Origin of the sequence: Cyanobium sp. Maggiore-St4-Cus, from assembly GCF_024345615.1 — a bacterium.
GTDB lineage: Bacteria > Cyanobacteriota > Cyanobacteriia > PCC-6307 > Cyanobiaceae > Cyanobium_A > Cyanobium_A usitatum.
In genome coordinates this window covers 1-217475 of sequence record NZ_JAGQBL010000005.1, presented here as the reverse complement: position 1 = coordinate 217475, position 217475 = coordinate 1, and the positions used below count along the sequence as shown (strand labels likewise).

The following is a 217475-nucleotide window of genomic DNA, read 5'->3' as shown; positions in this document are numbered from 1 at the left end:
GGGTGCTGACGGCGGCGGTGAGGAAGTTGCAGCCCTCTAGGTAGGAGCTGGCAATTCCGTGGGTGTACCAGGAAGTGACAAAGGTGGTGCCGGTGAGCCAGCCACCCAGGGCCAGATAGGCCGTGGGGAACAGGAGCAGACCAGACCACCCCACAAATACGAAGCGGTCGCGCTTGAGCCAGTCATCGAGGACGTCGAACCATCCCCGTGCTGCTGGCGCGCGCCCTACAGCGATCGTCATGATGATGAAACGGTGCGGGAAACCCGCGGAGGCTGTGGGATTACCGGGCGATGGTAACAACGCTGAAGCGGATCGCGAGACCGGTTGAAACGGGCTGACATGGCTTTCTCTCGCTGGGCTTTCGCAGCTGATTTCTGACTGTCTTTTGCTTCAGTTCTGAGCGCTTGGTCTTGATCAGCCCAGCTCCCCCGACGACCGGTCAGGATGGCGCCATTCCTTGCTCCAGGTCATGGCCTCCCCCCAGGCTCCTGCCCCCTTGCTTGAGCTGCCGGTGCTGGGCTCAAGGCGCCTTTCCAATGTGTTGGTTGCCTTGGTGGTGACCACTGGCGGGATCGGCTTCCTACTCACCAGTGTCTCCAGCTATCTCGGCACCGACCTGCTGCCGATCGGCCACCCCGCCGAGCTGGCTTGGCTGCCCCAGGGGTTGGTCATGGGGCTCTATGGGCTGGCCGCCATGGCGCTGTGTGCCTACCTCTGGGTTGTGATCGGCATCGACGTTGGCGCGGGTAGCAACCGCTTTGATCGGGATGCTGGTGTGGCAACTATTAGTCGCCGCGGCTTTCGCCAAGAGATCACGGTGGATATCCCTTTGCGGGAGATTCAGGCGGTGAAGGTGGAGGTGCGCGATGGCCTTAATCCTCGGCGTCGCCTGGCCCTCAAGGTGCAGGGCAGGCGGGATATGCCTTTGACCAGGGTTGGCGAGCCCATGCCCCTGGCCGATCTGGAGTTGTCTGGCGCCCAACTTGCCCGCTTTTTGGGCGTGCCGCTGGAGGGGGTTTGATGAATACCAACCTGAAGACTGGCAATTTCATGACTGGCAACTGGTGGAGTCGCTGGCTCCTGGGGGGTTTGTTGTTGCTAGCGCCCCTATCTCTGGTCGCCTGTGCGGCTGATGGTGGCAGCAGCCCTGTGGGTTGCAGCACCGCCAGCACCCCCTGCCTCAGCGGTACGGCCACAGTCGCACTGCAGACCAGCAAAGGTGAGGTGCAGCTGCAACTAGATGGTGCTGCTGCGCCGCTGACGGCGGGCAATTTCGTTGATCTAGTTCAGCGTGGCGTCTACAACGGCACCGCTTTTCATCGAGTTGTGCGCGAGCCTGTTCCTTTTGTGGTGCAGGGCGGCGACCCCACCAGCGCTGATCCAAAGGTGCCAGCCAGCCAGCACGGCCTGGGCAGTTTTGTGGATCCAGCCACGGGAATACCCCGTCTGATTCCCTTGGAGATCAAGCGCAGCGACGAAGCAGAGCCGCGCTATGGCGAGCCTGTGACGGCCCCAGGAGCTACCCGCCAACTGGCTTTGGCCCATCAACGCGGAGCTGTTGCCATGGCCCGTTCCGCCGATCCCAACTCCGCCAGCGCCCAGTTCTACGTAGCCCTGCAGGCCTTGCCTGAACTGGATGGCCGCTACGCCGTCTTCGGCAGGGTGAGTAAGGGCATGGAGGTGGTCGACCAGATCAGCCAGGGCGACAAGATCGTCAAGGCCACGCTGGTGTCAGGCGGGAAGTTGGTGAAGGGAAATCCCTAGGCGGGTACCCGCTTGCTTGATGCGGTGACCTTCAGGAAAGCCGTGTTGACGCCCGAAGCCCGCTCCAATGCCACCTTGCCGGTGCGGGCGATTTCAAGGATCCCGTAGCTCTCCATCACTTGTTCGAGGGCGACGAGCTTGCCCGGATCGCCCACCACCTCAAGCGTCAAGGCGTCATCGGCCACGTCGACCACATTGGCGCGGAACACCTGCACCAGATCCAGGATGGCGCTGCGGGTTTCGGCAGGAGCCGACACCTTCAGCAGCATCAGTTCCCGCTCCACGGCAGGTATGTGGGATAGATCAATCACCCCCAGCACGTTGACCAGCTTGTCGAGCTGCTTTGTCATCTGCTCGAGGGTGTGATCGTCGCCTGCGACCACCATGGTGAGCCTGGAAATGCCAGCCTTTTCAGCGGGACCCACCGCCAAGCTTTCAATGTTGAAGCCGCGGCGGGCGAATAGGCCGGAGATGCGGCTGAGGGCACCGGATTCGTCTTCCACCAACACCGAAAGGGTGTGTTTCATCTCCTGAGGGACCTGTGGCGCTGGCTGCATTCCAAGTTACCGCCCAGGCCCAGAAAGGGTCTCGGCGGCTGGCAATTGGTCAAGCCATTGAAGTAAGGCGGCATTAAAGGCGTCGGCATGTTCGTCATGGGGACAGTGGCCACTGTTAGGCAGCACCGTTAGGGGTAGCTCGGGCCGCAGCCGCCGCACCTGCTGGGCCACCTGAACGGGCACCAGTCGGTCGCGCTGCCCCCAGATCAAAAGCAAGGGACGCCCCAGCCTTCGCAGCAGGGCTGGGGCGGTGGCCCCGTGGGGCCGCAGGGCCATGGCGATGCTCATCGCCCGCAGGGCCCGCACCGCTCCAGGCCGCCGGGCTGGCCTGGCAATCAGCCGGTGCAGGTCCCTGTCGCCGATCACCGCTTCGCTGTAGGCCGACTGAATGCCTAAATCCAGCAGGGGCGAGTGGGCAATCAGGGGCACCAGTAGCTCCAGGGGGAGCAGCCGGCAGAGCAGGGTCACGAGCCAGCGCTGCAGCCGGCGTTGCCAGGGCCGGCGGCGGGGTGGGCTGCTGCTGTCAGCCAGCAGCAAGGTTGGGTCGGGTAGGGGGGCTGCCACAACAGCTCGCACCAGCTGGGGAAAAAACACGGCACAGCTGAGAGCCACCAGACCGCCGAGGGAATGGCCTACCAGCACGGCTGGCCCCTGCACCACCTGCTCGAGGAAGGCCTGCAGCTGCCTGGCCCAGAGGCGGTTGTCCAGTCGCAGGGACGGTTGGCTTGAGGCGCCGAAGCCGATTAAATCAATGCCGTAAACCCGCCAGCCGGCTGCAGCCAGCACCGCAGCATTGCGGCGCCAGTGGCCGCTGCCGGCGGCGAAGCCATGCACAAGCAGCAGGGCCGGGGCATGTTCTTCACCCAGCACCCGCCAGTGGCAGCGCTCACCTCGCCAGAGCCAATCGGCGTGTATGCCCCACTCCGCCCCTGAGCTGCCGTCCGCCGCGGGTGGAGGTGCAGGCTGGACTGTTGCAGCCACGGTTGATCTCCTGAGCCAGCACACTGACGCTCACTATTGCGAAGGACGGGCTCGCCTGTTGCCCGGTGCCGGTTTTTTTAGGCCGGAGTCTCGTCCTTCTCGGGATCTGGGGGTGCTGCTCGCCCGCACGCTGGCGGCCCGTGGGCCCTTGCGGGTGCTCGATGCCATGGCCGGCTGCGGCATCCGGGCCTTGCGCTATGGCCTGGAGGCCGGAGCCACGGCGGTGTGGGCTAACGACGCTGATCCGGATCGGCTGCCTTTGCTGCGTCAAAACCTGGCATCCCTGGCGGGTTTGCGTTGCAGCGCCCTTACTGCCCAGCACCTGCTGGCGGATTGCCTGCAGCGCCAGGAGCGTTTCGAGCTCCTAGACCTGGATGGCTTTGGCTGCCCCACGGCCCTGCTGCCCCTAGCGCTGGAGGCGGTGTCCTTCGGCGGTGTGCTTTACCTAGCCAGCACCGATGGCCGCTCCCCCACCGGCCACGACCGCCCGGCTGCGATCCGGTTGCTGGGGGCGGCGGCCCGGGCCCATCCCGCCAGCTGGGAGCTGGCCCTGCGCCTGCAACTTGGCAGCGTGGCTCGAGCGGCCTGGGCCTTGGGCCGGGGCATCGAGCCCCTATTCAGCTTCAGTGAAGGGCGCACCTTTCGCAGCGCGGTGCGCCTGCGCCGCCGCAGCGAGCCAGGGGAGGAGCATCACCTCGGCATGCTGGCCCACTGCCATGGCTGCGGCGATCAGCAGGTGCAACCACTGATTCGCCTGCGTCAGTGGCAGCCCTGCCATTGCCCAGCCGGCGAGATTGCGCCGCTGGCGATCAGCGGTCCTCTGTGGATCGGCCCGTTGCAGGAGCCTGAGCTGCTGGCTGAAATGCAGGCGTTCGCTGAGGTTGATCCAGGGGCAAACCTGAGTACGGAGGGGGCTCGCCTGCTTGCCCGTCTGCTTTCTGATAGGGGACTGCCGGCCCGCTGCTGGCCGATGGCCGAGATCGCGCGCCGCCTTAAAGGGGGGGCGCCACCGCTGCTCAGCCTGGTGGCGGCCCTGCGGGCGGGGGGCTGGTCGGCCCAGGTCAGTGGGGTGATGCCGGGTCAGCTGCGCAGCGATGCAGCCTGGTGCGAGATCCTGCAGACCGCCGCTCAGTTGGTTGGAATGGCCACTGACACTGCTAAATAGGATGGACTCCCTTTCACTTCGCCATGGCTGCTGAAATTTTCGGTACCGCAGCTTTGTTTTGGATACTGATCCCCGTTGGTCTTGCCGGCGGTGCCCTGCTGTTGAAGCTGGCCGACAACGACTGAGCTCCAAAGGCCAGTCAGAACCCCCTGCTCCCGGCTCGACCCGGCGGACACCTAGGCTCGGGCCCGCTTGAAGGTTGCTAATGCAGGTTTTGGTGGTTGGCGGAACGGGCACCCTGGGCCGGCAAGTTGCCCGCCGTGCCCTCGATGCAGGCCATCAGGTGCGCTGCATGGTGCGCTCCCCCCGTAAGGCCGCTTTCCTGCAGGAATGGGGCTGCGAGCTCACCCGGGGCGATCTGCTTGAGCCTGAAAGCCTGGCCTATGCCCTGGAAGGTCAGGACGCAGTAATAGATGCGGCCACTGCCCGCGCCACGGATTCCGCCAGCGCTTACGACATCGACTGGAAAGGCAAGCAGAATTTATTCGCCGCCTGCCAGGCCGCCTCGGTGAAGCGTCTGGTTTTTGTGTCATTGCTAGATGCGCACCAGCACCGCGACGTGCCCTTGATGGACATCAAGGCCTGCGCCGAAGACTGGCTGATGGCCTCGGATTTTGATTACACAATCCTGCGCGGCGTTGCCTTCATGCAGGGAGTGATCAGTCAGTTTGCGATTCCCGTGCTGGAAAGTCAGACGGTTTGGGTTAGTGGCTCGCCCACCCCAATCGCTTACATGAACACCCAGGACATGGCTCGCTTTGCTGTAGCGGCTCTGGAGCGTGAGGAAACCGTGCGCCAGGCTTTTCCGGTGGTGGGTCCCCGGGCCTGGACCACCAGCGAAATCACCCAGTTGTGTGAGCGGTTCACGGGTAAGGAGGCCCGCACTTTCCGGGTGCCGCCTGCCTTGCTGGGGTTGATGCGCTCTGTGACCGGCTTCTTTGAGGCCAGCCTCAACGTGGCCGAGCGGCTGGCTTTTGAGGCAGTCACCGGTGGGGGCACAGCTCTAGATGCACCAATGGAGGCCAGCTACTCGGCCTTCGGGCTCGATCCGGCTGAAACCACCGGCCTGGAGGGCTATCTCAAGGAGTATTACGACACGATCCTGCGCCGCCTGCGCGAGATGGAGTCTGACCTCGACAAGGAAGCCAAGAAGAAGCTTCCCTTTTAAGACCTGGCACCCACGACTACGGCTACAAGTTCGCCTGTACTATTGGTTCGTTGCTTGGGATAGTGAATGTCGGTTGCCCAGATCAAAAACTTGCAGCGCCGCTTGGCCAACCTTGAGGCTGAGGCTACCGAAGAGCTCAATCGGGCCTGCGGCCACGAGCTATGGCAAACCCTGGGCTTCGATGCTTTCGATGGCCTCGATGATGCTGACCGGCGGGCCCGTGCCAACTACTACTACGGCCAGTTGCAGAGCGTGCGGGAGCTCAAGGACGTGCTCGGCTAAGCCGCCCTATCCGCCCCCAGCGCCCCGCCCTGATTTCCCGCCGCCGGCGCGGCCGCCCCGTCCAGGTGAGATTTTTCCCATGGCCCGCGACGGCTTAAGCAGCTGCTCGAGGCGCTGGCTTTCGGCTTCGTCCACCTCGCGCCACTGTCCCGGCGCCAGACCATGGAGTTCGAGCGGGGCGGCCCCGTCCATCAGGTCTATTGAGACCCGCAGCAGCCTCAGGGTGGGCAGATTTACGGCGGCCGTCATGCGACGCACCTGACGGTTGCGGCCTTCCTGCAGCTCCAGTTGCAGCCAGCTGGTGGGAATGGCGGCTCGCTGACGGATCGGTGGGGTGCGCTCTGGCAGGGATGGATCGCTGATCGCCTGGGCTCGAGCCGGCAGGGTGAGTTGCCCCTGAATCAAAAGGCCGCTGCGCAGCTGCTCCAAAGCCTCAGGGTGGGCAGCTGCCTCTCCTTCAACCTGCACCCAGTAGCGGCGCCAGTGGCCAAAGCGGGGGTCGGTGAGGCGCTGCTGCAGGCGGCCATTGCTGGTCAGCAGCAGCAATCCCTCGCTATCGGCATCGAGCCTGCCGGCGGCATAAACCTGCGGAATCGGGATGAACTCCGCCAAACAACGCCAGTCACAGCCGGCTTCTGGCGTGAACTGGCTTAAAACCCCGTAGGGCTTATGGAAAAGAAGGGTGGTCAGCGGCCTGGATTCAGCTGGCTTGACGGGCTTTCCAGAGGTTCACCACACCAATGGAGATCAGCAGCAGCCCCAGATCCAACGAAAGCGGCGGCAAAACCATGGTGGAGCCAAAACGGCACAAGTGAGTCAGACCCTATCGCCTGTCGGGCGGCAATTAAGCTATTCGGAACGATTGAACCTCCAGACAGCGCCCCCGCATGATCGAGACCTCCGGTGTGATTGAAAAAGAACAGGGAAACGGGTTTTACCTGGTGACCCTGGAGCAGCCGGCTGGTCACCAATGTCTCTGCCGGGCGGCAGGCAAGCTGACCAAATTCAGGATCAAGCTGCTGGCTGGTGACAAGGTGTTGGTGGAGATCAGCCCCTACGACCTAACCCGCGGCCGCATCACCTACCGGGAGCGCAATGCGGCTGCCGGCCCCCGTCCCGGCGGCAACCGCCCTGGTGGGCCTAGGCGGCGTTAAGCGCACCTTTCGGGGAAAGGCCCTTTGAGCGCACCTATCGGTGCGACTGCGGCGTTGAGCGCCCGCCTCAGACCGCAACGGCTAGCAGGGCTTCAATCGCGACTTTGAATTCGCTGCGCTGCTTGACGCCCTTAAAGGACTGCTTGAGCTCCTTGTTGTGGAACAGCTGCACCGTCGGGGTGCCGGTAACACCGGCTTGGCTGGCAATTTCTTGCTCGGCCTCGATGTCGATCTCCACGCCTTGGGCAGCTCCGCCCAGCTCATCGAGCACGCGCTTGAGCTGGGGCTTAAGCACGTGGCAGGGACCGCAGGTCGGCGAGGTGTAGACGACCAGCAGGGGCTTGCTGCTGTCGTGATAGAGCTTGCGCAGGGCAAAACCTCCCTTCTGCCATAGGGCTTCGGCGTCGTAGTTGTCGGCGTCGCTGGTGGCAGTGCGCACCGGTTCGCCGACGGTGGCCGGTTCTATTGGTTCATGGCTCACCGTGACGGCCAGGTCGTGATGGGTGAGCCAGCGCTCAGCTGCCAGGGCAGCCTGGCAACCACTGCCTGCTGCGGTGATGCCCTGACGCCATTCCGCATCGGCCACGTCGCCAGCGGCGTAGACCCCGGCGGCGCTGGTTTCGGGCCGGCCAGCCTGGGTGGCCAGGTAACCGTGGCTATCAACCTCCAGTTGGCCCTGCACCAGGCGGGTGTTTGGGGTGTGGCCAATGGCGTAGAAGAGGCCCTTAACCGGCAGCTCCTCGCTGGCGCCGCTGCTGGGATCCCTGAGGGTGATTGCTTCGAGCCAGTCGCTACCGCTGGCATCTGCCACTTGGCGGTTCCAATGCACGGTGATGGCGGGGTTGGCGAGCACCCGATCGGCCATGGCGCCACTGGCCCGCAGCTTGTCGCCGCGCACGATCAGGTGCACCTGGCTGCCGTATTTGGTCAGATAAACAGCCTCCTCACAGGCGGAATCGCCCCCACCCACCACGGCTAGTTCGGCTTGACGGAACTGGGGCGTGGCGCCGTCGCAGATCGCACAGGCGCTGATGCCCTGGCTCCAGAAGCGCTCCTCACTAGGCAGGCCTAGCCGGTTGGCACTGGCGCCGGTGGCCAGGATCACGGCCTGGGTGTCAATGGTTTGGCCTTCGGCAGTGATGCGGTAGGGCCGCTGGGACAGGTCGATCGCCGTGGCATCGGCCTCGATCAGACGGGTCCCCCAGCGGACTGCCTGGGCCTTCATTTTGTCCATCAGCTCCGGCCCCATGATCCCGTCGGGAAAGCCGGGGAAGTTCTCAACGTGGGTGGTGGTCATCAGCTGACCGCCAGGGATGCCACCGTCCTGGAAGCCCGTGATCAGCACAGGGCTGAGATTGGCCCGGGCGGCGTAAATGGCGGCGGTGTAGCCAGCAGGTCCTGAACCCACGATCACCAGGTTTTCGACTGAAAGCCCCGAAACCGTCATTGCTTAAGCGGATTGACTATGAGTTGAGCCTAGGAGATCGGCGCGGTCGCGGGAAGGAACGCCAAGGAGAACCTGGCGCAAAAGTCTTTAGATTTGCTTTAGAATTGAGTGCAATCTGCTGCGGATTTGCATCTCAAATTGGCTCATATTTCCAGGATGCCGTCGCTGGTGGGCCGGATTCCCTGGCCCAGGTCGTTTGGCACCATCAACACGCTTGCGGCAAGGAGTTCCGGGTGCTCTTCCAGGCAGAGCAGCCATTCTCGGAATTCCTCCGTGACCGCAAAGCTTTCTTCGAAATGTTCGAGGGCGTCGAGGGTGGCTCGGCGGGCCAAAGCCCAGCTGACAGCAACGGTTAGGCGGCGATTCACTGCGGCATCCATGCTCCCCTCTCCCTTGGATCAGACCACGCTGCCGGGCTATGGGCCCTGGGAAGGTATTGGTTGACACAACGTCGCATATTTGCGCTTAAACCTTGTATCGCTAAAGCAGTTTTCAGGCCGTTCGCTGCAGAAAACTCGGTAGCTCCGGCCCCATGCTGATCACCGCACCGATCCTTGCTTCTACAGCTTGCAGGGGTAGGGAACCTCCCTGGTTACTAGCGAGTGAGACAGGCTCTGTAGCCACTTGCTTCGGCTTGATCAGGTAGGGCTCGCTGAGGGACCAGCTGCGGGCGTAGCTCATCAGCAATGGGTCGGCTGGCGCGAACACATAGGACGGCTGCCGCGGCACGGTCTCCACGGCGGCGCGTTGGCCATCCATGCGCACAGCCCTGGTGATGGCTTGTACAAAGCGGCTGCGAGTTACCACCGTGGTGAGGTAGGCAACTACCCGCAGTCTTGGGGCGTCAAAGCCCTCGGCGCACATATCAATGCTCACTAGCCAGTCCGCCTCGCCGGCCTGGAAGGCGGCCAGGCGGGCGCTGGCCTCCGGGTCCTGGGAATGGACCAGGTGCACCCGGTCGCCCTCCTCCTCCAGCAGCCCGGTGATGCGCCTGGCATGGGCTATGTCGCGGGCGATCACCAGCCCGCCCGCCTCGGGGTGGCCGGCCCGCACCCGCTCCAGCCTTTGACGGGCCTTGAGCAGTAGCCGCAGGGCGATGCTGCTGGCATCTCCGAGTTGAATGGCGCGGCGCAAGTTGCGGGCTCGCCAGCTCTCCCGCGCTTCAGCCGAAAGGGGCGAGGTTTCGGTGTCGGCGGAGGCCTGGGGCCTGCCGTGCTCGACCCAGCCGTCCTGGAAGCGAAATTCCAGGGGGCGCACATCGCCGGCCAAGATCAGCTGACGGGGTTCCACGCTCAAATCGGGGGCGATGCGTTCGATCACCTGATCTCCCTCGCGCACTTTTACCCGTCGGGCGGCGCAGAAGGCCAGGTTGTCGGCGCGGAAAGGGGTGCCGGTGAGGCCGAGTCGCAGCTGGGCTGGAGCGGTGAGCTGGCTGAAGGCGAAACCCCAGGCAGCAGCCTCTGGTTCATCCGGATCCAGGCCCAGGTGGTGCACTTCATCGGCAATGGCCAGCCAGCTTCCCAGAGCTATGCGGGGTAGGGCTGCCTCGAGGGCTAGGCGGTGCCTGGCCGTGCACTGATAGCTGAGCAGCAGGCCATCCCAGTTTGAATTTGCTTCGAGGGCTGATAGCCCCTGCTCCGGGTCCCACTCCAGCAGGCGCAGATTGAGGCGCTCCGCAGCTCCCAGCCACTGACGGGCGATTGAGCTCCGGTGGCAGAAGATCAAAAAGCGATCGAGCCTCCCCTCCCGCTGCAGGGTTATGAAGCTGAGCAGGGCCCCCAGGGTTTTGCCCGCACCCGGTCCTGCATGGATCAGCACGTCATGGCCGCCAGGCTGGTGGTTGAGCAGGCGGGCTCGCAGCAGCTGGATCAGGCGGCTCTGCCACTGCCTGGGTCGCACGGCGGTTGTTGTGGGCGGCGGGATGCCCAGGTCGAAGGAAGGAAATCCCATCACGCCATTGTGGCCAGAGGTGCCCTGGCGTCAGCAGGCCACCTGCAAATGGGTGATCTGGCCTATGGGCTTATGGCCCAGCGTGCCTAGTTTCAGTTCAACCCCCGGCTCCCCTGTTGTTTTCCCCATGGCGAACTCCTGCCCCGATCCGGATGCCTGGGCCTGGGCTCCCGCCTTGCAGCTTTGGCATCTAAACCGCTGCTGGGCTCTTGAATGCGACATCGATCCGATGATCCTGCGGGCGCGCCAGCTGCGTCACCAGGGCGCCTTGCCGCAGGCCAGCTGCGTTGAGCAGGAGTTGCTTCCCCTGTTTTGAGCTCCACCTGGCTTGGATGGGCAACTGCGCACATTTGCTGCAGTTGTGTTGCTCAGGCGAGGGGAGACACCCCCTAATAGATCTATGGCCTCCGGGGACCCACTTGGCTGAAGTATTGATCCTGCGGGAACGCAACCCGGGTGAGTGTCGAGTTGCCGCAACTCCCGAAACCGTTCGCCGGCTGCTGGCCCGGGGGCTGACGCTGCAAGTTGAGCAAAGAGCTGGCTTGGCGGCCGGCTATGCCGACCATGAATTTGAAACGGCTGGAGCCCGTCTTGTTGCCCCAGGCCCCGAGTTAGGCGCTGGCGTCGATGCGGTGCTTTGCGTCAATCCACCCGCTGCCGAGGTGCTGGATCAGCTGCGGCCCGGCACCCTGCTGGCTGGTCTGCTCTCCCCCTATGGCGCCATCGCCCTAGTGGAACAGCTTCAGTCCCGGCGGGTGTCGGCCTTGGCCTTGGAGCTGCTGCCCCGGATCAGCAGGGCCCAGTCCATGGATGTGCTGTCGTCCCAGGCCAACATCGCCGGTTACAAGGCGGTGCTGCTGGCGTCTGCAGCCCTAGATCGCTACGTGCCGATGTTGATGACAGCGGCGGGCACAATTCAGCCGGCTCGGGCCCTGATCCTGGGCGCAGGGGTGGCGGGGCTGCAGGCTTTGGCAACCGCCCGGCGTCTTGGCGCGGTGGTCTATGTCAGTGATGTGCGGCCTGCGGCTAAGGAGCAGGTTGAGTCTCTGGGTGGCAGGTTTCTTTCCCCACCCGAGCAGGAGGAGCGCCCAGCTGAAGCCGGCGGCTACGCCAAGGCGGCTAGCGAAGCCTTTCTGGCTGCCCAGCGCCAGCAGTTGGCCGATCAGCTGGCCCTTGCCGACATGGTGATCTGCACCGCCCAGGTGCCGGGCCGGCGAGCACCCCTGCTGATTTCCGATGAGATGCTGGCGGGTATGCGCCCCGGCTCAGTGGTGGTGGATTTGGCCGTGGCCCAGGGCGGCAACTGCGCCGGCACGGTCTGCGGCCAAACCGTGGAGCGCCACGGCGTGCGCCTGATTGGTGGCGATGGCCTGCCCAGCTCCGTTGCCAACCACGCCAGCGCCCTTTACGCCCGCAACCTGGCGGCCCTGGTGGAGCACGTACTGGGCGAAGACGGCTTCCAGCTCGACCAGGAGGACCCGATCGTGGCCGGCTGCCTGTTCACTCACGATGGCGCCTGCCGTTTCCCTGACCTCGTTTCCGGAGCTAACTGATGAGTGCCTTGACCCAAGCCCTCTGGGTGCTCTTGCTGGGCAGCCTTTTGGGACTCGAACTGATCGGCAAGGTGCCTCCCACCCTGCACACCCCTCTTATGAGTGGTGCCAATGCGATCAGCGGCATCACCGTGCTGGCTTCGCTCACCCTGATCGCCCAGGCAAATGACCAGCTGCCCCTGCTGGTGCTCGGCTCGCTTTCCCTGGGCTTTGCCCTGTTCAACGTCGTTGGCGGCTTCCTGGTCACCGACCGCATGCTGGCCATGTTTTCGCGCAAATCACCCCGCACCGGAGGGACCCGCTGATGGCTGGACTTGATCTTTTGCCCGCCCTGATCGATCTGGGTGCCGTGCTGTTGCTGGCCCTCGGGATCAAGGGCCTCTCCAAGGTGAGCACCGCTCGCTCCGCCAATGGTTTGGCGGCCCTGGCCATGGGCCTGGCCGTGCTTGGCCTGCTGATTCAGCAACCCCTCTCCCCCCAAGCATGGCTTTGGGTAGCGATCGGCACTGGCCTGGGCGGCGTGCTTGGCCTGATTACGGCCCAGCGGGTGCCGATGACTGCCATGCCCGAAACCGTGGCGCTGTTTAACGGCTGCGGCGGTATGGCGTCGTTGCTGGTGGCTCTTGGGGTGGCGCTGTTTAGCCCGGGGGAGGGCTCCTCCGGCCTGGTGGAGCAGATCTCGATCGTGATTTCGGTGTTCGTTGGTGCGATCACCTTCAGTGGCTCGATCGTGGCGATGGGCAAGTTGCAGGGCTGGATTGATACCCCCAGCTGGACCCAGAGCACCATGCGCCACGCCGTGAATATTTCACTGGCGGTGGCCTGCCTGGCCGGTGCGATTGCCCTGCCTGGCGATATGGCGGGAGCCCCTCTTTGGGTGCTGGTGGTGGCTTCTTCCCTACTGGGTATCGGCGTCACCCTGCCGATCGGCGGTGCCGACATGCCTGTGGTGATCTCGCTGCTCAACTCCTATTCCGGAGTAGCCGCAGCTGCAGCAGGTTTCGTCGTTGGCAGCCAACTCCTAATCGTGGCTGGCGCCATGGTGGGTGCTGCGGGCCTGATCCTCACCCAGGTGATGTGCACCGCCATGAACCGCTCCCTGGTGAGCGTCTTGTTTGGAGGCGCCCTTGGTGGGGCGGCACCGGTGGGCGGTGGCGGCGAAGAGGCCGGCTACACCCGCATCACCAGCTGCAGCGCTGAGGAATGCGCTCTTGCTCTTGAGGCTGCTGAGCGCGTGGTGTTTGTGCCCGGCTATGGCCTGGCAGTGGCCCAAGCCCAGCACGCCCTGCGCGAACTCTCCAAGTTGCTGGAAAACCACGGCGTGGAGGTGACCTATGCGATCCACCCGGTGGCTGGGCGTATGCCTGGTCACATGAATGTGCTGCTGGCAGAGGCCGATGTGCCCTACGAGCAACTTCTGGAGATGGACACGGTCAACCCTGAATTCCCCCGCACCGATGTGGTGATTGTGCTGGGCGCCAACGACGTAGTTAACCCAGACGCCAAGACCGATTCCACCAGCCCTCTATACGGCATGCCCGTGCTTGAGGTTGACCAAGCCCGCCAGGTGTTTGTGGTCAAGCGCAGTCTTGGAGCTGGCTACGCAGGTATTAAAAACGCCCTCTTTGAGCTGCCCCAGACCGCCATGGTTTTTGGTGATGCCAAGGCCGTGCTTAACGGCCTGCTCACCGAGCTGCGCAGCATGGGGGTGGGTAAGAAGGTGGCCGCCTGAAGGAGTCCGCCTCGACACCCCCTGTTTTTAAGCAACGCTGGCCCTGGATCGGCCCCGATCTCCAGACCCTGCGAGACACCCTCAGGCCGCCAAAGCTGCCCCTAGATCGCGGTGAACCGCTTTCCATTGCGGTGGGCGGTGATGCCTCCCTGCTGGCGCTGGTTGATTCGCCAGTTGCTGGGGCACCTAGGGCACTTGTGCTTTTACTGCACGGTTTGGGTGGATCGAGCGAACGGGAGGGGTTGCGGCGCATGGGCCTCAGCCTTCAAGCCGCCGGCTTCGCGGTGTGGCGCCTGAATTTGCGGGGTGCCGGACCGGGCCGGCCCCTGGCGCCGGGCACCTATGCAGCTCGTTGCGATCGCGACCTGCTGCCCGTACTGAAGTTGGCCCAGCAGCGGGCCGGTGGCCTGCCTCTTTTTGGGGTGGGTATTTCGTTGGGCGGCACGATGCTGCTCAATGCCTGCCTGGCTAGTCCGGGGGTGCTGGATGGTGTGGTGTGCACCAGCAGCCCGCTTGATCTAGCCCTTAGCTCGCAGCAGATCGAGCTGCCCCGCAACCGGGTGTATCAGCGCTGGCTGCTGCGCCGGCTCTGCGCCCAGACCCTGGCCGATCCATTTGGGGTGAGCGACGCTGAGCGTCAGGCGCTGCAGGGGCCAGAGCGGCCCCGCTCGATTCGCAGCTTCGATGCTGCTATCACTGCCCCTCGCTGGGGCTACGCCTCCGTTGACGATTACTACCGGGAGGCTTCGCCCCTGCCGCTTCTGCTTTCAGCATCGGTCGATTTGCCGCCGAGCCTGCTGCTGCACTCCCTCGACGACCCTTGGGTGCCGGCCAGTGGCGCCCAGCTCTTGGCCCAGCAGCACCTTCCTGGCCTTGATGTGGTGCTCACGGCCCATGGAGGCCATAACGGCTTCCATGGGGTGGGTGATGAGCCACTCAGCTGCTGGGGTGATCAGCTGGTGGCGAGCTGGCTCGAGCGGCAGCTTTGAGGCTCATGCGCTTGATGATCCACTGCTCAATCGGCTTGCCCCCGATCACGTGCTCCCGCAGGATTGGCTCGATCCGCGCCGGGCTGACGCCGCCGTAAACGACGCCTTCTGGCCAGATCAGCAGGATGGGGCCCTCGGCGCAAATGCGCAGGCAGTCGGCCTTGGTGCGCAGCACGATCCCCTCGGGCCGGGCCGGATCCTCGAGGCCCAGCTCCCGCACCAGGCGCTTGAGCTCGTCCCAGCTGGCGGCGCCAATGGCGGGATCGGGGCAGCAGAGCGCCTTGCTGGGAGTGGCGCAGAGCAGCAGGTGGTGCGAGATCACGCCGGCAACGCAGCCGGCGCCTTGGCCTGGAGCCGGGCTGCAGCCTCATGCACGGCCTGACGGGCCCAAGCGTCTACGGCCAGCACGTCGTCTAGGGAGGGATTGGCCATGAGATCGACTTGGTGGCGATCACACACCCCGTCGATCAATGTCGGGATATCGAGGAAGTGAACCCTCTCCTCGAGGAAGAGGGCCACGGCCTGTTCGTTGGCGGCGTTCATTACCGCCGGCATCGTGCCGCCGGCGCGGCCGGCCGCGTAGGCCAGCTGCATGCAGGGGTATTTGGCCGGGTCGGGGGCGCGGAAGCTGAGCTGGCCCACCTCGGTGAGATCGAGCCGGCGCCAGGGGGTGCTCAGGCGCTCAGGCCAGCTGAGGCAATAGAGGATTGGCAGCTTCATATCGGGCCAGCCGAGCTGGGCCAGCACCGAGGAATCGGCCAGCTCCACCATCGAATGGATGATCGATTGGGGGTGGATGACGATCTCGATCTGGTCGTAGTCGAGGCCGAACAGGTAGTGGGCCTCGATCACCTCCAGGCCCTTATTCATTAAGGAGGCTGAATCCACGGTGATTTTGCGGCCCATGCTCCAGTTGGGGTGGCTGGTGGCATCGGCCACCGTGGCCTTGTGGAGGTCTGCCGGAGCCCAGTCGCGGAAGGCGCCGCCGCTGGCAGTGAGCTGGATGCGGCGCAGGCCCGGGGTGGGGCTGCCGGTGGAGAGCCGCGCCGTCTCGGCGTAGGGGGTGCCTTGCAGGCACTGGAAGATCGCCGAGTGCTCGGAATCAGCCGGCAGCAGGCGTGAGCCGCTTTTCTCCAGCTCCGGCAGCACCACGGGCCCAGCGGCGATCAGGGTTTCCTTGTTGGCCAGTGCCAGATCCTTGCCGGCGCGTATGGCGGCCAGGGTGGGCAGCAGGCCAGCGCAGCCCACGATCCCCGTAACCACCAGGTCGGCCGTGGACCAGGCGGCGGCGGCGCAGAGGCCCTCAGAGCCCCCCAGCAGCTCGGGCATTCGGGCGGGCCTGGCGGCGGCTTCCAGGGCCTGCAGCCGCTCGCGCAGCTCGCTGACGCGCTCTGCATTGGCCAGGGCCACCACTTCGGGCGCATGGCGCTGGATCTGACTCACCAATAGATCCAGGTTGTTGCCGGCCGTGAGGGCCACCACCCGGAAGCGGTCCGGGAATTCCTCGGCCAGTTCAAGGGTTTGGGTGCCGATCGAGCCGGTGGAGCCGAGCACGGAGAGGGCTTTCACGGCGGCAACTCAAGTGGTGGCAAGTCTCCCATTGACCCTGCAGGATGCCCCGCAGTGATCCCGGCTGTTGTGTGCTCTATGCCGATCCCTGGCTGCTGGCCCTGCTGAAACCCTCGGGCCTGCTTAGCCAGCCGGGGCTTGGGCCCGAGCTGGCCGATTCCCTGATCAGTAGGGCCCAGGAGCGGTGGCCGGAGGCAAGGCTGGTGCACCGACTCGATCGCGATACCTCGGGGCTGATCCTGCTGGCCAGAGACGCCACCACCCATAGGGCCCTAAGTGCCGCTTTCGCCGAGCGGCGCGTGCGCAAGACCTACCTGGCCGTGGTGCAGGGGCTGCCTGCGGATCGGGGCGGGGTAATCAACCAGCCGCTAGCCCGGATCGCCACTCGGCCGCCCCGCTATGGGGTGGTGCCGCTAGAGCAGGGGGGCAAGCCGGCCCTCACCCGCTGGCGAGTGCTGAGGCGCTTCGAGGGCTCGACTTTGCTGTTGCTGCAACCCCGCACCGGCCGCTCTCACCAGTTGCGGGTGCACTTGGCGGCCCTTGGCCATCCGGTGCTGGGCGATCCGATCTACGGAGACCCCCTCTACGGAGACCACCTCTACGGAGACCCCGTCCCATCGCCACGGCTGCAGCTCCATGCCGCCGGTCTGCAGCTGCTGCATCCGGCCACGGGCAAGCCGCTGCATCTGCGCAGCCGTTGCTTTGGCGATGGGCTGGTGGGGGTGGATCCCCTTAACTGATCCCAGTTGAACTTTTCCCATGGCGGCACTGCCCGTGTGGCTGCAGCGCTGGAACTTCATCGACCGGGCCAAGCTCGAGCGCCAGCTCTGGGATGCCTTTGAGCGCCAGGAGGATCTGCAGGCCCTAGTGGATTGCTGTGAGCCGGGCTTTCAAAAGGAGGTGTGGACCACCACCCTGGAGCGGATTCGCAAGATCGAGCGGATGATGCAGGGCCGGCAGGCACCCGAGCCGAGCGAGGACTGAGTAGGGGCTTGCCCTCATTTGTTGCTTGGACTCTCCCGGGTTCTGTACAACTTGTACGGAATTCGGGAGAGTTGCTAAGGGGATTGCCCTACAGAGAGAGATTCTCAGCCCCGCAGCCATTCCGTGATGCCGCCAGGCCTGTCGATCAGCTCGATGCCCTGGGCCCTCAGGCCATCGCGGATGCCGTCGGCAGCAGGGAAATCCTTGGCGGCCTTCGCGGCCTGACGCTGATCGATTTGGGCCTGGATCTCGGCGTCGCTGGGGCCGGGGCTGGTGCTGCTGCTGCTGGTTTTGGCCTCGGTTTCGCTCTGGAGGCCAAGCACTCCGGCCAGTTCCAGCAGCAGCTGGCCTTGCTCCACCAGCTCTGGCGCCCGGGCCTCAGCGGCGGCGCTGCTGTCACCGCGCTCCAGCCGATTGGCGAGGGCTCGCAGGGGCTTGGCCAGCTCGAACAGCACCGCCAGGGCGGCGGAGGTGTTGAGGTCGTCGTCCATGGCGGCGGCGAAGCGCGCACGGGCGGCGGCTAGCTCTGGGGTGGCGCCAGGGTCGGCGCTTGAGGTGGAGGCGGCGAGGCCCAGGGCCGCGTTGAGACCCTTCCAGCCGGTGGCGGCGGCCTCAAGGGCGTCGGCGCTGAAGTCGAGCGGCTTGCGGTAGTGGGCCTGGAGGGTGAACAGGCGCAATGTCATCGGCGTGATGCCGGAATCGAGCAGGGCGCGGATGGTGGTGAAGTTGCCCAGGGATTTGGACATCTTCTGGCCGCCCACATTGACCATGCCGTTGTGCAGCCAATAGCGGGCCAGCTCGTGACCGCTGGCCGCCTCCGACTGGGCAATTTCGTTTTCGTGGTGGGGAAAGATCAGGTCGGCGCCACCGAGGTGGATGTCGATCGTGTCGCCGAGCTCCTCGCGCACCATCGCTGAGCACTCGATATGCCAGCCGGGCCGGCCTGGACCCCAGGGCGACTCCCAGCTGGGTTCGCCGGGTTTACTGCCCTTCCAGAGGGCGAAGTCGAAGGGGTGTTGCTTGCGGGCCTCCTCTGCAGTGGCCACCCGGCCGGCGGCGTTGTCCTGCTGCTCAGCCAGGTCGCGGCCACTCAACTTGCCGTAGCCGGCATGCTTCATCACGGCGAAATAGACATCACCATCGGCGCTGTAGGCGGCCCCCTTGGCTTCCAGTTCGGTGATCAGGCTGCGAATGGCGTCCAGGCTTTGGGTGGCCCGCGGCATACGGTCGGGCGGCAGGATGTTTAGTCGGGCCATGTCGGTCACGAAGGCCTCGATGTTGCGCTCACTCACCGCCTGCATCGAGCTGCCCTCCTCCGCTGCGCGACCCAGGATCTTGTCGTCGATGTCGGTGTAGTTCTGCACAAACGTCACCCGGTAGCCGCTCCACAGCAGGTAGCGCCGCAGCACGTCCCAGGCGATGTAGCTGCGGGCATGGCCCAGGTGGCAAAGGTCGTAGACCGTTACGCCGCAGCAGTAGATGCTCACCTGGCCCGGCTCGAGCGGCTGGAATTCCTCGATGCGGCGCGTGAGGGTGTTGGTGAGGCGCAGGGTCATTGAGCTGCTGGTTACTTGGCTTCCATCCAGTTAGGACCCACGCCCGTCTCCACCACCAGGGGCACCGACAGGGCCACGGCCCGCTCCATGGTTTCACGGGTCAAGGTGAGCACCGCTTCGAGGGCCTCGGGGGCCGCTTCCAGCACCAGTTCGTCGTGCACCTGCAGCAAAAGTCTTGCGGGTAGCTGGGCCGCCTCTAGCTCCCGGTGCAGCTGCACCATCGCCAGCTTGATGATGTCGGCGCTGGATCCCTGGATCGGTGCGTTGGCAGCAGCCCGCAACTGTTGGGCCTCCATGCCACCGCGGCGGGCCACCTCCAGGTCGATCTCGAGGGGATCCTTGCCGCGCAGGCGGCCCAGGCCATTGGGGTCGAAGTGGAATGGGCGGCGGCGGCCCATGATCGTTTCAACGTAGCCCCGGCTCAGGGCCAGCCGCTCCTGCAGCTCCAGGAAGGCAAACACCTTCGGGTAGCGCTGCTTGTACTTACCCAGAAACTCTTTGGCGTCGGCCTGGCTCACGCCCGTTTCCCGGGCGAAGCGCTGGGCGCCCATGCCGTAGATCACGCCGAAGTTGATCGTCTTGCCCAGGCGACGTTCATCCGGCGTCACGGTGTCCTTCTCCAGCAGCAGCCGGGCGGTGAGGGCGTGCACGTCGTCGCCGGTGCGGTAGGCCTCCACCAGCACTGCTTCGCCAGAAAGGTGGGCCAGGATGCGCAGCTCGATCTGGGAGTAGTCGGCGCTGATTAGGCTCCAGCACGCTTCCGGCAGGAAGGCCTTGCGGATTCGCCGCGAAAACTCGGTGCGGATCGGGATGTTCTGCAGGTTGGGGTTGCTGCTGCTCAGGCGCCCGGTGGCGGTGACGGCCTGGTTGAAATCGGTGTGCACCCGCCCGGTTTCCGGCTCCATCAGGGCCGGCAGGGCATCCACGTAGGTGCTCTTGAGCTTGCTGAGGGTGCGGTGCTCCAGCACCAGGGGCACCACTGGGTGATCGGTTTCGAGCTTCTCGAGCACGGTGGCATCGGTGCTCCAACCGGTTTTGGTTTTGCGCGATTTCTTGCGATCCAGCCCAAGGGTGTCGAACAACAGCTCGCCCAGTTGTTTGGGGGAGGCGAGGTTGAAGTCCACCCCGGCGGCGGCCTTGGCCTCGCCCTCAAGGCGATCCAGGGTGATTTTGAGCTCGGCGCTGAGCTCACCCAGGTAGGCGGTGTCGATGCGGATGCCGGTGGCCTCCATCAGGGCCAGCACCGGCTCGAGGGGCAGCTCCAGCTGGTCGAGCAGCTTGGGCAGGGCAGCGCCCATGGCGGTGAGCTCGCGGCGCAGCAGCTGGGCCAGGCGCCAGGTGAGGTGCACATCCATGCCGCAGTAAAGGGCGGCTGCGTCGATCGCCACGGCGGCGAAATTGGCGCCCTTGGGCACCAGCTCGCTGTAGCTGGTGGGGCTGAAGCCGAAGTTGCGCTCGGCCAGGGCATCGAGGCCGTGCTTGTCGCCGGCATCGCGCAGGTAATCGGCCAGCATCGTGTCCATCACCACCCCCTCCAGGGGCAGGCCGTGGCGCAGCAGGATCAGCCGGTCGTACTTGGCGTTTTGCAGGGCCTTGGGGTGGGAGGCGCTGGCCAGCCAGGGGGCCAGCGCCGTGAGCACCGCAGCTAGGGGCAGTTGCTGAATCTGTTGAGGAGGTTGTACATATGTACAACCTCCCGGAGCGCTTTCTGTTGAGGTTCCAGAAGGGATCTTCAGAAGCTCCTGGATGTCCCCGCTGGCTTGGCTCTGCTGCGCGGGGTGCTGCTCGGGAAGTTGGTGGCCGATAGGGATGTAGGCCAGTTCCCCCGGGCCATCTCCCCAGGCCAGGCCGACCCCAACCAACTCAGCCTGGAAGGGATTGAGGCTGGTGGTTTCGGTGTCTAGGGCCACGGGGCGGCCCGGATCTGTGCAGCCGTTGAGGTGCTGCACCAGGGCGGCCAGGGCCTCGGGGCTGGTGACCAGCTGGGGCTTGAGGGCTGGCAGGGCTGGGGCTTCTTCAGGGGGTTTCGCCTCTGGGCTGCCGCTAGTGGCGGTTTGGGCGGCGGCTGTGACGGCTTTGCCGCCCGCGGGGCTGGATCTCTCGCTGGGCTGCGGCGGCACGGCCGAGAACAGCTGGGCGAAGTTGGGCACCTGTTTCACCAGGCTGTACAGCTCCAGCTCCTCCAGGCTGCCGGCCAGGGCTTCGGCCTGCACGGCCCCCAGCTCCAGCCGGGGCTCGCTGGGCAGGGGGATGTCGATCAGGATTTCGGCCAGCATCCGCGAGCGGTAGGCGTTGTCTTTGTCGGCGCGCAGCTTGTCCACCAGGGCTCCCTTAAGCACGCCCTTGGGGTCTTTGGCCTTGGGGCCCGCCTGTTCGAGCGCCTCCAGCGCCGCGTAGATGCCGTCCACATGTTCAAACTCTTTGAGGAGGCTGATGGCGGTCTTGGGGCCCACTCCCTTGACGCCCGGGATGTTGTCGGAGCTGTCGCCCGTGAGCGCCTTGAGGTCGACCACCTCTTCGGGGGTGACGCCGAGCTTGGCGATCACGCCCTCGCGGCGGATCTCGCTGGGGCCACTGTTTTTGGCGTAGGGGCCGCCGCCCATGTAGAGCACGGCGATGTCGCGCTCGTCGTCGACCAGCTGGAACAGGTCGCGGTCGCCCGAGAGGATCCGCACCCGCCAGCCGGCGTTGGCGGCTCGGTTGGCCAGGGTGCCCAGCACGTCGTCGGCCTCGAAGCCCGGTGCCATCGCCAGGGGGATATCGAGGCTATCGGCCAGGATCTGCTGCAGGTTGGCCAGATCGGCGAAGAAGTGCTCCGGCGCCACATCCCGGTGGGCCTTGTAGGCCGCATCGGCCTCGTGGCGGAAGGTGGGTTCGGCCGTGTCGAAGGCCACCACCAGTCCATTGGGCTTGAGGCCTTTGCAGTTGTCGAGCAGGGCCTTTAAGAAGCCGTAGGTGACGCTGGTGGGCACCCCCGCCTTGGTGCTCAGCCCCCCGTCGCCCCCCTTAGCGAAGGCGTAAAAGCTGCGGAAGGCCAGGGAGTGGCCGTCGATCAGCAGCAGCAGGGGCTTGGTGCCAGGGGCCACGGTGCTGCCAGGGTTGATGGGTCGGGTCAGCCTGCCAGAGCTCAGGCTTGCAGTTGGGTCATGGCGATCCGCACCACGGCCTCCGCAGTGCCCAGGGCAGTGCTGCTGTCATTGGCATCGAAGAGATCAGCCGGCGCCTCATCTCCTTGTGGGTAGCGGCTGGCGCTGTTCATGCGCGTGAGCGCCTTGAGATGCAGCTCAGCCAGGTCTGGGAGATCCAGGCCCTGCTGTTGCAGCAGTTCCACCAGTTTTTCGAGGGAGTGGCTGTAGGGCGGGGTGATCCCGGCTGCCAGCACCAGGGCCTTGAGCGCCTTTTCGGCGGCCTGACCCGCCAGGTAGCAGGCCTGGGCATGGAACCCCTGGCCGGCCGTGAAGCGCGCTGCCTCCAGATCGTTTTGGGCCTGGCGGATCCAGGCTTCAACCCGGGGAGTCACGGCTGATCCAGGCGCACGGCGTCGCGGCCGATGGCCCGCCAGTAGGGATCGTCACCCTGCTTCAGTTGCTGCCAGCGCTCCTGGGTCAGCGCAAGCACGTCGTCACCTAGCCGTGCCTCAAGCAGCGCATCGGCCAAGGCATCTGCGGCCACCTGGGTGGGGGCGATGGCCAGCAGGTCTACGTCGGAATAGGCGTCCCAGTCACCGCGGGCTAGCGAGCCGAACAGCCAAATCTCAGCGTTTGTCCAGCCGGCAGCTGTGGTGGCTGCTCCTTGTCGTAAGGCAGAGAGCCGCTCCTGGCGGCGTGAGTTGCGAATAGCGGCCAGGCTTGCCATGGACCCAGATTAGGAGCTGTGACGGATCCGGTCTTGGCGACCACGCTGGCAGCCGCCTTAAGCCCCTGCGGCCAGTACCGCTGGTGGCTGGAGCGGCTGTGGCAGCCGACGGCGCCAAGGCTGCTCTTCATCGGCCTCAATCCGTCGCGGGCCGATGGCCAGCGCGACGATCCCACCCTGCGGCGGTTGGTGGGTTTTGCCCAGCGCTGGGGCTACGGCAGCCTCGAGGTGCTCAACCTCTTTGCGCGCATCAGCCCATCGCCGGCGGTGTTGCGCCGCGTAGCTGATCCGTTGGGGGCAGAGGCTGATTCCTGGATCCGGCGGCGCCTGGCGGCCCAACCTGAAGCCACCCTCTGGCTGGGCTGGGGCAACCAGGGCACCTGGCGGCGGCGCGATCAGGAGGTGCTGGCCTTGGTGCAGGGGCGTGGTCTCTGGGCCCTGGGTCTCACCGCCGCCGGCCAGCCCCGCCATCCCCTCTATTTGGCCAGCGATGTTGCGCTGCAGCCACTCACCTGGCACAACCAACAGACCCTGGGGCATCCTGTGGGCAGCTCCGTTTCGCTGCCTGGCGCGCCCCCATGTCCCGCATCCCCCGCCGCTACGCCGTGCATCTGCATATGAGCGGCGGCCAGACCGAAACCGTCCATTTCCCCACCCTGGAGGCGTTTCAGCAGTGGTATGGCGGGGTGCTTACCGCCTCCGCCCCAGACGCCTTTGTGAATGTGCCGATCGGCGACCTGGAGGGCGAGTATCTGGTCGTGCGACCCAACGGCGTGATTGGCATCCATGTGGAGCCCAAGTTCAACGCCCTCGATGAATGACGCCTGAGCGGCTGGGTCTGCTCTGGGGGGTCACGGTTTTTGCCGGGGCCACAGCTCAGGCCCTGGCCTGGCTCACCGGCTTGCCTGGGGTGGTGCTGCTGCTCAGCGCCGGTCTGGTGATCGGCCGCTCCGGCTTTGGCCTTGTAGAACCCCTCGACCTGGGTGCGGGTCTGGGCACGGTGGTAGGCCTGCTGGTGAGCCTGGTGCTGTTTGACGGTGGCATCAACCTGCGCTTGCCCGGTGATGCCACCAAGCAGGCAGTGCTGCGCATCGTGCTGGTGCGCCTGGTGCTCGGCCTCGCCGCTGGCCTGCAGGCCGCCCACTGGTTGGCGGGGCTGAACTGGTCGCTGGCGGCGGTGTTCAGCGCCATCGTGCTGGCCACTGGCCCCACCGTGGTAAATCCGCTGGTGCGGCAGATCCGCCTGGCGCCGCCCCTGGGCGAGGTGTTGGAGGGGGAGGGCCTGATCCTGGAGCCGATTGGTGCCGTGCTGGCGCTACTGCTTTTGGAGCTGGCCCTTGGCGACCTCCATGGCTGGCGGGAGCTGGCCCTGGGGCTGCTGCAACGGCTCGGCGGCGGTGTGGCGATCGGTGCGCTCTGCGGCTGGCTGCTGGCCGAAGCCCTGCGCCGCATCCCCGCCCAGCCGGCCGGGGCCCTGAGGCTCCAGCTCACCTTGGGCACCTTGTTTCTGATGTTTAGTGGCTGTGAGTTGCTGCTGCCCGAATCGGGGCTGCCAGCGGCCGTGGCTGCTGGTGTGGTGGTGGGTCGCCGGCCCGATACCGATGCCGCCGAGCTCGATGAGTTGATTCGTCAGTTGGCCCAGCTGGCGATCACGATGCTTTTTCCCCTCCTGGCCGCAGATGTGAGCTGGGCCGAACTCAGCCCCTTGGGCTGGGGAGGGGTGGCCTGCGTGCTGAGTTTGATGCTGCTGGTGCGCCCCGTGGCCATCGGCCTGGCTACCTGGGGCCTCGATTTCAGCCTGCCCCAACGGGCCCTGATGAGCTGGCTGGCGCCCCGCGGCATCGTTACCGCAGCGGTGGCCAGTCTGTTTGCGATTCGGCTTGAGCAGGCGGGAGTGGTGGGGGCCGGCCGTCTTCAGGGGTTGGTGTTTCTGACGATCCTGCTCACCGTGGGGCTGCAGGGCCTAAGCGCCGGCCCCCTGGCCCGCTGGCTTGGCCTCTCAGAGGCAGCGGGCGATGCGGGGGCGGTCGTCGCCGCATCGGTGCAGCAGGAGCCAGGTGGCCAGTAGGTCTGGTCCCTGGAGGCTGCCGAGCAGCGCTGCCCGCAGGCTCTTCATGATCACGCCCTTCTTGACGCCAGCGGCAGTTGCGGCCTCGCCAAGCAGCGCCTGGGCCTGATCGGGCTCCAGGGCACCAGGCGGCAACTGCTCCAGTAGGGCTGCCAGAGCTGGGCGGGCACCCTCGAGTTCGAGCTGGGCGCTGGCAGCTTCGTTGAGGGCTGGGGTTGCAAAGAAGGGCCGGGCCTGGTCGACACCGTCGGCCAGCAGGGTAAGGGAGGGGCCGAGCAGCTCACATAGCTGTAGCTGCCAGGCGGGATCTGCGCTGATGCCGCTGGAATCAGCCGGCCAGCCCGCGGCGGCCCAGAGGGGCAGAAGCTGCTGCCGCAGGGCCTCGGCCCCCAGCTCGTGCAGTACCTGGCCGTTTAGCCAGTTGAGCTTGTCCCAGTCGAAGCGAGCGCCGGCGCGGTTGACCCGCTCGAAGGAAAACGCTGCCGCGGCCTCAGCCAGGCTGAATCGCTCGCCCATCCCCTCCGGCGGCGACCAGCCCAGCAAGGTCATGTAGTTGGCCAGGGCTTCAGCGGTGTAGCCCATCTGCCGAAAGTCGCTCACCGAGGTGACGCCGTCGCGCTTGGAGAGCTTTTTGCCCTCCTGGTTGAGGATCAGGGGGGTGTGGGCAAACACCGGGGGCTCGGCGCCAAGGGCTTGATAAAGCAGCAGCTGTTTGGCGGTGTTGGCGATGTGGTCTTCGCCGCGGATCACATGGCTGATCGCCATGGCGGCATCGTCCACCACCACCACCAGGTTGTAGAGGGGGTCGCCGATTTGGTCGGCGGCGGCGCGGCGGGCGATCACCATGTCGCCACCTAGATCGGCGCCGGCCCAGCGCATTTCGCCCCGCACCAGGTCGCTCCAGGTGATCGTGGCTTCGTCGTCGATGCGGAAGCGGATGGTGGCTTGGCGCCCCTCGGCGATGAAGGCCTGTTGCTGCTCGGCGGTTAGATCGCGATGGCGGTTGTCGTAGCGGGGGGCCTGCTTGCTGGCCGCCTGCTGCTCCCGCATGGCGGTGAGTTCCGCCTCGTTGGCGTAGCAGCGGTAGGCGTGGCCGGATGCAAGCAGTTGCTCGATGGCGGCCCGGTGCTCGCTGATGCGAGCGCTCTGAATCACGGGTTCGCCATCCCATTGCAGCCCCAGCCACTGCAGCCCTTCGAGGATGTTGGTGGTGTATTCGGGCTTGCTGCGCTCTTTATCGGTGTCTTCAATGCGCAGCAAAAACTGACCGCCCAGGCGGTGGGCGTAAAGCCAGTTAAAAACTGCTGTGCGAGCGGTGCCTATGTGCAGCGTGCCCGTTGGGCTCGGGGCGAGGCGAACCCGCACCTGGCGATCTGAAGAAGGTTGCCCTGCTACTGACTGCGCAGCATCCAAAGGGACAACTCCTAATTGAAATGGAACGGGACTGACGGGATTCGAACCCGCAACTTCCGCCGTGACAGGGCGGTGCTCTAACCGGTTGAACTACAGTCCCAGGCAGCTTTGTGAGCTAACTGTGTCGCCGTGGCGACTTTGAAAGTATCCGTGATTACCGGTCCGCTCGTCAACCAATTGGTTTAGGGCAGACCGGCATTGCGGATCGGCATTAAAGCCGCATGAATCTCAAGGCCTAAACCCTGCTGGCTCAATCAAACGAACCTGATTGCCTCGGGCTGTGAATTCACGACCTTGGTCGCTCTGCACAACCACCCTGCCACCGGATTTCACCCGGATCACCCGAGCTCGAACCCAGCCCAGAGCGGCTGATTCGAGCACCTTGACCACATCCCCGGGTTGTAAATCCAACTCCATGCTCAAACCAGCAAACTGCAAATTGGGGCATCGAACGCGCCGTGGAGGACTTGAACCCCCGACATCAGGTTTTGGAGACCTGCGTTCTACCAACTGAACTAACGGCGCATGGCCGATGCCCCGTAAATAGGAGGCCGCAGCTAATCAGCCAGCTGTCTAAAGGAATCTCAAGACGGTAGGCTGATGTTGCGTTGGCAACCTCAGCGGTCGAAGCGTTGCTTGACGCGCGTGGCTTTACCCACCCGGTCGCGCAAGTAGAAAAGCTTCGCCCGACGCACCTTACCTCGGCGCTCCACATTGACGGAGGCAACTTGAGGACTGTGAAGCATGAAGACCCGCTCCACGCCAATGCCCTGGAAGATCCGGCGAACAGTGATCGTCTCGTTGAGGCCGCCATGGCGCTTAGCGATCACCACGCCCTCATAGGGCTGCACGCGCTCCTTATTGCCTTCGCGGATGCGCACCCCCACCTTGACGGTGTCGCCGACGTAAATGTCGGGCAGCTCGTCTTTAAGTTGCTCTGCCTCAAAGGCCCGGATCAGCTCTTGGGCGCTGAGTTTGCCGGTTTTGACCTGCGTGGCTGCGGGTTTTTCTTGCACCGCGGTGGCCGCAGGAGCTGCAGTCCTCTCGGTGGCCGCAGGAGCTGCCGTGCTCTCGGTGGCGTCTACCACCTGATCAGCTGCTTGATTTTCTGTCGACTCCGTTGCCATCTCAGCTCCGCTACGCCTGGCCAAAGATGCAGTGTACCGGCTCGTGGTGCCCCGTTTTCTATTCCGGCTTTGCCACAGCGGTCCAGTCCCATTGGTAGCTTTCAGTTCTGCCCTACATCGCTGCCGGATAGCTGCCGGTGGGTCATTGCATGAATCTGTTTGCCGACCTACTTGCCAGCACCAAGGGCGCGGCGGTTGCCTCCCCCACCGTTGAAACCGGTCCACGCATCCAAAAGGGAAGGCGCGGCGTTGAAATCAAGTCGGCCCGCGAGATCGACACCATGCGCAAGGCCAGCCGGATTGTGGCCACGGTGCTGCGTGAAATTCTGGAGCTGGCGGCTCCCGGCATGAGCACCGGCGACCTCGATCGCCATGCCGAGAAGCGCATCCGCGAGATGGGTGCTACTCCCAGTTTCAAGGGGTATCACGGTTTCCCGGCCAGTATTTGCGCCTCAATCAACAACGAAGTAGTCCACGGCATCCCGAACAGCAAACGGGTTATTCAGGCCGGCGACCTGGTGAAGATCGATACCGGTGCCTACTTCGACGGCTATCACGGCGACAGCTGCGTCAGCCTTTGTGTAGGTGAAGGCGCCACCGAGGAGGCCCAGACCCTCTGCCGGGTGGCCCAGGAATCGCTGATGCAAGGGCTGCGCCAGATCAAGGCGGGCAACACCTTGCTCGACATTGCTGGAGCGGTCCAAGACCACGTCGAGGCCCACGGTTTTGCGGTGGTGGAGGACTACACGGGCCATGGAGTGGGCCGCAATCTGCACGAGGAGCCCTCGGTGTTCAACTTCCGCACCCGAGATCTGCCCAACATGAAGCTGCGCCCGGGCATGACCCTTGCGGTGGAGCCGATTCTCAACGCCGGCAGCAAGGCCTGCCGCACCCTCAAGGATCGCTGGACCGTGGTGACCGTTGATGGCAGCTGGTCGGCCCAGTGGGAACACACCATCGCCGTAACCAGCGACGGTTGCGAAATCCTCACCGACCGCGATTTCTAGGGCTGGCCGGGGCTTGGCCGCGTCAGCAGCTTGAAGTAGCCCCAACGCGCCAGGGTGCTTAGCGGCATCAACAGATAGGTGAGGGGGTTTGGGGTCACGATGATCAGGCTGAGCCCTAATCGGGCCTGGGCAATTACCTGATTGGCCACGAATCCCGGCCCCATCACCCCGATTGGGTTGAGGCTTGAGCGGAATGGCCCCAGCACCAGCCTGCGGATGCGCAGGGGCCCGCTGGCACCAGAGAGATCCAGGGCACGCAGGCTCACCAAACTGCCTAGCAGCCGTTTGCTCAATTCATAGAGAGGGCTGAGGGCTGGCTGGATCTCCGCCTCCGAGGTGTTGATCCACACCTCGGGCTTGGGCCGCTCTGGGCGGTGGCTTTGTTGCACCACCTCGGCAAACAGCTCCAGCAGCCGCCAGCTGCTAAGGGCATTCACCTCCAGGGCAAGCGCCGTGGCAGAGCGGCTGCGGAGCTGTTGCTGGTTGATGCCGTGGTTCAGCACCAGGATGTCTACCCGCTCCAGTAGCCCACGTAGCTCCTGCTCCTGGCCGCATTGCCAGCAGACCTGCTCTAGGGGAATCGCTGTGCCAGCAGGATCCAGCAGGAGCAGGGGTTCGCTGCTGCTGGTGAGGGCTACCAGCGAGGCGCCCTGCTGGGATAGCTCCTGGAGCAGGGCCCGACCCAGGCTGCCGCTCGCACCAGTAACCGCGATCCGGCATCCATCAAAATTGGTCATCTGCCTGGCATAAACGGCGGCCGACGCGTCAGCATGGCCGGAAATAGTTGACGTATTCGCCGCCTTGATGCCCACTGGCATGTTCCCTGAGACTGTTGCCCCCTTAGTGCCCCTATTTGCTCCCTACTGCGGTGGGCTGGGGCGGCTGATGCCTTTAGAGAGTGCTTTGGCGATCCTGCTGGCGGGCGATTGGGCCGGTAAGCGCCTGCTGCAGGGGGGGCGTAGCCACATGCTGCGGCTTAGCTGGAGTGGTGAGACCGCACCCCAGGAAATTCTCCACTGCGATTTGACTTTTCCTGACTTACCAGAGGTGAAGTACAGCTTTGACCTGCCCTGCCACCAGCTGGTGCAGTGGTTGATGGATCGGGAGGGGGAGCAGTTGCCGGCGAGTTTCTGGCAGTGGCTGTTGCTGGGTCAGCAGCCCCTTGCTACCGAAGCAGTGGGCAGCGCCGCCTAAATTTCGCTTCAAGACACCCCCAAGCGAGGTTGACCGATGGCCCCCACCTTGCTGATCGGCTCCTGCGAATCCTTCAGTGGCAAATCGGCGGTGGTGCTTGGCATGGCCCGCCAGCTGGCTCGTCAAGGGGTACCGGTGCGTTTTGGCAAGCCCCTAGCCACCAGCCTCGATAGCCCGGTGGATGCTGCCAGCCAGGCGCCTTTGCTGGATGCCGATGTGCGTTTCATCGGCGCCACCCTGGGGCTTCCGGAAGCCAACCTGATTCCCTCCCTGCATGTGCTCGATCCGGCCACGGCAGAGCGGCGGCTGCTGCAGGGTGACTTGGATCCCGGCTCGGGTTTTGAGCAGCTGCGTCAGCAGCTGGCCGCCGCCAGCGACGGGCTCACCCTGCTGGAAGCTGCCGGCAGCCTGCATGAGGGATTGCTTTACGGCCTCAGCCTGGCCCAGCTGGCCCGGGGCTTGGAGGCATCGGTGTTGCTGGTGCATCCCTGGATCGATAGCTGCAGCATCGACCCGCTCCTGGCGGCTCAGGCCGAGTTGGGTGAGCATCTGGCGGGGGTGGTGCTCAATGCAGTCAAGCCGGGGCTTGTGGCCCAGCTGTGCGCCGAAGTGGTACCTGCCCTGGAGAGCCTTGGTTTGCCGGTGCTTGGCGTCATGCCCCAGAGCCCGCTGCTGCGCAGTGTCACGGTGGAGGAGCTGGCCCTGCGGCTCGGTGCCCAGGTGCTGTGCTGCCCGGAACGGCTCGATCTCCTGGTGGAAACCCTCTCGATTGGCGCCATGAACGTCAACTCGGCAATGGAGTTTTTCCGGCGTCGCCGCAACATGGCGGTGGTGACGGGCGCTGATCGCACCGATATTCAGCTGGCAGCCCTGGAGGCCTCAACCCAGTGCCTGATTCTCACGGGCGCTGGAGATCCGCTGCCCCAGCTGCTCAACCGGGCCGAGGAGCTCGAAGTGCCCCTGCTCAAGGTGGAGCACGACACCCTCACTACGGTGGAAGTTATTGAGCAGGCCTTTGGTCATGTGCGTCTGCACGAAGTGGTGAAGGCAAGCTTTGCCTTCCGGCTGGTGGAAGAGCATTGCAATTTCGAGCGCCTGTTTGCTCGGTTGCAGTTGCCCGCGTTAATGAAATAACGCTGCTAGTTTCAAAGGACTGGCAGGTGGCTACTGGTGTCGCGGTCCCTTGATCTTCCGTCGATTGATCGTATCGACACCCTGGCCCAGGAACTGGCGATGCTCCAGGACCGCAGCAAGCGTCGGATTGCAATTTTGGGCAGTCGCCATGTGCCCGTGGTTTCGATCCATCTGGTCGAATTAGTGGCCCGCTCCCTGGCCCAGGAGGGTCACAATCTGATCACCTCTGGATCTCAGGGCGTTAATGCGGCGGTGATTCGCAGCGTGCTGGAGATTGATCCGGCCAGGCTCACCGTGCTTTTGCCCCAGAGCCTCGATCGCCAACCCGGAGAGTCTCGCGATCAATTGGAGCGAGTGCTGCATCTGGTGGAGAAGCCAGAGCACGATGAGCTGCCCCTGCCGATGGCAAGCAGCCTCTGCAACCAAGACATCATCAGTCGTTGCGATCAGCTGATTTGTTATGCCTTCCACGACAGTGAAACCTTGCTAGCCAGCTGCCGGGTCGCGGAGGACATGGGCAAGGTGGTGAGCGTGATGTTCTTCGATTAAATCTGACGACTAGGAGCCCAGCAGCGCTTTTAGGCCTTCCACGTAGAGCAAGCCGCTGCAGGTGAGAGAGCCTGCCCAGCAGAGGCCTCGCAGCGGTGGCACGTTGCCTACGTACATGCCGATGTAGGCCAGGCGCAGCAGGGGATGGATCCAGGCCGCGGCGATGGCTACCGGGCTGGTGACACCCGCCACCAGGCACAGCAGGGCAGCGGGCGCGTGCAGGGTGAAGGCTTCAAAGCAGTTTTGGTGGGCCCAGGCCGCCCGCTTGCCCCAGGCCGGCAGCCGCTCAAACATGGCCCGCGGGGCGGCCAGGTCGGCCATCTGGAAATTGGCCTGGGAGCGGGCGGCGCCCAGGGGCACGGTGCTGAATACCACCACGCCAGCTGCCAGCAGCAACGACCAGGCGAAAGGGGCGAGGGCGGAGGTCATGAACTGCAGGCGCAATCAGTGCTTGGTCAGGCTGACAGGCCGCCCCTACGATCCGTGAACGTCTCCGACCTCCAAACTGCGCCCCATGGCCGACACCTATTCCTTCGATGTGGTGAGCGATTTCGATCGCCAGGAGCTCGTCAACACCATCGATCAGGTGCGCCGCGACGTGGGCACCCGCTACGACCTCAAGGATTCCAACACCGAAATCGAGGTGGAGGAGGCGAGCCTCACCATCACCACCGCCAGCGACATGACCCTCCAGGCCGTGGAGGACGTGTTGCGCCAGAAGGCAACCAAGCGCAACCTCTCGCTGAAGATCTTTGACTTCCAGAGCCCCGAGCCCGTGGGGGGCAACCGGGTCAAGCAGGTGGTGAAACTGCGCAAAGGCCTGAGCTCTGAGCTGGCCAAGCAACTGAGCAAAACCGTGCGCGACGAACTCAAAAAGGTCACCGTGTCGATCCAGGGCGACAGCCTGCGGATCACCGGCAAAAACAAGGACGACCTGCAGCAGGCGATCAACTTGCTCAAGGCCCAGGACGTGGAAGTGCCTTTGCAGTTTGAGAACTACCGCTGAGCCGGTGCAGCCGGTCTGTTCCGCCCCGGGCTGGCGGTTCTGGGTTGATCGGGGTGGCACCTTCACAGACGTGGTGGGCTGCAGCCCAGCTGGCGAGCTGCTGGTGCGCAAGGTGCTGTCGGTGCAGCCGGAGTGCCCGGGGGACCCGGCCGTGCGGGCGATAGCTGCGCTGCTGAGCCGGGAGCCCGGCGTTGTGGCCGGCAGCCCCCTGCCGCTGGGATTGGTGCGGGAGGTGAGGCTCGGCACCACCGTGGCCACCAATGCCTTGCTGGAGCAGCGCGGTGCCGGGGTGGTGCTGCTGATCAACCGCGGCTTTGCCGACCTGCTGAGCATCGGCGACCTGCACCGCCCCGACCTCTTTGCCCTGGCCATTCAGCGGCCCAACCCCTTGCGGGTGCGGGTGCTGGAGGTGGAGGGGCGCCTGGATGCGCAGGGATTCGAGCTTGCACCGCTCCAGTGGGGAGAGGATTTGCAGCAGCAGCTGCTGCAAGCCCAGGCCGACGGCTACAGCAGTTGCGCGGTGGCCCTGCTGCACAGCACCCGCAATTCCAGCCAGGAGCTGCAGCTGGAGCAGTGGCTCGCACCCCTGGGTTTCGAGGCCGTGGTGCTCTCCCATCGGCTCAGTGGCCAGCCCCGGCTGGTGCCCCGCGGCCAGACCGCCCTGGTGGAGGCGGCGGTGGCACCGGTGCTGGGCCGCTACCTGCGCCAGGTGCAGCGGGCCTTGGGGCCAGCAACCCGGCTGCGGGTGATGCGATCCAGTGGGGCTCAGGCAGCGCCTGAGCTGCTGCTGGCCAAAGACACGATCCTCTCGGGGCCGGCTGGAGGCATGGTGGGCGCCGTGGCAGTGGGCAGGAGGGCCCTTGCTGCCGCTGGGCTGCCGCCGCAGCCGATCGTTGGTTTCGACATGGGTGGCACCTCCACCGATGTGTTCCATTTCGATGACCGCTGCGTGTCAAACGCTGGTGGTGATCTGGCCTGGGAGCGCAGCCCTGCCACCGAGATCGCTGGGCTGGAATTGCAAGCTCCGATGTTGCCGATTCACACCGTGGCTGCTGGCGGCGGCTCGGTGCTGCGCTTTGACGGCAGGCGGCTGCAGGTTGGGCCAGTTTCTGCAGGAGCTGATCCCGGTCCGGCGGCTTACCGCCGCGGCGGACCGCTAACCATCACCGATGCCAATGTGCTGCTCGGTCGCCTGCCGCTTGCCGCCCTGCCGGCTGTGTTTGGCCCCCAGGGCGACCAACCCGCTGATGGGGAAGCGGTGCGGCGAGGGTTTGCGGAGCTGGCGTTTGAGATGGCCGCGGTGGCTCCCGGGATAACTCCGGAGCGGCTGGCGGCAGGGGCCCTGCAGATCGCCATTGAAACGATGGCGGAAGCCCTGCGCCGCATCTCGATCCAACGCGGCCACGACCTGCGCGAGGCCCTGTTGGTGAGCTACGGCGGGGCTGGCGGTCAGCATGCCTGCCGCCTGGCTGAGGTGCTGGCTGTGAGGCGGGTGTTGCTCCACCCCTTGGCGGGGGTGCTTTCCGCCTATGGCCTCGGCATGGCCGAGCAGAGCCTGCTGCTGGAGTGCTCGCCGCGGTTGCCGCTGCGCCCCGACAGCCTGCCCTTGCTGCGTCAGCGCTGCGCCGAGCTGGAGCAGCAGGGGCTCGCCGACCTGCGCCGGCTGGGGGATTTGGCCGAGGGGGCCTCTGGCCGGATTGGGGTGCAGCTGGAGCTGCGGGCTGCCGGCAGCGAGCGGGGTCTGGAGGTGGCGTGGTTGCCCAACGAGCAAGGGGTTGAAGACCTGCAGCGAGGTTTTAGCGCCGCCCATCTGCAGCGCTTCGGTTATCGCCCGGTGGGCGAAGACTGGATCGTGGAGCGCCTGCTGGTGGAGCTGGCTCCCCCGGCAGTGGTTGGCGGGCTGGCGGTGGTTGGAGCTGTTGCTGAGGGCCCTATTTTACCTATAGACAGTCTTTCCCCAACCACTCCCCTGTGGCTGGGCGAGGAGGCCGGCTGGCGGCCGGTGCCGCTGTGGCAGCGCTCCCAACTGCAGCCCCAGCAAAGGCTCGAGGGTCCAGCTCTGGTTGTCGATGCGACCACTACCACCGTGCTGGAGCTCGGCTGGCAAGCCCTGGTGCTTGCAGATGGAGCCCTGCTGTTGGAGCGGGACGGCGCGGCGGCGGCCAACAGCGGGGTTGGCCAGGCTGGTGATCAGGCTGTTGAACATGTGGAGCAGGGGCCCGATCCCAGCCTGCTTGAGCTCTACAACCACCGCTTTGCTGCCATCGCAGAGCAGATGGGTGGGCGGCTGCAGCAGAGCGCCCGTTCGGTGAACATCCGCGAGCGGCTCGATTTCTCCTGCGCCCTCTTCGATGCTGCGGGTCAGCTGATAGCCAATGCCCCCCATATTCCGGTGCACCTCGGTTCGATGGGCGACAGCGTGGTCAGCCTGCTTGCCGCCATCGCCCGGGGTGAGCGCCAGCCATTGGCTTCTGGCGATGTAGTGCTGTCAAACAATCCCTATAACGGAGGTACCCACCTACCAGACATCACCGCTATTACGCCGGTTTTTGTCCCTGGCTTGGGCGACTCCCAGGCTGAGGCCCCGTTGTTTTTTGTGGCCTGCCGCGGCCACCACGCCGATGTGGGTGGCATCACCCCTGGCTCGATGCCGGCCTTCAGTCGCAGCATCGACGATGAGGGCCTGTTACTCGACAACGTGCCGTTTTTGAGCAACGGCAACTTTGATGAGTTGGTGTGGCGGCAGCGACTAGCTGCAGGTAGCCATCCAGTACGCAACGCCGACCAGTTGCTAGCCGATCTGCAAGCCCAGGCGGCGGCTAACCGGTTGGGTGTTCAGGAGCTGGGGCGCTTGATTGAGCGCCATGGCCTCGACGAGGTGAGGGCCTACATGGCCCACGGGCAAGCCCATGGTGCCGAGGCGGTGGGCCAGGCACTTGTGCACCTCAGCAGCGGGTCTGCTCGGGTGGAGCTCGACCACGGCGCCTTCATCCAGGTAGCTGTTCGCATCGACGCTGAGGCTCGCCGGGTTCAGGTTGACTTCAGCGGCACCTCGCCCCAGCACAGCGGCAATCTCAACGCCCCATTAGCTGTAACCAAGGCTGTGGTGCTTTATGTGTTTCGCTGCTTGGTGGGCGAACAGATCCCTCTCAATGCCGGCTGCTTCGAGCCGATTGAGCTGATCGTGCCCCAGGGGTCCCTGCTGCATCCCAATCCGCCGGCCGCGGTTGTTGCCGGCAATGTGGAAATCTCTCAAGCGGCAGCCAACGCTCTGTTTGCGGCGCTGGGGGTGCAAGCCGCCGCCCAGGGCACGATGAACAACCTCAGCTTTGGCAATGGCCAATGCCAGTACTACGAAACGATCGGTGGAGGCAGCGGTGCTGGCATCCGCCCCGGTGGTGCGGGCTTTGACGGGGCTGCTGCTGTGCAGAGCCACATGACCAATTCCCGCATCACCGACCCGGAAATTTTGGAAACGCGCTTTCCGGTGCGGCTGGAGCGCTTTGGGATCCGGGCCGGATCGGGCGGGGATGGGCGGTTTCGGGGAGGTGATGGGGCGGTGCGGCAGGTGCGTTTTTTGGCCCCGATGACCGTTGCCCTGATCTCCGGTGCGCGGCGTGTGGCTCCCGCGGGGTTGGCCGGCGGGCTGCCGGGCGCCTGCGGCCGCAACACCTGGATAGGTGTTGATGGCTCGAGCCGGCAGCTCGACGGCTGCTGCGAGCTGGAGCTCCAGCCGGGTGAAGCCCTGCGCATTGAGACCCCCGGAGGTGGGGGCTACGGCGCCCCCAGTAGGCCATGAGCGCTGTTGCCATCAAATGGTTTGTCGCTGGTGACGACGGTGTTTGGTTCACCAGCCCCAAAACCGAGGCGATAGTGGAGGCGATTGGGAACTAAGTAGTTATTAAGGCTGGCTAGGTGGGGCCGTGAGCAGGTTGATGGCGGAAAACGCCATGCCAATGCCAAACAACATGCCGATCGCCCAGATGCTGTCTGAGGGCCATTCGGCAATCAGCATGCCGCCGAGTACGGCGGTGACGATGCCGTCAATCAGCACCAAGCCACGAGCCGCTCCCTGGCCGGTGGCCGCGGCGGCTAGCTCCATCACGCCCTCGAAAGCAAGCAGGAAGCCGACAAACAGCGTCAAGCTCACCTCACTGGCAACTGGGAATGCCAGCACCCAGACGCCGCCGCCTAGATAAAGCAGACCTGAGAACAGGCGGAAGATTTTTCCTTTGATATCGGCTTCGCCAGTGAGACGCAGTATTTGGGACACCCCGGCAATCACTGATACGGCCCCAACGGCGATGGTGAGCAAGGTGGCCGAGACAAATGGCAGCACCACCGACAGCCCGGCCGCAGCAAACAGCAGGGCCGCGGTGACCCAGCGCAGGGCGGGAGAAGCAGGAACTGTCACCGGCATAAAAGCAATTAGTTTTCAACTTTAATCGCCGCGCAACAAAGGCCCGCTGTCAGGAAATGCTCATGGCTGTGTAGCAAAGCATCACGGCTTTCGGCGTTGCTGGTTGGCTCTCTCCAGCGTGGAGATCAATCGTGTTTGGTATGGGCACCATGCTTGAGCTGCTGCCGCCGCTCAACGAGCACAACCTCCCTTGGATGGACACCATCCATCCGATCGTTGTGCACTTCGTAATCGCCATGGGGCTGATCTCTTTTGTATTTGATTTGATCGGAGTGGTGACCCGCCGGTCAGCGCTGTTTGAGGTCAGTTTCTGGAACCTGCTGTTTGCCACTGCAGCTATTTTTGTGGCGATCATGTTCGGACAGGTTGAGGCGGGGCTGGCCAATCCCTATGGCGCCTCCCGCGACATTCTCAACCTGCACAGCACGATCGGCTGGTCGCTGGCTGGAGTGCTGTCGATGATGTCGGGCTGGCGTTATGTAATTCGCAGTAAGGACCCCCAGCAGTTGCCCTTGGCATTTCTAGGCGCGGGAGGCCTGCTCAGTGCCCTGATCGTGTTGCAGGTGACCCTCGGCAACCAACTCATCTGGGTGTACGGCCTGCACACGGTGCCGGTGGTGCAAGCCATGCGCTCGGGGCTGGTGTGATGGCTGCCTTCATTCCGGCGGGCTCACCGATTGAGCAGTTGGCAGCTGATCTAGGGCCCAACGGGCTTCCCTATGCCTTGCCAATTCACCCCAACCTGGTGCATTTCACCATCGGGCTTTTTGTGATTGCCATCGCCTTTGATATAGCTGGTGCCCTATATCCGGTGGAGAAGCGGGTGTTCCGCTTCCTGGCCCTGCCGGTGACCCGCGGCGGCTTCCACGATGTGGGTTGGTACAACCTGCTGGCCTGCGCCATCGTTACCTTCTTCACGGTGGCCGCTGGCTTCTACGAGATGTTGCTGGCGGTGCCCCTGCCCGGAGTCACCAGCAGCATCGGGCTAAAGAGCATGGAGACGATGCTTTTGCATGGCGTCGGTGGGGTTGTGATCCTTCTGGTGATCGTCGCCATGACTGTGTGGCGGGGTTATCAGCGCTTTGTCTGGCGTCGTGACATGGGGCGTCAGGTGCAGTGGCTCTACCTGCTGGTGGGCCTGGGCTTATTTCTTGTGATCGGGCTGCACGGCACCCTCGGCGCCGAGCTTGCAGCTGAATTCGGTGTTCACATCACCGCCGATCAACTTCTTGCCGCTGGCGCTGATCTCAAGGAGGCCCTGCCGTGAGTAATTCCTCTGACCGCTCCCGTCTGCCGATCAGCGGCCTGGGCTTGGTGGCCCTGCTTGGGTGGATCGGTTTGCTGGTGGCCTTGAGCTGGTGGATGGCCCAGCAGTCCTACAGCTGGCTGCCGGTGCAGGCATCTACCGCGGCACCACTGGTTGATGGGCTGTTCAGCTTTGAAACGGGCGTCGGTACTTTCGTGTTTGGGGCGGTGGTGTCGGTGATGGCTTGGGTGCTGCTTAAGCACCGCGCTGAGAAATACGACGAGAGCGATGCGGAGCCGATTGAGGGAAATACCCGCCTCGAGGTGATCTGGACGGTCATTCCCCTACTGCTGGTGATGGCCATCGCTGTTTACGCCATGCGCGTCAACACCAAACTCGGAGTTCTTGGGCCGATGGAGCACATCCATTTGGCTAATCCGGTGGAAGACCAGGGGGGCTACGCCGCCGATCGCTTGCCAGCCGAGCAGGTGGAGGTGATTGCTCGCCAGTGGTCTTGGGAATTTCGCTATCCAAGCGCCAATGTTTCCACCACCGAGCTGCACCTGCCGGTTGATCAGCCCGTCAGCTTCCGTTTGGTGTCAGACGACGTTATTCATGGCTTTTTCATTCCTGCCTTCCGCCTCAAGCAGGACGTAATTCCTGGCCGGGCGATCAACTTCAATCTCACTCCAACGCGGGAGGGGCGCTACCGCCTGCGCGATTCCCAGTTCAGTGGCACCTGGTTTGCCGCCAACCAGGCCGATGTGGTGGTCGAGAGCTCCGAGGCCTACCAGGCTTGGCTGAAAATTGCCGCTAGCCAGCCGCTGCAGCCCGGTTTAAGTGATGCAGTAATCGAGTACGGCGAGCGCAAACAGCTGAAAAATCCAGGCTGGGCCACCGTGCCGCCAGCTCCACCGCCCCAGGTGAACGTTCCCGGATCCAACTCCCTGCCGCACGACGCCTGAGCCCGATGACCTCCGCTACCTTCCCGCCCAGCCCTCCCGAAAACACCTCCTGGAGCCGCTACTTCGGCTTCAACACCGATGCCAAGGTGATTGGCATTCAGTACATCGTTACGGCCTTTTTCTTCTTTCTGATCGGTGGCCTGCTGGCCATGATCATTCGCGGTGAACTGATCACGCCAGCGGCCGACCTGGTCGACCGCACGGTGTACAACGGCATCTACACGATGCATGGAACCATCATGCTGTTCCTGTTCATCTTTCCGGTGCTGAATGGCCTCAACAACCTGCTGATCCCCACAATGATCGGCGCTCCAGATATGGCCTTTCCGCGGCTAAATGCGGTGGCCTTCTGGCTGGTGCCCATTTTTGGTGTCCTGTTGATCGGCAGCTTTTTCGTTCCTGGTGGGCCGGCCTATTCAGGCTGGTGGTCCTATCCACCGGTTAGCACCCAGAACCCGCTTGGCCACTTTATTAATGGCCAAGGCCTGTGGATCACAGCCGTGGCCCTTTCGGGGGTTTCCTCGATCATGGGCGCGATCAATTTCGTGACCACGATTCTGCGGATGCGGGCTCCTGGCATGGGTTTCTTCAGGATGCCCGTGTATTGCTGGACGGCTCTTGCCGCCCAAAGCCTGCAGTTGATCGGCCTGCCGGCCCTTACCGGTGGGGCGGTGATGTTGCTGATGGACCTGAGCTTTGGCACCAGCTTTTATCAACCAGAGGGAGGTGGCGACCCAGTGCTTTATCAGCACTTTTTCTGGTTTTATTCACACCCGGCCGTGTATGTGATCATTCTGCCGGTGTTTGGTATCTTCTCCGAGCTGTTCCCGGTTTACTCACGCAAGCCACTATTCGGCTACGTCTACGTCTGCCTGGCCTCCTTCATCATCGTGGCACTGGGTTTAGTTGTGTGGGTGCACCACATGTTCCCCAGTGGGGTAGCGCAGTGGATGCGCAACTTCTTCATGTTTTCCACCATGCTGATTGCCGTGCCCACGGGGGTGAAGGTGTTTGCCTGGCTGGGAACTATTTGGCGCGGAAAACTGCGACTCACTACACCGATGCTTTTTTGCCTGGGTGGCCTGTTCAACTTTGTGTTTGCTGGCATCACCGGCATCATGCTGGCCACGGTGCCGGTCGATATTCACGTATCGAACACCTATTTCGTGGTGGGTCATTTCCACTATGTGATCTATGGGGCAGCGGTGATGGGAATCTTTGCCGCTATCTATCACTGGTTTCCCAAATTTATTGGCCGAATGCCTTACGAGGGCCTTGGCAAGCTCCATTTCCTGCTCACCTTCATCGGTGCCAACCTCAATTTTCTGCCCATGCACCCCCTCGGTTTGATGGGTATGCCCCGGCGGGTTTCCAGCTACGACCCGGAATTCGCCTTCTGGAATGTGCTGGCCAGCCTGGGTGCCTTCTTGCTGGGAGTGTCGATTATTCCCTTTCTCCTCAACATGGTGAGTGCCTGGGTGCGGGGCCCGAAAGCCCCCCATAACCCCTGGAATGCCATTGGTCTTGAGTGGCTGCTGCCATCACCGCCACCTGAAGACAACTTTGGTGAGCACGTGCCGACCGTGATTTCACGCCCCTATGGTTACGGCACTGGAGAGCCACTGGTTGAGCACCAGGCAGAGATTGAAAATCAGCTCACCCTTCAGGAGGCCAGCGCATGACTGCTACACCTCATTTGAACACTGAGCACCCGAAGCACAACCTCACTGGCTTCATCATCTTTCTCTGTTCTGAGAGTGTCATCTTTTTGGCATTCTTTAGCGGTTTTGCACTGCTGAAAACCGCTGCGCTCAATTGGCTACCCCCCGGTGTGGAAGGCCTCGAGTGGCGTACGCCCCTACTCAACACGGTGGTATTGATTTCGAGTTCTGGCACGATCTGGCTGGCAGAGCGCTGCATGAGCAAGGGGAATCTGATCGGATTTAGGGCTTTTTGGCTACTCACCATGGCCCTTGGTGCCTATTTCCTCTACGGCCAAGCCGTTGAGTGGAGTGGTCTGCAGTTTGGCTTCACCAGTGGCGTATTCGGCGGCACCTTTTATCTGCTTACCGGCTTCCATGGCTTGCATGTGGCTACGGGGGTGTTTTTGATGGGATTGATGCTGGTGAAATCTTTCATCCCCCAGAACTATGCGGGTGGAGAGCAGGGCGTTCAGGCCACATCCCTGTTCTGGCACTTTGTGGATGTGATTTGGATCATCCTTTTCGTTCTCCTTTACGTCTGGCAGCGCAGCTGAGGAACCATCCATGATCATCGACGACAACCATTACGACGTAATTGTCATTGGCAGTGGAGCTGCCGGCGGCACCCTTGCCAATTCGCTTGCCTCATCTGGATTGGCAGTGCTGCTGCTGGAGCGGGGCGAACAGATGCCCCTCGCTGATCAGAACGTCGCCGATGTGGATTTGTTTCGCAAGGACCGCTACCACCCCAAGGAGCAATGGTTTGGCACGGACGGGGATCCCTTTTCGCCTCAGACGATCTACGCCTTAGGCGGTAACACCAAGATCTGGGGTGGGGTGCTCGAGCGGCTGAGGGAGCAGGAGTTTGCTGGCCTGCATTTACAGGGCGGGCAGGCTCCAGCCTGGGGGCTTAGCTACGGAGATTTCGAACCCTGGTACGACCAGGCTGAGGCCCTATATCGGGTGCATGGTCAGCGGGGTGTGGATCCCACCGAACCGCGAGCGGCCGCCGACTACAGCATGGCCCCCAAGCCCGTCGAGCCCTTCTTCGAGGAGTTGCGGCTGGCCTTGGTTCGCCAGGGGCTGAATCCCTATTCCCTGCCGCTGAGCTGGTCCCAGTCCAGCGCCGATCCCAGTGGTGACGCGGAGTTGTTTGGGGTGGATCCGGCCCGGGCCTCCGCCACGGTGATGGTGCGCACCGGCGCTGAGGTGCAACGTCTGCACGTCAACCCCAGCGGAACCGAGGTTCGGGGTGTTGAAGCGCGGCTGGATGGTCAGAGCTGGCTGTTTTTTGGTCATCAGGTGGTGCTAGCCGCCGGCGCCATCAACAGCGCCGCGATCCTGCTGCGCTCGGCCACCGATCGCCATCCCCGCGGTTTGGCCAACGGTTCCGACCAGGTGGGCCGCAACCTGATGAAGCTGCAGCTCACTTCGATTCTGCAGTTAGCCACTGAAGCCAACAGCGGTCGCTATGGGCGCAGTTATGGCATCAACGACTACCTCTGGGGCGACAAGAATGTTTCCTTCCCCCTTGGTTCGATTCAGAACGGTGGCGGTGTTTTGCAGGACGCCCTTTTTGCTGAATCGCCTCCAGTGCTCTCGCTGGTGACCAAGTTGCTGCCCAACTTCGGCCTTGAGCAGCTCGCCTCCCGCTCGATCTGCTGGTGGGCCATGAGTCCGGTGCTGCCCGACCCCCACAACCGCGTCAGTTTGCGGGGTGATCGCATTCAGGTCATCTATCAGGCCAACAACCGCGAGGCCCATGACCGCCTTGTGTACCGCTGGATCGACACCCTCAAGGCGGTGGAGGCCGATCCGGATTGCCATGTGGTGAAGGAAGCCCCCACCCATCCCCGCGGCGAGGCGCCCCTATCGGCCATGGGCTACAGCTGCGGCACCTGTCGCATGGGCGACAACCCGGCCACGTCGGTGGTGGATCTGCAGGGCCGCAGCCACGAGGTGGCCAACCTCACCATCGCCGATGCCAGTGTCTTCCCGGCTTGTCCGGCAATGGGCTTCGGTCTCACCGTGATCGCCAATGCCCTGCGCATCGCCGCTGGCCTCAAGGCATCCCTGCGATGACGACCACCCCTCCAGGCACCCCGGCGACCGGGCTTGACCTCAATCCCGAAGCTGCTCGCATCCTCGAGCGCGACCAGGGCCTCCAGCCCTGGACCCGGTGGGGCAGTTACCTACCCGATCGCCAGTGGGGCACGGTGCGGGAGGACTACTCCGCCGATGGCGATGCCTGGCGCTCCTTCCCCCACGACCAGGCTCGCTCGCGGGTGTATCGCTGGGGCGAAGACGGTTTATTGGGAATCTGCGACGAAGAGTGCCGGCTCTGCTTCTCCCTGGCGATGTGGAATGGGGTAGATCCGATCCTCAAGGAGCGGCCATTCGGCCTGGGTAATCCTGAAGGCAACCACGGTGAAGATCTCAAGGATTACTACTTCCACCTCGCCAATACCCCCACCCACAGCTTCATGCGGGGGCTCTACAAGTATCCCCAGGCCGAATTCCCCTATCAGCAGCTGGTGGATGAAAACGGTCGCCGCAGCCGCAGCGAGCCCGAATACGAGCTGGTGGATACGGGCATCTTTGATGCCAGTCGCTACTTCGACGTCGTCATTGAGTATGCCAAGGCCTCAGCTACCGATCTGCTGATCCGCATCCGGGTAACCAACCGCGGGCCCGATCCGGCCCCTCTCACCCTGTTGCCCACCCTTTGGATGCGCAACACCTGGGGTTGGGGCTATCCCGACGAGCAGCGCCAGCCGATGGCCCTCGATGGTGATGTTTTGGTCACCGGTGATCTGCCCCATCTGGGGGTTTACGAGCTGCTCTGCCGGGATGGGGGCAGCTGGTTGTTCACCGACAACGAGACCAACCATCAGCATCTCTATGGCGAGCCCAATCCCGCCCCGTATCAGAAGGATGGCTTTCACCGCTATGTAATTGGCGCTGAGGCGGCGGCGATCAATCCAGCCCAGTGCGGCACCAAGGCGGCCCGCTTGTTGCAGCGCACCCTGGCGCCGGCTGAAGAGTGGGTTGTCGAATTGCGCCTGAGGCAACGGTTGGATGGGCGCGCGCCCGATGCCGATGCTGGATCTCCCTTCGGGCCTTGCTTTGACTCCCTGTTCCAGGCGCGGGAAGCAGAGAGTGTCCAGTTCTTTGAGCACACCCTGCCGGGCCTCAACACCGAGGATCGCTTGATTCACACCTCAGCCCTTGCGGGACTGCTGTGGTGCAAGAAGTACTACGGCTGGAGTGTCTTGCGCTGGCTGGAGGGGGACCCAACCCAGCCGACCCCGCCGGCCAACCGCTGGTTCACCGACACGGCCCTGTGGAGCCGGCTCCATGCCCACCATGTGATCTCGATGCCGGATGCCTGGGAGTACCCCTACTTCTGCCAATGGGATCTGATGTTCCATGCGGTGGCCTTCGCCATCCTTGATCCGGAGATGGCCAAGCAGCAGGCGATGTTGCTGCGCAGCCCCCACTTCACTGCCCCCAGCGCCCAGACCCCTGCCTACGAGTGGGCCCTTTCTGATCCCAATCCGCCGATCGGCGCCTGGGCGGCGATGCGGATCTACCAGATCGATCGCAAACACACCGGTCAGGCGGATCAACCGTTTCTGCGGGCCGCACTGCGCAAGCTGTTGCTCGAGTACGGCTGGTGGGCCAACCGCAACGACCGCTCCGGCGACAACGTGTTTGAGGGTGGTTTCCTCGGCCTCGACAACATCGCCGTGTTTGATCGGCGCTTTCCCTTGGCCGATGGCAGCCGCATCGAGCAGTGCGATGGCACTGCCTGGATGGCATCCCTGAGCCTCAATCTGCTGAACATTGCGGTGGAGCTCAGCCAGGAGGAGCCGGAGTATGCCGATACCTGCGAGCGCTTCGTCTACGACTTCACCCAACTCGCTCTCACCCTCAATGCCTCATCGGATCGGGGTTTCCTGAACTGGGATCACGACGATGGCTTCTACTACGACGTGATCAAGCGGCCCGATGGCAGCACCGACTACCTGCGGACCCGCTCCCTTTCAGGCCTGGTTCCCCTGCTGGCGGTAGCGAGCTTTGATCGCGAGACTGTGGAGCGCCTGCCGGTGCTCGATGTGCTCAAGAGCATGGCCTGGTTTGTGCACGAGCGCACCACACCAACGTGGTTGGAGAAGAACCTCGGCCAGTGGCACAACGACCGCATCCTCTACACCCTCGTGCCGGAAGATCGCTTGCGGCGGATTTGCGAGCGCCTCTTCGACGAGGAGGAGTTTCTCTCCCCCTACGGGATTCGCTCCCTGTCCAAGGTGTACGGCGAGCATCCCTACTCCTTCACCGAGGGTGCCGACAGCCAAACCCTGGCCTACAGCCCCGCCGATAGTCCCGTGGCCATGTTTGGGGGCAATTCCAACTGGCGTGGGCCGGTGTGGATGCCGATCAACTTCCTGTTGATCGAGTCGCTGCAGAAATATGCCCACTACTACGGCGACAGTTTCAAGGTGGAGTTCCCCACGCGTTCTGGTAACTGGCTTAATCTCTGGGAGGTGTCGCTGGAGCTGGAGAAGCGCCTCGTGGGCATCTTCCGGCGCGATTCATCCGGGCGCCGAGCTTTCAATGGCGATGTGGAATTGTTCCAGAAGGATCCCCATTGGCGGGATCTATTTTTGTTCAACGAATATTTCCACGGCGACGATGGCCGTGGTGTGGGTGCTTCCCACCAGACCGGGTGGAGCGCCATGGTCGCCAAGATGGTCAACCAGTTGAGTCATTATTCCTCTGGTTAATGCTTAAGAGTATCTAGGAGATTTGTCTTTCACGGCGTCGCTCGCCTCCTGATTGTTCTCTAATTATTTATTCTCAGCCATGGCCCACCCCTCCCACTCCAGCGAGCTTCCCGGTCCCTCCCTAGCAATTTCGCCGTTGCCGAATGCCGGCCAGTTGGAGGTAGTCGATGGTGCCCACTTCGATGTGGTGATTATCGGTAGCGGTGCGGGCGGGGGCACTCTGGCGCGCCATCTGGCCCCCAGCGGCCTGAAGATCCTGGTGCTTGAACGCGGCGACTGGTTGCCCCAGGAACCCCAGAACTGGGATGCGGCCGAGGTGTTCCAGAAGGGGCGCTACATCTCCAAGGATGTGTGGCACGACAAGCACGGCAAGCCGTTTCAGCCCGGCAGCCATTACTTCGTGGGTGGGGCCACGAAAATGTATGGCGCGGCCCACTTCCGCCTGCGTCAGCAGGATTTTGAGCAGCTGCATCACTTCGACGGCATCTCACCGGCCTGGCCGCTGCGTTACAGCGATTTCGAGCCCTATTACCAGCGGGCTGAAGAGATGTACCACGTGCATGGTCAGCGGGGTGAAGATCCCACCGAGCCCCCCTGCAGCGGCCCCTATCCCCATCCGCCGGTGGCCCATGAGCCCCGCATCCAGAAGCTGGTGGATGATCTGCGCTTGGCCGGATTGCATCCCTTCCATGCCCCTACCGGGGTGATGCTGGATGAGGCCAACATGGCCTTCAGCCGTTGCCGCAGATGCAATTGCTGCGATGGGTTCCCTTGTTTGGTGCACGCCAAATCCGATGCGGACGTGCTCGGCATGCGGCCGGCCCTGGCTGCGCCGAATGTCTCACTGCTGGCCCGGGCCCATGTGCGCCGCCTGGAGACCGATGCCTCGGGCCGCAGCGTGCAGGCCGTGCAGCTGGAACGGGATGGTCAACCGATGACCGTGCGGGGTGATGTGGTGGTGGTGAGTTGTGGTGCCGCCAATACGGCCCGGCTGCTGTTGATGTCAGCCAACGACAAGCACCCCCGCGGGCTGGCCAACAGCTCCGACCAGGTGGGCCGCAACTACATGGCCCACAACAGCAAGGCGATGGTGGCCCTGGCCCACGAGCCCAACACCACTGTTTTCCAGAAGACGCTTTCGATCAACGATTGGTATCTGGGGGATGCCGATTTTGATTATCCGATGGGCAATATCCAGATGACGGGTAAGACCAACGGCACGATCATGAAGGGCTATGCACCGCTCGAAACCTTCCTGATGCCCGGTTGGTCGATGGACAAAATCGCTGAGCACGCTGTCGATTTCTGGATCTCATCGGAAGATCTGCCGGACCCCAACAACCGGGTGACCATTGATGGTGAGGGCCAGATTCATCTGGACTACACGTCTAACAACCCAACCGCCGCCCAGCGGCTCTATGGCCGGCTCACCGGGATGCTGGACCAGCTCTATCTCAAGAAGCATTTGGTGGAGCGCCAGATTTATGTCAAGAACGCCATGGGTATTGCCGCCGTGGCGCACCAGGCCGGCACCTGCCGCTTCGGCGAAGATCCGGCCACCTCGGTGCTGGACATCAACTGCAAGGCCCACGACCTCGACAACCTCTATGTGGTCGATACCAGTTTCATGCCGACCATCGGCGCGGTGAATCCTTCCCTCACGGCTATCGCCAATGCCCTGCGGGTGGGCGACCATCTGCGGGAGCGTCTCAGCCGCTGAGATCAAGCCAGCATCGTTTTGAGCAGATCAGCGATCAAGAGGTTGTCGAAGGAGAAAAGGCCGCCGCCGCAGCTGGCCAGCACCGCACACATCACCACATACATGGCCGCCTTTTCCCAGCTGGGGGGGTCCCCTACGCCCATGGGGCCGGCGTAATCACCGGGCGGAATCTGGTAGGGATCGGGGCCGATGAAGGGAAAGCCCGCCTTCAGCTCCACAACCACCGCGTAGGCCATCGACACCAGGATCGCCATGGCCGCCAGGGGGGTGAGCAGCCCCGGGATCAGGGCGATACCGGCACCCCACATTGAGAAGGCGGAGAGAAAGCAGAGCCACTGGGGCGTTTGCATCGCCGTTGCCCAGGTCTTGAGGTTGCGCAGCTTGGGCCAGCCGTGGCGGATGAAACAGATCCCCAGGAACACCCGCATCACCAGCAGGGATGCCTGGGCCAGGGTGGAGGGGGCCGCTGGCACCAACAGCTCCACCACGGTGATGTCCATCTGGTCTGGGCTGTATCAGATGCGCTCAAGGTACCCGGATCTGTTTAATCCTGCACCAGTTGCAGTTGGTGGCCATCGGGGTCTGCCAGTTGCAGGGCCCGCTCGCTGCCCACCAGGGAGGCCTGCTCGCCCAGCTCGATCACGCCGCCATGGAGCACCTGGCCGCCGCAGGCCTGCGCCGTTGCGGCGATGCGATCCAGATCGGCAACCTGCAGACGGATTTGCCAGTGGGCCAGGTCTTGGGCGCCCTGATCGAGGGCCCTGGGCCGGCCGCTGTTGGGGGGCTGGTAGTTGAGGCATTCCACGCCGGCGCCCGTAGGGCAGCGGTGGCCGGTGATGCGCACCCGGGTGTCCGTCAGGCCATCAAGCCCATCCTGGGTGGGGCCGCTGTTGACCCCATCGCCGCCCAGCTTCAACCCAAGCAGCCCGTCGTAAAAGCGGCAGCTGCGCGGGGTATCGGCCACAGAGATGGCGCTGTGGTCGATCCCCAGGAAGGGGGCGCTGGCTGACGCGGCTGCATGCCAGCGTGCCTCTCCCTTATCGGGGGGAAACTGCAGCAGCTCCAGGTTGTGGCCCTCCGGATCGCGGAACTTAAAGGCCTGGATGCCGGCGGCGGCGGTGTTCCATGCCGGCAGGGTTTGGGGGGCGGTGGACACCCCCACAAGGGAGCCGTTAGCAATCGCTTGGCGCGCCGGAGCGCTGGCGGCGTCCAGATCGTTCACCACGATGCAGATGTGTTGAAACCAGAGGTCGCAGCTGCGGGAATCGGCCGGGATCGGACGCCCAGGCCGCAGGCCCTCGCCCAGGCTCAGCACCTCGGTGAGCTCCAGGCTTTCGTCGCCCAGGTGCAGCCGCACCAGCTTCAGCCGGGAGCCGGGCAGGCCCACCAATTGGGCGTAGGGGCCGGCTTCCACCAGCAGGGTTTCGCTGTGACGAAATCCCAGGGCGTCTTCATAAAAATGGGCCGCAGCCTCCGCGTTGGCGGTGGTGAAGCCAACGCTGCTGATGTTGGGGCTGGATGGAGGCGTGACGTTCAAGGCAGGGCGGCGACTCCAGCGTCGGCAATGGCACAGTCAATGTCGGGTGTCATGCCGGAAACGCCAACTGCGCCGAGACAGTTGCCGTTGTGCAGCAGGGGCAGCCCACCGGCCATGGCCGCTGCCGGTTGGCCCAGTAGGCCGGCAAGTTGCAGCAGGGCTGGTCGAGTGCCGTTGATGTTGGCCTCGAGCGCTGCTGTGGGTTTGGCGTTGAGAGCGGCCATGCGGGCTTTCGCCACGGCAGCTTCGCTGCTGGCTGGGCTGGCCCCGTCACGGCGCTCCAGCAAAAGCAGATGGCCGCCGCTGTCGACAACGGCGATCGAAACGCATGCCTGCAGCTGATCCGCTGCCTGGTGACTGGCCGCCACGATTACGCGGCAGTCGGCGAGCTCGAGTAGGGGTTGTTGGCGCATGAGCTCGGCTGATTCAATCCCAGACGATTTTGGCCAGCCAGAGGTGTCCCTGCAGTTCGACCCCGGCGGCGGCGGCCTCCAGGTCTGACTCAGACAGCTTCAAGGTGGCCTCTGCTTGGTGCCGCACCAGATCCACACCGCTGAAGGCGTAACCCATGTTGGCTGCCAGGTCGGCGATGGCGTTGAGGTTGGGGCAGCTGCTGAATCGCTCCAGTAGGGCGGGATCGGCTTTGACGATTTGGAGGAAGGCTTCGAGTTGTTCGCGGGCCATGGCAGGAGCAGGTGTCAGGGCGACTGGACGCCCCGGGTGTTGGTGAACAGGGCGTAGATGGCCTTTGAGGCGCACAAAAACAGGCGGCTGTGGTGCCGGTCTCCGAAGCAGAGGTTGGAAACTCGGTGCGGCACTAAAACCTTGCCCAGCAAGGTGCCATCGGCAGCGATGCAGTGCACGCCATCGGCGGCACCACACCAGAGATTGCCGGCCTCGTCGACGCGGAAACCGTCGGCCCAGCCTGGGGTGACCTTGTGGAAAATCTCACCACCCGAGAGGCTGCGGCCGTCAGCGGCCACGTCAAAAACGCGAATGTATTGGTGTGGCTCCGCCACCCCCGGGGCCCCGGATTCAGCCACGTAGAGCTTGCGCTCATCTGGCGAAAAAGCTAGGCCGTTGGGACCGTCAAAGTCGGCGGCCATTGTGCTCACTTCGCCGCTGTCAGGGTCGAGCCGATATACGGCGGGGGGCTGTTCTGACAGCTGGCGGCCACCCTCGTAGTCGTTGAGCAGCCCGTAGAGGGGATCGCTGAACCAGATCGAGCCATCGCTCTTGACCACTACGTCGTTGGGTGCGTTTAGACGCTTGCCATGGGCCTGGTTGGCCAGGGTGGTGACCGTGCCATCGGGCTCTAGGCGCGTGAGGCAGCGGCTGGCATGGTGGCAGGTGATCAGGCGACCCTGGCGATCACGGGTTTGGCCATTGGCGTAGTCGGAGAGTTCACGAAACACGCTCACCCCGTGCTCGGGACTCCAGCGCATCGTGCGGTTGTTGGGGATGTCGTTGAACAGCAGGCAGTTGTGGTCGCCAAACCACACCGGACCTTCCAGCCAGCGGAAGCCGTCGGCCAACAACTCCAGCTCGGCGTTGAACAGCACCAGCTGGTCGAACCGCGGGTCGTGACTCTCGATCCAGGAGGGGAGAGGCGCCATTGCGATTCAGGAGAAAAAGCCAGGCGGAGCTTGCATCCAGGCGTCGTCGTTGCGTTGAATGATGAGTTGCAGACAGGGCACGTCTCCAACCTGGCCGGACAGATGTCCCCAACGGCCATCGCCGAGCTTTCGACAGCGCTGATCCCCGCCAAAGCTGAAGTCTCCGGGACCGAAGATATGCCTCTCACCATCCATGCTTTCGACAAACCAGGTGCCGCTGAGAACAAAGATCCACTTGGGCACCTGATTCTCGTGCCATTGGCCCAGCCAGCCCACCGGTAGCAGGGTGAGAAAGCTGTTGCCGTCTTCCATCAGCGGAGCACTCCACTGGGGGGCCACCTCAGGATTGAGGGGAGATGACACAAGCTCCCTAAACCGGCAGAGGCTCTGACGGCTAATGCCGTCTTCGCCGGTCCAGAGATGCCAGTACTCCTTGGGTGGGGGCGCCTGGCTGGAGGGGGCGTCCATGGGCTGATGACGGGTCGGGATTCAGGGACGCGAGCTCACTTTGGATGGGCCACACCTGCAGGGCTGTTGGATTCTAGGTAAGCAGATCAATCTTGTTCAACTAGGGTTGACAAGAAGAACGTGACGGCCGTCTTGATTGGCTGCTCCGCGTCCGGCTCCACTGTGCAGGGGTGTTGCAGCTGACTGCAGCTTCCATCGGCTGTGTCTAACTTCGGCTTGATTCCTTCTTCCACTGTGCTCCTTGCGCCATGACCACAACCAATCCCTACGCCCTCGAAACCCTTTCCAATTTTCTTAAGGGTAAGGTCGCCATCGTGACTGGGGGCAACAGCGGCATTGGCAAGGCCATTGTGGAAAATTTGGCCGAATTGGGCGCCAAGGTGGTGATCGACTACCGCTCCCATCCCGAGGCCACGGAGGAGCTGGAGCGGGAGATCGGTGGCTTTGGGGGCAGCAGCTTTGGCGTGCAGGCCGATGTGTCGAAGCTCGATGATTTGCAGCGGCTGGTGCAGGCGGCTGTGGATAAGTATGGCCGCCTCGATGTGATGGTCAACAACGCTGGCGTTGAGACCCGCACCTCGATCCTCAACACCACACCCGACGATTTCGACAAGGTGCTGGATGTAAATCTGCGGGGCGTGTTCTTCGCCTGTCAGTACGCCGCCAAGCAGATGATCGCCCAGGGTGGCGGTGGCCGGATCATCAACATCTCCTCGGTGCACGAAGACTGGCCAATGCCTGAGAACACTCCCTACTGCTGCGCCAAGGGAGGGGTGCGCATGCTCACCCGCACCGCCGGACTGGAGCTTGCCTCCCATGGCATCACGATGGTGAATGTGGGCCCAGGCGCTGTGGCCACACCGATCAACGACTCCACCATGAACAACCCGGAGTTGCTGGCCAAACTCAACGCCGCCATTCCCCTAGGCCGCATGGCCCAGCCCGAGGAGATTGCCAGGGTGGTGGGCTTCCTGGCCAGCGACGCCGCTAGCTACATCACGGCCACAACTATTTTTGCTGACGGGGGCATCATGCAGAGCAGCCCCGGGCTCTAGGAATTTCGGGGCTGCGAGGGCCGCCATGCGCCTCACTCCTGCCGAGATCACTCGCTTGCGCGGGCGCCACCGGGGATATTGGCTGACATTGGCTACTGAAGTCGCCCTGTTGCTGCTGCTGCCGGTGGCCCAGGACCAGATCTGGCTGTTGGCGTTTCTATTGATTCTGCTGGCGTTGGTGTTGATGGTGTTCGTCAGCCGCTATTCGCCCCTCCGCAAAACCCGCCCGCTGATTTATGGCCTGGGCGGGCTGGCGATCGCCCTTGAATTGGTCTGGCACCTGTCACTTAACCTCTGGCCAGTGGTGGGGCGGGCGCTAACCATCCCCCACGTGATCGTCTGGCTGGTCTTTCTGTCGCTTGCGGTGCTCCGCAAGGTGAAGACCCTCACCCGCGAGCCCTTTGTCACCGTGTCGGTGGTGATGGGTGCCGCTTCGGGCTACCTGCTGGTTGGTATGGCAGGTGGGTTGCTGCTCACCGCCCTCTGGGTGCTCGACCCCGCCGCCTTCGACCTGGCTTCCCTGCCTGCGGTGGGATCCACGGCGGCGCTGCCCAATGTGTCGGTGGCGCCTGCGCTGATGGCTGCCTCCTTCACCATGCTCACCACCATCGGCACCACGGTGCTCAAAACCAGCCATGTGGGCGGCCAGGTGGTGACCACGGTGATCACCGTGGTGGGGCAGCTCTATGTGGCCATTCTGATCGCCTTGATTCTTGGCCGTTTTCGTTGGCGCACATGATCAATCGACATCTCCTTTTTTATCGACACCGCTTTTATAGGCACCTCTTTTTGGTTTCTACTGCTGTGGTCGCCTCCATGGGGGTGCCGTTCCCAATTCATCGAATCGGGGCCCTCGGTACGGTCGCTTTGATGGTTCTGCTGTCAGTTGAGCTCGGCGGACCGATCCGTGCCCATCAGACCCACCACCGCTGGCCTGATAGCGCCTATCGCCGGCTTGGCGTGCTGACCCTGCTGTTCCAGGTCCTCTGGATGTGCAGTCCCCGCGATTTCGCCTTTATGGGGTTTGCCGTTCTCCTGGCCACAACGGCCTTTATTTTCTGGAGCCTGAAGCGACTCCTAATCTGCCTGGCTCAGGAAACCCAGATCCGCATGGCCGTGCTCGGCGGAGCGGTGGCTGGCTATCTACTGCTGGGAATCAGCGGTGGTTTGCTGTTCGGAGCCCTGGAGACCCTGGCTCCGGGCAGCTTCATCAACCAGGCCGATGGAGGTCGGGAACTGCTGCTGGCTGGCATGGGATCTGATTCAGTGGCACTGCGGATCTGGGACCTTGATTTCACCCGTATCCACTACTTCGCCTTCGTCAGTCTCACTACCGTGGGCTACGGCGACATAATCCCCGCCCTGCCACCTTCCCAGATGGCCAGTGTGGCCTTGAGCATCTCTGGGCCGCTCTATCTAGCCATCGTGATGGGCTTGCTGATCAGTCGTTACACCCTGCAGGCTGAGCAGCAGGTCAAGGAGCGTTCAGCGGCCTCTCCAGGCCCACCTCCACATTCAGGTGCTGATTCGGACGACCGGTGATCAGCATCGAGGCCCGCTGACGGGTGGCAATCGCCCACAACCACTTGGTGAGCAGGGTCAGCCGATTTTCATTGGCGGGCATGAACATCAAGTGGGCCAGGCCCCAGAGGATCCAGCCCGGCAGGCCACTCACCTTGAGGCCGCGGAGGTCGGCGACGGCGTGCAGCGGACCAAGTACAGCCATGGTGCCGAAATCGGTGAACTGGAAGGCTTTGTGGGCTCGGCCTTGAATTTTGGCCACTATGTCGGCCGCCACCCAGCCGCCCATTTGCACTGCGGGCCCGGCCATGCCCGCCAGGGGTTTGCCATCGCTTGTGTGGCTGTAGGAGCAGAGGTCGCCGATGACGCGGATCTCTGGATGGCCTGGAATCGAGAAGTCGGGCTCCACCACCACCCTTCCGCCCCGGTCGACGGTGCAACCGCTGGCATCGGCCAGCACCTGGCCCAGGTGGGAGGCCTTCACGCCGGCGGTCCAGCAGATGGTGGCGGCTTCCAGGGTGCGGGCACCTTCGCTGGTGTTAACAACCACTTTCTCCGCCTCAATTGTCTGAACCCGTCCACCTAGCAGTAGCTCTACCCCTGCAGACTGCAGATAGCTGCCGGCGGCGGCCGAGAGGCTCGGATCCATCGCCCGCAGCACCCGGTCGCCCGGGTCCACCAGGGTCACCTTGCACTGGCGGGGATCGAGCTGCTTGAAGTCGCGGCCGAGGGCATGGGCCATCAGCTCCATCAGGGAGCCGGAGAGTTCGCAACCCGAAGGTCCGCCACCCACGACGACGACCGATTGCAGAAAGGCCCGCCGCACCGGATCGGGGGTCTGTTCGGCCTCCTCAAGGGCCAGCAGAACCCGCCGGCGGATCTCATCGGCGTGCTCGAGAATCTTCATCGGTGGTGCGGCTTCGCGCCATTCGTCGTGGCCGAAGTAACTGCTACCGGAGCCGGCCGCCAGGATCAGGTGGTCGTAGGCCAGCTGCCGGTCGTTGAACACGATCTGCTTCGCCTGGGTGTCGATCTCTTCCACTTCACCCAATAAGACCTGCACGTTGGCTGCCTGGCCCACCAGCTGACGCAGGGGTGAGGCCACATCCCCCTCCGCAACCAGCCCTGTCGCTACCTGATAGAGCAGGGGTTGGAACAGGCTGAAGTTGCGTTTATCGATCAGGGTGACGCGCACCGGCTTGCCAATCAGGGCATGGCAGGCCTTAAGTCCGGCGAAGCCCCCGCCAACCACCACCACGTGGGGCAGGCTTTTGAGACTGCTATCTGGTGGATCGAGCTCAAGGAAGAAGCGTTCGCGGGCCATTGCTGCCTTGACACTCGCCTCAACGTATCGAGCCCGCCATGGTTTGGCCTGCTAGTAGTAGCTCTGGTTACTGAGTCAGTCATGTCTGTTGCGTCTATCCAGGCCTTTGTGGCCCGCGTTGCTGGTGATGCCGCCCTCCGCGACAAGCTGCATGCCGCTGCCGGGGTAGACGACATCGTGGCCATTGCAGCTGAGCATGGACATGCCATCGATAAGACAGTGCTGCTGCGCGAGCACGCCAAGGCGTTGAGCAGCGCCAAGGACCATGAGCTAGCGGCAATCAACAGCTGGGGCGATGCCCTAATGCATTGCTTTGGAGCTACCGAGAACGATTGAGCTGCAGCTGCTCAGTTCGCTCCCAGATAGGAAGCCTGGAGGCTGTTGTCGGCCAGGAGTTGTTCTGCGCTGCCGCCGGCGCTGATGTTGCCCGCCTCCAGCACTAGGCCCCGATCGGCAATGGTCAGGGCGGCCTGGGCGTTTTGCTCTACAAGCAGAATGGTGAGCCCGTCTCGGTGCAGCTGGGACAGAGCGGCCATCACCTCGGCTACGAGCCGGGGCGCTAATCCCAGACTCGGCTCATCCAGCATCAACAGGGTGGGCCTGGCCATCAGGGATCGGCTGATGGCCAGCATCTGCTGCTCTCCTCCGGAGAGGGAGCCGGCCAGCTGGCTGCGGCGCTCGGCCAGGCGGGGAAATAGGGCGTAGCAGCGCTCTAGATCTGTGGTAATAGCGGCTTTGTCCCGGCGCAACCAGGCGCCCAGGGCCAGGTTGTCGGCTACCGACTGGCGGCTGAGCACGCGCCGGCCCTCCGGGCAGTGGCTGATGCCCAACTTCACGGTGCGCTCGGTGCGCAGGCGATTGATCAAGCCGCCATGCCAGAGGATCTCGCCGCTGGCGGGGTGAATCAGGCCGGAGATGGCCCGCAGGGTGGTGCTTTTACCGGCGCCATTGGCACCCAGCAGGGTCACCAACTCGCCAGCTTGCACCGTCAGATTGATGCCATGCAGGGCCGTGATGCTGCCGTAGCGCACCACCAGGTTGCGAAGCTCGAGCAGGGGCGCTTGGGGGCCGTTCATGTGCCACCGCCCAGATAGGCCTCGATCACCGCCGGGTCGCGCCGCACCTGGTCGGGGCTGCCCAGGGCGATGCGTTGGCCGAAGTTGAGCACCGCCAGCCGGTCGCACAGGCCCAACATCAAGGGCACATGGTGCTCAATGATCAGCACCGTCAGCTTGAACTGGTCACGGATGCGCCGAATCAGCTCCCGCAGCTCATCTTTCTCTGAGGGGTTCATGCCAGCGGCCGGCTCATCGAGCAGCAGTAGCTGGGGACGGCTGGCCAGGGCCCGGGCCATCTCCAGCCGGCGCCGGTCTCCATAGGAGAGGCTGGCGGCATCTTGGTGGGCAGTGGCTTCCAGTTGAAATAGGTCAAGCAGCGCTAGAGCCTGTTGCTGCAGCTGGGATTCGCGGCGGCGAAAGGACTGGGTTTGCAGCAGGGCTGCGAGGGGCTGCTGACGGGCGTGCTGATGCATTCCCACGAGCACATTTTCAAGGCAGCTCATGCTGCTGAATAGCCGCAGATTCTGGAAGGTGCGAGCGATGCCGAGGCGGGCAATGCGGTGGCTGCTGAGGCCAGCAAGGCTTGCCCCCCGCCAGCGCACGGTGCCGCTGCTGGGGGCGGTGAGGCCAGAAATCACGTTGAAAAGGGTGGTCTTGCCGGCACCGTTGGGGCCGAGCAGGCCAAAAATCTCGCCCTGCTTCACCTCAAGATCGACAGCCTGCAAGGCCCGCAGGCCACCAAAGCGCACCCCCACATCCTCAAGCTGGAGCAGGGTCATTGCTTTACCCCCTGCGCTGCTGCCGTGGGGATGCCTCGTATTCGCGGCTTGAACGACTTGAACAGCTCCGGGGTGATCACTCCCTGGGGAAAGAACAGGGGACCCACCAGGATCACGGCGCCAAACACGATTAGGCGCAGGTCGCCGACCGGGCGCAGCAGTTCTGGTAGGGCGGTGAGCAGCAGGCCGCCAAACACCGGCCCCAGCCAGGTGCGCGAGCCGCCGAATACCACAAAGGCCAGGGTGGTGATGCTGGCGTCGAAGTTGCCCAGCCTGGCGTTCCAGGAGTTGAGGAAGTGGGCCGCAACCACGCCGGTGATTCCAGCCACCAGGGCACTCAGTACAAAAGCGAGCAGTTTGGTGTCGGCGGTGTTGATGCCCTGGCTGGCGGCGGCCAGTTCGTCGTCGCGGATGGCGGCCATGGCCCGGCCGGGCCGGGTCTTTTCGAGCCGGTCGCATAGCCAGCAGATCAGGGCCAGCAGCACCAGGGTGAAGGCGGCGTAGCCAGCGGCGCTATTGAAGGGCTGGGGGATGCCGAAGATGCCCAGGGCTCCGCCAGTGAATTCCAGGTTGAGGGTGACAACCCGCAGGATCTCAACCAAGGCGATCGTGGCGATCGCTAGGTAGATGCCCCGCAGCCGCAGCACCACCCTGCCCAGGCCCAGGGCCAGCACGCCTGTGAGCATGGCCGCTAGAGCCATCTCCAGCAAAACTGAAGTGATTGGGTAGGTGCTGCCGCTGCCGGCTAGGGCGGGGACCCGCGTTGACAGCAGGGCTGCCACCGTGCCGCCGATGGCGAAGAAGCCCGGAGTGGCGAGGGAGAGCTGGCCGCAGCGCAGGGGCAGGTACACCGACAGGCCCAGTAGGGCCCCCAGCAGCATTTGTTCGAGCAGGCCGGCGTCCATGCTGATCACACCTTGTTGGACTGGGGGCGGCCCAGCAGACCCTGGGGCCTGATCAACAGCACTAGGAACAGGAAGCCAAAGGAGACCGCATCTTTGTAGCCCGATAGATCGGCGGGCACGCAGGCCTCGGCCAGGCCGATGATCAAGCCACCAAGCACGGCCCCAGGCACGCTGCCGAGCCCGCCCAGCACCAGTACTCCCAGCCCCTTAAGCCCGTAGCCAATGCCGAAGTAAGGCCCGGCGATGCTGATGCTCAACCCCACCAGGCCGCCGGCCATGCCGGCCAGGAAGCCGCTGATGCCAAAGGCGATCTGGATCACGCGAGCGCTGTTGATGCCGAGCAGCTGGGCGGTGACCGGGTCTTCGGAAACGGCTTGCAGCGCCTTGCCGCTGCGGCTGCCGTTTATCCAGATCGAAAGGGCTGCCAGCAGCAGGCCGGAGATGGCCAGCAGCATCACCTGCACGGTGCGCACCTTGGCGCCGGCGATGCTCAGCGCCGCCGGCAGGGAGCCAAGGGTGCCCACAGGAATCGAATAGCTCTCGGCTCCCACCAGCAGCTGGATCAGGTTCACCAAAATCACACCGGCCCCAAGGCTGGTGATCAGGGCCAGCAGGGGATCCGAGCCTCGATCGCGCAGGGGGCGGAAGGCGATGCGCTCCACCACTAGGGCCACGGCGGCTGCGGCTATGCCCGCCAGTGGCAGAGCCAGCCAGAAGGGCAGGGCAAAGGGGAACTGCAGGCCGGCCAATAAACCATTAGCACCCACCGCGCCCCCAATCAGCAGATAGGTGAAGTAGGCCCCCATGGTGAAGATCGCCCCGTGGGCGAAGTTGATAACCCCCAGTACTGAAAACACCAAGGTGTAGCCAAGGGCAAACAGGGCGTATACAGCTCCTACCGAAAGCCCGTTGAACAGCAGTTGCAGCAGGCCTTCCATGCCACTTCCCTACGGCAGCAGGCTAAAGCGTCCGCTTTTGCCCCCAGCATTCATGCGCACCTGGGCGACAAAGAAGTTTTTCTGAATCACCTCGCCCTCGGGCGTGAAGCGGATTTCACCGAGGGGGGTTTGGTAGGTGCCGCCAAGGATTTCAGCCATCAGGGCCTTGCGGGCCTGGGCTAGCGGGAGGCCCTTGAGCGGTTGCCTGCGATCGAGGCGGGCGAGCGCTTCGCCGATCACCTGCATGGCTGTGTACGCCTGGGCGGTGAGCTGGGGTGGGATCGGGCTGACCTTGGGATTGCGGGCCTGGGCGGCAGCGAAGGCTGCGGTAAAGCGTTGGTTTGCTGGCGTCTGCAGCTCCGGGCTGTAGGCCTGGGCGATCAAGATGCCGTCGCAATATTTCTGGCAGATCGGGTAGATGTTTGGCGTGTTCATACCATTGCCCACCACGATCGCGCCGCGGTAGCCGAGTTCCCGCAGCTGGCGTATGAGGTTGCCGCCATCCATCGCCTGCAGCGACAGCACCACCAGATCAGGCTTCTGATTTAGGGCGGCGGTGATCTGGCTCTGGAAGTCTTGGTCGTTGAGCTGGGTGCGTTGCACCGTGACTGGCTTGAGTCCCTTAGCTGTGAGGGCCTGCTGGAAGATCACCGTTTCTGCGGTGCTGTATGCGTCGTCTTGGGCGTAAAAAACCGCTGCCCGGCGGATGCCCGGGTTGAGTTGCAGGGCCTTGGCAATCGAGAGCGGCGCAATCACCGAGCTTTGGGCTGATACCCGGCTAATGAAATAGCCGATCTCCGGAATGCCGGTAGCGGTATTAGAAGGAGCCACCAAGGGCACGCCCCGGCGCTGGGCGATCGGACCGGCAGAAAATGATTGCTGGGAGAGGGTGGGGCCGATCAGGGCAAGTATGCCCCGGTTGATCTGCAAGGAGACGGCAGCGTTGGCACTGGGCTCCGCGCTGCCCCCGTCTTCGATGCTTAGGGATAGCGGTTTGCCGTTAACGCCGCCGGCGCCATTGAGGGCTGCCAGGGAGAGTTCGATGCCGATTTTCTGGTCTTGGCCGTAGACGTTGGCGTTGCCGGTGAGTGCCAATACGGCCCCAACGGGAACGCCCTTGCTCAGATTGACTGGACCCTGATCCTCGGAGCCCTGGCAGGCGCTGAGTGCTGCCGCAGCAGAGAGCAGGGCAGCCAGGCTGGAGGCAAGACGACGCTTCATGGGAGCCAGGGTCAAGCCACTGCCGTGAAGCATTCGCGGAAGGCCGCGATGGTGGCATCGATGTCAGCGTCTGAGTGGGCCAGGGAGGTGAAGCCCGCCTCGAAGGCGCTTGGGGCCAGGTAGACACCGCGCTCGAGCATGGCGCGATGCAGTTTGCCGAAACGCACGGTGTCAGCCGCCTTGGCATCTTCGAAGTTGCGCACCGGGCCATCGCAGAGGAAGAAACCAAACATGGCGCTGATCGAGCCGCCGCAGATAGGCAGACCGGCGCTGCGGGCAGCATCAAGGATGCCGGCGACCAGCCGCTTGGTGATCACCTCTAGGCGCTCGTAGGTGCCGGGCTGCTGCAGCAGCTGCAGGGTCTTGATGCCGGCGGTCATCGCCAGTGGATTGCCGCTGAGGGTGCCGGCTTGATACATGGGGCCGGCTGGGGCCACCATCGCCATGATGTCGGCTCTGCCGCCGTAGGCCCCCACGGGCAGGCCGCCACCGATCACCTTGCCCATGGTGGTGAGGTCGGGGGTAATGCCGAATTTGGCCTGGGCGCCGCCGTAGCTGATGCGGAAGCCGGTCATCACCTCGTCGAATACGAGCAGGGCGCCGTTCTCCTTGGTGAGCTCGCGGATGCCCTCGAGGAAGCCAGGCTCGGGGGTGATGAAGCCCGCATTGCCCACCACAGGCTCAAGAATCAAGCCGGCGATTTCACCGGGGTTCTCGGCGAAGAGCTGCTTGACAGCTTCCAGATCGTTGTAGGGGGCGGTGAGGGTGCTGGCGGCGGTGCTGCGCGGCACGCCAGGGGAATCGGGCAGCCCCAGGGTGGCCACCCCGGAGCCGGCCTTCACCAAAAACATGTCGGCGTGGCCGTGATAGCAGCCCTCGAACTTGATGATCTTTTCGCGGCCGGTGAAGGCGCGCATCAGGCGCAGCACCGACATGCAGGCCTCGGTGCCGCTGTTGACGAAGCGCACCATTTCCACCGATGGCACCGCGGCGATCACCATCTCGGCGAGGGTGTTTTCCAGGGCGCAGGGGGCGCCGAAGCTGGTTCCCTTGTCGAGGGCCTCATGCAGGGCGGCGATCACCTCGGGGTGGGCATGGCCGCAGATGGCCGGCCCCCAGCTGCCGATGTAGTCGATGTAGCGGTTGCCGTCTACGTCCCAGGCGTAGGAGCCCTTGACCCGATCGAAGACGATCGGCTGGCCGCCGACCGATTTAAACGCCCGCACCGGAGAGCTGACGCCACCTGGCATCAAGCTCTGGGCAGCATTGAAGAGCTCCTGGGAGCGGCTGGTGTTGTGGGCAGAACCCGAGGCCGGAGCGGAGGTGGCAGCCGAGGTCAAAGCGGAACCCGCAGAGGGACAAAACCGTCACCCATCCTGACCCAAAACAGACCCCTGGTGCTTGCTCGGTAAATTGAGCCTCTTGCGATGGGTCATCTGGGCATCAATTGGCCAGAGATGGAGCGGCAGTTACGCCAGTTCCTGCCAACCCGCGCCGTGGTGTCGGCGCGCCAGGAGCTGCTGGCCTACGACTGCGATGGCCTCACCTTGAGCCGGCACCAGCCGCCCCTAGTGGTGCTGCCTGAGACGACGGCCCAGGTGGCTGCAGCGGTAAAGCTCTGCCATCAGCAGGGGGTGCCGTTTGTGGCCCGGGGTAGTGGCACGGGCCTCTCCGGCGGCGCCGTAGCCGAGATCGAGTCCCTGGTGATCGCCACCAGCCGCATGCGCCAGGTGCTGGCCATAGATCTGGAAAACCAGCGCATCACCGTGCAGCCCGGTGTGATCAACAGCTGGGTGACGCGGGCGGTGGCCGGCGATGGCTTTTATTACGCCCCAGACCCCTCCAGCCAGGTGGCCTGCAGCATCGGCGGCAACGTGGCCGAAAATTCCGGTGGTGTGCACTGCCTCAAATACGGCGTGACCAGCAACCACGTGCTGGGGCTAGAGGTGGTTTTGCCCGATGGCAGCGTCACCTGCCTGGGCAGCGAGCTCGACGAAACCCCCGAACTCGATCTGCGGGGCGCCTTCATAGGCAGTGAGGGCACTTTGGGTATCGCTACAGCGATCACCTTGAGGTTGCTGCGGGCGCCCCAGAGCGTGGCCGTGCTGCTGGCTGACTTCACCAGCATGGAAGCGGCCGGCGAGGCGGTGCGTCTGGTGACTGCTGCCGGCTTGCTGCCTGCTGGCATGGAAATGATGGATCGCCTCACGATCGAGGCGGTGAACGACTACTTCGGCGTTGATGAATACCCCCGCGATGCGGCGGCGCTGCTGTTGATCGAGCTGGATGGTCAGGAGGGGGAGGTGGCCGCGGCGGTGCAGCTCGCCACCAAGCTCTGCTCCCAGGCGGGCGCCCGCACCGTGCGCCAGGCCACCGATGCCCAGGAGCGCGCCCTGCTGTGGAAAGGGCGCAAATCGGCCGTATCAGCCTTGGGTCGCCGCTTCCCCAGCTACTACCTCCAGGACGGCGTAGTGCCCCGCAGTGCCCTGCCCCGGGTGCTGGCGGCGATTGAGCAGCTCAGCGCCAGCTACGGCTTGCCGGTGGCCAATGTTTTTCATGCCGGCGACGGCAACCTGCACCCCTTGATCCTTTATTCGGCCCAGGAGCCCGGCATCGAGGAGCGGGTGAAGGCCCTGGGCGCCGACATTCTGCGGCTGTGTGTGGATGAGGGGGGCAGCATCAGCGGCGAGCACGGCGTGGGTAGCGATAAGCGCTGCTACCTCGACTGGATGTACGGCCCCGATGACCTGGCCACGATGCAGCTGGTGCGCCGGGCCTTCGATCCGCTGAATCTTGCTAATCCCGGCAAGATCTTCCCCACTCCCAGTAGTTGCGGCGAATCGGCCCGCAGGGTGGCGGTGCTGCAGGCCCAGGGCCAGGCGCTGCCCGATGAAGCGGTGGTGTTTTAACCGGGCTCAGCTCCAGTTCTTAGTCCCAGTTGTCGGCTTCAGGCGGCCACACCAGATTCACCACCACCGGGGCGTGGTCACTGGGCTGCTCATTGCCCCGGGTGGCCTTGTGGATCACGCAGCCGGTGGCGCTGGCGAGCAGTTGTTCGCAGAGGTAGATGTGGTCGATACGCCAGCCCCGGTCCCGGTCCCAGGCGCCGGTGCGGTAGTCCCACCAGCTCCAGTGCCCGGCCTCTGGCTCGAACACCCGAAACACGTCTGTGAGCCGCTCGCCCAGCAGCTGCTGCAGGGCTGAGCGCTCCGCCGCGCTGGCCATGATGCCGCCGCTGAGTCGCTCCGGATCGTGGATGTCGCGGGCCTCGGGGCCGATGTTGAAGTCGCCCACCATGCAGAGGGGATCTCCCTGGCGCTCCTGCTCCTCCAGGTAGCGCCGCAGGCAGGCCAACCACTCAAGCTTGTAGGCGTACTTTTCGCTCTTGAGCGAGCTGCCGTTGGGTACGTAGAGATTCAGCACCCGGATGCCGTCGATCAGGGCGCTGATCACCCGTTTCTGCTCGCTGAGATCGGCGGCTTCTTGCTCGGCGGGCAGCAGGGCCTCAAAGCCGATCTGCACGTCCTCGAGGGGTAGCAGGCTGAGGATGGCGACGCCGTTGTAGGCCTTCTGGCCGCTGATCGCCACCGCATAGCCCAAGGCCTCAAAGGCCTCACGCGGAAACAGCTCATCGGTCACCTTGGTTTCCTGCAGGCACAGCACATCTGGGCGTTCCTGTTGCAGCCAGGCGAGCACCTGGTCGAGGCGGGTGCGCACCGAGTTGACGTTCCAGGTGGCGATCTTCATAGGTAGGGGGTCAGCAGGGAGGCGGCCGAAACCCACCCTGGGGAACGCACCTAGGATGGGGCTCGGAGAGTATCGGAGTGCTTAACCCATGGCCGCTGATAGTTCACCGCTGTCCAGCACCCGTTCTGCCAGAGCACTGGGAAGCAAGGCCCTGGGCTACTTCGGCGCATCGGTTGCTTTGGCCGCGGCTCTTGCTTCGGTACTTGGAGTCGCTTCGGTAGCTGGAGTTGGAGCGGCCAGGGCCCAGGAAAAGGGCTATGGCCAAACGATCAGCAGCCCCCAGCAGGAGCGGGAGCTCGATTACGGCACCGGAACTAATCGAGGTGGTTCGGCGCTCGATTCCGCCAACCCAATCGACTTGATGAACAAGCTGCGCAAGGCCACCTCCATGGATGACGCCACCACTCCTGGCGATGCGGTGGACGCGGCCCTCAGGGATTTCCACTCTCCGCCTGCAGCGCCGGCGTCGGCTTCCCCGGCGGTAACGGTGAAGGGTCCCTGAGCGGCGCCAAACCCCAGGCGGCGGCAACCTGATCCAGGCGCGGGTCGCTGGGGCCAGGTTTACGGGAGCGCGCTAACGCCAGCGACTCCTGGGCGCCTTTGATGTCGCCGCGCTCCTGCTGCAGCATCGCCCGCGCCAGCAGGGGGCGTTGGTCGGTGGGGAATTCTGCGGCCAATTTGAGCAGCAGAGACTCGGCCTGGCCCGGCTGACCTCGCTTCTGCAGCAGGTTGGCAAGCAGCAGACCGATCGGCAGGGCCTCCGGCTTCAGTTGGGGTTTGCTAGCCCTTTGCAGCGCCGCCTCCAGCTGGCTCTGGGCGAGGGCTCCACGCCCCATTTCCAGTTGCAGCAGGGCCATCAGCTGCAGGCCCTCGATCTGGTCGGGCCGCAGGTTGAGCAGTTGGCGCACCTCCCGCTCAGCGCCGCTGCGGTCCTGTTGGTCGCGGCGCAGCTCGGCCAGCAGCAGCCGCAGCGACCACTGCTGGGGTTGCTGGTCGGCCAGGCGCTCCAGCAGCTCTGTGGCCTCCGCTTTGCGATCCAGAGCTACCAGTAGCTCCAGCAGCCGCTGCTGTTCGGCCTGGCTGGCCTCGCCCTGGTTGAGCCGCTGCTGCAGGGAGGAGGCCTGACGCTCCAGGGCCGTGCGGGAGGGATCGGATCCAGCCGAACCGGCCTGCAGTTGTCCCAGCCACCAGCCAGCGGCGATGCACAGCGCTCCTGCCCCCGCAATGGCGAGCCCAGTCCAGATCCCGGAACGGTTGGGAGCGGCGGGCATTGGCAAGCGGCCTGCGGTGGGCTGCCAGTCTGCCCTTTCTGCCTTTGCCCTTGGGGCACTTAAAGTTCAGCCCATGCGCCAACACCCGATTTCTCCGGTAACCGAACCCACGCAATACCGGGCCATTGGCGTGGTGCGTGGTGTTTATGTACCCACCGATGCCGAGCAGCTCACCCGGGGGGTGATTCGCACGGCTGATGGCACCGAGCTGGAGGCCGTGGTGCTGGGCCGTCTGCTCACTTTGATGCGCCGCCACCTCAACCTCGAAGAGCCCCATCTCTGGGTGGTTTACCCCCGCTCGAGGGAGGAGGAGGGGTTGCACCTGCAGATGGTGGGTGTGTGGGAGCCCAGCACCCTGGCCGCGGCCGAGGAAGCTGAATCCCCTGCTGCCGAGAGTCCTGCTGCGGATAGCCCAGAAGACGCCTTGCCCGAGGGGGACGACTACTTTTCGGTCCGCGGTGAATTGATTTACACCCGCCCTGAAACCGGCGATTTGGTGGTGAAGGTGCGGGTGATGCCCCGCCCGGATGGCAGCCGGCCCGTGCCCTTCAAGCTGCAGCTGAAGGGTGATGTGCCCCTCGAGCATTTGCGCCACTTCGTGGCGCTCAACCTGCGCCGCCAGGCCCAGCAGCTGCAGCTGGAGAGCTTTGAAGTGATCGGCCCGGTGGCCCAGCGGGGTAACCGGGGCGGCAAGGGGCGCCGCGATGGTGCCGCAAGCAAGGGCGGTAAGGGCGGCAAGGCACGGCCGGCGGCGGCTGCTCAGGGCGGCCCGCGCCGGCCATGACCCAACCCCTGGCGGCTGGCCTGGCCGTGGGCTTGATCAGCCTGGCGGCGATTCTTGGCCCCGCCCTGGGCCTATCGCCCTGGATTGTGACCCTGATAGCGGGCCTGGGCTTGGGCGGCCTCACCTTGGATGCGGCCCGCTTCGGTGGCCGCGGCGGCCATGTGCTGGCCGAAGCCCTGCCAGGGGGCCGCGCCCGCCTGCGGCGGATTGCGATTCATGAGGCGGGTCACCTGTTGGTGGCGCGTCAGGAGGAGATGGCGGTGCGCCAGGTGCTGGTGGGTTCCCTTGCCTGCCTGCGGGCCGGCCTCAACACCAGCGGCAGCACCGAACTCGAGCCGCCGGCCCATGCCAAGTTGCCGGCCGAGGAGCTGCGGCGCTGGAGTCGGGTGCTGCAGGCGGGCATGGTGGCCGAGCAGCTGATCTACGGCCAGAGCGTGGGCGGCAACGACGACCGGGCCCTGCTGGGGCGGATCTGGGGCCTGTCCGGCCAAGACGTTGATACCGCCCAAAGGGAACAGCGCCGGGCCCGCCGCGAGGTGGAGGCCCAGTTGCGCGCCAGCGAGCAGCAATTGCAGAGCGAGGCCGATGCCCTGCTGGCCCTGGCGCCAAGGCTGGGACGCCCCCTGGCCGGGGAGGCCTGAGGCGGTGCTGGCGCTGCTGGACGCGCCCACGGGCTTAGCCGGCAACATGATTTTGGCAGCCCTGCTGGATCTGGGGCTACCGCAGGCGGAGATCGATAGCCCCCTGGCCGCCCTCGGCCTAGCCGGCACCTACCGCTTGGAGCTGGAAGAGCGCCGCAGCGGCGGCCTGCGCGGTATGCATTTGGAGGTGCTGAGCCTGGAGCGCCAGCCTTCCCATCGGCGCTGGGGCGATCTGCGCGGCCAGTTGCAAGCGGCTTCTTGGCCGGCACCATTGCGGCAGCGGGTGCTGGAGGTGTTTGGCCTGCTGGCGGCGGCGGAGGCGGCGGTGCATGGCCACAGCCCCGAGCAGGTGCACTTCCACGAGGTGGGCGCCCTTGATGCCTTGGTGGATGTGGTGGGGGTGTGCGCCGGGCTGCTGCACTTCGGGGTGGAGCAGCTGGTGTGCAGCCCGCCGCCGGCGGGTCATGGCCTGGTGGCCACGGCCCACGGCACCCTGCCCCTGCCGGCGCCTGCCGTATTGGAGCTGGCCCGCTTGCGGGCGATTCCCCTGGCTTCAGCCGAAGGCTTTCCCCCCGGCGAACTCACCACCCCCACGGGTCTGGCTTTAGCGGCCTGCTGGGCAACGCGCTTTGGCCATGCCCCCACCCACGTGCCTAAGCGGGTTGGCGTGGGGCTGGGCTCGCGCAGCCTGGATCGCCCCAACCTGCTGCGACTCACCCTGGCCGATGGCGGCGGCTCCGATCCGGCCCATCTCGAAACCGTGCTGGTGCAGCAGGCCCAGATCGACGACGCCACGGCGGAGGACCTGGCTTTTCTGGCTGAGGAACTGCGCCAGGCCGGGGCTTTGGAGGTGTTCAGCCAGCCGATCGCCATGAAGAAAGGACGCACCGCCCAGCTGCTTACGGCCCTGGTGGCGCCGGAGCAGGCCGAGAGGTTGCGCCGGGTTTGGTGGCGGCACAGCAGCACCCTGGGCTTGCGCGAACAGCACCAGACCCGCTGGGTGCTGCCGCGCCGCAGCCTGGAGCTGGCCACTCGCTTGGGGCCCGTGCGGCTGAAGCAGGCCCAGCTGCCCGATGGTCGTTGGCGCACTAAGCCAGAACACGACGACCTGGCAGCTCTTGCGCGCCAGCACACACTGGGGATCGATCAGGTGCGCTTGGTTGTTCAGCAGGCCCTCGAAGCCCAGCCCGATGCCACTCTGCCGATCCAGCCCTAGCCCAGCCAGCCCTAAGCCAACCAGCCCTAAGCATGCCGCCTTTTGCCCACGCCCTGCTTCAGCGCTGCCGCCGATGCCTGACTCGTTTGGCCGCCTGGTGGGAGGGCTTGCCGCCCCTGCCCGGCGGCCTGAAGCTGTGGATCAGCCTGCTGAGTTTTGGTTTCCTGCTGGCGGCCCTAGTGGGCCACGGGCGCCAGCTGCTGCAGCTCAGCCTCGATCGCCAGGGCTGGCTGTGGTTGCTGCTCGGGGTGGGCGTGAGTTTGCTGAGCCTGGTGGCCAACGGCCTGGCCTTCGGCGTGGTGTTGCGCTGGCTCGGGCTGCGCCCCCGCTGGGGCGAACTGGTGAGGGCCTACCTCGATACCAACCTGCGCAAATTCCTGCCCGGTGGCATCTGGCACCTCAGCAGTCGCGTGCAGCTGTTGCGCAGCGCTGAGGCCCCCTTGGCGGCCCCGGCCCCGGGCGCTCTGGCCCTGGTGGCGGTGCTGCTGGACCCCTTGGTGGCGGCGGTGGCGGCCCTGGCGCTGATGTCTGCGGGCGGCTGGCAACACGGCCTGGCTTTGTTGGGGTTGTTGCCCTTGGCCTTGCTCTGGCCCAGTTGGCTCAACCCCCTGCTCAGTCGCCTGGAGCGCCGCAAGGTCTCGGCGCTGGGCATGGACATCGAGGCGGCCGCCACTGCGCCGATTCGCTCCTATCCCTGGCCGCCGCTGCTGGTGCAGTTTGGATTTGTGCTGCTGCGCTTTGGCGGCTTTGCCTGCTGCGTGCACGCCTTCGACCTCTCCTACAGCCTCAGCTGGGGCGGCTGGCTGGCGGGCTTCGCCCTGGCCTGGACCTCTGGGCTGGTGGTGCCCGGCGCCCCCGGAGGCCTGGGCGTGTTCGAGTCGGTGCTGCTGCTGCGCCTCGGCTTCGCCATCCCCGAGGCGCCGCTGCTGGCGATTGCGATCAGCTACCGGCTGGTTGTGACCATCGCCGATCTGCTGGCGGCGCTTACGGCCAGGCTGGATGGGCAGCGGCAGTCCCAGTTGTCGGCCTAGGGAGATGGGCTTGCTGCTGGATGGATCTTTGGTAGAGCCGGTGGCCCGGGGCCTGCTGGGATCTATCTCCTGCAGCGGCGGCCCGACCGTGGAGCAGCGGCGTCTACTGCAGGCACTGCTCAACCACCTTTGGGAGCGCCCAGACCTGCGCGTTTCAGCGCTGGAGCCGATCGCTCCCGAAGAACTGGCGGCAGCGCTGAATGATCTGCCGACGCGGCGGGTGGCCCATCTGCTGCAGATGACCCTCGAGTTTTGCCGACATCCGCAGACGGATGCTCAGCTCGCGCTGGGCTGGGCCTATGCCGAGGCGTTGGGGGTGAGCAGCGCGGTCCTGGAGGTGAGCCGTGATTGGTTGCGCCAGGGGGTCGACCAGGCGGCGGCGGATGTGGGCAGGATCTTCACGACCTTCCTGCCCTTGCGGAGTGAGCCCGGTCTGGCGGATCCGCTGGCTTCTGGTGACCAGCCAGAACCGGCGCTGGTGGCGCGGATTGAGGGCTTCGCCCAGCTCCCGGAGGCCAGCCTGGGTCGGGCGTTGCTCGTTTATTACGACCGCTTCGGTTTCCCCCTGCCCGGGCGGGATGCCTGCGCCCTCAATCACCTCTACCTGGCCCACGACATGACCCACGTGATTGCGGGGATTGCGGCGACCAGTGCCGGCGAGATCGCCCTCAGCGCTTTTCAGTGGGCGATGCAGGACAACCCCATCAATGAGAGTGCCCTACTGGCATCTTTGGTGACCCACGAAGCGGGCTTTGTGAGCGCCAATCCCACCCTGGCGCCCGATCACTCCAGCCTGGACAGCCCTTCGGCGGCCTATCTGCTGGCTTCAGAACTCAAGCGTGGCAGTGCCTGCAGCGCCGATTTCTCCCTGGTGGACCATTTCGCCCTGGCCCCCTTGCCGTTATCGGAGGTGCGGCAGCAGTTCAACGTGTGCCGGCCCCATCGGCTCAGCTCGGTGGATCACCTGTTCTGGGAGGACGAGGCGTCAGCAGCAGCTTCCTGAGTCCACCACGCCTGTGGTTTCTTTGGTTGCGGCGACGCCCGTGAAGGGCAGGCTGCTGCCGCAGCCTGGGAAGAGGCCGTAGTGGCGGCTGAAGTCGCCGATGAAGGAGAAATGGGGGGCAAACCGCGTGTTCTGCAGCATGCGGAAGGTGTTGCCGCACACCGGAAACACCCGCCCGGTTTCGATGGCGTGGTGGCCATCGAGGTCGAAGCGGTGGGGGTGGTGGGGGATCGTGCCGAGGTAAATCACGGCCTGGCCATGGTCTTCGCAGGCATCTTCCAGCTCGGCGATGTGGAACAGGCGGTAGGTGGCGGCATAGAAGTGGGCCTCGCCCACCAGCGGCGCCAGGGCAGGCTCGGTGATCCGGAACTCGCGGTCGCTCACCAGCCGCGGGTCGGGGAAGCCGGCGCCCTTGGCGAGGCGCAGGAAGTCGTTCCAGTAGAGCGCTCCGCCCAGGCATTCGCCGTAGAGCACCGGATCGCGCCGAACCGCTTCAGGTAGGCGCCGATCGACGTACACATCGGAGAAATACATCTCTCCGCCTGGCTTGAGCAGTCGTTTCACCCCCTGCAGCACCGCCGCCTTGTCGGTGGAGAGGTTGAGAACGCAGTTGCTCACCACCACATCGAAACTGCCGGGCTCCAGGGGCAGGGCCTCGAGGGCTTCGATCGTGCCCTCCAGAAACGACACGTTGGCGTAGCCGAACTGCTCGGCATGGAAGGCCAGGTGCTCGCGGGCCACCGCTAGCTGCTCCGCCGTCATGTCGACTCCCACCACCGAGCCGCTGGGCCCCACCAGCTGGGCCAGGGCGTAGACGTCCCGGCCCGTGCCGCAGCCCAGATCGAGGATGCGGCAGCCCTCCAGCAGGGGCGGGCACACCAGGCCGCAGCCGTAGTAGCGCGCCAGCACATCGGGGTGGATCCGGGCCAGCAGCGGCCGCAGCCAAGCCGGCACCGCGTCGGCATCGCAGCAGGCGCTGGTCTTTAGGTCGGCCGTGCCGGTGAGCTCCTGGCCGTAATAGGCCTGGACGGCGGCTTGGGTGGGCATGGCAGCTCGCGACCTGGGGAGATGGGTTCAGTTTGCCTTCGGCGCCTCGGGCACTGCGGCCGTGCAGGAGCGATCCAGGGTCTGCAGGTACCGATCCAGGGGTTCGCGGGCCATCAGGCGCGCCTCCGCCTCCCTCGGCCATTGGTCGGGGCGATAGAGCAGCTGTAGCTCGCGGCGATCCCGCCGCCCCAGTTGGTGCAGCAGGGCATCGCTGCCTGGCAGCAGGCTGCCGCCCAGGCACAGCGACTGCACCGCATGCCAGCCCTCGTGCAGCAGGGTTTCCAGTTGGTTACCCCTGGGGCAGACCACCACCTCTCGCCGGCCGCGCACGTACAACCCAAAGAGCTGGGGCTCGGTGCAGCGGGGATGCTCCCGGCGGATCACGAACCCCCGCTGCTCAAAGGCGGCGATGGCCTCCTGCAGCTTGTCGCCCCTGGCGTTGGCCCCCAGGGGCTGCAGGAGCACCAGGCCCAGCAGGATGGCGCGTAACATCCCTGTCGCCAGCTTCCACCCTCGGCAGGACATCTCAGTAGGTGTCGACCCGCACGGGCTTGAGTTGCCAGCTCGCCTCTCCCGGCACGAGCTTGTAGCTGATCTGCCGGGTGCCCCCAGTGGGCTTGGCATTGCTATCGCCGGGGCGGTAGATCGGGAATCGGCGAGCCAGGGTGAGCTCCACCACCGCGAATTCATCGTGGCCCTGGTAGCCCTGGGCGGCCTGGCCGCTGAGCTCCGGCATATGAATCGTGGAGAGTGAGCGCCGCCCCTTGTTCAGGGCCCAACCCTCCACCGAGCCGTAGCTGCCGCTGCCGGCACTGGTGATGAACACGTACACCTCGGGCAGTCCGTTGGCATCGAGATCGGCCACCTCCACACCGCTGACGCTGCCGAGAATCTCCTGCCGAATCGGGGCAATGGCCTGGGGGGTGCCGCTGGTGGCGATGGTGAGTTGGCGCACCGAGCCCTCCCCCTTGCTGCTCACTGTGAAGGTGACTCCTTGAAGGGAGGCCCGGGTCGGGTTGGCGGGTGCGGCCAGTGCTCCACCGAGCAGGCGCGGATGGGAGAGGGTCATGGCAGGGATGCCGACTCCCTGCAGTGTTGTCGAGCCCTTGCGACCTGTCATTCCTTGTGGGGCGTCAGGATCAGATTTGGCACCTCTTCGCAACTGCATCTATTGTTGAGAAGACTGGGATCACGCTGTGACCGCCCGACTCAGCCCTGGAGCCCAGCCCCCCGCTGCAACCCTTCCCGCCGGTGGAGATGGCCTGCGCTCCAGCCTGCACGATCGCGGCCAGAGGCTGACGCCCCAGCGCCAGCGGGTGTTGGCCCTGTTTGAGCGCATTGGTGAAGGCAGCCACCTCGGCGCTGAAGAGGTGCACCAGCGCCTGCTGCGCAGCGAGGAGCGGGTGTCGCTCGCCACCGTGTATCGCACCTTGCGGCTGCTGAGCTCCATGGGGCTGCTGCAGGAGCTGGAGCTGCCCGAGGGTGGTCGCCGCTTTGAGTTGGCCAGTGACGCCCACCGCGACCATCACCATCTGGTGTGTGTGCGTTGCGGCCGCACTGAGGAATTTGAAAATTCAGCGGTGCTCCAGGCTGGCGAGCAGGCCGCGGGCGCCTATGGCTTCCGCTTGCTTGAGTGCGTGCTTAACGTCCGGGCCCTCTGCCCCAGCTGTGCGGCGACGGAGTAGTTCCCGCATACATCTAAAGGCAACCCCTAAGCGCAGCGTTTTGCAAATGCGTCAGCGCTCCTTAGCTTTACCTGTGCTTCTGTGCTCCAGGCACCAGTTATGGCATGCCCTTCTACTGGTCCGTTTGTTAACCATTAGTAAACGCTTAGACAAGCGTTCGCAGGTGTCGCCAAGGGACAGATCAGTAATGATTTGAAACTACTTCTTGGTCGGCTGGTTAGCCCTTGGGGTCGGTCGGTTTGGGCTTGGCGTTTATTTAAGGTGTTTATCAATTGATGCTGGCTGGATGTTGACCCAGTTGTAGTAATTGATTGCAGCCGTCAATGGCTTTTGGACTCGGAAAGCCAGCCTTTATTGGGTCTGCTCGAGACTGGTTTGATCACTACGTCAGGCCCCGAGGTCACCTGAGAGCTCCCCCACTCAGCACGACTAACCCATGCTGAGTACTAGCAAGGGGAGAACCAGGGCCCGCGATAGGCGAATAGGGGACTTGGAAATGTGTACAGTTTTTGAGAGTCGGATATTTAACAAAAACATCCAGAAGGAATTCTTATCTTTTTGCATAGCAATAGAAATTCGCCATTTTCCTGGGACCCCGGGAATGAATAATCAAAGTCAATTTGTATATTAAAGCGGCGTCTTTGGTTTCGCCCTGCTGCCAAGGCTGGATGCATGCGGCATGTGGAACTTGGCTGCAAATAGACTCGACCCAGGTTTGCCTATGACAAAATTCATGTAATGCAACTAGCTCAGTTTTGGCTTGGTAGGTAAGGCGCTACAAGCCAATCCTTAGGCCAAGCTGAGTACCCCAGCTCGAAAAACTTGGATTGCTCCAGTCATTATATCCATCAAAGGTGTTGTAGCCGCTTGTGCCACGATAGACAGCCTCTATGAAGGCCTTTGACCTTGGGTTCATTGCGTAAGAGATGCCTAGCTTGGCTTGATAGCCAAGTAATGATCTTGAGTATCCATCATATTGGTATCCAGGCTCGGAGAATGTGTCTACATTCAGAACGGATAGACCAATGCCTGCACCGACGTAGGGAGACAAGCGTTTGTTTGGTAACAGGTCCCAGTATAAACTTGCAAACGCAGAATTTTTGCGTGTTTCACCCCCCTGGGTGTACTTAAAATATTGACCACTTACGCTATCGTAGCCTCGCAAGTTGGTTGCATCAAGTGCGTAGGTAAGCTCTAGTCTCAGTGGTTTAAAGTTGTACCCAAGTCCGATTTCAGTGGAAAAGCCAGGGTTGGAAAACTCTGTGAATGATCCAGCATCTCCTGTGCCTACACGGTCAATTGGCCAATTTGCGCCTGCACCAGCAGTTACGTAAAGGTTACGCCTCCTATCGCTTGAGGTTTGATCAGCTTCTTTTATTTCGAGTTGATCAGCAGTGGCGGGACAAGAAAAGGCGGCCATCAAGCCAGCTATAAATAATAATGAGATCATTGGGTTCACTCCTGGTCGGCCGCTATTAATTGAAAGATACTAGCCTGTCCAAGATGGCTATGGACAAAGGAATGATCTTCACCACGTTCAGCAAATATGCCGTCGCGCTCATTTGATTTACTTGTGCGCCGCAGCTTCCGGCGTCAGTTATAGAAGGAACTCCAAGTAGCGTTTGCCAATTGTTGGTAAATGGGTTGGTGAACCCTTGAGCGGACTTCAAAAGGGCAGATCCGTCATGAATTGAAAACAGCTTGTGGTTGGGGTCCCGCCGTTTACGTTTAGTTTATTCTTGGCGTTTAGTGAGTCCGTTTATCAATTGATCATGCCATGCTCCTGGGGCATCTCATCAGTATTTATGCCGTGGTTGTGACCATGGCCTTTGGCTACTCCAGGCTGGATCTGGCCCGCACCTTTTCCAGTCGACTGAGCTCCTCACCCACGATCCTTTTGGTTTCTCTCAGGGTGCCTGGCTGGTTGGCTCACTTGCTTTCTCACCAATCCCGCTCCTTGCCAGCTGCCTTCGATGCCTAGCTCCGAGCCCAGCTTGTTGGTTGTTTTTGATCAGGGACTGGCAACCCTGGCCATGGCCCTGCGCAGCGTGCTTGAGGCCCTCTCCCTGGGCACGGTGCTGCTCGGTTTGTTGATCACCCTGCGCCAAGCCTGGCAGGGCTGGCGTGTCCGGCGGCGCGGCCCCAGTGCTTTTCAGGCGGTGAGGCTCACCTTCGGCAGCTGGTTGGCGATGGCCCTGGAGTTTCAGCTCGGGGCAGACATCGTTGCCACCTCCACTTCCCCCACCGGTGCCCATCTGGTGCAATTGGGCGTGGTGGCCGTGATCCGCACCTTGCTCAATGTGTTCTTGGCCCGTGATTTGGAGGCTGAAGCATCCCATCGATCCCTGAGCCCGGAGGGGCGCCGATGAATCTCACCAACGAACTTGCGAAGCAACGCAACCGTGATGCTGCCGAACGCACCCTCATGGCCTGGATCCGCACCTGTCTCTCGCTGATCAGCTTTGGCTTCGGCTTAGACAAGATCGTGGGAGCAATTGATCGTGCCGCAGGTGGCCAAGGTGCCCAGGTGGAGTGGGGAGTGCAGCTAGTAGCGGCGGCCTTCACGATCACAGGCATTCTCGCCATGGCGGGAGCCACGGTCCAATACCGCAAAGAGCTGCGCCGTCTCCATCAAGACGACTACGTCTACCGAGACAAGCCCCAAATAGCTGCCGCTACAGCTGTGATGCTCACTTTGATCGGTGTGCTGGCACTGGGGCTGATTGCTGCCCGCGCCGGCAGCTAGGCCCTAGCCCGCTTTCTCTTTTTGATCTGCTGTTCCGCGCCTTGCTCCGATGGCTCAATCCCCGCCCCTGTTGGTTACTGCCACCCTGTTCGCGATCATGTTTGCCCTTGGGGTGGGCTTGCCCCTCGATGGCTTAGGTCGCTGGCAGCAGCATCGGGGTCTGCTGCTGCGTGGCCTAGTCGGCACCTGCCTGCTCGTGCCGGTGGCAGCTGCGCTGTTGCTGTTGCTGCCGCCCACCATGGCCCTCTCCCAGCCGGCTCGATTTTCTATCGCCCTGATGGCTGTTTGCCCTAGTGCCCCCCTGCTGATGCGCAAGGCAGGCAAGCAGGGGGGGGATCGGATCCTGGCAGCCCTGCTCCAAGTGGCCGCAGCACTGGCGGCGATCATCACCATTCCCCTGCTGGCAAGCGGCTTCACCCGCATCTTTGGAGTTGAGGGTTGGCAGGTCCAGTCGCACCATGTAGCCGCGCAGGTGGCTCTGGTTCAGCTGCTCCCCCTGTTGCTGGGCTTGTTAGTGAGGCGCTTTGCGCCCAGCTTGGCAAGCCGACTAGAGAATCCCCTCGATCGCCTCGCTAATGGGCTGCTGCTGCTGCTCGTGTTGGTGGTGCTCTGGAAAACGGCGCCGCTTTTGGTTACCTATGTGGGCGCCAATCTGATTGCCCTGCCGGTTATGGCGGCTCTGGTGTTGATCAGCCTGGCTTTGGGCTATGGCCTCGCTAACCGAGATCCCTGTCTGGGGGTCACCCTGGCATTAGTAACATCAATGCGTAATCCAGGTCTTGCGTTGTTGCTGGCTGGCATTTATGCCCCGGAAATGCCAGCCGTCAAACTTGGAATTCTGGTATATCTATTGATAACTGTGCTGCTATCGATTCCATTTCTGAGATGGCAGCGCAGTCTTCAGTCCTGAAATATGTTGGATTGCAATCCATCTGGCAGATTCGCTCCTAGCATTGATTCTTTGCTTTTGCGCCAATATTTGCATTTGCGCAAATAAATTCTGGTCTGAATATTTGGGTGTGAAGAAGTGCATAGCTTTCCAGCGATGTGCTGTAGGCAATCCATCCTTTAAGCAGGCGTATTCGTCTTCTTGCTTCCCATGCCAAACGGAAAACCCAACGTTCTCATCCTCTGGGGTGACGACATCGGTCAAAGCAATCTGAGTTGCTACAGCGATGGCTTGATGGGCTATCAGACCCCCAATATTGACCGTGTAGCCAAGGAGGGTGGTCGCTTCATCCACTACTACGCCGAACAGAGCTGCACCGCTGGTCGTGCGGCCTTCATCTCCGGTCAGAGCGTCTTCCGCACCGGTCTCAGCAAGGTGGGGCTCCCTGGCGCCGAAGCTGGCTTTAAAGCGGAAGATCCCACCATCGCTGAACTGCTCAAGCCCCAGGGCTATCGCACCGGCCAGTTTGGCAAAAACCACTTCGGCGATCGCGATGAGCATCTGCCGACCATGCACGGTTTTGACGAGTTTTTCGGCAACCTCTATCACCTCAACGCCGAGGAGGAGCCGGAGCTGCGCGACTATCCCAAGCCTGAGGATTTCCCGAACTTCAAGGAGCGTTTCGGCCCCCGCGGTGTTTTGCATTGCTGGGCAAATGGTGATGGCAGCCAACGGATTGAAAACACCGGCCCCCTAACCCGTAAGCGGATGGAGACGGCCGATGATGAATTCATGGCTGAGGCAAAGCGTTTCATTCGCGATGCCGTTGCCTCTGGCGAGCCCTTCTTCGTCTGGTTCAACACCACCCACATGCACTTCCGCACCTATGCGCGTGCCCAGGATGTGGGCCGCAGCGGTCGCTGGCAGTCGGAGTATCACGACGTGATGATCTATCACGACGAGTGCATTGGTGAAATGCTCAACCTGCTCGACGAGTTGGGTGTCACCGACGACACCATCGTTATGTATGGCACCGACAACGGTCCCCACATGAACAGCTGGCCCGATGCCGGCATGACACCCTTCCGCAGCGAGAAGAACACCAATTGGGAAGGGGCTTATCGGGTGCCTGCCCTAGTGCGTTGGCCGGGGCATATCGCTCCAGGAACGATTTTCTCCGGTATCTGTAGCCACCTCGACTGGCTGCCCACCATCCTTGCCGCGGCTGGTGAGCCTGACATCAAGGAGAAGCTCAAGGCGGGTTATCAGGTGGGTAATAAGACCTTCAAGGTGCACCTTGATGGTTACAACATGCTCGACTACTGGACCGGCCAGGCTGACAAGAGTCCCCGGGTTGAGTTCTTCTACTTCTCCGACGACGGCGACCTCACAGGCCTGCGTTACGACAACTGGAAGTTTGTGTTCATGGAGCAGCGCTCCCAGGGCACTTGCCAGATCTGGGCCGAACCGTTTACGGCTCTGCGGGTACCCAAGATCTTCAACCTGCTCACCGACCCCTATGAGCGCGCTGATGTGACATCAAACACCTATTGGGACTGGATGTTTGATCACATTTTCCTTCTGGTACCAGCCCAGACCTACGTGGCCCAGTTCCTCGCCACCTTCGCCGAATACCCACCCCGCCAAAAGGCTGCCAGCTTCTCGCTGCAGCAGGTGATGGAGAAGATGGTGAATACTGTCGGCGGGCCCTGATCCTGCGGCCATGTCAGCCGGCACCGCCCGATCCCCCGGTCGTCCCCCATTCCCCGGAATGGTGTGGATACCGGCGGGCGGCTTCCGGATGGGGTCAGACCACCACTACCCCGAGGAGGCTCCGGCCCATGACGTCGAGGTGGCTGGCTTCTGGATCGATCGAACTCCCGTAACTAACGCCCAGTTTCGGAGCTTTGTGAAAGCCACCGGCTACCGCACGCTGGCGGAGCAGCCAGCAAATCCCGCTCACTATCCCGGTGCCAATCAGGAAAGATTGGCGCCGGCATCAATTGTTTTTGTGCCTCCCCCGGGGCCGCTGGGGCCTGGAAGCCACTACCGCTGGTGGCAATATCTCGCCGGAGCAAACTGGCGTCATCCGGAGGGGCCGGGCAGCTCGATTAAGCGCCGCGAGCAGCATCCGGTGGTCCATGTCGCCTGGGACGACGTTTTGGCCTACGCCAGCTGGTGCGGCAAACAGCTGCCTACGGAGCAGGAATGGGAGCGGGCTGCTTGGGGCGGCCTGTGCAATGTTGAGTTCGCCTGGGGTGAAGAGCTCTACCCCGGTGGGGTGCCCCTAGCTAATACCTTTCAGGGTGATTTCCCCCACCACAACAGTCGCTTAGATGGCTACGAGCGCACCTCCCCTGTAGGTGCTTTTCCTACCAACGGCTATGGGTTAGTCGACATGATCGGCAATGTGTGGGAGTGGACCGATAGCTGGTATGGCCAGCACCAGCAGAGCACGGGAGCCTGTTGCGCCGATGCCGCCCTAGCCAAAGCGCGTGAAGCAAGCATCGATAGCCACTCCCAGCACGGCGAGCAACCACGCAAAGTGGTTAAGGGTGGTTCTTATTTATGTGCACCTAGCTATTGCCGTCGTTACCGACCAGCAGCCCGCATGGCCCAGGGGCTTGATACCTCCACGGGCCATATGGGTTTTCGCTGTGTGGTGAGGCCCTCAGAGCTGGCGACGCTCTAAAGCTTCTGCCAGGCGGGTAGCGGCAGCAGCAAGTTGAGCCTGGGGATCGGGAGCGGGAGCGGAGATCGGTCGTTCGCCACGCTTCATGGCTTCAATGCCGCGCACGATCAGGAACACCACGAAGGCGATCACGATGAAATTGATCAGCGCCACGATTACAGCTCCTGCTGGCCAGGCGCTAATAGCGGATACATTGGCAGCTTTCAGGGCAGGAGCGAGCAGTGAGGTCATCACAAGACTGACGACCGCATCGACTACTTTGCCAAAAGCTCCACCGATAACCACGGCAACAGCGAGATCTACAACATTACCTTTGTTGACGAAGTCCTTGAAGTCTGTGAGAAAATTAGAACGGCGTTTCATTGAATTAGAAGAAGAATTTCAGACCAATTTCAAAGCCATTTCGATAGCTGCTGTAGCCACTATCGGGAATGTCGCCAGTATTGTAGTTGATCCCCGCATACCGCCAGGAAATATTTAGATCTGTGTTGTTTCCCACTGCATAGCCAAGGCCAACTTGGGCGTTTCCGGAAAGATCTTCTGATCCACTTAGCCCAAAGCCACCGATGTCAGCGCGGGCAAATGCCCGTAAGCGGGGAGACATGAAAATCGTAGCCTGGGTTCCCAAAAGAGGTTGAACCCAGGTGCGTCCAAAGTTGCCTTGTCGTTGGAAACTGACTCGACCTCCACTGCCTTGAATCTGGGCTGCCACATCCAACTGGGCATCGATTATGCGTATGCCGGCATAGGGGATTAGGCTGAATTGCCCCGGCTTGCCCACCGCAGCTTCTCGATCCCCAAAGCGATAGCGCAGGGCAAGGTCGTAAATACCCTGAGTAGCTGTGACTTCAGCGCTCCCCGTGAAGATTCCACGCCGGCCGGTCGTTGATTCGTATTGCCCAAGTTTCACGTAATCCAGATCGACTAAAAGACCAAGGCGATCCTTTTCGATGCTGCCGCGTAGGGAAGTGGCCCACTTCAGTTTTGAAAGAACATCACCAAGATTTAGATCGGTGTCGGCACTGAAGTTTCTTGTCCCATTTGAGACAGTAGTTGTTCCAGTAGTGCTGATCGGCGCAAAGCCATATAGCTCGATGGTGCTCGCCCAAGGGGAGGCGGGTTGCGCTGGCTGGTTGCTGGAGGCAGCGGGATCAGACGGCTGGGCGCGCAGCTCACTTGTGAGGCCACCCACCAGGGTGATGCCTATCAAGATGGGTATCACCCTGGCCCGGTGCATGGCTTGATTGCCAAGAAGTTGCTTCATCGTCTCGGCTAACAGATGGAAGATGGAACAATGGGTTGCATTTTGCCATCAAAATAATTGGATCTGCCGCTGCTAGGGCGACAGATCCATGGTTTGTTAGCCGGTTAAACCGATCCGTATGCCACTTGGCAGGCAGCATTTAGCAGTTCGGCTTCTTCGGCGTTGCTGGGCTCTTGACCATTGATTGTGCCCTGGTTGCAGTTGGCAGTCAGTTGGTAGTTGCTGCCATTGGCCTGCATTACAAAACTAACTGAATTACTGCCGGATGGTTGAACCGTTCCGTATAGCAATTGGTAGTTTGTGTTGGGTACCACGATGTAGGTGGTATTGCTGTTAACAGCATTGTCAACGGCGTTGTTGATAACTGCTGCAGTGGCGAGAGTTGCCACGCCCCAGGCCGCTGCCCGAGCACCCCACCAGCCCCAAGTTGGGGTGGACCAGCCGCCGTACCAGCCGTAGTTCCAGGGCCGCGCTACTCCCCATCCGGGCCTTGCCCAGCCGGGACGAACGTTGACATTATTGATATTAACAGTGCGGTTCCAGTTGCGATTTACATTCCGGTTTACGTTCCGGTTCACATTCCGGTTTACGTCGCGGTTTACATCGCGGTTGGTGTTTCGGTTTACGTCGCGGTTGAGGTCGCGGTTGAGGTTGCGATTGCCATCGCGGTTGGCCATCCGGTCACCTCCCTGGCCAGCACCTGGTAGCTGACGTGTGCCTGCCGCCGGTCGGTTAACGGCCGCTGGTCGGTTCAAGGAAGGTCCCCCGGCCCCACCTGCGCCAGCACCAACTCTTGCGTTGTTGCTCCAGCCACCAGCTGGTCTGGTTGAACCGCGGTTAAGGCCCGCTCCGGCATTGCTGAAGCCGCTGTTGCCACCGGCGCGCATGCCACTGCCACCTCCACGGGAGCCACCACCGCCACCACCACCGGCGCGCATGCCACCACCGCCGCCGCCACGGGATCCACCACCACCTCCGCGGGCAAGCAGTTGGGCTGTGCCGCTATCCGGCATGGCGTTATTCAGCATGGGCCGATCGAAGGCAAACGCTGTGCCGATCGGTAGGGCCAACACTCCCGCCAGCGCCAGTCCGAGGCCGCTCCACGGTGTGTTCAGAGCACGGGTCATTTGCCCACCCCCTTGCAGCCGTCGTCGTAGCAGGTGAGATCTATGCGGCCATCAGCGCCGAACTGGACCTTGATCAGGTCGCGGCCTGCCGTTGAGTCAGGGCGATCTTCCTTAACACTGTTGAGGTAATTGGGGTTGATCACGCAGAGGTCACGCCCGTTAAAGCAGATCGTGTTCGTAGAGAAGCGGGCCGCTGCTGAGTCGAGGTTTTTCCAGGTTTTGGTGCTGTCAACCCAGACACTCATGCGCACTGGGCTGTCGGTTATTCGAATCGTTTCGACGTTTTTGCCGATGCTGTGCCGGTAGAGGGTTGCATTGCCCTCGTTTACTGCTTCCACCACGCAGGCCTGCGGTTCACCGCCTTTGATGCTGCACTTGGTGTCGAGTTTGTAGAGGGTTTCTGTTTGGGCTAGGGCTGGAGCTGCCGCCAGCAGGCTCGCGGCAGCGGCCAGCAGGCCGATGCGGCTGCACATGGGGTTGCGGTTCAACATGAAGGGAAAATCCCCAACGTCGGTGGGAAGCAGTTCCAGGATGCCTATGGCCGAGGATTTTGGCCGCAAGTTGTTGCCCATAGCTACAAATGCTGACTTTGCATGCGCTACGGGATGCCATCGGTGAATAAGTAGACAAAAAGCGCAATTGCAAGTGTGCTGGCCTGGAGCGCGCGCTCGGCTCACTTGCAATTGCTTGTTGTTATTGAGAATCGCTTGCAAAAGGCGGCGTTCTTGTTTAGGTTGCGAGTCATTCGCAATAAGCCTTGCCGCGGCTATGAGTTTTCGCTTTCTGCCAGCCGATTCCCTCGCCGCCGTGCGCATGCCGGTTGGGCAAACCGTGCTGCTAAACCCCGCCCTGCTCCCCTCTGGCAGCTGCATTGAGGTGCTGGACGGGGTGGCTCGCGTTTATTGCCCCTGCGAGGAAACCGAGGGGATGACCTTGGCTTTCCTGCAGGCGGGGGATCAGCTGTGCACCGAGCGCCTCTGCAGTGAGGGCGTCTGCGTTGAGGCGCTCACGCCTTTGAGTTTCCGCAGTGACGCCACGCTCCGACAGGGCGATGGCTTTGATGCCGTCAATGAATGGACCTTGCAGCTACTGCGCATCCGTCACTTAGGCAGCGCTGACCAGCGGCTACATGCATTGTTTGGTCTGCTGGTGCGCCGACTCGGTCGTCGCTGCGGTAGCTGGTGTGATCTGCCGTTTCGTCTCACCCATGAACGCATCGGTGAATTGATCGGCACCACCCGGGTTACCACCACTCGGCTGATTTCACGGATTCGCCAGGCCCAGCTGCTCGAGGCTCCCATTGGCGAGGTCGGCATGCGCCTGGCACCGGAACTAGTTGATTCCGCCCCTTTGGCTGCTGCCTGATTTAGTCGCGCTGCTCCAGGGTGGGCACTAGGGCAAGTGCCGCTAGCAAGCCAAACGCCATGATCATTACGGCGGGTGCCATTGCGGCACCCACCCTTTCGTCACTGGCGTATTGGAATACACGCACCGCCAGGGTGTCGAAATCGAAGGGCCGCAGGGCCAGGGTGATTGGCAGTTCTTTAACCACATCTACAAACACCAGCAGTGATCCCACCAGCAGTGGCCCCCGCAGCAGGGGCAGGTGAATCCGCCGCAATACCGCCAGCCAGTCGCAGCCCAGGCTGGTCGCCGTTTCGTCGATGCTTGGGGGTATGCGCTCAAGCGCAGCATCAAGCCCCTGCTTTGAAACAGCGATGAAGCGGTCGCCGTAGCCCCAGAGCAACAGCAGCACGGGGCTGAAGCCGAGGGGGCCGCCCAGCATGATCAGCCCCAGGGCCAGCACACTGCCGGGAATGGCGTATCCCAAGCCGGCGATAAAGCTGAGCTGTTGCACCAGCGGCTCGGGGCTCCAGCGCCGGCAGATGGCCAGCAGCAGCGAACCCAGGCAGGTCACCGCAGTGGCAATCAGGGCCAGACCGAGGCTGCGGCTTGCGAGCTGGCCCAGTTCTGCGAACGATTCGCTCTGCAGCCCTTGCCAGCCCTGCTGAATCCAGAGGGCGGGAATGGCCACAGCGATAAGGGGTGGCAGCACACAGAACAATTGGGCTAGGGCGGCGCGCCAGCCCGCCAAATGCCAAACATGGGCGCTGCCCGTTCCGCCTTCCAGGTTCCAGCGCCGACTGCGTTGGCGCAATTGACGTTCGCTGGCGATTAAAACCGCCACGATCGCCAGAGCCACCAGTGATAGCAACGCCGCACCCTGGGGATCGCCATCCACCTGCCAGCGATCGAGGATTCCGGCCGAGAGGCTGGGCACGCCAAGCAGCCGCACGGCGCCGAGATCGTTCACCACCTCCATGGCGCTGAGGGCAATGCCGGCGCCGATCGAGGGCAGGGCAATTGGCAGGGCGACGCGAAAAAAACTTCTCCAGGGGCCCACGCCAAGGCTGCGGCTGGCTTCCAGTAGCCGCCTGCCACTAACAGAGAAGCTCTCGGTGCTCAGCAGAAATACATAGCTGTAGTTAGCCAGGGTGAGCAGCACGATGGCCCAGCCCAGGCCATGGATGCGCAGGCCCCGGTAGCTGCCCCAGTCGATCAGGCTGGCGGCCAGCAGGTAGGCAGGGAAGGCCATTGGCACCAGTTGGGCGATGCGCAGCCAGCGGCGGCCTGGGAAGCGGCAAACCGCGGTGAGCCAGCCGATGGCAGTTCCCACAACGGCACCTAAGAGACCCTCCCCTGCAACCAGCAGCAAGGTGCCCCGCACCTGTCTGAGCCCGTCAAATCCCAGCTCCAGCCTGCTTTCGCCCCTGTTGATCAACACGTCTTTCACCAGGGTGAGCAGGGGCAATAGGGCGAGCCCACTCGCCAAAATCACAACCAGTAAGAGCCAGGTCCGGCTGCTGGAGCGGCCCGGCCCCTGCGCGGGGGCGCCTTGTCCTTGCCCTGGGGCGCACTGGATCGTGGAGGGCGTCAACGCGATGCCAAGTCGTTACTCCCAGCCAGCCTGCGTCATCAGTTGCACCGCTTCGCGGTTGCGGCGGCCCAGCTGCTCCATGGACACCGGTGAAGCCTTAAAAGTGCCGAATGCCTTCAGGGTCGGGTTGTTGCCCCAGCCCTTGAGGGGGTATTCGTTGTTGGCGGCGGCGTAGCCCTCTCCTGATTGGGGCGAAACTAGGAACTCCAGCAGACGTTGCGCACCCTCGGGGTTGCGGGAGCTACGGGTGACGCCACCGGCCGAAATATTGACGTGCGTGGGGTTGGGCCACACAACTTTCAGCTTCGCAGCGGTGCTGCGCTCAGTGCTGTTCTTGTCTTGCAGCATGCGCGCTAGGTAGTACTGATTGGCTACAGCAGCGCCGCATTCTCCCTGTCCCACGGCCCGCAGCATGGGGGTGTCTGAGGTAAAGAAGGGCCTTTTGGTGTTGGCGAGCATGCCCTGCAGCCATTGCTGGGTGGCAGGTTTGCCGCGCCGCACCAGCTCATCGGCCGTGAGCGACTGGTTGTAGACGCTGGCGCGGTTGCGTAGGCAGAGCTTGCCTTTGAGCTCCGGACGGCTGAGGTCGGAGTAGCTGCGGATCAGGCCGGGCTTCACGATTGCTGGGTTGACCATTACGGGGCGGGCCCGGCGGGTCAGGGCAAACCACTGGCCTTTGGGGTCCCGCAGGTTGGCCGGCACGTCCTTGTTGAGTTCAGCGGAGCGAATCGACCTAAACAGATTGGCCTCCTGGGCTCGGTAAATTCGGGCCGCATCCACCAATACCAGCAGGTCGGCTTTGCTGTTGTTGCCCTCGCTCTTCAGGCGCTGGATCAGCTCGTCATCTTTACCCTCCAGCAGGTTCACCTTGATGCCGGTGCGTCGGGTGAACTCGCTATAGAGCTGTTTATCAGTGTTGTAGTGGCGTCCGGAATAGACATTCACTTCCTGGGGGCGGTTCTGGGCCATGCCCGCTACCCCGATGGCACCAGCAAGGGTGGTAGCGGCCAGGGCACAAAAGCCAAGGTGTTGGCCCCAGGGGCGTGAGCCTAGGCGGCTAGCGCTGGGTGGGTGAGTCACGTTTGAAATGGATCTGGCGTCGACAATGCACTCAGGCTACGAACGCTCACGCCTGCCCCCTGTGATCAATGCAAGCCTTGGACGTAACTATTGCTACGCCCAAGGTGGATTTGCTTCTAGATCAGAAGCGGAACTGGGTTTGAATCACTCCACCCCAGAGATCTTTGTCATTCACCTGGTTAGAACTGTTGGTGATATAGAAGAGCCCTGGAGTGATTGAGATGTTGTCAGTTACCTGGAACTTGTAGAAGAGCTCAAGAGAGAGGGGATCATCTACACCGCTTCCAGCACTGGGGTTCTGGCCAATTGCCACACCGGCGATGTTGCCCCTAACGAAGGCATCATCCCACTGCAAGCCGACGTACCAGGACTGGGAATCGGCGGCTCCAGCTACGCCCCCGGATATATCAGTGAAGCCATAACCAGCGCTGATCGAGGGGATGATGCCGCTTTCAAGGGGCTGCCAGTAGCCAGCTACGGAGAAACTGTTGGAGCTCTGGCCAGAGCTCAGGTTGCTGTTTGCTTTGCCGTTGGCATTGATGGTGCGGGTGCCGGTGGTGCCGTTGCGGTAGGCGATGGCTGCTCCCCAGTTGGGGGCCTTGTAGCCGATCTGGGCCGTGGTGTTGAGGCTGCCATCGCTGTCGAAGATGCCCTCATTTGAAATCTCACCATCCTGGGCGATGTAGTTGAGCGAGGCGTTCCAGAAGCCCTTCCCTTTCGCTACCTGTTGCTTCCAAACAGCGCCAAATCCCTGGCCGGTCACTTTGTTGTATGCACCAGGGGTGCCAGCCACGGCAAAGAAATCGAGCAGCTGGGAGCGGTAGGCGGTGGGGATGAAGGCGAGAATTTCAGTGTTGCGCACCAGGGCACCGGCGGTAAGCGTGAATTGCTTGCCCACCGGGAACTGGTAATAGAGGCGATCGATCGACAACGTATCGATGCCACCAACGCCTGATGCTCCCGCATTAGTGCTGGAGGCCTTGTCCAACTTGAACAGACTGTCTCCAGCGTTGAAGGGGCTGAAGGCCGTGAAATTCCCAGAGCGCAGGCGGGTTCTGAGCAGGTCCTTGCCGGTGAAGCTGGTATCAAGATTCAGGCGCAGGTCATAATTGAAGGTGGCGCGATCCTGCCTGCCAACAGTAACGGGAGGAGTTCCAACCCTCGTGTCTGAGTTGTAGTCGGGTACGCCACCCAGGATGAAGTTCACCTCGCCCTTGAGCTTGGTGGTGGTGGAAAACTGCTGGGCCTCCAATGTGCCCACCTTGGCCTCAAGTCCGTCGACGCGGCCCTTCAGCACCGCTAGTTCTTTCTTGAATTCATCCATCAACCTCTGCAGTTCGTCGGTCACTTCGGTGACACGGTCGAGGCAGGCATTCAAAAGGGCTGCTGCCTCGTAGCGGGTCATGGCCTGGCCACCCTTGTAGGTCCCGTTGGGATAGCCGGCCACGCAGCCGTAATTTTCCACCAAGTTGGTCAGTGCTTGGTAAGCCCAGTCTGTAGGCCTTACGTCGGAAAATTGGTTGACGCTGGTGACCTGGTTGCGCGAGCGCCAAGCCTTGAGCTCGTCAATTTCTTGTTGCTCCATGTAGTCATTGATTGCCTCCCGGCCATTCAGCGACGAGATTTCATTAGCAATGGCGGTGTCTGGGGCGGCCAAGCCTGGCAAAACTATGCCAAAAATTGCAGGGGCCAGCAATAGGCGATGTAACTGATTCATGGACTCCTCACAACAGAAGTTTGTTGATATCCACTGGGGACTCAACAAGCCATACTTCTATTTGATTGAGTCGGTGGGTGTGAAGACTATTGATTCAGAATGATGTAGTCAATGTCACCGGTTGTGCCTGACGCGCACTGGGACCAGCACGGGCTGCATCAGGCCACCACCACCGTTGTCATCATCTGAATCAGTGGCGAGCCAAAAAGCCAAGCCAAACAAGGCGACAACGCCGGAGAAAAGGATTAGCTCGGCCATGGCGTTTGATTTCGCTTTGATAAGCGTAGCTAGCTCAGCAAGGTGCTTGTGTAACAAAAGTGTCCGCTTAGGACGGTTCTCACGCCAACTGCGCAAGTGCTAGCAGCGCTCCGCCGATGCAGAGAGCACCTGCAAAGCGCCTTCCCCAGCTGGGGGCTAGTTGGCGAATCACGGCGAAACTTGCACCCACCACGGCCGCTGAGCTGAGACTCGCCCCTAGCCACCAGCCCAGCAGGTCTGTGCTGCTGCCTGTGGCTTCCTGGCCATGCAGCATGGCGTGAATAGCCACTCCTCCTGCCAGCACTACGGCCAGCAGCTGGCCCTGGCGTGCAGCCAGCGCTAGGCCAAGACCAGACACCATCAATGCTGCTAACACCTCAGCTCCTGGCAGGTTGCCCCCTAAGGCCCCATACAAGCCGCCAGAAATCGCAGCGGCTAGGGCCACTAGCAGTAGCGATGGGCCTGCCAGGGCGGCAGCGCCGCCAACGCCCAGCAGCAACAGCAGGTGGTCTAGCCCAAGCAGCGGGTGGCTTGCTCCTGCAGCCAGGCCAGCGCCTGCTAAGCCATGGGCACCTGCTGGCAGGGTCGACAACAGGCTGAGGGCCAGGCCAGCGGCGGCGGCCGGGGCCAGTTGGCGCAGGGTGGTGGACATCATGAAATTGGCTGGATCCTCTGAGTCAGTATCCCGTTCAAGCGAAGCCCTTGCCGGAATCTTTGGCAACGCACACCTGCAGTTGCTTGCGCAACTGGGCGTGGTCGAGATTTTTACCGATCAGCACGATCTGGTTCTTGCGTCCTGAGCCCTCTGGCCAGTCGGAATCGTCGATCGAGAAGCGCTTGCCAGCCAGGTGGAACACATGGCGGCGCTCACTTTCGTTGAACCAGAGGATCCCCTTGGCGCGAAACACCTCGGCTGGTAGCTGGTTGTCGAGAAAGTTCTGAAATTTGCGCAGGGCGAAAGGCCCCTCCGCCGCAAACGACAACGAGGTGAATCCCTCGATGGCTGCGTGGTCGGGGTGATCGGCGTGATCGTGGTTGAGGTGATCGTGCTTGTGATGATTGTGGTCGTGGTGATCGTGATGATCGTGGTCGTGGTGCTCGTGCTCGCAGTGGCCGTGATCGTGGTCGCAGGAGCTGTGGTCTGGCTCGGCGCTGAGCTGCTGCTGGGCAACGATTTTGTCGCTTTCGAACAGCCCCACGCTGAGTAGTAGGGGCAGGGGCACTTCGCCCTTGACCGAGCGCAGGATGCGGGCATCGGTCTTGATCTCGCGCAACTGGGCCTCCAGGGCCGCCAGCCGCTCCTCAGCTACCAGGTCGCATTTATTTAGTAACAGCATGTCGCTGTACACGATCTGGGCCCGGGCCACCTCGCCCTCCAGCAGCTCGTCGCTGAAGTTCTCGGCGTCAACCAGGGTGATGATCGAATCGAGCCTGGTGGCATCTCGCAGGTCGCTGCCGAGGAAGGTCATGGCAACCGGCAGGGGATCGGCCAGGCCGGTGGTCTCCACCACCAGATAATCCACCGGATCGGGGCGCTCCAGGATGCGGTAAACCGCCTCGAGCAGTTCACCGTTGATGGAGCAGCAGATGCAGCCGTTGCTCAGCTCCACCATGTCTTCGCCGGTGGCGACAATCAGGTCGTTGTCGATGCCGATCTCACCGAATTCGTTAACCAGCACGGCGGTTTTGACCCCCTGCTGATTGCTGAGAATGTGGTTGAGCAGGGTGGTCTTACCCGCCCCCAGAAAGCCGGTGAGGATTGTCACGGGCAGGCCCGTGGGGGTGGCACTGGCGGTCATGGAATGGGGCATGGCTTGGCTGTGATGACACTAGGAACCCTTTGCCGCAATCCATTGGGGCAGGGCTAGCTCGGCTCAGAACTGGAAGCTGGTTTTGATCAGGGCTCCGAATTGGTTGGACCCATCTCCATTCCCCCCAGGATTGTTGAGTAAGAAGATCGCCGGGGTCACGGAGATGGCGTCGGTGACCTGCCACTGGTACCACCACTCCCAAGCCCACACGCCGGATTCGCTGGCAGCCCCATTGCGGGTGGCGGTTGCAAAGGCGGGTTGGCCCACTCCCATGCCAAAGCTGTTGCCCTCAGCCAGCACATCGCTCCATTGCAGGCCCACCATCCATGACTGGCTGGTGCGTAGGTCTGAGCCGGAGCTGCCGTTGACGCCGTAACCAGCGCTGATCGAGGGCAGCCAGCCACTCTCGGCCGGCTGCCAGAAGCCGCTGATGCCAAAGGCATTGGTGTTGACGCCGTTCTCCTCGATCTCGGTGGTGATGAAGGGGGTGGCACCGGGCACACCCACGCCGGCCTCGACATAGGAATAGAGCGCGGCGATGCCCCAGTTCTCCTGGCCGTAGCCCAGCTGCACGGTGCTGGTGCCTGCTGAGCTTCTGCTGAACAGGCCCTGGGCTGAATCGACGCCATTGCCCGCCACGTAGTTAGCGCTCACACTCCAGCCGTTGTCTTGCCACCAGAGGCCCAGGCCTGGACCGAGGTTTTTGTTGTAGGCAAGCGGTGCACCGTTGAGGGTGAGCACGTTGAGGATGGTGTCGGCTGGATAGGCGCTGGGCCAGAGGGCGAGCATGTCTTCCTGGCCCACCCGGCCGCCGATCGTGGCGGTGAACTGACCACCGATCGGAGACTGCCCAAGCGGGAACTGGTAGAAGAGCTTGTCGATGCCCACCATGTCGGGGCCGCCCTCCTCCTGGAAGGCGATCTCCAGGGTGGAGAGGCCGCCACCGAAGGCATTGCGATCGCCATCGAAGTTGCCAGCCCGCAGCACCGTGCGCAGCAGATCCTTGCCGCTGAAGCTGGTGTCGAGGTTGAGCTGCAGGTCGTAGTTGAACGTGACCTGCTCACCGGCGGGGTTGTTGCTCACCCCACCCACCACAAAGGTGGCCAGGCCGGAGAGCTTGGTGGTGGTGGAGAACTGACTGGCTTCCAGTTCCCCAGCCTTGGCCTCGAGGCCATCGACCCGGCCCTTGAGGATGGCGAGTTCCTTCTCGAACTCCGCCATCAGGCGCTTGAGCTCGTCGGTCACTTCAGTGACGCGATCAAGGCAGGCGTTGAGCAGGGCGGCGGCCTCAAAGCGGGTCATGGCCTGCCCACCTCTGAAGGTGCCGTTGGGGTAGCCGGCCACGCAGCCGTATTTCTCCACCAGGTTGGTCAGCGCCTGATAGGCCCAGTCGGTGGGGCGCAGATCGGTGAATTGGCTGATGCTGGTGACTTGCTCCTGGCTGCGCGCGTAATGGTTGACGCGCTCAAGGTTGAGCTCGGCTGCTGCAGCCGCGTTAGGCGTCAGCAGGCCCAGGACTGCCGGTGCAGCCATTAGTTGTCGGATCGATGCCATTCCGTTGATTACCCAGGCTTGCGGACGCCCGCCACGAAGGACGCTCCAGGAATGATAACGGTTCTCATTCCTGTTTAGATCAAGTCTCGATCCGGTCGCGATCCACGCTTCCGCCCTTGTTGCCCCCTTGTTTCAGCGAATCGCCTGCCAGCTTTGGATCAGGGCCTGTTGGCTGGCCCGGTCACAGCGGCCCTGAAGGCCGTTCACGATCAGGCAGGTGTTGGCGCTGAGGGTGGCAACCAGGCTGCTGGCGGAGCCATCGCCCGCTGGAGCCAGGCCGTCGGCCACCAAGGGCTCGGCTGAAAGGGGAACGCCGCTGAGGGCGCTGATGCGCTGCAGTGCCTTGCTGGGCGGCAGTTGTTCGCTGAACAGCATCGGAACCTGCTCCTGCTTGAGCTGCTGCACCACGGCCTGGAAGCCCTGGGGCCGCAGGTTGTCGCTGCTGCTCATGGAGTCGACAAGGGGCAGCTCCTGGAGCCCATAGGCCCGCGCCAGGCTGGCGAAGGCGCGGTGCCCGCTGGCCAGGGGCCGGGCCACGGGGATGGTGGCCAGCTGTTGGCGGTTCCAGCGGTCGAGCTGGCCGAGCACGGTTGTCATCGCCCGGGCCCGGGCGGCGATGCGGGGGCGGGCAGCGGGTTTGAGCTGCTCGAGCTGCTTGGCCACCAGCTGCACCATGGCGCTGGCCTGGCCGGGGTCGTGCCACACGTGGGGATCCCGATCGCCGTGATCGTGGTGATCGGCGTGGGCGTGGCCAGCGGCGTGCCCTTCCTCCTGGTGGTCGCCATGGCTGTCCTGCAGGGCTTTGAGTTCGGGGCTCCCCGGCACAGCCCGCTCGGCCACCGCCACCGCCTTGCTCTGCTCGGCCAAGGAGGGGGTGAGGCCATACCCATTGATCAGCACCAGCTGGGCCTGGCTGAGGTCGCGGCTCTGCTGCGGTGTCAGCCGGAACTGGTGCGGGTCATCTCCCGGTTGCAGCAGGCAGCGCACCCGCAGGTCGTCTGCGGCTAGGCGCTGGGTGATGTCACAGAGCACGCCATCGCCGGCGATCACTTCGGCGGGTGGAGTGGATCCGCAGCCGGCCAGGGCCAGAGCCCCGGCCAGAGGCAGCGCCAGAGCAACGGTGAGGCGGAGTGGCGTGTGCGATCGGTACGTCACAGAGACAGACCAGCCAGGCCCAAAGTTTGTTGAATGATAATGGTTCTCAAGTTGTACCGGCTGCCCGCGGCTGGTGCTGGGGTGGCTGCTGATGGTGCATGGGTGGCTGTTGAAGGTGCGGGGACGGTGGGCCACGCAGAATCGACGGGTTTGCGTTCCCCCCGCCATGACCAGGCCCCACGCCTTGCTGATGGCCGGAGTGCTGCTCGTCTTCTATCTGGATGGCTTTGTGCTGGGGGCGCCCGTGGCGCTGCTGCTGGTGTGGGCTCTGCTGGGCGTGTTGGTGCTGGTTGGTTTTCTGCGGCATGCCGGCCATGGCCCTGCCGGCAGGGTTCAGTGGCCAGCAGTGGCCCTGGCGGCCCTGGCCGCCCTCGGGGTGCTGGCCCTGACGCGCGGCGCCTCTGCCTCGGTGGTGCTGGCCACCGCCCTGGTTGGGGCGGCCGGTGGAGCGCTGGAGGCGGCAGGCCGATCCAGGCACCGCTGGCAAGGGGTGGCAGCCCCGGTGTATTGCGGAGCCTTTGCCGGCATGACCTCCCAGCTGGTGCTGGGCCATCCGGCCTGGGTTGTTCTGGCAGGGGGCCTAGCTGGGCTGGTGTTGTCGGTTCTGAGCGACAGCTGGAGCGGCATCGGCGGCAAGCTCGGCACCACCGCATTCCTGGGGGTGGTTGGCGTCATGGGCCTGGCCGTGGCTGCTGGCGCGATGGGCTCGGGCGCCAGCCTGCATCCCTTCACTGCCGTCGAACGCAGCTTGGTGCTGATCCTGTCACTGCTGTCCCCGCTGGTGACCCACGCCCTCAGCTACCGCTTGGGCCTGGGTGTGGTGCTCGGCTCGGCCCTGCCCTCCCTGCTGGTGGCCCTGCTCCTGGCCCTGCTGCCCCCTTCTTTGGAGCTGGCGCCGGGGCCCTTGGCGGCCATGTGGCTGGGTGCCAGTTTCGTCGGTATGACAGCTCCAGAGCGGCTCGCCCCGCGCCCGCTGCCCCTGCTGCTGGCGATGGGCCTGCTGTTCGCCCTGCTGAGCTTCAGCTTCGCTCCGCGATTGGCGGGGATCGGCGGTGACCTCGGGGCCACGGCGGCGGTGTCGGTGTTTGCCGTGCTGGGAGCGCGGGTGCTGGTGCGCGACCGTCGTTAGGTTTGCGGTTGCACTGACGGTGTTGCGTGTCGCTTGAGGTGAGTGAGCTGCGGGTGCGCCGCGGCGGCGAGCTGGCTCTCGACGGTGTGGCTTTTGAGCTCGAGCCCGGCACGCTCACCGCCCTGGTGGGCCCCAACGGCGCTGGCAAAAGCACCCTCCTCCAGGCCATTGAGGGTCAGCTGCCAATCGAGAGCGGTTCGATCCGGCTCGATGGGGTGCCCCTCACCTTGGCCCTGGCGCGGCAGCAGTTGGCCCTGATGCCCCAGCGGGGGGAGATCGCCTGGCACTTTCCGATCAATGTGCGGGAGTTGGTTGCCCTGGGGCGGATGGCAGCCAAGCGTCCTGGCTGCTGCGATGTGGAAGCCGCCCTGCAGCGGGTGGGCCTGGCCGGGTTGGCGGGCCGGCGCCTGGATCAGTTGTCCGGTGGCCAGCAGCAGCGAGCCCTGCTGGCCCGCACCCTGGTGCAGCCAGCCAGGCTGCTGCTGCTGGATGAGCCCTGCGCAGCCATCGACCCCCCTTCACGCACCCAGCTGCTCAAGGTGATGGGCCAGCTGCGCGATGCCGGTCTCACCCTGCTGGTGAGCAGCCACGACTGGGGCCGCGACCTCGACGCCTACGACCGGGTGCTGGTGCTCGATCGCTCCCTGCTCGCCGACGGCAGCCCCCAGCAGGTGCGCCAGGCCCTCGGCGACCTGCGGGTAGGCAACCACTGCTGCGGTTGATGGGCTGGCGCTAGCTGGCCTGGCGCTGTTGACAGCTTCCGCAGAGCCCGAAAAATTCCAGGGTGTGAAATAGCAGCTGGAAGCCTGCGCTCTGGCCGCCGTCTAGGTGCACGTCGTGCATGGGGCAGTTATTAAGAACCACCGTGGCGCCGCAGTCGACACAGGTGAGGTGGTGTTCGTCGCGCTCTGTGGGGGCGAACAGAGCCTCGCCGCTGGGCAGGTGGCGGCAGCGGATCCAGCCCCGCTGCTGCAGCTGGCGCAGGTGGCGATAAACCGTAGCCAGCCCCATGGGCTGGGAGCCTTGGCGCAGCAGGGCGTGCAGGTCCTGGCCGGAGAGTTCCCGGTCGGCTTGGCGCAACGCCGTAAGCAGCAGCTGCTGGCGGTCGCTTGACGCGGCAACCTGGGTGGGCATGGCCAGAGTGGCTGGGGCGTAGTGCGCTGATCCTATGGAGACTCTTTGGTGGCTGCTGCCCCTGGTGCTGGCGCTGGTGATCGGCGGCCTCTGCCCATTGGCCGGCACCTTGCTGCTGGTGCAGCGGCGCCTGTTCCTGGCAAATCTCGTGTCGCACGCGGTGTTGCCGGGTTTGGCCCTGGCGCTGGCCCTGCGGCTTGATCCGGGCCTCGGTGGGGTGATCAGCGGCCTAGCCGGTGCCCTGTTGGCGGAGCGGCTCAGCCGTGGTGATCGTTCTGGGGAAGGGGGCGATGAGGCGGTGCTCAACACCGTGCTGGCTGGCTTTCTCGGTTTAGGGGTGCTGTTGATTCCCCTGCTGCACATCCGGGTCGATCTGGAGGCGGTGCTGTTTGGCGATCTGCTGGCCGCCGCTCCTGCCGACCTGCTGCGCAGCCTGCTGGCCCTGGTGGCAGTGCTGCTGCTGCTCGCCTGGCGCTATCACCACTACGTGTATCTGGGGGTGGATCCCCTCGGCGCCGCCAGTGCTGGTTTGCCGGTTCAGCGGCTGCGGCTACTGCTCACCCTGGTGACTGCCTTCACGGTGGTGAGCGCCATGACCGCCGTGGGGGTGGTGCTGGTGATTGCCTTGATGGGTGCTCCGGCCCTAGTGGCTTTGGCTGGAGCCGCCAGCCTGCGCCAAGCCCTCTGGCGCTCAGCCCTGGTGGGTATGGGGATCAGCGGTGGCGGCTTTCTGTTGGCGATCCAGCCAGCTGTGAACCTGCCGCCCGGTCCCTTGATCGGGGTGCTGTGCATGGGCCTGCTGCCCCTGGCCTCACTGCAGCACCGGCGCCTATCAGCCAGCGGGTAGCCACAGGGCCAGGCGCACCGGCTTGGCCAGGGGTTGCAGGCTGAGGCTGCTGCCATCCACCAGCACCGGCTTGGCGTGGCTGCCTGAGCGCAGGGTGAGCAGCAGCTGCTGGCGGGTGGGATCAAACAACATCGGCGCTCCCGGCTCCACCTCCCAGCCCTTCAAGGAGCGTTGCCTGAGCAGTTGGCCGCGGCGATCGAGGGCCAGCATCAGGGGCTGGGATCCCTGCGCCCAGTTGCTCACTACCAGCCAGACCCGATCCCCACCCCGGTCGCAAGCGCTGGCCAGGACGGCTTCGCTGCCGATCCAAAGCTGCCGCGGCGGTTGGCCCGGCTCCACCAGCTCAAGGGAGCGCCGGTAGTCGGGCCAGTGACGCACCAGCAGGGCGCGGCCGCTCACGGGGCAGAAACTGCTGAGCTCCCTACTGCCAGGCAGCAGCTGGCGCCGGCGGGGCTGGCCCGGCAGGGTGTGCAGGGTGAGGCCTTCAAGCTCAGGCACCACCACTCCGCCTCCCTCGGGGAGCAGCTGCATGGGGCCAGAAGCAGAGTGGGGCAGGGGCCATTGGCGCCCCTGGGCGGTACGCACGCTGGTGCTCCCCGGATCCAGGGCGGTGGTGGACGATTGCACCAGCAGGTCGCCGCGTCGGTTGCTGCTCAGGTGGGCAAACAGCAGCGCTGCGTCGTATAGGGGTTGAAGCCCACCCGCCACGGGTTCGGAGAGGCGCCGCGGTTCGCGCACCAGGTTGTGTTGCTGCAGCGGCAGCAGCCAGAGACGGTGGCTGCCCATGCCATCACCACTGAGCACGGCCACACCGGCACCGTTGCCTAGGGGCTGCACTTGGGCCAGCTGCGGCCACACCGGGGTCAGCGCCTGCCAGCTGCCATCGCGCCGTTGCAGCTGCAGCTGTTCGCCGCCGGCCACGGGCACCACCGCCAGCAAGCGCGGCCGGGGGTCCCATTGCCACTGCTGGCGGCCCAGGGGCAGGTTGCGGCGGTCGACCCCTGCCAGCAGCAACCGCAATGGTCCGGGGATGGTTTGGCCTGGAAGCAGTAGCAGGCGCAGGGGGTTGCTTTCCCCCAGCCACATCCAGGCCAGCTGGGGTTGCAGGCTGCTGGAGCCCACCAGGCTGGATCTGCGCATCGGTCGGCTGAAGCGCAAGTCCAGGGCTGCTGGACCGGAGCTGGCGCTGCTTGACTCCAGTTCCAACAGTCGTGGTGGGCGTCGTAGCAGTAGTTGTTGCTGCAGCAAGGCCAGGGCGAGTCCTGCCGCCAGCACCAACGTGATCCGTTGTCCTGTTGCCGTCATGGTTCCAGGGGTCGCTTGGGCCGGGCAATCGGAGTGATTCGCTGCGCTACCACCACGCTGCGGCTCTGGCCGTTGCGTTCTTCAATAGCCATGGTGCCTTCCACCGCCAGCCATTGATCCGCCCGGGGCATCCGGCCCGCCGGCCAGCGCACCGGTAGGCCCACCGGGGTGGCATCGGCGAGGCAACAGCGCACCAGCAGCCTGGCCAGCTGGGGGGGCTCACCTGGCTGGGGCAAGACAAAGCCGCTGATCCGCACGGGATCACCCGCGTAGAGGCTGGGGTCGGGTTGGCTGCGTAGCAAGCGCACCCAATCGGTGAGGCTGCGCTGGGCTGGCGGCAGCACGAAGCTCAGCTCAGTCTCATCGCCCAGCTCGGCGGGCCGGTTGGCGGCCAGGGTGCTGAAGGAGGGGTTGGGGGGAATCGCTAATACCAGCAAAGCCACTGCGGCGCTCAGCCACCAGGTTTTGGGGATGGCTTGGCGTCGCGATGGGGCTGGGCTTTCCTGGCCCCTTAGCGCCGGTTCAGCCAGCAGCAGGCCCGCCAGCAGCAGCAATGCCACACCGCTCAGCGCCACCAGTGGGTGGAAAACGCCGCTGAGCAAGAGATCCAGCCTGCCGCTGAGGCTGCTTTGCAGCAGCACGGCTCCCCAGAGCCCCAGGGCGAAGGCGCGCATCACAGCAGCAGCAAATTGACCCATTGCCCCAGCACCAGCACGGCCACCGTTGCGGCGGCACTGGTGAGGGCGATGGCCTTGGGCTTAAACAGCACCCGGAACAGTCCCAGCAGCTTCAGGTCGACCACCGGGCCCAGCACCAGAAAGGCCAGCAGCGCTCCCGGGGTGACCTGGGCAGCGAAGCCCAGGGCGAGGAAGGCATCAACGCTGGAGCAAACCGAAACCACCACCGCCAGCAGCATCAGGCTCAGCACAGAGATGGTTGGTGCTCCCCCCACCGCCAGCAGCCAGTTGCGCGGCAGCAAGGTTTGCACCGTGGCGGCGATGGCACAACCCAGCACTAGCAGGGCGGCCAGATCGAGAAATTCGCGGCTGCCGTGCTGGAGCACCTCCTGCAAGGGCGGCCGCGTCACTTTTACTGGCTGCACCTTGGCGCCGATGGCACCTACAAGCCCGCTGCGACGCTCCAGCAGCCCCACCTGGGCCAAGGGCTGGCTCAGCCGCCGTTCTTCGAGCAGCACTGGATCTAGTAATTCGGCCTCGGGCAGCAGGCGCAGCACCGTGGCCAGCAGCACCGCCAGCAGCAGGGCTGCTCCGGGGCGGGCCGCCAGCAGCCAGGGCTGGTTGGGGAAGGCGGCCCAGGTGCTGGCCAGCACAATTGGATTCAGCACCGGCGCGGCAAACAAAAAGCCCAGGGCCGTGCCAACCGGGGCACCACCGGCCAGCAGCCGCCGTGCCACCGGCACGTTGCCGCATTCGCAAGCGGGCAGGGCAAAGCCAAGGGCGGCACCGGTGAGCGGCCCCAGCAGGGGGTGGGCGGGCAACTGCCGCAGCCAGGCACCTCCAGGGGCCAGCCAGCGGGCCAGGCTGGCGATACCGACGCCAATCAGTAGAAACGGCAGGGCTTCGAGCAGCAAACCCTGAAAAATCGCCCAGGCGGTGGCCAGCTGTGCCAATAGCAACCCGCAGGGATGGACATCATGGATGCTGATTCAGGGCCTTTGGCTTTGCGCAGCCGGGGGTGGCTCGAGCTCGGGATGGGGGGCGCAGGGCATCCACAGCGAACCCATCGCATGGACGCCGTTGCAGCCCAGCTGTTTGGCTTTGATCAGGGCTTCCTGCTTGCTTGGGTAGGCGTAGAGGTTTGGGGGATGGGTCCCGGTTGCCGCTTGGTGGTGCTGGTGGGGGGAGCTAGCTCCGGCGTTCCAGATGCCCATCACGTTGACGCCAGCCACAACGATGCCCATCCCCACCACGCAGATATTGATCACCCCCATGCCCACGGCACCGAGGCTCAGCAAGCCCATCGGCACCACCCCAATGCTCACGACCCCCATTGGCACGATGCCGATCGAGATGATGCCCTGGGGGGCGATGCCGATGGCCAGCAGTTTGGGTTTGTCGCCGCACTTGGCCATCAGTGGGCCGGCGTATGGCTGCCAGAGCCATCGGTGTGTTTGGTGCAGGGCATCCATTGATCGCCCATCTGGTGCGCTCCGGTGCAGTGGAAATGCTTGGCTGCTTTTTCGGCCGCGGCTTTAGTGGGGTACAGCGCCTGAACTCCACCACTACTCCGAGTGGGCTCAGCCAGGGCAGTAGGGGGCAGCAACAGGGCAGCAGTTAGTAGTTGGAGCAAGCGGCCCATCGGGCGGTGGCGGTTCATTGAGGCGCAAGATAGGAGCCCCGCGCCCCTGGCCCAGTCATTGCTGGCTTGATGTCAGGGTTTGAACCACCCGGGCAGGGCTTCAAAACAGGCGGCATTTTTCTCGTTTTCCCTCGCCTCCACCTTCCAGCAGCAGCTGCGGCCGCTGTCGCGGCCGTGCAGCAGTTCGTTGGCCCAGCCCCACACCAGCTCCGCGCTGGCCTCCATGCCCACATTGGCCATCACGCGCAGGTCGAGGGCGCCCTGGTCGTGCAGCTGGCGCCAGGTGGAGAGGAGGGGGTCATCGGCGTTGGCCAGAAAGGTGTGGTCGAATTGATCTGCCAGCCGGGCTTCGAGCTGTTTCAGGCTGGAAAAATCCACCACAAAGCCACAGTCGTCGAGTTCATTGGCCCGAAACCAGAAGCTAAAACTGCGGCTGTAACCATGCACGAAGCGGCAGTGGCCCTGGTGGCGCCATTGGCGATGGCAACAGGGATAACCGCTGAAGGTTTTACTGCAGCTGTAGGCCGGAGTGGGCATGGGTGAGGATCGGGACAGCAGCAGCGCAAGGGCCTTGTCAGCAGTATTTCAGCCCCCAGACCCTCAATTCATTGGGGCCTTGCGCTTCAACGAAGCTGGTTTGATCCCCGCGGTCGCCCAGGACTGGCTCGATGGCGCCGTGTTGATGGTGGCCTGGATGAACCAGGAGGCGATCGAGCGCACCCTCGCCAGCGGCGAGGTGCACTACTGGAGCCGCTCGCGCCAGGAGCTATGGCATAAGGGGGCTACCAGCGGCCATATCCAGCAGCTCAAGGGCCTGCGCTACGACTGTGATGCCGACGTGCTGCTGCTCAGCATTGAGCAGAGCGGCGATGTGGCCTGCCACACCGGTGCCCGCAGCTGCTTCTACGACAACGGTCCCGAGCCCACGGCCGGGGGCCCATCGGCCGCTCAGCCGCCGGCAGATGTCTGCACCGAACTCATGCGGGTGATCGAAGGGCGCCGCGACCTTCCCGAGCCCGGCAGCTACACCAACAAATTGTTCGAGGGGGGCGACAACCGCATCCTCAAGAAGATCGGGGAGGAGAGCGCTGAGTTTGTGATGGCTTGCAAGGACGACAACGCCGCCGATATCGCCGCTGAAGCGGCAGATATCGTATTCCACCTGCAGGTAGCCCTTGCCCACCACGGAGTGAGCTGGCGGCAGGTGCAGCAGGTGCTGGCTGCCCGCCGCGGCGCTCCTCGGCGGGGCTGAGGGAGGCCTCAGCCTGTGCTGAGCATGGCCGCAGCAATCCAGATCACCAGGCCGGTGAGCACGAACCCTCCAGTTGCCACGGTGTATTGCCAGATAGCTTGGACCCTTGGTGTGGGCTGGCCTTCCAGCCAGGCTGGGCGGGCCCAGCCGCCGCCGTCTGTCCAGGGGTTTAATCCTCCAGCGGGTGCGCGCCTGGCCATCGCCTTACGCCAGTAGGAGTCGTATCGGGGGGCTTGCTGGTTGAAGGGCATGGTGCCAACGTCCTGGCCGGGAAGTACCCGCGAGCGCTGAAAAGGCACCAGGTTGTCGCCGAAGTTGTCGCGGTATTCGTCGGAATTCAGTAGCGCGTCAACAAACTTGGGCAGCCCCTGCTCGGCGATCACGATCGACCAGGCGATCTGTTCAGCTTGGCCATGCACCGGTCGGCCAAATACCCGACCCACCACCTGTTCCACCACCCTGTAATTGCTATTGCAGCGATAAAAATCCCTCTGAAACTTCTCCGAGAGCAGGAGTTGGCGGATGAAGTCGCGGGTGCTGATCTGACCGGAGCGCAGCTGGGATTCCAGCACCGCATCACGGTCCACTTTGAAGGCGTGAAAGTAGATCTGACGGTAGGCCTGCTCAATCACAGCATCGGTGGCTGCCGGATCCCGCACCAGGCAAGTGGTGTCGATCTGGCGGGGGCTTTCCTCACCGGCGGCCAGAAAGCTGCTGACACGAGCGCTGTTGGTGAGTGGCTTGGTGGCCAGAACGGGCAAGGGCACAGGGGTGAAAAATCCTCAAGGCGAGCAACGTATAAGTTTTTTCAAGCGCTCTTTAAAAGATTCGTTGAATTATCAGACAACTTGACAATGCGCAACATTGCGCAATTAATGGCAGCCGGCCTGGTCCCCGGCTGCAGTTGCGTCACTGCCCGGTAGGCCGGGCTGCTGTTGCAGCCACATAAAAGTGGCCCGATCCCGGGCTGTGAGTTGCAGCACGGGGGTTGGCCCGGGCACGCCCGCCATGGCGTCTTGGGGGTGATCACTGTGTCCCCACATCCCGAAGGCGTGGCCAAGTTCGTGCAGGGCCGTCGCCTGGATGGCGTCCGGTCGCTGCCCAGGGCTGATGCTCACCAGTACCCGCGGCTCGATTTTGGCGGGGTCGCCTGGCTTGTTCGTCGCCAGAGCTAGCTCGGCTCGGCCATGGCTGGCCCGGCCCCGCTGCAGAGGTGGCCGGCGCCTCAATATCTGTACTTGGGCCGATTCCCTGCTTTCGCTGCGGTGAATCGTGACCAATTCAGCCCAGCTTGCCAGCGCCGCTTCCACGGCTTGCAGCCAAAGCTGATCCCAGCGGGCGGAAGGCCCGGCAGTTGCGGCGGGCTCGATCCACACACACCAACGCTGACGCTTGGGCCAGCCGTGGGGTGTGGGCACTAGCCGCTGGCGGTAATCACCAGAAGCTGGTTCTGCGGCCAATCCCATGGCGGGGAAAAGACCCAGAGCAAGCATCAGGCCGCAAGCCGGCAAACTCGCTCGATTTAATCGCCGGCTTAATCGCCGCAGCATCAGGCAGGCAGGCCGACGCCGCGGGCCATCAAGGTGGCTAGTAGGGGCACAAGGGCAAAGCCCACCAACTCGATATTGAGAATCCAGCCCAGACGGGTGGCGAGAGCTTCGCTTACTTGGGGCAGCTCGCCCTTGCGCAGCGGGATAGCCCAGAGGATGTAGGTGATGGTGGGGTACAGCGACAGCCCTCCCACCCCTAGATAGAGCCCAACCTTCCACCAGAACAGGGGGTTCTCCGTATAAAACTCGCTTCCCTGGCCGAAGTACAGAACCCGCAGAATCCCGCTCACAAGCAGGGCAAGGGCTGCCAGGCCATACACCACATCGGTGATCACCATCAAGGTGGCATCGGCCTTGTTTGGATTTGGCTTGATCAAGCGCCGCTCGAGCACCAAGGCGCCAAAACAGAGCATGAAGCTCACGTAGTGCACGTAGGCCACCCCAGCGCGGGAGAGCACTTCAGGGGGGATGGCAGCCAAGCCAGGCATATGTAGTAGGCAAATCTTGGCAACCGTAACCGGCCGATCAGCTTGTCTGCTGCCCTGCCCAACAGGGAGCTGAAATCAGCAGCCATTGTGAAAGTTGAACAAGAACGGGAATTGAGGGGAATTTTGAAAGTCGGAAGCTTTTCTGTTAGTCCGTTTCTGCTTGCTGATTGCCCTTAGGTTCAATTCATTGCTTAGGTGATCCATGGCGAGCTCCTTGAGCGTCTTTTTAGGTGAAATTGGCCGTCATCAGTTGTTGATACCCGAGCAGGAGCTCACCTTGGGTCGCAAGGTGCAGGCCATGGCCCTTTTGCAGGAGCGCTGCCGTGATGCCGGTGGCTCGGGACCTGCTTGCGACTTCAATGATCTGGAGCGCTGCACCCTCAAAGCCGGTGAGCTGGCCAAAAACCAAATGATCACGGCCAACCTGCGGCTGGTGGTCAACCTGGCCAAGCGCTACCAGAACAAGGGCCTAGAGCTGCTGGACCTAATCCAGGAGGGCACCCTTGGTCTCACTCGCGCCGTGGAGAAATACGATCCCAGCCGCGGGCATCGCTTTAGTACTTACGCCTATTGGTGGATTCGACAGGGTCTAACCCGCGCCCTATCCACCCAGAGCCGCACCATTCGCATTCCCGTCAATGTGAATGAAAAACTCACAAAATTGCGTGCTGCCAAAGCTCGCTATCTCCAGGCCAACGGAGTTGCACCTAGGCCAGCCCAGTTGGCCCAGATGATGCATCTGCCCCAGGCGGCAGTGGATGATTTGCTGGGCTGCGAACTACGCAGCATCACCGTGAGCCTGCAGGGGGTGGTGAAATCGAAGTCTGATCCCTTTGAGCTGGTTGATGTGTTGCCCAGCCCGGAGCTGCCGCCGATGGAGCGAGTTGAGCTTGCCGAGCGCACGGCCGCGGTGTGGACCCTGCTCGAATGCGCCAACCTCACCCCCAAGGAGCTCACGGTGGTGATGCAGCGCTTCGGTCTTGATAGCAGCCACGAATGGCGGACCCTGGCTGAAGTGGCCCGCCAGCTCGATTGCAGTAGGGAATATTGCCGCCAGGTGCTGCAGCGGGCCCTGCGCAAATTGCGGAAAACCGGCATCGATAGCGGTTTGGTGGAAGCCGAGTAGCTGTCGTTTGCTCCTTGAATAAGCAAGTTGGCTGCAGTGCTGCCGTGACCGTGTTTGTAGATCCGACCTCAGGGGATGCTTCCGCAACGGATGCTCCCGTCGTTGATGCCCAGGTGTTGGAGAGCACCGAGGTGAATGAGGTGGTGTTGCTCAAGTTGTTGCGCCGGGCTGGCCGCACCCTGGCCAGGCCGGCCCTGGAGTGTCTGGAGCTGTTGCTTGACCCCCAGACCCCTGCACCGGCCAAACTCACCGTGCTGGCCGCGCTCACCTACCTGCTGGTGCCCCTAGATCTGATTCCAGATTTCATTCCTGCGGCGGGCTTCAGCGACGATCTTGTGGCCGTTACGGCGTTGCTTGGTTTGTGCAGTCGCCATCGCACCCCGGCGGTGCAGTTGCGGGCCCAGCGCAGACTGGATCAATGGTTTCCCCTGAACCGCTGATAGCGATGGCCAGCCTCACAGATGCAGAGCTCGATGATCTGCAGAGCTTTCTCAAAGACTGGCTGCGCCACACCGGACGCACCCAGGCGGATCTCAGGCGCGCTCTGCAAGCTGCTTCGATTCGGATGCCCGTCCTGCTTGAGGTGCTGCAACGCACTCACAACCGCGACGGGTTGCCTGGCCTCGCCCAGCAGCTGTGTGGCGTTGAGGAGCTCTGGCAAAACGAAGATGGAGCGGGCCAGAGCGAGGGTGCGGGTCGGATGGGGTTGGAGGCTTCGCTGGGGCAGCTAGATCTGCTGTTGCAGGAAATTCGCCAAGACCAGCAAACCTGAGCATGGCCGTTCAGAGTGGCGAAATAACAGCTATTGCTTCGATGCAGCTCCCAGGCGTTTCTTTGGCAACCCTTGCCGCAAGCACCTTGCTCGCCATGGCTCCAGCCTTGGCCCAGTCTGAAAGTTTTCTTCTGGGCCCGGGCAGTTCCGTGGGGCCATCCACCAAGGTCAAGCCCAAAAATTGCGTCACAGCAGCGGATGGATCCATCACTTGTGACACCCAGCTGGAAAGCTCCCCCAGCGACACCCAAGCCCGACCTATCTATGAGCAGTTCAAGAATTAATTGGCGACCGTGATCAGAAAACTGCGCCGGCTCTGGCAAGACGCCACCTATCTCGAGCTGATCGATCGCAGCGAGCAATCCCTGGCCAAGCTGCTTGGCTTCGTGTTGCTGGTGGTGTTGGTGGCTGGCACCGTGCAGTTAACGATCGGTGTAACCGCGGCGGTGCTGCAGCCAGATACCCCCTGGCTTGGCAGCAAGATCAATGCGGTTTTGGGCGATCTGCTCACCCTGCTAATTGCGGTGGAGGTGCTCCAAAACGTGACCTCCTATCTGCGCCGTCATGTGGTGCAGATCGAGCTGGTGTTGCTCACAGCCATGACCGCGGTAGCTCGAAAGGTGATCGTGCTGCCCCCCGGGGCTGAAAACAAGCCCGAGCTTCTCGGCGGGCTAGGTATTGCAGTGGTCGCCTTAGCGGCGGCGTTCTGGCTGGTTCGCAGCGTCAACATTCGCCAGCCTCCCGCCAGAACAGGGCCAGCCATACGGTCCCCGGAGCAGGATCCGTAGCGAGGAGCCTGTGCCGTTGGTGGGCTGGAATCAGCAGGCTGTCACCTCGGCAGAGCTCTACAGGCACCGTCTCACCGTCTAGCTCAAGCAGGGCGCTGCCTTGGAGCAGGGTTACCCACTCGTGTTCCTCTTGGTCGTACCAAAAACCCTCAGGGCTGGCTGCAAGGCACGAGTGGATCCGCTCAAGTCGCCAGTTTTTTTGATCCACTAAAACGACACTTATTTCCTGTCCCTCAAGAGGGCAGGGAGTAGCTAAGAGATTGGCTTCAGATTTACGGGGGGAATCGGTTTCACCCCAGCGCCGGCCGATCTCGAAGCCCCTGCTGCGGGCTAGTTCCACAACCGCGTGGTGATTGCTGCAGTCTCGCAGGGCCTGGCGCAGGGATGGGTCGGCCTCGCTGAGGGCCACGAAGGCATTCAGCTGGCGTACCTTCTCGAGAAATTGCTGCAATTGGGCTTCAGCCATCGCGGCCCCGTTCGTTTTGCTGGCTCAGATCTTTGATCATCCGCCATCGCTGGAAGGATTCCCCAGCAAATATCACCTTCTCTTCGGCTTCGATCTGCCAGCCGAGCTGGAGCAAAAGCGGCTTAGAAAGCTGGCTCGCCTCGGTGTGCAACTGGCGGCACCCCTGTTGCCAGGCGTGGCTTTCAAGGGACTGCAGGATTAGGCGGCCCCTTCCCTGCCGGGAGGCTCTGCCGCGGCAATAGAGAAGCGATAGCCGTTGCGGCGGATCCAGCACCCCAAAAGCTTCAATAATGTTTTGGTTGTTGGCTGCGCAGCTGGCCAGGCCATAGCCCCTATGCAGGGCTTCTCGAACAGCATTGCCGGTGTGGGCATGGTTGGCCCATGCCGCAATCTGAGCTTGGCTATAGAGGCCTTTCGCCTGGCTGATCACGGCGTCGTGATACACCGCTGCTACTTGATCGAGATCGACGGGATGCAGCACCCGCAGGTTTTCCATCCCGTTGCTGGGTTCAGCCTGCTTTCTATCACCGCTGCCAGCCAGCATCGAAATGGACTGAATGTTTAGGAATTGATTTGCCTGGCAAAGCTTGGCAGCTGCAGTTAATGGTGTAAATTCTGAATGTAATTCCCAGGGGCAAACCTCTTAAGCCCCGCCAATTCACCCACCAATCCCCTAAATCGATGCTCACAGGATCAGAACTGCTTGCCAAGGTCAAAGAGCTTGGCGATGTGGGTAAGTCGGAGATCGTCCGGGCCTGCGGCTATGTCTCCAATAAGAAGGATGGCGGCGAGCGCCTTAATTTCACTGCCTTCTATGAGGCCCTGCTTGAAGCCAAGGGCGTTGAGCTTGGCGGTGCTGGCAAGGTTGGCAAGGGCGGCCGCAAACTCAGCTACATCGCTACCGTGCAAGGCAACGGCAACCTGCTGATCGGCAAGGCCTACACGGCACTGCTTGATCTCAAGCCCGGCGATGAGTTCGAGATCAAGCTCGGCCGCAAGCAGATTCGCCTGATTCCCGCCGGTGCCACCGACGAAGATGAAGAGTGATAGCAGCGTCCCCATTTGACGCTGCTTAAGCATCTGTTAATTGTTTCCCCCGGCTGGTCCGGGGGTTTTTTTTGTCTTGCCGTCCACGACTCTCTGGTCAGGCGGCTAGGGCGATTTCACTGCCAAGCTCGGCAGCCAGCGCCTGATAGTCATTCGGGTTGCAGGACAGCAGGATCAGTTGCATGCCGTGGTTGGCCCCTCGGCGCAGCATCTGCTGCAGCGCTTGCAGGCGCTGTTGATCGCTGTTGGCAAAGGCGTCGTCGAATATCAACGGTAGGCAATCGTCGTAGGCGGGTTGGAGCACCTCCGCTATGGCCAAGCGCAGGGCGGCGGCTAATTGTTCGCGCATGCCTCCACTTAGCTGCTCGAAGCCAAAGCGGTGTTGGCCCTGCTGAAGTTCGAAATTGCCAAACCCACTTTTGGGGTCAAAGTCCAGGCTTACCTGGTGCCTGCCGCTTTGCAGGTAGTGGAGGTAGGGCCCAATGGCCTGCTCCAGCGGTTCGCTGTAGCGCTGGGAGAAATCCTGGCGGGTCTGGTGAAACAGGTTCTGCAACATCTGCAATGCCTGGGTTTGGAGCTCTAGCGCCTCCAGATCTGCCTGGGCCGACTCCCAGGCGGCCTGGCGATGTTCCACTAATGCCGCTGGATCATCCGAGCTAAGAGTGAGGCAGCGTTGCTCGTTTTGGCCGCGGCTGGTGAGCAGGGCGTCTTTCTCGCCATCTAGCAGGCGTAGGCGCTGCTCGATGGCGCCGCCAGCTGGCAGCTTGTCGAGCAGTTCGTTATCCAGGGCAGACAACTCCGCCTCTTGGATGAGCAGGGCCTGGCGGCTGTTGTTCACCGCATCAGTTAGTTGCTGCGCATCACCGTGACTGGCTTGTAGGGCTAGTTGGCGTTCCGCCAAGGTGCTCAGGGAGCCCGTGAGTTGCTCGAGGTTTCGCTCCAGCTCCTGGCTGCTTCGGTGCTGCTGCTCCAGTTGCTGGTGCCAGCTTGTGCGCTCGGCTTCGGCCTGCTGCTGCTTTTGACTGAGCTCGTTGGCTTGTCGCCGCAGCTCCTCGATCCAGGCCTCGAGCTCCGCGCGCCCCTGGGGCAGCTCCCCGCTTTCGGCCAGGCTCTGGCGCTGCAATTGATGGTGTGCCAGCCGGCTGAGCAGGCGCTGACGCCTCGGCTCAAGGGCGGTTATCTGCTCTTCCAAGCGACTCCAGGGGATGGCGCTGGCCGCTTGGCGCAGGTTGGCCAGCTCGAGCTCCAGGGCCTGGCGCTGCTGGGCAATCACTTCTGCCGCTTCGCTGTTGGCCACGCCAATTGCGGTCTGCAGCTCGCGCAGGGCCGCACCGCTGTGCTGCAGGGCAGCTGCGGCTTGGGCGGTCGCCTCCCCTCCCCCAGGGCTGATTCGCAGCCTTACCCCGCAGCCCACCGTCAGCTCGGCGCTGCCATTGAGCTGAACCGTTTCTCCAGCGGATAGGGGCTGGCCGGCGAGGCTTACGGGCTGATCCGCCTCAATCAAACTGATCGCTGTCGCCATGGCCTGGCTGCGGGCTTCGGCCTGGGCCCATTGCTGTTCGGCCTGCCGCAGGGCCTTCACAGCGGCGGCATCGATCGGGGCCAGCTGGGCAAGGCTCTGCTTGCACTGTTCCGCCTGGAGCTGGAGCCGCTGGAATTGTTGTTGATGCTCTAGGAGCTGCTGACCTTCCCGCTCGAGGTTGGCTAGATCGAGCAGTTGCTGGGCCAGCTCCAGTCGCTCGACCTGTTGCTGCTGCTCGTTTTTCAGCTTCTGGCAGGCCTGCTCTGAGCTTTGGCAATTGGCTTCCAAGCTGCGGTATTGCTGTTGCCGGCTGGCGCGTTGCAGCTGCCAGTCCTGCTGCTGCGCCCCTAGTTCGCCCAGCTGCTGCTGTACCGCTTGCAGCTGCGATAGGGCCTGCTCAAGATTGCTCAGTTGCTGGCGCAGGGGTTCCATCTGGGCTCGCCGCAGCCGCACCTGGGCCTCCAGCTGGAGAGCTCGCTGCAGCTGCGGTCGCTCCTGGGCTTCGATCAACTGCAGCCTTTGACCTATTTGGCGCAGCTGCTCCATGGCCGCTTCCAGCTCAGCTTGGAGGGCTTGGGCTTGCTCCAGGTTCAGTAGGGCGTCTGAGCAGCGTTGGCGGGCCGCGGCCAGGGGGGAGCCGGCCTTCACCTTGCCTGTGGCCGTGAACTGCTGGTCGAGCCGGGCCTGCAGCTGCTCGCTTACCAGGCGGTCGAGGGGGGATTCCAGGGCCGCGGCCGCCGCGCCCCGCTGCTGGAGTTGTTGTACCAGCTGTTCAACGTCGTAGGCCTCGCTGGGGCTGCCCAGCAGGTTGGTGCCGGCCTCCCCCTGGCGCACCCAGAGGTGGGCCCAGCGCAGCGGCAACTGACTGTGGCGCCTGCCCTCGATTGGCCCATCCACCCCCAGTAGACGGGCCAGCTGCTCCTCCGCCGCCGCCCCCCGCAGGGCCACGCCAGCATCGCTGCTGAGCTGGCAGGTGCCACTTGCCCCGGAAAAGCGCTTGCGTAGCTCCCAACGGGCGCCGGCCGCCTCAAAGCCCAGCTCCACCTCCGGCAGGCCGCTGTGCAGGCGGGAGCGCATTTCGTCTACCGCCCGGCCCGTGGCAGTGGCCTTCAGGAACAGCACCTTGTGCAGGGCCTCCACCACCGTGCTTTTGCCCGCCTCGTTGGGGCCGCCTAGCAGGGTGAAGCGGGGATCGAACTGAAGCTCGAGCTGCTGGTGCAAGCGCACCTGGCGCAGGGTGGCGTGGAGCAGGCGCATGTTTAGCCCCGCAACTGGGCCACGGTCTGGTGCAGCTCGCTGAGGGCTAGACGCACCACCGTGGGATCGGCGTCGCCAGGGGCCTTAAGGCAGCGATGCAGCTCTTGGGCAACCCGGGCAACCAGGGGATCGCCGGGGCGCTGGGTGAGCTCGGCTAGTTCGGCATCTCCGGGCGCCGCTTCACAGCGACCACGCAGCTTCAGGCGCAGCAGCTGGGCATCAAGGCGCTCCATCAGTTCCGCGTAGCGGCGATGGCCAGCCAGGCTGAGGCTGCCGCCCACCTCCAGCAGCAGCAGGTCGCTGCCGATGCGCCCGCCAAGCAGGCGTTCCAGCTGGGCCTCGAGTCGCTCAAGGTCGCTGTCTTGCTGCAGTTGGATGCGCAGGGGATGCCAGTTCAGCGCTCCGGTGGCCAAGGGGCTCACCTGGGGCACCACGCCCCGCCCAAGCTGCACCTGCAACACCTGGCCGCAGCGGTAGTCGGCGCTGCGGGGAAAGCGATCTGCTTCGGGGGTGCCGCTATACCAAACCTTCTCGGATACCCGTTTGAGACCGTGCCAGTCGCCTAAGGCCACATAGTCAACATGCTCCAACCAGGCCCCCTCCAGCCGCAGACGGTTGCTGGCATCGCCGGGGTTGTCGTCGTCTGGCTCGCCAGCGGCATCAAGGTCGGTGGCACCAAAGCCATGAACCGAGCCATGGGCGAGCACCAACCTGGGCTTGTTTTTAGGCAGCTCAGTCCAGTTGAGGCCGTTGAGCCAGCCGCAGGGATCGCTTGCATCAGTGCGACGCAGAAGCGGGCAGGGCAGCACCACCACACTTGCCAGTTCGATGGGTGTGGCCTCCAGCAACACCCGCAGATTGGCGGCGCGGCGCCCCTGCTCCCCCAGGAAATAGGGCGTATGCCACACGCTGCCTGGGGCACCGTGGTCGTGGTTGCCGGGGATCACCAGCACGGCACAAGGGATCGTGCCGATGGCGGCACACACGGCACTCACATCCGCTGCTCCAGGGGTGGGTGAGTCGAATAGATCCCCAGCTACTACTACCAAGTCGGCGGCTGTGGCGGCGGCGTGGGTTGCGATACGGCCGATTGCCTGGAGCCGCACCTGGCGTAGCAGGGCGCGTTTGTCTGGATCGCTGACCCGGGCATAGGGCTTGCCGATCTGCCAGTCGGCGCTGTGCAGCAGGGTGACGGGTGGCAAGGGGCTAGCCAGGGCCCAGGTGGCGGTGTAAGACCCTCTTTAGCGCCTGCAGGCGCACACTGGAATCATCGGCACACTGGAATCATCAATAGCAAGATTGCCAAGATGCTGCAGAAGTTGTTGCGGGGGTTGGGGTTGGCCAGGTTGAGGTGGTTAGCCGTTGTGATGGCGGCGCTGGTAATAAGTGCTGGCCCGGTTTGGGCTGCCCCTGCGGCGGACGGGGCTGAGCTCTTTGCCAACCATTGCGCTGGCTGCCACGTAAATGGTGGCAACATCATTCGCCGCGGCAAAAACTTGCACCTGGCGGCCCTAGAGCGCAATGGCGTCGATGGTCCGGAGCGGATCGCCGTAATTGCCGCCGCCGGCCAGGGCCAGATGTCTGGTTATGCAGCCGTGCTTGGGGAAGGGGGAGCAGAGGCGGTGGCCGGCTACGTGTGGCAGCAGGCCCAGCTGGATTGGCCCAAGGGCTGAACTTGCTTCAGAAGGCCTGGATCCAGGGATACACCTGCACCTCAGTCCAGATGCCATTGCGCCAGTAGACATCTGCCTTAACCAGGGCTTCAACCTGCTCTTTGCTGTCGGCCTCGTAGATCCCGAACACATGGGTGCTGCCTTCGGTGGGGCCCAGGGTGATCAGGGTGCCGGCGTCTTTAAGGCCCTGCAGTCCGGCTAGGTGCTCTTCCCGATAGGGGCCGCGCTTTTCGAGGGCGTCATCGCAGTAGGTACCCCAGAGCACGAAGCGCATGGTGTTGGGAGTTATCGGGGTCTGACATTACGGGGTTACCGGCTTACTGGCTGCCGATCAGGGGTGTTAAGAAGGGTGTCTCAAGATCCAAAATTCACGTGCTTCGCTCCTGTCTCCTTCTTGCTACTGCTGTCTTTTTCGCGGCTCCTGCCCAAGCCAACATGGTGAAGCAGATCATCATCGGCAAATGCTCCACCGCCATGCAGGATGACTTCAAGAAGGCAGGCAAAACACCACCTGCTGGAATGGTTGGAGAGACCTGCGGTTGCATTGCCGACGGCATGCTCACGAGAGGGCAAAGCTTGGATCAGGCCAAGGCCGTCTGCGTTAAGCAGTCAACTGCCAAATACAACCCTTGAGTCTTAGGGCTGTGAGCGATTCCGCTTACCCCCTACCGGGCCCAAGCCAGCGGTTGGCGAAGGTACTTAGCCCAATCATTCCTGAGCTGGCGGCCCTGGTGCACCAGACCCCCGGCACCCTGTCGCTGGCCCAGGGAATGGTGGGCTGGGATCCCCCACCGGGCGTAGCCCTTGCCGTGGCCGAGGCCCTGGCGACCAGGGGGCCAGCGCTGCACCGTTACGGGCCACTCCTGGGTGATCCAGAGCTGCTGGCGGCAATCACCGCCAAGCTCACCAACCAGAACGACCTCGACCTCACAGGGGCTGAGCTGCTGGTTACAGCCGGCAGCAACATGGCGTTCAACGCGGTAGCTCAAGTGATCGCAGCGGGCCCCCCAGGGGAACCCAGCGAGGTGATCCTGCCTGTGCCCTTTTATTTCAATCACGTGATGGCGGTGCAGCTGGCCGGTGCCGTGCCCGTCCCGGTGCAGGCGGGCCTGATTCCCGATCCAGAGCGGCTGGCGGCGGCAATCACCCCGCGCACCCGGGCCATCGTCACCGTGTCGCCAAATAACCCCAGTGGCGTGGTGATTCCGGCCCAAGTGTTGGCGGCGATCAACCAGCTCTGTGAGTTGCACGGCCTCTTTCACATCAGCGATGAGGCCTACGAACAGTTCGTTTACGGCGAGGAGCCCCACTGGAGCGCCGGTTCCCTGCCGGGCAGCGCCGCCCATACCGTGTCGCTGCATTCGCTGTCGAAGGCCTATGGCCTGGCGGGCTGGCGGTTGGGCTACATGGCCGTACCGCAGGCGCTGCTGCCTTCTTTATTGAAGGTGCAGGACACGGTGCTGATCTGTCCGCCCCGACTCACCCAGCACGCCGCCCGGGCTGCCCTAGCTGCCGGGCCGGCCTGGTGCGCGCCCCGGATCGCAGCCCTGGCGAAGCTGCGCCTGCAGCTGCTGGCTGCCGTGGCAGAGCAGCAGGCCCAGGGCTTGCCGGTGCGCTTGCTGGCCCAGCCCGATGGGGCCTTCTACGCCCTGCTGCAAGTTGCTGTGCCGTTGCCGTTCGATGCGGACACGCTGATGCGGCGGCTGGTGCTCGAGCACCGGGTGGCGACACTGAGCGGCGGCAGCTTCGGGCTGGATTCAAGCGACGCTGGGCCGGTGTTGCGGCTCAGCTACGGCCTGCTCGACGCTGCGGATCTGGCTGAGGCCTTCGATCGGCTATTCAGCGGCCTGCGCCGCCTGCTGGCTACAGCTAGCGGCGTAGGCCGCGGCCACCGCGCTGAATAGCTTGGTTGCCTCGTTGGTTGCCTCGTTCATCGACGCTCCAGCACCAGCATTCGATTGTTGGCCGGCAGGGGCAGATCGGCTAGGAGCTCGAGACCGAGGTTTTGGGCTTGCTGCACCAGCTCACTGGCATCACGCACCCCCATGGCTGGGTCGAGGCTGCGCAGGTGCTGGTCGAAGGCGGCGTTGCTGGCGGCAGTGTGTACGCCGCCGTCCTGGAAGGGGCCATAGAGCAGCAGCAGCCCGCTAGGCCGCAACACCCGCGAGGCACCGGCTAGTAGATGCGGTACGGCCGCCGCCGACATGATGTGGCAGGTGTTGGCGCTGAAAACAGCATCGAAGCTCTGGCGTGGCCATTGCTGGGCTATCGATACATCGAGAGCGATGGCTGGTGGCAGCGTGGGGCTCAGGGCCTCCAGCTGAGCCTGCAGATCCGTGAGGCTCTCTTGGCGTTCACTGGCCTGCCAGCTGAGGCCTGCGATCTGCTGGCAGAAGAAAGCTGCGTGCTGGCCGCTGCCTGAGCCGATCTCAAGTACTTGGGCGTGGGCAGGCAGCCACTCTTTAAGCACAGCCAGGATCGGCCCTTTGTTGCGCTCGCAGGCGGAGGAAAACAGCATGAGGAGCTTAAGCGTCGAGCCCGGCCCGCAACTCGGCGCAGAAGCGCCCGGCCGCGGCGGCAACATCGCCCTGCTGGCCATGGGCGGCCGCCATCACTTTCACTAGGGCACTGCCCACAATTGCCCCATCGGCGCCCCAGTCGCGCACCTGGCGGGCTTGCTCGGGGCCGGAAATGCCAAAGCCCACGGCGATTGGCGTATCTCCCAGGGTCTTGAGCTGGCCCACCAGATCGCCCACCCGGGATTCAAGGTTTGTGCGCACCCCGGTCACGCCGGTGACGCTCACCAGGTAGGTGAAGCCGCGGCTGGCCTGATGGATTCTTCCCATGCGCTCGGCTGGCGTGGTGGGCGCCACCAGCAGCACTAGATCGAGGCCGGCAGCTGCTGCGATTACTGAGAGTTTCTCGGCCTCCTCAAGGGGTAAGTCGGGCACCACCAAGCCGGCGGCTCCGGCGGCGGCGGCGGCGGCACAGAAGGCCTCCATGCCGCGGTTGAGCAAGGGGTTGCTGTAGGTGAAAAGCACCACGGGCATGGTCAGTTCACCCTTGAGGGAGCTGAGCATCTCAAGCACCCCGGCTGGAGTGGTGCCAGCTTTCAGGGCTCGGCTGGCGGCGGCCTGGATCACCGGTCCATCGGCCAAGGGATCGCTGTAGGGAATGCCGAGCTCCACCAGGTCGGCGCCATTGGCCTGCAGGGCCAGCAGGCTGGCCCGGGTGTGGGTCAGATCCGGATCGCCCGCCATCAAAAACGGCATCAGGGCGCAACGTCCCTGTTGGCGAAGGGAGATGAAACGCTGCTGGATTTGGGTGGGGGCGGCAGACACAGCAGCGATAAGGGCTTCGGCCAGTGAGCCTATGCCTCGCCCTGGGGAGCTTCTGGCAGCTGGCCCGTTTCGCGCAGGAGTCGCTCCTGCTCTTCGGGGCTGAGGGCGTCAAACTTGCGCTGCAGAGCCTCAGTGGTGAAGGCGTCGTAGGCCTCGCGGTATTGGCGCCGCTGCTGGATAAAGGTCATTTTGCCTGTGACCACCCGAAACAGGTAGCTGCCCGTCCAGGCGAGTACCAGCACCATCAGCAGGGCAGAGGCGGCGATACCAGCAGAAAAGCCCTCAAAGCCCCCGGCCTGAAAAATCCAATACCCGCCGCCGCCCAAGCCAAATACTCCTAGGGCCAGCAGCAGGGCCCGACCGTTGGTCATGAGAGCACGTTGCCCTGACCTGCCATGCGCAGGTTGATGAAGGGAGCAAACAAGATCAGCCCAGGGAAAAACAGGAACACCAGCCCGTAGACCCCAAAGCGCTCGAGCTTGCCCATCACCGTCCAACGCTTGATCATCCAGGCGTAAAGCAGCAGGGGCACGGCCACTAGATAGGCGCCTGCGATCAGGGCATAGGCCACCAGCACCAGCAGTAGATCAGGCGAAACGGATTGAAGAAACCCGGGCAGCTGCACGGCAAACCTTCTTGTTGCCACCAATTTAGGATGGCCAGGCAGGGGGCATGGCGGAATTGGTAGACGCAGCGGACTTAAAATCCGCAGACGGCAACGTTGTGGGGGTTCAAGTCCCCCTGCCCCCATTGATTTTGGTTGGATTTGCCCGGTGCTGATTCGAGAAGTTTTGAGTGGTCGCTGGAAGCTGCTGCTGCTGGTGAGTGCTGTGGCGATTGTGGTGCCGCCTGAGGCGGCGGGCCCTTTCAAGCTCCCCTATTTCCTGCTTTGCGGCCTCGCCCTGATCCCCCTGGCCCAGATCACAGCTGAGCTGGTCGATCGCCTTGTGCTCCGCGTTGGTGAGCGGTTGGGAGGGCTGCTGAACGTCACCCTGGGCAATTTGCTTGAGCTGGTAATCGCCCTGACGGCCTTGAAAAGCGGCCTTTACGACCTGGTGGTGTTGAGCATTGCCGGTGCCGTGATCACCAACAGTCTGTTGGTGCTCGGAATCAGCACGATCGTGGCTGGGAGGCGGGAGTTGGTGGTGGATCTCAATCGCCACAGTCGTGGCCTGAGCACCCGCCAGTTGCTGATAAGTGTGATTTTGATGTCGGTCCCCTCGATCTTTTTCTGGGACTCGATGCACCCGATCACCGAGGGCAGCAACGTATTTGATCTGTTTGCCGTCTACTCCCTGATCGTAGCGGTGATTGTGATGCTGGCTTATCTGCTTTCCTACCTATATCAACTGGGTACCCATCGGGGGCTCTTTGCTGTTGAGAGGGAGCTGGCAGAAGCTAGTGCTACCAGCCAGTCCCAGGCGTCCCTGCTCGCAATTGTGGGGGTGCTGGTTTTGGTGGCCCTGGCCATTGCCGGGGTATCGGAACACTTGGTGGCTGGGCTCGAAGATCTGGTCAAAGGCAGTGCGGTCACCCCCCTATTTGTGGGCATGTTGTTGTTGCCGTTGTTTTCGGCAATCCCAGAAGCTCTGGTCGCCTTTCGGGCGGCCAGTCGAGGTCGTATGGCCCTGGCGATGGCCAGCACCGTTGAATCCAGCGTCCAGTTGATGTTGTTCGTATTGCCCGTCCTGGTGCTGCTCGGACCGTTGATGGGGCGTTTCCTACACCTCACCTTCCCGCCCCAGGCCCTTGCCTGCCTTGGGGCCACCGCCTTTGCCGTGCACTGTGTGACGGAAGGGGATTCCCTGACCTGGTACCAGGGTTTGCTGCTGCTCAGCATCTATACGGCCCTATTCGTGGGTGCTTTGTTGCTCAAACCCATCATTTGAATTGCTCAAGCGAAGGGGTACCTGCTTTCGGGCTATGGTGGAAGGGTCTGGCAGAAGCCGGCTAGCTCTAAGAGCTTGCGCAGGCCAGAACAAGCACCATGCATCCCCTGCGCTTCCTGGGGAAGGCCGATCAGTCTGCCAAGTCAGATCTGTAGGCCAAGTCAGCTCAGTCCAGTTTGATTGTTCTGCTTAGCGATTGCTCCGTGTGAATTCCCCTTATGGGAATGGCAATCCTTCGGTGCGAGATCCATATCGATTCACTTTTCCATGTTTATTGTTTCCCCGTCCCCATCCCGCTCAAGCCGCACCAGCTATCCCAGCTGCCCGCTGCACTCCCGTCCCCAAGGACGTCCCCCCTCCCAACCGCTCACTTGGGAGGAGTTGCTAGGCCAGCGCTGAGCAGGGCCGCAAAGTGGCTGCCCTCATGGGGCCTGCAGGCGCTGCCGCTGCAGATAGACACGAATCAACTTTTCGTCCATCAGCCCCTGGCGCGCCAGAGGCGCTTCATTGCAGCGCTCGAACAGGCCTAGCAGTGTGGAGGCCTGGAAGCTGAAGCCCTGTTCGGCGGCTATGGCCACCACATCGGGAGCAGTTATCACATCGTTGAGCAGATCGCGCAGGGCACCATCCTGCTGAATCTGGCCCAGAAAGGTAAAGAGGCTTTCGAGCTCCTCGGACTGGCCCGAGCCAGCTGCGGTGGTTGTGGCGTCCGGATCAATCACTCGGAATGTCTGCCGATAATTAAGGCTCAGCCTAGTCGCAGGCCCCCGATTGGCCCCCTGTTGACGGGTGACCGTACAGAATCCCATATCAATACTTGGCAGCTCTTCACCGATGCCCCTTTTGCCCAGCGCCATCGAAATCATCATTGGCATCGTGCTGCTGTTTGGTGGCGGCGAATTGTTTGTGGCTGGGTCCACGGCCGTGGCCCTGTTGTTTGGCATTCCCCAGATCGTGATCGGGCTCACGGTGGTGTCTCTAGGCACCAGCGCTCCGGAGCTATTCGTGAGCTTGATTTCCACGATTCAAGGCGGCGATGATATCGCCGTTAGCAACATTGTTGGCAGCAATATTTTCAACGTGCTGGTGGTGCTTGGGCTCAGCGCCCTAGTGGTGCCGCTGCGGGTTAAAAGCCGGTTGATACGCCGCGATGTGCCCTTGCTGCTTGGTGTGTCGATGGCGGTGTGGGGCATGGCTTCCGGTGGCCGGCTCACTTGGCAGGCCGGTTTGGCCCTGCTGGTCGGCACAGTGATCAACATCGTTTGGGAGATGCGCACTGCCGGTGAAAATCCTGATGAAGGTGATGATATTGACGAAAATGACCGGGCTACACCGGCTGTAGCAGGGGCCAAATTGGCTGGCGGGCTTGTGCTGCTGGTGGTGGGATCGCAGATTTTGGTTAAGGGGGCCACCGCAGCGGCCGTGGGCTTGGGCGTCAGCCAAACAGTTATTGGCCTCACGATTGTGGCCGCCGGCACATCGATGCCGGAATTGGTTACCTCACTTGTGGCTGCTTATCGCGGCAAGGCAGACCTGGCAATTGGCAACGTAGTGGGTAGCAACCTGCTCAACCAGCTGGTGATCCTTGGGCTTTGCGGTGTGGCTTCCGGTAGCCAGGGCCTCACGGTGGATCCGGTGATGGTCAACCGCGATTTCCCGATCATGGTGCTCACCACCCTGGCTTGCTTGCCGATTTTCTGGAGTAATGGCGTGATCACCCGCCTCGAAGGTGGAATCTTGGTAGGTCTCTATGGCCTGTATCTGGTGGAGCAGGTGCTTACAAATACGGTCACGTCAGCAGTTGATGAGTTCAGGCTTGTAGCCCTAGTGGCAATACTGCCGCTGGTGTTTGTGTTTCTTGTGTGGCAAACCCTGCGCTGGCGCCGGGATCGCTTCGCTTGAGCTACCTGGCCAGCATTGTTGTTCCATTCCTCAGCACCAACGGTCTGCAGGAGCTAATCCTGACCTGGGGTTATGGGGTCGTCTTTATTGCCATGCTGCTCGAAAGCGCTGGCCTGCCGCTTCCGGGAGAAACCATCACCCTCATTAGCGGCTATGCGGACGGCAGTGGCCAGCTGAAGGTGCTGGGGGTGATCGCTGCCGCTGCCAGCGGGGCGATCATCGGCGATAGCCTCGGCTACTGGATCGGGCGAAGGGCGGGCTGGCCCTTGCTGCTGCGAATGGGAGCTTTGCTGCACCAATCCCCGGAGCAGCTGGAGAGCTACAGGCTGCGTTTTCTGCGCCATGCCGGCAAGTCGGTTTTCCTGGGACGTTTCGTCGCGGTGGGTATGCCCTACCTGCGCTTTCTGATCTTCAACTGCGCCGGTGCTGTGCTTTGGGCCTCAACGATGGTGACCTTGGCCTGGCTCGGTGGGCGCTGGGTTCCCCTGAATCGGATGCTCGAAGGGGTGGTGGAGTTTGGAATCGGCGCATTGGTGTGGTGGGAAAGCAGCCAACTCGATTCAGGTGACGCTCCCTAGCAATGGATCTAACCCCCCAGCAGCGGCGCGCCGCCACCCTGGCCGCCCTGCTTGGCAATGCCCTCGAGTGGTTTGACTTTGCCGTTTACGGCTATCTGGCCACCCCACTTGGCCATGCCTTTTTCCCGGCCGAGGATCCGGGCCTACAGGCCTTGGCCGCCTTCGGCGTGTTTGCGGTGGGTTACCTAATGCGGCCAGTGGGCAGCCTGGTGCTCGGCCCGATCGGCGACCTGCTCGGCCGCCGCAACATGCTCAGCCTCAGCATCGTGCTGATGGGCGCCGCCAGGCTGTTGATCGCCATCTTGCCCACCCATGCCCAGTGGGGGGCGGGGGCGGGGCTGGCCCTGCTGGCCCTACGCATGGTGCAAGGGTTTTCGGTGGGCGGTGAATTCACCGGTTCGATGACCTACGCCACAGAGGCCGCCCCCCTGGTCAGCAGTGCTTGCTGGCCAGCCTGGCCACCGCCGGTGGCCCTGCTGGCCCGCTCCCTCGGCAATGCCGCCATGGATGCCTGGGGCTGGCGGAGGTGCGTCAGCAGGGTCCGCTGGTGCTGCGCATCATCGCGTTGGTTTCCTTCGCCAACGTCGTCTTTTCTGTGCTGTTTGTCTACCTGGTCGACTACAGCGCTCACCAGGCCGGCTCCAGCCTGGCCCAGGCAAATACCACCTCTACCGTGATCCAGACCCTGGGTCTGCCCTTAGTTCTGCTGGGCGGCGTGCTGGCGGATCGCTGGGGCAAATTGCAGGTCAACCGTCTTGGCACGCTGCTCCTCGCCCTGGTGACGCCGATCGCCTTGCCTGTGGTGCAGTTGGCTGGCCCCAGCGGCCTGGCTGTGGGTCAGCTGCTCGGGGTGTTGCCCGTAATGATGGCCATGGGCGGGCAGGGGGTGCTGGCAGTGGAGTGGGTGTCAGTGCGGCAGCGCTGCACAGTTTTTTCGATCGCCTACAGCTTGGCGATGGCCCTATTTGCTGGCACCGCTCCAGTGGTGTGCAGCTGGCTGCTGGAGGAGCAGGGCTGGCAGTGGGGGCCGGCCCTCTATTGCTGTCTGTTTGCCCTGCCAGCTTGGTGGGCGCTGAAAGGGCCAAAGCCCAAGACCCTCACCTAGGAGTGGGGGGCTTTTTTGCCGCCAGCCACCAGCCAGGCGCTTAGGGCCAACAGCAACACACTGCCGCTGAAGACCAGCAGGTTGGTGGTGCTGTTATGGATTGGGAAGACCAACATGGCCTTGAAGGCGGACACTATCAACGCCACCACGATCACCTTTACCAACTTTTCCTTGAGGTCATCGAGGCTGCGAATGTCGAGCAGGCCGCTGCCGCCGTCTTTGCCGTCCTCGTGCGCCGCTTCAATGTTGGAGATCAGCAGCTCATACACCCCGTAGCCAAAGATCATCAGGGCGATGCCGATCAAGTAAAGGTCGACTCCTCCCACCAACTTGCCCAGCTGCAGGGCGATTGCGTGACTGGTGTCGCCAGAGCCTTTGAGCAGCGCTTTCAGGGCACTAAGCACCTCCAGGGTGCCGGCAAGGTATGCGGCTGCAGCACTGAGCAGGCTCATCACCACCGGCACAATCGCGATCAGCCGGAAGCGCCACAGCCAACGCTCAAATATCCACTCAAGGCGATGTTGACGGTGAGCCATGGCCCTGATCAAGAGCATTAGGCCGCCACCCTAACCTTGATGTAACACTGGGCCGAGAGCGGAATTATCCATGGTCCAGCTTCACCGGTTCACTGCCGCCGTGCCCCTGATCGCTTCCCTGGCCCTGGTGGGCTGCGCCAGTGATGGCGGCGGAGTTCAAAGCCAGAAAATGGCCGCTATCAAGGCTCGGGGCAGCTTGATCTGCGGCGTGGGCGGCAAGCTTCCCGGCTTCAGTTTTGTGGGCCCTGACGGCAGCTACAGCGGCCTGGACGTAGACATTTGTAAGGCAACAGCGGCTGCGGTTTTGTCGGATCCCGCCAAGGTGAGTTTCCGCGACCTCAGTGCTAGCGAGCGCTTTGCAGCTTTAAGCAGCGGAGAAGTGGATCTTCTTTCCAACAACACCACCATGAGCCTCAGCCGGGATGCACCGGGAGGGAATGCTCTCACCTTCGCCCCCACTACTTTCTTTGATGGCCAGGCCGTGATGGTGCCGGTCAGTAGCGGCATTCGATCCCTTAAAGATGTCGTCGGCAAGCCGATCTGTGTGCAGACCGGAACTTCATCAGAGCTCAACTTGGCCGATCGGATGCGGGAGCTCAATGCCTCTTACACACCGTTGAAATTTCAGTCGGATGAACAGACCTACGCGGCCTACCTACAAGGGCGCTGTGTTGCCGTCACCACTGATCGCTCCCAGCTGGCCGCAAAGCGAACCGGTTTCCCAAGCCCTTCGAAGCACATCCTGCTTCCTGATGTGTTGAGCAAGGAGCCCTTAAACCCCGCCACTGTTAATTCCGATCCTGCCTGGGCTGATGCTGTGCGCTGGGTCGTATACAGCCTCATTCAGGCTGAGGAGATGGGCATCACTGCCGCCAACATCGATGCAAAGGTGGCAGAGGCCAAGGCAAACAAAAACCTCGCCCAGTTGCGCCGCTTCTTTGGAGTGGAGGGCGACCTTGGTAAGCAGCTGGGGTTGCCTGCTGATTTCGTGGTCCGCACGGTGAAGGCTGTGGGTAACTACGGCGAGGTGTTTGAGCGCAATGTGGGCACGGGATCACCCCTCAAGCTTGAGCGAGGTGTCAACAAGCAATGGCGCGAGGGTGGCCTGATGTATTCGCCACCCTTCCTATGAGATTCGATAGCGCCGGCACGCTGCCATGACGAGCCGATCTGAAGTCACCCCCTGGTGGCGCAACCGCCGCTACCTGCCCTGGCTAGTCCAGGGCGTGGTTGCCCTGCTGGTGGTTGTGGTGGTGGCTTTTCTGTTCACCAACCTGTTGCTCAATCTCACCAGCCGGGGCCTGCTGCTCAGCTGGAGCTGGCTGGGGCAGCCAGCAGGATTTGATCTGGCTGAAACTATCCTGCCGTTTGATGCCAGCCTTCCCTACTGGCGAGCCATGCTGGCAGGGCTGGTCAACACCCTGCGGGTGGTGATAACGGGCTTAGTGGGTGCGACGGTATTGGGCACCCTTATCGGCACTGCTTCTTTCAGCAGCAATGGGCTGCTGCGAAGACTGGCGCGTGTGTATGTGGAGGTGATTCGCAATATTCCTCTGCTACTGCAGCTGATGTTCTGGTATTTCGTTGTGTTTCTGGCATTGCCGAATGGCCGCGACGCACTGCAGCTGCCGGGCCTAGTGCTCGCCAAATCAGGACTTTATTTGGGCTCCCCCGAACTGGTAGATGGGGTATGGCAGGCCCCCCTGCGCTTCACCGTTGAATTTGGGGCTCTGCTCACCGGGTTGGTGGTTTATTCCGCTGCCTTTATTTCCGAGGTGGTGCGCGGCGGTATTGCCTCTGTGCCTAAGGGGCAGTGGGAGGCAGCCACCTCACTGGGGTTTTCGCCCCTGCTGACCCTGCGGCGGATCGTTTTGCCCCAAGCCTTGCGCGTGATTGTGCCGGGACTCAATAGCCAATACATTTCACTTGCTAAGAATTCCTCACTGGCAGTGGCCTGCGGTTTCACCGACCTCTATTCCGTTTCCGAAACCACCCTCAATCAAACCGGCCGTGCAGTTGAGGTGATGTTGATCCTGTTGGGTTCTTACTTAGTGATCGACCTCGTGATTTCTGCATTGATGAACGGGCTAAATAGCCTGGTGCAGCTGAGAGAGCGCTGAAATGGCAAGCACAGCTCCCCTGGTGGTGCGAGCGAGTCCCTTGCGCAGATTGCAAAAGGAGCTCTTTGGCAGCCGAATCGATGGCCTGATTTCGATCGCCTTGCTGGCAGCGCTGCTGGCAGTAGGCCTCGGCTTTTTCCGCTGGGCCCTCTTCCAGGCCCAATGGGCTGTGCTCAGTGCTAACAGCACCCTGTTTGCTGTAGGTCGCTACCCAGTTGAGCAGCAGTGGCGCCTATGGCTGCTCACTACCTTGCTGGCCCTGGCAACCGGATTGAGTTGGGGTCTGTTTAGGGCTTTTCCCGGCTCCGGTGCTGTTCGCACCCTCTGGCCCCGCAACGACCGCTGGGCCGCCGCAATCCTGGCGGTGCTGGCCCTCTGGCGGCCCATGGCCCTACAGCTCACCCTTGCCATCCAGGCGCGTTGGTGGGGGATTGCTGCCCTCTTGCTTCTCGCCCGCTGGGCCGCCGGGCGCTACGGCCCAGCCATTCCCCAGGCTTGCCGCCGGCTGATTCCCCTGCTCTGGCCCCTGCTTTACCTGGTGGGCATGGTGCTGATCAGTGGCGGCCTGGGGCTGGTGCAGGTGCCGCCTTCCGAGTGGGGTGGCTTGCTGCTCACGGTGTTGATGGCCACCTTTGCCATCCTGTTGTGCTTTCCCCTGGGGGTGCTGCTCGCCCTTGGTCGCCGCAGTGAGCTGCCGTTGCTGCGCTGGGGCTCGGTTATTTACATCGAGTTCATCCGCGGCGCACCACTTATTACCCTGCTGTTTCTAGGGCAAAACATCCTGGGTTTCCTGCTGCCAGGCGGCCTGGCTCCAGATCGGGTTTGGCGGGCTGCCTGGGTGCTCACCTTCTTCGCTGCTGCCTATGTGGCTGAGGCGGTGCGCTCCGGCTTGGCGGCCGTTCCTGCGGGTCAATTGGAGGCGGCACGCTCCCTGGGGCTGCCCATGCCGCTCGCCCTGATCCACGTGATGCTGCCCCAGGCCATACGAGTTGCCCTGCCAGCCACGGTGGGCCAATTCATCACCCTGCTGCAAGACACCACCGTGCTCTCCTTGATCGGCCTGCTTGACCTACTCGGCACCGCCCGTACGGTGATGGCCAACCCAATGTTTCTCGGTAAGAACGCGGAGGTGTATTTCGTGCTCGCCATTTTGTTTTGGACTTGCTGCGCGGCCCTTGGGCTGGGCAGTCGCGCCTTAGAAACTCGTCTTAATCCCCATTCACCCACTGCGCCGCAGGCATGACCAGCTCACCCGCCCTGATGATCGAGGCCCGTGGGGTCGAGAAGTGGTATCCCAACGGCTTCCACGCCCTACGAGGTGTTGATCTATACGTGCACCAAGGGGAAGTGGTGGTGATCATGGGTCCGTCGGGCTCAGGTAAGAGCACTTTCCTGCGCACCTTCAACGCCATGGAGGACTTTCAGAAGGGCTCAATCGTGGTGGATGGCATTGAAATCAGCGACGATTTGCGCCGCATTGATGCGATCCGCCGGGAGGTTGGCATGGTGTTCCAGCAGTTCAATTTGTTTCCCCACCTCACGGTGCTCGATAACCTCACCTTGGCGCCGGTGAAGGTGCGCAAGCGCCCTAAAGCTGAGGTGGAGCGCCAGGCCCTGGAGTTGTTGGAGCGGGTTGGGATAGCCGAGCAGGCCCACAAATTTCCAGGCCAGCTTTCCGGCGGTCAGCAGCAGCGGGTGGCGATTGCTCGCTCGCTTTGCATGGAGCCCCGCATCATGTTGTTTGACGAGCCCACCAGCGCCCTAGATCCCGAGATGGTGCAGGAGGTGCTGGCAGTTATGCAGGAGCTGGCCCGCGACGGCATGACCATGGTGGTGGTAAGCCATGAAGTGCGCTTTGCGCGTAAGGTTGCGAGCCGAGTGGTGCTTATGGCTGATGGTGAGGTGGTGGAGGAGGCGCCGCCGCAGGAGTTTTTTACTAATCCGCGCCATGAGCGCAGTAAGCAGTTCCTCAGCCAGATCAGCTGAGGCCTCCCTAATTATCCATTCCAACTACTTCTGATTTCATGACAACTCCCATGCCCCAGAACTGGCATGCCATCGATGGGCAATCCTGCCTGCAGGAGCTGCAGTGCGGGGAGGCTGGGCTGAGCACGGCAGAGGTAAGTCGGCGTCTGGCCGCTACTGGCCCCAACCGGCTTGAACTTGCAGCTGGTCGCAGCAACTTGTTGATCCTGTGGGACCAGTTCAGCAACGTGATGTTGATCATGTTGCTGGCGGTTGCTGCGGTTTCCGCCGGCGTGGCCTATGTGGAGCAGAAGTTTCCTAAGGATGCGATCGCGATTGTGGTGATCGTTGCTCTCAATGGCCTGCTGGGCTATCTGCAGGAGAGCCGGGCCCAGAAGGCGCTGCTGGCACTGCGCGATATGTCCCAACCCCAGGTGCAGGTGCGCCGCGACGGCCAGTGGCAAAAGTTGTCGAGTGAGGAGCTGGTGCCGGGCGACCTGATCCGCCTCGAGGCCGGCGATCGGGTGCCGGCTGATGGGCGCCTGCTGGAAACGGCTGATATGGGAGTCAGAGAAGCCGCCCTCACTGGTGAGTCGGAGGCGGTGTTTAAGCGTGCCGATTTGGTGCTGGATTCAGCCACGCCGATGCTGGAGCGCCAGAACTGCATGTTCCAGGGCACCGAGGTGGTGCGGGGCCGGGGGGTGGCGGTAGTGACCTCTACCGGCATGGCCACTGAGCTGGGTCAGATAGCCACCCTGATCAACACCGCTGGTGGCGAGACCACCCCCCTGCAGGAGCGGCTCGATGGTCTAGCCAAGGTGCTGGTTGGCACAGCCTTGGCCCTGGTAGCAGTTGTTGTGGGCCTTGGGTTGCTGCTGGGTCAAGACCCGTTCGACCTGCTCGAAGTTTCCCTGTCGATGGCGGTGGCGATCGTGCCGGAGGGCTTGCCGGCAGTTATCACCGTCACCCTGGCGATCGGCACCCAGCGCATGGTCCAGCGTGCTGCCCTGATCCGGCGCTTGCCGGCGGTTGAGGCTTTGGGTTCTGTCACCGTGATCTGCTCCGACAAAACCGGCACCCTCACCCAAAATCGCCAAGTCGTTCAGGAGCTGCGCTTCGGCAATCAATCGGTGCTGGTGGGTGGCCAGGGCTACGAGCCCACCGGCGAATTCACGACAGCGCTCCTGGCAGCACCTGAGGCTCCCTTGGCCGGGGCCCAGCCTGGTTTGCAGAATCTGCTGCTGCAGGCCGGTGTGCTCTGCAGTGATGCCGAGTTGCGCCAAGGAGCAGAGGGGGCCTGGGAGGTGCTTGGCGACCCCACGGAAGGAGCCCTGGCCGTGGTGGCTGGTAAGGCTGGTTTCGACGATTTCGAGCTCAGGCAGCGCTATGCCCGCAAGGCCGAGATCCCTTTCAGCTCAGAGCGTCAATTGATGGCGGTATGGGTGGACGATCCGGACGGCAGTCTCCAGGCTCCCCTCGGGGCAGTGGCAGAAGGTTCCAGTCAGCTGATGATCAGCAAGGGTGCCCCTGAAGTGATCCTGGCCAGCTGCAGCCGCTGGCTGGATGGTTCCGGGGTAGTTGCGCTCAGCCCCAATCAGCTCCAGTGGTGGGTCGATCAGGCCCGCGACCTGGCGGCTTCGGGCTTGCGGGTGCTGGCCTTTGCCTGTTCTCCCCACCATTCCAGTCCGGACCAAGGCCTCTCGGGTTTGGTGTTGATTGGTCTGATGGCCCAGCTGGATCCGGCACGGCCCGAGGTTACTGAGGCTGTGGCAATCTGCCGCGGCGCTGGCATTCGGCCCGTGATGATCACCGGCGATCACCCGCTCACCGCCAGGGCCATTGGTTCAAAAATTGGTTTAACCACCCTCGATGGTGAGGTGGTGCTGGGGCGGGAACTGGAAGCTTGCAGTGATGAGGAGCTGCGCGCGGTGGTGGCTCGCTGCAGTGTCTATGCCCGGGTGCCGCCTGAGCAGAAGCTGCGCATCGTTAAGGCCCTGCAGGCCAATGGCCAGGTGGTAGCGATGACGGGAGATGGGGTTAACGACGCCCCTGCCCTTAAGCAAGCCCATATCGGTGTAGCCATGGGCATCACTGGCACGGAGGTGAGCAAGGAGGCATCCGACATGGTGCTTTTGGATGACAACTTCGCCACGATTGTTAGCGCAGTGGAGGAAGGGCGACTGGTGTACGCCAATATTCGCCGCTTCGTTAAATACATTTTGGGTAGCAATGTCGGCGAGTTGGTCACGATTTCGGCGGCACCCCTGATTGGTCTGATTGGCGTTCCTCTAACTCCTTTGCAGATCCTCTGGATGAATCTGGTTACAGACGGGGTGCCGGCCCTAGCTCTGGCCCTCGAGCCGGCGGAGGCCGGCCTGATGGACCGGGACCCTGCTCGGCCGGGTGAATCGATCTTTGCCAGGGGAATTGGTCGCTACATCGTGCGAGTTGGTGTGGTGTTCGGCTTAATGACGATTGCCATGATGGTGTGGATATATCGCACCCAGGGAGTTGATGGCCCCTGGAAAACCATGGTGTTCACCACCTTATGCCTGGCCCAAATGGGTCATGCCCTGTCGGCTCGTAGTGATCGCCCCTTGTTGCAAGTCAACCCCTTTAGTAACCCTTGGCTGCTCTGGGCTGTGGTGTTTACCAGTGGCCTCCAGTTGCTGCTGCTTTATGTGCCCTGGCTGTCCCGTTTCTTTGGCACAGAGCCCCTGGCCTTTGCCGATCTGATGGTTTGCGTTGGGGTGAGCCTGTTGTTCTTCATCTACCTCGAGGCTGAGAAGGTTTTCCGGCAGTGGTGGAGCCGCCGCCGGGCTAACACCCCTGCCGCAATGGGTTGATGGCCGAGCTGTCCGCCTTGATGGAGAAGCTTCCCCAGCTTCTCCTGGCGGCGGTGGACGCCAACCCGCTTCTGGGATATGGGGCAATTGCCCTGGTGATGTTGCTGGAAAACCTGGTGCCACCTATTCCTTCGGAGGTGGTGATGCCGCTGGCAGGCTTTCTGATCCAGCAGGGAAGGCTGCAGCTGTTTCCTGTAGTGCTTGCAGGCCTGTTGGGCACGGTGCTGGGGGCTTGGTTTTGGTATGGAATCGGCCGTCTAATCAACGAGGAGCAGCTGGAGCAGTGGTTGGCAAACCATGGCCGCTGGTTTGGCTTGAGGCCTGCGGACCTGGCCCGCAGCCGCCGCTGGTTCAATCGCCACGGAGTAGCGGTGGTGTTTTGGGGGCGGATTATTCCTGGGGTCCGCACGCTGGTGTCATTACCGGCAGGTATCGAGTTGATGCCCCAGCCTTTGTTTCTGATTTGGACTACGGCAGGCAGTCTGATTTGGATATTGCTGCTTACGCTTGCCGGCAAGACCCTGGGGGCAGGTTACGCAGGTGTTGCAGCTGCCCTTAAACCATTTACCAGCGTTCTAGTTGGGATAATTTTGACGGCTGCAGTTTGCGGATTGCTTTGGCTGCTTTTGAGGTGGATTGGCAAGAAATTCCGCTGGCGGTGAAATCAGTGTTTGATCAAGTTGCGCTTAGATCCCAAATTGGCGGCAGATCAGCCAGGGAACAACGATCGCAAGGCCGATTGTGAGTGGCGCCCCGTAGCGCGCCATGTCCAGAAAGCGATAGCGACCAGGCCCAAACACCATCAGGTTGGTTTGGTAGCCGATCGGGGTGAGAAAGCTCTGGCTGGCCGCGATGGTGATGGCAAAGATGAAGGCCATCGGTGGGAGCGAAAGACCCTGGGCTATGGCGGTGGCGATCGGCATCAGCAACACCACGGTGGTGCCGTTGCTGAGGGCTTCGGTGAAGAGTTGGGCGATCACGAAGACCACGAACAGGACCCCATAAGCCGACCACCCCTGAAGGCCATGCAGCAGATCTTGCGCCAGAGCCTCGGCCAGGCCAGTTTTCTGCATCGCTTCGCTGAAGCAGGAGAGGGAACCCAGCAGCAAGATCACGTCCCAACGGATGGATCGCTGCAGTTCTCCCGGTCGCAGGCAGCCGGTGGCCACCATCACCACTACTGCCAGGAGAACCGCTGCCATCAGGTTGAGCACTTTGAACAGAGGCAGGATGATCACCAGTGCTGCTACCAGAACCGCCACCCATTTGCGGTTGGTGGTGGGCATGTCCTTTTCCAGTTCTTCCAGCAGCACCAGATCGTTGTTGGCCTGCAGGCCACGAATGGCATCGAGGGGCGCCTGCAGCAGCAACACATCGCCGGCCTGAAGCACAACTCGACCGAGCAATTCACGCAGCACCTGGTTGCCGCGACGCACCGCCAGCAGGGTGGCGTTGTAGCGCTGCCGGAAGCGAAGGTCTCGCACGCTGGTGCCGGTGATCGTGGAGCCGTTCGGCAGAAGCACTTCCACCATGCGCATGCTGGTGACCTCAGGTTGCTTCAGTTCCTCAAGGGCTTCCTCCTGCTCCGCCGGCGGTGACACCACCACCGTGCGCTCCTGCTGAAGCCGCAGCAGGGTTTCCCGATTGCAACGCAGCACAAGGCGATCGCCCACCTGGAGAGTGCGGTCGGCCAAGGGGGCGCTGTAGATCTCGCTGCCGCGCTGCAGTTCGAGCACGTCCACGTCGTAGCGGCGCTGTAGACGGCTGTTGTGCAGCGAATGGCCCGCCAGCTCGGAGCCCTCCGGCACCAGCACCTCGGTGAGATAGCCCTCCCGGGCGAGGGATCCCAGCAAATCGCCATCGTCGAGGCCGCGATCTGGCAGGAGCCGGTCGGAGGCCCACAACATGTAGAGGCCCCCTAGCAGCCAGACGGGGATGCCGATGGCTGTGAAGCTGAACAGCTCGAGGGGGCCAAAGCCGAGTTGGCGACTGACATCGCTGGCCAGCAGGTTGGTGGAGGTGCCGAGCAGGGAAATGGTGCCGCCCAACACCGTGGCAAACGACAGAGGCAGCAACACCTTCGAAGGCGATACACCGCGCCGGTGGCACCAGCCCTCAACTACTGGCAGCAGGGTTGCCACGATCGGGGTGTTGGGGATAAATCCGGAGATCGGCGCCACCACCCCCACCATCAGGGCGATCATCCGTTTGGGACTGCGGATGGCATCGCTGGCGATCAGGGCCCTCAGTCGATCCAGTGCACCGCTGCGGAATAGGCCCGCCGACACGGCGAACAGGCCCATCAAGGTGATCAGGGCGGGGCTGCCAAATCCCTGCACGGCCTCATCGGGCTTGAGCACCCGGAAGGTCACCAGCAGGGCTGCCGCCAGCAAAGCCGTGACTTCGGGGGCCAGCCATCCGGTGACGAATAGCAGGATCGACAGGGCAAAGACGGCAAGGGTGATTGCCCCGGCCGGCTCGAGGGCGGCGGCAAGAAATGCATCCATACAAAACAACCCCAACATCCAAAAGCATATACCGGTAACTAGATCGGCTTTGCGAGGATTGGGATGGGTTGCTGGCCTCGGGCGTCTTGGCTCGCCCGCGGGCCCCGACGATTGATGTCATCAGCGCAGCACAGCAGCTGGGCCTTTAGGGGGCAGGATCACATCGTTTGGGTGCACCCATGGCCCGCCTGCTGCGCTACATGCGTTTCCCGCTGCTGTGCTGTGCCGTGTGTCTGATGGCAGTTTTCGTCAGCCATGGTGGTCTGAGCCCTGCGGGCCTTGAGGCCACCTGGCTCACCCTGGTGCTGCTGGCGCTGGAGATCAGCCTTTCCTTTGACAACGCGGTGGTGAATGCGCGGGTGCTGGAGCACCTCACCCCAGGTCAGCAGCGTTTTTTCCTCAGTTGGGGTCTGGTGATCCCGGTGTTTGGAGTGCGTTTTCTGGGGCCTTTGCTGCTGGTGAGCCTGGCTGGGGGGATCGGTCTGGGGCAAGCCCTCGACGCGGCTCTGCATCACCCCGAGAAATACCACGCGCTGCTGGAGTTGGCTGAACCGCGAATCCTCGCCTTCGGGGGGATGTTCCTGTTGATGGTGTTTCTGCGCTACTTCATCGATGAGGCCAAAACGCTGCACTGGGTGGAGGTGCTTGAGACGCGTCTGAGCAGCGCCGGACGGGTTCCCTCCCTGGAGGTCGCTCTGGGGTTGATCATTTTGATGGGTGTGGCCTTTGTCCTTCCTGGCAGTTTGCGCAGTGATGTTCTTTTTGCCGGTCTGATCGGCCTGGTGCTGCAGATCCTCAGCACTTCCCTGGCGGAATTCTTCGGCGGCGGAGATCCGGCGGCGGGAAGTATGGCTGCCAAGAGCGGTGTTGCCAGCCTGATCTACCTCGAGTTGCTTGATGCCTCATTCAGCCTCGATGGCGCGATCGGCGCCTTTGCGATCACCACCGATCTGGCGTTGATCATGACGGGCCTCGGCCTCGGAGCGTTCTTTATTCGCTCGCTCACGGTGATGATGAGTCGGGAGAAGGCCCTCGACCAGCTGATCTATCTGGAGCACGGCGCCCACTACGCCATCGGCGCGCTGGGGTTGTTGATGTTGGCCGGGATTCCCCTGGCCCAGCACAACGTGCATGTCCCCGATTGGTGCGCCGGGCTCATAGGCATCGGCCTGCTCGCCATAGCTTTCTGGGATTCCATGCGTCAGAGGCAGCGGGCCTGAGACCGCTCGCTCAGTCGCTCACCTCGTCATCTGGTGCAGGCCTTGGAGGGCAAATCTCCTGCCTAGGCCAGGAGGATGCCGTTTTTCAGCTGCCAGGCAGTTTGGCCAAGGCTTCGCTGGCACCCATCACCACCAGCAGCTCGCCCGCCTCGAGCACGTGGGAGGCGGGGGGGTTCACGGTGAGCTGGTTGTCAGGTCCGGCGGCCAGCACGCTCACGTTGAAGTTCTTGCGCAGGTTGATCTCCCGCAGCGACTGGCCGATGAAGGCCTGGGGCACCCGGATCTCCTCGATGCTGTTGCGGTCGTCGAGGCGCAGCTTCTCCAGCAGGTTGGGCCGCACCAGTTCCATGCCTAGGCGGTGGCCCTGCATCTTTGAAGGAAAAACCACCCGATCGGCGCCCACCCGCTGCAGCATTTTCATGTGCAGATCACTGGTGGCCCGGGCGATCACCTGCGTCACCTTGCTGCCGGGGCTGTCTTTAACAATCAAAGTGGCCGTCACACTGGCCTCGATCGGCTCACTCATGGCCACCACCACGGTGGTCATGTCGAGTACGCCAGCGGCCCGCAGGGCTTCTTCGTCGGTGCAGTCCACCACCCGCGCCTCGATGGCGGGGTCGATTTGTCGCAGCTCATCTATGGCCCGCTGGCTGGCATCGATCGCCAGCACTTCAGCCCCGGCCTTGATCAATTCGCTACACACGGCGGAGCCAAATCGCCCCACTCCGATTACAGCGAAGCCACCTTTGATGGCGCCTTCAGACGGATTCCAATGCCACCAGTTCGTCATGGAGTCAACTTGTTTAGGGAATTCAGATGTAGATCTCTTCGCGGGGGTAGCCCACGCGGGGTTGGGGCCGGTTGCCGTAGATCGCCGAGAGCAGTAGCAGGATGCCCAGTCTGCCTACAAACATCCCCACCATGAGCACAAGCTGGCCCCAGCGGTTTAGCTGGGCGGTCACCCCCAGATCCAGGCCCACGGTGCCGAAGGCCGACATGCAGGTGAACAGCTTTTCGAGGAAGTTGAAGGTGGTGCGGGTGGGCTCCCCGGAGGTGGTTGGGCCAATCCCCAGCAGCAGGGCCATCAGAATCACGAAGATTGCTGATGCCAGGGCCACCCCCACGGCTCGCAGCACAACAGTGTCGGGAATCTGACGCCGGTGAATCACCACCTCTTCCCTCCCCTGCAGGGTGGAGCGAGTAGCTCCCATCAAGGTGGCAAAGGTGGTGGTTTTGATGCCGCCGCCGGTGCCGCCTGGGCTGGCACCAATGAACATCAGCACGACCAGCAGCAGCAGGCCCGCATCCGAGAAGGTCTGAATCGAGAGCGGCACGGTATTGAACCCGGCCGTGCGCGCCGAGATCGACTGGAACAGGGTGACTTGAATATCCTGCCACCACTGCAGATTATCGATTACGCCACCGGCGGCGAATTGTTCGGTGAACAGCAGGCCCAGGGCCCCCAACACGATTAACAAGGCTGTGCTGCGCAGCACCAGCCTGGTGTGCAGGCTCAGCCGCCGCAGCCCTTGCAGGCGGGCACGGTTGGTCCAGAGGTCGTTGATCACCCGCCAGCCGATGCCGCCCACCACGATCATCGAGGCGATCACGCCATTCACAACCGGGTTGTCCCGGTAGCGCACCAGGTTGTCGCCCCAGAGGCCGAAGCCGGCGTTGTTGTAAGCGCTGATGCAGTGAAAAAGAGAAGCCCAGAAGCGCTCAAGCGGGTTGGCGATGTCGGTGAAGCCGAAGGCGTAGAGCACCACCGTGCCAAGCCCCATCACACAGAAGCCCGTGATCAGGATGCTGTTGAAGGTGGGGCCGATGCCGCCTACCCCGAATTCATCCAGGGCCCTGCCCTTGTCGAGCCGGTGGCGCAGGCCTGAATTTCCCTGCACGAAGCCCTGCAAAAAGGTGGTGATCGCCATTAGGCCAAGGCCACCGGTGATGATCAATCCCGCCAGCGTTAGCTGGCCGAAGGGCGTCAGATCGCGGCTCACATCAATGATCGAAAGGCCAGTCACCGTGATTGCCGAGGTCACGGTGAACAGGGCTTGCCATAGCCCCACGTCGTCCGTGGAGCAGAGCGGGCTGGCCAGCACCAATGTGCCGATGGCGATCACCAGGGCACCGGTGACAACCGTGAATTGGGGCACCGTGAGGCGCTGGCGCCACGTCTTAAGAGCGTTCCAGGGTGGGCTGGTCAGGCTGATATTGCGTTTGTGATGCCTACCCTAATCACAGTTCTGTGCCTGGATTTTCCCTTTGATTCAGCAGTTGATCGACGGGCTGCCAGACCTGATCAGCGCCGCGGTGGAGACCAACCCCCTGCTCGGTTACGGAGCGGTTGCTTTTGTGATGCTGCTGGAAAATCTCATCCCGCCCATTCCCTCTGAAGTTTTGATGCCCTACGCGGGCTATCTGGTGCATGCGGGCCGGCTGCAATTACTCCCCACAGTGGCGGCCGGACTGGTGGGCACCGTGCTGGGTGCCTGGTTTTGGTACGGCATTGGCCGCTGGGTAAATGAGGAGCGGATCGCTGGCTGGCTGGCTAGCCGGGGCCGCTGGCTGGGCATCCAGCCAGATGACCTAGCCAATAGCCGCCGCTGGTTCAACCGCCATGGCTCGGCGGTGGTGTTCTGGGGAAGATTGATCCCAGGGGTGCGGACCTTGGTGTCTGTGCCGGCTGGCATTGAATTAATGCCCCAGGCGAAGTTTCTCGCCTGGACCACCGCGGGCAGCCTGATCTGGACCACCTTGCTCACCCTGGCGGGCAGGGAGATGGGCCAGGCCTACGGCCAGGTGGAGGGGCTGCTGGCCCCCTGGGCCGGAGGGATCAAGCTGGTGTTGGAGATTGCGCTCGTCTGTGGAGTGCTGGCGCTGCTGCGGCTGTGGCAGCTGCGCAGCCGGGCCGCTGGCAGTGAGAGTTAGGGCTAAAACTCCGATGGACCTGGCTAGTTGATCTTTTCTATTTGAGATTCCCTATTTAGTGGTGTGGACGTGGAGCTGACCATCCCTGAAACCAGGGTGTGGAACACAGGCACTCCAGCCACCATCAACACAAACATAAACGTGGATAGCTGGCGCCACTGGGAGGCAAGCTGATCAGATGATGGTTCGAGTGGGTGGCTGCAATCGCTGCAGATCAGCATCTTCTTGGAGCGCCCCACCTTGGTGAGTAGGCGGCAGCCGCATTTTGGGCAGGCCATGGTTTTTACAGAGTGGAGGAGTTTTTACAAAGTGGAGAAGTTTTTAAAGAGTGGAGGAGTATGGAGCTGAGAGGGACTCCAAGTGATCTCGACGATTGATAAGCACTTCTACTGACACCGATTGGATTTGATCTACCTTTGCCGCCCCAAGCCGATGCGTCTGTTTCTATCGTTACCGATCCGAAGGCGTATTCGTCATCTTTCACATGCCTGAGCTGTTGAGATTTCTATTGCCTGGTTGACACGATGACTGTTGCTCTGCTTCAAACCGCCTGGTTGGTTCCTTTCTATCCCTTGCTGGCGGCCCTTTTGTCGCTGGCCTGGTCGCCGGGGTTGATCTCCCGCACCGGCCCGCGCCCCTGCGGCTACCTCAACTTGGCCATGGTGGCCGTGGCCTTCAGCCACAGCTTGCTAGCGCTAACGGCCTTGCACACCAATGCCGCCGCTGGGGCCCAGGCCCTCTACAAGCCCGTGAGCTTCAGCTGGACCTGGCTCGAGACGGCAGGTCTAAGGGTCGGCTTCGACGGGCTGGTGACCGAGCCAGTACTGATCGCCATGACCGTGATCACCGGCTTGCACCTGCTGGTTCAGATCTACGCCATCGGCTACATGGAAATGGACTGGGGTTGGCCCCGCTTCTTTGGCTGCCTGAGCTTCTTTGAGGCTGGCCTGTGTGGTCTGGTGCTCACAGATTCGGTGTTTTTCAGCTACGTAATTCTCGAGTTGCTAACCCTGGGCACCTACCTGATCGTGGGCACCTGGTACAACCAACCCCTGGTGGTGAAAGGGGCTCGCGACGCCTTTCTCACCAAGCGCATCGGCGACCTGATCTTGCTAGCGGGGGTAATTGCCCTGTTGCCGGTTAGCGGCACCTGGAATTTTCATGGCCTGCAGGGATGGGCCGCCGATCTCACCAACAACGGCCAACCCCTGCCGGCTGGATTCACGTTGATCCTGCTAGCACTGATCGCCGGCCCCATGGGCAAGTGCGCCCAAATTCCTCTGCACCTCTGGCTGGATGAGGCCATGGAGAGCCCCCTGCCCTCCACCGTGCTGCGCAACTCGGTAGTGGTGGTTGGTGGCGCCTGGGTGCTGCTGCGCCTGGAGCCCCTCATCGAACTGAGCCCGCTGGTGCAGGCCGTGCTGGTTGCCGTTGGCGGCACCACGGCGGTGGTGGCCTCGTTGATCGCGCTGGCTCAGGTGGATGTAAAGCGAGCCCTCTCCTTCTTGGTGAGCAGCTGGCTTGGTTTGCTGTTTGTGGCGGTGGGTTTGGGTGGCACATCGGTGGCCGATCACCTGCTGCTCGTTTATCCGCTGCCGATGGCCCTGATCCTGATGGCCATTGGCACCATCGTGATCAGCAACGTGACCCAGGACCTCACCCAGCTGGGTGGGCTTTGGAGCCGGCGGCCGCTTATGGGCCTGGCCTTCCTCACCGGGGCAGCTGGCCTGATGGGACTGCCTCCCTTCGCCAGTTTTGCCGCCTTGCGCGAGCTGCTTGCTCTCACAGCAGCCAGCGGCCATCCCTGGCTGCTGGGTGGCTTGGTGCTGCTCACCAATTGCCTGATCAGCGCAGGCTTGATCCGTGTATTCGGCCAAATCTGGGGCGGTCGCCCCACACCCTTCACCCAGCGCTCCGCCGAGGTGTTGTGGTTGATGGTGTTGCCCACCACCGTGTTGATGGGTATGGAGCTGCACCTGCCTCAATTGTTGGTGCGCAATGGCGTATTCAGCCTCACTCCCCTGCCCGGTTGGGGGCCGCTGGCCTGGCCTCTGCTGGTATCGACCCTGGTGGGAGGGGGTTTCTCCGCTGCCTTCTACCTGCGGCCCCACGGCCTGGCCCGGCTGCCCCAGGCCCTCTCAGGCCTGCAGGAGTGGCTCGCCCACGACATGCAAACCGAGCGCTTTTATCACCGCACCGTGGTGGCTCTGGTGCTGGCCTTAGCCCGCTTTGGCGCCTGGAGTGATAGCCGCCTGGTGGATGGTTTCAGCGGTGGCACCGGGGCCGCAGCCATGGCTGGAGCCCGCCGGCTAAGCCTCACCACCTCCGGCCGCTCCCAGGCTTACGCCCTCAGCCTGGTGCTGGGGGTGCTGCTGATGGCTGCCTGGCTGTTGGCCAGCCCCGCACCCTTACCCCTGTCCTTGCTGCCGTGACCTCTTCCCCACTGCTGCTACTGCTGCTGATCCCCGGGGTTGCGGGTTTGCTGCTGTCCCGATTGCCGGAGGGGCGTCCCGCCTTGGTGCGCTCCCTGGCCGCCCTGGCCGCCCTGGCCCAGTTTTTGGTTGGGGTGTACTGCTGGCTGCAGCCCCCCGCCGACCTCAGCCTTACCTGGTTGCCTCGCCTGGGCCTTGCCCTGGAGCTCGGTCTCGATGGCATCTCCCTGCCCCTGGTGCTGCTCACCGCCCTGCTTACTGCTATGGCGGTGTTGGCCTCTCCTGCAGACCAGGGCCGCTCGCGCCTCTACTTCTCCTTAATGCTTGCCACCAACTTCGGGGTGGTGGGCGCCTTCCTCGCCCGCAATGCCTTGTTGTTTGTGCTGGCATTTGAGCTGGTGTTGATCCCCACCACGCTGCTGGTGGCTATCTGGGGAGGGGAGCGACGAGCGGGAGCTGCCACCCGCTTCCTGCTTTATGGCGCCGTTTCTGGACTCAGCCTGCTTGCTGGGGTACTGGCCTTCGGTTGGTTGGGTCAGGGCGCTGCCACCAGCACCGTGAGCTTCAGTTTTGAGGCCCTGGCGGCAACGCCCCTCGCTCCAGCTGCCCAGGCCTGGGTGCTGGCCCTGCTGCTGCTTGCTTTTGGCCTGAAGTTGCCCGTGGTGCCGCTGCACGGTTGGCAGCCGTTCAGCTACAGCCAGGCCCCTGCTCCGGTGGTGATGTTGCTTGGTGGGGCCGTTTCCAAGCTTGGTGCCTACGGCCTGCTGCGCTTTGGTGTGGGCCTATTGCCAGACGCCTGGACAGCTTTTTCCCCCTGGATCGCTGCTGCTGGTGCCGTTAGCGCCGTGTATGGCGCCCTTAACGCTGTTGCGGCTACAGATATGCGCCGCCTGATGGCCTACAGCTCGCTTGGCCATATGGGCTTGCTGGTATTGGCTCTGGCTGCCGCTACCCCCTTGAGCCTGCAGGGGGTGATGGCTCAGGTGATTGCTCACGGCTTAATAGTGGCCCTGCTATTTGCCTGCGTTGAGCTAATCCAGCGCAAGACCGGGACCACCGTTATTGCCGAGCTATCCGGCCTGCTCAATCCGATTAGGGGCCTGCCCTTCACGATGGGTTTGTTGTTGCTTGCCCTGATGGCCGCCGCTGGCATTCCTGGACTGGCTGGCTTCCCTGCAGAACTTCTTGTGTTTGAGGGCAGCTGGACCGTCTTTCCTAGGGCAACGTTGGTGTGCCTGGTGGCCTCTGGTTTTACTGCTGTTTATGCGGTGCGGCTATTCAATCGGGTTGGTTTTGGCCGGCTCGATAATTCCCGAGCTGACTGGCAGGGCACCAGCCTGGGCGAGCGATTGCCGGCCGTTGTGCTCACCCTGCTGGTGCTACTTACCGGACTATGGCCCCTAGGACTAACCGGCTGGAGTGAAACCGCCACCGCTGCCCTTGCCCTCCGCACCCAACTGCCCGTATGACACCCATCGTTTCGACCCCGGGTGTCCGCACACCCCTGATTCCTCCCTCAACCCATCCCTACGCAGAGGTGATCCACCGGCTTGAGGCGGGAGGATCAATGCTGCCTGATACCCCCGAGAACCTGCAGCAGATCATCGGTATCTATAAGGCCTACGCCGTGCCGATGGATTTTTATTGGCGCGATCTTTTGTATATCGCTGAGCGGGTATTTCTCAATCCGCTTCCCGCATTCAAGTATTTTATTTCTAAGGAGTATCTCGATCTCCCCAATAGCTACTCCGGTGATCAATCCAAGCTGCGTATCTGGCGCGGCGGTGAAAAGGCCCATCCGGAGCTACTGGAGTTTATGGAGCGGGGTGAGACCCGGCGCATGCCCAAGCTGCTGCATCACCTTTGGCACGACCGGGTGAACATGGAATTCGCCGAGGCCTGCATGCAGGCCATGTTCTGGCACCAGGGCATGGGCGGCCGCTTCAACGACTTCCTGGAGAGCGACGTCTACAAGGCCAATACCGATCGGGCGATCAAGGCCTACTTCAAGGGCAATTTGGTGATGCTGGGGCTCTATAAGCTGTTCCCGGATATGTTTATGGAGCAAGTCAAGCAACTCTCCTTCTACGCCAACCTCGGCCTATTTTGGGAGGTGATGGCACCGGTGTTCTTCGAGATGAGCGACCTCTACGACGAGGGGAAGCTCACTTCCGTTCCCGAGGCGATGGACTTCCTCGTCAACGGCATCTTCGCGGTGGCGGGGCGGCCGATTTACCACCATGTGTTCATCCGGGGCGAGTGCTTCGAGATCATTCCCAAGAGCGAGGGCTTCACCTGGCTCTATGAGGCGGCGTTGCCCTATGTGGAGGCGGTGTTTTACCGCACCTCACCGTTCCGCGGCACCAAGAGCTACAACGCCCAGGCCTATCAGGTGCCGGCTGATCAAGCCGACTTCCACTACGGCATCCTCTATGCCGATGTGTTCCCGGTGGGATCCGCCGGCATTCCGCCCACCCTGCTGATGCAGGACATGCTGCATTTCCTGCCCCCCTATCTGCAGGAGCTCTACAAGCAGCATCGCCGCGGCGAAGAAGATCAACTGATCCAGTTGGGCATCACCTTCCAGCGCTCGATGTACAACGTCACCTCGGCGGTAATCCAGGCCCTCCGCTGCGCCCTGCTCTATCCCCTTGACGACACAGACCCGGAGCATCTTGCGGCCAACCGCCGCTTCTTTGAGGCCCAGATGGATCGCTTCCTGCGGCCAGAGGCGCGCCTTCCCGACATTCAAACCCAGGACTACCGCTAGGAGATACGCCATGGCCTCGATTCTTGAAACCGCCCTCGCCGCCGGCGCCTTCAACACCCTGCTGGCGGCCGTCGATGCCGCCGGCCTGCGCGGCGCCCTGGAGGGCCCGGGCCCCTTCTCGGTGTTTGCCCCGGTGGACGATGCCTTTGCTGCACTGCCTGCGGGCACGGTGCAAACGTTGGTAGACAACCCACCCCAGTTGGCTCGAATCCTCAAGTACCACGTGCTGGCTGGTGCCTACACCCGCGAGGCCCTGGTGGCCCAGGCCGAGTGGCCGAGCTTGGAGGGGGCGCCGATCCCGATTCGCCGCAGCGAGCCCTTTGAGGTGAAAAACGCCACAGTGGTAACCGCAGACATTGCCTGCGACAACGGCATTGTGCACGTGATTGATCGCGTGATCCTGCCGGGCTGATCCACCTTCGCCACCCTCGCCCCGCTGGCTCCCTTGGGTTCCTCCCTGCTCACCACCCTGCTGCTGTTGTTGGTGGGGGCCCTGCTGGCCCGGTTGACGGCCACCCGGCTCGCCCGCTGGGCGGTGCCGGCGATCGTGCTGGAGCTGGGAGTTGGCTTTGCCCTGGGCAACACCGTGCTGCCTTTTGAGCAGATCCGCTCCCTCTCCGGTCTGCTGGAGCTGGGGGTGCTCACCCTGTTTTTTCAGGTGGGTCTGGAGGTGCGCGGCGGCTTGTTGGGCTCCCGGCCAGCGGCAGTGCTGCGCACGGTGTTGCTGTCGGCGCTAACGCCGCTGCTGGCCTGGTGGCCGCTGCAGCAGGCATTTGGACTTTCCACTGCCACCACCCTGCTCTTTGTGGCCGTGCTCAGCGCCACCGGCACCGGGGTGACCCTGCGGGCCCTCGGCCAGCTCGGTGCCTTGAAAACCCCCTCCGGTCGCCTGCTTGTGGGGGTGTCGGTGCTCGACGATCTGCCCGCGATCGGCCTGCTCACCTGCTCTCTGCTGTTGGCGGGCACCCGCCTGGGCGGTGGCGCGGCTACGGCCGGGTCCGGTTGGCTGGTGCTGCTCGGCCCAGCCTTGGCCCTGTTGAGCGTGCCGCTGTCGAGCTGGTGGTTGCGGCGCCACGGGCCCTGGCAACCGGGGCCCTTAGGAATGTTGCTGCTGTTGATCGGCTGCAGCTGGATCGGTGAGGTCACCGGGGTGACCAGCCTGCTGGGGGCGCTCTGGGGTGGGGTGCTTTTCAATCGCCTGGCGCCCATGGGGGAAGGGAGCACCGAGGCCCGCGAGCTTCGGGGCAACCTGGCCCTGCTGTCGGAGGTGTTTTTGCCCCTCTATTTCCTAGGGGTGGGGATGCGCATCCAGGCGGGCACCCTGTTGCAGCCCTCGGCCTGGTGGCTGGCCCTGGTGCTCTTGCTGCTGGCGATTGGCTGCAAGTTGATCTGCGGGCTTGGCATCAGCGGTCGAGATCAGGCGGCCGGGGTGGATCGCTGGGTGGTGGTGTTTGGCCTTATCCCCCGGGGCCTACCTGGTCTGGTGTTTGCCTCCACGGCCCTGGCCAGTGGGGTGATCACCGCCGCCCAGTTCTCCGCCCTGGTGCTCATGGTGAGTGGTACCACCGTGCTGGGCCTGCTGTTGCTGGGCCGGCGTCTGTCGAACCTGCAGGCTGGATAGCAAGGGGTTCAGACCGGCACCAGCGTGTCCATTGCCTGCTTCACCACTGAGTAGCAGCGATCAAGCTGGTCCTCGCTGATGCCCAGGGGCGGCAGCAGATACACCACGTTGCCCAGGGGGCGCAGGTACACGCCCTGTTGCAGGCAGTGGCGCTGGACCTGTTTGCCCACGGGATTGAGGTAGCTGGCTTCGCCGGCGTCCACATCCCAGGCCGCCATGGTGCCGACGCAGCGGGGGCGCCGCACCCGCGGGTGTCGCGCCAGATCTTCCAGCAGTGGCGTGTGGCGCACCTCGAACTGCTGGAAGCGCTCGGGGTTGGCCTGGAGCAGATCCAGGCTGGCCAGGGCCGCTGCACATCCCAGGGGATTGGCGGTGAAGCTGTGGCCGTGGAAGAAGGTGGCCTCCGGCCGTTCGCTGATGAACCCCTGGTAGAGGCGCTCGCTGGCCATCGTTGCCCCCATTGGCAGGAAGCCTCCGGTGAGGCCTTTGGAGAGCGCCATCAGGTCGGGCTGAATGCCAGCCCGGCGGCAGGCAAAGAGATCCCCGGTGCGGCCGAAACCTGTGAACACCTCATCGGCAATCAGCAGGGCTCCGGCAGCCTGGACCCGCTCGGCCACCGCCCGCAGGAAGGCCGGCCGCACCACCCGCATGCCGCTGGCCCCCTGGATCAAGGGTTCGAGGATCACTGCCGCGGTGGGCGTCTCTAGGGCCTGTTCCAGCTGGCGAAGGGCGACCTGTTCTCTTTGCTCCACTGCGTCGTCGCCCCAGTGGCTGTGGGGCCAGGCCACCCGAGCCACGGCAAATAGCAGCGGCTCGTAGGGGTCGGTGAACAGGGAGCGCTCCCCCAGCGCCATCGCTCCGAAGGTGTCGCCGTGGTAGGCCCCCTCAAAGGCGATCACCTGGCGGCGTTCGCTGCCCTGGTTGCGCCACCACTGCCAGGCGATCTTGAGGGCTACCTCCACGGCGGTGGAGCCGTTGTCGGAGAAGAACAGCCGCTCGAGGCCCGTGAGCGCACTGATTCGAGTGGCGAGCTGCTCGGCAGGTTCGTGGCTGAAGTTGGCGAAGATCACCTGCTCCAGCTGCTGGGCCTGACGGGCGATCGCCGTCGCAATGGCTGGCTCGGCGTGGCCGTGCAGGGTCACCCACCAGCTGCTGATCGCATCAATCAGGCGGCGGCCATCGCTGAGCTCCAGCTCACTGCCACGGGCTGAGCGCACCTGCAGCGGCTCGGGGCTGCTGGCCACCTGGGTGGTGGGATGCCAGAGATGGGGGTGCCAGGTCACAGGGTCAGGCTTCAAGGTGATCAATGAAGCGCACCGAAAGTCTCCGGATAGTTGCGTTGGCCCTTCGTTCTAAACCTCGGGCCGTGTCTCGTGTGTCGCCCATCTGCCGGGCCGTGGAGCTCACGCTCAAAGGTTCCCCTGCTTCGATTCCGTAGCGCAATCGCTGCAGCTCGGCTTCCTGTTCTGGCAATTCATCAAGCAGCTGAAGCCGCCAGGGCATTGCTGATGGCGTCGCGAATCAACCAGGTGGCGTAGGTGGAAAAGCGGTAGCCCCGGCCGGGATAGAATCATTCAGGTGGAGCGACTCCGCCGAGATGGACTCTCCGCAGCCGATCCGGGCCACTGCCCGTGGTGCAATCCCTGAGGAATTTCAGCCGTTGCTGGAGTGACCCGGTGCCCATTGCTGGATCAGCTGTTCGAGGCGTACCAGCTGGTAGCGGGTCTGCTCATTGGGCTGATGGATGTAGGCGCTGCGCAGGTGATCCAGCTCCGCGTCAAGTGAGAGCAGCACGGGGTGGTTCTCGTTCACGGTGCAAATCCAGGACCTACCAGCAAATCCTAAGCCTTTATTAAATTTCGGGGATGGCCGGTCAGGTTCCGATTGGCTCAGGTTCCGATTGGCAGTGGGCCGTCCCGGTCGGAGCGGAAGGTGAGAGGCATGGATGGCACATGCCGCTGAATCAACTCCAGCAGCTGCTTGAAAACCTCGCGGGTGTGGGGGGCGGTAGTGCCCATGGCTTCGCGACTCAGCAGCACCAGCTCCAGCACCTTGCCATCTGCTTTTGATTGCACATCGGCGAACAGCTGCATGCGCTGGGTTTCACCGCCACCGCGGATCATGGCGCTGAGGTGGGCTGGTGTCCGGTGCTCGATCTCCGCTCTGAGCCCCTCTAATACAGGCTGGAGGGCTTCCAGCATGGCGGCGGCATCCAGCGGCACGCCGGGTTTGAGCACCACTAAAAACCGCGCCACAGCCACTCCCTTATCAATTCACGCTACCTGTTGCAGCCTGCCCAGCTGGTTGGTCTGGATCTAGAGGTAATCCCTGCACGGCCAGGGCGAGGCGCCGGGCCAGCAGCAGCACCGGATAAAGGCGCTTTGCTCTCCCCGGTGTGGCGAGGATCGGGCCGAGCAGCTGCAGCAGGGTGGCGCTGGGCTCCAGCCGGCTGCAAATCCACTGAATCGCCTCGGCTCCATGCAGCACCCGGCCCTCTGCCAACACCACGGCACCCTGGCTCAGGTCCCAGCCCTGCTGCCGCAGCTGCCGCCGCAGTTCGTGATCGCTGCGGCCATCGCGGATCGCCAAGTTCGGGATGCCACTGCGCAGTTCCGCCAGCTCAGCGAAATGGCGGCAGAAGGGACAGCCGCCGTCAAACACCAGTACCGGATGGTCAAGTGCCGTCATCGGCTGCAGCCTTGGAGATCGCTGTCATCCTGAAGGCCTAGCGGTTTAGTTGTTGTGTATGCCCAGCTCGGGCCCGGAATCCATCGCCGTGATCGGGGCCGGGGTATCGGGCTGCGCTTTCGTTGCCCAGCTGCGCCGCTTGGGTTACACCGGAGCCCTCAGCCTTTGGGAGACAGGGCGAGGCCCGGGCGGACGGGCCAGCACCCGGCGCTCCCGCCAGGATCATGGGCTGCGCATCGATCACGGGGCGCCCCTGCTCAACATCACCGGCGCAACGGAGCCGCTGTTGTTGCAGCCCCTGCTGGCGGGGGGCTGGATTGAGCCGTGGCCTGGTTTGATCGCCCAGCTTCAGGGGGAAGCGACCCTGCGGCCAGGCCAGGCTGATGCCCTGGGGCTCGGCCAGCTCTACCGGGGTCGGGGTGGCATGGATCATCTCTGCAAAGGACTGTTGAGCCTGGCCGGCGAGGCTGGCGAAGCGTGGCAGCCCCACTACGGCACCCTGGTGCGCCACCTCGATTGGAAGGATGGTCTCTGGCAGCTGCTGGATCGGGAGGGGGAGTTGCTGGGTCAGGCCCATTGGCTTGTGCTGAGCAGCACCCTGCTGGCCCATCCGCGCAGCAGGCAGATTTTTGGCTGGGAGGAGGTGCCCCTCAAGCAGGCCGCAGAACGACTGGGCGACCTCCGGCTGGAGCATGCCCTCACTTTGATCGCCGGCATCCGCGCTGAGGCCCGCAGCAATCTGCTGGTGCTGCTTGAGGCGGCTGCAGCAGGACCTTGGGCCAGTCTTCCTTTCAGCTTGCTCCATTTCGATGCTGCAGCCCAGCAGCGCTGGGGGCTGCAGCGGATCACCGTCCAGCCCTTGGCCGACGGGCGCTGCGCCGTGGTGGCCCATTCCAGCCACTCCTTTGCCGCCGATCACCTTGATGTCTATGGCACCCATTCCGCCGTGGCCCGCATGCTTCAGCTGCCCCCCGATGAGGGCCGCGAAGATACGGTGATCGCTGCCCTCACCACCGCTCTTGAGCAGGTGATGGCCCCTTGGTTGCCTGGACTAAACCTCGCCACGGCTGATCGCCAGCTGATGCGCTGGGGTGCCGCTTTTCCCCTGGCGCCCGGGCTGCCCTCCGAACTCAGTTGCTGCCCAAGCAGCCGGGTGGGATTCTGCGGCGACTTCATCGCCGGGGTGGGATTTGGGCGGATTGAGGGTGCCCTGCGCAGCGGCGAACAGCTGGCCCACGAGCTTTGTGCACTTGCCTAAAGCTGCGTGCTGCCGATCATTGCGATAGGTGCAGCCTTGCTACAGATCGCCCAAACGGTGTTGATTGCGATTGCAGCCATTGCTGCGGTGGGGCTATCAGTTGGGAGGTGAGACGTCTTGGATGTCTTGCAGGCGATCACCTTCCCGGACTGCGATGCGGCCCCTTTCACCACAAGCGGCACTCAGCAGTGCTGTTCACGGCCCGCCGCGCCGTTGCCGGAGCCTTCCCGTGGTTCCTGCCCAGCAACTTGATGTGGTGAACCGGGCTGCCCACTACTTCGCCCATCATTTTTCCGAGCAGATCGAGCTGGAGGTGGTGGCTGATTCGATCGGGGTGAGTGCTGAGTGGCTCGATCTCTGCTTTGACCACTGCCGCGGTAAGACACCGTTTCAGACGCTCCAGCACATTCGACTCAGCCGGCTATTTGAGGGGATTGCAGCCCAACCGCAAACCACCCTTGAGCAGCAGGTGCACCGCTGTGGCCTGGCTTCGGTGATGGCAGCCAATCGGCTGTTTGAGGAGTTGTTCGGCATTGGCCTTGCACCCTTTCGTCGGGTTTGTCGCCGCGCCGAGGCTGATCGCTTGCTGCGACAGCGGAGCTGCTGAATCCTGGGACCTTCCGCCTCCATCTGGATCGCGCTGGCCAGTGGCTGGGGGCTGGTTTCCTGCCTCGGTCTGGCGGTGATGCTGGTCCTACTGGAGCGCAGCTTCAGTGCGGCCCCAGCTCTACAACCAGCTCCATCAGGAAGCTCCCTTGCCCCTACTTCCTGCACCGTGGTGGTGCCGGCTTACAACGAAGCGGACAACATCAGCGACTGCGTGCGGGCAATCCTCGCCAGCGAGGCGCCATGTGAGAACTGGGCATTGCTGGTGGTTGATGACGACTCAAGCGACACCACTGCGGCCTTAGCCCTGCAGGCGGGCGCAGGCGATCCACGCTTTGGCCTGCTGTCGGCGGGTGCCCGTCCCCCGGCAGAGCGCTGGGTGGGTAAAAACTGGGCCTGTTTTCGCGCCAGCAGCGAGCTCGAAAGCGATTGGTTGGTCTTCATCGATGCGGATGTGCGCGTCGCTCCGGGAGCGCTGCGGGCCGCCTTGACAGACGCCATTGCCCACGGGGCCGATTTGCTCACCCTGGCGCCGCGGCTCACCTGTGGCTGCCTGGCCGAGTGGCTGGTGCAGCCGATCATCGCCAGCTTGCTGGGACTGGGTTTTCCAATTGAGCGCGCTAATGATCCCTGCGATCCCTTGGCCTTTGCGGCGGGTCCGTTTCTGCTGTTCCGCAGCCAGGCCTACAGAGCCATTGGTGGCCACGCTGCCGTGGCCGGCGAGGTGGTGGAGGATCTCGCCCTGGCTCGGGCGATCAAAGGCCAGGGCTTCAGGCTGCGCTATCTGCTGGGGCTCGACTGGTTGACCCTGCGCATGTACCGAGACTTGGCCTCTCTCTGGGAAGGCTGGACCAAAAACTGGCTGCTTGGCCTCGATGGTGATGTGGCGAAGGCCTTGGCGGCTGGTGCGGTGGTGGTGCAGCTCTACGCCATTCCCTGGTTGTTGCTGCCCCCAGCCCTTCTGTTGGCCTGGCGATCGCCCCTGCCCCTGTCCTGGTTGCCGGCCCTGGCGGCCCTGCTGGCCATCGCGCTGCAATTGGCGATCCGGCTCTGGAGTCGTCGCCATTTCGGCACTCCCCTCAACTGGTGGTGGTTGGCGGGTCTGGGTGGGCTGTTGATCGGCGCCATGGCCCCGGTGTCTGTGATCAAGACCCTCAGCGGCCGGGGCTGGACCTGGCGGGGTCGCTCCTTGCACATGTAGCAATAGCCCCATACGTTGAGTGCCCACCGCCAGCGGGGTTTCCCCAGGCATGCCCAGCCCATTCAACGAATGGATGCCCGAAGTGGTGGTGTTTCACCCCACCCGCTTCGAGGAGGCGCAGTGGATCGTGCACCACCTGCGCGAGCGCAAGACCGTGCTGGTGCACGCCGGGGCGATGGAGCGCAGCGAGGCCCAGCGGTTGATTGATTTCGTGGCGGGTGGTGTCAGCGCTATCGATGGACAGGCCGAATGCCTCGACGATCTCACCTTCGTTTTCGTCCCAGAGATGGTGGCCTTGCGGCGGGATCCCGCACCGCCGTGATCCAGGCTGCACCGCTCTGCCTCCTAGGCTCAAATCCTTTTTGGGAGTGGGCTGAGTGCCCCGTCTACGTCGCTTTCTGTACTCCCTCGGCCCCGTCCTGACGATTGCGGCCCACCTCGGCTGCCTGCTGCTCTTTTGGACCGGTCTCAGTCTCGGTGCGGCCCTTTGGGCTTTGGTGCTCTACTTGGTGCGCATGCTGGCCACCACAGCCATCTATCACCGCCTGATCACCCATTCCAGCTACAAGGCGCCCCGTCCCGTTGCCTGGATCGGGGCCTTTGTGGGGGCTTCGGCAGGTCAGATGGGCCCTAGCTGGTGGAAGGCTCACCACCAAACCCATCACCGCCACGTCGACACTTGCGCCGACCCCCACACCCCCCTTGCTCCTTCAGCGGGATGGCGGGGCCTGTGGCGCTCCCAGGTTGGTTGGTTGTTGTCTTCAAGTTTTTTCCCCACAACCCTGCCGGCCGATGTGGAGGCAGATCCGGTGTTGCGCCTGATCGACAGGCTCCATTTTGTGCCCGTGCTGCTGCTGGCCGGCCTTTCTTGGCAGCTGGGCGGACTGCCTTGGCTGGCGGCCTTCTGCCTAAGCACAACTGTGCTTTATCACGGGGTGGCCAGCGTTAATTCCCTGGCCCACCTGCAAGGCGATCAGCCCTTCGCCACCGGAGATGCCAGCCGCAACAACCTGTTTGTGGCCGTGATCACCCTGGGCGAGGGCTGGCACAATCTTCACCACGCTTTCCAAGCTTCGGTGCGTCAGGGAATCACCCTGCGGCAAGGGCGAGTGCGGCTATTGCCAGATCCCACCTACCGCTTTATCCGCCTGCTGGAGCGTTGCGGCTGGGCCTGGGATCTAAGGATCCCCAGTAATCACGCCCTGCTTGCCCGCGGCGCTGAGAGCTAAAAAGCGCAGGCCACAAGGCTCAACTGCAGCCAGCAACCTCCTGGAGCCAGCTTTTCCACAACCACATTCTTGTGCTGATCGTGGGCTACCAAATGGGCGAAGGTTTCTGCGTCGTCTCTGGTGTTGAAGCGAGCTGCTTGCACCTGCAGCGGCACGCTTTGCTCGCGTTCTACGGCAGCGCGTACGCGATAACGACCCGAAGCGATGGGATCATCCATAGGTGGATTCTGGATCCAATTTCTGGAAATTGCGCCAGCCTTCAGAGTTTCAGAGAAATTGATGGCTGGGGTGAGTTAAGCCAGGGTGTGTAAGCCAGTTCAGGGTCGCAGCAATTCGGCAACCAGTGGCTCCAGCGCCGCGGGATGTTGCAGCAGCTGCTGGTGGGTGCGCACGGGCAAGGGCTGCCGCGGGCCCAGCGGTAATACGGCGCGCCAACCAGGCAGCACCATCAGGTCGGCAGCGCAGTAGAAGCTGCAGCATTCCACGCCGTCTAGCCCCTCGAGATTTGTGTTGAGCTGGCGCAGCAGCGGGCTCCCCCATTTCATGTCGGCAATGCCAGCCAGCAGCCAGCTTGGCCAGGGCTGAGCTGTGAGAGTGCCCTGCTGGGGGCTACCGACGCTGATGAAGCGGCGGGTGCGCGATCGGCCGCCCTGAAGTTGGATCCAGGTACGGCCGATCACGCCACCCATTGAGAAGCCCAGCAGGTCGATTTGGGTGTGGGGACCAAAGGTTGCTTCGATTTGGCGGCCCAGCCGGTGAGCTAACTCCAGGATCGGAGTGGCACCGAGGCGATTGGGTAGGTAGGGGATAAGCAGTGGGGATCGCCGCTCATCCAGCTGGATTTTGAGGCGATCAAACAGGCGTGGCGTGTCCCACAGACCGTGCACCAGCACCAAGGGAGGAGCGCTTGCCATGGGCTCAGGCTAAGAAGCTGGTTGGTTTGCATCAAAAAGCCGCCCCCGAAGGGACGGCCAATGGATCACCGGAGTGAACAGGAAATCAGCTTTTGCGAGCGGGGCTCAGTAGCGGCTGCCGCCACCGCCGTAGCCACCACCGTTGTAGCCACCGCCACCGCCGAAGTCGCGGCGACCGCCGCCACCACCACCACCACCGCCGCCACCGCTGCCGCGGGGCTCAGCTTTGTTGACGCGGATGGCGCGACCCATCCACTCAACATCCTGGAGATCTTCAATTGCCTTGGTCTCTTCGGCCTCGTTGGCCATTTCGACAAAGGCGAAACCGCGCTTGCGGCCGGTGTCGCGGTCGAGGGGGAGGCTGCACTTGCTCACCTGTCCGTACTGGCTGAACAGATGCTGGACATCTTCCGCTTCCGCATCGAAGGAAAGATTGCCGACGTAAATGGTCATGAACTCAGAAACTATGAATTGATCCTTCGACGGCCCAACAGAAAGTGGTCAGCTCGCTAGAGAGAAATCTTTGAATCACTTTCTACCTTACACGGCCGCCTAACGCTTCGGTCGAAACTGCCCCTCACAGGATGTGCCTTGACCAGCGGTGTGATGCCAAATCATCAAACCCTGGCTAGGGATGGGGTGTTCCAAGCCTTGCATCGCCATGTCGAAAGCCCAGCTCACAGCCTTCATGGTCAAGGTTGATGCCGATACGGCCCTAAGGGCCCGGGTTGATGCCGCCGACAGTGTCGACGCGGTCGTGGCGATTGCCCTGGAGCAGGGCCATGCCTTTTCTCCTGCTTCCTGGTCCCGCGCCCAGCGTCCCTGAGCGCAGTCGCGCCTGCTTAGGGCCAGGGCGTGAAGGTGGCGGGCTGGTATTTGACGATGCCGATCCGCCAGCGCCGCTGGGCCAGTTGCTTCAGGCTGGCTAGCAACTCTTCAGTTGTGCCACCGGCGATCCAGTCGGCCTTGATCAGTGGCAACCGCTCGCTCATCACTTCGAGCGGCATCTCCAACAGCAACAGGCTGTGTTCACCAGCGGCCCGCCGCAGGGCACCCTCGTCACTGCGCTGCCACAGCCTCAGCAGCAGCTCCAGGGCAAGGGTGCGGCCTGCTTCGCCGGGTTCGCCGCCGCTGGCTTCCCTCTGGGACTTGCCGGTTAGGGGCAGGGCACGCTTGCCATCGAGTTCGACTAGGGCCAGGGCCACCATGTATGGAGCGTCTGCCACGGAAATCTCTGTGAGTCGCCACACCATGGCGAGGGGCGCGGATTCAGTGTGGAAACTGACACGTATTAGGTCTTCTGTTGCCTTTGGCGGATGGGGCTGCCCCACAGGCATTTGCCGGGACTAAATTTTCAGCCGTTCGCTCACAACTCCTTTCCGGGGAGCCAGCGCCATGTCGAGCATTGTTGACCAGTTGGTGACCTATCGCTCAGCTCTGGCGGAGGCCACGGATCGGGGAGATCAGGCCGTTGCCCGCAAGATCGAGCAGCAGATCAAGGAGCTGCAGGATTTTCAGGTGCGCCATCCGGAGGAAACCGAGGCTCCAACACCGTTTGAGGTGTTCTGTGACCTCAACCCATCGGATGTCAATTGCCTCGTCTACGACGATTGAGCCCTGGCTCAGTTGTTCGTTTTTGTAGATCTAACGGTTAGGTAGACATCACGTCCACACTTTTAAGGGCGGTGCCAAGCAGCCTCGTGAATAGGTCCAGCTGCTCTTGACTGCCCATCACAACAAGCATCTGGCCCGGGGCCAGGCGAGTGTCGCTACCGGGATTTGCCAGCAACTCCGGCCGCTGTTGGGAGTATTGGGAGCCCCGGTACTGCCTCGGCACATCGTTGGCTGCAGGCTGGGGCGGCACGATCGCCAGCACTAGGGCACCAGAGCGCGAGCCGAGCTGGAGCTCCGCAAGGGATGCTCCATTGAGGTTGCCCAGGTCAGCTGGGTCGCTACTCAGCAGAAATTCCTCCACCTCGCAGCCAGAGCCAGCCAAAAGATCCATGAAGGTCACCGCCAGGGGGCGTAGGGCGGTGGCGGCCATGGTGCGCCCCCCACTGACGTACGGGCTCACCACTTGATCGGCGCCGGCTAGGCGCAGCTTGCGTTCCGCTTCCTCACTATCGGAACGGGCTATCAACCGGCAGTTGGGCGCCATACCCCGGGCGCTCAGCACCACGTAGAGGTTGGATGCGTTGTTTGGTAGGGCCGCCACCAGGGCACGGCAGCGGTGGATGCCGGCATCCAGCAGGGTCTCGTCGAGGGTGGCATCGGCCATCAGCACGGCCAGCCCCCGCTCTTCTGCTGCCTCACGGCGCTCCGCGTCCATCTCCACCACCAGCAGGGGAACGTTCTCTCGGGTGAGTTGTTCGGCGATCTCGCGGCCGATGCGGCCATAGCCGCAAAGGATCACATGGTTATGCATGGTGGATAGCCAACTACGGAATCGGCGCTCGCGCAGGCGCCGGAAGTAACCGGATTCAGACAGGCCCAGTACCCCTTGGATACTGATCTGCACCACCACCAGGCCGCCCAGGATCAGCAGGGTGGTGACCACCCGCCCACCCGCGCTCAGGATCTGGGTGTGCCCGTCGCTAAATCCCAGGGTGCTGAGCGTGATCAGCACCATCCAGTAGGAATCCCCCCAGTCCCACCCCTCACTGAGGTGATAGCCGATGGCGCCGGCATTCACCAGCATGGCCAGCGACAGGGGAGCTCGCCAGGGTTTGCGTGCTCGCCGAGAGGGTGGTCGCCTGGGGACGATTGACCAGAAAGGCTTGGGCATTGGACCTGGACCCGGTGCTCCAGATCACGCAACCCAGATTATGGGCCGCAATTAGTTACGGCTTGTGGGCTGATCCCGAACATTTGTAGGGGTTGTCGACAGTTGGCCTGCCAGCTCCGTTAACCCTTAAAGGTTCTTTCCGCAGGGGTCGCCTGGATGGGCGCGTCTTCGGTGATTGGTGACATGACAACTGGTTTGGCTGAGCAGCCGCCCCTACAGCTGCTTAAGGAGAGCGGTCAGCGGGAGGTGTTCTGCGGACTCACCTCGATTGTCTGGCTGCACCGGCGCATGCCGGATGCCTTTTTTCTAGTGGTGGGCTCCCGCACCTGCGCTCACTTGGTTCAGAGCGCAGCCGGCGTGATGATCTTTGCCGAGCCCCGCTTCGGCACTGCGATTCTGGGGGAGCGTGATCTGGCCGGCCTGGCCGATGCCAATGATGAGCTCGACCGGCTGGTGAAGGATTTGCTGGAGCGGCGCCCCGAAATCCGCACCTTGTTTCTGGTGGGCTCCTGCCCCAGCGAGGTGATCAAGCTGGATCTGGCTAAGGCTGCCGAGCGGCTCAATACCCAGCTAACCGGCCGGGTGATGGTGCTGAACTACAGCGGCAGCGGCATCGAAACCACCTTCACCCAGGGGGAGGACCAAGCCCTGCTGGCGATGGTTCCCCTGATGCCCAGCAGCGAGGTGGATCAGCTGTTGATCGTCGGCACCTTGGCCGATGCGGTGGAAGACCGGCTGGTGCAGCTTTTTGGTCGCCTGGGTATTCCGGTGGTCACGAGCCTGCCGCCGCGGCGCTCCACCGAGCTGCCCCCGATTGGTCCCGGCACTCGGGTGCTGCTGGCCCAGCCCTTCCTCTCGGCTACGGCAAGGGCCCTGGTGAGCCGCGGCGGTCAGCTGCTTACAGCTCCTTATCCGTTTGGTGTGGAGGGCAGTCGGGCCTGGATGGCGGCGGGCGCCGCTGCCTTCGGGGTGGCCCCGGCCCTGGTGGCCGAGGTGCTCGATCCGCTGGTGGAGCGGGGCCAGCGTGCCATTGCTCCTCACCGGGAGTTGCTGGCCGGTAAGCGGCTTTTTCTGCTGCCCGATTCCCAGCTGGAGCTCTCCTTGGCGAGGTTCCTGCAGCGCGAGTGCGGCATGGAGCTGGTGGAGGTGGGCACGCCCTACCTCGATCGCCAGCTGCTCGATGCGGAGCTGGCCCTGTTGCCACCCGGCACCCGTATTACCGAGGGGCAAGACGTGGAACGCCAGCTGGAACGGGTCCGCGCCGAGCGGCCAGATCTTGTGGTGTGTGGCCTGGGCCTGGCCAATCCCCTGGAGGCCGAGGGCATCGCCACCAAGTGGTCGATTGAGCTGGTATTTAGCCCCATCCACGGTTGCGACCAGGCCGGCGATCTGGCCGAATTGTTTGCCCGCTCCCTGCGCCGCCGCGCCGCACTCTCCTTTTCCTGACCATTCGTCTCACTAAACAGCCGTCTCATTAATCAGTCATGGAACTCACCCTCTGGACCTACGAAGGCCCCCCTCACGTGGGTGCCATGCGCATAGCCGCCTCGATGGAGGGGGTGCACTACGTGCTGCATGCTCCCCAGGGCGACACCTATGCCGATCTGCTGTTCACGATGATTGAACGGCGGGACCGGCGCCCGCCCGTTACCTACACCACCTTCCAGGCCCGCGACCTGGGTGGCGACACCGCCGAGCTGGTGAAGAGTTCGATCGCTGCAGCCGTGGAGCGCTTCCAGCCCGAGGCGCTGCTGGTGGGCGAGAGCTGCACGGCCGAACTTATTCAGGACCAGCCTGGCTCCCTGGCGGCGACCATGGACCTGGGCGGCATCCCGGTGGTGAGCCTGGAACTGCCGGCCTACTCCAAGAAGGAGAACTGGGGCGGCGCTGAAACTCTCTATCAACTGGTGCGAGGCCTGCTCAAGGCCCAGGTGCCGCCGCCCGGCGAGCCCAAGCCCGATCCGACTCGCTGGCGTGCCGAGGGCCGACGGCCCCGGGTGAATCTGCTGGGACCAAGCCTGCTGGGTTTCCGTTGCCGCGACGATGTGCGCGAGATCAGCCAGTTGCTGGCTGGCTACGGCATTGATGTGGCGGTGGTGGCGCCCTTGGGGGCCCGTCCGGCCGACCTCATGCGGATCCCCACGGCTGACGCCAATGTGAGCCTCTATCCCGAGCTGGCGGGCCCGGTATGCAGCTGGCTGGAGCGCAGCTTCGGCATGCAGACGGTGAAGACAGTGCCGATCGGTATCGGCGCTACGGCCGCCTTTTTGCGCGAGCTGCACGGGGTGCTGGGTTTGGAGCTGCCTGCCGAGCTTGAAACCGCAGCCGATGGCACCTGCGCCGCTGAAAGGCGCTCGCGGCTGCCTTGGTATTCGCGCTCGGTGGATTCCACCTACCTCACCGGTAAGCGGGTGTTCATTTTTGGCGATGCCACCCACGCCATCGCTGCAGCCCGCATCGCTAGCCGCGAGCTGGGCTTCAAGGTGGTCGGCCTGGGGAGCTACAGCCGCGAGCAGGCAAGGGAGGTGCGGGCGGCCGCCCAGGAGCTGGGGCTGGAGGCGTTGATTTCAGACGACTACCTGGCCGTGGAGGCGGCGATGGCGGAGGCGGCCCCGGAGCTGGTGCTGGGCACCCAGATGGAGCGCCACAGCGCCAAGCGCCTCGGCATCCCCTGTGCCGTGATCAGCTCACCGCTGCACGTTCAGGATGTGCCAGCGCGCACCTCGCCCCAAATGGGCTGGGAGGGGGCAAACGTGATCTTCGACAGCTGGGTGCATCCGCTGATGATGGGTCTGGAGGAGCACCTGATCGGCATGTTCCGCCACGATTTTGAATTCGTGGATGGACACCTAAGCCACCTAGAGGGTGCCAGTGCCCCTGCCAAGCACCCCACTGCCACGGCCACTGCCACTGCCACGGCCACAGCTACTGCCACTGCGCCATCCAGCATTCCCGGCGATGGGGTGATCGTTTGGAGTCCGGATGGTGAAGCTGAGCTGGCCAAGATCCCCTTCTTTGTGCGGGGCAAGGTGCGTAAAAACACGGAGGCCTACGCCCGCGAGCAGGGCCTAGCTCTGATCGACAGCGAAGCCCTTTATGAGGCCAAGGCCCATTTCGCTCCATGATGGGTTGGGTGAGTCTTTTTACCTATGAATATGTGTGCGGATCCCCATTAATGTTTTTTCGATGTTTCGCTTTGCGTTGCTAGCCATTGCTGTGTGGCGGTGCAGGGTTTGGATGGCATAAGCAGACCCATGCTTCGGTGGCAACACTAGTGCTCCTCCACTGATTTCAAGAGCCTAGGTCTAAGCCTTACGGTCCTAAATTATTTAGCTAAGAGTTTTAGTTCCGATCTTTCCTGTTTCCCCAACTCCAATGACCACAACACTCAATCCTCCAGCCACTTCCAAGCCCGATGGCGAGGGCAGCGTGCAGGTACACCTTGATCCCACCATGGCTATCGAGGAGGGTGCCTTGGTGCTGGCGGTTTATGGCAAGGGTGGGATCGGTAAATCCACTACTTCTTCCAACCTTTCGGCGGCCTTCTCGAAGCTGGGCAAGCGGGTGTTGCAGATCGGTTGCGATCCCAAACACGACAGCACTTTCACCCTCACTAAGAGGATGGTGCCCACCGTGATCGATATTCTCGAAACGGTTGACTTTCATACTGAAGAATTGCGGCCCGAAGACTTTGTGTTTGAGGGTTACAACGGCGTGATGTGTGTTGAGTCTGGTGGTCCGCCGGCGGGTACTGGTTGCGGTGGATATGTCACAGGCCAGACGGTGAAATTGCTCAAGGAGCACCACCTGCTCGAAGAAACCGATGTGGTGATCTTTGATGTGTTGGGAGATGTGGTGTGTGGTGGCTTTGCAGCACCGCTTCAGCACGCCCACTACTGCTTGATCGTGACTGCCAATGATTTCGATTCGATCTTCGCGATGAACCGGATCATGCAGGCCATCAATGCCAAGGCCAAGAATTACAAGGTGCGTCTCGGTGGTGTGATTGCCAACCGCTCTGAGGAGACAGACGAAATCGACAAGTTCAATGCCCGTACGGGTCTGCGCACCATGGCCCATTTCAAGACCGTGGACGCGATTCGTAAATCCCGTCTCAAGAAGTGCACCATCTTCGAGATGGAAAGCACACCGGAAGTGGATGCGGTGCAGGAGGAATACCTCAATCTGGCCCGCCGGATGCTCGATGACGTCGAGCCCTTGGAGGCCGAATCCCTCAAGGATCGGGAGATTTTCGACCTGCTCGGCTTCGATTGATGGATGGGGGATCTACCCCACGCCAGCAGAGCTACGGCCAGCTGCTGAGTATCTGCCTGCTGTTGCTTGTCACTTTCACCCTGCCCGAGCCATGGAATAACTTTTCCTCGCTGGGCTATCTGCTCTTGGCTCTGGTGATGATCCGAGGCCTGGGCAATCCCACCGGCAGCCTGCAGTTCGGCACCGTGCCGCGCCGGCTGTTCAAGGGGCTAGGGGTGGCGGCCATCGCAGTGGGCTTGCTCTGGTATGTCACCCCCCTGGAGCTGCGTAGCACCGGCATCCCAGTGATTGCCCTCTGGGCCCTGTTCAGTGGTTGGAGTGCCATTCGCCTGATCCGGGGCCTGGCCCAGGAGCGGCGCGTGTCGGATGTGGTGTTGCGTGGCGCCCTGGCGGGTTACCTGATGTTGGGGCTGGCGGCCGGCTTGCTCTGTTGTGCCCTGGAGACCATCGATCCGGCCAGCTTCACCAACGTGAACCTGTCGGCGCAGGATCTGGGCCATAGCAGCCCGGTGTGGGGCCTCAATTTCGTGCGACTCAATTACTTCGCCTTTGTGAGTCTCACCACCATGGGATATGGCGATGTGACCCCTCAGACCCCCCAGTCCCAGATGGTGAGTGTGGCCATCGCCACCGCAGGAACTTTTTATGTGGCAGCAGTTATGGGAGTTTTGATCAGCCGCCTCACTGTGCAGGAAAGCCAGCAGCCTTAGGGTTGCCCCGCTCCCAGCCCTTGATGATGCGATACATCACGGGAACAACAAACAGGCCCAGGAAGGTAGACACCAGCAACCCAAAGAACACCACCGTGCCGATGCTCACCCTGCCGCCTGAGCCGAAGCCATTGGCGAAGAGTAGGGGTATGCCTCCTGCAAGGGCGGCGAGGGCGGTGAGCAGGATTGGCCGCAGGCGGGCGATAGCCGCTCCGCGGATCGCCGTGTCTAGATCCAGGCCTTCGGCCATGCGCTGGTTGGCGAATTCCACGATCAGGATGGCGTTCTTGGCCGTAAGGCTCACCAGCATCAGCAGGCCCATCTGGCCGTACACGTCCAGGGGCAGGCCCCGCAGCAACAGGCCGCCGACCGCTCCCAACATGGCCAGAGGCACGGTCACCAGAATGATGAAGGGGTCGGCGAAGTTTTCGTAGAGGGCTGCTAGCACCAGCACCATCACCAGGATTGCCAAGGCAAACACCCGAATGTTGCCGCCACCGGCGCGCGACTCTTCCCGAGCCAGGCCGGCCCATTCCAATTCTGTGCTGCCGCCGAGCTGCCGCTGCACTTCCATCAGGCTGGCCATGGCTTGGCCACTGCTCACGCCAGGGCGGGTCAGGGCCCGGATGCTGATCGAACGCACCAGCCGGGTGTGGTTGATTGAGGTTGGGCCAGTGTTTTGTTCGATCCGCACCAATTGGGCCAGGGGGATCAGCTGGCCATCGCGGGTTTTCACCTGTAGAGCGAGCACGTCATCGGCGCTGCGGCGCGAGGCGCCGTCAAGCTGCACGATTACCTTGCGCACCTGGTCGCTCTCAAAGCTGTCATTGACGTAGTCACTGCCGAAGCTGGCTCCGAGGGTGTCGACCACGGTGCTGAGATCCACCCCGAGCGAGGCCATCTGCAGCCGATCTGGCACCAGCTGCACCAGGGGGGCACCGGCGGTGAAGCGGGTTGAAACCCGTTCAAAGCGATTGGTGGCTTGGGCGGCGCGGATGAAGGACTGGGCTTGCTGCTCGAAGTCAGAGAGGCTGAGTTGACCGTTGCTGTTGTCCAGCAGTTCCAGCTCGAGCCCTCCTTCTGAACTGAACCCCCGCACGGAGGGGGCCTCGCTGAGCTGCACCACTGCACCGGTAATTCGGCGGCGCAATTCGCCCTTGAGTCGCTCTCCCACGGCCCGTGTAGCTGCCTCGGCGCTGCGGCGCTGCTCGATTGGCGCCAAACGCAGGTAGAAGATGCCCTTGTTGGGGCTGCTATCGCCAAAGGAGCGCCCCGCATAAAAGTTGGCCCGCGTGATCAGGGGTTCTTCAGCCACCACCTGGCGCACCTGCTCCAGCACCCGTTGGGTCTGCTGCAGCCCTAGGCCATCGGCCAGGATCACTACCCCCCGCAGCTGACCGTTGTCTTCCTGGGGGATGAAGGCTTTGGGCAGGGCTTGCAGGGCGAATCCCGTGATCAGTAGGCCGCCCAGCAGTAGGGACACCACCAGCCGCCGCCGCTCCATAGTCCAGGCCAGCCAGCGCCCGTAGGGCACCTCCAGCCCCTCGAGCCAGCGCCGCGGCGGGTCTATCCATCGCAGCAACCAGGCCGGTTCGCGTTGCTGGGGGTTTAGTAGTCGGCTGCTGGCCACCGGCGTGAAGCTCAGGGCATTGAGGGTGGAGAAGGCGATGGCGCCGCTGATCGTGATTGCGATCGGGGCGTACAGCCGGCCCAAGCTGCCCCCCAGGCCAATCACCGGGATGAACACCACCACCAGGGCTATAGAGGTGGAAACCACGGCCCCGCCGAGCTCGGCCATGGCTTCGCGGGCGGCTTGTAGGGGTGGCTTGCCGTCTTCTAGGCGGCGGCCAATGTCCTCGCTCACCACGATGGCGTCGTCCACCACCAGCCCAGAGGCCAGCACCAAGCCAAACAGGGTGAGGGTGTTGAGCGATTGGCCGGCAAGCTTCAGCAAGCTCAACGAGCCGATCAAGGCCACTGGCACCGCTGCAGCTGTGATCAGGGCCAGGCGGCTATTGCCAAGACCAAGAAGTAGCACCAAGAACACCAGCAACACCGCATCGCGCAAGCTGTCGAGGGTGCCCTGGATGCTGCCGCGCACAAAGTCGGCCTCATCAACAATCAGCTGCTGATCCACCCCTGGCGGAAATTGGGGTGCGAGCTCATCTAGGGCTGCATTCACCGCTTCGCTCACGGTGATGGCGTTGCTGCCGTCGCGCTGGTAGATCACCACGGCTACCGCCGGCCTGCCCTGCAGGTTGGTGGCGATCGTGTCGTAGCTCTCGCTGCCCAGGCTCACCCGGCCCACATCCCGCAGCAGGGTGACGCCGCCATTAGGGCTGCGGGCCACCACCAGCTGTTCAAATTCCGCCGGACTGCGCAGGCGCCCCTCCATGCGCAGCGGCAGGGTGAGCTCCTGGCCGCTGGGGCTGGGGGCTTCGCCCGTTTGGCCCAAGGCAGCCAGCACGTTTTGCTGCTGCAGGGCCGCACGCACATCGGTAATGGTGAGGCCTCGCTCCTCGAGTTGGGCCGGGTTGAGCCAGAGCCTGAAGGCCAGGCTGTTGCCACCTGAAAGGGTGACGTTGCCCACTCCAGGCACCCGCTGCAGCCTCTCTTTCACCACCTGATCGAGCCAACCGCTCAAAAAGGTTTCGCCATAGAGCTTGGGATCGGCACTGAAGCTCAGCACCATCAGCAGGTCGTCGGAGCTGCGCCGCACCTGCACCCCGAAGCGCGCCACCGGTGCCGGCAGCTGGCGGGTTATCACCGCCACTTCGTTCTGGGTGTTGATCTGGTTGAGCTCGGGGTCGCCGCCCTCGAATCCCAGGGTGATGGAGCTGCCGTTGGCTGAGCTGGTGGAGCGGATGCTGTCTAGCCGCTCGAGGCCGTTGAGCTGTTGCTCCAGCAGGGCGGTGACCCCCTGCTCCACCACCTCTGGTCCGGCGCCTGGGTAATTGGCCCGCACCGTGACTCGGCCCGGAGCAATCGGGGGCAGGTTTTCCACCTGCAGCAGCGGTAAACACACCAGCCCTATCAACAGCACCAGCAGGCTCACCACCAGGGTGAGCACGGGCCGGCGCAGAAAGGGATCTGAGATCGATTTCATGGGAGCCTTAGCTTTGTGCTGCTCGGGCCGGGATGAATGATCAGCCGAGATCGCGCTTCAGCACAACGCATAGATAGTCAGGCGCTTTATAGCGACTAGGCAGGCAGATATGCAGTTGCTCCAAACGGCTCCAACAGACGGTGCGCTGAATGGCGGCTACGGTTTTTCCTTCCTTTAAGAGCAGCCTCAGGGCCTTGCAATAAAGCGAATAATTGGCTTCGAGTTCCCCGATGGTGAGTCCCTGACTGCTGCTCATCGCACGGGTGGGCGTCCAGGAGTTGCAAAGACGCACTAATTACCCTACGGCTTCAAGTGGCGCCGAGATCAGGTTGAGCCGGCGGCAGAGCCGCGGCAAGGTGAGGCCTTGGGCTAGCAGGTTGATCAGCACCACAACGAACACGATGCTTTGGGCGTTGTGGGCTAGGGCAACGACGGAGCCTGGGTCGACACCGCGTAGGTGACCGATCTGATCGACAGCGCTGTAAGAGAGGGCCAAAGGCACTGCCCCCCTTAGGCCACACCAAGACACCAGCACGCTGTCTTTCCAGCGGAAGGGGGAGAGGGGTTGGAACACCAAGACGCTTATTGGTCGCACCACCAGCATCAGCACCGCGGCGGTTATCAAGCCAACAGGCAGGGCGGGAACCAGGCTGCTTGGATTCACCAGTAGACCAAATATTAAAAAGATACAAATCTCAGCCATTGTATTGAAAGGCAGTAGCACCTCCTGAATCGATTCATGGTTGATATCGGCTTGGCGGTAGATCATGTTGGTCATCATTACCCCAGTGATGTACACCGAAATGAATCCGGATCCGCCTAGAAAGTGGCTGCAGCCATAGTCTATAAAGGCAATAGACATGGCCACAATCAGTAGCTGGGATTTGTCGTGGGCCAGCTCATTGATCACGAATTTGGCCACATAGCCAAATAGTGCCCCTATGACTAGGCCGCCGCCTACCTGTTGCACGAAGTTGCGCAGGCCGTTCAGCATCACCCCAACAGGTGCCGCTTGCTCGAGGCTGACCCCGGAGCTGGAGGTGCTGAACAGCCCCACGATCAAGCCAAATATCAGCAGGGCCGTTGGGTCATTGACCGAGGATTCGAATTCGAGCAGGTGCTTGAGCCGTTCTGGCACCAGGTGCCGCACCGAACCCAGCACGTTGATGGTGGCTCCGGCATCGGTGGAGCCCAGGCAGGCGGCAATCAGCAGGGCAGCACCCAGGGGCATGGCGTTGCTGAGTCCTGGCGCTAGTTGGTTTCCACCAGCGGAAGAAAGTAGCCAGATCAGGGCGGCCAGTAGACCCGTGGCAATCGTCACCCCCCCTACCGCGAGGGCCAGGCCATATTCCAAAAAACCTCGGATAGTTTTGATATCCGTTTTCAGCCCCGCATAAAAAAGCAGCAGGGCTAGTGCGAATACATGCAGGCTTTCGGCCTGTTCATGGGTGACGTTGAGGCTTTGGATGTTGATCGCTAGGCCCAGCAGCAGCACCCCGAGAATCGCCGGGATCCCGATCTGGACCGAGAACCGGCTGATCGCCAACGTGCCTAAAAACAGCAGGCCGATGAACAGCAGCTGGCCCTCCAAGGGCACCCCATCGAGACCTGGTGCCTGGGCAAAGAGGGGTGCCTGGGCAAAGAGGGGTGCGATCACGACTGGACTGAGTCGTCGTGACTCGATCCGAGGCTCGCGGCCTGGGCTTCGCTGAGGCGGCCGGCTCGCTGCAGCACAGCGGTGATCTGGGCGATGTCCAGTACTGAATGGCAGCTGTAGCCCGCCGCCGCCAGCCGCTCCCGGGCGCGGCGATCATGGTCGCCGCCATGGTCGATGAACACCACCACGTCTTGCACCGTCAGGCCCGAGCTCTCCAGCTTGCCGATGCCCTCCAGGACGCTGCCGCCTGTGATCAAGATGTCGTCTACCACCACCACCCGGTCGCCCTCCTCAAAGTCGCCCTCGATCAGGCGCCGGGCGCCATGGGCCTTCACCTCTTTGCGGGGATAGATCAGCGGCTTGTGCAGTTGCAGCGAAAGCCCAGTGGCGGTGGGCAGGGAGCCGTAGGGGATGCCGGCGATGCGGTCAAATTCGAGGCCCTGCAGCTTGCCGGCATAGGCGTGGAGCACTCGGTGGAACAGGTTTGGGTCGGAGATGATCTGGCGCAGATCGACGTAGTAGTTGAAGACCGCACCCGAGGCTTGTACGTAATCGCCGAATAGCAGGCAGCCGATGTCGAACAGATCAACAATCAGGCTCTCGAGCGGGTCGGCGCTTGGTTGCTTCTCAGGTAGCCAGAGAGCACAGGTATCCGGGTTGCCCTTGTCGTGATTTTCCAACCACTGTTGCCGCTTGGCCGTGATCTGCTGTTTGAGCGCCTCGGCTCGGCTGGCCATGTCGTCTTCGACCAGCAGGTTTTGAGGGAGGGGCAGCAGCAGCCCATCGGCGGCGGCCCCCAAGCCGGCCTGCAGCATGGCGTCGAGCTTTTCCTCTTCCCCCCAGAGGCTGCGCAGGATCAAGAAGCGCTCCGGGGCTTCGGCCCGCACCCGCGCCAGGATTTGCGGATCACTGGTTCCCACCTCCAGCAACAGCTGGTCGGGGGTGGCCCACAGCTGGGTCTCGCGCACAATCTGCAGGTATAGAGGTGTCTCCTCATTTGGGTAGTGCTGGATCTGGCGCGCCGCCTGGTTTGAGCTGTGGCAGGTCATCACCACGGCCTTGTCTGGATAGAGCAGGAAGGGGGCTGCGATGTCTTGGCCGGCAAGGGGGGAGAGGGTCACCGCATCGGCGCCCAGGTCCTTGAACAGGTAGTGGGCCAGGGCCGAGGAGGAGTTGAGATCGCCGTGTTTGGCGTCGATGATCAGGGGGAGATCGCGGGGCACCAGGTCGCGAACCTCCAGCAGCAGCTCCAGTCCCACCGGCCCAAGGGCCTGATAAAAACCAAGGCTGGGCTTGTAGGCGCACACATGGGGCGCTGTGGCCTCGATCACCGCCTTGATCCAGTGGCGGGCCTGGCTGAGGAAGGAGCGGCCCGCCTGGCCCCGCCGCGCTGCCCAGCTCTGCAGCATCTCCGGGTTGGGATCAAGCCCGGTCACCAGCAGCGACTGGCGGTCGGCGATGGCGTCGGTGAGTTTGACGAAGAAGCCCATCGCCCGCAGGCTGTTAGGGCTCGTTGTTAAGCCAGCCGTTGGCCTGTCCGCCGGCTGGTGACACAGCTCTTTGCAATCAGCCGCACCATCAACCCTTCCTCATCGGCGGCCACCCGCAGCCAGCGCAGCCCCGGCAACCAGGCCAGGGCCTGCTCCAGTTCGGTGGCGAGGGCGTCGTCGTGTTCGCCGATGCCGCCGCTGAGGGCGATGGCCTCCACTCCACCCAGGCTGGCTGCCATGGCCCCAATCCCTTGCAGTAGCCGGTGGCGGAACACCGCGATTGCCAGCTGGGCGCCGCGGTGCCCCTCGCCAGCCTGGAGGCGCAGCTCCCGCATGTCTCCGCTGAGCTCGGATAGCCCCAGCAGGCCGCTCTGGCGGTTAAGGGCCGTATCCAGTTCGGAGACGCCAATTCCCTGGCGCATTAGCTGCAGCAGCAGCCCTGGATCGATGCTGCCGCTGCGGCTGGCCATCACCAGTCCCTCGAGCGGCGTGAAGCCCATCGTGGTGTCGACGCTGCGCGGCTGGCCCTGGGGATCGATTTCGATCGCGCAGAGGGAGCAGCCGGCGCCGAGCTGGCAGCTGATCAGGCGGCGGATGTCTGGATCTCGGGCCGCGACCGTTTCGCCCACGTGCTGGTGGTTGAGGCCGTGGAAGCCAAAGCGGCGCAGGCCCTGCTGGCGCCAGGTTGCCGGGATGGCGTAGGTGGAGGCGGCTTCGCTGAGACTGGCGTGGAAGGCGGTGTCGAAGCAGGCCCACTGCTGGATGGCGCTTCCCTCCACCTGGCCCTCCAGCTGGCCCTGCAGCCAGTTGATGGCCTCCAGCGCTGGACCGTTGTGCAGTGGGGCCAGGGGCACCAGGTTTGCTAGCTCCGCCAGCACCTGCGGGGTTAGCAGGGTGGGAGCGCTGAAGTGGGCACCACCGTGCACGATCCGGTGAATTACAAGCTGGGGTAGGGGCTCAAGGGCTGCGAGCAGGGGGGAGAGCCACTGCTCCAGAAGTTCAACCAGCGGCTGGCTGCCCGAATCCGCCTGGGGAAGCCCCCAGCTGCGCTGCTCCTGCCAGAGCCGGCGGCCGCTCGCATCGCAGAGGGCCAGCTTGACGCTGGAGCTGCCCGTGTTCACCACCAGGGCGTGGGTCATGCGATCGGGTGCAGGCCTTTATTGGGCATAGCGTTGCAAGTCTTGCCTTAAAACTGCCGGCAGCTGCTCGGCCTTCAGTTTTTCCTGGGCACCACCTTCGGCGCCAACAAAGCCTCTCTAAAGCCGGATTTTCAGGGCAGCAACAATCTCCAGGGCAGGGTTTCTCCAGCATGGAAGGGCACCAGTTCGACGGCGGTGCCGGCCGCATCATTGAGGTGGAGCCGGCTGGGCACCTCCAGGGGCTGCCGCTCCAGGGTGACCGTGGCCTCGTTGAGCGGTAGCCCGTAAAACCGGGGCCCAAACTCCGAGGCGAAGGCCTCCAGCCTCTCAAGGGCATTCTCCTGCTCAAACACCGCCGCGTAGCTCTCCAACGCAAATGGGGCATTGAAAATGCCAGCGCAGCCGCAGGCCGCTTCCTTGGCAGTGCGGGCGTGGGGTGCGGAATCGGTGCCCAGGAAGAACTTCGGGTTGCCGGAGGTGGCGGCGGCCCGCAGGGCGATGCGGTGCAATTCCCGTTTGGCCACAGGCAGGCAGTAGAAGTCGGGCCGCAGGCCGCCGGCAAATAGAGCGTTGCGGTTGATGTGCAGGTGGTGGGGCGTGATCGTGGCCGCCAGGTTGGCCGGCCCGCTACGCACAAAATCAACCGCATCACTGGTGGTGATGTGCTCAAGCACCACCTTCAGGCCGGGGTGGCGCCCCAGTAGGGGCTCCAGGTGGCGCTCGATGAATACCGCCTCTCGATCAAAAATGTCGATATCGGCGCTGGTTACTTCGCCGTGGATCAGCAGGGGCATGCCGATGCGCTCCAGGGCGTCGAGCACGGGCGTTATCGCCTCGATTGAGCTGACGCCGGCGGCGGAATTGGTGGTGGCATTTGCCGGGTAGAGCTTGCAGGCCACCCAGGCGCCAGCGTTGAAGCCCCGTTCGATCTCGGCGGGATCGATGGCATTGGTGAGGTATGCCGTCAGCAGTGGTTCGAAGCGACTGCCGTCGGGCAAGGCTTCGCGGATGCGGCGGCGATAGGCCTCGGCTGCCGCCGCCGTGGTTACCGGCGGGTTCAGATTTGGCATCACGATCGCCCGGGCGAACTGGCGGGCCGTAGCCAGGGCGACGGCCTGGAGCATGGAGCCATCGCGCAGATGCACATGCCAGTCATCGGGTTGACGCAGGCTCAGCTGCTGGCTTGGCATGGCATGGCGTGGGATCGGTTGAGTTGGAACTGGTAAGGATTCGTGTCTTCACGGCATTGTTGCCGCGGGCACACAGTCCTCTGTTTAGCGTTGTATTTAGCTCGCCGGCGGGCTTCCTTCCGAACTTTCCCAGCATGACCGTTGCCCCCAAACCCACGATCGGAGAATTGGAAGCTGGTTACTCCGGCTGCTGCAAGGCCCTGCGGCTACTTATCCGGGAAGGGCGCAGCTTGGAGGCGATCAAGCGCACCGTGGCCTGGGACCGACTCAGCCTGCTCCACTCCTGTCTACCCACCCGCTACAAGGCACCCGACTATCTCTACGCCCTGCTCAAACGGGAGGTGACCGAAGCGGTGTGAATCCTTAGCGGTGTGAACCCTTCGGGCTTGTCGATTTGACGCTTCCCGTCTAGAGCGGGAGGAATGGCATCCAGCCGCTGCCCCACCAGCGGCCCTTTTTATGGCCCACCACCAAATTTTGATTGTCGGCGGCGGCGCCGCCGGCATCACCGCCGCCGCCCAGCTGAAACGGGCCCGTCCGGCCCTTGCGGTCACGATTCTCGAGCCCTCCAGCTATCACTACTACCAACCGGGCTGGACCCTGGTGGGTGCAGGTGTGTTCGGCCTTGAGGAGACTCGCCGCGCTGAGGCCGATCTCATCCCAGCGGGGGTGACTTGGATCCGCGATGCGGTGGCTGGTTTCGATCCGGATCGCAACCTGGTGAGCACGGCCAGCGGCCAGAGCCTCAGCTACGACGTGCTGGTGGTGGCCACCGGCCTGCAGCTCTGCTGGGAGAAGATCAAGGGACTGCCCGAGGCCCTCGGCCAGGGCGGGGTGTGCAGCAACTACAGCCAGCACCACGCCGCCTACACCTGGGACACGCTCCAGGCCTTCAAGGGCGGCCAGGGGGCGGCCGGCAACGCCGTGTTTACTTGTGCGCCGATGCCGATCAAGTGTCCGGGGGCGCCCCAGAAGATCGCCTATCTGGCTGCCGATGTTGTTGCCAAGAAGCGACTGGCGGCAAAGGTGATCTATGCCACCGCCACCCCTGGCATCTTCGGGGTGCCCGTATATGCCGCACCGCTGCGGGAGGTGGTGAAGCGCAAGGGTATTGATGCCCGTTACAACCACGTGCTTACGGAGGTGCGTCCCCAGAGCCGGGAGGCGGTGTTCAAGGTGAGTGATGGCGAAACCAGCCGCGAAGAAGTGATCGGTTACGGGATGCTGCACGTGACGCCGCCGATGGCTGCCCCCCAGGTGGTGGCAGATAGCCCGCTGGCAGCGGCGAGCGGCTTCGTAGAGGTCGACAAGTTCAGCCTGCAGCACACCCGCTACGCCAACGTGTTTTCGCTCGGCGATGTAAGTGGCATGCCGAACTCCAAGACGGCCGCGGCGGTGCGCGGCCAGGCGCCGGTGCTGGTGGCCAACCTGCTGGCCCTGCTCGATGGCCAGCCCTTAGCGGCGGCCTACGACGGTTACAGCTGCTGCCCCCTGATCACCGGCTACGGCAAGGCGATCATGGCTGAGTTCAACTATGAGCAGCAGCCGGTCCCCTCCTTCCCGCTCGACCCCACTAAGGAGCGCTGGAGCATGTGGTGGATCAAACGCAAGCTGTTGCCTGGGCTTTATTGGAATCGCATGCTCACCGGTGCCCAGCACGAGCGGCGTTTTATCCCCGGGCTGAAGGGCTAGCCGTGTAGGCGCCGCCCTTCACGCAACATCTCTGAGGGGCGAATGCCATAGGTGTTGTGGAAGTCGCGGCTGAAGGCGGAGAGGTTGCTAAAGCCCAGTTTTGAGGAGATGCCGGCAACGCTGTCGCTCGGCGAGGGGTTGAGCAGGTGCTGCCGGGCCAGGGCAAGGCGCTGGCGGCGGACCCATTGGATTGGTCCGCAACCGAAGCGTTGGCTGAAGGCGAGCTGCAGGTTGCGCCTCGAATAGCCGCTGCGCTGCTCCAGCTGCGTGAGGTTGATTGGTGATTGCAGATTGGCCCCAATCCACTCCAGCAATTCTTCGAAGATCAGCTCCCTGGAGAGCCCCTCGCCATGCCCGCTACCCCGCTGCTCGAGTTGGGGGCAGAGGGCTAGGGCCAGGATGCGATAAATGAGGTCGTCGAGCTGCAGCACCTCCAGATCGCCACGGGCTTGAAGCTCCGGCGCATCCAGCAGGGCAAAGGCCCGACGCAAGGTGAGCAGCAATTTGGCTTGCCGCTCCTCGGTCATTGAGAGCACCTGGGGACGCTGCAGATTGGGGGCAAAGCGTCGACCGGAGAGCCCCATGCCGCCGATGGCAGCGGCCGTGTCCTGCAATCGCTGTAGATCTACATGAAGCACCAGCCCGTTGTAGTGGCCAGTGGTGTAGTTGTAAGAGAAGCCCGGGTTGAAATAGAGGGGTGCTTCAGCGTGAATGTGGAAAGTGTTCCCATCCACTTGGTAGGAAGACTCCCCCTGATAGCAGATGTTGATTGCGCCTACGCCGGGGTTATCGCCGATGCAGCCATGGATAGGGCTTGTATATCCACAGGTGAGGGTGAGGTCTCCCGCTACGGCAGTGCTGGCCCGGTGCTGAAACGGGTTGAGCAAGGGGTTGCAAGGGGCAAAATCTTTTACAGGAAAGTGCTGGGCCAGCTTGCTCGCTAGGGCCTGGGGATCCAAATCCACCACCGCTTGCTGGTCGTGGAACACCAGGGGAAACTGGGAGACAGGATCCAAGCCAGACCAAAATCGATACTTACACCCTAAGGAAAGCAAGCTGCAGCGCCAGTACCTGGGGAGCAGTATTAATGCTTAGTGATCAGCCTTGCTTCGGGAGATCGAGCAGGGTGTCTTTGCTGTCCTTGAGATCCTTCCAGATGCGGCGGATTTCGGCGTAGGCCTGCTCCTGACTCATCTTGCCATTGCTTTGCAAGCCCACCACAAGTCCGACCCTCTCGGCAAATGATTCGAGGTTCTGGTGGAACATCAAACGCTGAGGAGTCCAATCGGAGCCCCGGTAGGTGGAATGGGGCTCCATGGGGGAGCTCAGGCCATTGGCTATAGCTTGCGGATCGGATGGGGTGGGCCGGGGCCCTGCACTGGACACTTTAAAATCTTGAACTCCGGTTAATTTACAAGGGGTTGGATTAAGGAGTGTTGAAGGGCGCTTCGGTGTCGTCAGGAGCACATGCGGCATCAGGTCCGCGGCCGCAACATGCCAAATCATCCGATCTGCGCTCTCATGGATCAGTCCACGGGTGGTTGGTGGCCTCAAGTGGTGATGTGTCTGCTGATCCAGGCCAGCATCGTTGCCGGTGGCCAACTCTTGATCCGCTGGCAGGCTCCTGAACTGACCCCAACGTGCTGCGCCCCACCCCTGGTGCTCTGAATTCCCACCTCCTGGAGGAGCGGCCGGCCAATTTGCCAGTCCACCTCTACGTCTCTGGCGGGCGGCACCGCAGTTGCTTCAGTGCCGTGTTGTTTGAGCCAGACGGCCCCCGGCTGATATCCCTGCACAATCCTGCTGAACTTTTGCCTCTGCAGGCGCTCGGATATCCCATCTGGCTGAGGGTGATGGGCCTTGGGGATCCAGGGGCAGTCGAGGCCATGCTCGACATAGTCCAGGTGCCTCGCATGTTGCTGCCTCCCCTGCTGGAGGTGCCCCAGCGCTCGCGGGTTGACGGACTAGGGGAAGCCGTGATTGTGGTGCTGCATCGGCTCAGCTTTGCGCGTGATCCATTGCACCTACTCAGCTCCCAGGTGGGTCTGCTGCTGCTGCCCAACCTACTGGTCACCTTTGAGGAGGCGCCGGCGGGGGAGTCGTTTCCGGAGCTCACCGCTTGGCTGGAATCCAGGGTGGGTGCGGTGGAACATCGCGACCTAGATGACATTCTCCACTTCCTGGTGGATGAGTTGCTCGATGCCCTTTTCCCCATGCTTGAGCAGATCGCCAATCGCCTCGACGATCTGGAGGAAGCTGCCTTGCGGGACCCCAAGCCGAAGCTATTGGCCCGGGCTTTTGTGCATCGCAGCAACCTGCGCACGATTCGCAACCAGGTGTGGCCCCTGCGCCACCAGATCCGGGTGCTGCTGCGCCAAAGGCAGCAGCTACTAGGAGCCGATGCCCTGGTTGGCTTTCAGGAGATGGCAGATCTGGTGGAGTTGCTGTTTGAAAACTGTGAGTTGTTGCGCCACCAATGTGATGCCATCACCCAGGCCTATGCGGCCAGTGTGGGCAACAGGATGAACCAGGTGATGAAAACCCTTACCATCCTCACCAGCATCTTCGCGCCGCTCACCTTCATCGCCGGGATCTATGGCATGAACTTCGCCAACATGCCTGAGCTGCGTTGGCATCTTGGCTACTTCTACTGTCTGCTGTTGATGTCAATCGTGGCCGTGATCCAGACCTACTGGCTGTGGCGCCGTGGTTGGTTTGCGGATTGGACGGCACCGCGCTGAAGCCACAACCTGGCCTTAACCCCCATAAGCCCTCGGATCGCCCAGAGTTCTGTTGTGGTTGTGACCGTTATGCGCCCTACCTTGCGCCTTGCCTGGCTTGCCCCGATGGTGTCCCTCCTGCCGGTGGGCGCTCTTGCAGCACCGGAGCCGATCCGCATCGGCGGTTCGAGCACGGTGTTCCCGGTGATGAAGACGGCGATCGCTGCCTATCAGAAGGGCGGCGCCAATCGCCAGGTGCGCTTTGAGCTCAAGGAAACCGGCACCTCGGCGGGATTTCGGCAGTTCTGCAGCGGAAAGTTGCCCCTGGCCAACGCCTCGCGTCCGATCAATGCCAAGGAGCTCAAGGCCTGCGCGGCCAACGGGGTGACCTTCCTGGAGCTGCCGATCGGCTTTGATGCGATCACTGTGGTGGTGAACCCCGGCAACACCTGGGCTTCCAGCATCACCACCCGGGAGCTCGCGCGCATCTGGAGTGCGCGGGCGGCTGGATCGGTGAAAACCTGGAGTCAGGTCAACCTAGATTGGCCCAACCGGCCGATTCGACTGTGTGGCCCTGGCAAGGACTCTGGTACTTATGATTATTTCAATAAGGCCATAAATGGCGATGAAGATAATTCAAGGTCGGATTATTTTTCCAGTGAAAACGATAATGAACTAGTTGCTTGCGTAGCTAAGAATCCAGATGCTTTGGGCTATTTTGGATTTGCTTACTACCAGGCCAATGCCAAGCGTTTGAAAGCCCTCAGTATTGTTGGACCAAAGGGTTCTGTGCTTCCTTCGCTGGCAACGGTTCAAAAGGAAGCCTATGTCCCTCTGTCCAGACCCCTGTTTATTTACGTTAACGACAAGGCCTTGCGGCAACGCCCGGAGCTGCAGAAATTTGTGAACTACACTATCAAAAATGGTCTCACTCTGGTGAAGCAGGCTGGGTCTGTGCCCATCCCCTCCAGTACCTATAGGTTGGTGGAAAGTAAGTTGCATCAAAAAGTGAGCGGCACGGCTTTCGGTGGCGATATCCCCGTAGGACTCACCACCAGCCAGGCGCTGCAGCGCAGTCTCGACAGCATCAAGAAACCGGAATTCCGCTGAGCTCGGCATGGTGTTCCAGGCAACCTCCCACCCCCTCAGCAATGGCCGGTTTGCCCGGGATCTGCTGCAGGGGCAGGTTGCCAAGCTGGTGCAGTTGCAGACCCCTGTTTCCGAGGGCAAGGGTGCCGAACCGTTGCATCAGATGCGGGTCACCATGCGGAGGCTGCGCACCACCGTGCTCCAGTTCGAGCCAGCCCTGCAGCTGCCCTCGGCCATCAATGACCAGCGCCTGGCTAAATGGGTGCGGCGACTGGGTCTGGCCCGGGATCTCGATGTGCTGCGGGAGCGCCTGGAAGAGGGCTTCCTGCCCCAGCTGCCGGAGGCCGAGGTGAAGGCCCTCCGGCCCGTGCTCAAGCAACTGCGCCGGGAGCGGCAGTTGGCCTACGGCCATGTGGTGGAGGTGCTGCAGAGCCGCTCCTATTTGGAGGGATTGGCCCAGTTGCAGCTCTGGTTGAAGCAGCCGCAATACACGTTGTTGGGGGATCAGCCGGTCCGGGAGTGGCTGATCGAATGGCAGGGGCCCTGCCTGGCCAGCGTGTTTCTCCATCCGGGCTGGCAGGTCAGTAGCCCTGAGGGCGAGGTGGAGGTGCTGCACGAGCTGCGGCGGCAGATCAAGCAGGCTCGCTATCGCCTGGAAAATCTCTCCGCGCTGGAGGGCGTTCAAACTGCCGTCTGCATCGACCGCCTTAAGCAGGGGCAAGAGCTGCTCGGTGAATTCAACGATCTGCAGGTGCTGCAGTGCGCCATCAACGATCAGGTACCAGGTCGGTTGGAGGAGGTGCTGCCCCAGCTGGAGTGGCTGCTGGTGCAGCATCAACGCCATTGCTGGGAGCAGTGGCGCGAGCTGGTCTGCGATGTACTGCCGAGCAGGCGGCGGCAATCTCTCTGGCGGGCGTTGCTGCCGCGACCGCGGCTGTGGCGCCCTTGGTGTTTACTGAAGGACAGGTTAAAGCGGGCTGTCGCCGCTTCGTCTAGGGGTTGAAGACCTGGCACTGACTAGCCACAGCACCTGAGCATCAGACTTGCCGCATGTGCTGTGTCCTGGAACACCCAATGCATGTAGTCCGCTTGCTCGTAGTTGCCAAGCGCGCTCGATAAGTTGCCTCCGACTTCCTCTGTGAAGTCACCCCTATCGGTGTGAGGACCCGATGAATCTTTCCAAAAAATTGCTGCTGGCTCTTGCCGGCGCCAGCATTTCAGCACCCCTAGCCGCTTCTGCCCAAGAAGTAGCCTCGTTGAACGGCTCGGCCGCCATCAACGACTACATGCAGCAGCAAGACGTTGATCGCTTCCGCGCCTGGGAATCGAAAAACCAGGTGACCAGCGTCAATCAATTCTCTGATGTGCAGCCCACCGACTGGGCCTATCAGGCACTGAGCAATTTGGTGGAGAAGTACGGCTGTGTGGCCGGCTATCCCAACGGCAAGTTTAAGGGCGGTAACGCCATGACCCGCTATGAAGCGGCCGCCTTGCTGAACGCTTGCCTCGACCGCATCTCCGAGGTGACCGACGAGCTGCAAAAGCTGCTCAACGAGTTTGACTCCGAGCTCACCGTGCTCACCTCCCGGGTGGACGGCCTCGAGTCGAAGGTTGGCCAGCTCCAGGCCCAGCAGTTCTCCACTACCACCAAGCTGCGTGGTGAGGTGAGCTTCGTGATCGCGGGCGCCCCGAACTTCAACTCCAACGCTGGTGCGACCGCTGCGGTTCGTAATAGTGGTACCAGACTAACTGGCACGGGCGCGAACCAGCGCATTGAGTCCTGCACTCCAGGTGATCGTAATTGTATTGGTGGAATTGCGGCAACACGCGGATCAAAGCCCAATGCCACAACATTCAATTACGACGCTCGTCTAGCGTTTGATACCAGTTTCAGCGGCAAGGATCTGCTGCGCACCCGCCTGAGAAGCGGTAACTTCAGCAGCCTGCCCTTCGGTAGCGGCAGTCAGGTATTCAAGCTTGATAAGGCTGAGCAATCTCAGGGAACAGGTACCAGCAGCAACGTCTGGATCGATCGCCTCTTCTACACCTTCCCTGTGGGCGATGAGATCAAGCTTACCGCCGGTGCTCTGGTGCGTAACACTGAGATCCTTACCTTCATCCCCAGCGCCTACAAGGCCGACATTCTCGACTTCTTTAATCTGGCTGGTGTCTCCGGTACCTATAACAAGGCAACCGGTGCTGGCTTCGGCTTCAACTGGAAGCAGAAAGTAGCCAAGGGCAAGCCCTTCCTCGTCTTTGACGCAAACTACGTTGCTCAAAGCAGCTTCGACAATTCCACTATTGGCGCCTTCGATTCCGATAGCGGTATCAACTTCTTAACCCAGTTTGGTGTGCGCGGCCCCAACTACGGTGCTGCGATTGCCTATCGTTATGGTTCGGCTAACTCCGCTCTGAGGGATGCCAACCTGGCCAATTCCGTCGTAGTCAGCGGCAAGAGTCTTAATGGTGTCTCCATTGCTGGCTTCTGGGAGCCCCTAGATTCCGGCTGGGTTCCTTCGATCAGCGCTGGCTACGGTTATTACGATGGTGGTACCGGAATCGCCAGTGCAACCTCGACTACAACAATCACCACCCAATCCTGGATGGTTGGTTTGCAGTGGAAGGATGTGTTCCTGAAGGGCAACAACGCGGGCTTTGCCTTCGGCCAAGCACCCTTCTCGACCGACACGAACGTGGCAAGCTCCCAGTCCATGATGTACGAGTTTTTCTACAAGTATCAAGTCTCCGACAATATTTCCGTTACTCCAGCTATTTTCTGGGTTAACGATTATCAGCGCAACGCAGGCTCTTACACCTGGGGTGGCGTGATTCAAACCACGTTCCGCTTCTGATCCCTGGTTAGCTTCTTAGCTCCTCACGCAGTCCTCTGCTGCCTATCTCACACTTCCCAAGCCTCCCCATTTCGGGGAGGCTTTTTTGTAGTTGGCGTTTGCCTATTCAGGGCGATCATCACCCATTGCTTTGCCGCCCCTTAATGGCCTCATAACGTTAGCCAGGGAGGTGGGTTGCTAATATTTTTTCGGAACTGTCTTCTACTTAATGACTTTCCTGAAGCGATCTTTTACTACTCTGGTCTTTGCTGGGCTCATCGGCGGAGCGGCTTCCCAGGCTGCCGTGCGCTTGGCTGGTGCCGGTGCCACGTTCCCTGATGCGATTTATTCCCGCTGGTTTTCCATGCTGGCCAAATCGGGTGGCCCCAAGGTGAATTATCAGGCCATTGGCTCTGGTGGTGGCCGCAAGGCATTCATCAACGAAACCGTTGCTTTCGGTGCCAGCGATGACCCGATCAGCGAAAAGGATATCAAGAGCGTGTCACGCGGCGTGGTTCAGATCCCCACCGTGGGCGGCTCAATTGCTGTGGCCTACAACAAGTCTGGCTGCTCCCTGAAGCTCACCCAGAAGCAGGTTGTTTCGATCTTCATGGGGTCGATCAACAACTGGAAGCAGCTCGGATGCGCTGATGGCAAGATCACCGTGGTGCACCGTTCCGACGGCTCTGGCACCACCGCGGCTTTCACCGAATCCCTGCAGTCGTTCTCGAAAGAATGGACTATCGGTAACGGCAAGTCCGTGAACTGGAAAGTGGGTGTGGGTGGCAAGGGTAACGACGGTGTTGCCGGTACGATGAATACCACGGAGGGCTCCATTGGATACTTGAACCAGGCCTTCGTGAAGGGCAAACTGAAGGCCGCTGCCGTACAGAACAAGGCGGGTGAATTCACTCTTCCCACTGCTGCCGCCGGTGCCAAGGCTCTGGCTGACATCAAGCTTGATAAGAACTTGGCTGGTGGCAATCCCAACCCATCCGCCAAGGGTGCTTATCCGATCGCCACGCTTACCTATCTCCTCTTCTACGCCAAGGGGAATGGGGCCAAGGCAGAGTCCCTGCGTGAAATGGCGACCTTCATCCTGAGTGACAAGGCCCAGGCCATTGCCGACGACCTCGGCTACGTGCCCCTCCGCGACTCGATTCAGGCTTCAGCTCAGAAGGCTGTAGCACGGATTAAGGAGTGATCGTCCGGATCTTGTGATCCATTTAGCAAGGGGGCTCAATGAGCCCCCTTTTTTGATGGGCTGCGATCGGCGTGGAAGCGCCATTTTGGCCAGATTAATTCCCCGTCAGCGCAGGAGCCAAAAGTTCTGCCAACGGGATTTTGATTTCCCTGTCACTTGACTGGCTATTGCTTAAAACCAGCCTAAGTATCAATTGCAATCGATGCATTCTCTGTTGGTCAAATTATGCCTTGGCAATGTTTCGTGGGCCAACTCCCGCTTCACTGCTGGCCTTGCCGCAATGTAACCAATAAGGGATAATGAGTCTAAATTGCTGCTACATATGCTCTGGTTGTCTTCTGCTGTCGGGCAGGTAGTGCTGCATTTATTCCTCTGAGCATAAGAGCTGCATCCTTGTCTCCAAATTGTTAACACTGGTTGGATATTTGTGCGCAAAAAGGTGCGTGGCCAATCCGCTGGCTTTTGGCGAAAAATCATTAACTCAGCTCGGTAGTCTTCAGAATTAGCTGGTTTCTATAAGCTGCCGAGGCGGCGTTGGCAGGCGAGTGCTCACTAAGGCAGCTAGAGCAACCATTATGGCCGAGCTCCACAGGCAAGTCTGAAGCCCTCCCAGCATAAATAGGGTTCCGGAGAGCACGGTGCCGAGTAGGCGGCCTGCTGCGTTTGCCATGTAATAGAAGCCCACATTTAGGCTCACAGATTCAGTGTCGGTGTATGCCAGCACCATGTAGCTGTGAATTGATGAATTCATCGCAAACACCACGCCAAATACGGCCAATCCCGCCACTACTGCTACCCCAGGCTGGCCAACCTCTCGCCACAACGCAATTGCAATCAGGGCTGGAATAGCGGTGAGGACCGCACTCCAAAACTGCACTGCTGCTACTCCTGGAGGTGCGCTCTGGCCCCAGGCCCTGCGCAGGGCCGGTGCCGACCCCTGCACTATTCCGTAGCAGATCACCCACAGGCCCATGAATCCGCCTACTTCCCAGGAGCGCCACCCCAGGGCGCTCTGTAGAAATACGGGTAGGGCCACCACAAACCATACGTCGCGAGCACCAAATAGGAAGAAGCGTGCCAGCGACAAAACGTTGATGCCGCGGCTCTTGGAAAACAGCGCTGTGAAGCCAGGCTTCTGTTTCATCTTGCCTATTTCTGCAGGCAGCACCAGGGTCACTAGGAAAGCCAAAAACAATCCGGCCGCCATTGCTGCCACCGCGAGATTGAAGCCGATTGTGGTGAGCAACACTCCGCCAAGAAAGAAGCCCACACCCTTGAGGGCATTTTTGGAGCCGGTGAGAATCGCTACCCACTTAAAAAGTTGACCCTCTCCCTTGCTGTGGTCTTCCGGAGTTTCAGGCACCACGGTTTTAATGGCGCTCTTGGCACTCATTTTGTTGAGATCTTTGGCTATGCCGCTGATCGCCTGGGCCACCATCACATAGGCCACGCTCCACCATTTGGGCCAGTCTTCAGCCACTGGGATCAGCATCAGCAGTGCCGCCACCTGCATTAAGGTGCCGCACCAGAGAGTTAGCCGCAGACCAAAGCGAGCTCCCAGCCAGCCGCCATAGAGGTTGGTGATGATGCCAAAAAACTCATAAAAAAGAAACAGAAAGGCGATCTCAAGGGTGCTGTAGCCAAGTTCGTGGAAGTGGAACACCACGAGCATGCGCAGGGCGCCATCGGTGAGGGTGAAGGCCCAGTAATTGGCCGTCACGATCATGTATTGCTGCAGGGCTGAAAGGGCGCGGCTCATGGCTCTGGCTCAGCGCTCGTCGATCAGGGCCACATGGCTCACCAGATCGGCCATGCGAGAGCTGTATCCCCACTCATTGTCATACCAGGCGTATACCTTGAGCTGGGTGCCATTAACGACCATGGTCGAGGCGGCATCGACGATGGCGCTGCGATCGTCATTTACATAATCAACTGAAACCAGCGGCCTGGTTTCGTAGCCAAGAATGCCGCGCAGTGTTCCGTTGGCAGCGACTTCAAAGGCGCTGTTTACCTCCTCCACTGTCACCTCGCGCCTTAGTTCAAATACCGCATCTGTGAGCGAGGCGTTCAGCAGCGGCACCCGCACGGCATGGCCGTTGAGTTTTCCTTGCAGCTCTGGAAAGATCAATCCAATCGCCTTGGCTGATCCTGTTGTGGTGGGGATCAGGCTCTGCATGCAAGAGCGGGCCCGGCGCAGGTCACTTTTAAAGCCATCCACCACTACCTGGGTGGCGGTGACGTCGTGGAGGGTGGTGATCGAGCCGTGCTTGATGCCAAAGCTCTCGTGAACCACCTTCACGACCGGTGCCAGGCAGTTGGTGGTGCAGGAGGCCGCTGTGAGCAAACGGTGCTGCTCCGGGTCGTAGAGCTGGTGATTGATGCCGAATACAACGTTGAGGGCCTCGGCCCCGGCGATCTCACCCTTCACTGGGCAGGCCACCACCACTCGCTTGAGGCCCACCTGGTCGAAGTAGGGCTGGAGTGTTTCCGGTGTTTTGAACTTGCCGCTGCACTCCAGCACCATCTCCACGCCAGCTTCCTTCCAGGGCACGGCTGTGGGATCGCTCTGGCGGCTGTAGCTCACCGCCTGGCTACCCACAAAGAAGCCGCGCGTATTTCCTTGCACCGCCTGTTGCCAGCGGCCATGAACGGAGTCGAAGGCGAGCAGGTGGGCGGCGGTTTGAGCATCACCGCCGCAATCGTTGACGTGGACAAGCTCAATGCCGGGACGGCCCCACAGGGCCCTAAACACCAGGCGGCCGATGCGGCCAAAGCCGTTGATGCCGATTTTCATGGCGCAGAGCCGACAATGGCGGTATGGATCGTCAGACCTTAAATCAACATCAGTTGATTGATCAACTAAAATTGGTACATGAGTGTTCTAGGTCACCCTGTGGCGCTTGATCCCACCAAGGCTCGGGCCCTGCTTAAGGCCATGGCAGATCCCCTCAGGCTCCAGGTGCTTGAAGCCTTGGGGGTTGGTGAGCGCTGTGTTTGTGAGCTCATCAGTGAGCTGGGCCTGGCCCAATCCAAGCTCTCTTTCCATCTCAAGGTGTTGCGAGAGGCTGGTTTGATTGAGGCCCGAGATGAGGGCCGCTGGGTGTACTACAGCCTGCGCACCGATGCGATTGAGCAGTTGCGCGGCTGGCTAGGGGATTTGGCTGCCAAATGCTCAACTCCTGCCCCCTCTTGCCGATGACCTCCCCTGCTCAAGAGCCCGTTTTGGCTCGACTTTCTTTACTTGATCGGCTTTTGCCGTTGTGGATCCTTTTGGCAATGGCGAGCGGTCTGTTGCTTGGTCGCCTGTTGCCTGGTCTTCAGTTGCTACTTGGCACCGTGCAGGTAGGCCACACCTCCCTGCCGATTGCGCTGGGGCTATTGATGATGCTGTATCCGGTGCTGGCTAAGGTTCGCTACGGGGAGCTCGCGCGGGTGGCCAGCGACCGCAAGCTGCTGGGACTTGCGCTTGGCTTGGTTTGGGGTTTGGGACCCTTGCTGATGTTCTGCCTGGCTTGGTTGTTTTTACCTGATCAGCCCGAATTTCGCACCGGTTTGATCCTGATCGGCATTGCCCCGTGCATTGCGATGGTGTTGATCTGGATTGATCTGGCTGGGGGCGATCGGGAAGCGGCTGCTTTGCTTGTGGCCATTAATTCCGTTATTCAGGTGCTCGCTTACGCCCTGCTTGGCAGCTTTTATCTTCAGATCCTGCCTGGCTGGCTTGGTCTTAATAGTGAGGCGGTGAATTTTTCGCTTTGGGAGATCGCCAAGGCGGTGATGATTTTTTTGGGAGTTCCTTTGCTTGCGGGCTTTCTCACCCGACGCATTGGCGTGCGAACTAAGGGTGTGCGCTGGTATGAAAAAACCTTTTTGCCACGGCTCGCTCCCTGGGCCCTTTATGGCCTGCTGTTCACGATTGTGGTGATGTTCGCCTTGCAGGGTCAGGCAATTACATCTGATCCGGTTCAAGTGTTGTGGATAGCCATTCCACTGTTCATTTATTTCGTTCTGATGTGGAGCCTGGCCCTTGTTATTGGCCGCTCTAGTGGTCTCGACTATCGCCGCACCTCGTCGCTCGCTTTCACTGCCGCTGGCAACAACTTTGAGCTGGCAATTGCCGTCAGTATCAGTGTTTGGGGTGTCACTTCCCAGCAGGCTCTGGCCGGGGTCGTTGGCCCCCTGATCGAGGTACCCGTTTTGGTGGGCCTGGTTTATGTCTCGCGGGCTTTGAGGCGATGGTTCCCTGTGGTTTATGAGAATTGAGCGCTTTCCCCTCCCAGGATCTTCACCGCACTGCTTCGGCTTTTGTGGCAACCACAAGCAACGGTCCTGGCGGGGCAACGGTCCCGGCAGGGGAACGCTCACGGCGGGGCGGCTGGCGCGCCAGACTGTTAAGTAACGAACCATTACAGTGATGCCCAAGCCTCTTTGGCTGGTGCGTCCCCGCCCAGACGGGGGCTGCGATTACGTGAGTTTCCTGCCCGCCCAGGGACCTATTGGTGCGACCACGGTTGAGATGCGGGAAGGTAGCCACTTGCCACCCCAGCTTCCCCTGCTCAAACACCGCAAGCGACTCGGGGCTGAGGAAGCCGAGAGCTGCAGCCGCCGACTGCAACTCGAGTCTGGATTTCTCTCCTGTGAGCCCCTGTTTTAGTCATGCCTCGATACCCTGATTCCAGGGATCGATTTGTGATCCCCCCTGTGCCGTTCCGCGGCTTGTCATGACCCAACGCTCCGACCAGCCATCACCTGCTGCCGACCCGTCTGGCCCTTACGAGCTGCTGGGTGTGCCTGCTGATGCTGGCTTCGACGAGGTGCAGGCGGCCAAATTGGCCCGGCTCGACGAGGTGGGTGACGACACCATGGCGCGCTCGCGGATCGAGGCTGCCTACGACGCTGTCTTAATGGAGCGCCTCAAAGAGCGTCAGCAGGGTCGCGTGAGTAGCGCGGCTAAGTCCGCCTCCCAGCGGGAGCAACTGGCGCCGCCGCCCCCCAAGCTGGCAGTACCTGCCCTGCCTCAGCTTCAGTTGCCCAGGGTTTCCGCTCCCCAGCTCAGGCTTCCTGGCTTGGCTCTAGCCACTGGTCGGGAGCTCTGGTTTCCCCTGGCCACATCTGGGGCTCTACTGCTCCTACTGCTGCTCGCTCCAGGCTTCCCTCCGGATCTGGTGCTTGCCTTTGCTACTGCAATGGCAGTTATCAACCTGCAGTGGCGTAACCGCCGCTTCCTGGCTGCGGTGGGCTGGGGCTTCGCCCTTCTCTGCGCCGGGTTGCTGGTGGGCGCGATTTTGGCCGGTGCTCTCTCCAGCACCTTGCCGCTTGGGTTGCCATTGAACCTGACCCAAGTGCAAAGCCTGCCGGCTCTGCTGCTGTTGTTGCTTGGTGCCCTGCTGATTGGTTGATTTGGTTAATGACTTAACCAGCTAATTGTTTGATTATTGGAACAGCCCAGGCATTGCTGTCTACATGCCAGGAGCGAACTCTGCGATTAGTTCGATAAGTTCTCCTGACCCAACCGTGTAGATCTCATTACAGAAGTGGCAGGTAAGTTCGGCATGGCCGTCTTCCACTAAAATTGAGTTGAGTTCGGCGTGGCCAAGCAGTTTCAGGGCGCTGACGCTGCGCTCCCGGCTGCAGGGGCAGTGGAACCGCACCGGCGTACAGGCCTCAGCATCTTCCAGGGGCTGGGGATCGAGGTCTGGGAAAATATCTTCGAGCAGGTTGTGTAGCTGGCCTTCGCACTCGGCTAGTCGTTGGCTGAAGTGCTTTACCTCGCGGCAGCGCTCCTCGAGAAGGGCCACTAGCGCTGGTTCGCGGGCGGCCTTTGGCATCACCTGCACCAGCACGCCGCCACTGCAAACCACACCACTCTTGTCGAGCTGCTCGCCCACGAATACCGCTGAAGGGGTCTGCTCGGAGTGCAGCAGATAGGAAGCCAGGTCTTCGCCGATGCCGCCGCTCACCAGCTCCACCGTTGAGCTGAAGGGCTCGCCTTCACCCAGATCTCGCACCACGTGCAGATAGCCGGTGCCGCAGGCGGTTTTGAAGTCAAAGTGGGCCAGGCCTTCTGGATCTTTCAGCAGCTCGAGCTCCAAGCCCGGGTAGCCCACATGGCCGCGCACAGTGCCGTTGCGGCCCGCATCCACCATCAGGCCCTTCAAGGGGCCATCGGAGGCAATCCGCAGGTTGACGCGGCCATGGGCCACCTTCATCGAGCTGGCCAGCAGCAGCCCAGCCGTCATGGCCCGGCCCAGCAGGGCACTGGCGAGAAAAGAGAGCTGGTGGCGCTCCCTGGCGGTGCGGCTGGCCTGGGTGGTGCTGACCGCCACCATGCGGATGCCGCCGCCGGCGGCCGTGGCCCGGAGAAGTTGGTCGCTCAAGGCTGGTTTTCCTGGGGTGTGGCCATCGTTGGGGCCATCGTAGGCAGCGCGCCGAAAGGTTCCAGCTGGCCCCGCTCCAGTCGCCAGCCGCCATCGATCACGCCGCGAAATAGCTCCGGCTCGTGGGTGACCACCAGCACGGCCCGTTCCTGGGACAGGGCCGCCAACAGCTCCAGGATTTCGCCACGAACAGCCCAGTCGAGGCCTGCGGTGGGTTCATCCAGCAGCAGCACCCGGGGGTTGCGCAGCAGCTGCACTGCCAGGGCCAGGCGCCTTTGCTGGCCGCCGCTGAGCTGCTCCGGCGCCTGCTGCAATGACAACCCTTCCATACCCACCAGCTGCAGGGCTGCCTGGGCCTCTTCTGCTGTGAGCCGGCGGTGACCGAGCTTCAGCTCCTGCCCCACGCTGAGGCCGAGGAAATGGCGCTCCGGAAACTGAAACACCAGGCCGCATAGCCAGCGCAGCTGGCGACCATTGAGCCGCTCGCCTTCCCACAGCACCTGGCCGCTAGAGGGCTCGGCCAAGCCGCTTATCACCTCCAGCAGGGTGGTTTTGCCACTGCCACTGCGGCCGGCTACCAGGGAAGCGCGGCCCACGGCCAGGGTGAGGCTGACGCCGCAGAGCACCGGTGCCACCGCCGTGGCCGGTTGGTAGCTGACGTTGCGGAGCTCAAGCATCCCCCCAGCATGCCGGCGGGCGTGTTTGATTGAGCCAGTTCTCTGTTGCAGCCAATCCGCCATGGAGGTGCGTTTCCGCGAATTCAATCCCTTCAACTGCTGGATCTGGATGCGTTTCCCCCACCCGGTGGGTTCGGGTGAGCGCGGTTACTTGGAAACCGCCTTCGATAGTTGGTTTTACCTGGGCAAGTTGGGGGGCTTCAACGCCGAAAACCTCCAGGCCCACGAGGAGGGCGCGGAGCTGGGCTGGATGGCCTACAGCCACGAAGCTGCTGCCGGCGCCCTGCCAGCCCTGATGCACAACATGGGCCCTATGGAATATCAGGAGGAGTGGGCGCGCTGCTGGGTGGATCTCGGCACAAGTGATGCCTTCGCCCTCGATGTGTTGATCAATGCCCTGGGCCAGCTCAACAACGACGTGCTCGAAATTGAGGAGTTGCTGATTGGTGGCCTCAACGACGACTGGCCGATCGAGGAGCAACCCGATGCCCTGTTCCCTGGCCTCGATGAGCTTGAGGACGAAGACAACGATGAAGATGACAACGACGAAGATGACGAAGATGACGAAGACGATGGTGAAGTTGGCGAAGATTACGAAGACCCCCAGTCCCGCGACTAGGAAGCAGCGTGACTCGGGATCTACGCCGTCTGCTAATCACCCCCGGTCGCTTGCCCGCCGGCCCCTCTGCTGGCGCTGAGCTGGAGCTGGATCGCCAGGAGCTCCACTACCTCAACCGGGTGCTGCGCTTGCGCCCCGGTGATCGCTTTGCGGTGGTGGATGGGGCAGGCAGTCTCTGGACTGCCCTGCTGGGTCCTGCCGATCAGGCTCTGCTGGAGCAGCCCCCCAGCTCCCCCCTGGCGTTTGAGCCTCCACCGGCGCCGCCACTGCAGCTGGCGGTGGCCCTGCCAAAGCGCGATGCCGACGTGTTGTTGCGCATGGCCTGTGAACTTGGTGTGGATCGGTTCACCTCTTTACAGGCCCAGCGCAGCGTTGCCGCCGACTCCCTGAAGCCGGAGCGAGCAGAGGCGATCCTGCGGGAGGCGGTGGAGCAGTGTGAGCGACTGTGGCAACCCCAGCTGGAAACGCTGCGGCCAGCTGCCGAGCTGCTGGGGGCCCCGCCGCCCGGTGGTTCAGGCCGGGGGCTGCTGTGCACCGCCAGACGGCCGGGCCTGGCCCTGCTAGCCCAGGCGCTGGAGCGCTTAGGAGACCCTCCTGGTGCCAGCAAGCCGCTCACTGTGGCGATTGGCCCCGAGGGGGGCTGGACTCCAGGGGAGGAAGCCTTGGCGCTGGCCCACGGATGGCAAGCCGTGAGTTTGGGCCCCACGATCTTGCGTTGCAGCACCGCTGCAGTGTCGGCAGCAGGGCTGCTAAGCCACTGGCGTGCCCAGCAGATTGGCGCGCCCAGCTGAGTTAGTTGCGGAACATGCCGGAGGCCATCGCCTTATAACCAGCCAGGTTTGCGCCGGCTAGGCGGCGGCGGCTGGGCAGAGCGTTGGCGGGGTTGAGGCAGTCGGGGGCGAAGGTGGCGTTGCTGGGTGGGGGCAGGGCCTCCTGGGCGGCCCGCAATTCGGCAGCGATCGCTTCAGCAGTGGTGGGTGCCGTGCCTGCTGGCGCTGGGCTCGCTGGCGTTGCTGCTGCAGCAGCAGCTGGAGTGGACGAGCCAATTCCTATTTGGAAAGTTGCCGCTTGGCTGGCTTCCGGTTCGCTGGGATCGGGCTTGGCCTCGGCGATCGCCACCTGCGCTGGTGTGGCCCCTTCGCTGCCCAGATCCAAGAAGAAGGAGGCCTTGCGGTTGAACACCATCACGGCAGCAGCGTCGTAATGGGGATTATCCGTTGCTGCGCTGCCCTGTGACGCTGCTGCCACGCTGTGCAACACACTTTGTTGGCGCCGCTGCTGCCCTGTGCTGATGTCTGCCCAGGCCCTTGTAGTGCCTGCCCTGCTCTCCCCTGCACTCGTCGCCCCCCAGACCTGGAGCCACTGGCTCCTGGCCCTGGCCCTCAATGCGGTGCTGATCTTCCTTGCCCAGCGCCTGCCCCTGCTCACCCGCGCTGGCTGGGTGCATGCCGGCATCCTCGGCAGCTTGCTGTGGGGTTGCCTCGGCCTGCGGGGCTGGCTGGCGGTGGTGATCTATCTGGCTCTGGGCTCCCTGGTGACGCGCCTGGGCTTTCGCACCAAGCAGGCGCGGGGATTGGCGGAGGCGCGGGGCGGGTTGCGAGGGCCGGAGAACGTTTGGGGTTCGGCCGCTACTGGTGCCCTACTGGCTGGCGCCGCCGCCCTGGCGCCGGCAGCGGCGCCGCTTCTGCTGGTTGGTTTTGCTGCCAGCTTCGCCGCCAAGTTGGCCGACACATTCGGCAGTGAAATCGGCAAGCGCTGGGGGCGCCACACGCTGCTGATCACCACCTTGCGTCCGGTGCCCCCCGGCACGGAAGGGGCGATCAGCTTGGAGGGCACCGCCGCCAGCCTGGCGGGCAGTGCGCTGATGGCGGCCCTGATGCTCGCCCTGGGGCTGCTGGCTGGCAGCGGCGCCTGGCTGCTTGTGACCCTGGTGGGACTGGGGGCCACCTTGATCGAAAGCCTGATCGGAGCCAGCTTCCAACAGCGTCTGGGCTGGCTCAGCAACGAGCTGGTGAACGGGCTTCAGACGGCGATCGCGGCGCTGCTTGCCATGGCGTTCTCCTGAAGCCAGGCCAGCAGGGCCTCGCCACGCTGCCGGGCTTGGCGGCTGCTGAGCTTGTGCTCATGGGCCAGCTCGCACCAGCCCAGACCCTCGATCCAGTGACCCAGCAGCAACCTCTGCTCGATGCCGCCCAGCCGGCTTAGCTGAGCCTGCAACCAATGGGCCTCTGAAATCCTCGCGCCAGCCGTCAGATCTTCGCTCGGATCGTTGCACATCGGATCGCTGCTCGGATCGTCGCCGGCGTTATTTGCGGCTGTTGAACCGGCTGCCAGCTGGTCGAGCAGGGTGCCCGCCTGCTCGCCTTCGCCGCTGAGCGGGGCATCGAGACTTCGCACCTGCAGTGCCCGCTGCACTGCGCTGGCCTCCTCAAGTTGGGCGGTATTGCAACCGAGCTCTAAGGCCAGATCTGCGGCGGCAAGCGGTGCAAGGCCCTGGCTGCGGCGCTGCTCCTGTAGCCGCCTGGCCCGTTGCTGTAGCTCCCGCAGCCGCCGGGGGGTGTGCAGCGGCTGGCCGTGGTCGCGGACGTCGTGAAGCATGGCGCCGCGGATGTAGGGCACCGCATAGCTGCTGAGATTGCAGGTTTGGCGCAGGTCGAAGGTCTCTACGGCCCGGATCAGCCCCAGGCAGCCTGCAGACACCAGCTCATCAAAAGGTTGACCCGTGCGCTGGCTTTGGCGCTGGGCCACCATGCGCACCAGGGCCAGGTTGTGCTCCACCAGGGCGTTGCGCCACCAGAGCTTGGTTGCGGCGTCAGGGCTGGCGGCCATGGCCTCAAGCCAGCTGCGGTTGCGGGTGTGCAGCTGGGAGGGGCCCAGCTCGGCCTGGGCTGGATCGGCTTGGCCGCTGCGGCGCTGGCGGGCAGATGTTTTCGAGTGGGCAGTAGCTGGGAAGGCAGATGCCATGGGGGGGAGGCGTCGGTGTTTTTACCTTCGCCGCGGTGCCCATCCGGCTGGCTCCCCCAGGGCGGTGAAGCGCTCTCACCCGAATGGGTGATAAGACACCGCCGCTCAGTAGCCCAAGGGGGTGGGCTCTTGGCGCAGCTGCAGATCGGCCCAGTCCAGAAGGGCCGGCCAGGAGCGAACCCGCTCAAATACCCGGCGATGCCCCTCACTGTTGAGGTGCAGGCCGTCGTTGCTAAGCCATAGGGGCCAGTCGGAATCGGCCAGCAGCCCCTCCAGCAGGGGCAGGAACGGCACATTCGCCTCCAGGCAGGCCTCTTCCAGCAGGGCCTCGTAGCGACGGATGTCTGCCAGGGAATACCAGAGCACCCCGGCATAGGGCATGGCGCTCTCCTCCACCGGGGTGAGGCCGATCACATGCACCGCAGCGATCTCCTTGGCCTTGTGCAGCAGCTGCTGCAAGCCAAACAAAAAGCCTTCGGCATCCAGTTGGGGTCGCCCATCAGGCCGTCCCACCCGGGCGGTGTCGTTGAGGCCTATACCGAGCAGGATCCCCTGGGGCAGCTGGCGTCGGAGCTCACCGCGGCAGCCAACCTCAGCGCTGAGGCGGGCTGCCAGTCGCTCCAGGCCATCGCCACGCACGCCGAGGTTGTAGAGCACCGGGCCGCCCGGCAGTTCCATCCAGTGGCGCCGCAGCCGCTCGCACCAGCCCCCCTCAAGGGGATCACCCCAGCCAAAAACGCCGCTATCGCCAAGTGCCACCAGCTTCCTGGGGATGGCCATCACCATGGGGGGTCTCCAGCAGCCACTGGCGTGCGCGGTCGCTGAGATCTTCCCCCAGCAAGGTCAGCAGCGCATAGGCCAGCACAAGGGCCAGCAGTTGGTCGCCGGCAAACGAACTCAGGGCTTCCAGCAGCTGGCTGCCCAGGCCCGTGGCCCCAACCAGCCCCACTACCACCGATTCGCGCAAAATCACATCAGCCCGGTAGGCGCCATAGGCCAAGTAGGGACGCGCCAGGCCGCTGAAGCGGCCGTAGAGCAGGGCCAGGCGCGGACCCACCCCTGAGGCCAGCAGGGCCTGCTCCTTGTTGCCGCCACTGCTTTCGGCGGCTTCTAGTAGCAGGCGTCCGAGAATGCCCAGGTTGTGGAAGCCCAGGGCAAGGGCACCTGTAAGCACCCCGGGCTGGAGCACAAACAGAAGCAATAGCGCCGTTAGCGGTGGTGGCCATAGCCGGCCCAGGGCCCAAAGCCCCCTCACTAGCGCGCCCGCCGCAGGCCAGGGCGTCGCAAGCAGCAGTAGCAGCGGCGCCAGCCCTACAGCTAGGGCCGCGGCTACCAAGGTGAGTACCAGGGTATTGCCTATCAGGCTCGGCCAGGGCAGGGCGGCCACGGCTCCCCAGTCGGACGCGCCCAGCGGTGGCAGGCCTTGCCACTGCAACAGGGTGGCGGGCTGCACCTCCAGGCGCCATGCCACCAGCACCAGCACGGGCAGCATGGCCATTGCCACAGCCACCATCTCCTGACCCTGGCTGCCCACCCCCTGCTGGCTCAGGCCCAGCCGTGCCGGCATGGCCCAGCGACGCCGCAGCCAGCCCATCAGGGCCTCAAGCAGCAGCATCACCGCCAGTAGTAGCCACAGGCCGCTCCAAAGCTCGTTGAAGGCCAGCGATTGCAGGGTGAGGCGCAGCTCGGTGCCCAGCCCACCCAGGCCAAATACCCCCAGCAGGGTGGCGCTGCGCAAGGCGCATTCGAGCCGGTAGCCGCTGTAGCTGATCACCTGGGGCAGCAGGGGCGGCCCCAGGGCCGTGAATAGGGCGGTGGGGGCTGGGCTGCCGCCGCAGCGCAGGGCCTCCAGGCTGGCGGTGGGCAGGGCATCCAGCAGGTCGCTGATCACCCGGGCTACCAAAGCTCCAAAGGGAATGGCGATTGCTACTACCGCCACCACTGGTTGCAGTCCGACCACCTGCAGCAACAGCAGCCCCCAGAGCAGTTCGTGAATCGAGCGCGGTATGGCCAGCAGGCGGCGTATCCAGCTGGCTGGAGCGGCGCTGCCATAGCAGGTGCGCCACACCACCCTTGAACTAGCGATTCCCAGCACGAAGCCCAGCACCAGGCTGCCGGCCCAGCCCAGTAGGGCCATGCCGGCTGTTACGGCTAGGCCGCCCAGCACCGATCCCAGCACTATGGGATCAAGGGAAGGCCGCAGGGCTGCGGCAGCAAATTGGCCCACCAGCTCCCAGCCACCGCCATGGCTGATTCCCGGCAGCAACGCCAGCAGCGGCAGCACAACTAGGGCGGGCAGCAACACCCACAACGGCGCCGCTGGTCTCATGCCCCTGGGGTCCCGGCGTAAAGCTCCGCGAGCTGGCCTGGGTCAAGGCTGGCCATGGGTTGGTCAAAGACAAGGCGCCCGGCCCGCAGCCCCAGCACTCGATCGAAACCAGCCAGCAAATCGGGACGGTGCAGGCTCAGCAGCAAGGCCCGAGGCGGGTTTGCGAGCTCCAGCAGCAGGGTTAACAGCTCGCCGGCCAGGCGGGGATCAAGGCTGGCTAAGGGTTCATCGGCTAGTAGCAGTTGGGGCTCCTGTCGCAGTAGTCGGGCTAGGGCCACCCGCTGGCGCTGGCCGCCGGAGAGGGCGGAGACGGGCTGGTTGAGCAGGGCTGGATCGAGATCAAGCCGCTGCAGCATCGTTGCGCAGGCCTTGGTCTCCAGGGGCATCAGCAGGTTGAGCAGGGCCCGCGGCCAGCCCCAGACCGCTAGCCGGGCGGCGTTGAGGTTTTGCTGCACGGTGAGCTCCTCGATCAGGCGCAGGTCTTGCCAGAGGGTGCCGATCCGGGCCTGCTGCCGTCGTCGGGCCCGTCCGCTGCGGGCCCGTGCCTCCCCCTGCCAAAACACCCTGCCCTGCTGCGGGGTCAGCAAGCCATTGGCCACGGCAAGCAGGGTGCTTTTGCCAGCTCCGCTGGGACCCAGCAGGGCGATCCGTTCACCGGCATCAACCTGCAGCGACACCCGATCAAGGCGAGGCTGGCTGCGGCCCTTGACGGTGATGTCTTGGAGGATCAGTAGGGACGTCACATGCGGGCCTGGTTCATCTGGTCGTCGGGCTTCTAGCCTTGAGCGCTCAGAATTTCTTGCAGTTTTACCTGCAGGTTGTCGCGAACTTCCGGATCTCCCACCAGTCGCAGGATTCCGTCCCGCGGCCACCAGTTGAGCTTCAGATTGCTGACGCCATCTTCAAAGACGGCCAGCTCAAAAGCTCCCTTGTGTTGCCATTGACACGGCACACCTAGTTGGGCAACCAGCTCCTTGAGCTCGTCCAGGGATCCCTTGAACTCCACGGCGAACTAGGCGGCATTGAGATCCAGATTAGGCCCCTACAAACCGAAAACCTTCTGATTTCAGTAGCAACGGGCACGTTTGCCGAGGGCTTGATCGCTTTTTATGTTGTGAATAAGGCAGGATTCGCTGATGTCAATTCAGGCAACCTGTTCAATCATTTTGATCCTTTTATAGTGTCAATATCCTCTCGCTCAGATGAATTCGTCGGTCTTTTTAGTCTGTTTGATCAAGACGGCGATGGGAAAATATCTGCGGATGAGGTGGAGCATGTTCTCGCCAGCATGGCTGGAGTGATTGCTATTGAAGATCGCCAAGCTCTGCGTGATCTGGTTGGCTGCCATGGGGAGGTGGAGTTGGCGGCTTTCAGTGGCTGGGCCCAAGGCCGGCCAGGTTTGGCTATCGCCTCCTGCCTGCGCGAGATCTTTGAATTAGTAGATAGTGATGGCAGCGGCAGCCTTAGTTTTCAGGAGCTGGAGGTGCTGCTTGCGGCCCTGGCGCCCTCCTGCGCCGATCTACCAGAGGCAGATCGGTTGCTGGCAGCCCTCGATCGAGATGGGGATAATTGCATCAGCGTTGAAGAATTTCTGCAGCTACTCGAAGCCGATGCGGTGATCGAGCTTTCGCTGGCAGATCTGAAGCGACTGAAAAAGACCCTGGCTCAGTATGTAAGCGCCTCCAGCCGCTCCAGGGTTGCCTTGGTGGAGGTCGATTGTGACCTTGGTGCTGGCACGCCGGGAGCTGGTTCTGGCATTGATTTGCTCAAGCAGGCCGCTGCCCGTCAGCAGGGGCTGCGCCAAATCAGCGATCGGTTGATTGAGGAAATCAAAGGTCAGACAAGGCCTGGAGCACGAGCCGCGGAGCTGGGCTCCGCCACCTCCACCCCCCACGCACGCCATATCGAGACGATTGCCGGAGTGATGCGGGAGGCGGCCGCCTTGGTGGCCTCCACCCTGGAGCGCGGATTGTTCCCAATCGTGATCGCTGGCGATCATTCCACGGCTGCCGCCACCATCGCCGGCATTCGCCAGGCCCATCCCGATCGGCGCCTGGGCGTGGTGTGGATCGATGCCCATGCCGATATCCATTCTCCCTACACCACGCCCTCCGGCAACATGCACGGCATGCCTTTGGCCATTGCCTCGGCTCACGACAACACCATTGAGGCCATCAACGAGCCCGATTCAACGACCAGGTTGCTTTGGCAAGAGCTCCAATATCTCAATGGCACAGGATCGCCGTCGATCCTGCTTGAAGATCTAATTTATGTGGCAGTACGTGATACGGAGCCTGCTGAAAATTTCACGCTTGAGCATTTCTCCATCCCGGTCATTACTACAGACGATGTTCGGCGATTGGGGCCAGAGCAGGCAGCTCAGCGCTGTCTAGATCATCTCAGCCAAGTCGAATTGATCTATGTGAGCTTCGATGTGGATTCCATGGACTCCACTATCTGCAAGGGCACCGGCACGCCCGTGCCTGGTGGTCTTTGGGCTGATGAGGCTCGCCAGCTCACCCGGTCCCTGCTGGCAGATCCCAGGGTTTGCTGCTGGGAAATCTGTGAAATCAACCCCCATCTAGATAGTCTTAATACCTTGGCTGAAGTGTCACTTAGCGTTTACCAGGATGTGTTAAAGGTGCTCGACGCCCGCCTCTAGGCCGTGGACAGGTCTGTGAAATCGGCTTTTGAGCTGCTTAGAGATTTGCTCGAGCCTGCTTTTGACCTCCCCTCCAGGCTTCAACAGCTGCTGCCCACCATGGGCACCCTGCATCAGCTGCATGGCCCTGTCGCGCGACTGAACCCCGGCCTGGTTTCGCTGCTGGCAGGTTTGCGAGGCTTTGCCCAGGTGATCTTCATCAACAATCCCCTCAGTGGGCTGGTGTTGTTGCTCGCCTTTCTGGTGCAGTCACCTTGGTTTGCCCTGTTGGCCCTGCTGGGTACCGCAGCTTCCCACTGCACAGCTCGGCTCCTCCGCTTGGCGGAGGGGTTGCGGAGCGAGGGTATCTACGGCTTCAACGGCGCCTTGGTGGGCTGCGCCGTCGCCAATTTTGCCCAGTTCGATCGCCCCCTCTCCAGCCTGATTTGGGCTGCTTTGGTGGTGCTTGGTGGTGCGCTGACCACCTTGCTGCTTGAGGGGCTGGGCAGGGGAATCAACCGTTCCATGGGGCTACCACCACTCACCCTGCCGTTCATTCTTGTTACATGGGGCTTACTGGGATTGGCTTCCCTTGCGCCTGGGGCGGCATTGGCGCTGGCCGAACCGGTCCCGATGCCCGAGCTGGCCAGCACCTCACAGGCCCTCGTCCATGGGCTGCTCCGATCCGCGGGTCAGGTTTTTCTCTGCTCCAACCCCTGGAGTGGCCTGCTGGTTTTCTTTGCCACAGCCCTCGCCAGCCCCCTGGCGGCGGGACTGGGTTTGCTTGGTGCCCTGGTTGGCATGGCAACCGCCCTTCTGCTCAATGCCCCTGTGGTGGCGATCGCCCAGGGCCTCTGGGGATACAACGGCTTGCTGGTGGCGATCGCCTTGGGGGGGATTTTTTACGCCCCCAGCTGGGCCAGCTTGGCGGTGGGTCTGGGAGGTGCGGCTTTGGCGAGCCTGTTCCAGTGCGGTTGGAGCTTGTCTCCAGCTCAGGGCTGGCCTTCGCTCACCTTGGCTTTTGTGCTTGCCACCTGGGTGATTCAGCTGCTGGTGCGTCGTGCCTTGCCGGCTCTGATTCCGGTTTCGCTGCACGCCATCTTGACCCCGGAGGAGCATCGCCAGCGCTTTGTGTTGGCCCGCACCCTGCTAGCCGATTTTCGTCAAAACCTGCACCTGGCAATCAGCGGCCAGCGCCGCGCTTTTTTGGCTGGACGGGTTCCGGCGCCAATGCGGCAACAAATGTCGGCCCTGTTTCAGCGACTCGATCAAGACGGCAATGGCGATATCAGTGCGGCGGAGCTCCTCGATGGTCTGGGGATTGATCCCCAGCAAGACGGAGAGGGTGGAGTGCTGGCAGTCCAGCTGGCTGGGGTCTTGCAGGTCATGGACCTCGATGGGGATGGCCGGGTGGATGCCGAGGAGTTTGGTGAGCTGATGCTTCGCCTGCAGCGCTTGCACCTTGGCGAGGCTCGGCTGCTCAACTATTTGCTGCCAGTCGATGCCAATGGCGATGACCGGCTTGATCCGGCCGAGCTCAGGCGTCTGCTGGCCAGTGTGGGCGTACGTCCCCTTAAGGCTGAGGAGGAGTCCTTCCTCTTCAGCCGCTCTCCCGATGGCCTCAGCTGGCTCCAGTTTGTAGACCAGCTGCTACTTACATGAACCGGCCATACCAAACTGAGCGCTCCTTCAGACCAGGGTGAGGCGGTAAACGATCAGCGCCAGGATCAGAGCCACTAAGGACACCTCAATCAGATCAGGGCCGCGGGGATTCATTGACGTTTCAGGTGCGCCGCCGGTGCAGGCTGGCCGCTGATGGCAGGGCCAGGGCTAGGGCGAGGGCGGGAATCTCAATCAGCAGTTGGCCGTTGCCGAAGGTGATGAAGGCCAGATCAAGAAAGGCGATGCTGCGCAGAAACAGGGACCAAGCCTCATCGCCTTCATTATTGGCGCGGCTCCAAAGCACAAAGCCTGCCAGCAGCAAGACCAAATCAATCAACCAGACCACGGATCTGAGGCGCTGGAGAAAGTTGATTCTGAATGCTGCTGGAGCCAAACGCCGGCCTGTGTCAGCGGATCTTGCCGATTTGCCGCCCCACCTGCTCGATCTGCTTGTATTCGTCCGGCTTCACCGTGGTGAATTGCTGGGCACCAAACAGGCTCAAGATCTGCTTTTGCTCTGGGTCAGTGGGTCGCCAGCTGATGATCGACTGGCGCAGCTTGGCGCTGAAGCCCTTGCCGAATCGCTGGTCGAGGTTGGGCTGGCCCAGCCATAGGTAGTCGGGGTAGCTGGGGGTGCGCCAGATCTGCACCACCTTGCTGCGGTTGGCCTTGCCGCTGCGCAGGTTGCTCTTCCACACCTGCTCATTGACGGCGCCAGCGTCGTAGGTGCCGCTCTGTACCAGGGCGATGGTGGCGTCGTGGCTGCCACTGAAGCCGGGGGCTCCGCCGGCGAAATCAGCCAACTTGACGCCGGCCTGTGCGAGGAAGTACTGGGGCATCAGCCGGCCGGAGGTGGAGCTTTCCGAGCCAAAGGTGAAGCGCTTGCCTTTAAGGGCCACTAGCCCCTTCTGGTTCTGGATCGGCTTGATGCCGCTGCGGGCATTGGCGATAAACACGGTGTAAAACTGCGCATCGATGTCTCGCTGGGCAAGCATCTGGGCACCGGGTTTCTGCAGGCTGGCCTGCACACCGGTGAGACCGCCAAACCAGACCAGATCAAGACTGCCGGTGCGGAAGGCGCTAACAGCAGCTGCGTAATCGGTGACGGGCACATAGCTGACCTTTACCCCTAGTTGCTGGCTTAGCTCATCGGCCACCAGGCCGTAAAGGCGATTTAGCTTCTCAGGGTTCTGGTCGGGGATGGCACCGATGCGCAGCACCTGCTGGGCTTCGGCCGCCGGCAGCAGGGAGGCGGGCACGGGGGGAAGGACCGCCGGTAGCAGGGCTAGGCAAAGCCCTGTAAATGCGGCGGTCAAACGTTCTCGGGTGGACATTTTTTTGGAAAGGGGAATCAGAGGGCAGCCAGAAAGCGCCGCAGACGCGCCAGGCCATCCTCAATCGTGGCAGGCCCGGCAGCGCAGGAAAGCCGAATGCAGCGGTCGTCGCCGAAGGCAACTCCAGGTACCACCGCTAGGCCCACCTCATCGAGCAGCCGGTTGCACAGGGTCATGGAATCGAGGCCGAAGCCGCTTACATCGGGGAAGGCATAGAACGCCCCCTCAGGCGGAAGCAGTTTCAATCCTGCGATAGCCATCAGGCCCGCGCTGAGCAGGCTGCGGCGCTCGTTGAACTGGGCCGCCATGGCGCCCACGCAGTCGCGGGGTGCTTCGATCGCAGCCAGGGCACCGAACTGGGCAAAGCTGCAGACGTTGCTGGTGCTCTGGCTCTGCAGGGCGCTGGCGGCGGCCACCACGGGCTGGGGGCCGGCCAGCCAGCCAATGCGCCAACCGGTCATGGCCCAGCCCTTGGCGAAGCCATTCACCGTGAAGACGCGATCGGCCAGGTCTGGTGCCACGGCGGCAAAGCTGTGGTGGGTGTGGCCTGGGGCTAGCAGGAATTCATAGATCTCATCGCACACAACGGCCACCTGGGGATGGCGGCGCAGCACGGCGGCGATCGCCTCCAGCTCAGGCCGGCTCAGCACCATGCCGGTGGGATTGCCGGGGCTGTTGAGCACAAGCAACTTGCTGGCTGGAGTGATGGCTGCCTCCAGTTGGGCCGGATCGAGGCGGAAGCCTTGGGCCGCTGAGCTGGGCAGCATGGTCACCGTGGCGCCGGCCAGCTTGGCTATTTCTGGATAGCTGAGCCAGTAGGGCGCAGGTAGCAGCAGCTCGTCGCCGGGCTCGAGCAGCACCTGGAACAGGTTGTAGAGCGCCTGCTTGCCGCCGTTGGTGACGAGCACCTGCTGGGCGGTGGTGGGTATGCCGTTTTCAGTGCTGAGCTTGGCGGCTATCGCATCGCGCAGGGCAGGCTCGCCGGCGGCCGGGCCGTAGCGGGTGTGGCCTGCCTCCAGAGCAGCCGTGGCGGCCTGGCGGATGAAGGCCGGGGTGTCGAAATCAGGCTCGCCGGCGCTGAGGCTGCAGATGTCCTGACCATCGGCCTTGAGGGCCTTGGCTCGGGCGGCAATGGCCAGGGTGAGGGAGGGCTGGAGGGCCCGGGCCCGGTCAGAGAGGGCCGGAGTGGTGGTGGGCGCGGCGGTCATCCCTGTGTCCGGCATCAGGACGCGCGGCTTCAGCACTGGCTGGCATCCTGCCTTACGGATTTGCCGCGTACGGTTCAAAGGGGCACGAAATGGCCAGCTAGTTACACGTTGATGGTTTTGCCGTGACGACATCTACCCCTGCAGCGCCCGATCCCCTGGGGCAGTTGCTGCTCGATTGCGCAGCCTGTCGCCGCTGTGATCTGGCCGCGGACAGGCAGCAGGTGGTGGTGAGTCGGGGCAATCCCGCCGCCCGACTGATGTTGATCGGCGAGGGACCCGGCGCTCAGGAAGACAGCGCTGGCTTGCCTTTTGTGGGTCGCTCCGGCCAGCTGCTCGATCAGCTGCTGGCTGCCGCTGGCATCGACAGCAACCGAGATGCCTACGTGGCCAATGTGGTCAAGTGCCGCCCCCCCGGCAACCGCAAGCCCAAACCCATGGAGCTGGCCGCCTGCCGCCCCTGGCTTGATCATCAGATCGCTTTAGTGAATCCGGCCGTGATCCTGCTGGTGGGGGCAACGGCGCTGGAGGGGGTGCTGGGAATTAAGGGCGGCATCACCAGCCTGCGGGGCCAGTGGCACGCCAGCGAGATTGAAATTTTGCGGGGCCGGCGCCTGATGCCGGTCCTGCATCCCTCCTATCTGCTGCGCTTTAACTCGCAGGCCGAGGGCTCGCCCCGCGCGCTCACGGCAGCCGACTTCCAGGAGGTACGCCGATCCTTTTCTGGCCAATCCCGCCCGCCTTGCTGAACTGCTCAATCCGTTTGACACCCTCGTCGCTTGAGCGGCTTTTGTGACAGGCTTTGCCCTTCCCGGCCCCCCGCTTCACCCAGCCATGACCGGCACCCCGGCTTCCTACGACACCCCGGCTCGCTACGACACCTTGATTCACCGGCGCCAGACCCGCAGCGTGCGGGTGGGAGACATCTGGATCGGTAGCGACCACCCGGTGGCGGTGCAGTCGATGATCAACGAGGACACCCTTGATATCGAAGGGGCTACGGCCGGTATCCGGCGGCTTCATGAGGTCGGTTGCGAAATCGTGCGACTTACGGTGCCTTCCCTGGCCCACGCCAAGGCGGTAAAAGAAATTCGCCAGCGATTGGAAGACACCTATCAGCCGGTGCCACTGGTGGCCGACGTGCACCACAACGGCATGAAGATTGCCCTGGAGGTTGCCCAGCACGTCGACAAGGTGCGGATCAACCCGGGTCTGTTTGTGTTCGACAAGCCCGACCCAAATCGCACCGAATTCAGCCCCGAGGAGGTATGTGCTATCGGTGAGCGCATCGCCGAAACATTTGAACCGTTGGTTCAATTGCTCAAGCAGGAGGACAAGGCCCTGCGCATCGGTGTCAACCATGGCTCCCTGGCTGAGCGGATGTTGTTCAGCTACGGCGACACGCCCCTGGGCATGGTGGAGAGCGCCATGGAATTCATCCGCATCTGCGACCGGCTCGACTTCCACAACATCGTGGTTTCAATGAAGGCCTCGCGGGCTCCGGTGATGATGGCCGCCTACCGAATGATGGCCGACCGCATGGATGCGGAGGGCTTCCCCTACCCCCTGCATTTGGGAGTCACCGAGGCAGGCGATGGCGACTATGGGCGAATTAAAAGTACCGCCGGCATTGCGCCCTTGCTGGCTGAGGGTCTAGGCGACACGATCCGGGTGTCACTCACTGAGGCCCCCGAGAAGGAAATTCCTGTTTGCTACTCGATCTTGCAAGCCTTGGGGCTGCGCAAGACGATGGTGGAATACGTGGCCTGCCCCAGTTGCGGCCGCACCCTGTTCAACTTGGAGGAGGTGCTGCATCAGGTGCGCAACGCCACCGCCCATCTCACTGGCCTCGATATCGCCGTGATGGGTTGCATCGTTAATGGTCCGGGCGAAATGGCCGACGCCGACTACGGTTATGTGGGTAAAATCCCCGGCACCATCTCTCTGTATCGGGGCCGCGACGAGATCCGGCGGGTGCCGGAGGCTGAGGGAGTGGCAGCCCTGATCGCCCTGATCAAGGAGGACGGTCGCTGGGTTGATCCCTGAGCGCCTGCTCACTTCCGGTAACCCGCCCCGGTTGGGGTTGGATAACGGCGCTAGCTTGAGAAGACGTTTCCCGGGCCCTGACGGCTCTTCCAGATGGCCAGCCCCCGCGCCAGCATGTTTGTGCTGGTTGGCATAGGCGCTTGTGCGGCCACGGCGGTAGTGGCTAGGGAAGTGGTGACCCCTCCCGGGGGCTCATCCCGCATCAGCGACAGCCCCAAGGAAGTAATCGACCAGACCTGGCAGATAGTCTTCCGCGACTATCTGGATATCAACGGCAAGTACAAGCCAGAGCAATGGCGCAGCCTGCGACGCGACGTGCTAGCCAAGAGTTACGGCAGCTCTAAGGAGGCCTATGAAGCGATCCGGGGCATGCTCGGCAGCCTTGATGACCCTTACACCCGTTTTCTCGATCCACGGGAATTCAAGGAGATGCAGATCGACACCTCCGGAGAACTCTCCGGGGTGGGAATCCAGCTGAGCCTGGATAAGGAAACAAAAAATCTGGTGGTGGTTTCACCGATTGAAGGTTCGCCCGCTTCGCGAGCTGGCGTTCAGCCCAAGGATGTGATTGTGGCGATCGACGGCAAGTCGACCAAGGGCATGAGTACTGAGGATGCCGTCAAGCTGATCCGTGGTCAGGCGGGCACCACGGTGACCCTCACCCTCAAGCGCAAGGCTCAGACCCTGGAGTTGCCCCTTACTCGGGAGCGCATTGAGCTCCATGCCGTCGACCACCAGATCAACACCAGTGCTGATGGCGTCAAGGTGGGTTATATCCGCCTCAAGCAATTCAATGCCACCGCCACCAAGGACATGCGCCAGGCGGTTAAGGACCTCGAAGAAAAGGGGGCCCAAGGTTATGTGCTCGATCTGCGCAGCAACCCAGGCGGCCTGCTGATGGCAAGCGTGGAGATTGCTCGCCAGTGGCTAAACGAAGGCACGATCGTTTCCACCAAAACCCGTGATGGCATCCAGGATGTCAAGCGCGCCAACGGCCGTGCCCTCACCACCAAGCCCATGGTGGTGCTGGTCAATGAGGGTTCAGCTAGCGCCAGCGAAATTCTCTCCGGCGCCCTGCAGGACAACAACCGGGCGGTGCTGGTGGGCCAGAAAACCTTCGGTAAGGGCTTGGTGCAGTCGGTGCGGGGGCTATCTGATGGCTCCGGGATGACCGTGACCATCGCCAAATACCTCACCCCCAGTGGCCGCGACATCCACAAGCACGGCATCGACCCTGATGTGACGGCAAAAATGACTGAGCTCGAGGCCCAGCGCCTCAAGCTCGAGGATCTCGGCACCAAGAAGGACAGCCAATACCGGGTGGCGGAATCCACGCTGGTCAAACGGCTTCGCAATGCAAACAGCGTGGAGAAGGCCTACAACCCACGCAGCGCCAATGTGCCGGCGGCCGTGGCCCCTCAGGACTCCAGCGCGCCGTAGGCGCTGTAGCGCCTGCGAATTTCCAGGTGAATACCCGGTTCGGCCTCCCAGCACAGGCCTACTTCTTCTGACACTCCAGACTGCCGGCGATCCGCCGTTTGGAGGGTTATGCCTAACGCTGCCGGCAGGCTCCAGATCAAGCCTGGGCCAGTGGGGGCCGGGCTAGCTAGGGCCTGCAGCGGCGCGGGAGGTAATGGTTCCTCCAACCCTGACCTCGCCTCGCTTACAACCACCAGCGATTCGAGCCGTTCGCTGCCATGACGAATCACGGCGCGGCGGCGGCGCTCGCCCCACACCAAGCAGAGCTCGCTCACCCAGGGCCAGGCACCGATGCGATCGGGGCCCAGGCTCCAGTGCCCCTCTGGGCTGATTTGCATTTCCGCCGGAGGCTCATCAAAATCCATTGAGCGCACCTGGCCAGTGCTGATGTTGGTCAACGCCGCCACTACTTTGCCGCCCTGGTCTTGCACTGAAAGCTGGCTTTTGAAGCGCTCCCGCTCCAGGCCATGGCAATCACAGCAAATGAAGCAGCCATGCCAATCGCCCGAGTTGTGGGTGAGCAAGATTTCACGCCGCATCTGGGCAGTAAGCGGCGAGGATGGCGTATTCATATGGAAATTTGGTGGCTGTGCCGCTTGATTCGACCCCAGCCCAAATGAACCACCCTGCATCTATTTGGGAGATGAAGCCCTGGTGGTGCCAGCCCTGGAGCATCATGCTCACCGGTGCAGTTGTGGTGGCAGGGAGCTGGTTGCTAGTTCAGCGCTGGTGGATCACCGCGCCTATAGCCATAGGGGTGCTGGCTTGGTGGATGCTTTTTCTGGTTGTGGTGCCGGCTGGCTATCAGGCCGAACTCCGGGCTGCTGAAGAACCTGAAAAGCTTTGAACTCCGCTTGATTTCAAGCGCATAACTAGCCGAAATCAGGCTACCGGCTGCATCAGTCCACCGCCTGGGCCGGAATCGTCGTCATCGTTGTTGTTGCCGGGACCAGGTTGAAGCAGGGCGTACATGCCGATCGCCAGGAGGCTCACCACTCCAGAAACGAGACTGAACCCGCCACCTAGGCCTGAACCCGCTCCGATCACTTCGCCCATGGATCGCCGTTACACAACTTCTCATGAATGTAACGGATTTTTGCGGGACCTGGTCGGATTAAGGGGTCCTTGGGCCCAAGGCCGGCTCGCTTGCGGCGTCTACACCGCCAGCACCTCTTCGTTGCGGGCCTTGAGCTGCTCGCGCCGCTGGGCTTCGGTGAGGCCATCGCTGCCTGGGATCTGCTCCGCCATTTGGTTGAGCCAGCCCATCAGCTCCTCGAGCTGCTTCTCAGCAGGCAGCACCCCCAGGCCCCGGGCCAGCACCTTGGCAGTGGCGCCCGATCCGGGCTGAAACACCAGGCGGCCATGGAGGTGCTGGGGCAGGCCTTGGCGCAGTAGGCGGAAGGCGGGCTCCTCCATGGGGGTTTCCAGGGCGATGTTGGGTTTTTCCGGCTTGATGCGGGAGAAGCCGCAGCGCTTGGCCACCAGCTTCAGCTCCATCAGCTGCAACAGCGAGATCACCGGCGCCGGAATGGCGCCATAGCGATCCACCCAGCCGGTGGCCAGCTCCAGCAACTCCTCCTTGCCGCCGCACTCGGCGGCGGCCCGGTAGGCGGCGATCTTCTCGTCGTTTTCCGTGATCCAATCACCTGGGATGAAGGCGGTCACAGGCAGGTCGATCTGGGTGTCTTCCACCACTGGGATGTCCTGGCCTTGGATTTCAGCCAGCGACTCCTGCAGCATCTCCATATAAAGGTCGAAGCCGATGGTTTCCATCTGGCCGCTCTGCTCCACCCCCAGCAGGTTGCCGACGCCACGGATCTCCATATCGCGCATGGCCAGCTGGTAGCCGGATCCCAGCTGGGCGAATTCCTGAATCGCCCGCAGCCGTTGCCGTGCCGCTTCGCTCAGGGAGGCATTGCCGGGATAAAACAGCCAGGCATGGGCCTGGATACCGCTGCGGCCCACCCGTCCTCGCAGTTGATAAAGCTGGGCTAGGCCGAACTTGTGGGCGTCCTCGATCAGGATCGTGTTCACCCGGGGGATGTCAAGGCCGCTCTCCACGATCGTGGTGCAGAGCATCAGGTCTGCTTCGCCGGCGTTGAACGCCACCATGGCGCTCTCCAGCTCGCCTTCGGCCATCTGGCCGTGGGCGACCAGCAGCCGCAGGCCCGGGATCATTAGCCGCAGGCCGGAGGCCACGTCTTCGATACCCTCCACCCTCGGCACCACGTAAAAGATCTGGCCGCCGCGGTCGAGCTCCTGGCGGATGGCGCTGCGCACCGCCTCCTCGTCGAGGGCGGCCAGGTGGGTCTTGATTGGCCGGCGCAGCGGTGGTGGTGTGGTGATCAGGCTCATCTCCCGCACACCGGAAAGGCTCATGTAGAGGGTGCGGGGGATCGGCGTGGCTGAAAGGGTCAGCACGTCTACGTCTTTTCTCAGCGCCTTGATCTTTTCTTTCTGGTTGACGCCAAAGCGCTGCTCCTCATCCACCACCAGCAGACCCAGCTGCTTGAAGCCAGTGCTTTTGGAGAGCAGCTGGTGGGTGCCCACCACCACATCGACCGTGCCTTGGCCCAATCCTTCCAGGATTGTTTTGCGTTCGGCGGTTGTGCGGAAGCGATTTAGCAGGCTCACCTTCATCGGGTAGGGCGCAAAGCGCTCCGAAAGGGAGCGCCAGTGCTGCTGCGCCAGCACCGTGGTGGGGGCCAGCATCGCCACCTGCTTGCCCGCCGTGACCGCCTTGAAGATGGCCCGGATCGCCACCTCGGTTTTGCCGAAGCCCACGTCGCCGCACACCAGCCGGTCCATCGGCTGGGGCTGCTCCATATCCCGCTTGACATCGGCGATGGCCTTCACCTGGTCGGGGGTGGGCTCGTAGGGGAAGGAGTCTTCGAGTTCGTGCTGCCAGGGGCCGTCTGCGGGGAAGGCGAAGCCCGGTGCCTGGTGGCGCTCGGCGTAGAGCTTGACCAGATCCACCGCCACCTTGCGCACGGCCTTTTTGGCGCGCTCCTTGGCCTTGGCCCAGGCCGTGCCGCCCATGCGGTTGAGTTCTGGAGGCGCATCGGTGCTGGCGCGGTACCGGCCGAGGCTGCCCAGCTGGTCGGCGGCAACCCGCAATAGGCCGTCGGCGTATTGCACCACCAGGTAGTCGCGGGATTCGCCGCCGATTGCCAGCTTTTCCAGCTTCAGAAACTTGCCGACGCCGTGGTTGCGATGCACCACGAAATCGCCCGGCTGCATCTTGCCCGGATCCACGGTGCGGCTAGCAGCCTTGCGGCGCCGGCGCACGTAGCCGCTGGCGGCCAGGGCGTGCTGGCCAAAAAACTCCCGGTCGGTGATCAGCACCAGCCGCCAGGCCGGTAGCTGCAGCCCTTCGAGCTCGGCCGTGCCCTTGGTTTTCAGGGCCACCGGCGTGGCCTGCTCCACCAGTCGGTCGATGGCCGGAAAGTCGGCCGGATTGGGCACGAAGCGGGTGACGCAGTCGTGTTCCTCCAGCAGGGCTACCGCCCGAGAGGGCTGGGCCGATAGCAGCCAGACCGTGGCTTTCTCGGCCACAAAGCCCTTCACCAGGCCGGCCAGCTTGCCGAAGGCGTTGGGGTAGGCCGGCACCGAGCGGGAGGCCAGGTCAAAGCTGTTGGGGTGCTGGTCGGTTTCGTGCAGCTCCGCCAGATCGAAACCCGCAAAAACCTCCGCCTGCTCCAGGGCGTCTGCCGCGGGGCGATGCAGGAGCGGCGGCAGGGTGGTTGGCGCCGCGCTGGCATCTAGTTCCAGCTCCTTCACCACGTCGGCGTAGTGGTCGCAGGCATGGTCAAACCACTGCTGGCCATGGGAGAGGCAGTGGCGCCGCTCATCGATCGCGATCAGGGTGTGGGCCGGCAAATAATCCAGTAGGGAGGCCGGCTGCTGCCAAGCCAGGCCCATCAGCCGCCGCATGCCCTCCGGGGTGCCCCCTTCGAGTAGCTGCTCGAGGGCCTCAGGGCTGAGCATTTGCTCGAGCCCATCTGGCATCGACTCGCGCAGGGCATCGGCGATCAGGGGGCCGTAGCCGGTGGGTGTGAGTCGCACCACCTCGATGGCGTCTAGGGAGCGCTGGGAGGCGGGATCGAATTCCCGCAGTTTCTCCAGTTCTTCGCCAAACAGCTCCAGCCGCACGGGCAGCTCGGCACTCACTGGAAACACATCAACGATGTCGCCGCGCCGGCTCCAGCTGCCCTCCTGCTCGATGGTGGGCACCCGTTCGTAGCCCAGCCGGCTGAGGGTGGTGGCGAGCTGTTCAAGGTCGATCGTGTCGCCCTTACGCAGGCTCAGGCATTGATCCCGCAGCGTTTCGGGAGGCGGCAGGTGCGGCTGCAGGGCCCTTTCCGTTGCCACGATTGCCAGGCGGCGGGGGGCATCCAGCAGTTCGCTGAGCACCTGCAACTGGCCCCAGGTGATTTCGCTGGTGGGGTCAAAGGGCTCGTAGGGGCTGCCCTCGCTGGTGGGGTAGAGCTGGCAGCTGTTCCACCCCATCAGCTCCAGCAGCGCTGCCCAGCGGCCCGCTTCCTCCAGGGTCGGAACCAGAACAAGCAAGGGCGCCTCGGCAGCCCCGGCCAGGGCGCTGCTCACCAGGGCCCGCGCACTGCGCCCCGCCCCACTGAGCCGCAGGCGGTCGGCCCGCTGCAGACGCAGCAAAACCTCGCCGGTGAGGGGCACCTGCTGCAGCTGGCGCACCAGGGCGGTGAGGGGCATGGGGTCAGGGAATCTCAGAAGGCTCCGATCTTCGCAACTGGCATCAAAATGGTGTTGGTTGCCGCCAACTTCTGCTTCGACTTCACTGTCTGTCCAAGACCAACCGGCTGTGCAACACCAAGAGGCTGTTCAACACCAAGAGGCTGTTCAACACCAAGAGGCTGTTCCCTACTAACCGGCTGGCTAAGGCGCCAGCTGTGTTGGCGCTGGGAGGCTTGCTGGCTCTGCTGGGGGCTTGCTTGGCAAGCGAGCCTGCGCGCCCAACGGCCCAGGCGGCAGGTCTGCTGCCTAAAAAGGAGGCGGCTTTGCTGCAGCAACTGGCAACAGCTGATCGTCAGTGGCTGCCGCGGGCTGAAACCCTGCCCAGTGGAGCGGTGCGCTACCACTACCTCCGCCGGACCAACGAACCCAGGCTGTCTGTGGCGGAGCTTCGGGCTCTAATAGCCAACCCGCCCAGCTTTGGGGCCGAGCGCCTGGCGATCGGTGAGCTGCTCATGGTGCTGGCCAAAGCCGGGGTGCGTCTGGAGCTGGCTATGCCCCGCAAGCCTGGGGCGGCGGGGGAATGGGACCCGGCAGCACGCACCCTGCGCATTCAGCCCCGGGTGGTGGCTAAGGGCACTGTGGAATTTGCCCGGGTGCTCAACCATGAGGCGATTCACGTTGCCCAGAGCTGCAGCAACCGGGGATTACGTTCCCGCCCCCGGCCCCTGGGTCTGCCCTCAGCCTTGCCCGATCACCTGAATGGTGTGCTCAATGAATCCGTCTACAGCCAGGCATCGGAGCAGGAGCGGCAATTGGAGCGGGAGGCCTATGCCAATCAAACCCGCTTGAACTTGGGGGCCCAGTTGGTGCGCCGCCATTGCGGCACCTAAACGGTTGGGTTGGCCCGTTTGCGCAAAAGTTTTCAATGGGGACCATATAATCTCAACAAGAGATCGAGTAAATTTTGGCTACTGAACAGTCCCAGCCAGAGAGCACTGCGGCCTCTGTTCAACCCACTATTGAATCCTTGCAGAACGGAGATAGGCCCTTTGTATTGGCTGATTCCCTAGGCCAAGTGGTTTCGATTAACAAGGCTTTCGAGCAGACCTATGGCTGGACTGAAGATCAGTTGCGCGGCCAACCCCTGAGCCTGATCTTGCCGGGTGCTTTTCAGATGTCTCACCAGTTGGGCTTTTCCCGCTTCCAGGCCACGGAGCAGTCCACCATTCTTGCGCACCCGTTGCGTCTAAAAACCGTCTGCGCCGACGGTAGTGAGGTGGTGTCTGAGCATTTCATTTTGGGAGAAAAGCGCGAGGCTGGCTGGGTTTTCGGGGCCACCCTCACCCCCTTGCCAGGCTGTATGGAGACTGATGCCTGAAGCCTCCACTCCAAATGACGAAACGACACTGGTCGTTGAGTTGCGCCGCACCTTGGGGCGGCTTGATTCTGCCCTTGGCCAGATACGTGAAGGACTCGTTCTGGTCAATGCGATCGGCCAAGTGCTGTGGACAAACGCCTCTTTTGATAAATTTATAGGTAAGTCCAGGCTTGAGATTCTCGGAGAGGATCTGCACGGGATTCTGCCACTAAATATTGTTGGTGAACCAATCCTTACCATTGAGCAGACCCGGGGGGGATTGCTGGAGACTGTTTTTGTCACTGTGATTCTCAGTGACGATCCGGTGCATGCTCTGGAAATCGAATGGCGTCCCGTAGTCACGGAGGTGCCAAATCCATTGATGTTCTCCTTTCGGGATGTGAGTGCTCGGATCTCATTCGATGAGCTGCAGCAGAAAAGCCAGCAGATCGAAGAAAAATGGTTGTCAACCAGTAAAAAGTATATAGATCTGCAGTCGAAGCAGCTGGCTCTGGCGGCCAAGGTGATGAAGTGCCCCGTGACTGGCTTGCCCAATCGTCGAGGCCTGCGCGCTCGGATTGCAATAGCCTTGCAGCAGCTACGTCGTAAGCCTGGCTTAGTCACACTGCTGTTTTGCGATCTAAATCGTTTTAAGGAAGTAAATGATTCCTACGGCCATCAAGTTGGTGATGAGTTGTTGATTGAGTTGGGTAAACGGCTTCAATCCACCCTTCGTCCTGAGGATGTGCTTGCCAGGCTGGGGGGGGATGAATTCGTGGTGTTGAGCCCTGATGTGCCCACGCCAATGGCAGCAGTACGGCTGGCGGAACGCTTGCAGGCTCTGGTTTCCAAGCCCTGGATTTCACAGGATTATTCGATTTCACCCAGCATGTCTGTGGGTATTGCCTCTACTGATGATCCTGAGGTCACTGTAGATGAGTTATTGCGCCGTGCTGATCTGGCGATGTATGCGGCTAAGGGTAGCGATGAGCGCTCAGTCACCATATATGACAACGTGATTGATACTCAGGTCAGGCGGGGTGTTTTGGTTAAGCGCCAGTTGCAGTCTGCAATTGATAGCGATCTGCTTAAGGTTGATTTTCAGCCTATTGTTGATCTAAAGAGCCGGGATTCGATTGGCTTCGAGGCGCTCGTCCGTATTCGGGATTGTGAGGGTGCCTGGATGTCGCCAATCGAATTTATTCCGGTTGCCGAGTCTGTGGGCTTGATTGATCAAATGGGTGATCTTGTTTTGCGCCGTTGCTTGGCGGTGCTGAAATTGACAAAGAATATAGCGCCTGATCTTGTAATTGCGATCAATATAAGTCCGCTGCAAGTCTGCCGGGAGGGTCTTGCTGGGCGGATGATTGCCATCGCAGAGCGCTATGAGATTGATCTCGCGCGCTTGGCTGTGGAGGTCACCGAATCCGTGTTGATAGATCGTCCTCGCACCGCAATTAACGAGCTAAGCACCCTGCGTGCAGCGGGTTGTAGAGTATATCTAGATGACTTTGGTACTGGTTATTCGAGTATGTCCTGGCTATCCCAACTGCCCATTGATGCAATCAAGATCGATCGTAGTTTTACGGCTGGTCTGCTGAACGATCCTCGTCGCAGGGTGGTGGTGGACTCGATGATCAGGCTGTCTCTTGATCTTGGTTTGGACGTGATCGCCGAAGGGGTTGAGCTTGAAGCCCAGGCAGAAGCCCTACTGGCGATGGGCTGCTTAAAAGGGCAGGGCTTCCTGTTTGGCCACCCAGCCCCCTTTCCCCAGCCAGCTGAGGTTTTAGTTCCCTAAATTTGCGGGAGAGCTTCGGGAGAGCCACTCACTTTCCAGCAACATATTAAATTGCAGTAGTTGGCTGTCGCTAAGTAGTTGGCGGCTGGCTAAAGCAAAGTGTTCCTCAAGGAAGGCACGACCCTGGCTCGGATCCCACTGCAACTGGCTAAGCAGCTCCTCACACTGGCTGAGCAGCTCCTTGCGCCGTAAGGGGGGTGGTGCGCTGGCGGGTTCGCTGCCATCTGCAAAGCCTTCTAGGGCCTGTAGGTAGGCCAGCAGGTCGCCATAGCTGGTGAGTCGGTTGCGGTTGGGGTGGCCGAATACCCGCTCGAGATAGACGGCCTCCTGTTCGCGATTCCAGCCGAGCCGCTGCAGCTGTAAATCCAGTCTGGCCAACTCGCTGCTCCAATCCTCCGGGTCGGCCGGCGGTTCTTCGATCGCCTGGGCCGGAGGGGGGCTTGGCGCCGCTGGGCGCTCGGCTTGGGGTTTGGGCTGAACCTGGGGGGGAGTACTACTAATGCGGACTGGCGTGGGTGCGCTCGCAGTGGGTGCGCTTGCAGTAGGGGTCGCGGCCACTGGAAGGTGTTCACCCAGGCGTTGGCGGGCGCGGTCTTCTGCAGCCTCGGCGGTTGCTGCTTCGCCCAGGGCCGCGTCGATTACCTGGCCAGCACGGCTTATTTGCACCAGTACCACTCGGCTGCCTGGTTCGGCATGGAGCAGCTGGACGTTGAACTGCAGTTCGCCTAACGGATGCTCCAACCCAGCTTTCTAGAGTGGATCCCATCTTGACCCGCTGCAGCCCGTGGAAGCGGAGTCGATCCAATCCCTCACCCCCCTGCTGAACCAGGCAGACCAGTGGCGTGAGGTGCTGTTGTTGCTGCCCCTGTTGGTGGCCCTAGAGGCGGTGCTCTCCGCTGACAACGCGATTGCCCTGGCGGCGATCGCCCGGGGCCTGGAGGATCCGGCCCGTCAGCGCCAGGCCCTCAACCTCGGCCTGGCCTTGGCCCTGGTGTTTCGGCTTGGTTTGATCGTGGCTGCCCGCTGGGTGCTCAATTTCTGGCCGCTGCAACTGGCGGCGGCGGCCTATTTGCTGTGGCTTTGCGGGCGCCACCTGCTGCTGGTTTGGTCTGAGCCCGAAGAGGGGGCCGGCGCGGCAAGTGCTGCTGATGGTGCAGCCACTGCAGGAGCCAAGCCCGGCTCGCTGCACCACGCCGGGCTTGGCTCAATTGTGGCCACCCTGGCCCTTACCGATCTGGCTTTTTCGCTTGACAGCGTTGCCGCAGCGGTGGCGGTGAGTGATCGGCTGTGGCTGGTGATGGCCGGTGGGGTGATCGGCGTTATCGCCCTGCGACTCACCGCAGAGCTATTTATTCGTTGGCTTGAGGTCTACAAGCATCTGGAAACGGCCGGCTACCTGGCGGTCGGTCTGGTGGGTATGAAGCTGCTGCTGCGCCTGGGCCTGCCCCAGGTGGTGCCGCCGGAGTGGCTGCTGCTACTGCTGGTGGCTGCCTTGTTTACTTGGGGCTTTTCGGTGCGCCTGCCTCTGGCGCCAAAACCACTGGAGCCATGAGGGTGGAGCCATGAGGGTGGAGCTGCGCCAGATCGGCAGCGATCGCCTGCTCGATTGGCTTGAGGTGCCAGAGCTGGCTGAGGTGCCCCATCCGGGCCGTTGGCTTGAGGTTGGCGGCCGCAGTTTTCTGGTGCTGCAGCGGCGCCACCGCTATCAATTGCGCAATGGCTGCTACGAACTTGCCAGTGTGGCTCTGCAGGTGAAGCCCCAGCGCCAGCCCACCGATGCCCGCTGGTGGCAAAACCAGTGGGTGATCGGGAACCCCGATTGCCGTTTCAACGCCCGCAGCCCGCTGCTGCGCTGTGCCGTGCTTCCCGATGGCCCATGCGAGCGCTGCAGCCACTTCGCTGGTCCCTAGGGTGGGGGATCACGCAGCACCTGCAATCCGTCAGCCCTCTCCACGATCCGGCACAGAGGTTGCCGATTCCAGTCCGGCGGCGGTGGACGCTGCTGCACTCAGCAGCGATGCTCCCGAGCTGCTCGACTTTGCATCGTTTGGGCTGGGTGAGCCGATCTTGAAGGCGGTAACCGAAAAGGGTTACACCAAGCCCTCACCGATCCAGGGCCAGTGCATCCCGGCGGTGCTGGCGGGTCACGACGTGATGGCGGCGGCCCAGACCGGCACGGGCAAGACCGCCGGTTTCACCCTGCCGATGCTGGAGCGGCTGCGCCACGGCCCCCCCGCCCGCGCCGGCATTGTGCGCTCCCTGGTGCTCACCCCCACCCGCGAGCTGGCTGCCCAAGTTGGCGAAAGCGTGCGGGCCTACGGCCGCTACCTCGATCTGCGCAGCGACGTGGTGTTCGGCGGGGTCAAGGTGAATCCCCAGATTTCCAGGTTGCAGCGCGGCACTGACGTGCTGGTAGCCACCCCGGGCCGGCTGATGGACCTTTATCAGCAGAAAGCCCTGCGGCTCGACCGGGTCGAGATCCTGGTGCTCGATGAGGCCGACCGGATGCTGGATATGGGCTTCATCCGCGATATCCAGAAAATCCTGGCCCTGCTGCCGCCCAAGCGTCAAAACCTGCTGTTCTCAGCCACCTTCTCTGGGGATATTCGCCGCCTTGCCACCGGCCTGCTGCACAACCCCGTGCAGCTCCAGGCCACTCCCGAAAACCGCACCGCTCCCACGGTGGAGCACCTGCTCCATCCCTGCGACATGGATCGCAAGGGTGATCTGCTCAGCCACTTGATCAGCAGCAACAACTGGCAGCAGGTCCTGGTGTTTTCACGCACCAAGCACGGCGCCAACCGTATGGCCGAGCGACTCACCCGCGAGGGGATGTCGGCTTCGGCTATCCATGGCAACAAGAGTCAGGGAGCTCGAACTCGAGCCTTGGCCGACTTCAAGGCTGGTTCTTTGCGGGTGCTGGTGGCAACAGACCTGGCTGCCCGCGGCATTGACATTCACCAGCTGCCCCACGTGGTCAACCTGGACCTGCCGAACCAGGCCGAGGACTACGTACACCGGATCGGCCGCACCGGCCGGGCCGGCCACAACGGCCACGCAATTTCCCTGGTGGCAGCTGAGGAAAGTGAGCTACTGCGGGCCATTGAGCGCATGATCGGCACCCGTCTGCCACGGCAGGAGGTGCCGGGTTTTGAGCCCAAGGTGCTCTCTGCTCCACCCCTGGATCTCAGCGGGGGTCGGGGTAAGGGCAGGGGAGCTGGTGCTCGCCGCGGTGGACCCCCAGCCGGAGCCTCCCGCAGCGGCAGCGGCAGCGGCGACGGTGGCCGCCGGGGTCGCTACAGCTCTGGGCGTTGATATAGCCCTAACGGCAGCAATCGACACACCGGCTAAGGGTGGTCTCCGCTCGGATAGGGACGTTGATGAATCCCGCTATGCCCTACGAGCCCGGATCGCCTGAATGCCGCGTCCTGATCGACTGCAAGGTTCAGATTGAGTCGATGCTGCTGGCCCTGGGGCGCATCGACAACAGCCAGCACATCCGCGACCAGCTGTTGTCTGTGCACAATCAACTTGAGGGGCTGCACGCCATCCACCGCAAGGCAGTTGCCGCTCCCCGAGCTGCGGGCGAGCCTTGAGGATCAACCAGCTGCCTGGGCCGCTAGGACCCCACTTTTTTGCCGCCCCATTTCAAAACCGTGACAGGTGGCATAGGCGCTGGCCAGGGTTGCAACCCGGCGTCGCCTGTGGGGCTGTTGCTCGTGGCTGACCACGTAGCGTCCTGTCGTTTCCCTGTAGATCAGACAACCATTGCCGGTTTCACCGACGTAGGACAGTTCGTTTCCCATGGTTCCCGAGCAAGGTCTCCTTCCTCTCTAGCTGCGGTTACTGGCGCCGAAAAGTGAGGGAGCCCTAACAACACAGAACTTAAGTTGGCTCTAGGCGCCCCCAAGTTGATCACCTGCGCTGCAGCCGAGTTGTTGCAGCAAGCTCTGGCCTTGGGCAGGTGACTTGCCCTCCAGTTGGGCTTCTCTTACCAGCAATGGGCAGCCAGCAGTGCCAACCACGAGTCCCGCATCGGCAGCAACCGCCAGCACGGTTCCGGGTGCGGCTGTTGCCGACAACAATCCTTTCGACAACAATCCTTTCGAAAATACTGCTGGCTCTGCCAGTAAGCAGCGGGCTTCTGGACTCAGTTGAGAAGCGAGCCTGGCGACCAGAGGTTCGGTGGCTAGAAGTTTCAGCCGCTTGCCCTGCCACTGGGTGACCGCGCCGGGATACAGGCCCATGATCCGACGATGAATTTCCAGAGCCGACTGGTTCCAGTCGACTACCAAGTCGTCTTTGGTGAGCATCCGGGCGTAGCTGAGGCCCACTTCTCCCTGGACACGAACCCCTAGCCGGGCTAGCCGTTCGGCTTCTGGTCCCGTTCCAGCGGTTTCTATGCTCGGCAGGGCCTCTACCAGCAGCTCGGCGCTGAGCTGGGCCAGCCGCTGCCCCAACTGCTGGGCGTTCTCCAGCAGGCCAATGGAAATAGAGCGCTCCAGCAGCACCGGCCCGGTATCGAGGCCTTCCTCCATGGCCATAATTCCTACGCCAGTGCTGCTGTCGCCCTGCAGCAGGCACCACTGGATCGGTCCGGCGCCACGCCAGCGGGGCAGTAGGGAGCCGTGGGCGTTCCAGCACCCCAGGGGGGGCTGGGCAAGCACCTCAGGCGGCAGGATCTGGCCAAATGCCACCACAACGGACACATCGGCGCCGAGGGCGCCAAGCCTGGCCTGGAGCTCGGGCTCGCGGCGGATCCGCTCCGGCGTGAATATCGGCAGGCCTAGCTCCAGTGCCCGGGCCTTGACAGGACTTGGCAGTAAATCCTTGCCCCGGCCCCGCCGCCGATCGGGCTGGGTAACCACCCCCACCAGCTCGTGCCCTGCCACCACCAGCGCATCAAGGCTGGGCACGGCGTAGGCGGGGGTGCCCCAAAACAGGATCTTCAAGGACAGATGATCAGGCCTCGCCGGTGATCGAGAGCCCTTCCACCCAGACGTAAGGGCAGAGGCCATCTGGGGTGATCTTGGCCAGGCCTTCAAAGCCGACGATCGCTTTCATCACGGTGCGGATGTCGCCGGCGACGGTGGCGGCTTCGATCGAGCGGCTGACACCACCCTCAACTAACCAGCCGTCAAAAGGCAAGGAGAAGGAACCCTGGCTGGCTTTAACTCCAGCATGCAGAGCTGATAGGGAGTCGATCACCACAACGGGGCCAGAATGGTTTAAGCGGTCTAGCCCCTGCTGGCCGCCGCCGCTGCCTGGGGTAACGCCAATCTCGAACCAATCGGCCCCCACCGACACCTTTGCTCCCATGCCGGCATGGCCGGTGGGCGCCACCCCAAATGCTCGGGCCGTGGCTTCCGAGTGCAGGAAGTTTTTCAGCACGCCGCCAGCCACTAGATCCAGGGGCGCGGTGGGGGTGCCCTCGCCATCAAAGGCAGAGGCGCCCACATTGCCGGGGTGCAGGCCGTTATCGCGGATGCTCAGAAAGGGCACAGCCACGCTGTCGCCGAGGGAGTCGCGGTGGCTGAGGCTCACCCCATCGAGCACGGCTCGGGCATTGAACAGGCTGCTGAAGGCGCCGATCAGGTCGAGGAAGGCTTCCGGGCTGAAAACACAGGTGTAGTAGCCGGTTTCGATTGGTGCGTAGTCAAGATGGGCGATCGTTCGCTCGGCGGCCTCTTCAATGCAGCCGGCGATGTCGAGCTCGGCGGTGCCGTAGGCCAGGCGCACGGCGCCTGAACTGCGCGGTTTGCGACCGGCTTCCTCTGCTCTGGCGTAGAGGTAGAGGCTGGCGGTGGTCAGGGTTTGGTGGCGACAGGCCCCCGCGCTGTTGAGGTAGAGACGCTCGCTACTGCGCTGGGCCAGGCCGTTGTAAGGCACGGTGCCGATGGCCACGTGGCGATCAAGCAGTTGCCTTTCGGCCTGCTTAAGGGTGTCCAGCAGGCTGAGGATCGGCTGGGGTTGATGCAGAGGTTGTTCTAGTGGGGCCAGGGGTGCGGTGGCCAGGGGCGAGAACGCCGGGGTTTCCTCCGCATTGCCAAAGGCGCTGGCGTCGCGGGCGCCGCTCAGGGCCCGGGCCAGGCCGGAATCGCTGAGGTCTGAGGTGCTGGTAATGCCAACTAGGCCGTCGCCGTTCCACACCCGCAAGGTGATGGCGCTGCGTTGGGCCCCTTTCATCTGTTTGGCTTCGCCGCGGTCCACCTGCACGGAGGTGTCGGTGCTGCAGGAGGCGCCAAGATCCCATTGCTGGATGCCAGCGCCCTGGGCGAGTTGCCGCAGCCGGCCGCTGAGGGCCTCGGCGTTCAGGGTCTGGATGGTGGGCTGGGTCATGGTCAGCGTCCTCCCACGGTGATCGAATCCACCTTGATGTGGGGCTGGCCGACGGTCACGAAGATGCTGCCGCTCACGGAGCCACAGAAGCCCGCTGCTAGTTCCAGGTCGTTGGCGCACATTGAAATGCGCGGCATCACCTCCTTGGCTTCGCCAATCAGGGTGGCCCCCTTTACCGGTTTGGTGAGCTGGCCGTTTTCAATCAAGTAACCCTCCTCCACGGCGAAGTTGAACTGGCCGGTGGGGCCGACGCTGCCGCCGCCCATCGATTTGCAATAGAGCCCCTTGTCGACGGAGCCGATGAGCTGCTCGGGGGTGTGTGGGCCGGCGGCGATGAAGGTGTTGCGCATGCGGCTGGCGGCAGCAAAGGTATGGCCCTGGCGCCGGCCGCTGCCCGTGCGGCTGTGGCCGGTGCGCAGCTCGCCGGCTCGATCGCTGAGGAAGCGCTTGAGAACGCCGTTTTCGATCAGCACGGTGCGCTGGGGCTCCATGCCTTCGTCGTCCATGGAAAGGGAGCCGAAGGCGCCGGTGCTGAGGCCTTCATCGATGGCCGTGACGGCCTCGTGGGCAATGGATTGGCCAACCATCTCAGCAAAGGGGGTGGTGCCCCGCTCCACCTGGGTGGTTTCCAGCAGGTGGCCACAGGCCTCATGAAAAATCACGCCGCCGAAGCGGTTGGCCAGCACCGCAGGCATCTGACCGGCTTCGACGTAATCGGCGTAGAGCATGGTGCCCACACTCGAGCACACCTCCTGGGCGGCGGCGTCCGCGTCCCACTGGCGCAGGTCATCGGGGCGATCAGAGGTGCCGTAGCGGCGGCCGAGGCCGGCGCGGTGGTCGCCGTCGGCGGCAAGCACGTTTAAACCGAGGGACTGGTGCAGGCGGATGTCGCGGGCAAAGGTGCCATCACTGGCAGCAACCAGCACCGACTGCCAGTCGCGGGAGTAGCTGCCGCGCCTGGCCTGTAGGTGGCTGCCGTGGTGCTCGAGGCGGCAGGTGCCCTCCAGCAGCTTCAAGGTGGCTTCAGCTAGGGAGGGGCAGCTATCAAGCCAGTCCAGCTTGGCGGCGGCGAAATCGCGCATCACCTCCAGACCTTCGAAAGGGCTGGAGTTGCTGCTGCTGTGGCTCAGCCCGAGCATGCCGAGGGCTTGCTCAAGGGCCTGCATCAGGCCGCGATCACTCAGGTCGTTGGTGCTAACAAAGCCATCGCGGTCGCCCAGGAACACCCGGATACCAGCGCCCATGCCGAAGGCGGGGCTGACGCTGGTGATGGTGTCCTGCTCAGCCAAGACGCCGAGGTGGTCGGTGCGCTCCAGGAAAATCTCAACTAAATCGGCACCTGCTGCCCTGCCGCTCGCCAGTAAGGCCTCCAGCCGCAGCATCCAGCTTTGATCAAATGCATCTGCCGCTACCACTGCCGGCTGGGCTGCAGCCGACTGGAGAACAACCGGTTTGGAGGCAACCAAAAGAACTCAGCGAAGGAATGATTTAACTGCAGGCCAGGCAAAGGCTGGCAGGCCTATCAGAATGCTCAGCGCTTCAAGAAAAAATCAGCGCACTTGCTCAGCGAACTGAGGGCTGGAATTGCTCGCTGCGGATAGCAGGGGTGAAATAAAGCTTGGCCATTTCTGCGCCATTGGCGATCCAATAAGGCAGTTTGCGCAAAACTTTTATTGCTCCAGGAGCGCTGCTTGCGTCGGCCTCGCTGAGCTTGGCGTTGTTGCTAACCAGACGCTCTAGGCGAGTGTAGAACTTGGGATGGTCAACATTCAGTACAACTGGGAACACCCTGGCGGAAGTCTCGTTGGTTTTAGCAATCACGACCTTGTCGTATTCGCGAGCATCGAGGCCCAGGGCTTCGTAGAACTCTTTGCGAGCAACATCTCGGACATACATGGTGGCAAACACTGCCAGCAGGAAGAAGCGGCACCAAAGCCTGGCGGTGAAGCCCCGCACGGTGTCTGGCTGAGCCTTCATCAAGGCATCAAAGAAATCGCCGTGGCGGTTCTCGTCTTGGCACCAATTCTCGAAGAAGTTAAAGATCGGGAAGATCTTGCTTTCTGGATTTTGCTCTAGGTGGCGATAGATGGCGATGTAGCGCCAGTAGCCAATCTTCTCGCTCAAGTAGGTGGCGTAGAAGATGAATTTAGGCTTGAAGAAGGTATACGACTTGCTGGCGGTCAAGAAGCCCAAGTCGAGTTGCAGCCCAAAATCTCCCATGGCTTTATTGAGGAAGCCAGCATGGCGGGCCTCATCGCGCGCCATATGGGCAAAGCACTCGGCAAGCAGCGGATTTTTGGTTTTGATGCGGCGGCTGAGCTCCTTGTAGAGCAGGAAGCCAGAAAATTCAGAGGTGCAGCTCTGCTCAAGAAACTCAACGAAAACCCTGCGGGTATCAGGATCTAGCTTCTCGGCTGCCCCCTCAAACTCGCCGTTGCGCACGAAGTGGTGGCGGTTGTAGTCCTTGCGGAACTCCTCGCATATGGCCTCAAGCTCCACCTCATTTGGCCGCAGATCCATCGCCGCCATGGCGTCGAAATCTGTGGTGTAGAAGCGGGGCGTCAGGATCGTGTCCTTGGCCGGATCTTTGACGGCTGGTGCACCGGGCGAGCCAACAGAGGCTTGACTGGGGCTGGCGGTAGCGCTGGCAGTTGCGGCTGGAGGCACCATCGAGGCTTGCGGCTTACGGCAGTTCCTGCATCGTAGAGGGCGTGGCCGTCAGTTCGGGCCGAGCCATTTCTGACCGTTGAGCCGCTGCACCAGCCGCGATACCAGCAGCGCCAGGCTCATCTTCTTCTCGTCGATAAGAAACGACTCCAGCAGGCTTGGCTGGCCGCCTGCCTCTGCCAAAGCCACCGTTTTGGCTGAACTGATCTCTGGTTTGGTGAAGCACAGCCAGAAGCGACGCCGACCCGGCAGCTCCCCTTGAACCATCCAACACTCCGAACCCACCACGGGCATGGCTCCTTGCACAAAGGCCAGTTCGGCAGCAGCTCCTCCGTAGCCCTGGATCTCCTTGGCCAGGGCCGGGATCAATACCTGGGGCACAAAGATTTCAAACGGCTGGTCTTCCACTGCAGGCGGTTTGGCCTTTGCGGGCTGATCTTTGGCAGCTGGCTGGGCGGATTCGCTCACCGTTGCAGGCCCCTTTCGGCATCGTCCTTGGACTTTACGCAGGTTGCCAGGCGCTGGGTTGCCCGGCAGCTCGCTCACCAGTCGTCACTGCTGGGGCTGTCCCAGCCATCACCAACGGCAGCGGCCTGGGCTACCACCGGTTCGCCTGCTGGAGCTGGGTTGCTGCCTTTGCGAATCACCCTGAATGGCACGGCAACGGTTGGGGCTGGTTCGCCAGGGGGTCTCGGCGGCCCGGCGGCGGCTCGAGGGGCTGGCCTTGCTGGCTCGCTTTGGTTTTGCTGCTGCGGCTGCCTCCAGTTCTCCTCGGGGGCACTGGCGCCGCGGCCAACTTGACGGCGCAGGGTGAGCGGCCCAGTGCGCAGGGCTAGGGCGGCTCCGGCGGCGCTCAGCCCGGCTCCCGCGCTGGCGGCCAGGGCTATCCAGGCTCCGATTGGCAGGGCCGGGCTGGTCCAAACAAGCAGGCGCAGGGCCGCACTGGGTCGGGGGTTTAGGGCGCCTACCAGCAGCACCAGCAGGAGGGGAGCCAGCAGGGGGAGCAGCAGCAGGCGTTGCAGCAGGGCCAAGGGATCGACTGGGGTGAGGAGGGCGGCCTAGGGGGAAGTCGTCCTGGCGGCTGGTGCCCCAGGGGATCCTGGCTGGTGCGGCGGCCCCTGCCAACGGCGCAGGTTGCCGAGCTCGTAGCCGAGCACGTCAAAGACGCGGATCACCAGAAAATCCACCATGTCTTCGATCGATTGGGGTTGGTGATACCAGGCAGGCACCGGCGGGGCGATGCGGGCACCAGCCTCGGCCAAGGCCGTGAGGTTGCGGAGGTGCACCAGGCTCCAGGGGGTTTCCCTCGGGCAGATCACAAGGGGGCGCCCCTCCTTGAGGTGAACGTCGGCGGCCCGCTCCACCAGATCCAGGGCTACCCCCGAAGCGATGCGCCCCACGGTGCCCATGGAGGCCGGCAGGATCACCATGCCGCGGGTTTTGAAGCTTCCACTGGCAATGCCAGCGGCCTGGTCGTTCCAGCGGTGGCAGCGCAGCTGCCCGGTGCTTACAGCGGTGCGTTCCCGCCAAAAGGCTTCCTGGGCATCAGGTTCTGAGGGCACCCTCAGTCCCAGTTCGGCCTGCCAGACGCCAATGGCTCCGCGCGAGGTGACCAGCTCCACCGCTTCTCCCGCCTCCAGCAGCAATTGCAGGGCCCGCTGGGCGAGGGGCTGGGCCGAGGCGCCAGAAACGGCCAGCACCACCGGCCCCGTTCCGGAGCTGGTTCCGGATGGCCGAACCATGGCTCAGACCTCGCTCAGCACCGCGATGGGCGCGAAGGGGTCGATGTCGTCGTGGTCCTGGTTTTGGTCCTGGTTTTGGGGATAGGAGTCGGCCGTCTCGCTCTCGTAGCCCTCGGGCAGCACCACGGCCAGGTCGATCTGGTGGCGCAGGGCATCCACCTTCTGGATCTCCACCTGCACCTGGTCACCCAGCATGTAGGTGCGACGGTTTTTGCGTCCCACCAGGCGGTTTTGGCGGGAGCGGTACTCGTACCAGTCGTCCTTGAGGGAGCTGACGTGCACCAGGCCTTCTACCTGGGAAGGGGGCACCTCCACGAAGAAGCCGTAGCTCTGCACACCGCTGATTACCCCAGGAAGCACCTGCCCCACTAAGGGCTCGGCTTGGCGGGCCTGGAGCATGGCCAGCAGGTCGGCCTGCAGTTCAGATAAAAAGCGGCGCCGACCATTGAGACGCTGCACCAGCCCATGCTCCTGAACTTCCAGGTAGGGAGTGAGCTGGCTAGGGGCCAGCAGCGGCCAGTCGATGGCGCCGTGGCAGGCATCCGATGCCAGATCGACGGTGGTTTTGTGGCGCACACTGGGGCGGTCCTTGCCCTCGGTGAGCAGCAGCACCAGCAGTTGCTGGTTCCAGAGGTCGGCGTAGTGCAGGGTTGGGCAGCACCAGGGGGCTAGGGCTGCCCCCTCTTCCAGCAGGCCCGCTAGGGCATGGGGTCCGGGGCTGGCGCTGAGCTGGATCGGTTTGAGGATGGCCTGCAGTTGCTGCTGCAGGGCCCGGCTGCGGTCGGTGCCAGCGAAGGCGGCGGCCAATTCAGCCGCACTGGCATTGCCCTCTTCGCTCAGCTCCAGCGGGATGTCGAGGGCCAGAGCAGCCCTGGCAACGTCGTTGAGGTCGCTGGGGTCCGCCAGGGCATTGGTGGCATATATCGCCGGCAGTTCCAAAGTTGCCAGGTGCTGGCCTAGGGCCTGATCGGCTAGCAGCACCGCTTCGCGCATCAGGGCCAGGGGATGGTGGGGCTCCAGGCTCACAAGCCAGCCAGCTAGGGCGCTGTCGGGGCCGGGCACAGCCAGATCTCCCAGGCTGTCGATGGCGGGCAGGGGCAGGTTGAGGTCGAGGGATCCTGCCGCTTGCCGCCTTTGGCGCAGCAGGCCAGTGACAGCGATGAGCTGCTCCAGCAGGCCCAGCTGCTCCTTCAGCCCCTTGAGCGCCGCTGGCACGGTGCGGCTCTTGGGTTTGCGCTCCGCCAGGGCATTTAGTGCTTCCAAACCGACTGCCGCCACGGGATTGATCTGGCTGCGGCTAAAGCGGTAGTGCTCAAGGCTGCCGTCAGCGCCCAGCTCCAGGGCCACCGACAGGGCTTCCTGCACCTCTCCGACCTTGAAGGAACTGGCCTTGGCCAGGGCTGGACTCAGCAGCGGTAGCCACTGGTTTCCGGTGCAGTAAGCGTCAGCCTGGTTGCGAAGCCAGGTGTCCAGGGTGCTGCCGGCGCTGAAGCGCTCAGCGATGGCCGGGGTGTGCACCCACAGGGTCCAGCCGCCGTCGCGCTCCTCAATGCCCATGGCTGGCAGAGCGGGGGCTTCCTTGCCGCTCCATGGTTCAAGCAGCAGGGTGGCTTGGGCGGTGAGGTCGATGCGCTCCTTGGCGGCCAGGGTTTTGAGGGTTGCCCGGGGTGGCTGGGGGCGGCTGTGGAGCCGGTGCTTGGTCAGCAGCAGGTCGAGGTCGGCTGCTTCCCCCCCGTTTACAGGCAGGCTGCGCGCCACGTGACCCTGAGGGGCAAATTGCCCCACCGGATAGCGGTCCACCAGCACTTCCACCACCGATGCCTGTTCGCCATCGAGATGGGCGGCGTCGCCGGCTGGCAGCTCCACCGCCGTAAGCAGGCGGTCGTCTAGGGGGGTGGCCACCAGACGCTCATCCTGCTGCTCGACCTGGGCCAGCAGCGAGGTGGTGTGGCGCTCAAGAACGCACTGCACCCCGCCCTCAGGTGAGCGGCGACGGCCGCCTTCGCGGGTCACCTTCACCAGCACTCGGTCGCCATTCCAGGCGTGGTTGAGCTGGTGATCGCGGATGTAGATGTCTTCGCCGCCGTCTTCGCGCAGGGCAAAGCAAAAGCCTTTGCTGGAGCAACGCAGCCGTGCGGCGATCAGTTCAGGGTCTTCGCGGCGGGCGACGCCGGCCTCACTGA

231 protein-coding genes, 3 tRNA genes and 3 pseudogenes are annotated in these 217475 nt (G+C 62.9%); 119 read left to right on the top strand and 118 right to left on the bottom strand.

Annotated features, from left to right (window positions below; genetic code table 11):
• Positions 1–241, bottom strand: a pseudogene (locus KBY99_RS06850) (photosystem II D2 protein (photosystem q(a) protein)); the annotation flags it as partial.
• Positions 242–470: 229 nt separating this feature from the next.
• On the opposite strand from KBY99_RS06850, the gene KBY99_RS06845 reads away from it, so the two are divergent.
• Together KBY99_RS06845 and KBY99_RS06840 are read left to right on the top strand one after the other, a co-directional pair.
• The gene (locus KBY99_RS06845) at positions 471–1022 is read left to right on the top strand and encodes a photosystem I assembly protein Ycf4 (protein ID WP_254942912.1); all 552 of its coding nucleotides are present in this window, start codon (positions 471–473) and stop codon (positions 1020–1022) included.
• On the top strand, positions 1022–1765 hold the full coding sequence (locus KBY99_RS06840; protein ID WP_409996540.1) for a peptidylprolyl isomerase: 744 nt from the start codon (positions 1022–1024) through the stop codon (positions 1763–1765). Before KBY99_RS06845 ends, KBY99_RS06840 begins: the two co-directional genes overlap by 1 nt.
• On the opposite strand, the gene ilvN is transcribed toward KBY99_RS06840, so the two are convergent.
• Together ilvN and KBY99_RS06830 are read right to left on the bottom strand one after the other, a co-directional pair.
• A complete protein-coding gene (gene ilvN, locus KBY99_RS06835; protein ID WP_106633134.1) occupies positions 1762–2292 on the bottom strand; it encodes an acetolactate synthase small subunit in 531 nt (176 codons plus the stop codon). The two genes, KBY99_RS06840 and ilvN, sit on opposite strands and share 4 nt — an antisense overlap.
• A 36-nt stretch (positions 2293–2328) precedes the next feature.
• The gene (locus tag KBY99_RS06830; protein ID WP_254998169.1) at positions 2329–3303 is read right to left on the bottom strand and encodes an alpha/beta fold hydrolase; all 975 of its coding nucleotides are present in this window, start codon (positions 3301–3303) and stop codon (positions 2329–2331) included.
• A gap of 112 nt (positions 3304–3415) precedes the next feature.
• Between KBY99_RS06830 and KBY99_RS06825 the strand changes: the two genes are divergently transcribed.
• From KBY99_RS06825 to KBY99_RS06810, 4 genes are all read left to right on the top strand, one after another.
• Positions 3416–4468: a N2,N2-dimethylguanosine tRNA methyltransferase gene (locus tag KBY99_RS06825; protein ID WP_409996539.1), complete on the top strand. Its 1053-nt coding sequence runs from the start codon at positions 3416–3418 to the stop codon at positions 4466–4468.
• 23 nt (positions 4469–4491) lie between these two features.
• Positions 4492–4593: a cytochrome b6-f complex subunit PetM gene (petM, locus tag KBY99_RS06820; protein ID WP_106633132.1), complete on the top strand. Its 102-nt coding sequence runs from the start codon at positions 4492–4494 to the stop codon at positions 4591–4593.
• Positions 4594–4673: 80 nt separating this feature from the next.
• Entirely contained in the window at positions 4674–5636 is a 963-nt protein-coding gene (locus KBY99_RS06815; protein ID WP_254998166.1) for an NAD(P)H-binding protein, read from the top strand.
• Between the two features lie 66 nt (positions 5637–5702).
• The gene (locus KBY99_RS06810; RefSeq protein ID WP_254936629.1) at positions 5703–5918 is read left to right on the top strand and encodes a hypothetical protein; all 216 of its coding nucleotides are present in this window, start codon (positions 5703–5705) and stop codon (positions 5916–5918) included.
• A 6-nt stretch (positions 5919–5924) separates the two neighbouring features.
• On the opposite strand, the gene KBY99_RS06805 is transcribed toward KBY99_RS06810, so the two are convergent.
• Complete coding sequence (locus KBY99_RS06805) at positions 5925–6608, bottom strand: pseudouridine synthase (protein WP_254998189.1); 684 nt, start codon at positions 6606–6608, stop codon at positions 5925–5927.
• Positions 6609–6805: 197 nt separating this feature from the next.
• Here KBY99_RS06805 and infA point away from each other — a divergent pair, with 197 nt between their 5' ends.
• On the top strand, positions 6806–7072 hold the full coding sequence (gene infA / locus KBY99_RS06800; RefSeq protein ID WP_094560946.1) for a translation initiation factor IF-1: 267 nt from the start codon (positions 6806–6808) through the stop codon (positions 7070–7072).
• A 67-nt stretch (positions 7073–7139) separates the two neighbouring features.
• On the opposite strand, the gene trxB is transcribed toward infA, so the two are convergent.
• The 3 genes from trxB to KBY99_RS06785 all read right to left on the bottom strand — a co-directional run bounded on the left by trxB (position 7140) and on the right by KBY99_RS06785 (position 10469).
• Entirely contained in the window at positions 7140–8519 is a 1380-nt protein-coding gene (gene trxB / locus KBY99_RS06795; RefSeq protein WP_254998165.1) for a thioredoxin-disulfide reductase, read from the bottom strand.
• A gap of 143 nt (positions 8520–8662) precedes the next feature.
• Complete coding sequence (locus tag KBY99_RS06790; RefSeq protein WP_254998164.1) at positions 8663–8899, bottom strand: hypothetical protein; 237 nt, start codon at positions 8897–8899, stop codon at positions 8663–8665.
• Between the two features lie 112 nt (positions 8900–9011).
• Positions 9012–10469 carry a DEAD/DEAH box helicase gene (locus KBY99_RS06785; RefSeq protein ID WP_254998161.1) on the bottom strand — a complete coding sequence of 486 codons (1458 nt, stop codon included), beginning with the start codon at positions 10467–10469 and terminating at the stop codon, positions 9012–9014.
• A gap of 127 nt (positions 10470–10596) precedes the next feature.
• On the opposite strand from KBY99_RS06785, the gene KBY99_RS06780 reads away from it, so the two are divergent.
• The 5 genes from KBY99_RS06780 (at position 10597) to KBY99_RS06760 (ending at position 14743) form a co-directional block, all read left to right on the top strand.
• Complete coding sequence (locus KBY99_RS06780) at positions 10597–10785, top strand: hypothetical protein (RefSeq protein ID WP_127432044.1); 189 nt, start codon at positions 10597–10599, stop codon at positions 10783–10785.
• A 103-nt stretch (positions 10786–10888) separates the two neighbouring features.
• The gene (locus KBY99_RS06775) at positions 10889–12022 is read left to right on the top strand and encodes an NAD(P) transhydrogenase subunit alpha (protein ID WP_254998159.1); all 1134 of its coding nucleotides are present in this window, start codon (positions 10889–10891) and stop codon (positions 12020–12022) included.
• Positions 12022–12327 (top strand): NAD(P) transhydrogenase subunit alpha, encoded by a 306-nt coding sequence (locus KBY99_RS06770; RefSeq protein WP_106633123.1) that lies wholly within the window; start codon positions 12022–12024, stop codon positions 12325–12327. The genes KBY99_RS06775 and KBY99_RS06770 overlap by 1 nt, the downstream gene beginning before the upstream one ends.
• Complete coding sequence (locus KBY99_RS06765) at positions 12327–13754, top strand: NAD(P)(+) transhydrogenase (Re/Si-specific) subunit beta (RefSeq protein WP_254959678.1); 1428 nt, start codon at positions 12327–12329, stop codon at positions 13752–13754. The genes KBY99_RS06770 and KBY99_RS06765 overlap by 1 nt, the downstream gene beginning before the upstream one ends.
• Positions 13751–14743, top strand: a complete 993-nt coding sequence (locus KBY99_RS06760) for an alpha/beta fold hydrolase (RefSeq protein ID WP_254998188.1) — start codon at positions 13751–13753, stop codon at positions 14741–14743. Before KBY99_RS06765 ends, KBY99_RS06760 begins: the two co-directional genes overlap by 4 nt.
• Here KBY99_RS06760 and KBY99_RS06755 read toward each other — a convergent pair.
• Positions 14691–15065, bottom strand: coding sequence for a (2Fe-2S) ferredoxin domain-containing protein (locus tag KBY99_RS06755; RefSeq protein WP_254998158.1), 375 nt, complete (start codon positions 15063–15065; stop codon positions 14691–14693). The genes KBY99_RS06760 and KBY99_RS06755 overlap by 53 nt on opposite strands.
• Positions 15062–16312 carry a 1-deoxy-D-xylulose-5-phosphate reductoisomerase gene (locus tag KBY99_RS06750; protein WP_254998157.1) on the bottom strand — a complete coding sequence of 417 codons (1251 nt, stop codon included), beginning with the start codon at positions 16310–16312 and terminating at the stop codon, positions 15062–15064. The genes KBY99_RS06755 and KBY99_RS06750 overlap by 4 nt, the downstream gene beginning before the upstream one ends.
• Positions 16313–16356: 44 nt before the next feature.
• Between KBY99_RS06750 and KBY99_RS06745 the strand changes: the two genes are divergently transcribed.
• Together KBY99_RS06745 and KBY99_RS06740 are read left to right on the top strand one after the other, a co-directional pair.
• Entirely contained in the window at positions 16357–17052 is a 696-nt protein-coding gene (locus KBY99_RS06745; RefSeq protein WP_254998156.1) for an RluA family pseudouridine synthase, read from the top strand.
• 19 nt (positions 17053–17071) lie between these two features.
• A complete protein-coding gene (locus tag KBY99_RS06740; protein ID WP_254998155.1) occupies positions 17072–17296 on the top strand; it encodes a hypothetical protein in 225 nt (74 codons plus the stop codon).
• A gap of 104 nt (positions 17297–17400) precedes the next feature.
• Here KBY99_RS06740 and cysS read toward each other — a convergent pair whose 3' ends face one another.
• The 4 genes from cysS to KBY99_RS06720 are packed head-to-tail and all read right to left on the bottom strand — an operon-like array spanning position 17401 to position 22707.
• A complete protein-coding gene (gene cysS / locus KBY99_RS06735; RefSeq protein ID WP_254998154.1) occupies positions 17401–18852 on the bottom strand; it encodes a cysteine--tRNA ligase in 1452 nt (483 codons plus the stop codon).
• An 11-nt stretch (positions 18853–18863) separates the two neighbouring features.
• Positions 18864–21938, bottom strand: coding sequence for a DNA polymerase I (gene polA / locus KBY99_RS06730; protein WP_254998153.1), 3075 nt, complete (start codon positions 21936–21938; stop codon positions 18864–18866).
• A 41-nt stretch (positions 21939–21979) separates the two neighbouring features.
• Positions 21980–22372 carry a HEPN domain-containing protein gene (locus KBY99_RS06725; RefSeq protein ID WP_254998152.1) on the bottom strand — a complete coding sequence of 131 codons (393 nt, stop codon included), beginning with the start codon at positions 22370–22372 and terminating at the stop codon, positions 21980–21982.
• Positions 22369–22707, bottom strand: coding sequence for a nucleotidyltransferase domain-containing protein (locus tag KBY99_RS06720; RefSeq protein ID WP_254998151.1), 339 nt, complete (start codon positions 22705–22707; stop codon positions 22369–22371). The genes KBY99_RS06725 and KBY99_RS06720 overlap by 4 nt, the downstream gene beginning before the upstream one ends.
• Positions 22708–22740: 33 nt before the next feature.
• On the opposite strand from KBY99_RS06720, the gene KBY99_RS06715 reads away from it, so the two are divergent.
• From KBY99_RS06715 to KBY99_RS06705, 3 genes are read left to right on the top strand one after another with little or no spacing between them, the layout of a single operon-like run.
• Positions 22741–23328 (top strand): DUF1643 domain-containing protein, encoded by a 588-nt coding sequence (locus KBY99_RS06715; protein ID WP_261352326.1) that lies wholly within the window; start codon positions 22741–22743, stop codon positions 23326–23328.
• Positions 23286–23528 carry a hypothetical protein gene (locus KBY99_RS06710; protein WP_254959672.1) on the top strand — a complete coding sequence of 81 codons (243 nt, stop codon included), beginning with the start codon at positions 23286–23288 and terminating at the stop codon, positions 23526–23528. The genes KBY99_RS06715 and KBY99_RS06710 overlap by 43 nt, the downstream gene beginning before the upstream one ends.
• Complete coding sequence (locus KBY99_RS06705) at positions 23525–24775, top strand: cation:proton antiporter (protein WP_254998149.1); 1251 nt, start codon at positions 23525–23527, stop codon at positions 24773–24775. Before KBY99_RS06710 ends, KBY99_RS06705 begins: the two co-directional genes overlap by 4 nt.
• Here the strand turns inward: KBY99_RS06705 and gltX are convergent.
• From gltX to rplS, 4 genes are all read right to left on the bottom strand, one after another.
• On the bottom strand, positions 24707–26140 hold the full coding sequence (gene gltX, locus KBY99_RS06700; RefSeq protein ID WP_254998147.1) for a glutamate--tRNA ligase: 1434 nt from the start codon (positions 26138–26140) through the stop codon (positions 24707–24709). The genes KBY99_RS06705 and gltX overlap by 69 nt on opposite strands.
• Before the next feature lie 74 nt (positions 26141–26214).
• A tRNA-Asp gene (locus KBY99_RS06695) sits at positions 26215–26288 on the bottom strand.
• A 352-nt stretch (positions 26289–26640) separates the two neighbouring features.
• Positions 26641–26713, bottom strand: a tRNA-Trp gene (locus tag KBY99_RS06690).
• A gap of 92 nt (positions 26714–26805) precedes the next feature.
• The gene (rplS, locus tag KBY99_RS06685; RefSeq protein WP_254998146.1) at positions 26806–27315 is read right to left on the bottom strand and encodes a 50S ribosomal protein L19; all 510 of its coding nucleotides are present in this window, start codon (positions 27313–27315) and stop codon (positions 26806–26808) included.
• 149 nt (positions 27316–27464) lie between these two features.
• On the opposite strand from rplS, the gene map reads away from it, so the two are divergent.
• Positions 27465–28322, top strand: a complete 858-nt coding sequence (gene map, locus KBY99_RS06680) for a type I methionyl aminopeptidase (protein WP_254998145.1) — start codon at positions 27465–27467, stop codon at positions 28320–28322.
• On the opposite strand, the gene KBY99_RS06675 is transcribed toward map, so the two are convergent.
• Complete coding sequence (locus KBY99_RS06675; protein WP_254998144.1) at positions 28319–29059, bottom strand: NAD-dependent epimerase/dehydratase family protein; 741 nt, start codon at positions 29057–29059, stop codon at positions 28319–28321. The genes map and KBY99_RS06675 overlap by 4 nt on opposite strands.
• Before the next feature lie 79 nt (positions 29060–29138).
• Here KBY99_RS06675 and ebsA point away from each other — a divergent pair, with 79 nt between their 5' ends.
• The 3 genes from ebsA to KBY99_RS06660 are packed head-to-tail and all read left to right on the top strand — an operon-like array spanning position 29139 to position 31199.
• Positions 29139–29516: a type IV pilus biogenesis protein EbsA gene (ebsA, locus tag KBY99_RS06670; protein WP_254959666.1), complete on the top strand. Its 378-nt coding sequence runs from the start codon at positions 29139–29141 to the stop codon at positions 29514–29516.
• Between the two features lie 36 nt (positions 29517–29552).
• Positions 29553–30650: a phosphotransacetylase family protein gene (locus KBY99_RS06665; RefSeq protein ID WP_254998143.1), complete on the top strand. Its 1098-nt coding sequence runs from the start codon at positions 29553–29555 to the stop codon at positions 30648–30650.
• A 36-nt stretch (positions 30651–30686) separates the two neighbouring features.
• Complete coding sequence (locus tag KBY99_RS06660; RefSeq protein WP_254931240.1) at positions 30687–31199, top strand: DNA-protecting protein DprA; 513 nt, start codon at positions 30687–30689, stop codon at positions 31197–31199.
• Positions 31200–31208: 9 nt separating this feature from the next.
• Here the strand turns inward: KBY99_RS06660 and KBY99_RS06655 are convergent, their stop codons facing one another.
• Positions 31209–31628 carry an MAPEG family protein gene (locus KBY99_RS06655; protein ID WP_254998142.1) on the bottom strand — a complete coding sequence of 140 codons (420 nt, stop codon included), beginning with the start codon at positions 31626–31628 and terminating at the stop codon, positions 31209–31211.
• A gap of 85 nt (positions 31629–31713) precedes the next feature.
• Here KBY99_RS06655 and KBY99_RS06650 point away from each other — a divergent pair, with 85 nt between their 5' ends.
• Positions 31714–32205, top strand: coding sequence for a YajQ family cyclic di-GMP-binding protein (locus KBY99_RS06650; RefSeq protein WP_254998141.1), 492 nt, complete (start codon positions 31714–31716; stop codon positions 32203–32205).
• A gap of 4 nt (positions 32206–32209) precedes the next feature.
• On the top strand, positions 32210–36004 hold the full coding sequence (locus tag KBY99_RS06645; protein ID WP_254998139.1) for a hydantoinase B/oxoprolinase family protein: 3795 nt from the start codon (positions 32210–32212) through the stop codon (positions 36002–36004).
• Between the two features lie 102 nt (positions 36005–36106).
• On the opposite strand, the gene KBY99_RS06640 is transcribed toward KBY99_RS06645, so the two are convergent.
• On the bottom strand, positions 36107–36619 hold the full coding sequence (locus KBY99_RS06640; RefSeq protein ID WP_254931237.1) for an HdeD family acid-resistance protein: 513 nt from the start codon (positions 36617–36619) through the stop codon (positions 36107–36109).
• A 155-nt stretch (positions 36620–36774) separates the two neighbouring features.
• Here KBY99_RS06640 and KBY99_RS06635 point away from each other — a divergent pair, with 155 nt between their 5' ends.
• The 8 genes from KBY99_RS06635 to KBY99_RS06600 all read left to right on the top strand — a co-directional run bounded on the left by KBY99_RS06635 (position 36775) and on the right by KBY99_RS06600 (position 47046).
• Positions 36775–37272: a DUF2231 domain-containing protein gene (locus KBY99_RS06635; protein WP_254942085.1), complete on the top strand. Its 498-nt coding sequence runs from the start codon at positions 36775–36777 to the stop codon at positions 37270–37272.
• On the top strand, positions 37272–37892 hold the full coding sequence (locus tag KBY99_RS06630) for a DUF2231 domain-containing protein (protein WP_254998138.1): 621 nt from the start codon (positions 37272–37274) through the stop codon (positions 37890–37892). Before KBY99_RS06635 ends, KBY99_RS06630 begins: the two co-directional genes overlap by 1 nt.
• Positions 37889–38836, top strand: coding sequence for a cytochrome c oxidase subunit II (locus KBY99_RS06625; RefSeq protein WP_254998137.1), 948 nt, complete (start codon positions 37889–37891; stop codon positions 38834–38836). The genes KBY99_RS06630 and KBY99_RS06625 overlap by 4 nt, the downstream gene beginning before the upstream one ends.
• 5 nt (positions 38837–38841) lie before the next feature.
• Positions 38842–40518 (top strand): cbb3-type cytochrome c oxidase subunit I, encoded by a 1677-nt coding sequence (locus KBY99_RS06620; RefSeq protein ID WP_254998136.1) that lies wholly within the window; start codon positions 38842–38844, stop codon positions 40516–40518.
• Positions 40515–41093 carry a heme-copper oxidase subunit III gene (locus KBY99_RS06615; RefSeq protein WP_254998135.1) on the top strand — a complete coding sequence of 193 codons (579 nt, stop codon included), beginning with the start codon at positions 40515–40517 and terminating at the stop codon, positions 41091–41093. The genes KBY99_RS06620 and KBY99_RS06615 overlap by 4 nt, the downstream gene beginning before the upstream one ends.
• Before the next feature lie 10 nt (positions 41094–41103).
• Positions 41104–42621, top strand: coding sequence for a GMC oxidoreductase (locus KBY99_RS06610; protein WP_254998133.1), 1518 nt, complete (start codon positions 41104–41106; stop codon positions 42619–42621).
• On the top strand, positions 42618–45326 hold the full coding sequence (locus KBY99_RS06605; RefSeq protein ID WP_254998132.1) for an MGH1-like glycoside hydrolase domain-containing protein: 2709 nt from the start codon (positions 42618–42620) through the stop codon (positions 45324–45326). Before KBY99_RS06610 ends, KBY99_RS06605 begins: the two co-directional genes overlap by 4 nt.
• 79 nt (positions 45327–45405) lie before the next feature.
• A complete protein-coding gene (locus KBY99_RS06600) occupies positions 45406–47046 on the top strand; it encodes a GMC family oxidoreductase (protein ID WP_254998131.1) in 1641 nt (546 codons plus the stop codon).
• A 2-nt stretch (positions 47047–47048) separates the two neighbouring features.
• On the opposite strand, the gene KBY99_RS06595 is transcribed toward KBY99_RS06600, so the two are convergent.
• From KBY99_RS06595 to KBY99_RS06570, 6 genes are read right to left on the bottom strand one after another with little or no spacing between them, the layout of a single operon-like run.
• A complete protein-coding gene (locus KBY99_RS06595) occupies positions 47049–47546 on the bottom strand; it encodes a DoxX family protein (protein WP_254998129.1) in 498 nt (165 codons plus the stop codon).
• Positions 47547–47590: 44 nt separating this feature from the next.
• Entirely contained in the window at positions 47591–48583 is a 993-nt protein-coding gene (locus tag KBY99_RS06590) for a VOC family protein (RefSeq protein ID WP_254998127.1), read from the bottom strand.
• Entirely contained in the window at positions 48580–48996 is a 417-nt protein-coding gene (locus KBY99_RS06585; protein WP_254998126.1) for a GlcG/HbpS family heme-binding protein, read from the bottom strand. Before KBY99_RS06585 ends, KBY99_RS06590 begins: the two co-directional genes overlap by 4 nt.
• Before the next feature lie 13 nt (positions 48997–49009).
• Positions 49010–49267 (bottom strand): Nif11-like leader peptide family natural product precursor, encoded by a 258-nt coding sequence (locus KBY99_RS06580; RefSeq protein ID WP_254998125.1) that lies wholly within the window; start codon positions 49265–49267, stop codon positions 49010–49012.
• 14 nt (positions 49268–49281) lie between these two features.
• Positions 49282–50199 carry an SMP-30/gluconolactonase/LRE family protein gene (locus tag KBY99_RS06575; RefSeq protein ID WP_254998124.1) on the bottom strand — a complete coding sequence of 306 codons (918 nt, stop codon included), beginning with the start codon at positions 50197–50199 and terminating at the stop codon, positions 49282–49284.
• A 6-nt stretch (positions 50200–50205) separates the two neighbouring features.
• The gene (locus KBY99_RS06570; protein ID WP_254998122.1) at positions 50206–50667 is read right to left on the bottom strand and encodes a cupin domain-containing protein; all 462 of its coding nucleotides are present in this window, start codon (positions 50665–50667) and stop codon (positions 50206–50208) included.
• A 248-nt stretch (positions 50668–50915) separates the two neighbouring features.
• Between KBY99_RS06570 and KBY99_RS06565 the strand changes: the two genes are divergently transcribed.
• The 3 genes from KBY99_RS06565 (at position 50916) to KBY99_RS06555 (ending at position 53264) form a co-directional block, all read left to right on the top strand.
• Entirely contained in the window at positions 50916–51722 is an 807-nt protein-coding gene (locus KBY99_RS06565; RefSeq protein ID WP_254998121.1) for an SDR family NAD(P)-dependent oxidoreductase, read from the top strand.
• Between the two features lie 25 nt (positions 51723–51747).
• A complete protein-coding gene (locus tag KBY99_RS06560; protein ID WP_254998119.1) occupies positions 51748–52461 on the top strand; it encodes a hypothetical protein in 714 nt (237 codons plus the stop codon).
• Between the two features lie 131 nt (positions 52462–52592).
• Complete coding sequence (locus tag KBY99_RS06555) at positions 52593–53264, top strand: potassium channel family protein (protein WP_254998118.1); 672 nt, start codon at positions 52593–52595, stop codon at positions 53262–53264.
• Here the strand turns inward: KBY99_RS06555 and KBY99_RS06550 are convergent.
• On the bottom strand, positions 53197–54567 hold the full coding sequence (locus tag KBY99_RS06550; protein ID WP_254998117.1) for an NAD(P)/FAD-dependent oxidoreductase: 1371 nt from the start codon (positions 54565–54567) through the stop codon (positions 53197–53199). The genes KBY99_RS06555 and KBY99_RS06550 overlap by 68 nt on opposite strands.
• An 81-nt stretch (positions 54568–54648) precedes the next feature.
• Here KBY99_RS06550 and KBY99_RS06545 point away from each other — a divergent pair, with 81 nt between their 5' ends.
• Complete coding sequence (locus KBY99_RS06545) at positions 54649–54903, top strand: Nif11-like leader peptide family natural product precursor (RefSeq protein ID WP_254998116.1); 255 nt, start codon at positions 54649–54651, stop codon at positions 54901–54903.
• Positions 54904–54914: 11 nt separating this feature from the next.
• On the opposite strand, the gene KBY99_RS06540 is transcribed toward KBY99_RS06545, so the two are convergent.
• The 6 genes from KBY99_RS06540 to hemL are packed head-to-tail and all read right to left on the bottom strand — an operon-like array spanning position 54915 to position 60718.
• Positions 54915–55643 (bottom strand): ABC transporter ATP-binding protein, encoded by a 729-nt coding sequence (locus tag KBY99_RS06540; protein ID WP_254998115.1) that lies wholly within the window; start codon positions 55641–55643, stop codon positions 54915–54917.
• Positions 55640–56404, bottom strand: coding sequence for an ABC transporter ATP-binding protein (locus tag KBY99_RS06535; protein ID WP_254998113.1), 765 nt, complete (start codon positions 56402–56404; stop codon positions 55640–55642). Before KBY99_RS06535 ends, KBY99_RS06540 begins: the two co-directional genes overlap by 4 nt.
• The gene (locus KBY99_RS06530; protein ID WP_254998112.1) at positions 56401–57309 is read right to left on the bottom strand and encodes a branched-chain amino acid ABC transporter permease; all 909 of its coding nucleotides are present in this window, start codon (positions 57307–57309) and stop codon (positions 56401–56403) included. The genes KBY99_RS06535 and KBY99_RS06530 overlap by 4 nt, the downstream gene beginning before the upstream one ends.
• Before the next feature lie 5 nt (positions 57310–57314).
• Positions 57315–58247, bottom strand: a complete 933-nt coding sequence (locus KBY99_RS06525) for a branched-chain amino acid ABC transporter permease (protein ID WP_254998111.1) — start codon at positions 58245–58247, stop codon at positions 57315–57317.
• A 9-nt stretch (positions 58248–58256) separates the two neighbouring features.
• Positions 58257–59468, bottom strand: a complete 1212-nt coding sequence (locus tag KBY99_RS06520) for an ABC transporter substrate-binding protein (RefSeq protein WP_254998110.1) — start codon at positions 59466–59468, stop codon at positions 58257–58259.
• Between the two features lie 11 nt (positions 59469–59479).
• Complete coding sequence (gene hemL / locus KBY99_RS06515; RefSeq protein WP_254998187.1) at positions 59480–60718, bottom strand: glutamate-1-semialdehyde 2,1-aminomutase; 1239 nt, start codon at positions 60716–60718, stop codon at positions 59480–59482.
• A gap of 177 nt (positions 60719–60895) precedes the next feature.
• Between hemL and KBY99_RS06510 the strand changes: the two genes are divergently transcribed.
• A complete protein-coding gene (locus KBY99_RS06510) occupies positions 60896–62377 on the top strand; it encodes an FAD-linked oxidase C-terminal domain-containing protein (protein WP_254998108.1) in 1482 nt (493 codons plus the stop codon).
• A gap of 19 nt (positions 62378–62396) precedes the next feature.
• Here the strand turns inward: KBY99_RS06510 and xth are convergent, their stop codons facing one another.
• A complete protein-coding gene (gene xth, locus KBY99_RS06505) occupies positions 62397–63215 on the bottom strand; it encodes an exodeoxyribonuclease III (protein WP_254998107.1) in 819 nt (272 codons plus the stop codon).
• An 88-nt stretch (positions 63216–63303) separates the two neighbouring features.
• Between xth and KBY99_RS06500 the strand changes: the two genes are divergently transcribed.
• Positions 63304–63717 (top strand): hypothetical protein, encoded by a 414-nt coding sequence (locus KBY99_RS06500; RefSeq protein ID WP_254998106.1) that lies wholly within the window; start codon positions 63304–63306, stop codon positions 63715–63717.
• On the opposite strand, the gene KBY99_RS06495 is transcribed toward KBY99_RS06500, so the two are convergent.
• Positions 63647–64486 carry a hypothetical protein gene (locus KBY99_RS06495; RefSeq protein ID WP_254998103.1) on the bottom strand — a complete coding sequence of 280 codons (840 nt, stop codon included), beginning with the start codon at positions 64484–64486 and terminating at the stop codon, positions 63647–63649. The genes KBY99_RS06500 and KBY99_RS06495 overlap by 71 nt on opposite strands.
• Before the next feature lie 73 nt (positions 64487–64559).
• Here KBY99_RS06495 and KBY99_RS06490 point away from each other — a divergent pair, with 73 nt between their 5' ends.
• From KBY99_RS06490 to KBY99_RS06470, 5 genes are read left to right on the top strand one after another with little or no spacing between them, the layout of a single operon-like run.
• Positions 64560–65270: a hypothetical protein gene (locus KBY99_RS06490; RefSeq protein ID WP_254998101.1), complete on the top strand. Its 711-nt coding sequence runs from the start codon at positions 64560–64562 to the stop codon at positions 65268–65270.
• Positions 65267–65911 (top strand): hypothetical protein, encoded by a 645-nt coding sequence (locus KBY99_RS06485; RefSeq protein ID WP_254998098.1) that lies wholly within the window; start codon positions 65267–65269, stop codon positions 65909–65911. The genes KBY99_RS06490 and KBY99_RS06485 overlap by 4 nt, the downstream gene beginning before the upstream one ends.
• On the top strand, positions 65856–67127 hold the full coding sequence (gene larC, locus KBY99_RS06480) for a nickel pincer cofactor biosynthesis protein LarC (RefSeq protein ID WP_261352314.1): 1272 nt from the start codon (positions 65856–65858) through the stop codon (positions 67125–67127). The genes KBY99_RS06485 and larC overlap by 56 nt, the downstream gene beginning before the upstream one ends.
• A 32-nt stretch (positions 67128–67159) precedes the next feature.
• Positions 67160–68158 carry a lysylphosphatidylglycerol synthase domain-containing protein gene (locus KBY99_RS06475; RefSeq protein WP_254998097.1) on the top strand — a complete coding sequence of 333 codons (999 nt, stop codon included), beginning with the start codon at positions 67160–67162 and terminating at the stop codon, positions 68156–68158.
• 4 nt (positions 68159–68162) lie between these two features.
• On the top strand, positions 68163–69161 hold the full coding sequence (locus KBY99_RS06470) for a hypothetical protein (protein WP_254993122.1): 999 nt from the start codon (positions 68163–68165) through the stop codon (positions 69159–69161).
• On the opposite strand, the gene KBY99_RS06465 is transcribed toward KBY99_RS06470, so the two are convergent.
• The 3 genes from KBY99_RS06465 to KBY99_RS06455 are packed head-to-tail and all read right to left on the bottom strand — an operon-like array spanning position 69144 to position 71328.
• Positions 69144–70208, bottom strand: a complete 1065-nt coding sequence (locus KBY99_RS06465) for a methyltransferase domain-containing protein (protein WP_254998095.1) — start codon at positions 70206–70208, stop codon at positions 69144–69146. The two genes, KBY99_RS06470 and KBY99_RS06465, sit on opposite strands and share 18 nt — an antisense overlap.
• Before the next feature lie 27 nt (positions 70209–70235).
• Positions 70236–70700 carry a hypothetical protein gene (locus tag KBY99_RS06460; protein WP_254998093.1) on the bottom strand — a complete coding sequence of 155 codons (465 nt, stop codon included), beginning with the start codon at positions 70698–70700 and terminating at the stop codon, positions 70236–70238.
• 34 nt (positions 70701–70734) lie between these two features.
• Positions 70735–71328 carry a hypothetical protein gene (locus KBY99_RS06455; RefSeq protein ID WP_254998090.1) on the bottom strand — a complete coding sequence of 198 codons (594 nt, stop codon included), beginning with the start codon at positions 71326–71328 and terminating at the stop codon, positions 70735–70737.
• Between the two features lie 76 nt (positions 71329–71404).
• Between KBY99_RS06455 and KBY99_RS06450 the strand changes: the two genes are divergently transcribed.
• Positions 71405–71893 (top strand): Fur family transcriptional regulator, encoded by a 489-nt coding sequence (locus KBY99_RS06450; RefSeq protein ID WP_409996538.1) that lies wholly within the window; start codon positions 71405–71407, stop codon positions 71891–71893.
• 775 nt (positions 71894–72668) lie between these two features.
• Here KBY99_RS06450 and KBY99_RS06445 read toward each other — a convergent pair.
• Entirely contained in the window at positions 72669–73343 is a 675-nt protein-coding gene (locus KBY99_RS06445; protein WP_254998183.1) for an outer membrane protein, read from the bottom strand.
• Between the two features lie 523 nt (positions 73344–73866).
• Between KBY99_RS06445 and KBY99_RS06440 the strand changes: the two genes are divergently transcribed.
• The 5 genes from KBY99_RS06440 (at position 73867) to KBY99_RS06420 (ending at position 78220) form a co-directional block, all read left to right on the top strand.
• Complete coding sequence (locus tag KBY99_RS06440; protein WP_254998089.1) at positions 73867–74262, top strand: DUF1622 domain-containing protein; 396 nt, start codon at positions 73867–73869, stop codon at positions 74260–74262.
• On the top strand, positions 74259–74639 hold the full coding sequence (locus KBY99_RS06435; RefSeq protein WP_254959647.1) for a YidH family protein: 381 nt from the start codon (positions 74259–74261) through the stop codon (positions 74637–74639). The genes KBY99_RS06440 and KBY99_RS06435 overlap by 4 nt, the downstream gene beginning before the upstream one ends.
• A gap of 49 nt (positions 74640–74688) precedes the next feature.
• Entirely contained in the window at positions 74689–75549 is an 861-nt protein-coding gene (locus KBY99_RS06430; protein ID WP_254998087.1) for a bile acid:sodium symporter, read from the top strand.
• 189 nt (positions 75550–75738) lie between these two features.
• Positions 75739–77241 (top strand): arylsulfatase, encoded by a 1503-nt coding sequence (locus KBY99_RS06425; RefSeq protein ID WP_254998085.1) that lies wholly within the window; start codon positions 75739–75741, stop codon positions 77239–77241.
• A gap of 10 nt (positions 77242–77251) precedes the next feature.
• Positions 77252–78220: a formylglycine-generating enzyme family protein gene (locus tag KBY99_RS06420; RefSeq protein WP_254998084.1), complete on the top strand. Its 969-nt coding sequence runs from the start codon at positions 77252–77254 to the stop codon at positions 78218–78220.
• Here the strand turns inward: KBY99_RS06420 and mscL are convergent.
• The 4 genes from mscL to KBY99_RS06400 all read right to left on the bottom strand — a co-directional run bounded on the left by mscL (position 78200) and on the right by KBY99_RS06400 (position 81171).
• Positions 78200–78583, bottom strand: coding sequence for a large conductance mechanosensitive channel protein MscL (gene mscL, locus KBY99_RS06415; protein ID WP_254998083.1), 384 nt, complete (start codon positions 78581–78583; stop codon positions 78200–78202). The genes KBY99_RS06420 and mscL overlap by 21 nt on opposite strands.
• 4 nt (positions 78584–78587) lie before the next feature.
• A complete protein-coding gene (locus KBY99_RS06410; protein ID WP_254998082.1) occupies positions 78588–79430 on the bottom strand; it encodes a hypothetical protein in 843 nt (280 codons plus the stop codon).
• Positions 79431–79588: 158 nt separating this feature from the next.
• Complete coding sequence (locus KBY99_RS06405; protein WP_254998081.1) at positions 79589–80611, bottom strand: hypothetical protein; 1023 nt, start codon at positions 80609–80611, stop codon at positions 79589–79591.
• Positions 80608–81171, bottom strand: coding sequence for a hypothetical protein (locus tag KBY99_RS06400; RefSeq protein WP_254998080.1), 564 nt, complete (start codon positions 81169–81171; stop codon positions 80608–80610). Before KBY99_RS06400 ends, KBY99_RS06405 begins: the two co-directional genes overlap by 4 nt.
• A 208-nt stretch (positions 81172–81379) precedes the next feature.
• On the opposite strand from KBY99_RS06400, the gene KBY99_RS06395 reads away from it, so the two are divergent.
• Positions 81380–81976 (top strand): Crp/Fnr family transcriptional regulator, encoded by a 597-nt coding sequence (locus tag KBY99_RS06395; protein WP_254942519.1) that lies wholly within the window; start codon positions 81380–81382, stop codon positions 81974–81976.
• A gap of 1 nt (position 81977) precedes the next feature.
• On the opposite strand, the gene KBY99_RS06390 is transcribed toward KBY99_RS06395, so the two are convergent.
• The 7 genes from KBY99_RS06390 to KBY99_RS06360 form a co-directional block, all read right to left on the bottom strand.
• On the bottom strand, positions 81978–83423 hold the full coding sequence (locus KBY99_RS06390) for an ABC transporter permease (protein ID WP_254998079.1): 1446 nt from the start codon (positions 83421–83423) through the stop codon (positions 81978–81980).
• Positions 83424–83564: 141 nt separating this feature from the next.
• Positions 83565–84629: an extracellular solute-binding protein gene (locus tag KBY99_RS06385; protein WP_254998077.1), complete on the bottom strand. Its 1065-nt coding sequence runs from the start codon at positions 84627–84629 to the stop codon at positions 83565–83567.
• Between the two features lie 121 nt (positions 84630–84750).
• The gene (locus tag KBY99_RS06380; protein WP_254998075.1) at positions 84751–86346 is read right to left on the bottom strand and encodes an iron uptake porin; all 1596 of its coding nucleotides are present in this window, start codon (positions 86344–86346) and stop codon (positions 84751–84753) included.
• 337 nt (positions 86347–86683) lie between these two features.
• Positions 86684–87256: a HupE/UreJ family protein gene (locus KBY99_RS06375; protein WP_254998073.1), complete on the bottom strand. Its 573-nt coding sequence runs from the start codon at positions 87254–87256 to the stop codon at positions 86684–86686.
• Between the two features lie 37 nt (positions 87257–87293).
• The gene (locus tag KBY99_RS06370; RefSeq protein WP_254998071.1) at positions 87294–88415 is read right to left on the bottom strand and encodes a CobW family GTP-binding protein; all 1122 of its coding nucleotides are present in this window, start codon (positions 88413–88415) and stop codon (positions 87294–87296) included.
• Between the two features lie 63 nt (positions 88416–88478).
• Positions 88479–89948: an iron uptake porin gene (locus KBY99_RS06365; protein WP_254998070.1), complete on the bottom strand. Its 1470-nt coding sequence runs from the start codon at positions 89946–89948 to the stop codon at positions 88479–88481.
• A gap of 153 nt (positions 89949–90101) precedes the next feature.
• Positions 90102–91124, bottom strand: a complete 1023-nt coding sequence (locus tag KBY99_RS06360) for a metal ABC transporter substrate-binding protein (protein WP_254998069.1) — start codon at positions 91122–91124, stop codon at positions 90102–90104.
• Positions 91125–91290: 166 nt separating this feature from the next.
• On the opposite strand from KBY99_RS06360, the gene KBY99_RS06355 reads away from it, so the two are divergent.
• Together KBY99_RS06355 and KBY99_RS06350 are read left to right on the top strand one after the other, a co-directional pair.
• Positions 91291–92253, top strand: coding sequence for a hypothetical protein (locus tag KBY99_RS06355; RefSeq protein ID WP_254998068.1), 963 nt, complete (start codon positions 91291–91293; stop codon positions 92251–92253).
• Positions 92254–92279: 26 nt separating this feature from the next.
• Positions 92280–92975 carry a metal ABC transporter ATP-binding protein gene (locus KBY99_RS06350; RefSeq protein WP_254998067.1) on the top strand — a complete coding sequence of 232 codons (696 nt, stop codon included), beginning with the start codon at positions 92280–92282 and terminating at the stop codon, positions 92973–92975.
• 10 nt (positions 92976–92985) lie between these two features.
• Here the strand turns inward: KBY99_RS06350 and KBY99_RS06345 are convergent, their stop codons facing one another.
• Entirely contained in the window at positions 92986–93387 is a 402-nt protein-coding gene (locus KBY99_RS06345) for a transcriptional repressor (RefSeq protein WP_254930000.1), read from the bottom strand.
• A 34-nt stretch (positions 93388–93421) separates the two neighbouring features.
• On the opposite strand from KBY99_RS06345, the gene KBY99_RS06340 reads away from it, so the two are divergent.
• Positions 93422–94234 carry a metal ABC transporter permease gene (locus tag KBY99_RS06340; RefSeq protein ID WP_254941793.1) on the top strand — a complete coding sequence of 271 codons (813 nt, stop codon included), beginning with the start codon at positions 93422–93424 and terminating at the stop codon, positions 94232–94234.
• Here the strand turns inward: KBY99_RS06340 and KBY99_RS06335 are convergent.
• From KBY99_RS06335 to KBY99_RS06310, 6 genes are read right to left on the bottom strand one after another with little or no spacing between them, the layout of a single operon-like run.
• Positions 94220–95539 carry a hypothetical protein gene (locus KBY99_RS06335; RefSeq protein WP_254998066.1) on the bottom strand — a complete coding sequence of 440 codons (1320 nt, stop codon included), beginning with the start codon at positions 95537–95539 and terminating at the stop codon, positions 94220–94222. The genes KBY99_RS06340 and KBY99_RS06335 overlap by 15 nt on opposite strands.
• Positions 95536–96237, bottom strand: a complete 702-nt coding sequence (locus tag KBY99_RS06330; RefSeq protein WP_254998064.1) for a TIGR03943 family putative permease subunit — start codon at positions 96235–96237, stop codon at positions 95536–95538. The genes KBY99_RS06335 and KBY99_RS06330 overlap by 4 nt, the downstream gene beginning before the upstream one ends.
• Positions 96213–97169, bottom strand: a complete 957-nt coding sequence (locus KBY99_RS06325; RefSeq protein WP_254998062.1) for a permease — start codon at positions 97167–97169, stop codon at positions 96213–96215. The genes KBY99_RS06330 and KBY99_RS06325 overlap by 25 nt, the downstream gene beginning before the upstream one ends.
• A gap of 36 nt (positions 97170–97205) precedes the next feature.
• Positions 97206–97631: a hypothetical protein gene (locus KBY99_RS06320; protein WP_254998060.1), complete on the bottom strand. Its 426-nt coding sequence runs from the start codon at positions 97629–97631 to the stop codon at positions 97206–97208.
• Positions 97631–97876, bottom strand: coding sequence for a DUF3721 domain-containing protein (locus tag KBY99_RS06315; RefSeq protein WP_254998058.1), 246 nt, complete (start codon positions 97874–97876; stop codon positions 97631–97633). Before KBY99_RS06315 ends, KBY99_RS06320 begins: the two co-directional genes overlap by 1 nt.
• A gap of 54 nt (positions 97877–97930) precedes the next feature.
• Positions 97931–98395, bottom strand: coding sequence for a 6-carboxytetrahydropterin synthase (locus tag KBY99_RS06310; RefSeq protein ID WP_254998057.1), 465 nt, complete (start codon positions 98393–98395; stop codon positions 97931–97933).
• Here KBY99_RS06310 and hisIE point away from each other — a divergent pair.
• Positions 98394–99110, top strand: coding sequence for a bifunctional phosphoribosyl-AMP cyclohydrolase/phosphoribosyl-ATP diphosphatase HisIE (hisIE, locus tag KBY99_RS06305; RefSeq protein ID WP_254998056.1), 717 nt, complete (start codon positions 98394–98396; stop codon positions 99108–99110). The two genes, KBY99_RS06310 and hisIE, sit on opposite strands and share 2 nt — an antisense overlap.
• Before the next feature lie 8 nt (positions 99111–99118).
• Here hisIE and KBY99_RS06300 read toward each other — a convergent pair whose 3' ends face one another.
• From KBY99_RS06300 to KBY99_RS06290, 3 genes are all read right to left on the bottom strand, one after another.
• Positions 99119–99877, bottom strand: coding sequence for a phycobilisome rod-core linker polypeptide (locus KBY99_RS06300; RefSeq protein WP_254998055.1), 759 nt, complete (start codon positions 99875–99877; stop codon positions 99119–99121).
• Between the two features lie 105 nt (positions 99878–99982).
• Positions 99983–100576, bottom strand: a complete 594-nt coding sequence (locus KBY99_RS06295) for a peptidase (protein WP_254998053.1) — start codon at positions 100574–100576, stop codon at positions 99983–99985.
• A gap of 83 nt (positions 100577–100659) precedes the next feature.
• Positions 100660–101139, bottom strand: coding sequence for a DUF2214 family protein (locus KBY99_RS06290; RefSeq protein ID WP_396093408.1), 480 nt, complete (start codon positions 101137–101139; stop codon positions 100660–100662).
• 211 nt (positions 101140–101350) lie between these two features.
• Here KBY99_RS06290 and KBY99_RS06285 point away from each other — a divergent pair, with 211 nt between their 5' ends.
• The 4 genes from KBY99_RS06285 to KBY99_RS06270 all read left to right on the top strand — a co-directional run bounded on the left by KBY99_RS06285 (position 101351) and on the right by KBY99_RS06270 (position 103834).
• On the top strand, positions 101351–102274 hold the full coding sequence (locus tag KBY99_RS06285) for a sigma-70 family RNA polymerase sigma factor (RefSeq protein ID WP_254998051.1): 924 nt from the start codon (positions 101351–101353) through the stop codon (positions 102272–102274).
• Between the two features lie 50 nt (positions 102275–102324).
• A complete protein-coding gene (locus KBY99_RS06280; RefSeq protein WP_106632213.1) occupies positions 102325–102714 on the top strand; it encodes a YkvA family protein in 390 nt (129 codons plus the stop codon).
• Positions 102715–102719: 5 nt separating this feature from the next.
• Positions 102720–103046 carry a hypothetical protein gene (locus KBY99_RS06275; protein ID WP_254998050.1) on the top strand — a complete coding sequence of 109 codons (327 nt, stop codon included), beginning with the start codon at positions 102720–102722 and terminating at the stop codon, positions 103044–103046.
• A 284-nt stretch (positions 103047–103330) separates the two neighbouring features.
• Positions 103331–103834 (top strand): phosphate-starvation-inducible PsiE family protein, encoded by a 504-nt coding sequence (locus tag KBY99_RS06270; RefSeq protein WP_254998049.1) that lies wholly within the window; start codon positions 103331–103333, stop codon positions 103832–103834.
• On the opposite strand, the gene KBY99_RS06265 is transcribed toward KBY99_RS06270, so the two are convergent.
• Positions 103770–104300: a Nif11 domain/cupin domain-containing protein gene (locus KBY99_RS06265; protein ID WP_254998048.1), complete on the bottom strand. Its 531-nt coding sequence runs from the start codon at positions 104298–104300 to the stop codon at positions 103770–103772. The genes KBY99_RS06270 and KBY99_RS06265 overlap by 65 nt on opposite strands.
• A complete protein-coding gene (locus KBY99_RS06260; protein ID WP_254998047.1) occupies positions 104293–104844 on the bottom strand; it encodes a GNAT family N-acetyltransferase in 552 nt (183 codons plus the stop codon). The genes KBY99_RS06265 and KBY99_RS06260 overlap by 8 nt, the downstream gene beginning before the upstream one ends.
• A gap of 137 nt (positions 104845–104981) precedes the next feature.
• Between KBY99_RS06260 and KBY99_RS06255 the strand changes: the two genes are divergently transcribed.
• The gene (locus tag KBY99_RS06255) at positions 104982–105347 is read left to right on the top strand and encodes an AbrB family transcriptional regulator (RefSeq protein ID WP_106502848.1); all 366 of its coding nucleotides are present in this window, start codon (positions 104982–104984) and stop codon (positions 105345–105347) included.
• Between the two features lie 97 nt (positions 105348–105444).
• Here KBY99_RS06255 and KBY99_RS06250 read toward each other — a convergent pair whose 3' ends face one another.
• Together KBY99_RS06250 and KBY99_RS06245 are read right to left on the bottom strand one after the other, a co-directional pair.
• Positions 105445–108126 carry an AAA family ATPase gene (locus KBY99_RS06250; protein WP_254998045.1) on the bottom strand — a complete coding sequence of 894 codons (2682 nt, stop codon included), beginning with the start codon at positions 108124–108126 and terminating at the stop codon, positions 105445–105447.
• 2 nt (positions 108127–108128) lie between these two features.
• Positions 108129–109328, bottom strand: coding sequence for a metallophosphoesterase (locus KBY99_RS06245; protein WP_254998044.1), 1200 nt, complete (start codon positions 109326–109328; stop codon positions 108129–108131).
• A gap of 105 nt (positions 109329–109433) precedes the next feature.
• Between KBY99_RS06245 and KBY99_RS06240 the strand changes: the two genes are divergently transcribed.
• Complete coding sequence (locus KBY99_RS06240; protein WP_254998042.1) at positions 109434–109799, top strand: c-type cytochrome; 366 nt, start codon at positions 109434–109436, stop codon at positions 109797–109799.
• A gap of 7 nt (positions 109800–109806) precedes the next feature.
• Here the strand turns inward: KBY99_RS06240 and KBY99_RS06235 are convergent, their stop codons facing one another.
• On the bottom strand, positions 109807–110073 hold the full coding sequence (locus KBY99_RS06235; protein ID WP_254998041.1) for a YciI family protein: 267 nt from the start codon (positions 110071–110073) through the stop codon (positions 109807–109809).
• 161 nt (positions 110074–110234) lie between these two features.
• Between KBY99_RS06235 and KBY99_RS06230 the strand changes: the two genes are divergently transcribed.
• Together KBY99_RS06230 and KBY99_RS06225 are read left to right on the top strand one after the other, a co-directional pair.
• Entirely contained in the window at positions 110235–110432 is a 198-nt protein-coding gene (locus KBY99_RS06230; protein ID WP_254998039.1) for a hypothetical protein, read from the top strand.
• A gap of 11 nt (positions 110433–110443) precedes the next feature.
• Positions 110444–111703: an aminotransferase class I/II-fold pyridoxal phosphate-dependent enzyme gene (locus KBY99_RS06225; protein ID WP_254998037.1), complete on the top strand. Its 1260-nt coding sequence runs from the start codon at positions 110444–110446 to the stop codon at positions 111701–111703.
• A 26-nt stretch (positions 111704–111729) separates the two neighbouring features.
• On the opposite strand, the gene KBY99_RS06220 is transcribed toward KBY99_RS06225, so the two are convergent.
• Genes KBY99_RS06220 through KBY99_RS06205 form a run of 4 tightly spaced genes read right to left on the bottom strand, consistent with a single transcriptional unit; the run spans position 111730 to position 113765 of the window.
• Positions 111730–112317 carry a DUF938 domain-containing protein gene (locus KBY99_RS06220; RefSeq protein WP_254998036.1) on the bottom strand — a complete coding sequence of 196 codons (588 nt, stop codon included), beginning with the start codon at positions 112315–112317 and terminating at the stop codon, positions 111730–111732.
• Between the two features lie 7 nt (positions 112318–112324).
• The gene (gene trpA / locus KBY99_RS06215) at positions 112325–113140 is read right to left on the bottom strand and encodes a tryptophan synthase subunit alpha (RefSeq protein ID WP_254998034.1); all 816 of its coding nucleotides are present in this window, start codon (positions 113138–113140) and stop codon (positions 112325–112327) included.
• Between the two features lie 29 nt (positions 113141–113169).
• Positions 113170–113511: a DUF3007 family protein gene (locus tag KBY99_RS06210; RefSeq protein WP_254941773.1), complete on the bottom strand. Its 342-nt coding sequence runs from the start codon at positions 113509–113511 to the stop codon at positions 113170–113172.
• Positions 113508–113765, bottom strand: a complete 258-nt coding sequence (locus KBY99_RS06205) for an NAD(P)H-quinone oxidoreductase subunit L (RefSeq protein ID WP_254941772.1) — start codon at positions 113763–113765, stop codon at positions 113508–113510. Before KBY99_RS06205 ends, KBY99_RS06210 begins: the two co-directional genes overlap by 4 nt.
• A 41-nt stretch (positions 113766–113806) precedes the next feature.
• Between KBY99_RS06205 and KBY99_RS06200 the strand changes: the two genes are divergently transcribed.
• Positions 113807–113890 (top strand) — tRNA-Leu (locus KBY99_RS06200).
• Positions 113891–113931: 41 nt separating this feature from the next.
• A complete protein-coding gene (locus KBY99_RS06195; protein ID WP_254998032.1) occupies positions 113932–115029 on the top strand; it encodes a calcium:proton antiporter in 1098 nt (365 codons plus the stop codon).
• Positions 115030–115451: 422 nt separating this feature from the next.
• Here KBY99_RS06195 and KBY99_RS06190 read toward each other — a convergent pair whose 3' ends face one another.
• A complete protein-coding gene (locus KBY99_RS06190) occupies positions 115452–115751 on the bottom strand; it encodes a Nif11-like leader peptide family natural product precursor (protein WP_254998031.1) in 300 nt (99 codons plus the stop codon).
• A gap of 112 nt (positions 115752–115863) precedes the next feature.
• Here KBY99_RS06190 and KBY99_RS06185 point away from each other — a divergent pair, with 112 nt between their 5' ends.
• Genes KBY99_RS06185 through KBY99_RS06170 form a run of 4 tightly spaced genes read left to right on the top strand, consistent with a single transcriptional unit; the run spans position 115864 to position 118614 of the window.
• A complete protein-coding gene (locus tag KBY99_RS06185; RefSeq protein WP_254998030.1) occupies positions 115864–116931 on the top strand; it encodes a calcium/sodium antiporter in 1068 nt (355 codons plus the stop codon).
• Positions 116892–117509, top strand: coding sequence for a DedA family protein (locus KBY99_RS06180; protein WP_254998029.1), 618 nt, complete (start codon positions 116892–116894; stop codon positions 117507–117509). The genes KBY99_RS06185 and KBY99_RS06180 overlap by 40 nt, the downstream gene beginning before the upstream one ends.
• 2 nt (positions 117510–117511) lie before the next feature.
• On the top strand, positions 117512–118186 hold the full coding sequence (locus KBY99_RS06175; protein ID WP_254998028.1) for an MFS transporter: 675 nt from the start codon (positions 117512–117514) through the stop codon (positions 118184–118186).
• The gene (locus KBY99_RS06170; protein ID WP_254998027.1) at positions 118183–118614 is read left to right on the top strand and encodes a hypothetical protein; all 432 of its coding nucleotides are present in this window, start codon (positions 118183–118185) and stop codon (positions 118612–118614) included. The genes KBY99_RS06175 and KBY99_RS06170 overlap by 4 nt, the downstream gene beginning before the upstream one ends.
• Here KBY99_RS06170 and KBY99_RS06165 read toward each other — a convergent pair.
• On the bottom strand, positions 118611–119150 hold the full coding sequence (locus KBY99_RS06165; RefSeq protein WP_254998025.1) for a YqhA family protein: 540 nt from the start codon (positions 119148–119150) through the stop codon (positions 118611–118613). The genes KBY99_RS06170 and KBY99_RS06165 overlap by 4 nt on opposite strands.
• A 70-nt stretch (positions 119151–119220) precedes the next feature.
• Here KBY99_RS06165 and KBY99_RS06160 point away from each other — a divergent pair, with 70 nt between their 5' ends.
• The 6 genes from KBY99_RS06160 to KBY99_RS06135 are packed head-to-tail and all read left to right on the top strand — an operon-like array spanning position 119221 to position 126743.
• Positions 119221–120282 (top strand): amino acid ABC transporter substrate-binding protein, encoded by a 1062-nt coding sequence (locus KBY99_RS06160; RefSeq protein WP_254998024.1) that lies wholly within the window; start codon positions 119221–119223, stop codon positions 120280–120282.
• 25 nt (positions 120283–120307) lie between these two features.
• Positions 120308–121270 (top strand): ABC transporter permease subunit, encoded by a 963-nt coding sequence (locus KBY99_RS06155; protein ID WP_254998023.1) that lies wholly within the window; start codon positions 120308–120310, stop codon positions 121268–121270.
• Between the two features lies 1 nt (position 121271).
• A complete protein-coding gene (locus KBY99_RS06150; protein ID WP_254998021.1) occupies positions 121272–122513 on the top strand; it encodes an amino acid ABC transporter permease in 1242 nt (413 codons plus the stop codon).
• Complete coding sequence (locus KBY99_RS06145; RefSeq protein ID WP_315857967.1) at positions 122510–123256, top strand: amino acid ABC transporter ATP-binding protein; 747 nt, start codon at positions 122510–122512, stop codon at positions 123254–123256. The genes KBY99_RS06150 and KBY99_RS06145 overlap by 4 nt, the downstream gene beginning before the upstream one ends.
• Before the next feature lie 38 nt (positions 123257–123294).
• The gene (locus KBY99_RS06140) at positions 123295–126081 is read left to right on the top strand and encodes a cation-translocating P-type ATPase (protein WP_254998020.1); all 2787 of its coding nucleotides are present in this window, start codon (positions 123295–123297) and stop codon (positions 126079–126081) included.
• A complete protein-coding gene (locus KBY99_RS06135) occupies positions 126081–126743 on the top strand; it encodes a DedA family protein (protein WP_254998019.1) in 663 nt (220 codons plus the stop codon). The genes KBY99_RS06140 and KBY99_RS06135 overlap by 1 nt, the downstream gene beginning before the upstream one ends.
• 24 nt (positions 126744–126767) lie before the next feature.
• Here KBY99_RS06135 and KBY99_RS06130 read toward each other — a convergent pair whose 3' ends face one another.
• Positions 126768–128588, bottom strand: a complete 1821-nt coding sequence (locus KBY99_RS06130) for an SLC13 family permease (protein ID WP_254998017.1) — start codon at positions 128586–128588, stop codon at positions 126768–126770.
• A gap of 179 nt (positions 128589–128767) precedes the next feature.
• On the opposite strand from KBY99_RS06130, the gene KBY99_RS06125 reads away from it, so the two are divergent.
• Positions 128768–129808, top strand: coding sequence for a DUF475 domain-containing protein (locus tag KBY99_RS06125; RefSeq protein ID WP_254998015.1), 1041 nt, complete (start codon positions 128768–128770; stop codon positions 129806–129808).
• 85 nt (positions 129809–129893) lie between these two features.
• Here the strand turns inward: KBY99_RS06125 and KBY99_RS06120 are convergent, their stop codons facing one another.
• Together KBY99_RS06120 and KBY99_RS06115 are read right to left on the bottom strand one after the other, a co-directional pair.
• Positions 129894–130598 (bottom strand): potassium channel family protein, encoded by a 705-nt coding sequence (locus KBY99_RS06120; RefSeq protein WP_254998014.1) that lies wholly within the window; start codon positions 130596–130598, stop codon positions 129894–129896.
• A 22-nt stretch (positions 130599–130620) separates the two neighbouring features.
• Positions 130621–131964, bottom strand: coding sequence for a TrkH family potassium uptake protein (locus tag KBY99_RS06115; protein WP_254998012.1), 1344 nt, complete (start codon positions 131962–131964; stop codon positions 130621–130623).
• A gap of 124 nt (positions 131965–132088) precedes the next feature.
• Here KBY99_RS06115 and KBY99_RS06110 point away from each other — a divergent pair, with 124 nt between their 5' ends.
• The 6 genes from KBY99_RS06110 (at position 132089) to KBY99_RS06085 (ending at position 139562) form a co-directional block, all read left to right on the top strand.
• Complete coding sequence (locus KBY99_RS06110) at positions 132089–132739, top strand: DedA family protein (protein ID WP_409996541.1); 651 nt, start codon at positions 132089–132091, stop codon at positions 132737–132739.
• Between the two features lie 524 nt (positions 132740–133263).
• Entirely contained in the window at positions 133264–135171 is a 1908-nt protein-coding gene (locus tag KBY99_RS06105; RefSeq protein WP_254998009.1) for an NAD(P)H-quinone oxidoreductase subunit F, read from the top strand.
• A complete protein-coding gene (locus KBY99_RS06100) occupies positions 135168–136640 on the top strand; it encodes an NADH-quinone oxidoreductase subunit M (protein WP_254941357.1) in 1473 nt (490 codons plus the stop codon). Before KBY99_RS06105 ends, KBY99_RS06100 begins: the two co-directional genes overlap by 4 nt.
• Positions 136637–137941, top strand: a complete 1305-nt coding sequence (locus tag KBY99_RS06095) for a CO2 hydration protein (protein WP_254998008.1) — start codon at positions 136637–136639, stop codon at positions 137939–137941. The genes KBY99_RS06100 and KBY99_RS06095 overlap by 4 nt, the downstream gene beginning before the upstream one ends.
• 10 nt (positions 137942–137951) lie before the next feature.
• Positions 137952–138353 (top strand): fasciclin domain-containing protein, encoded by a 402-nt coding sequence (locus tag KBY99_RS06090; RefSeq protein WP_254998007.1) that lies wholly within the window; start codon positions 137952–137954, stop codon positions 138351–138353.
• A 33-nt stretch (positions 138354–138386) separates the two neighbouring features.
• Positions 138387–139562: a cation:proton antiporter gene (locus tag KBY99_RS06085; RefSeq protein WP_254998006.1), complete on the top strand. Its 1176-nt coding sequence runs from the start codon at positions 138387–138389 to the stop codon at positions 139560–139562.
• A gap of 8 nt (positions 139563–139570) precedes the next feature.
• Here the strand turns inward: KBY99_RS06085 and bioA are convergent, their stop codons facing one another.
• The 5 genes from bioA to KBY99_RS06060 form a co-directional block, all read right to left on the bottom strand.
• Positions 139571–140845 carry an adenosylmethionine--8-amino-7-oxononanoate transaminase gene (gene bioA, locus KBY99_RS06080; RefSeq protein ID WP_254998181.1) on the bottom strand — a complete coding sequence of 425 codons (1275 nt, stop codon included), beginning with the start codon at positions 140843–140845 and terminating at the stop codon, positions 139571–139573.
• A 4-nt stretch (positions 140846–140849) separates the two neighbouring features.
• On the bottom strand, positions 140850–141065 hold the full coding sequence (locus KBY99_RS06075) for a sigma factor-like helix-turn-helix DNA-binding protein (protein ID WP_254998005.1): 216 nt from the start codon (positions 141063–141065) through the stop codon (positions 140850–140852).
• 150 nt (positions 141066–141215) lie between these two features.
• Positions 141216–141374: a hypothetical protein gene (locus KBY99_RS06070; protein WP_254959587.1), complete on the bottom strand. Its 159-nt coding sequence runs from the start codon at positions 141372–141374 to the stop codon at positions 141216–141218.
• A gap of 77 nt (positions 141375–141451) precedes the next feature.
• Positions 141452–141823 (bottom strand): hypothetical protein, encoded by a 372-nt coding sequence (locus KBY99_RS06065; RefSeq protein ID WP_254998003.1) that lies wholly within the window; start codon positions 141821–141823, stop codon positions 141452–141454.
• A 7-nt stretch (positions 141824–141830) separates the two neighbouring features.
• Positions 141831–142250: a DCC1-like thiol-disulfide oxidoreductase family protein gene (locus KBY99_RS06060; RefSeq protein WP_254998001.1), complete on the bottom strand. Its 420-nt coding sequence runs from the start codon at positions 142248–142250 to the stop codon at positions 141831–141833.
• 58 nt (positions 142251–142308) lie between these two features.
• On the opposite strand from KBY99_RS06060, the gene KBY99_RS06055 reads away from it, so the two are divergent.
• The 5 genes from KBY99_RS06055 (at position 142309) to KBY99_RS06035 (ending at position 146544) form a co-directional block, all read left to right on the top strand.
• Positions 142309–143508 carry an NAD(P)-binding protein gene (locus tag KBY99_RS06055; protein WP_254997999.1) on the top strand — a complete coding sequence of 400 codons (1200 nt, stop codon included), beginning with the start codon at positions 142309–142311 and terminating at the stop codon, positions 143506–143508.
• A 229-nt stretch (positions 143509–143737) separates the two neighbouring features.
• On the top strand, positions 143738–144115 hold the full coding sequence (locus tag KBY99_RS06050; RefSeq protein WP_254941346.1) for a hypothetical protein: 378 nt from the start codon (positions 143738–143740) through the stop codon (positions 144113–144115).
• A 78-nt stretch (positions 144116–144193) separates the two neighbouring features.
• On the top strand, positions 144194–145315 hold the full coding sequence (locus KBY99_RS06045; protein ID WP_254997997.1) for a glycosyltransferase: 1122 nt from the start codon (positions 144194–144196) through the stop codon (positions 145313–145315).
• A gap of 49 nt (positions 145316–145364) precedes the next feature.
• The gene (locus KBY99_RS06040) at positions 145365–145637 is read left to right on the top strand and encodes a cell division protein SepF (RefSeq protein WP_254941344.1); all 273 of its coding nucleotides are present in this window, start codon (positions 145365–145367) and stop codon (positions 145635–145637) included.
• A 55-nt stretch (positions 145638–145692) separates the two neighbouring features.
• Positions 145693–146544: an acyl-CoA desaturase gene (locus tag KBY99_RS06035; protein ID WP_254997996.1), complete on the top strand. Its 852-nt coding sequence runs from the start codon at positions 145693–145695 to the stop codon at positions 146542–146544.
• Here the strand turns inward: KBY99_RS06035 and KBY99_RS06030 are convergent.
• The 3 genes from KBY99_RS06030 to KBY99_RS06020 all read right to left on the bottom strand — a co-directional run bounded on the left by KBY99_RS06030 (position 146541) and on the right by KBY99_RS06020 (position 147911).
• Positions 146541–146762, bottom strand: a complete 222-nt coding sequence (locus KBY99_RS06030; protein ID WP_254941342.1) for a hypothetical protein — start codon at positions 146760–146762, stop codon at positions 146541–146543. The two genes, KBY99_RS06035 and KBY99_RS06030, sit on opposite strands and share 4 nt — an antisense overlap.
• Before the next feature lie 99 nt (positions 146763–146861).
• The gene (locus KBY99_RS06025) at positions 146862–147458 is read right to left on the bottom strand and encodes an esterase/lipase family protein (protein ID WP_254941341.1); all 597 of its coding nucleotides are present in this window, start codon (positions 147456–147458) and stop codon (positions 146862–146864) included.
• 105 nt (positions 147459–147563) lie between these two features.
• Positions 147564–147911 (bottom strand): RNA recognition motif domain-containing protein, encoded by a 348-nt coding sequence (locus KBY99_RS06020; protein WP_106501512.1) that lies wholly within the window; start codon positions 147909–147911, stop codon positions 147564–147566.
• 208 nt (positions 147912–148119) lie between these two features.
• Between KBY99_RS06020 and KBY99_RS06015 the strand changes: the two genes are divergently transcribed.
• Positions 148120–148284, top strand: a complete 165-nt coding sequence (locus KBY99_RS06015; protein WP_106501513.1) for a Nif11-like leader peptide family natural product precursor — start codon at positions 148120–148122, stop codon at positions 148282–148284.
• A gap of 16 nt (positions 148285–148300) precedes the next feature.
• On the opposite strand, the gene KBY99_RS06010 is transcribed toward KBY99_RS06015, so the two are convergent.
• Positions 148301–148684: a hypothetical protein gene (locus KBY99_RS06010; protein ID WP_254997995.1), complete on the bottom strand. Its 384-nt coding sequence runs from the start codon at positions 148682–148684 to the stop codon at positions 148301–148303.
• Between the two features lie 169 nt (positions 148685–148853).
• Between KBY99_RS06010 and KBY99_RS06005 the strand changes: the two genes are divergently transcribed.
• A complete protein-coding gene (locus tag KBY99_RS06005; RefSeq protein WP_254997994.1) occupies positions 148854–149072 on the top strand; it encodes a CP12 domain-containing protein in 219 nt (72 codons plus the stop codon).
• 37 nt (positions 149073–149109) lie between these two features.
• Here the strand turns inward: KBY99_RS06005 and KBY99_RS06000 are convergent, their stop codons facing one another.
• Positions 149110–150243 (bottom strand): potassium channel family protein, encoded by a 1134-nt coding sequence (locus KBY99_RS06000; protein WP_254997992.1) that lies wholly within the window; start codon positions 150241–150243, stop codon positions 149110–149112.
• 183 nt (positions 150244–150426) lie between these two features.
• Here KBY99_RS06000 and KBY99_RS05995 point away from each other — a divergent pair, with 183 nt between their 5' ends.
• The 4 genes and pseudogenes from KBY99_RS05995 (at position 150427) to KBY99_RS05980 (ending at position 155228) form a co-directional block, all read left to right on the top strand.
• Positions 150427–151689, top strand: a complete 1263-nt coding sequence (locus tag KBY99_RS05995; RefSeq protein WP_254941376.1) for a ferredoxin:protochlorophyllide reductase (ATP-dependent) subunit N — start codon at positions 150427–150429, stop codon at positions 151687–151689.
• A pseudogene (locus KBY99_RS05990) lies at positions 151614–153368 on the top strand (ferredoxin:protochlorophyllide reductase (ATP-dependent) subunit B). Before KBY99_RS05995 ends, KBY99_RS05990 begins: the two are co-directional and overlap by 76 nt.
• A gap of 250 nt (positions 153369–153618) precedes the next feature.
• Entirely contained in the window at positions 153619–154518 is a 900-nt protein-coding gene (gene bchL / locus KBY99_RS05985; protein ID WP_254997990.1) for a ferredoxin:protochlorophyllide reductase (ATP-dependent) iron-sulfur ATP-binding protein, read from the top strand.
• Positions 154518–155228, top strand: a complete 711-nt coding sequence (locus tag KBY99_RS05980) for a potassium channel family protein (protein WP_254997988.1) — start codon at positions 154518–154520, stop codon at positions 155226–155228. Before bchL ends, KBY99_RS05980 begins: the two co-directional genes overlap by 1 nt.
• On the opposite strand, the gene KBY99_RS05975 is transcribed toward KBY99_RS05980, so the two are convergent.
• The 6 genes from KBY99_RS05975 to pyrC all read right to left on the bottom strand — a co-directional run bounded on the left by KBY99_RS05975 (position 155200) and on the right by pyrC (position 163810).
• Positions 155200–158334: an efflux RND transporter permease subunit gene (locus KBY99_RS05975; protein WP_254997986.1), complete on the bottom strand. Its 3135-nt coding sequence runs from the start codon at positions 158332–158334 to the stop codon at positions 155200–155202. The genes KBY99_RS05980 and KBY99_RS05975 overlap by 29 nt on opposite strands.
• Before the next feature lie 40 nt (positions 158335–158374).
• Positions 158375–158590 (bottom strand): DUF3136 domain-containing protein, encoded by a 216-nt coding sequence (locus KBY99_RS05970; RefSeq protein ID WP_094561403.1) that lies wholly within the window; start codon positions 158588–158590, stop codon positions 158375–158377.
• Between the two features lie 39 nt (positions 158591–158629).
• On the bottom strand, positions 158630–159991 hold the full coding sequence (locus KBY99_RS05965; protein ID WP_254997985.1) for a cation:proton antiporter: 1362 nt from the start codon (positions 159989–159991) through the stop codon (positions 158630–158632).
• Positions 159988–161481: a bifunctional orotidine-5'-phosphate decarboxylase/orotate phosphoribosyltransferase gene (locus tag KBY99_RS05960; RefSeq protein ID WP_254997983.1), complete on the bottom strand. Its 1494-nt coding sequence runs from the start codon at positions 161479–161481 to the stop codon at positions 159988–159990. Before KBY99_RS05960 ends, KBY99_RS05965 begins: the two co-directional genes overlap by 4 nt.
• Before the next feature lie 26 nt (positions 161482–161507).
• Positions 161508–162620 carry an acetate/propionate family kinase gene (locus KBY99_RS05955; protein WP_254997981.1) on the bottom strand — a complete coding sequence of 371 codons (1113 nt, stop codon included), beginning with the start codon at positions 162618–162620 and terminating at the stop codon, positions 161508–161510.
• 131 nt (positions 162621–162751) lie between these two features.
• The gene (gene pyrC / locus KBY99_RS05950) at positions 162752–163810 is read right to left on the bottom strand and encodes a dihydroorotase (protein ID WP_254997978.1); all 1059 of its coding nucleotides are present in this window, start codon (positions 163808–163810) and stop codon (positions 162752–162754) included.
• A 134-nt stretch (positions 163811–163944) separates the two neighbouring features.
• Here pyrC and KBY99_RS05945 point away from each other — a divergent pair, with 134 nt between their 5' ends.
• Positions 163945–164169 carry a DUF3136 domain-containing protein gene (locus KBY99_RS05945; RefSeq protein ID WP_106501525.1) on the top strand — a complete coding sequence of 75 codons (225 nt, stop codon included), beginning with the start codon at positions 163945–163947 and terminating at the stop codon, positions 164167–164169.
• 100 nt (positions 164170–164269) lie between these two features.
• On the top strand, positions 164270–165502 hold the full coding sequence (locus KBY99_RS05940; protein ID WP_254997977.1) for an FAD/NAD(P)-binding oxidoreductase: 1233 nt from the start codon (positions 164270–164272) through the stop codon (positions 165500–165502).
• On the opposite strand, the gene KBY99_RS05935 is transcribed toward KBY99_RS05940, so the two are convergent.
• Positions 165499–166518: a helix-turn-helix transcriptional regulator gene (locus KBY99_RS05935; protein WP_254997976.1), complete on the bottom strand. Its 1020-nt coding sequence runs from the start codon at positions 166516–166518 to the stop codon at positions 165499–165501. The genes KBY99_RS05940 and KBY99_RS05935 overlap by 4 nt on opposite strands.
• 82 nt (positions 166519–166600) lie before the next feature.
• Entirely contained in the window at positions 166601–166819 is a 219-nt protein-coding gene (locus KBY99_RS05930; RefSeq protein ID WP_254997975.1) for a hypothetical protein, read from the bottom strand.
• Between the two features lie 204 nt (positions 166820–167023).
• On the opposite strand from KBY99_RS05930, the gene KBY99_RS05925 reads away from it, so the two are divergent.
• The 6 genes from KBY99_RS05925 to pstS all read left to right on the top strand — a co-directional run bounded on the left by KBY99_RS05925 (position 167024) and on the right by pstS (position 173346).
• Entirely contained in the window at positions 167024–167170 is a 147-nt protein-coding gene (locus tag KBY99_RS05925; RefSeq protein ID WP_254997974.1) for a hypothetical protein, read from the top strand.
• Positions 167143–168243, top strand: a complete 1101-nt coding sequence (locus KBY99_RS05920) for a magnesium and cobalt transport protein CorA (RefSeq protein WP_254993025.1) — start codon at positions 167143–167145, stop codon at positions 168241–168243. The genes KBY99_RS05925 and KBY99_RS05920 overlap by 28 nt, the downstream gene beginning before the upstream one ends.
• A gap of 105 nt (positions 168244–168348) precedes the next feature.
• The gene (locus tag KBY99_RS05915) at positions 168349–169332 is read left to right on the top strand and encodes a PstS family phosphate ABC transporter substrate-binding protein (RefSeq protein WP_254997973.1); all 984 of its coding nucleotides are present in this window, start codon (positions 168349–168351) and stop codon (positions 169330–169332) included.
• 7 nt (positions 169333–169339) lie between these two features.
• Positions 169340–170314 (top strand): CHAD domain-containing protein, encoded by a 975-nt coding sequence (locus tag KBY99_RS05910; protein WP_254997970.1) that lies wholly within the window; start codon positions 169340–169342, stop codon positions 170312–170314.
• 166 nt (positions 170315–170480) lie between these two features.
• Positions 170481–172163: an iron uptake porin gene (locus KBY99_RS05905; RefSeq protein ID WP_254997969.1), complete on the top strand. Its 1683-nt coding sequence runs from the start codon at positions 170481–170483 to the stop codon at positions 172161–172163.
• 208 nt (positions 172164–172371) lie between these two features.
• Positions 172372–173346 (top strand): phosphate ABC transporter substrate-binding protein PstS, encoded by a 975-nt coding sequence (gene pstS / locus KBY99_RS05900; protein WP_254997967.1) that lies wholly within the window; start codon positions 172372–172374, stop codon positions 173344–173346.
• Positions 173347–173848: 502 nt separating this feature from the next.
• Here pstS and arsJ read toward each other — a convergent pair.
• The gene (gene arsJ, locus KBY99_RS05895) at positions 173849–175105 is read right to left on the bottom strand and encodes an organoarsenical effux MFS transporter ArsJ (protein WP_254997966.1); all 1257 of its coding nucleotides are present in this window, start codon (positions 175103–175105) and stop codon (positions 173849–173851) included.
• 9 nt (positions 175106–175114) lie between these two features.
• Positions 175115–176140: an ArsJ-associated glyceraldehyde-3-phosphate dehydrogenase gene (locus KBY99_RS05890; protein ID WP_254997965.1), complete on the bottom strand. Its 1026-nt coding sequence runs from the start codon at positions 176138–176140 to the stop codon at positions 175115–175117.
• 78 nt (positions 176141–176218) lie between these two features.
• Here KBY99_RS05890 and KBY99_RS05885 point away from each other — a divergent pair, with 78 nt between their 5' ends.
• The 4 genes from KBY99_RS05885 to KBY99_RS05870 all read left to right on the top strand — a co-directional run bounded on the left by KBY99_RS05885 (position 176219) and on the right by KBY99_RS05870 (position 178745).
• The gene (locus tag KBY99_RS05885) at positions 176219–176545 is read left to right on the top strand and encodes an ArsR/SmtB family transcription factor (RefSeq protein ID WP_254997964.1); all 327 of its coding nucleotides are present in this window, start codon (positions 176219–176221) and stop codon (positions 176543–176545) included.
• Entirely contained in the window at positions 176542–177609 is a 1068-nt protein-coding gene (gene arsB / locus KBY99_RS05880; RefSeq protein WP_409996537.1) for an ACR3 family arsenite efflux transporter, read from the top strand. Before KBY99_RS05885 ends, arsB begins: the two co-directional genes overlap by 4 nt.
• A 151-nt stretch (positions 177610–177760) precedes the next feature.
• Entirely contained in the window at positions 177761–178000 is a 240-nt protein-coding gene (locus KBY99_RS05875; RefSeq protein WP_254997962.1) for a hypothetical protein, read from the top strand.
• 67 nt (positions 178001–178067) lie between these two features.
• Positions 178068–178745 carry a CPP1-like family protein gene (locus KBY99_RS05870; RefSeq protein WP_254997959.1) on the top strand — a complete coding sequence of 226 codons (678 nt, stop codon included), beginning with the start codon at positions 178068–178070 and terminating at the stop codon, positions 178743–178745.
• A gap of 60 nt (positions 178746–178805) precedes the next feature.
• On the opposite strand, the gene hslO is transcribed toward KBY99_RS05870, so the two are convergent.
• Positions 178806–179723: an Hsp33 family molecular chaperone HslO gene (gene hslO / locus KBY99_RS05865; RefSeq protein ID WP_254997958.1), complete on the bottom strand. Its 918-nt coding sequence runs from the start codon at positions 179721–179723 to the stop codon at positions 178806–178808.
• Positions 179720–180400: an ABC transporter ATP-binding protein gene (locus tag KBY99_RS05860; RefSeq protein ID WP_254942637.1), complete on the bottom strand. Its 681-nt coding sequence runs from the start codon at positions 180398–180400 to the stop codon at positions 179720–179722. The genes hslO and KBY99_RS05860 overlap by 4 nt, the downstream gene beginning before the upstream one ends.
• A 61-nt stretch (positions 180401–180461) precedes the next feature.
• On the opposite strand from KBY99_RS05860, the pseudogene KBY99_RS05855 reads away from it, so the two are divergent.
• Both KBY99_RS05855 and KBY99_RS05850 read left to right on the top strand, forming a co-directional pair.
• Positions 180462–180905: pseudogene (locus tag KBY99_RS05855) on the top strand (DUF3531 family protein); the annotation flags it as partial.
• Positions 180906–181027: 122 nt separating this feature from the next.
• Positions 181028–181810 carry a 16S rRNA (uracil(1498)-N(3))-methyltransferase gene (locus KBY99_RS05850; protein WP_254997956.1) on the top strand — a complete coding sequence of 261 codons (783 nt, stop codon included), beginning with the start codon at positions 181028–181030 and terminating at the stop codon, positions 181808–181810.
• A 1-nt stretch (position 181811) separates the two neighbouring features.
• On the opposite strand, the gene KBY99_RS05845 is transcribed toward KBY99_RS05850, so the two are convergent.
• The gene (locus KBY99_RS05845; RefSeq protein WP_254997955.1) at positions 181812–182267 is read right to left on the bottom strand and encodes a hypothetical protein; all 456 of its coding nucleotides are present in this window, start codon (positions 182265–182267) and stop codon (positions 181812–181814) included.
• 43 nt (positions 182268–182310) lie between these two features.
• Between KBY99_RS05845 and KBY99_RS05840 the strand changes: the two genes are divergently transcribed.
• Positions 182311–183084: a DUF92 domain-containing protein gene (locus KBY99_RS05840; protein ID WP_254997953.1), complete on the top strand. Its 774-nt coding sequence runs from the start codon at positions 182311–182313 to the stop codon at positions 183082–183084.
• Here the strand turns inward: KBY99_RS05840 and KBY99_RS05835 are convergent.
• The 5 genes from KBY99_RS05835 to KBY99_RS05815 form a co-directional block, all read right to left on the bottom strand.
• On the bottom strand, positions 183042–183983 hold the full coding sequence (locus KBY99_RS05835) for a sigma-70 family RNA polymerase sigma factor (RefSeq protein ID WP_254997950.1): 942 nt from the start codon (positions 183981–183983) through the stop codon (positions 183042–183044). The genes KBY99_RS05840 and KBY99_RS05835 overlap by 43 nt on opposite strands.
• Positions 183984–184088: 105 nt before the next feature.
• Positions 184089–184769, bottom strand: a complete 681-nt coding sequence (locus tag KBY99_RS05830) for a GDSL-type esterase/lipase family protein (RefSeq protein ID WP_254997947.1) — start codon at positions 184767–184769, stop codon at positions 184089–184091.
• Positions 184726–186312: a PhnE/PtxC family ABC transporter permease gene (locus KBY99_RS05825; RefSeq protein WP_254997946.1), complete on the bottom strand. Its 1587-nt coding sequence runs from the start codon at positions 186310–186312 to the stop codon at positions 184726–184728. The genes KBY99_RS05830 and KBY99_RS05825 overlap by 44 nt, the downstream gene beginning before the upstream one ends.
• Entirely contained in the window at positions 186309–187055 is a 747-nt protein-coding gene (locus tag KBY99_RS05820; protein WP_254997944.1) for an ATP-binding cassette domain-containing protein, read from the bottom strand. The genes KBY99_RS05825 and KBY99_RS05820 overlap by 4 nt, the downstream gene beginning before the upstream one ends.
• Positions 187056–187087: 32 nt before the next feature.
• Positions 187088–187318, bottom strand: coding sequence for a hypothetical protein (locus tag KBY99_RS05815; RefSeq protein ID WP_254997943.1), 231 nt, complete (start codon positions 187316–187318; stop codon positions 187088–187090).
• Positions 187319–187492: 174 nt separating this feature from the next.
• Between KBY99_RS05815 and KBY99_RS05810 the strand changes: the two genes are divergently transcribed.
• Together KBY99_RS05810 and KBY99_RS05805 are read left to right on the top strand one after the other, a co-directional pair.
• On the top strand, positions 187493–188974 hold the full coding sequence (locus tag KBY99_RS05810; RefSeq protein WP_254997942.1) for an arginase family protein: 1482 nt from the start codon (positions 187493–187495) through the stop codon (positions 188972–188974).
• A 45-nt stretch (positions 188975–189019) separates the two neighbouring features.
• Positions 189020–190615, top strand: coding sequence for an urea transporter (locus tag KBY99_RS05805; RefSeq protein WP_254997940.1), 1596 nt, complete (start codon positions 189020–189022; stop codon positions 190613–190615).
• 121 nt (positions 190616–190736) lie between these two features.
• On the opposite strand, the gene KBY99_RS05800 is transcribed toward KBY99_RS05805, so the two are convergent.
• The 3 genes from KBY99_RS05800 to KBY99_RS05790 all read right to left on the bottom strand — a co-directional run bounded on the left by KBY99_RS05800 (position 190737) and on the right by KBY99_RS05790 (position 193157).
• On the bottom strand, positions 190737–190961 hold the full coding sequence (locus tag KBY99_RS05800) for a hypothetical protein (protein ID WP_254929692.1): 225 nt from the start codon (positions 190959–190961) through the stop codon (positions 190737–190739).
• A 61-nt stretch (positions 190962–191022) separates the two neighbouring features.
• Positions 191023–191949, bottom strand: coding sequence for a putative selenate ABC transporter substrate-binding protein (locus KBY99_RS05795; protein WP_254997938.1), 927 nt, complete (start codon positions 191947–191949; stop codon positions 191023–191025).
• A 17-nt stretch (positions 191950–191966) separates the two neighbouring features.
• On the bottom strand, positions 191967–193157 hold the full coding sequence (locus KBY99_RS05790; protein ID WP_254997936.1) for a pyridoxal phosphate-dependent aminotransferase: 1191 nt from the start codon (positions 193155–193157) through the stop codon (positions 191967–191969).
• 122 nt (positions 193158–193279) lie between these two features.
• Between KBY99_RS05790 and KBY99_RS05785 the strand changes: the two genes are divergently transcribed.
• The 3 genes from KBY99_RS05785 (at position 193280) to KBY99_RS05775 (ending at position 196640) form a co-directional block, all read left to right on the top strand.
• Positions 193280–193903, top strand: a complete 624-nt coding sequence (locus tag KBY99_RS05785; protein WP_254997935.1) for a uracil-DNA glycosylase family protein — start codon at positions 193280–193282, stop codon at positions 193901–193903.
• Between the two features lie 85 nt (positions 193904–193988).
• Positions 193989–195200 (top strand): (E)-4-hydroxy-3-methylbut-2-enyl-diphosphate synthase, encoded by a 1212-nt coding sequence (gene ispG / locus KBY99_RS05780; protein ID WP_254997934.1) that lies wholly within the window; start codon positions 193989–193991, stop codon positions 195198–195200.
• A gap of 93 nt (positions 195201–195293) precedes the next feature.
• Entirely contained in the window at positions 195294–196640 is a 1347-nt protein-coding gene (locus KBY99_RS05775; RefSeq protein ID WP_254997932.1) for a S41 family peptidase, read from the top strand.
• Here the strand turns inward: KBY99_RS05775 and KBY99_RS05770 are convergent.
• Complete coding sequence (locus KBY99_RS05770) at positions 196619–197251, bottom strand: DUF3598 family protein (RefSeq protein ID WP_254997930.1); 633 nt, start codon at positions 197249–197251, stop codon at positions 196619–196621. The two genes, KBY99_RS05775 and KBY99_RS05770, sit on opposite strands and share 22 nt — an antisense overlap.
• On the opposite strand from KBY99_RS05770, the gene KBY99_RS05765 reads away from it, so the two are divergent.
• On the top strand, positions 197239–197526 hold the full coding sequence (locus KBY99_RS05765; RefSeq protein ID WP_315857965.1) for a DUF6737 family protein: 288 nt from the start codon (positions 197239–197241) through the stop codon (positions 197524–197526). The genes KBY99_RS05770 and KBY99_RS05765 overlap by 13 nt on opposite strands.
• Positions 197527–197561: 35 nt before the next feature.
• Here KBY99_RS05765 and KBY99_RS05760 read toward each other — a convergent pair whose 3' ends face one another.
• Positions 197562–197735, bottom strand: coding sequence for a hypothetical protein (locus KBY99_RS05760; RefSeq protein ID WP_193486056.1), 174 nt, complete (start codon positions 197733–197735; stop codon positions 197562–197564).
• Between the two features lie 99 nt (positions 197736–197834).
• On the bottom strand, positions 197835–201407 hold the full coding sequence (gene mfd / locus KBY99_RS05755; RefSeq protein WP_254997928.1) for a transcription-repair coupling factor: 3573 nt from the start codon (positions 201405–201407) through the stop codon (positions 197835–197837).
• A 239-nt stretch (positions 201408–201646) separates the two neighbouring features.
• Between mfd and KBY99_RS05750 the strand changes: the two genes are divergently transcribed.
• From KBY99_RS05750 to KBY99_RS05740, 3 genes are all read left to right on the top strand, one after another.
• Positions 201647–202279: a hypothetical protein gene (locus KBY99_RS05750; RefSeq protein ID WP_254997926.1), complete on the top strand. Its 633-nt coding sequence runs from the start codon at positions 201647–201649 to the stop codon at positions 202277–202279.
• A gap of 74 nt (positions 202280–202353) precedes the next feature.
• Positions 202354–202767, top strand: a complete 414-nt coding sequence (locus KBY99_RS05745; protein ID WP_315857964.1) for a PAS domain S-box protein — start codon at positions 202354–202356, stop codon at positions 202765–202767.
• Positions 202760–204544, top strand: coding sequence for a sensor domain-containing phosphodiesterase (locus KBY99_RS05740; RefSeq protein WP_254997925.1), 1785 nt, complete (start codon positions 202760–202762; stop codon positions 204542–204544). Before KBY99_RS05745 ends, KBY99_RS05740 begins: the two co-directional genes overlap by 8 nt.
• On the opposite strand, the gene KBY99_RS05735 is transcribed toward KBY99_RS05740, so the two are convergent.
• Positions 204533–205285 carry a hypothetical protein gene (locus tag KBY99_RS05735; protein WP_254997923.1) on the bottom strand — a complete coding sequence of 251 codons (753 nt, stop codon included), beginning with the start codon at positions 205283–205285 and terminating at the stop codon, positions 204533–204535. The two genes, KBY99_RS05740 and KBY99_RS05735, sit on opposite strands and share 12 nt — an antisense overlap.
• 43 nt (positions 205286–205328) lie before the next feature.
• Between KBY99_RS05735 and KBY99_RS05730 the strand changes: the two genes are divergently transcribed.
• The 4 genes from KBY99_RS05730 (at position 205329) to KBY99_RS05715 (ending at position 208140) form a co-directional block, all read left to right on the top strand.
• Entirely contained in the window at positions 205329–206096 is a 768-nt protein-coding gene (locus KBY99_RS05730) for a TerC family protein (protein WP_254997921.1), read from the top strand.
• Between the two features lie 10 nt (positions 206097–206106).
• Positions 206107–206454, top strand: coding sequence for a DUF6464 family protein (locus KBY99_RS05725; RefSeq protein WP_254997920.1), 348 nt, complete (start codon positions 206107–206109; stop codon positions 206452–206454).
• 142 nt (positions 206455–206596) lie between these two features.
• Entirely contained in the window at positions 206597–207859 is a 1263-nt protein-coding gene (locus KBY99_RS05720; protein ID WP_254998176.1) for a DEAD/DEAH box helicase, read from the top strand.
• Between the two features lie 65 nt (positions 207860–207924).
• Positions 207925–208140 carry a hypothetical protein gene (locus KBY99_RS05715; protein ID WP_409996536.1) on the top strand — a complete coding sequence of 72 codons (216 nt, stop codon included), beginning with the start codon at positions 207925–207927 and terminating at the stop codon, positions 208138–208140.
• 3 nt (positions 208141–208143) lie between these two features.
• Here the strand turns inward: KBY99_RS05715 and KBY99_RS05710 are convergent, their stop codons facing one another.
• The 9 genes from KBY99_RS05710 to KBY99_RS05670 form a co-directional block, all read right to left on the bottom strand.
• A complete protein-coding gene (locus tag KBY99_RS05710; protein ID WP_254997919.1) occupies positions 208144–208350 on the bottom strand; it encodes a hypothetical protein in 207 nt (68 codons plus the stop codon).
• Positions 208351–208440: 90 nt separating this feature from the next.
• Entirely contained in the window at positions 208441–209496 is a 1056-nt protein-coding gene (fmt, locus tag KBY99_RS05705) for a methionyl-tRNA formyltransferase (protein WP_254997918.1), read from the bottom strand.
• Between the two features lie 10 nt (positions 209497–209506).
• A complete protein-coding gene (locus KBY99_RS05700; RefSeq protein WP_254997916.1) occupies positions 209507–210883 on the bottom strand; it encodes a TldD/PmbA family protein in 1377 nt (458 codons plus the stop codon).
• A gap of 2 nt (positions 210884–210885) precedes the next feature.
• Complete coding sequence (locus tag KBY99_RS05695; RefSeq protein WP_254998172.1) at positions 210886–212265, bottom strand: TldD/PmbA family protein; 1380 nt, start codon at positions 212263–212265, stop codon at positions 210886–210888.
• A gap of 181 nt (positions 212266–212446) precedes the next feature.
• Positions 212447–213553, bottom strand: coding sequence for a magnesium-protoporphyrin IX monomethyl ester (oxidative) cyclase (gene acsF / locus KBY99_RS05690; protein WP_254997915.1), 1107 nt, complete (start codon positions 213551–213553; stop codon positions 212447–212449).
• Positions 213554–213601: 48 nt separating this feature from the next.
• The gene (locus KBY99_RS05685) at positions 213602–214018 is read right to left on the bottom strand and encodes a DUF2996 domain-containing protein (RefSeq protein WP_254997912.1); all 417 of its coding nucleotides are present in this window, start codon (positions 214016–214018) and stop codon (positions 213602–213604) included.
• A 74-nt stretch (positions 214019–214092) separates the two neighbouring features.
• Positions 214093–214581: a hypothetical protein gene (locus KBY99_RS05680; protein WP_254997910.1), complete on the bottom strand. Its 489-nt coding sequence runs from the start codon at positions 214579–214581 to the stop codon at positions 214093–214095.
• A 27-nt stretch (positions 214582–214608) separates the two neighbouring features.
• Positions 214609–215292: a flavin prenyltransferase UbiX gene (locus KBY99_RS05675; RefSeq protein WP_254997908.1), complete on the bottom strand. Its 684-nt coding sequence runs from the start codon at positions 215290–215292 to the stop codon at positions 214609–214611.
• 3 nt (positions 215293–215295) lie between these two features.
• A partial coding sequence (locus KBY99_RS05670) for an RNB domain-containing ribonuclease (RefSeq protein WP_254997907.1) occupies positions 215296–217475 on the bottom strand: 2180 nt, incomplete at its 5' end.

What these genes read in the sequence shown, in the direction of transcription:
- xth (WP_254998107.1), bottom strand. Translation starts at nt 63,215, where the DNA reads ATGAAGATCGCCACCTGGAACGTCAACTCGGTGCGCACCCGCCTCGAC.
- KBY99_RS05765 (WP_315857965.1), top strand. Translation starts at nt 197,239, where the DNA reads ATGGCGTATTCATATGGAAATTTGGTGGCTGTGCCGCTTGATTCGACC.
- KBY99_RS05695 (WP_254998172.1), bottom strand. Translation starts at nt 212,265, where the DNA reads ATGCTGCGGCTGGAGGCCTTACTGGCGAGCGGCAGGGCAGCAGGTGCC.
- KBY99_RS06840 (WP_409996540.1), top strand. Translation starts at nt 1,022, where the DNA reads ATGAATACCAACCTGAAGACTGGCAATTTCATGACTGGCAACTGGTGG.
- KBY99_RS06315 (WP_254998058.1), bottom strand. Translation starts at nt 97,876, where the DNA reads ATGAACCGCCACCGCCCGATGGGCCGCTTGCTCCAACTACTAACTGCT.
- KBY99_RS05725 (WP_254997920.1), top strand. Translation starts at nt 206,107, where the DNA reads ATGAGGGTGGAGCTGCGCCAGATCGGCAGCGATCGCCTGCTCGATTGG.
- KBY99_RS06585 (WP_254998126.1), bottom strand. Translation starts at nt 48,996, where the DNA reads ATGCGCCAACAACCCCTACTCGAGCTCGCCGACTGCCGCGTAATCGTG.
- KBY99_RS06365 (WP_254998070.1), bottom strand. Translation starts at nt 89,948, where the DNA reads ATGGCTGCACCGGCAGTCCTGGGCCTGCTGACGCCTAACGCGGCTGCA.
- KBY99_RS05775 (WP_254997932.1), top strand. Translation starts at nt 195,294, where the DNA reads ATGGCCAGCCCCCGCGCCAGCATGTTTGTGCTGGTTGGCATAGGCGCT.
- KBY99_RS06220 (WP_254998036.1), bottom strand. Translation starts at nt 112,317, where the DNA reads ATGCTGTTTTCCTCCGCCTGCGAGCGCAACAAAGGGCCGATCCTGGCT.
- KBY99_RS06745 (WP_254998156.1), top strand. Translation starts at nt 16,357, where the DNA reads ATGCCCCGCAGTGATCCCGGCTGTTGTGTGCTCTATGCCGATCCCTGG.
- arsJ (WP_254997966.1), bottom strand. Translation starts at nt 175,105, where the DNA reads ATGAGCCGCGCCCTTTCAGCCCTGCAGCAATACATGATCGTGACGGCC.
- KBY99_RS05830 (WP_254997947.1), bottom strand. Translation starts at nt 184,769, where the DNA reads ATGGTGATGGCCATCCCCAGGAAGCTGGTGGCACTTGGCGATAGCGGC.
- KBY99_RS06250 (WP_254998045.1), bottom strand. Translation starts at nt 108,126, where the DNA reads ATGCGCCTGCTCCACGCCACCCTGCGCCAGGTGCGCTTGCACCAGCAG.
- KBY99_RS05875 (WP_254997962.1), top strand. Translation starts at nt 177,761, where the DNA reads ATGCCCAAGCCTCTTTGGCTGGTGCGTCCCCGCCCAGACGGGGGCTGC.
- KBY99_RS06495 (WP_254998103.1), bottom strand. Translation starts at nt 64,486, where the DNA reads ATGCCCGCCGCTCCCAACCGTTCCGGGATCTGGACTGGGCTCGCCATT.
- trxB (WP_254998165.1), bottom strand. Translation starts at nt 8,519, where the DNA reads ATGACGGTTTCGGGGCTTTCAGTCGAAAACCTGGTGATCGTGGGTTCA.
- KBY99_RS06615 (WP_254998135.1), top strand. Translation starts at nt 40,515, where the DNA reads ATGACTGCTACACCTCATTTGAACACTGAGCACCCGAAGCACAACCTC.
- KBY99_RS06140 (WP_254998020.1), top strand. Translation starts at nt 123,295, where the DNA reads ATGACAACTCCCATGCCCCAGAACTGGCATGCCATCGATGGGCAATCC.
- KBY99_RS05740 (WP_254997925.1), top strand. Translation starts at nt 202,760, where the DNA reads ATGCCTGAAGCCTCCACTCCAAATGACGAAACGACACTGGTCGTTGAG.
- KBY99_RS06575 (WP_254998124.1), bottom strand. Translation starts at nt 50,199, where the DNA reads ATGGCGCCTCTCCCCTCCTGGATCGAGAGTCACGACCCGCGGTTCGAC.
- KBY99_RS06060 (WP_254998001.1), bottom strand. Translation starts at nt 142,250, where the DNA reads ATGACGGCACTTGACCATCCGGTACTGGTGTTTGACGGCGGCTGTCCC.
- KBY99_RS06000 (WP_254997992.1), bottom strand. Translation starts at nt 150,243, where the DNA reads ATGCCCAAGCCTTTCTGGTCAATCGTCCCCAGGCGACCACCCTCTCGG.
- KBY99_RS06560 (WP_254998119.1), top strand. Translation starts at nt 51,748, where the DNA reads ATGCGCCTCACTCCTGCCGAGATCACTCGCTTGCGCGGGCGCCACCGG.
- KBY99_RS06345 (WP_254930000.1), bottom strand. Translation starts at nt 93,387, where the DNA reads ATGCCCACCCAGGTTGCCGCGTCAAGCGACCGCCAGCAGCTGCTGCTT.
- KBY99_RS06055 (WP_254997999.1), top strand. Translation starts at nt 142,309, where the DNA reads ATGCCCAGCTCGGGCCCGGAATCCATCGCCGTGATCGGGGCCGGGGTA.
- KBY99_RS05975 (WP_254997986.1), bottom strand. Translation starts at nt 158,334, where the DNA reads ATGAAATCGATCTCAGATCCCTTTCTGCGCCGGCCCGTGCTCACCCTG.
- KBY99_RS06265 (WP_254998048.1), bottom strand. Translation starts at nt 104,300, where the DNA reads ATGGCTGAAGCCCAATTGCAGCAATTTCTCGAGAAGGTACGCCAGCTG.
- KBY99_RS06090 (WP_254998007.1), top strand. Translation starts at nt 137,952, where the DNA reads ATGGCCTCGATTCTTGAAACCGCCCTCGCCGCCGGCGCCTTCAACACC.
- KBY99_RS06025 (WP_254941341.1), bottom strand. Translation starts at nt 147,458, where the DNA reads ATGGCAAGCGCTCCTCCCTTGGTGCTGGTGCACGGTCTGTGGGACACG.
- KBY99_RS06650 (WP_254998141.1), top strand. Translation starts at nt 31,714, where the DNA reads ATGGCCGACACCTATTCCTTCGATGTGGTGAGCGATTTCGATCGCCAG.
- KBY99_RS05835 (WP_254997950.1), bottom strand. Translation starts at nt 183,983, where the DNA reads ATGGCATCTGCCTTCCCAGCTACTGCCCACTCGAAAACATCTGCCCGC.
- KBY99_RS06125 (WP_254998015.1), top strand. Translation starts at nt 128,768, where the DNA reads ATGGCCCGCCTGCTGCGCTACATGCGTTTCCCGCTGCTGTGCTGTGCC.
- KBY99_RS05980 (WP_254997988.1), top strand. Translation starts at nt 154,518, where the DNA reads ATGGATGGGGGATCTACCCCACGCCAGCAGAGCTACGGCCAGCTGCTG.
- KBY99_RS06040 (WP_254941344.1), top strand. Translation starts at nt 145,365, where the DNA reads ATGCCCAGCCCATTCAACGAATGGATGCCCGAAGTGGTGGTGTTTCAC.
- KBY99_RS06770 (WP_106633123.1), top strand. Translation starts at nt 12,022, where the DNA reads ATGAGTGCCTTGACCCAAGCCCTCTGGGTGCTCTTGCTGGGCAGCCTT.
- KBY99_RS05715 (WP_409996536.1), top strand. Translation starts at nt 207,925, where the DNA reads ATGAATCCCGCTATGCCCTACGAGCCCGGATCGCCTGAATGCCGCGTC.
- KBY99_RS06525 (WP_254998111.1), bottom strand. Translation starts at nt 58,247, where the DNA reads ATGGAAGGCCTGCTGCAACTGCTGTTCAACGGGCTTTCGGTAGGAGCT.
- arsB (WP_409996537.1), top strand. Translation starts at nt 176,542, where the DNA reads ATGACCTCCCCTGCTCAAGAGCCCGTTTTGGCTCGACTTTCTTTACTT.
- KBY99_RS06455 (WP_254998090.1), bottom strand. Translation starts at nt 71,328, where the DNA reads ATGACAGGTCGCAAGGGCTCGACAACACTGCAGGGAGTCGGCATCCCT.
- KBY99_RS05960 (WP_254997983.1), bottom strand. Translation starts at nt 161,481, where the DNA reads ATGGGCTTCTTCGTCAAACTCACCGACGCCATCGCCGACCGCCAGTCG.
- KBY99_RS06530 (WP_254998112.1), bottom strand. Translation starts at nt 57,309, where the DNA reads ATGGACGCCGGCCTGCTCGAACAAATGCTGCTGGGGGCCCTACTGGGC.
- KBY99_RS06075 (WP_254998005.1), bottom strand. Translation starts at nt 141,065, where the DNA reads ATGCCCTGGCGGCTTCAGCTGCTTGATGAATTGCCAGAACAGGAAGCC.
- KBY99_RS06780 (WP_127432044.1), top strand. Translation starts at nt 10,597, where the DNA reads ATGGCGAACTCCTGCCCCGATCCGGATGCCTGGGCCTGGGCTCCCGCC.
- KBY99_RS06005 (WP_254997994.1), top strand. Translation starts at nt 148,854, where the DNA reads ATGTCGAGCATTGTTGACCAGTTGGTGACCTATCGCTCAGCTCTGGCG.
- KBY99_RS06210 (WP_254941773.1), bottom strand. Translation starts at nt 113,511, where the DNA reads ATGACCAACGGTCGGGCCCTGCTGCTGGCCCTAGGAGTATTTGGCTTG.
- hemL (WP_254998187.1), bottom strand. Translation starts at nt 60,718, where the DNA reads ATGCCAGGTGGCGTCAGCTCTCCGGTGCGGGCGTTTAAATCGGTCGGC.
- petM (WP_106633132.1), top strand. Translation starts at nt 4,492, where the DNA reads ATGGCTGCTGAAATTTTCGGTACCGCAGCTTTGTTTTGGATACTGATC.
- KBY99_RS06235 (WP_254998041.1), bottom strand. Translation starts at nt 110,073, where the DNA reads ATGCGCTTCGTGCTCTGGGGTACCTACTGCGATGACGCCCTCGAAAAG.
- KBY99_RS06340 (WP_254941793.1), top strand. Translation starts at nt 93,422, where the DNA reads ATGGAGACTCTTTGGTGGCTGCTGCCCCTGGTGCTGGCGCTGGTGATC.
- KBY99_RS06810 (WP_254936629.1), top strand. Translation starts at nt 5,703, where the DNA reads ATGTCGGTTGCCCAGATCAAAAACTTGCAGCGCCGCTTGGCCAACCTT.
- KBY99_RS06395 (WP_254942519.1), top strand. Translation starts at nt 81,380, where the DNA reads ATGAGTTTTCGCTTTCTGCCAGCCGATTCCCTCGCCGCCGTGCGCATG.
- KBY99_RS06310 (WP_254998057.1), bottom strand. Translation starts at nt 98,395, where the DNA reads ATGCCCACTCCGGCCTACAGCTGCAGTAAAACCTTCAGCGGTTATCCC.
- KBY99_RS05910 (WP_254997970.1), top strand. Translation starts at nt 169,340, where the DNA reads ATGGTGTTCCAGGCAACCTCCCACCCCCTCAGCAATGGCCGGTTTGCC.
- KBY99_RS06655 (WP_254998142.1), bottom strand. Translation starts at nt 31,628, where the DNA reads ATGACCTCCGCCCTCGCCCCTTTCGCCTGGTCGTTGCTGCTGGCAGCT.
- pyrC (WP_254997978.1), bottom strand. Translation starts at nt 163,810, where the DNA reads ATGCCAAGCCAGCAGCTGAGCCTGCGTCAACCCGATGACTGGCATGTG.
- KBY99_RS06120 (WP_254998014.1), bottom strand. Translation starts at nt 130,598, where the DNA reads ATGACGAACTGGTGGCATTGGAATCCGTCTGAAGGCGCCATCAAAGGT.
- KBY99_RS06160 (WP_254998024.1), top strand. Translation starts at nt 119,221, where the DNA reads ATGGTCCAGCTTCACCGGTTCACTGCCGCCGTGCCCCTGATCGCTTCC.
- ispG (WP_254997934.1), top strand. Translation starts at nt 193,989, where the DNA reads ATGACCGGCACCCCGGCTTCCTACGACACCCCGGCTCGCTACGACACC.
- KBY99_RS06355 (WP_254998068.1), top strand. Translation starts at nt 91,291, where the DNA reads ATGACCAGGCCCCACGCCTTGCTGATGGCCGGAGTGCTGCTCGTCTTC.
- KBY99_RS05970 (WP_094561403.1), bottom strand. Translation starts at nt 158,590, where the DNA reads ATGAGCAGCAGTCAGGGACTCACCATCGGGGAACTCGAAGCCAATTAT.
- KBY99_RS05825 (WP_254997946.1), bottom strand. Translation starts at nt 186,312, where the DNA reads ATGAGACCAGCGGCGCCGTTGTGGGTGTTGCTGCCCGCCCTAGTTGTG.
- KBY99_RS05870 (WP_254997959.1), top strand. Translation starts at nt 178,068, where the DNA reads ATGACCCAACGCTCCGACCAGCCATCACCTGCTGCCGACCCGTCTGGC.
- KBY99_RS06665 (WP_254998143.1), top strand. Translation starts at nt 29,553, where the DNA reads ATGGCCCCCACCTTGCTGATCGGCTCCTGCGAATCCTTCAGTGGCAAA.
- KBY99_RS05790 (WP_254997936.1), bottom strand. Translation starts at nt 193,157, where the DNA reads ATGACCGCCGCGCCCACCACCACTCCGGCCCTCTCTGACCGGGCCCGG.
- KBY99_RS06485 (WP_254998098.1), top strand. Translation starts at nt 65,267, where the DNA reads ATGACCCAACCCCTGGCGGCTGGCCTGGCCGTGGGCTTGATCAGCCTG.
- bchL (WP_254997990.1), top strand. Translation starts at nt 153,619, where the DNA reads ATGACCACAACACTCAATCCTCCAGCCACTTCCAAGCCCGATGGCGAG.
- KBY99_RS05930 (WP_254997975.1), bottom strand. Translation starts at nt 166,819, where the DNA reads ATGGAGCCCCATTCCACCTACCGGGGCTCCGATTGGACTCCTCAGCGT.
- KBY99_RS06165 (WP_254998025.1), bottom strand. Translation starts at nt 119,150, where the DNA reads ATGGCTCACCGTCAACATCGCCTTGAGTGGATATTTGAGCGTTGGCTG.
- KBY99_RS05940 (WP_254997977.1), top strand. Translation starts at nt 164,270, where the DNA reads ATGGCCCACCACCAAATTTTGATTGTCGGCGGCGGCGCCGCCGGCATC.
- infA (WP_094560946.1), top strand. Translation starts at nt 6,806, where the DNA reads ATGATCGAGACCTCCGGTGTGATTGAAAAAGAACAGGGAAACGGGTTT.
- KBY99_RS06785 (WP_254998161.1), bottom strand. Translation starts at nt 10,469, where the DNA reads ATGGGATTTCCTTCCTTCGACCTGGGCATCCCGCCGCCCACAACAACC.
- KBY99_RS06510 (WP_254998108.1), top strand. Translation starts at nt 60,896, where the DNA reads ATGGGTCATCTGGGCATCAATTGGCCAGAGATGGAGCGGCAGTTACGC.
- KBY99_RS06230 (WP_254998039.1), top strand. Translation starts at nt 110,235, where the DNA reads ATGGTGAAGCAGATCATCATCGGCAAATGCTCCACCGCCATGCAGGAT.
- KBY99_RS06150 (WP_254998021.1), top strand. Translation starts at nt 121,272, where the DNA reads ATGGCAAGCACAGCTCCCCTGGTGGTGCGAGCGAGTCCCTTGCGCAGA.
- KBY99_RS06540 (WP_254998115.1), bottom strand. Translation starts at nt 55,643, where the DNA reads ATGAACGGCCCCCAAGCGCCCCTGCTCGAGCTTCGCAACCTGGTGGTG.
- mfd (WP_254997928.1), bottom strand. Translation starts at nt 201,407, where the DNA reads ATGCCCCTCACCGCCCTGGTGCGCCAGCTGCAGCAGGTGCCCCTCACC.
- KBY99_RS05995 (WP_254941376.1), top strand. Translation starts at nt 150,427, where the DNA reads ATGACAACTGGTTTGGCTGAGCAGCCGCCCCTACAGCTGCTTAAGGAG.
- KBY99_RS06565 (WP_254998121.1), top strand. Translation starts at nt 50,916, where the DNA reads ATGACCACAACCAATCCCTACGCCCTCGAAACCCTTTCCAATTTTCTT.
- KBY99_RS06765 (WP_254959678.1), top strand. Translation starts at nt 12,327, where the DNA reads ATGGCTGGACTTGATCTTTTGCCCGCCCTGATCGATCTGGGTGCCGTG.
- ilvN (WP_106633134.1), bottom strand. Translation starts at nt 2,292, where the DNA reads ATGAAACACACCCTTTCGGTGTTGGTGGAAGACGAATCCGGTGCCCTC.
- KBY99_RS05885 (WP_254997964.1), top strand. Translation starts at nt 176,219, where the DNA reads ATGAGTGTTCTAGGTCACCCTGTGGCGCTTGATCCCACCAAGGCTCGG.
- KBY99_RS06550 (WP_254998117.1), bottom strand. Translation starts at nt 54,567, where the DNA reads ATGGCCCGCGAACGCTTCTTCCTTGAGCTCGATCCACCAGATAGCAGT.
- KBY99_RS06130 (WP_254998017.1), bottom strand. Translation starts at nt 128,588, where the DNA reads ATGGATGCATTTCTTGCCGCCGCCCTCGAGCCGGCCGGGGCAATCACC.
- KBY99_RS06555 (WP_254998118.1), top strand. Translation starts at nt 52,593, where the DNA reads ATGGTTCTGCTGTCAGTTGAGCTCGGCGGACCGATCCGTGCCCATCAG.
- map (WP_254998145.1), top strand. Translation starts at nt 27,465, where the DNA reads ATGAATCTGTTTGCCGACCTACTTGCCAGCACCAAGGGCGCGGCGGTT.
- KBY99_RS05700 (WP_254997916.1), bottom strand. Translation starts at nt 210,883, where the DNA reads ATGACCCAGCCCACCATCCAGACCCTGAACGCCGAGGCCCTCAGCGGC.
- KBY99_RS06105 (WP_254998009.1), top strand. Translation starts at nt 133,264, where the DNA reads ATGACTGTTGCTCTGCTTCAAACCGCCTGGTTGGTTCCTTTCTATCCC.
- KBY99_RS06240 (WP_254998042.1), top strand. Translation starts at nt 109,434, where the DNA reads ATGCTGCAGAAGTTGTTGCGGGGGTTGGGGTTGGCCAGGTTGAGGTGG.
- KBY99_RS06580 (WP_254998125.1), bottom strand. Translation starts at nt 49,267, where the DNA reads ATGGCCCGCGAACAACTCGAAGCCTTCCTCCAAATCGTCAAAGCCGAT.
- KBY99_RS06330 (WP_254998064.1), bottom strand. Translation starts at nt 96,237, where the DNA reads ATGGGTCAATTTGCTGCTGCTGTGATGCGCGCCTTCGCCCTGGGGCTC.
- KBY99_RS06635 (WP_254942085.1), top strand. Translation starts at nt 36,775, where the DNA reads ATGCTTGAGCTGCTGCCGCCGCTCAACGAGCACAACCTCCCTTGGATG.
- KBY99_RS06370 (WP_254998071.1), bottom strand. Translation starts at nt 88,415, where the DNA reads ATGCCCCATTCCATGACCGCCAGTGCCACCCCCACGGGCCTGCCCGTG.
- KBY99_RS05675 (WP_254997908.1), bottom strand. Translation starts at nt 215,292, where the DNA reads ATGGTTCGGCCATCCGGAACCAGCTCCGGAACGGGGCCGGTGGTGCTG.
- KBY99_RS06720 (WP_254998151.1), bottom strand. Translation starts at nt 22,707, where the DNA reads ATGGCAAGCCTGGCCGCTATTCGCAACTCACGCCGCCAGGAGCGGCTC.
- acsF (WP_254997915.1), bottom strand. Translation starts at nt 213,553, where the DNA reads ATGGTGCCTCCAGCCGCAACTGCCAGCGCTACCGCCAGCCCCAGTCAA.
- KBY99_RS06605 (WP_254998132.1), top strand. Translation starts at nt 42,618, where the DNA reads ATGACGACCACCCCTCCAGGCACCCCGGCGACCGGGCTTGACCTCAAT.
- ebsA (WP_254959666.1), top strand. Translation starts at nt 29,139, where the DNA reads ATGTTCCCTGAGACTGTTGCCCCCTTAGTGCCCCTATTTGCTCCCTAC.
- KBY99_RS06030 (WP_254941342.1), bottom strand. Translation starts at nt 146,762, where the DNA reads ATGGATGATCCCATCGCTTCGGGTCGTTATCGCGTACGCGCTGCCGTA.
- KBY99_RS05945 (WP_106501525.1), top strand. Translation starts at nt 163,945, where the DNA reads ATGACCGTTGCCCCCAAACCCACGATCGGAGAATTGGAAGCTGGTTAC.
- KBY99_RS05905 (WP_254997969.1), top strand. Translation starts at nt 170,481, where the DNA reads ATGAATCTTTCCAAAAAATTGCTGCTGGCTCTTGCCGGCGCCAGCATT.
- KBY99_RS06175 (WP_254998028.1), top strand. Translation starts at nt 117,512, where the DNA reads ATGGATCTAACCCCCCAGCAGCGGCGCGCCGCCACCCTGGCCGCCCTG.
- KBY99_RS06425 (WP_254998085.1), top strand. Translation starts at nt 75,739, where the DNA reads ATGCCAAACGGAAAACCCAACGTTCTCATCCTCTGGGGTGACGACATC.
- KBY99_RS06465 (WP_254998095.1), bottom strand. Translation starts at nt 70,208, where the DNA reads ATGCCCACCCAAGCCGCCGTCCAGGCCTATTACGGCCAGGAGCTCACC.
- KBY99_RS06335 (WP_254998066.1), bottom strand. Translation starts at nt 95,539, where the DNA reads ATGACGGCAACAGGACAACGGATCACGTTGGTGCTGGCGGCAGGACTC.
- KBY99_RS06420 (WP_254998084.1), top strand. Translation starts at nt 77,252, where the DNA reads ATGTCAGCCGGCACCGCCCGATCCCCCGGTCGTCCCCCATTCCCCGGA.
- pstS (WP_254997967.1), top strand. Translation starts at nt 172,372, where the DNA reads ATGACTTTCCTGAAGCGATCTTTTACTACTCTGGTCTTTGCTGGGCTC.
- larC (WP_261352314.1), top strand. Translation starts at nt 65,856, where the DNA reads ATGCCCTGCTGGCCCTGGCGCCAAGGCTGGGACGCCCCCTGGCCGGGG.
- KBY99_RS06790 (WP_254998164.1), bottom strand. Translation starts at nt 8,899, where the DNA reads ATGGATGCCGCAGTGAATCGCCGCCTAACCGTTGCTGTCAGCTGGGCT.
- KBY99_RS06815 (WP_254998166.1), top strand. Translation starts at nt 4,674, where the DNA reads ATGCAGGTTTTGGTGGTTGGCGGAACGGGCACCCTGGGCCGGCAAGTT.
- KBY99_RS06045 (WP_254997997.1), top strand. Translation starts at nt 144,194, where the DNA reads ATGCTGGTCCTACTGGAGCGCAGCTTCAGTGCGGCCCCAGCTCTACAA.
- KBY99_RS06710 (WP_254959672.1), top strand. Translation starts at nt 23,286, where the DNA reads ATGTCCCGCATCCCCCGCCGCTACGCCGTGCATCTGCATATGAGCGGC.
- KBY99_RS05860 (WP_254942637.1), bottom strand. Translation starts at nt 180,400, where the DNA reads ATGCTTGAGCTCCGCAACGTCAGCTACCAACCGGCCACGGCGGTGGCA.
- KBY99_RS06255 (WP_106502848.1), top strand. Translation starts at nt 104,982, where the DNA reads ATGCTCACAGGATCAGAACTGCTTGCCAAGGTCAAAGAGCTTGGCGAT.
- KBY99_RS05915 (WP_254997973.1), top strand. Translation starts at nt 168,349, where the DNA reads ATGGTGTCCCTCCTGCCGGTGGGCGCTCTTGCAGCACCGGAGCCGATC.
- KBY99_RS06500 (WP_254998106.1), top strand. Translation starts at nt 63,304, where the DNA reads ATGGCCGCTGATAGTTCACCGCTGTCCAGCACCCGTTCTGCCAGAGCA.
- KBY99_RS06620 (WP_254998136.1), top strand. Translation starts at nt 38,842, where the DNA reads ATGACCTCCGCTACCTTCCCGCCCAGCCCTCCCGAAAACACCTCCTGG.
- hisIE (WP_254998056.1), top strand. Translation starts at nt 98,394, where the DNA reads ATGGGTGAGGATCGGGACAGCAGCAGCGCAAGGGCCTTGTCAGCAGTA.
- KBY99_RS06020 (WP_106501512.1), bottom strand. Translation starts at nt 147,911, where the DNA reads ATGACCATTTACGTCGGCAATCTTTCCTTCGATGCGGAAGCGGAAGAT.
- KBY99_RS06490 (WP_254998101.1), top strand. Translation starts at nt 64,560, where the DNA reads ATGCGCCAACACCCGATTTCTCCGGTAACCGAACCCACGCAATACCGG.
- KBY99_RS05955 (WP_254997981.1), bottom strand. Translation starts at nt 162,620, where the DNA reads ATGACCCACGCCCTGGTGGTGAACACGGGCAGCTCCAGCGTCAAGCTG.
- KBY99_RS06380 (WP_254998075.1), bottom strand. Translation starts at nt 86,346, where the DNA reads ATGAATCAGTTACATCGCCTATTGCTGGCCCCTGCAATTTTTGGCATA.
- KBY99_RS06675 (WP_254998144.1), bottom strand. Translation starts at nt 29,059, where the DNA reads ATGACCAATTTTGATGGATGCCGGATCGCGGTTACTGGTGCGAGCGGC.
- cysS (WP_254998154.1), bottom strand. Translation starts at nt 18,852, where the DNA reads ATGACCCTGCGCCTCACCAACACCCTCACGCGCCGCATCGAGGAATTC.
- rplS (WP_254998146.1), bottom strand. Translation starts at nt 27,315, where the DNA reads ATGGCAACGGAGTCGACAGAAAATCAAGCAGCTGATCAGGTGGTAGAC.
- KBY99_RS06475 (WP_254998097.1), top strand. Translation starts at nt 67,160, where the DNA reads ATGCCGCCTTTTGCCCACGCCCTGCTTCAGCGCTGCCGCCGATGCCTG.
- KBY99_RS06845 (WP_254942912.1), top strand. Translation starts at nt 471, where the DNA reads ATGGCCTCCCCCCAGGCTCCTGCCCCCTTGCTTGAGCTGCCGGTGCTG.
- KBY99_RS06155 (WP_254998023.1), top strand. Translation starts at nt 120,308, where the DNA reads ATGACGAGCCGATCTGAAGTCACCCCCTGGTGGCGCAACCGCCGCTAC.
- KBY99_RS05770 (WP_254997930.1), bottom strand. Translation starts at nt 197,251, where the DNA reads ATGAATACGCCATCCTCGCCGCTTACTGCCCAGATGCGGCGTGAAATC.
- KBY99_RS05925 (WP_254997974.1), top strand. Translation starts at nt 167,024, where the DNA reads ATGGATCAGTCCACGGGTGGTTGGTGGCCTCAAGTGGTGATGTGTCTG.
- KBY99_RS06405 (WP_254998081.1), bottom strand. Translation starts at nt 80,611, where the DNA reads ATGACCCGTGCTCTGAACACACCGTGGAGCGGCCTCGGACTGGCGCTG.
- KBY99_RS05890 (WP_254997965.1), bottom strand. Translation starts at nt 176,140, where the DNA reads ATGAAAATCGGCATCAACGGCTTTGGCCGCATCGGCCGCCTGGTGTTT.
- KBY99_RS06535 (WP_254998113.1), bottom strand. Translation starts at nt 56,404, where the DNA reads ATGACCCTGCTCCAGCTTGAGGATGTGGGGGTGCGCTTTGGTGGCCTG.
- KBY99_RS06285 (WP_254998051.1), top strand. Translation starts at nt 101,351, where the DNA reads ATGGCGAGCTCCTTGAGCGTCTTTTTAGGTGAAATTGGCCGTCATCAG.
- KBY99_RS06600 (WP_254998131.1), top strand. Translation starts at nt 45,406, where the DNA reads ATGGCCCACCCCTCCCACTCCAGCGAGCTTCCCGGTCCCTCCCTAGCA.
- KBY99_RS06570 (WP_254998122.1), bottom strand. Translation starts at nt 50,667, where the DNA reads ATGGACGCCCCCTCCAGCCAGGCGCCCCCACCCAAGGAGTACTGGCAT.
- KBY99_RS06630 (WP_254998138.1), top strand. Translation starts at nt 37,272, where the DNA reads ATGGCTGCCTTCATTCCGGCGGGCTCACCGATTGAGCAGTTGGCAGCT.
- KBY99_RS05840 (WP_254997953.1), top strand. Translation starts at nt 182,311, where the DNA reads ATGTCTGCCCAGGCCCTTGTAGTGCCTGCCCTGCTCTCCCCTGCACTC.
- KBY99_RS06145 (WP_315857967.1), top strand. Translation starts at nt 122,510, where the DNA reads ATGACCAGCTCACCCGCCCTGATGATCGAGGCCCGTGGGGTCGAGAAG.
- KBY99_RS05795 (WP_254997938.1), bottom strand. Translation starts at nt 191,949, where the DNA reads ATGTCCACCCGAGAACGTTTGACCGCCGCATTTACAGGGCTTTGCCTA.
- KBY99_RS06705 (WP_254998149.1), top strand. Translation starts at nt 23,525, where the DNA reads ATGACGCCTGAGCGGCTGGGTCTGCTCTGGGGGGTCACGGTTTTTGCC.
- KBY99_RS06740 (WP_254998155.1), top strand. Translation starts at nt 17,072, where the DNA reads ATGGCGGCACTGCCCGTGTGGCTGCAGCGCTGGAACTTCATCGACCGG.
- KBY99_RS06610 (WP_254998133.1), top strand. Translation starts at nt 41,104, where the DNA reads ATGATCATCGACGACAACCATTACGACGTAATTGTCATTGGCAGTGGA.
- KBY99_RS06520 (WP_254998110.1), bottom strand. Translation starts at nt 59,468, where the DNA reads ATGAAGCGTCGTCTTGCCTCCAGCCTGGCTGCCCTGCTCTCTGCTGCG.
- KBY99_RS05710 (WP_254997919.1), bottom strand. Translation starts at nt 208,350, where the DNA reads ATGGGAAACGAACTGTCCTACGTCGGTGAAACCGGCAATGGTTGTCTG.
- KBY99_RS06470 (WP_254993122.1), top strand. Translation starts at nt 68,163, where the DNA reads ATGGGCTTGCTGCTGGATGGATCTTTGGTAGAGCCGGTGGCCCGGGGC.
- KBY99_RS06015 (WP_106501513.1), top strand. Translation starts at nt 148,120, where the DNA reads ATGTCGAAAGCCCAGCTCACAGCCTTCATGGTCAAGGTTGATGCCGAT.
- KBY99_RS06320 (WP_254998060.1), bottom strand. Translation starts at nt 97,631, where the DNA reads ATGGCCAAGTGCGGCGACAAACCCAAACTGCTGGCCATCGGCATCGCC.
- KBY99_RS06095 (WP_254998008.1), top strand. Translation starts at nt 136,637, where the DNA reads ATGACACCCATCGTTTCGACCCCGGGTGTCCGCACACCCCTGATTCCT.
- KBY99_RS06595 (WP_254998129.1), bottom strand. Translation starts at nt 47,546, where the DNA reads ATGGACATCACCGTGGTGGAGCTGTTGGTGCCAGCGGCCCCCTCCACC.
- KBY99_RS06135 (WP_254998019.1), top strand. Translation starts at nt 126,081, where the DNA reads ATGGCCGAGCTGTCCGCCTTGATGGAGAAGCTTCCCCAGCTTCTCCTG.
- mscL (WP_254998083.1), bottom strand. Translation starts at nt 78,583, where the DNA reads ATGAAACGCCGTTCTAATTTTCTCACAGACTTCAAGGACTTCGTCAAC.
- KBY99_RS06545 (WP_254998116.1), top strand. Translation starts at nt 54,649, where the DNA reads ATGTCTGTTGCGTCTATCCAGGCCTTTGTGGCCCGCGTTGCTGGTGAT.
- KBY99_RS06430 (WP_254998087.1), top strand. Translation starts at nt 74,689, where the DNA reads ATGGCTCAATCCCCGCCCCTGTTGGTTACTGCCACCCTGTTCGCGATC.
- KBY99_RS06435 (WP_254959647.1), top strand. Translation starts at nt 74,259, where the DNA reads ATGAATCTCACCAACGAACTTGCGAAGCAACGCAACCGTGATGCTGCC.
- KBY99_RS05760 (WP_193486056.1), bottom strand. Translation starts at nt 197,735, where the DNA reads ATGGGCGAAGTGATCGGAGCGGGTTCAGGCCTAGGTGGCGGGTTCAGT.
- KBY99_RS06440 (WP_254998089.1), top strand. Translation starts at nt 73,867, where the DNA reads ATGCCTAGCTCCGAGCCCAGCTTGTTGGTTGTTTTTGATCAGGGACTG.
- KBY99_RS06445 (WP_254998183.1), bottom strand. Translation starts at nt 73,343, where the DNA reads ATGATCTCATTATTATTTATAGCTGGCTTGATGGCCGCCTTTTCTTGT.
- KBY99_RS06375 (WP_254998073.1), bottom strand. Translation starts at nt 87,256, where the DNA reads ATGTCCACCACCCTGCGCCAACTGGCCCCGGCCGCCGCCGCTGGCCTG.
- KBY99_RS06460 (WP_254998093.1), bottom strand. Translation starts at nt 70,700, where the DNA reads ATGTTACGCGCCATCCTGCTGGGCCTGGTGCTCCTGCAGCCCCTGGGG.
- KBY99_RS06295 (WP_254998053.1), bottom strand. Translation starts at nt 100,576, where the DNA reads ATGGGATTGGCCGCAGAACCAGCTTCTGGTGATTACCGCCAGCGGCTA.
- KBY99_RS06275 (WP_254998050.1), top strand. Translation starts at nt 102,720, where the DNA reads ATGGCCAGCCTCACAGATGCAGAGCTCGATGATCTGCAGAGCTTTCTC.
- KBY99_RS06185 (WP_254998030.1), top strand. Translation starts at nt 115,864, where the DNA reads ATGCCCCTTTTGCCCAGCGCCATCGAAATCATCATTGGCATCGTGCTG.
- KBY99_RS06260 (WP_254998047.1), bottom strand. Translation starts at nt 104,844, where the DNA reads ATGCTGGCTGGCAGCGGTGATAGAAAGCAGGCTGAACCCAGCAACGGG.